General features: G+C 67.4%; 215 protein-coding genes, 1 tRNA gene and 1 pseudogene (1 of these 217 running past the window's edge). 70 read left to right on the top strand and 147 right to left on the bottom strand.

Annotation, left to right across the window (positions count from 1 at the left end; translation table 11 throughout):
• The 4 genes from folP to rlmE all read right to left on the bottom strand — a co-directional run.
• A protein-coding gene (gene folP / locus AC3DE2_RS15915) for a dihydropteroate synthase (RefSeq protein ID WP_488426996.1) crosses the window boundary here: on the bottom strand, positions 1-552 show its 5' portion. It extends 348 nt beyond the left edge of the window; the window shows 552 of its 900 coding nt (coding positions 1-552); its start codon is at positions 550-552; its stop codon lies beyond the left edge, outside the window.
• Positions 552-722 (bottom strand): glycine zipper domain-containing protein, encoded by a 171-nt coding sequence (locus AC3DE2_RS15910; protein WP_295374464.1) that lies wholly within the window; start codon positions 720-722, stop codon positions 552-554. Before AC3DE2_RS15910 ends, folP begins: the two co-directional genes overlap by 1 nt.
• Positions 723-826: 104 nt before the next feature.
• Complete coding sequence (ftsH, locus tag AC3DE2_RS15905; protein ID WP_488427096.1) at positions 827-2,752, bottom strand: ATP-dependent zinc metalloprotease FtsH; 1,926 nt, start codon at positions 2,750-2,752, stop codon at positions 827-829.
• A 49-nt stretch (positions 2,753-2,801) separates the two neighbouring features.
• Positions 2,802-3,434 (bottom strand): 23S rRNA (uridine(2552)-2'-O)-methyltransferase RlmE, encoded by a 633-nt coding sequence (rlmE, locus tag AC3DE2_RS15900; RefSeq protein WP_488426995.1) that lies wholly within the window; start codon positions 3,432-3,434, stop codon positions 2,802-2,804.
• Between the two features lie 98 nt (positions 3,435-3,532).
• On the opposite strand from rlmE, the gene yhbY reads away from it, so the two are divergent.
• The 3 genes from yhbY to AC3DE2_RS15885 are packed head-to-tail and all read left to right on the top strand — an operon-like array spanning position 3,533 to position 4,848.
• Entirely contained in the window at positions 3,533-3,838 is a 306-nt protein-coding gene (yhbY, locus tag AC3DE2_RS15895; protein ID WP_295374458.1) for a ribosome assembly RNA-binding protein YhbY, read from the top strand.
• Positions 3,839-3,865: 27 nt separating this feature from the next.
• A complete protein-coding gene (locus AC3DE2_RS15890) occupies positions 3,866-4,249 on the top strand; it encodes an Mth938-like domain-containing protein (RefSeq protein ID WP_295374454.1) in 384 nt (127 codons plus the stop codon).
• Positions 4,246-4,848 (top strand): D-Ala-D-Ala carboxypeptidase family metallohydrolase, encoded by a 603-nt coding sequence (locus AC3DE2_RS15885; RefSeq protein ID WP_488426994.1) that lies wholly within the window; start codon positions 4,246-4,248, stop codon positions 4,846-4,848. The genes AC3DE2_RS15890 and AC3DE2_RS15885 overlap by 4 nt, the downstream gene beginning before the upstream one ends.
• A 37-nt stretch (positions 4,849-4,885) precedes the next feature.
• On the opposite strand, the gene AC3DE2_RS15880 is transcribed toward AC3DE2_RS15885, so the two are convergent.
• The 5 genes from AC3DE2_RS15880 to surE are packed head-to-tail and all read right to left on the bottom strand — an operon-like array spanning position 4,886 to position 8,624.
• Entirely contained in the window at positions 4,886-5,746 is an 861-nt protein-coding gene (locus AC3DE2_RS15880) for an endonuclease/exonuclease/phosphatase family protein (RefSeq protein WP_488426993.1), read from the bottom strand.
• A gap of 10 nt (positions 5,747-5,756) precedes the next feature.
• Complete coding sequence (locus tag AC3DE2_RS15875) at positions 5,757-6,533, bottom strand: peptidoglycan DD-metalloendopeptidase family protein (protein WP_488426992.1); 777 nt, start codon at positions 6,531-6,533, stop codon at positions 5,757-5,759.
• Positions 6,534-6,552: 19 nt separating this feature from the next.
• Positions 6,553-7,164 carry a YqaA family protein gene (locus AC3DE2_RS15870; RefSeq protein WP_488426991.1) on the bottom strand — a complete coding sequence of 204 codons (612 nt, stop codon included), beginning with the start codon at positions 7,162-7,164 and terminating at the stop codon, positions 6,553-6,555.
• Between the two features lie 6 nt (positions 7,165-7,170).
• Entirely contained in the window at positions 7,171-7,848 is a 678-nt protein-coding gene (locus AC3DE2_RS15865; RefSeq protein ID WP_488426990.1) for a protein-L-isoaspartate(D-aspartate) O-methyltransferase, read from the bottom strand.
• A complete protein-coding gene (gene surE, locus AC3DE2_RS15860) occupies positions 7,845-8,624 on the bottom strand; it encodes a 5'/3'-nucleotidase SurE (RefSeq protein ID WP_488426989.1) in 780 nt (259 codons plus the stop codon). The genes AC3DE2_RS15865 and surE overlap by 4 nt, the downstream gene beginning before the upstream one ends.
• Positions 8,625-8,714: 90 nt before the next feature.
• Here surE and AC3DE2_RS15855 point away from each other — a divergent pair, with 90 nt between their 5' ends.
• Positions 8,715-9,251 (top strand): Smr/MutS family protein, encoded by a 537-nt coding sequence (locus tag AC3DE2_RS15855; protein ID WP_488426988.1) that lies wholly within the window; start codon positions 8,715-8,717, stop codon positions 9,249-9,251.
• Between the two features lie 47 nt (positions 9,252-9,298).
• Here AC3DE2_RS15855 and truD read toward each other — a convergent pair whose 3' ends face one another.
• The 9 genes from truD to AC3DE2_RS15810 form a co-directional block, all read right to left on the bottom strand.
• Positions 9,299-10,354 (bottom strand): tRNA pseudouridine(13) synthase TruD, encoded by a 1,056-nt coding sequence (gene truD, locus AC3DE2_RS15850; protein ID WP_488426987.1) that lies wholly within the window; start codon positions 10,352-10,354, stop codon positions 9,299-9,301.
• Positions 10,345-10,836, bottom strand: a complete 492-nt coding sequence (ispF, locus tag AC3DE2_RS15845) for a 2-C-methyl-D-erythritol 2,4-cyclodiphosphate synthase (protein WP_488426986.1) — start codon at positions 10,834-10,836, stop codon at positions 10,345-10,347. Before ispF ends, truD begins: the two co-directional genes overlap by 10 nt.
• 70 nt (positions 10,837-10,906) lie before the next feature.
• On the bottom strand, positions 10,907-11,605 hold the full coding sequence (gene ispD, locus AC3DE2_RS15840; protein ID WP_488427095.1) for a 2-C-methyl-D-erythritol 4-phosphate cytidylyltransferase: 699 nt from the start codon (positions 11,603-11,605) through the stop codon (positions 10,907-10,909).
• Positions 11,602-11,973 carry a cell division protein FtsB gene (ftsB, locus tag AC3DE2_RS15835; protein ID WP_488426985.1) on the bottom strand — a complete coding sequence of 124 codons (372 nt, stop codon included), beginning with the start codon at positions 11,971-11,973 and terminating at the stop codon, positions 11,602-11,604. The genes ispD and ftsB overlap by 4 nt, the downstream gene beginning before the upstream one ends.
• 5 nt (positions 11,974-11,978) lie before the next feature.
• A complete protein-coding gene (gene eno / locus AC3DE2_RS15830) occupies positions 11,979-13,265 on the bottom strand; it encodes a phosphopyruvate hydratase (RefSeq protein ID WP_488426984.1) in 1,287 nt (428 codons plus the stop codon).
• Positions 13,262-14,413, bottom strand: a complete 1,152-nt coding sequence (locus AC3DE2_RS15825; RefSeq protein ID WP_488426983.1) for a hypothetical protein — start codon at positions 14,411-14,413, stop codon at positions 13,262-13,264. Before AC3DE2_RS15825 ends, eno begins: the two co-directional genes overlap by 4 nt.
• 209 nt (positions 14,414-14,622) lie before the next feature.
• Entirely contained in the window at positions 14,623-15,456 is an 834-nt protein-coding gene (gene kdsA, locus AC3DE2_RS15820) for a 3-deoxy-8-phosphooctulonate synthase (protein WP_488426982.1), read from the bottom strand.
• Positions 15,457-15,551: 95 nt separating this feature from the next.
• Positions 15,552-17,213: a CTP synthase gene (gene pyrG / locus AC3DE2_RS15815; RefSeq protein WP_295380471.1), complete on the bottom strand. Its 1,662-nt coding sequence runs from the start codon at positions 17,211-17,213 to the stop codon at positions 15,552-15,554.
• A 131-nt stretch (positions 17,214-17,344) separates the two neighbouring features.
• Positions 17,345-17,605, bottom strand: a complete 261-nt coding sequence (locus tag AC3DE2_RS15810; protein ID WP_295380468.1) for a hypothetical protein — start codon at positions 17,603-17,605, stop codon at positions 17,345-17,347.
• 163 nt (positions 17,606-17,768) lie between these two features.
• Here AC3DE2_RS15810 and AC3DE2_RS15805 point away from each other — a divergent pair, with 163 nt between their 5' ends.
• From AC3DE2_RS15805 to AC3DE2_RS15790, 4 genes are all read left to right on the top strand, one after another.
• The gene (locus AC3DE2_RS15805) at positions 17,769-18,476 is read left to right on the top strand and encodes a hypothetical protein (protein ID WP_488426981.1); all 708 of its coding nucleotides are present in this window, start codon (positions 17,769-17,771) and stop codon (positions 18,474-18,476) included.
• Between the two features lie 34 nt (positions 18,477-18,510).
• Positions 18,511-20,400, top strand: coding sequence for a DNA topoisomerase IV subunit B (parE, locus tag AC3DE2_RS15800; protein ID WP_488426980.1), 1,890 nt, complete (start codon positions 18,511-18,513; stop codon positions 20,398-20,400).
• A gap of 458 nt (positions 20,401-20,858) precedes the next feature.
• Positions 20,859-22,811, top strand: a complete 1,953-nt coding sequence (locus tag AC3DE2_RS15795) for an alpha/beta hydrolase family protein (protein ID WP_488426979.1) — start codon at positions 20,859-20,861, stop codon at positions 22,809-22,811.
• A 103-nt stretch (positions 22,812-22,914) separates the two neighbouring features.
• A complete protein-coding gene (locus AC3DE2_RS15790) occupies positions 22,915-24,045 on the top strand; it encodes a carboxylate-amine ligase (protein WP_295380453.1) in 1,131 nt (376 codons plus the stop codon).
• Between the two features lie 15 nt (positions 24,046-24,060).
• Here AC3DE2_RS15790 and mdtD read toward each other — a convergent pair whose 3' ends face one another.
• The 5 genes from mdtD to AC3DE2_RS15765 all read right to left on the bottom strand — a co-directional run bounded on the left by mdtD (position 24,061) and on the right by AC3DE2_RS15765 (position 30,831).
• On the bottom strand, positions 24,061-25,488 hold the full coding sequence (gene mdtD / locus AC3DE2_RS15785) for a multidrug transporter subunit MdtD (protein WP_295380449.1): 1,428 nt from the start codon (positions 25,486-25,488) through the stop codon (positions 24,061-24,063).
• A 57-nt stretch (positions 25,489-25,545) separates the two neighbouring features.
• On the bottom strand, positions 25,546-26,526 hold the full coding sequence (locus AC3DE2_RS15780; protein ID WP_488426978.1) for a DMT family transporter: 981 nt from the start codon (positions 26,524-26,526) through the stop codon (positions 25,546-25,548).
• A 100-nt stretch (positions 26,527-26,626) separates the two neighbouring features.
• The gene (locus AC3DE2_RS15775; protein WP_488426977.1) at positions 26,627-28,096 is read right to left on the bottom strand and encodes a DUF418 domain-containing protein; all 1,470 of its coding nucleotides are present in this window, start codon (positions 28,094-28,096) and stop codon (positions 26,627-26,629) included.
• A 126-nt stretch (positions 28,097-28,222) separates the two neighbouring features.
• Positions 28,223-29,584 carry a glutathione-disulfide reductase gene (gorA, locus tag AC3DE2_RS15770; protein ID WP_488426976.1) on the bottom strand — a complete coding sequence of 454 codons (1,362 nt, stop codon included), beginning with the start codon at positions 29,582-29,584 and terminating at the stop codon, positions 28,223-28,225.
• The gene (locus AC3DE2_RS15765; protein WP_488426975.1) at positions 29,581-30,831 is read right to left on the bottom strand and encodes an NAD(P)/FAD-dependent oxidoreductase; all 1,251 of its coding nucleotides are present in this window, start codon (positions 30,829-30,831) and stop codon (positions 29,581-29,583) included. Before AC3DE2_RS15765 ends, gorA begins: the two co-directional genes overlap by 4 nt.
• A gap of 301 nt (positions 30,832-31,132) precedes the next feature.
• On the opposite strand from AC3DE2_RS15765, the gene AC3DE2_RS15760 reads away from it, so the two are divergent.
• On the top strand, positions 31,133-32,737 hold the full coding sequence (locus AC3DE2_RS15760; RefSeq protein WP_488426974.1) for a M4 family metallopeptidase: 1,605 nt from the start codon (positions 31,133-31,135) through the stop codon (positions 32,735-32,737).
• Between the two features lie 64 nt (positions 32,738-32,801).
• Here the strand turns inward: AC3DE2_RS15760 and AC3DE2_RS15755 are convergent, their stop codons facing one another.
• The gene (locus AC3DE2_RS15755) at positions 32,802-34,076 is read right to left on the bottom strand and encodes a DUF418 domain-containing protein (protein WP_488426973.1); all 1,275 of its coding nucleotides are present in this window, start codon (positions 34,074-34,076) and stop codon (positions 32,802-32,804) included.
• A gap of 63 nt (positions 34,077-34,139) precedes the next feature.
• On the bottom strand, positions 34,140-35,036 hold the full coding sequence (locus tag AC3DE2_RS15750) for a LysR family transcriptional regulator (protein ID WP_488426972.1): 897 nt from the start codon (positions 35,034-35,036) through the stop codon (positions 34,140-34,142).
• Between the two features lie 101 nt (positions 35,037-35,137).
• On the opposite strand from AC3DE2_RS15750, the gene AC3DE2_RS15745 reads away from it, so the two are divergent.
• Positions 35,138-35,857, top strand: coding sequence for a cysteine hydrolase family protein (locus AC3DE2_RS15745; RefSeq protein ID WP_488426971.1), 720 nt, complete (start codon positions 35,138-35,140; stop codon positions 35,855-35,857).
• Positions 35,854-36,357 carry a RidA family protein gene (locus AC3DE2_RS15740; RefSeq protein ID WP_295380399.1) on the top strand — a complete coding sequence of 168 codons (504 nt, stop codon included), beginning with the start codon at positions 35,854-35,856 and terminating at the stop codon, positions 36,355-36,357. Before AC3DE2_RS15745 ends, AC3DE2_RS15740 begins: the two co-directional genes overlap by 4 nt.
• A gap of 76 nt (positions 36,358-36,433) precedes the next feature.
• On the opposite strand, the gene AC3DE2_RS15735 is transcribed toward AC3DE2_RS15740, so the two are convergent.
• On the bottom strand, positions 36,434-36,913 hold the full coding sequence (locus tag AC3DE2_RS15735) for an FKBP-type peptidyl-prolyl cis-trans isomerase (RefSeq protein ID WP_295380369.1): 480 nt from the start codon (positions 36,911-36,913) through the stop codon (positions 36,434-36,436).
• Positions 36,914-36,994: 81 nt separating this feature from the next.
• Between AC3DE2_RS15735 and AC3DE2_RS15730 the strand changes: the two genes are divergently transcribed.
• The gene (locus AC3DE2_RS15730; protein ID WP_488426970.1) at positions 36,995-37,555 is read left to right on the top strand and encodes a C40 family peptidase; all 561 of its coding nucleotides are present in this window, start codon (positions 36,995-36,997) and stop codon (positions 37,553-37,555) included.
• 116 nt (positions 37,556-37,671) lie between these two features.
• Positions 37,672-38,457 carry a C40 family peptidase gene (locus AC3DE2_RS15725; RefSeq protein ID WP_488426969.1) on the top strand — a complete coding sequence of 262 codons (786 nt, stop codon included), beginning with the start codon at positions 37,672-37,674 and terminating at the stop codon, positions 38,455-38,457.
• Positions 38,458-38,648: 191 nt separating this feature from the next.
• Here AC3DE2_RS15725 and AC3DE2_RS15720 read toward each other — a convergent pair whose 3' ends face one another.
• The 5 genes from AC3DE2_RS15720 to AC3DE2_RS15700 all read right to left on the bottom strand — a co-directional run bounded on the left by AC3DE2_RS15720 (position 38,649) and on the right by AC3DE2_RS15700 (position 43,912).
• Complete coding sequence (locus AC3DE2_RS15720) at positions 38,649-39,143, bottom strand: acyl-CoA thioesterase (RefSeq protein WP_295380321.1); 495 nt, start codon at positions 39,141-39,143, stop codon at positions 38,649-38,651.
• 134 nt (positions 39,144-39,277) lie between these two features.
• On the bottom strand, positions 39,278-40,693 hold the full coding sequence (locus AC3DE2_RS15715; RefSeq protein WP_488426968.1) for a M16 family metallopeptidase: 1,416 nt from the start codon (positions 40,691-40,693) through the stop codon (positions 39,278-39,280).
• 11 nt (positions 40,694-40,704) lie between these two features.
• Positions 40,705-42,078, bottom strand: a complete 1,374-nt coding sequence (locus AC3DE2_RS15710) for a M16 family metallopeptidase (RefSeq protein WP_295380307.1) — start codon at positions 42,076-42,078, stop codon at positions 40,705-40,707.
• Between the two features lie 87 nt (positions 42,079-42,165).
• A complete protein-coding gene (locus AC3DE2_RS15705; protein ID WP_295380299.1) occupies positions 42,166-42,591 on the bottom strand; it encodes a GNAT family N-acetyltransferase in 426 nt (141 codons plus the stop codon).
• Positions 42,575-43,912, bottom strand: coding sequence for a dicarboxylate/amino acid:cation symporter (locus AC3DE2_RS15700; protein WP_488426967.1), 1,338 nt, complete (start codon positions 43,910-43,912; stop codon positions 42,575-42,577). Before AC3DE2_RS15700 ends, AC3DE2_RS15705 begins: the two co-directional genes overlap by 17 nt.
• 140 nt (positions 43,913-44,052) lie before the next feature.
• On the opposite strand from AC3DE2_RS15700, the gene AC3DE2_RS15695 reads away from it, so the two are divergent.
• Positions 44,053-45,759 (top strand): alkaline phosphatase family protein, encoded by a 1,707-nt coding sequence (locus AC3DE2_RS15695; RefSeq protein WP_488426966.1) that lies wholly within the window; start codon positions 44,053-44,055, stop codon positions 45,757-45,759.
• Between the two features lie 297 nt (positions 45,760-46,056).
• Here the strand turns inward: AC3DE2_RS15695 and AC3DE2_RS15690 are convergent, their stop codons facing one another.
• Positions 46,057-46,518 (bottom strand): CopD family protein, encoded by a 462-nt coding sequence (locus tag AC3DE2_RS15690; RefSeq protein WP_488426965.1) that lies wholly within the window; start codon positions 46,516-46,518, stop codon positions 46,057-46,059.
• 143 nt (positions 46,519-46,661) lie between these two features.
• On the opposite strand from AC3DE2_RS15690, the gene AC3DE2_RS15685 reads away from it, so the two are divergent.
• Positions 46,662-47,258, top strand: a complete 597-nt coding sequence (locus AC3DE2_RS15685) for a class I SAM-dependent DNA methyltransferase (RefSeq protein WP_295380285.1) — start codon at positions 46,662-46,664, stop codon at positions 47,256-47,258.
• Between the two features lie 80 nt (positions 47,259-47,338).
• A pseudogene (locus tag AC3DE2_RS15680) lies at positions 47,339-48,580 on the top strand (polyhydroxyalkanoate depolymerase); the annotation flags it as partial.
• Between the two features lie 74 nt (positions 48,581-48,654).
• On the opposite strand, the gene AC3DE2_RS15675 reads toward AC3DE2_RS15680, so the two are convergent.
• Positions 48,655-48,873: a DUF6289 family protein gene (locus tag AC3DE2_RS15675; RefSeq protein WP_295380282.1), complete on the bottom strand. Its 219-nt coding sequence runs from the start codon at positions 48,871-48,873 to the stop codon at positions 48,655-48,657.
• A 391-nt stretch (positions 48,874-49,264) separates the two neighbouring features.
• On the opposite strand from AC3DE2_RS15675, the gene AC3DE2_RS15670 reads away from it, so the two are divergent.
• The 5 genes from AC3DE2_RS15670 to AC3DE2_RS15650 all read left to right on the top strand — a co-directional run bounded on the left by AC3DE2_RS15670 (position 49,265) and on the right by AC3DE2_RS15650 (position 57,794).
• The gene (locus tag AC3DE2_RS15670) at positions 49,265-49,843 is read left to right on the top strand and encodes an RNA polymerase sigma factor (protein WP_295380278.1); all 579 of its coding nucleotides are present in this window, start codon (positions 49,265-49,267) and stop codon (positions 49,841-49,843) included.
• Positions 49,840-50,937 (top strand): FecR family protein, encoded by a 1,098-nt coding sequence (locus AC3DE2_RS15665; RefSeq protein WP_488426964.1) that lies wholly within the window; start codon positions 49,840-49,842, stop codon positions 50,935-50,937. Before AC3DE2_RS15670 ends, AC3DE2_RS15665 begins: the two co-directional genes overlap by 4 nt.
• Positions 50,938-51,051: 114 nt before the next feature.
• Positions 51,052-53,322: a TonB-dependent receptor gene (locus AC3DE2_RS15660; RefSeq protein ID WP_488426963.1), complete on the top strand. Its 2,271-nt coding sequence runs from the start codon at positions 51,052-51,054 to the stop codon at positions 53,320-53,322.
• 137 nt (positions 53,323-53,459) lie between these two features.
• Positions 53,460-55,604: a TonB-dependent receptor gene (locus tag AC3DE2_RS15655; protein WP_488426962.1), complete on the top strand. Its 2,145-nt coding sequence runs from the start codon at positions 53,460-53,462 to the stop codon at positions 55,602-55,604.
• A gap of 45 nt (positions 55,605-55,649) precedes the next feature.
• Entirely contained in the window at positions 55,650-57,794 is a 2,145-nt protein-coding gene (locus AC3DE2_RS15650; RefSeq protein ID WP_295383214.1) for a prolyl oligopeptidase family serine peptidase, read from the top strand.
• Positions 57,795-57,900: 106 nt separating this feature from the next.
• Here AC3DE2_RS15650 and AC3DE2_RS15645 read toward each other — a convergent pair whose 3' ends face one another.
• From AC3DE2_RS15645 to dmeF, 3 genes are all read right to left on the bottom strand, one after another.
• Complete coding sequence (locus AC3DE2_RS15645) at positions 57,901-58,812, bottom strand: sensor domain-containing protein (RefSeq protein ID WP_488426961.1); 912 nt, start codon at positions 58,810-58,812, stop codon at positions 57,901-57,903.
• Positions 58,809-59,174 carry a PadR family transcriptional regulator gene (locus AC3DE2_RS15640; RefSeq protein ID WP_295383210.1) on the bottom strand — a complete coding sequence of 122 codons (366 nt, stop codon included), beginning with the start codon at positions 59,172-59,174 and terminating at the stop codon, positions 58,809-58,811. The genes AC3DE2_RS15645 and AC3DE2_RS15640 overlap by 4 nt, the downstream gene beginning before the upstream one ends.
• 563 nt (positions 59,175-59,737) lie before the next feature.
• A complete protein-coding gene (gene dmeF, locus AC3DE2_RS15635) occupies positions 59,738-60,763 on the bottom strand; it encodes a CDF family Co(II)/Ni(II) efflux transporter DmeF (RefSeq protein WP_295383209.1) in 1,026 nt (341 codons plus the stop codon).
• 62 nt (positions 60,764-60,825) lie between these two features.
• Between dmeF and AC3DE2_RS15630 the strand changes: the two genes are divergently transcribed.
• The 6 genes from AC3DE2_RS15630 to AC3DE2_RS15605 all read left to right on the top strand — a co-directional run bounded on the left by AC3DE2_RS15630 (position 60,826) and on the right by AC3DE2_RS15605 (position 65,363).
• A complete protein-coding gene (locus tag AC3DE2_RS15630) occupies positions 60,826-61,098 on the top strand; it encodes a metal/formaldehyde-sensitive transcriptional repressor (protein WP_295383207.1) in 273 nt (90 codons plus the stop codon).
• 67 nt (positions 61,099-61,165) lie between these two features.
• Positions 61,166-62,077, top strand: a complete 912-nt coding sequence (locus AC3DE2_RS15625) for a peptidylprolyl isomerase (RefSeq protein ID WP_295383205.1) — start codon at positions 61,166-61,168, stop codon at positions 62,075-62,077.
• A gap of 214 nt (positions 62,078-62,291) precedes the next feature.
• The gene (locus AC3DE2_RS15620) at positions 62,292-62,606 is read left to right on the top strand and encodes a metalloregulator ArsR/SmtB family transcription factor (RefSeq protein ID WP_295383203.1); all 315 of its coding nucleotides are present in this window, start codon (positions 62,292-62,294) and stop codon (positions 62,604-62,606) included.
• Between the two features lie 40 nt (positions 62,607-62,646).
• On the top strand, positions 62,647-64,056 hold the full coding sequence (locus AC3DE2_RS15615) for a DUF2867 domain-containing protein (protein WP_488426960.1): 1,410 nt from the start codon (positions 62,647-62,649) through the stop codon (positions 64,054-64,056).
• 215 nt (positions 64,057-64,271) lie between these two features.
• Complete coding sequence (locus AC3DE2_RS15610; RefSeq protein ID WP_454570264.1) at positions 64,272-64,502, top strand: hypothetical protein; 231 nt, start codon at positions 64,272-64,274, stop codon at positions 64,500-64,502.
• An 18-nt stretch (positions 64,503-64,520) separates the two neighbouring features.
• Positions 64,521-65,363, top strand: coding sequence for a hypothetical protein (locus tag AC3DE2_RS15605; RefSeq protein WP_488426959.1), 843 nt, complete (start codon positions 64,521-64,523; stop codon positions 65,361-65,363).
• A 67-nt stretch (positions 65,364-65,430) separates the two neighbouring features.
• Here the strand turns inward: AC3DE2_RS15605 and AC3DE2_RS15600 are convergent, their stop codons facing one another.
• The 3 genes from AC3DE2_RS15600 to AC3DE2_RS15590 all read right to left on the bottom strand — a co-directional run bounded on the left by AC3DE2_RS15600 (position 65,431) and on the right by AC3DE2_RS15590 (position 67,410).
• Positions 65,431-66,243 carry an SGNH/GDSL hydrolase family protein gene (locus tag AC3DE2_RS15600; protein ID WP_488426958.1) on the bottom strand — a complete coding sequence of 271 codons (813 nt, stop codon included), beginning with the start codon at positions 66,241-66,243 and terminating at the stop codon, positions 65,431-65,433.
• A gap of 67 nt (positions 66,244-66,310) precedes the next feature.
• The gene (locus AC3DE2_RS15595; RefSeq protein WP_488426957.1) at positions 66,311-66,553 is read right to left on the bottom strand and encodes a cyclase; all 243 of its coding nucleotides are present in this window, start codon (positions 66,551-66,553) and stop codon (positions 66,311-66,313) included.
• Complete coding sequence (locus AC3DE2_RS15590; protein WP_295382723.1) at positions 66,550-67,410, bottom strand: DMT family transporter; 861 nt, start codon at positions 67,408-67,410, stop codon at positions 66,550-66,552. The genes AC3DE2_RS15595 and AC3DE2_RS15590 overlap by 4 nt, the downstream gene beginning before the upstream one ends.
• 161 nt (positions 67,411-67,571) lie before the next feature.
• Here AC3DE2_RS15590 and AC3DE2_RS15585 point away from each other — a divergent pair, with 161 nt between their 5' ends.
• The gene (locus tag AC3DE2_RS15585) at positions 67,572-68,498 is read left to right on the top strand and encodes a LysR substrate-binding domain-containing protein (RefSeq protein WP_488426956.1); all 927 of its coding nucleotides are present in this window, start codon (positions 67,572-67,574) and stop codon (positions 68,496-68,498) included.
• Between the two features lie 21 nt (positions 68,499-68,519).
• Here AC3DE2_RS15585 and AC3DE2_RS15580 read toward each other — a convergent pair whose 3' ends face one another.
• The 4 genes from AC3DE2_RS15580 to AC3DE2_RS15565 form a co-directional block, all read right to left on the bottom strand.
• Positions 68,520-70,916 (bottom strand): TonB-dependent receptor plug domain-containing protein, encoded by a 2,397-nt coding sequence (locus AC3DE2_RS15580; RefSeq protein ID WP_488426955.1) that lies wholly within the window; start codon positions 70,914-70,916, stop codon positions 68,520-68,522.
• Between the two features lie 180 nt (positions 70,917-71,096).
• Entirely contained in the window at positions 71,097-71,981 is an 885-nt protein-coding gene (locus AC3DE2_RS15575) for a DUF2785 domain-containing protein (RefSeq protein WP_488426954.1), read from the bottom strand.
• Between the two features lie 45 nt (positions 71,982-72,026).
• Complete coding sequence (locus AC3DE2_RS15570) at positions 72,027-72,815, bottom strand: DUF4349 domain-containing protein (RefSeq protein ID WP_488426953.1); 789 nt, start codon at positions 72,813-72,815, stop codon at positions 72,027-72,029.
• Position 72,816: 1 nt separating this feature from the next.
• A complete protein-coding gene (locus AC3DE2_RS15565; RefSeq protein ID WP_488426952.1) occupies positions 72,817-73,164 on the bottom strand; it encodes a GFA family protein in 348 nt (115 codons plus the stop codon).
• Positions 73,165-73,286: 122 nt separating this feature from the next.
• Between AC3DE2_RS15565 and AC3DE2_RS15560 the strand changes: the two genes are divergently transcribed.
• Positions 73,287-75,095, top strand: coding sequence for a DUF885 domain-containing protein (locus tag AC3DE2_RS15560; RefSeq protein WP_488426951.1), 1,809 nt, complete (start codon positions 73,287-73,289; stop codon positions 75,093-75,095).
• A 140-nt stretch (positions 75,096-75,235) separates the two neighbouring features.
• Here the strand turns inward: AC3DE2_RS15560 and rraA are convergent, their stop codons facing one another.
• Both rraA and AC3DE2_RS15550 read right to left on the bottom strand, forming a co-directional pair.
• Entirely contained in the window at positions 75,236-75,712 is a 477-nt protein-coding gene (gene rraA / locus AC3DE2_RS15555) for a ribonuclease E activity regulator RraA (protein WP_488426950.1), read from the bottom strand.
• 19 nt (positions 75,713-75,731) lie between these two features.
• Entirely contained in the window at positions 75,732-76,766 is a 1,035-nt protein-coding gene (locus AC3DE2_RS15550; protein ID WP_488426949.1) for a lipid A deacylase LpxR family protein, read from the bottom strand.
• Between the two features lie 143 nt (positions 76,767-76,909).
• On the opposite strand from AC3DE2_RS15550, the gene AC3DE2_RS15545 reads away from it, so the two are divergent.
• Both AC3DE2_RS15545 and AC3DE2_RS15540 read left to right on the top strand, forming a co-directional pair.
• Positions 76,910-77,335: a VOC family protein gene (locus AC3DE2_RS15545; protein WP_488426948.1), complete on the top strand. Its 426-nt coding sequence runs from the start codon at positions 76,910-76,912 to the stop codon at positions 77,333-77,335.
• A gap of 17 nt (positions 77,336-77,352) precedes the next feature.
• Entirely contained in the window at positions 77,353-78,171 is an 819-nt protein-coding gene (locus AC3DE2_RS15540; protein ID WP_488426947.1) for a DUF72 domain-containing protein, read from the top strand.
• A gap of 42 nt (positions 78,172-78,213) precedes the next feature.
• Here AC3DE2_RS15540 and AC3DE2_RS15535 read toward each other — a convergent pair whose 3' ends face one another.
• The 3 genes from AC3DE2_RS15535 to AC3DE2_RS15525 all read right to left on the bottom strand — a co-directional run bounded on the left by AC3DE2_RS15535 (position 78,214) and on the right by AC3DE2_RS15525 (position 81,145).
• On the bottom strand, positions 78,214-79,521 hold the full coding sequence (locus AC3DE2_RS15535; protein ID WP_488426946.1) for an MFS transporter: 1,308 nt from the start codon (positions 79,519-79,521) through the stop codon (positions 78,214-78,216).
• A 353-nt stretch (positions 79,522-79,874) separates the two neighbouring features.
• A complete protein-coding gene (locus AC3DE2_RS15530) occupies positions 79,875-80,516 on the bottom strand; it encodes a Pr6Pr family membrane protein (RefSeq protein ID WP_488426945.1) in 642 nt (213 codons plus the stop codon).
• Between the two features lie 272 nt (positions 80,517-80,788).
• The gene (locus tag AC3DE2_RS15525) at positions 80,789-81,145 is read right to left on the bottom strand and encodes a TfoX/Sxy family protein (protein WP_488426944.1); all 357 of its coding nucleotides are present in this window, start codon (positions 81,143-81,145) and stop codon (positions 80,789-80,791) included.
• A gap of 64 nt (positions 81,146-81,209) precedes the next feature.
• Here AC3DE2_RS15525 and AC3DE2_RS15520 point away from each other — a divergent pair, with 64 nt between their 5' ends.
• Entirely contained in the window at positions 81,210-82,166 is a 957-nt protein-coding gene (locus AC3DE2_RS15520) for a DMT family transporter (RefSeq protein ID WP_488427094.1), read from the top strand.
• Positions 82,167-82,296: 130 nt separating this feature from the next.
• The gene (locus tag AC3DE2_RS15515) at positions 82,297-83,376 is read left to right on the top strand and encodes a DUF1176 domain-containing protein (RefSeq protein WP_488426943.1); all 1,080 of its coding nucleotides are present in this window, start codon (positions 82,297-82,299) and stop codon (positions 83,374-83,376) included.
• A gap of 174 nt (positions 83,377-83,550) precedes the next feature.
• Here the strand turns inward: AC3DE2_RS15515 and AC3DE2_RS15510 are convergent, their stop codons facing one another.
• The 5 genes from AC3DE2_RS15510 to AC3DE2_RS15490 form a co-directional block, all read right to left on the bottom strand.
• Positions 83,551-83,973 (bottom strand): universal stress protein, encoded by a 423-nt coding sequence (locus AC3DE2_RS15510; protein ID WP_295375399.1) that lies wholly within the window; start codon positions 83,971-83,973, stop codon positions 83,551-83,553.
• 102 nt (positions 83,974-84,075) lie between these two features.
• On the bottom strand, positions 84,076-84,795 hold the full coding sequence (locus tag AC3DE2_RS15505; RefSeq protein ID WP_295375401.1) for a pseudouridine synthase: 720 nt from the start codon (positions 84,793-84,795) through the stop codon (positions 84,076-84,078).
• Between the two features lie 39 nt (positions 84,796-84,834).
• Positions 84,835-87,252: a putative bifunctional diguanylate cyclase/phosphodiesterase gene (locus AC3DE2_RS15500; protein WP_488426942.1), complete on the bottom strand. Its 2,418-nt coding sequence runs from the start codon at positions 87,250-87,252 to the stop codon at positions 84,835-84,837.
• 226 nt (positions 87,253-87,478) lie between these two features.
• The gene (locus AC3DE2_RS15495; protein ID WP_488426941.1) at positions 87,479-87,907 is read right to left on the bottom strand and encodes an MliC family protein; all 429 of its coding nucleotides are present in this window, start codon (positions 87,905-87,907) and stop codon (positions 87,479-87,481) included.
• A 65-nt stretch (positions 87,908-87,972) separates the two neighbouring features.
• Positions 87,973-88,641 carry a hypothetical protein gene (locus AC3DE2_RS15490; RefSeq protein WP_488426940.1) on the bottom strand — a complete coding sequence of 223 codons (669 nt, stop codon included), beginning with the start codon at positions 88,639-88,641 and terminating at the stop codon, positions 87,973-87,975.
• Between the two features lie 284 nt (positions 88,642-88,925).
• Between AC3DE2_RS15490 and AC3DE2_RS15485 the strand changes: the two genes are divergently transcribed.
• The 5 genes from AC3DE2_RS15485 to AC3DE2_RS15465 all read left to right on the top strand — a co-directional run bounded on the left by AC3DE2_RS15485 (position 88,926) and on the right by AC3DE2_RS15465 (position 94,728).
• Entirely contained in the window at positions 88,926-89,492 is a 567-nt protein-coding gene (locus AC3DE2_RS15485) for a Cif family virulence factor (protein ID WP_488426939.1), read from the top strand.
• A gap of 60 nt (positions 89,493-89,552) precedes the next feature.
• On the top strand, positions 89,553-90,653 hold the full coding sequence (locus AC3DE2_RS15480) for a sensor histidine kinase (protein ID WP_488426938.1): 1,101 nt from the start codon (positions 89,553-89,555) through the stop codon (positions 90,651-90,653).
• A complete protein-coding gene (locus AC3DE2_RS15475; RefSeq protein WP_295375412.1) occupies positions 90,653-91,414 on the top strand; it encodes a LytR/AlgR family response regulator transcription factor in 762 nt (253 codons plus the stop codon). The genes AC3DE2_RS15480 and AC3DE2_RS15475 overlap by 1 nt, the downstream gene beginning before the upstream one ends.
• A 108-nt stretch (positions 91,415-91,522) precedes the next feature.
• Positions 91,523-93,121 (top strand): serine hydrolase domain-containing protein, encoded by a 1,599-nt coding sequence (locus tag AC3DE2_RS15470; protein ID WP_488426937.1) that lies wholly within the window; start codon positions 91,523-91,525, stop codon positions 93,119-93,121.
• Between the two features lie 305 nt (positions 93,122-93,426).
• The gene (locus AC3DE2_RS15465) at positions 93,427-94,728 is read left to right on the top strand and encodes an acetamidase/formamidase family protein (protein WP_488426936.1); all 1,302 of its coding nucleotides are present in this window, start codon (positions 93,427-93,429) and stop codon (positions 94,726-94,728) included.
• Between the two features lie 29 nt (positions 94,729-94,757).
• On the opposite strand, the gene ligD is transcribed toward AC3DE2_RS15465, so the two are convergent.
• Complete coding sequence (gene ligD / locus AC3DE2_RS15460; protein WP_488426935.1) at positions 94,758-97,370, bottom strand: DNA ligase D; 2,613 nt, start codon at positions 97,368-97,370, stop codon at positions 94,758-94,760.
• Positions 97,371-97,434: 64 nt separating this feature from the next.
• Here ligD and AC3DE2_RS15455 point away from each other — a divergent pair, with 64 nt between their 5' ends.
• A complete protein-coding gene (locus AC3DE2_RS15455) occupies positions 97,435-97,635 on the top strand; it encodes a hypothetical protein (protein ID WP_295376666.1) in 201 nt (66 codons plus the stop codon).
• Positions 97,636-97,679: 44 nt separating this feature from the next.
• On the opposite strand, the gene ku is transcribed toward AC3DE2_RS15455, so the two are convergent.
• Entirely contained in the window at positions 97,680-98,588 is a 909-nt protein-coding gene (ku, locus tag AC3DE2_RS15450; protein WP_488426934.1) for a non-homologous end joining protein Ku, read from the bottom strand.
• A 195-nt stretch (positions 98,589-98,783) separates the two neighbouring features.
• On the opposite strand from ku, the gene AC3DE2_RS15445 reads away from it, so the two are divergent.
• On the top strand, positions 98,784-99,176 hold the full coding sequence (locus AC3DE2_RS15445) for a hypothetical protein (RefSeq protein WP_295376658.1): 393 nt from the start codon (positions 98,784-98,786) through the stop codon (positions 99,174-99,176).
• Positions 99,177-99,216: 40 nt separating this feature from the next.
• On the opposite strand, the gene AC3DE2_RS15440 is transcribed toward AC3DE2_RS15445, so the two are convergent.
• Positions 99,217-101,139, bottom strand: coding sequence for a DEAD/DEAH box helicase (locus AC3DE2_RS15440; RefSeq protein WP_488426933.1), 1,923 nt, complete (start codon positions 101,137-101,139; stop codon positions 99,217-99,219).
• Between the two features lie 242 nt (positions 101,140-101,381).
• Here AC3DE2_RS15440 and AC3DE2_RS15435 point away from each other — a divergent pair, with 242 nt between their 5' ends.
• The 3 genes from AC3DE2_RS15435 to AC3DE2_RS15425 are packed head-to-tail and all read left to right on the top strand — an operon-like array spanning position 101,382 to position 102,804.
• A complete protein-coding gene (locus tag AC3DE2_RS15435; RefSeq protein ID WP_488427093.1) occupies positions 101,382-101,876 on the top strand; it encodes an RNA polymerase sigma factor in 495 nt (164 codons plus the stop codon).
• 8 nt (positions 101,877-101,884) lie between these two features.
• Entirely contained in the window at positions 101,885-102,547 is a 663-nt protein-coding gene (locus AC3DE2_RS15430) for a serine/threonine protein kinase (RefSeq protein WP_488426932.1), read from the top strand.
• Positions 102,548-102,585: 38 nt separating this feature from the next.
• Positions 102,586-102,804: an RNA-binding S4 domain-containing protein gene (locus AC3DE2_RS15425; protein WP_488426931.1), complete on the top strand. Its 219-nt coding sequence runs from the start codon at positions 102,586-102,588 to the stop codon at positions 102,802-102,804.
• Between the two features lie 33 nt (positions 102,805-102,837).
• On the opposite strand, the gene AC3DE2_RS15420 is transcribed toward AC3DE2_RS15425, so the two are convergent.
• The 4 genes from AC3DE2_RS15420 to AC3DE2_RS15405 all read right to left on the bottom strand — a co-directional run bounded on the left by AC3DE2_RS15420 (position 102,838) and on the right by AC3DE2_RS15405 (position 105,698).
• The gene (locus tag AC3DE2_RS15420; protein WP_488426930.1) at positions 102,838-102,987 is read right to left on the bottom strand and encodes a DUF6500 family protein; all 150 of its coding nucleotides are present in this window, start codon (positions 102,985-102,987) and stop codon (positions 102,838-102,840) included.
• A gap of 97 nt (positions 102,988-103,084) precedes the next feature.
• Positions 103,085-104,146: a COG3904 family protein gene (locus tag AC3DE2_RS15415; RefSeq protein ID WP_295376644.1), complete on the bottom strand. Its 1,062-nt coding sequence runs from the start codon at positions 104,144-104,146 to the stop codon at positions 103,085-103,087.
• Between the two features lie 150 nt (positions 104,147-104,296).
• Positions 104,297-105,403 carry a WD40/YVTN/BNR-like repeat-containing protein gene (locus AC3DE2_RS15410; RefSeq protein ID WP_488426929.1) on the bottom strand — a complete coding sequence of 369 codons (1,107 nt, stop codon included), beginning with the start codon at positions 105,401-105,403 and terminating at the stop codon, positions 104,297-104,299.
• Position 105,404: 1 nt separating this feature from the next.
• Positions 105,405-105,698, bottom strand: a complete 294-nt coding sequence (locus tag AC3DE2_RS15405) for a MoaD/ThiS family protein (RefSeq protein ID WP_295376640.1) — start codon at positions 105,696-105,698, stop codon at positions 105,405-105,407.
• 418 nt (positions 105,699-106,116) lie between these two features.
• Here AC3DE2_RS15405 and AC3DE2_RS15400 point away from each other — a divergent pair, with 418 nt between their 5' ends.
• Positions 106,117-108,783: a bifunctional diguanylate cyclase/phosphodiesterase gene (locus AC3DE2_RS15400; RefSeq protein WP_488426928.1), complete on the top strand. Its 2,667-nt coding sequence runs from the start codon at positions 106,117-106,119 to the stop codon at positions 108,781-108,783.
• 56 nt (positions 108,784-108,839) lie between these two features.
• Entirely contained in the window at positions 108,840-109,475 is a 636-nt protein-coding gene (locus tag AC3DE2_RS15395) for a cation efflux transmembrane domain-containing protein (protein WP_488426927.1), read from the top strand.
• On the opposite strand, the gene AC3DE2_RS15390 is transcribed toward AC3DE2_RS15395, so the two are convergent.
• From AC3DE2_RS15390 to AC3DE2_RS15365, 6 genes are all read right to left on the bottom strand, one after another.
• Positions 109,472-109,927, bottom strand: a complete 456-nt coding sequence (locus AC3DE2_RS15390; protein WP_488426926.1) for a nuclear transport factor 2 family protein — start codon at positions 109,925-109,927, stop codon at positions 109,472-109,474. The two genes, AC3DE2_RS15395 and AC3DE2_RS15390, sit on opposite strands and share 4 nt — an antisense overlap.
• 40 nt (positions 109,928-109,967) lie before the next feature.
• Positions 109,968-110,942: a DMT family transporter gene (locus AC3DE2_RS15385; RefSeq protein WP_488426925.1), complete on the bottom strand. Its 975-nt coding sequence runs from the start codon at positions 110,940-110,942 to the stop codon at positions 109,968-109,970.
• 77 nt (positions 110,943-111,019) lie between these two features.
• Entirely contained in the window at positions 111,020-111,844 is an 825-nt protein-coding gene (locus tag AC3DE2_RS15380; protein WP_488426924.1) for an AraC family ligand binding domain-containing protein, read from the bottom strand.
• Positions 111,845-112,087: 243 nt separating this feature from the next.
• Positions 112,088-112,480 (bottom strand): SpoIIAA family protein, encoded by a 393-nt coding sequence (locus tag AC3DE2_RS15375; RefSeq protein ID WP_295376626.1) that lies wholly within the window; start codon positions 112,478-112,480, stop codon positions 112,088-112,090.
• Positions 112,481-112,554: 74 nt separating this feature from the next.
• Positions 112,555-113,055 carry a hypothetical protein gene (locus AC3DE2_RS15370; RefSeq protein WP_295376623.1) on the bottom strand — a complete coding sequence of 167 codons (501 nt, stop codon included), beginning with the start codon at positions 113,053-113,055 and terminating at the stop codon, positions 112,555-112,557.
• Between the two features lie 107 nt (positions 113,056-113,162).
• Positions 113,163-113,864 (bottom strand): GNAT family N-acetyltransferase, encoded by a 702-nt coding sequence (locus AC3DE2_RS15365; protein ID WP_488426923.1) that lies wholly within the window; start codon positions 113,862-113,864, stop codon positions 113,163-113,165.
• A gap of 276 nt (positions 113,865-114,140) precedes the next feature.
• On the opposite strand from AC3DE2_RS15365, the gene AC3DE2_RS15360 reads away from it, so the two are divergent.
• Entirely contained in the window at positions 114,141-114,494 is a 354-nt protein-coding gene (locus tag AC3DE2_RS15360) for a DUF1428 domain-containing protein (RefSeq protein ID WP_488426922.1), read from the top strand.
• Between the two features lie 110 nt (positions 114,495-114,604).
• On the opposite strand, the gene AC3DE2_RS15355 is transcribed toward AC3DE2_RS15360, so the two are convergent.
• Positions 114,605-116,806 (bottom strand): amylo-alpha-1,6-glucosidase, encoded by a 2,202-nt coding sequence (locus tag AC3DE2_RS15355; RefSeq protein ID WP_488426921.1) that lies wholly within the window; start codon positions 116,804-116,806, stop codon positions 114,605-114,607.
• A gap of 584 nt (positions 116,807-117,390) precedes the next feature.
• Complete coding sequence (locus tag AC3DE2_RS15350) at positions 117,391-117,924, bottom strand: YybH family protein (RefSeq protein WP_488426920.1); 534 nt, start codon at positions 117,922-117,924, stop codon at positions 117,391-117,393.
• Between the two features lie 58 nt (positions 117,925-117,982).
• Between AC3DE2_RS15350 and AC3DE2_RS15345 the strand changes: the two genes are divergently transcribed.
• From AC3DE2_RS15345 to AC3DE2_RS15325, 5 genes are all read left to right on the top strand, one after another.
• Complete coding sequence (locus tag AC3DE2_RS15345) at positions 117,983-119,266, top strand: alkaline phosphatase family protein (protein WP_488426919.1); 1,284 nt, start codon at positions 117,983-117,985, stop codon at positions 119,264-119,266.
• Positions 119,267-119,315: 49 nt separating this feature from the next.
• Entirely contained in the window at positions 119,316-120,824 is a 1,509-nt protein-coding gene (locus AC3DE2_RS15340) for an AlkA N-terminal domain-containing protein (protein WP_488426918.1), read from the top strand.
• Entirely contained in the window at positions 120,821-121,327 is a 507-nt protein-coding gene (locus AC3DE2_RS15335; protein ID WP_488426917.1) for a methylated-DNA--[protein]-cysteine S-methyltransferase, read from the top strand. Before AC3DE2_RS15340 ends, AC3DE2_RS15335 begins: the two co-directional genes overlap by 4 nt.
• Positions 121,328-121,353: 26 nt before the next feature.
• Positions 121,354-122,583, top strand: coding sequence for an imidazolonepropionase (gene hutI, locus AC3DE2_RS15330; RefSeq protein WP_488426916.1), 1,230 nt, complete (start codon positions 121,354-121,356; stop codon positions 122,581-122,583).
• Positions 122,584-122,669: 86 nt separating this feature from the next.
• Positions 122,670-123,302, top strand: a complete 633-nt coding sequence (locus tag AC3DE2_RS15325; RefSeq protein WP_488426915.1) for a LysE family translocator — start codon at positions 122,670-122,672, stop codon at positions 123,300-123,302.
• 108 nt (positions 123,303-123,410) lie between these two features.
• Here AC3DE2_RS15325 and AC3DE2_RS15320 read toward each other — a convergent pair whose 3' ends face one another.
• Together AC3DE2_RS15320 and AC3DE2_RS15315 are read right to left on the bottom strand one after the other, a co-directional pair.
• Positions 123,411-123,587 carry a 30S ribosomal protein THX gene (locus tag AC3DE2_RS15320; protein WP_295375849.1) on the bottom strand — a complete coding sequence of 59 codons (177 nt, stop codon included), beginning with the start codon at positions 123,585-123,587 and terminating at the stop codon, positions 123,411-123,413.
• Between the two features lie 113 nt (positions 123,588-123,700).
• Complete coding sequence (locus tag AC3DE2_RS15315; RefSeq protein WP_488426914.1) at positions 123,701-124,108, bottom strand: MerC domain-containing protein; 408 nt, start codon at positions 124,106-124,108, stop codon at positions 123,701-123,703.
• A 95-nt stretch (positions 124,109-124,203) separates the two neighbouring features.
• On the opposite strand from AC3DE2_RS15315, the gene AC3DE2_RS15310 reads away from it, so the two are divergent.
• The 3 genes from AC3DE2_RS15310 to AC3DE2_RS15300 all read left to right on the top strand — a co-directional run bounded on the left by AC3DE2_RS15310 (position 124,204) and on the right by AC3DE2_RS15300 (position 128,266).
• A complete protein-coding gene (locus AC3DE2_RS15310) occupies positions 124,204-126,384 on the top strand; it encodes a TonB-dependent receptor (RefSeq protein ID WP_488426913.1) in 2,181 nt (726 codons plus the stop codon).
• A 227-nt stretch (positions 126,385-126,611) separates the two neighbouring features.
• Positions 126,612-127,049, top strand: coding sequence for a MarR family winged helix-turn-helix transcriptional regulator (locus AC3DE2_RS15305; RefSeq protein WP_488426912.1), 438 nt, complete (start codon positions 126,612-126,614; stop codon positions 127,047-127,049).
• Positions 127,046-128,266, top strand: a complete 1,221-nt coding sequence (locus AC3DE2_RS15300; RefSeq protein ID WP_488426911.1) for an MFS transporter — start codon at positions 127,046-127,048, stop codon at positions 128,264-128,266. Before AC3DE2_RS15305 ends, AC3DE2_RS15300 begins: the two co-directional genes overlap by 4 nt.
• A gap of 138 nt (positions 128,267-128,404) precedes the next feature.
• Here the strand turns inward: AC3DE2_RS15300 and AC3DE2_RS15295 are convergent, their stop codons facing one another.
• Positions 128,405-128,905: a transcriptional repressor gene (locus tag AC3DE2_RS15295; protein WP_488426910.1), complete on the bottom strand. Its 501-nt coding sequence runs from the start codon at positions 128,903-128,905 to the stop codon at positions 128,405-128,407.
• A gap of 13 nt (positions 128,906-128,918) precedes the next feature.
• Entirely contained in the window at positions 128,919-130,325 is a 1,407-nt protein-coding gene (gene gltX / locus AC3DE2_RS15290) for a glutamate--tRNA ligase (protein WP_488426909.1), read from the bottom strand.
• A gap of 178 nt (positions 130,326-130,503) precedes the next feature.
• On the opposite strand from gltX, the gene lpxH reads away from it, so the two are divergent.
• A complete protein-coding gene (gene lpxH / locus AC3DE2_RS15285; RefSeq protein ID WP_488426907.1) occupies positions 130,504-131,253 on the top strand; it encodes a UDP-2,3-diacylglucosamine diphosphatase in 750 nt (249 codons plus the stop codon).
• Positions 131,254-131,348: 95 nt separating this feature from the next.
• Here lpxH and AC3DE2_RS15280 read toward each other — a convergent pair whose 3' ends face one another.
• The 8 genes from AC3DE2_RS15280 to AC3DE2_RS15245 form a co-directional block, all read right to left on the bottom strand.
• Positions 131,349-132,167: a ferritin-like domain-containing protein gene (locus AC3DE2_RS15280; protein ID WP_488426905.1), complete on the bottom strand. Its 819-nt coding sequence runs from the start codon at positions 132,165-132,167 to the stop codon at positions 131,349-131,351.
• A 73-nt stretch (positions 132,168-132,240) separates the two neighbouring features.
• The gene (purF, locus tag AC3DE2_RS15275; RefSeq protein ID WP_295375832.1) at positions 132,241-133,710 is read right to left on the bottom strand and encodes an amidophosphoribosyltransferase; all 1,470 of its coding nucleotides are present in this window, start codon (positions 133,708-133,710) and stop codon (positions 132,241-132,243) included.
• Positions 133,711-133,731: 21 nt separating this feature from the next.
• A complete protein-coding gene (locus tag AC3DE2_RS15270) occupies positions 133,732-134,319 on the bottom strand; it encodes a CvpA family protein (RefSeq protein WP_295375830.1) in 588 nt (195 codons plus the stop codon).
• Positions 134,320-134,335: 16 nt separating this feature from the next.
• Entirely contained in the window at positions 134,336-135,334 is a 999-nt protein-coding gene (locus AC3DE2_RS15265) for an SPOR domain-containing protein (protein ID WP_488426903.1), read from the bottom strand.
• 64 nt (positions 135,335-135,398) lie between these two features.
• A complete protein-coding gene (gene folC / locus AC3DE2_RS15260; protein ID WP_488426902.1) occupies positions 135,399-136,673 on the bottom strand; it encodes a bifunctional tetrahydrofolate synthase/dihydrofolate synthase in 1,275 nt (424 codons plus the stop codon).
• A gap of 2 nt (positions 136,674-136,675) precedes the next feature.
• Entirely contained in the window at positions 136,676-137,254 is a 579-nt protein-coding gene (locus AC3DE2_RS15255; protein WP_488426901.1) for a hypothetical protein, read from the bottom strand.
• 22 nt (positions 137,255-137,276) lie between these two features.
• Entirely contained in the window at positions 137,277-137,921 is a 645-nt protein-coding gene (locus AC3DE2_RS15250; RefSeq protein ID WP_488426899.1) for a histidine phosphatase family protein, read from the bottom strand.
• A gap of 125 nt (positions 137,922-138,046) precedes the next feature.
• Entirely contained in the window at positions 138,047-140,218 is a 2,172-nt protein-coding gene (locus tag AC3DE2_RS15245) for a S46 family peptidase (protein ID WP_488426897.1), read from the bottom strand.
• 206 nt (positions 140,219-140,424) lie between these two features.
• Here AC3DE2_RS15245 and tdh point away from each other — a divergent pair, with 206 nt between their 5' ends.
• Positions 140,425-141,459, top strand: coding sequence for an L-threonine 3-dehydrogenase (tdh, locus tag AC3DE2_RS15240; RefSeq protein WP_488426895.1), 1,035 nt, complete (start codon positions 140,425-140,427; stop codon positions 141,457-141,459).
• A 195-nt stretch (positions 141,460-141,654) separates the two neighbouring features.
• Here the strand turns inward: tdh and AC3DE2_RS15235 are convergent, their stop codons facing one another.
• The 6 genes from AC3DE2_RS15235 to AC3DE2_RS15210 all read right to left on the bottom strand — a co-directional run bounded on the left by AC3DE2_RS15235 (position 141,655) and on the right by AC3DE2_RS15210 (position 148,045).
• Positions 141,655-142,464: a TorF family putative porin gene (locus AC3DE2_RS15235; RefSeq protein WP_295382105.1), complete on the bottom strand. Its 810-nt coding sequence runs from the start codon at positions 142,462-142,464 to the stop codon at positions 141,655-141,657.
• 137 nt (positions 142,465-142,601) lie between these two features.
• Positions 142,602-143,672, bottom strand: coding sequence for a sulfate/molybdate ABC transporter ATP-binding protein (locus tag AC3DE2_RS15230; RefSeq protein WP_295382104.1), 1,071 nt, complete (start codon positions 143,670-143,672; stop codon positions 142,602-142,604).
• A 9-nt stretch (positions 143,673-143,681) separates the two neighbouring features.
• On the bottom strand, positions 143,682-144,596 hold the full coding sequence (cysW, locus tag AC3DE2_RS15225; protein ID WP_295382109.1) for a sulfate ABC transporter permease subunit CysW: 915 nt from the start codon (positions 144,594-144,596) through the stop codon (positions 143,682-143,684).
• 41 nt (positions 144,597-144,637) lie between these two features.
• Entirely contained in the window at positions 144,638-145,498 is an 861-nt protein-coding gene (gene cysT / locus AC3DE2_RS15220; protein WP_488426893.1) for a sulfate ABC transporter permease subunit CysT, read from the bottom strand.
• 64 nt (positions 145,499-145,562) lie between these two features.
• The gene (locus AC3DE2_RS15215; protein WP_488426892.1) at positions 145,563-146,582 is read right to left on the bottom strand and encodes a sulfate ABC transporter substrate-binding protein; all 1,020 of its coding nucleotides are present in this window, start codon (positions 146,580-146,582) and stop codon (positions 145,563-145,565) included.
• Positions 146,583-146,596: 14 nt separating this feature from the next.
• A complete protein-coding gene (locus AC3DE2_RS15210; RefSeq protein ID WP_488426890.1) occupies positions 146,597-148,045 on the bottom strand; it encodes an OprO/OprP family phosphate-selective porin in 1,449 nt (482 codons plus the stop codon).
• A 191-nt stretch (positions 148,046-148,236) separates the two neighbouring features.
• Here AC3DE2_RS15210 and kbl point away from each other — a divergent pair, with 191 nt between their 5' ends.
• The gene (gene kbl, locus AC3DE2_RS15205; RefSeq protein WP_295382094.1) at positions 148,237-149,436 is read left to right on the top strand and encodes a glycine C-acetyltransferase; all 1,200 of its coding nucleotides are present in this window, start codon (positions 148,237-148,239) and stop codon (positions 149,434-149,436) included.
• Positions 149,437-149,568: 132 nt separating this feature from the next.
• Here kbl and AC3DE2_RS15200 read toward each other — a convergent pair whose 3' ends face one another.
• The 4 genes from AC3DE2_RS15200 to AC3DE2_RS15185 all read right to left on the bottom strand — a co-directional run bounded on the left by AC3DE2_RS15200 (position 149,569) and on the right by AC3DE2_RS15185 (position 153,845).
• On the bottom strand, positions 149,569-150,354 hold the full coding sequence (locus AC3DE2_RS15200) for a pseudouridine synthase (protein ID WP_295382092.1): 786 nt from the start codon (positions 150,352-150,354) through the stop codon (positions 149,569-149,571).
• A gap of 23 nt (positions 150,355-150,377) precedes the next feature.
• The gene (locus tag AC3DE2_RS15195) at positions 150,378-150,884 is read right to left on the bottom strand and encodes a hypothetical protein (RefSeq protein WP_295382090.1); all 507 of its coding nucleotides are present in this window, start codon (positions 150,882-150,884) and stop codon (positions 150,378-150,380) included.
• 213 nt (positions 150,885-151,097) lie between these two features.
• A complete protein-coding gene (locus AC3DE2_RS15190; protein ID WP_295382089.1) occupies positions 151,098-152,192 on the bottom strand; it encodes an OmpA family protein in 1,095 nt (364 codons plus the stop codon).
• Between the two features lie 201 nt (positions 152,193-152,393).
• The gene (locus AC3DE2_RS15185) at positions 152,394-153,845 is read right to left on the bottom strand and encodes a bifunctional 2-methylcitrate dehydratase/aconitate hydratase (protein ID WP_488426887.1); all 1,452 of its coding nucleotides are present in this window, start codon (positions 153,843-153,845) and stop codon (positions 152,394-152,396) included.
• Positions 153,846-153,980: 135 nt separating this feature from the next.
• Between AC3DE2_RS15185 and AC3DE2_RS15180 the strand changes: the two genes are divergently transcribed.
• Positions 153,981-154,778: a dioxygenase family protein gene (locus AC3DE2_RS15180; protein WP_488426885.1), complete on the top strand. Its 798-nt coding sequence runs from the start codon at positions 153,981-153,983 to the stop codon at positions 154,776-154,778.
• Between the two features lie 27 nt (positions 154,779-154,805).
• Here the strand turns inward: AC3DE2_RS15180 and AC3DE2_RS15175 are convergent, their stop codons facing one another.
• Positions 154,806-155,735: a LysR family transcriptional regulator gene (locus AC3DE2_RS15175; protein WP_295382083.1), complete on the bottom strand. Its 930-nt coding sequence runs from the start codon at positions 155,733-155,735 to the stop codon at positions 154,806-154,808.
• Positions 155,736-155,829: 94 nt separating this feature from the next.
• On the opposite strand from AC3DE2_RS15175, the gene AC3DE2_RS15170 reads away from it, so the two are divergent.
• Genes AC3DE2_RS15170 through AC3DE2_RS15155 form a run of 4 tightly spaced genes read left to right on the top strand, consistent with a single transcriptional unit; the run spans position 155,830 to position 159,802 of the window.
• A complete protein-coding gene (locus AC3DE2_RS15170) occupies positions 155,830-157,041 on the top strand; it encodes an MFS transporter (RefSeq protein WP_488427092.1) in 1,212 nt (403 codons plus the stop codon).
• Between the two features lie 49 nt (positions 157,042-157,090).
• Positions 157,091-158,122 carry an aldo/keto reductase gene (locus AC3DE2_RS15165; protein WP_488426883.1) on the top strand — a complete coding sequence of 344 codons (1,032 nt, stop codon included), beginning with the start codon at positions 157,091-157,093 and terminating at the stop codon, positions 158,120-158,122.
• Between the two features lie 26 nt (positions 158,123-158,148).
• Positions 158,149-159,168, top strand: coding sequence for a zinc-binding alcohol dehydrogenase family protein (locus tag AC3DE2_RS15160; protein ID WP_488426882.1), 1,020 nt, complete (start codon positions 158,149-158,151; stop codon positions 159,166-159,168).
• A 4-nt stretch (positions 159,169-159,172) separates the two neighbouring features.
• On the top strand, positions 159,173-159,802 hold the full coding sequence (locus AC3DE2_RS15155) for a LysE family translocator (protein ID WP_488426880.1): 630 nt from the start codon (positions 159,173-159,175) through the stop codon (positions 159,800-159,802).
• A gap of 10 nt (positions 159,803-159,812) precedes the next feature.
• Here the strand turns inward: AC3DE2_RS15155 and AC3DE2_RS15150 are convergent, their stop codons facing one another.
• Genes AC3DE2_RS15150 through AC3DE2_RS15140 form a run of 3 tightly spaced genes read right to left on the bottom strand, consistent with a single transcriptional unit; the run spans position 159,813 to position 164,684 of the window.
• Positions 159,813-162,620 (bottom strand): AAA family ATPase, encoded by a 2,808-nt coding sequence (locus AC3DE2_RS15150; protein WP_488426879.1) that lies wholly within the window; start codon positions 162,618-162,620, stop codon positions 159,813-159,815.
• Entirely contained in the window at positions 162,613-163,338 is a 726-nt protein-coding gene (locus AC3DE2_RS15145) for a hypothetical protein (protein WP_488426877.1), read from the bottom strand. The genes AC3DE2_RS15150 and AC3DE2_RS15145 overlap by 8 nt, the downstream gene beginning before the upstream one ends.
• Positions 163,335-164,684 (bottom strand): hypothetical protein, encoded by a 1,350-nt coding sequence (locus AC3DE2_RS15140; RefSeq protein ID WP_295382076.1) that lies wholly within the window; start codon positions 164,682-164,684, stop codon positions 163,335-163,337. The genes AC3DE2_RS15145 and AC3DE2_RS15140 overlap by 4 nt, the downstream gene beginning before the upstream one ends.
• Positions 164,685-164,865: 181 nt before the next feature.
• On the opposite strand from AC3DE2_RS15140, the gene AC3DE2_RS15135 reads away from it, so the two are divergent.
• From AC3DE2_RS15135 to AC3DE2_RS15125, 3 genes are all read left to right on the top strand, one after another.
• Positions 164,866-166,914: an oxidoreductase gene (locus tag AC3DE2_RS15135; RefSeq protein WP_488426876.1), complete on the top strand. Its 2,049-nt coding sequence runs from the start codon at positions 164,866-164,868 to the stop codon at positions 166,912-166,914.
• A 456-nt stretch (positions 166,915-167,370) separates the two neighbouring features.
• Positions 167,371-167,841, top strand: a complete 471-nt coding sequence (locus AC3DE2_RS15130) for a cell wall hydrolase (RefSeq protein WP_488426875.1) — start codon at positions 167,371-167,373, stop codon at positions 167,839-167,841.
• A 116-nt stretch (positions 167,842-167,957) separates the two neighbouring features.
• Positions 167,958-168,569 (top strand): glutathione S-transferase N-terminal domain-containing protein, encoded by a 612-nt coding sequence (locus AC3DE2_RS15125; RefSeq protein WP_295382072.1) that lies wholly within the window; start codon positions 167,958-167,960, stop codon positions 168,567-168,569.
• 67 nt (positions 168,570-168,636) lie between these two features.
• Here the strand turns inward: AC3DE2_RS15125 and prpF are convergent, their stop codons facing one another.
• The 5 genes from prpF to prpB all read right to left on the bottom strand — a co-directional run bounded on the left by prpF (position 168,637) and on the right by prpB (position 175,211).
• A complete protein-coding gene (gene prpF, locus AC3DE2_RS15120; RefSeq protein ID WP_488426873.1) occupies positions 168,637-169,830 on the bottom strand; it encodes a 2-methylaconitate cis-trans isomerase PrpF in 1,194 nt (397 codons plus the stop codon).
• Positions 169,831-169,848: 18 nt separating this feature from the next.
• Entirely contained in the window at positions 169,849-170,307 is a 459-nt protein-coding gene (locus tag AC3DE2_RS15115; protein WP_488426872.1) for an SRPBCC family protein, read from the bottom strand.
• Between the two features lie 57 nt (positions 170,308-170,364).
• Positions 170,365-172,974 carry a Fe/S-dependent 2-methylisocitrate dehydratase AcnD gene (acnD, locus tag AC3DE2_RS15110; protein WP_488426871.1) on the bottom strand — a complete coding sequence of 870 codons (2,610 nt, stop codon included), beginning with the start codon at positions 172,972-172,974 and terminating at the stop codon, positions 170,365-170,367.
• 97 nt (positions 172,975-173,071) lie between these two features.
• A complete protein-coding gene (prpC, locus tag AC3DE2_RS15105) occupies positions 173,072-174,226 on the bottom strand; it encodes a bifunctional 2-methylcitrate synthase/citrate synthase (RefSeq protein WP_488426870.1) in 1,155 nt (384 codons plus the stop codon).
• A gap of 97 nt (positions 174,227-174,323) precedes the next feature.
• Entirely contained in the window at positions 174,324-175,211 is an 888-nt protein-coding gene (gene prpB / locus AC3DE2_RS15100; RefSeq protein WP_488426868.1) for a methylisocitrate lyase, read from the bottom strand.
• A 144-nt stretch (positions 175,212-175,355) separates the two neighbouring features.
• Here prpB and AC3DE2_RS15095 point away from each other — a divergent pair, with 144 nt between their 5' ends.
• Positions 175,356-176,573: a citrate synthase family protein gene (locus AC3DE2_RS15095; RefSeq protein ID WP_488426867.1), complete on the top strand. Its 1,218-nt coding sequence runs from the start codon at positions 175,356-175,358 to the stop codon at positions 176,571-176,573.
• A gap of 7 nt (positions 176,574-176,580) precedes the next feature.
• On the opposite strand, the gene prpE is transcribed toward AC3DE2_RS15095, so the two are convergent.
• The 5 genes from prpE to AC3DE2_RS15070 all read right to left on the bottom strand — a co-directional run bounded on the left by prpE (position 176,581) and on the right by AC3DE2_RS15070 (position 182,348).
• A complete protein-coding gene (prpE, locus tag AC3DE2_RS15090; protein WP_488426866.1) occupies positions 176,581-178,482 on the bottom strand; it encodes a propionate--CoA ligase in 1,902 nt (633 codons plus the stop codon).
• Between the two features lie 93 nt (positions 178,483-178,575).
• A complete protein-coding gene (locus AC3DE2_RS15085; RefSeq protein ID WP_488426864.1) occupies positions 178,576-179,271 on the bottom strand; it encodes a tetratricopeptide repeat protein in 696 nt (231 codons plus the stop codon).
• A 187-nt stretch (positions 179,272-179,458) separates the two neighbouring features.
• On the bottom strand, positions 179,459-180,445 hold the full coding sequence (locus AC3DE2_RS15080) for a malate dehydrogenase (protein WP_488426863.1): 987 nt from the start codon (positions 180,443-180,445) through the stop codon (positions 179,459-179,461).
• 33 nt (positions 180,446-180,478) lie between these two features.
• Positions 180,479-181,678 carry a pyridoxal phosphate-dependent aminotransferase gene (locus AC3DE2_RS15075; RefSeq protein WP_488426862.1) on the bottom strand — a complete coding sequence of 400 codons (1,200 nt, stop codon included), beginning with the start codon at positions 181,676-181,678 and terminating at the stop codon, positions 180,479-180,481.
• A gap of 175 nt (positions 181,679-181,853) precedes the next feature.
• Positions 181,854-182,348, bottom strand: a complete 495-nt coding sequence (locus AC3DE2_RS15070; protein ID WP_295380200.1) for a peptidylprolyl isomerase — start codon at positions 182,346-182,348, stop codon at positions 181,854-181,856.
• Between the two features lie 207 nt (positions 182,349-182,555).
• Here AC3DE2_RS15070 and typA point away from each other — a divergent pair, with 207 nt between their 5' ends.
• The 4 genes from typA to AC3DE2_RS15050 all read left to right on the top strand — a co-directional run bounded on the left by typA (position 182,556) and on the right by AC3DE2_RS15050 (position 190,162).
• Entirely contained in the window at positions 182,556-184,385 is a 1,830-nt protein-coding gene (gene typA / locus AC3DE2_RS15065; protein ID WP_295380192.1) for a translational GTPase TypA, read from the top strand.
• Positions 184,386-184,410: 25 nt separating this feature from the next.
• Complete coding sequence (locus AC3DE2_RS15060) at positions 184,411-184,881, top strand: DUF2127 domain-containing protein (protein ID WP_295380173.1); 471 nt, start codon at positions 184,411-184,413, stop codon at positions 184,879-184,881.
• Positions 184,882-184,934: 53 nt separating this feature from the next.
• Entirely contained in the window at positions 184,935-186,545 is a 1,611-nt protein-coding gene (locus tag AC3DE2_RS15055; RefSeq protein ID WP_488426861.1) for an amidase, read from the top strand.
• Between the two features lie 92 nt (positions 186,546-186,637).
• Positions 186,638-190,162 (top strand): bifunctional diguanylate cyclase/phosphodiesterase, encoded by a 3,525-nt coding sequence (locus AC3DE2_RS15050; protein WP_488426860.1) that lies wholly within the window; start codon positions 186,638-186,640, stop codon positions 190,160-190,162.
• 15 nt (positions 190,163-190,177) lie between these two features.
• Here the strand turns inward: AC3DE2_RS15050 and AC3DE2_RS15045 are convergent, their stop codons facing one another.
• From AC3DE2_RS15045 to tuf (AC3DE2_RS14835), 43 genes are all read right to left on the bottom strand, one after another.
• Positions 190,178-191,572, bottom strand: a complete 1,395-nt coding sequence (locus AC3DE2_RS15045) for a class II 3-deoxy-7-phosphoheptulonate synthase (protein ID WP_488426859.1) — start codon at positions 191,570-191,572, stop codon at positions 190,178-190,180.
• 55 nt (positions 191,573-191,627) lie between these two features.
• Positions 191,628-192,143 carry a disulfide bond formation protein B gene (locus AC3DE2_RS15040; protein WP_488426858.1) on the bottom strand — a complete coding sequence of 172 codons (516 nt, stop codon included), beginning with the start codon at positions 192,141-192,143 and terminating at the stop codon, positions 191,628-191,630.
• Positions 192,144-192,406: 263 nt separating this feature from the next.
• A complete protein-coding gene (rplQ, locus tag AC3DE2_RS15035) occupies positions 192,407-192,778 on the bottom strand; it encodes a 50S ribosomal protein L17 (RefSeq protein ID WP_488426857.1) in 372 nt (123 codons plus the stop codon).
• 199 nt (positions 192,779-192,977) lie between these two features.
• On the bottom strand, positions 192,978-193,976 hold the full coding sequence (locus tag AC3DE2_RS15030) for a DNA-directed RNA polymerase subunit alpha (RefSeq protein ID WP_295376281.1): 999 nt from the start codon (positions 193,974-193,976) through the stop codon (positions 192,978-192,980).
• Between the two features lie 54 nt (positions 193,977-194,030).
• Positions 194,031-194,657 (bottom strand): 30S ribosomal protein S4, encoded by a 627-nt coding sequence (gene rpsD, locus AC3DE2_RS15025; protein WP_141455897.1) that lies wholly within the window; start codon positions 194,655-194,657, stop codon positions 194,031-194,033.
• 14 nt (positions 194,658-194,671) lie between these two features.
• Complete coding sequence (rpsK, locus tag AC3DE2_RS15020; protein ID WP_055941307.1) at positions 194,672-195,064, bottom strand: 30S ribosomal protein S11; 393 nt, start codon at positions 195,062-195,064, stop codon at positions 194,672-194,674.
• A 12-nt stretch (positions 195,065-195,076) separates the two neighbouring features.
• Positions 195,077-195,433, bottom strand: coding sequence for a 30S ribosomal protein S13 (gene rpsM, locus AC3DE2_RS15015; RefSeq protein ID WP_295376291.1), 357 nt, complete (start codon positions 195,431-195,433; stop codon positions 195,077-195,079).
• Between the two features lie 353 nt (positions 195,434-195,786).
• Complete coding sequence (gene secY / locus AC3DE2_RS15010; RefSeq protein ID WP_295376293.1) at positions 195,787-197,139, bottom strand: preprotein translocase subunit SecY; 1,353 nt, start codon at positions 197,137-197,139, stop codon at positions 195,787-195,789.
• Positions 197,140-197,146: 7 nt separating this feature from the next.
• Entirely contained in the window at positions 197,147-197,590 is a 444-nt protein-coding gene (gene rplO / locus AC3DE2_RS15005; RefSeq protein WP_295376347.1) for a 50S ribosomal protein L15, read from the bottom strand.
• Entirely contained in the window at positions 197,590-197,781 is a 192-nt protein-coding gene (gene rpmD, locus AC3DE2_RS15000) for a 50S ribosomal protein L30 (protein WP_055941302.1), read from the bottom strand. The genes rplO and rpmD overlap by 1 nt, the downstream gene beginning before the upstream one ends.
• Positions 197,774-198,316 (bottom strand): 30S ribosomal protein S5, encoded by a 543-nt coding sequence (gene rpsE, locus AC3DE2_RS14995; protein ID WP_295376297.1) that lies wholly within the window; start codon positions 198,314-198,316, stop codon positions 197,774-197,776. Before rpsE ends, rpmD begins: the two co-directional genes overlap by 8 nt.
• A gap of 153 nt (positions 198,317-198,469) precedes the next feature.
• Complete coding sequence (rplR, locus tag AC3DE2_RS14990) at positions 198,470-198,826, bottom strand: 50S ribosomal protein L18 (RefSeq protein ID WP_295376299.1); 357 nt, start codon at positions 198,824-198,826, stop codon at positions 198,470-198,472.
• A 29-nt stretch (positions 198,827-198,855) separates the two neighbouring features.
• The gene (rplF, locus tag AC3DE2_RS14985; RefSeq protein ID WP_295376302.1) at positions 198,856-199,383 is read right to left on the bottom strand and encodes a 50S ribosomal protein L6; all 528 of its coding nucleotides are present in this window, start codon (positions 199,381-199,383) and stop codon (positions 198,856-198,858) included.
• Between the two features lie 12 nt (positions 199,384-199,395).
• Complete coding sequence (rpsH, locus tag AC3DE2_RS14980; RefSeq protein WP_141455891.1) at positions 199,396-199,794, bottom strand: 30S ribosomal protein S8; 399 nt, start codon at positions 199,792-199,794, stop codon at positions 199,396-199,398.
• Positions 199,795-199,992: 198 nt separating this feature from the next.
• On the bottom strand, positions 199,993-200,298 hold the full coding sequence (gene rpsN, locus AC3DE2_RS14975; protein ID WP_295376307.1) for a 30S ribosomal protein S14: 306 nt from the start codon (positions 200,296-200,298) through the stop codon (positions 199,993-199,995).
• A gap of 18 nt (positions 200,299-200,316) precedes the next feature.
• Positions 200,317-200,859 carry a 50S ribosomal protein L5 gene (rplE, locus tag AC3DE2_RS14970; protein WP_295376310.1) on the bottom strand — a complete coding sequence of 181 codons (543 nt, stop codon included), beginning with the start codon at positions 200,857-200,859 and terminating at the stop codon, positions 200,317-200,319.
• An 11-nt stretch (positions 200,860-200,870) separates the two neighbouring features.
• Positions 200,871-201,188, bottom strand: coding sequence for a 50S ribosomal protein L24 (rplX, locus tag AC3DE2_RS14965; RefSeq protein WP_141455888.1), 318 nt, complete (start codon positions 201,186-201,188; stop codon positions 200,871-200,873).
• 15 nt (positions 201,189-201,203) lie between these two features.
• Positions 201,204-201,572: a 50S ribosomal protein L14 gene (gene rplN, locus AC3DE2_RS14960; RefSeq protein WP_013535986.1), complete on the bottom strand. Its 369-nt coding sequence runs from the start codon at positions 201,570-201,572 to the stop codon at positions 201,204-201,206.
• A gap of 15 nt (positions 201,573-201,587) precedes the next feature.
• Positions 201,588-201,854: a 30S ribosomal protein S17 gene (rpsQ, locus tag AC3DE2_RS14955; RefSeq protein ID WP_141455887.1), complete on the bottom strand. Its 267-nt coding sequence runs from the start codon at positions 201,852-201,854 to the stop codon at positions 201,588-201,590.
• Between the two features lie 12 nt (positions 201,855-201,866).
• Entirely contained in the window at positions 201,867-202,052 is a 186-nt protein-coding gene (gene rpmC / locus AC3DE2_RS14950) for a 50S ribosomal protein L29 (RefSeq protein ID WP_295376318.1), read from the bottom strand.
• Positions 202,052-202,465, bottom strand: coding sequence for a 50S ribosomal protein L16 (rplP, locus tag AC3DE2_RS14945; protein ID WP_295376321.1), 414 nt, complete (start codon positions 202,463-202,465; stop codon positions 202,052-202,054). Before rplP ends, rpmC begins: the two co-directional genes overlap by 1 nt.
• A gap of 2 nt (positions 202,466-202,467) precedes the next feature.
• Complete coding sequence (gene rpsC, locus AC3DE2_RS14940) at positions 202,468-203,202, bottom strand: 30S ribosomal protein S3 (RefSeq protein ID WP_141455884.1); 735 nt, start codon at positions 203,200-203,202, stop codon at positions 202,468-202,470.
• 2 nt (positions 203,203-203,204) lie between these two features.
• Complete coding sequence (gene rplV, locus AC3DE2_RS14935) at positions 203,205-203,540, bottom strand: 50S ribosomal protein L22 (RefSeq protein WP_079724420.1); 336 nt, start codon at positions 203,538-203,540, stop codon at positions 203,205-203,207.
• Positions 203,541-203,552: 12 nt separating this feature from the next.
• The gene (rpsS, locus tag AC3DE2_RS14930) at positions 203,553-203,828 is read right to left on the bottom strand and encodes a 30S ribosomal protein S19 (protein WP_055941277.1); all 276 of its coding nucleotides are present in this window, start codon (positions 203,826-203,828) and stop codon (positions 203,553-203,555) included.
• Positions 203,829-203,834: 6 nt separating this feature from the next.
• Entirely contained in the window at positions 203,835-204,662 is an 828-nt protein-coding gene (rplB, locus tag AC3DE2_RS14925) for a 50S ribosomal protein L2 (RefSeq protein ID WP_295376329.1), read from the bottom strand.
• Between the two features lie 11 nt (positions 204,663-204,673).
• Positions 204,674-204,970, bottom strand: coding sequence for a 50S ribosomal protein L23 (rplW, locus tag AC3DE2_RS14920; RefSeq protein WP_141455882.1), 297 nt, complete (start codon positions 204,968-204,970; stop codon positions 204,674-204,676).
• On the bottom strand, positions 204,967-205,572 hold the full coding sequence (gene rplD / locus AC3DE2_RS14915) for a 50S ribosomal protein L4 (protein WP_295376334.1): 606 nt from the start codon (positions 205,570-205,572) through the stop codon (positions 204,967-204,969). The genes rplW and rplD overlap by 4 nt, the downstream gene beginning before the upstream one ends.
• Before the next feature lie 11 nt (positions 205,573-205,583).
• Entirely contained in the window at positions 205,584-206,237 is a 654-nt protein-coding gene (rplC, locus tag AC3DE2_RS14910) for a 50S ribosomal protein L3 (protein ID WP_295376336.1), read from the bottom strand.
• 11 nt (positions 206,238-206,248) lie between these two features.
• Positions 206,249-206,560, bottom strand: a complete 312-nt coding sequence (gene rpsJ / locus AC3DE2_RS14905; protein ID WP_022968186.1) for a 30S ribosomal protein S10 — start codon at positions 206,558-206,560, stop codon at positions 206,249-206,251.
• 574 nt (positions 206,561-207,134) lie between these two features.
• Positions 207,135-208,325, bottom strand: a complete 1,191-nt coding sequence (tuf, locus tag AC3DE2_RS14900) for an elongation factor Tu (protein WP_454571067.1) — start codon at positions 208,323-208,325, stop codon at positions 207,135-207,137.
• 98 nt (positions 208,326-208,423) lie between these two features.
• Entirely contained in the window at positions 208,424-210,514 is a 2,091-nt protein-coding gene (gene fusA / locus AC3DE2_RS14895; protein WP_295382559.1) for an elongation factor G, read from the bottom strand.
• Between the two features lie 171 nt (positions 210,515-210,685).
• Positions 210,686-211,153, bottom strand: a complete 468-nt coding sequence (gene rpsG, locus AC3DE2_RS14890) for a 30S ribosomal protein S7 (protein ID WP_141455878.1) — start codon at positions 211,151-211,153, stop codon at positions 210,686-210,688.
• Between the two features lie 18 nt (positions 211,154-211,171).
• Entirely contained in the window at positions 211,172-211,546 is a 375-nt protein-coding gene (rpsL, locus tag AC3DE2_RS14885) for a 30S ribosomal protein S12 (RefSeq protein ID WP_141455877.1), read from the bottom strand.
• A gap of 233 nt (positions 211,547-211,779) precedes the next feature.
• Positions 211,780-216,009 (bottom strand): DNA-directed RNA polymerase subunit beta', encoded by a 4,230-nt coding sequence (gene rpoC / locus AC3DE2_RS14880; RefSeq protein ID WP_488426856.1) that lies wholly within the window; start codon positions 216,007-216,009, stop codon positions 211,780-211,782.
• A gap of 113 nt (positions 216,010-216,122) precedes the next feature.
• Positions 216,123-220,274: a DNA-directed RNA polymerase subunit beta gene (gene rpoB, locus AC3DE2_RS14875; protein WP_488426855.1), complete on the bottom strand. Its 4,152-nt coding sequence runs from the start codon at positions 220,272-220,274 to the stop codon at positions 216,123-216,125.
• 311 nt (positions 220,275-220,585) lie between these two features.
• Entirely contained in the window at positions 220,586-220,957 is a 372-nt protein-coding gene (gene rplL, locus AC3DE2_RS14870; protein WP_295375820.1) for a 50S ribosomal protein L7/L12, read from the bottom strand.
• Positions 220,958-221,017: 60 nt separating this feature from the next.
• On the bottom strand, positions 221,018-221,542 hold the full coding sequence (rplJ, locus tag AC3DE2_RS14865; protein WP_141455873.1) for a 50S ribosomal protein L10: 525 nt from the start codon (positions 221,540-221,542) through the stop codon (positions 221,018-221,020).
• Positions 221,543-222,005: 463 nt separating this feature from the next.
• Entirely contained in the window at positions 222,006-222,704 is a 699-nt protein-coding gene (gene rplA, locus AC3DE2_RS14860; RefSeq protein WP_141455872.1) for a 50S ribosomal protein L1, read from the bottom strand.
• Between the two features lie 3 nt (positions 222,705-222,707).
• On the bottom strand, positions 222,708-223,136 hold the full coding sequence (gene rplK, locus AC3DE2_RS14855) for a 50S ribosomal protein L11 (RefSeq protein WP_141455871.1): 429 nt from the start codon (positions 223,134-223,136) through the stop codon (positions 222,708-222,710).
• 195 nt (positions 223,137-223,331) lie between these two features.
• A complete protein-coding gene (nusG, locus tag AC3DE2_RS14850) occupies positions 223,332-223,889 on the bottom strand; it encodes a transcription termination/antitermination protein NusG (protein WP_295375817.1) in 558 nt (185 codons plus the stop codon).
• 13 nt (positions 223,890-223,902) lie between these two features.
• Positions 223,903-224,292, bottom strand: coding sequence for a preprotein translocase subunit SecE (gene secE, locus AC3DE2_RS14845; protein WP_488426852.1), 390 nt, complete (start codon positions 224,290-224,292; stop codon positions 223,903-223,905).
• A gap of 67 nt (positions 224,293-224,359) precedes the next feature.
• A tRNA-Trp gene (locus AC3DE2_RS14840) sits at positions 224,360-224,435 on the bottom strand.
• Positions 224,436-224,534: 99 nt separating this feature from the next.
• Positions 224,535-225,704 (bottom strand): elongation factor Tu (gene tuf / locus AC3DE2_RS14835; RefSeq protein ID WP_488426851.1); only part of this gene is annotated, 1,170 nt, incomplete at its 5' end.

Below are 225,704 nucleotides of genomic sequence, written 5' to 3'. Positions count from 1 at the left end.
CTTGGCGATGCCGGCCATTTCGGCGGCGAAGATGCGCTCGGCGAGGAAGCGGTGCACCTCGCCCACCACGTCGTCGTAATGCGGCGCGTCCTGCATCGAGCGCGGTTCGCCCTGCATGTGCATCAGCACCACCGGCACGCCGAGCGCGGCGGCGGCTTCCAGCGCGCCTTCACGACGCAGCCCGTAGATGTCGTTGATCATGCCGGCGCCGGCCTGCACCGCCGCGCGCATCACTTCCGGCTTGAACGTATCGATGCTGATCGGCAGCGCGGTTTCCTTCGCCAGTCGTTCGATCACCGGCACCACCCGCCGCAGTTCTTCCTCCACCGGCACGTCGGCCGCCCCCGGACGGGTCGATTCGCCGCCGATGTCGAGAATGTCCGCGCCCGCTTCCGCCAGCTTCAGGCCATGCGCGACCGCCGCCTCCAGGGTGTCGTGCGCGCCGCCGTCGGAGAACGAATCCGGGGTGACGTTGACGATGCCCATCACCTGCGGGCGATCGAGCTTGAGAATGCGGCCGGCGCAGTCGAGTTGCGGCGTGGTGTCGAACATCAATCGGGATCCTTGGGTTTGCGGGAAGCGGCGGCGGCGGACAGCCCCCCGCCAATCGCCACGCCGAGGGCCAACCACAGGGCCAGGTTGCCGGTGGCGACACCGACCGCGGCGCCGATGGCGATGCCCAGCGCGATGGCCACGCCGGGATTGGGTTTGAAGTTCTTCATGGAAGACTCCTTCGCGCGACGGGTCGCCCGATGCGGCCCATTATCCACGCAAAACAAAAGACGGCCGAAGCCGTCTTTCGTGACCTTCCGAAGGCAACCTGGACTCAGGTCTGCGCGGCCGGACCGCCCAGCGGCGGCAGCGGGCGCGATTCCGGCTTGTCGCCGTCCTTGCCCGACTTGCCCCAGCCGGCCGGCGGCGGCGGCTCGCGGCCTTCCATGATGGCGTCGATCTGCGGCGCGTCGATGGTCTCGTACTGCAGCAGCAGCTGGGACATCGCATGCAGCTTGTCGAGGTTCTCGGTCAGGATGGTCTTGGTGCGCTGGTAGGCGCGATCCAGGATGCTCCGGACCACTTCATCGATGCGGCGCGCGGTCTCGTTGGAGACGTTCTTGTGCTGGGTGACCGAGCGGCCCAGGAAGACTTCGTCCTCTTCCTCGCCGTAGGCAATTGGCCCCATCTCGTCGCTCAGGCCCCACTTGGTGACCATGTTGCGGGCCATCTTGGTGGCACGCTCGATGTCGTTGGAGGCGCCAGTGGTGACCTTGTCGGTGCCGAAGATCAGTTCCTCGGCCACGCGGCCGCCGTACAGCGAGCACAGCTGCGATTCGATGGCGACGCGGTTGAGGCTGTACTTGTCGCCTTCCGGCAGGTACATGGTCACGCCCAGCGCGCGGCCGCGCGGGATGATGGTGACCTTGTAGACCGGGTCGTGTTCCGGCACCAGCCGACCGACGATGGCGTGGCCGGCCTCGTGGTAGGCGGTGAGGGTCTTCTCGTCCTCGCTCATGGCCATCGAGCGGCGCTCGGTGCCCATCAGGATTTTGTCGCGCGCGCGGTCGAAGTGATCCATGCGCACTTCCTTGGCGTTCTCGCGGGCGGCGAACAGCGCAGCCTCGTTGGCCAGGTTGGCCAGGTCGGCGCCGCTGAAGCCGGGGGTGCCGCGTGCGATCACCATCGGCTCGACGTCGTCGGCCAGCGGCAGCTTGCGCATGTGCACGCGCAGGATCTGCTCGCGCCCCTTCACATCGGGCAGGCCCACCACCACCTGGCGGTCGAAGCGGCCTGGGCGCAGCAGCGCCGGGTCCAGCACGTCCGGACGGTTGGTGGCGGCGATGACGATCACGCCCTCGCCCCCCTCGAAGCCGTCCATCTCGACCAGCAACTGGTTCAGGGTCTGCTCGCGCTCATCGTGGCCACCGCCGAGGCCGGCGCCGCGATGGCGGCCGACCGCGTCGATTTCGTCGATGAAGATGATGCACGGCGCGTGCTTCTTGGCCTGCTCGAACATGTCGCGCACGCGGCTGGCGCCGACGCCGACGAACATTTCGACGAAGTCGGAGCCGGAGATGCTGAAGAACGGCACCCGCGCTTCGCCGGCGATGGCCTTGGCCAGCAGGGTCTTGCCGGTGCCGGGCGGGCCGACCATCAGCACGCCGCGCGGAATCTTGCCGCCGAGCTTCTGGAACTTGCCGGGATCCCGCAGGAACTCGACCAGTTCACCGACTTCCTCCTTGGCCTCGTCGCAGCCGGCGACATCGGCGAAGGTGATCTTCACCTGGTCCTCGCCCTGCAGCTTGGCGCGCGACTTGCCGAAGCTCATGGCGCCCTTGGCGCCGCCGCCGCCCTGCATCTGCCGCATCATGAAAATCCAGAAGCCGATGATCAGCAGGACCGGCAGGAAGTTCAGCAGGATCATGCCCAGGCTGATGCCCGATTCCGGCGCATCGCGGGTGATGGTGACGTTCTTGTTGACCAGCTGATTCACCAGTTGGTCGTCGACCGGGCCATAGACGGTGCCCGTCTGGCCATCGGCGCGCTTGTATTCAATGGCGTTGGTGGTGAGGTTGCCGTCCTTGGTGAAGCGCACCGAGGACACGCGGCCGTTGTCGACCTCGCGCAGGAACTCGGAGTAGGTCACCTCGCCACCACCGGCGCCGGCGCCCATCTTCGGCGAGAAGCTCTGGAACACCACCATCAACACGACGGCGACGACTACCCACAGCAGCAGATTCTTGGTCAAGTCGTTCATCCTCATCGGCCCCGCCGTTCCTCTTTCACGATATCCACGTTAAGCCACCTTACTTCATCCGGGCACGCTTGCCCTGCCCCAGCGCATAGACTTCCGGCGACCGCTTGCGCGAGGCGTCCGGCTTGCGGATGACCACCTTGTCGTACCGGCGCCGCATTTCCTTGACGTAGTCATCGAAACCGGTGCCCTGGAACAACTTGATCAGGAACGCACCGCCGGGCTTGAGGTGGCCATCGGCGAATTCCATCGCCAATTCGGCCAGGTACATCGCCCGCGGCTGGTCCACCGCGTCCACACCACTCTTATTGGGGGCCATATCGGACAGCACAAGGTCCACCGGCTGCCCGCCCAGCATTGACTCCAGCTGGGATAACACGGCCTGTTCCCTGAAGTCTCCATGAAGGAACTCGACCCCGGCCAGTGCCGGCATGTCGAGGATATCCATGGCCACGACCCGGCCGTGGTCGCCCATGGCCTGGCGGACGAACTGGGACCAGCCGCCGGGGGCGGCGCCCAGATCCACCACCACCATGCCCGGCTTGAGCAGGCGGTCGCGTTCGAGCAGTTCTTCCAGCTTGTAGGCGGCGCGCGAGCGCATGCCCTCGGCCTGCGCCTTTTTCACGTAGGGGTCGGAAAAGTGTTCGCGGAGCCAGCGTTGGCTGCTTTTGCTGCGGGTGGCCATGGGGCGTCAATCTCCGCCGGCCTTGCGACAGCGGGCGGAACGGCGGCGGGAAAGGCCGCCATGATACCCTGAACGCCCTTCCCCACCCTGATTTGTGCATGCCCGTCGTTCTGACCTCCGCCCAGACCCGTTTCCTGCGTGGCCAGGCCCATGACCTGAAAGCGCTGCTGCAGATTGGCGGCAAGGGGGTCACCCCGGCGTTCATCGCCGAACTGGACGGCGTGCTGGAGCACCACGAGCTGATCAAGGTGAAGGTGGCGGGTGAAGACCGCGAGGCCCGCGACGCGATGATCGCCGAGCTGGTCGAGCAGACCGGTTCGGCGCTGGTCCAGCGCATCGGTCATACCGCCGTGCTGTACCGCCCCAGCAAGGAACGCCGCCAGATTGTCCTGCCGCGGGCCTGACGCCCTGCCCGGCTCCGAGTCGCCCCCATGCAGCTGAGCCACGAACTCCCCGATTACGCCTATACCCTGCGCGCGGCCGATGGTCGCAGCGCCAAGGTCAACGACCGCGTGCTGACCGCCAGTTTCGTGCTGTCGCCGTCCGAGCTGCGCGAAGACTGGGGTCCGCGCGATGTCGCCTCGCTGACGCCCGAGGACCTGGCTCCGCTGCTGGCGATGCAGCCGGAGGTGATCCTGCTGGGCACCGGCGATCGCCAGGTATTCCCGCCGGCCGCAGTGCTGGCGGCCGGGCTGACCCGCGGCGTGGGCATCGAGGTGATGACCAACGCCGCCGCCGCCCGCACCTTCAACGTGCTGGCCGGCGAATCGCGCCGGGTGGTGGCCGGTTTCCTGCTGGATGCCTCCGCCGCGTGAATCGGCGGCGGGCGCTGATCGCGCTGCTGTTCCTGGTCCTGCTGGCCGCCTGCCAGCGTGACCTTTTCAACGCGGAAACCGAGGAATCACGCTTCCAGCGGTGGCAAAGCGCGCATGCTGCCGAAGCCGGGGCTTACCGGACCTGGCTGGAGGCCCAGGGAATGGCCGACGTCGCCCCGCTGTCCTCGCTGCTGAGAACGTCGCGACGCTGGCGCCAATGCGACCTTCCCGAGTTCGCCGTCCCGCCACGCGCGCAATGGCCGCAGCTGTTGCCGACCCTCAGGCTGTTGCGGCAGATCCAGAGCGAAGGATTGCTGGATGGCCGGTGCATCCGCTCCGGCTGGCGCGATGCCCGCAACAACCAGTGCTCGGGCGGGAGCTCGCGCAGCCAGCACCTGGCCAATCGCGCGCTCGACCTGGATCTGGATCCCGCGGTGCCCCCGGCGCGGCTGTGCGGCTACTGGCGCCGGCACGGACCGGACTCGGCGATGGGGCTGGGTTTCTACTCGCCCGAACGCATCCATATCGACACCGCCGGATTCCGCACCTGGGGCACGGATCATCGCCGTGGCACGTCGCTGTGCATTCAACCGAAGTGATGCGGGCTTCCGCGCGATTGCCGCCGGACGATGCGGATCAGCGCATCGGTCGCAGGCGCACGAACAGGCCGAAGTGATCCGAGGCCCAGGTGCCATCGGCATCGGCGCGCTCGAACAGGATGCGCGCCTCGTCCACCCGGAATGCATCGGTCTGGAAGAACACGTGATCGATGCGCTGCGCCGGATGTCCCATGTGGGGATTGAGCGTGGTATGCGCGGGCGCGTCCACGTCCTGATCCGGATGCGCGGCGCGGTAGGCGCTGCTGAACCGCGGTGACAACGCCGCCAGCTCGGGCGTGCCGTCACCGGTATTGAAGTCGCCACCGATGATGGCCGGCGCCTGCTCGCCGGTGCGATCGATGAAGGCCAGCACGTCCGCGATCTGGCGCGCGCGGATGGCGCCGCCTTCGGGCTTGTAGTGCAGATGGGTGACGTAGACGTTGAGCGGCCGACCGTTGAACTCGGTGCGGACCCAACCCGCCACGCGGTAGTCGTCCAGGGGCTGCAGCTTGATCACATCGCTGGCGTCGATGGCATGACGGGTCAGGATGGCGTTGCCGTAGCGATGCGCCTGCCCTTCCGGATCCACGGAGAAGAAGCGGTACTGGTAGCCCAGGCGTTCGGCCAGGCGCTGCGCCTGGTTGACCAGGCCCGGATCCTGCAAAACCTCCTGCAACAGGATCACGTCCGGTTGCCGCCGCGCCAGCTCGCGCACGATGAGGTCCTGGCGGCGTGGCCAATCCTGCTTGTCGTGCCAGAGGTTGAGGGTGACCACATCGAGCGTGGGCGTATCGGCGGACACGGTCGTCGCGGCTTCGCCACGCGCCGGTGCCTGCGCGCAGGCGGTCAGGACGACCAGCAGGACGGGAGCCAGAATGCTCGCGAACAGCCGCTTCATGGCACGCCCTTCAGCGGGCCGGCAGGTACTGCTGCGGATCCACCGGCTTGCCGTTGTAGCGGATCTCGAAGTGCAGCATTTCGCGCGAGGCGCCCGAGCTGCCCATTTCGGCGATCTGCTGTCCGGCCTTCACGTTCTGGCCTTCGTTGACCAGCCGCTTGCGGTTGTGGCCATAGGCCGACAGCCAGGCCTCGCTGTGCTTGACGATGATCAGTTCGCCGTAGCCGACCAGACCGGCGCCGGAGTACACCACCACGCCATCGGCGGCGGCACGCACAGCCTGGCCGCCGGAGCCGGCGATGTCGATGCCCTGCTTGGTGGCATCGCCGGCGACGAAACGTCCGATCACGTGGCCATCCGCCGGCCAGCGCCAGTTGAAACCACTGCTCACGGGTGCGGGCTGCGGCGGGGGCGGCTTGGGCGCGCTGGTGGGCGGCGGCGTCGCAGGGCGCGGCGGGGTGCCCGTGGCGACGGTACCGGTCGCCGGGCGGCTGCCGGAGGATGGATACAGGCGCAGGCTCTGGCCGGGATAGATGGTGTAGGGCGATCCGATGCCGTTCCAGGCGGCCAGATCGCGGAAATCGATGCCGTTGCGGAACGCGAGGCCGTAGAGGGTGTCGCCACGCTGCACGCGCACGGTCTGCCCGTACTTGGGCTGCGACACGATCCGGCCACCACCCGAGGAACCGGTCTGCCGGACCACGGTGCTGTGGCAGGCCGCCAGGCCCACCATCACCGCGACGCTCAGAACTAGGGCACGCGTGGCTTTGGTCATCCGTTCACTCACCTTCTGTGGAACTCGGGAATCAGGTGGAGGCGCGCCAGATCAACCAGCCCACCAGCGCCACCACCAGTGCGGTGGCGATCCAGCCGACCGGCTCGATCCAGCGGCGCAGCGCCGCCTCGGCGCGCGCCCCGCCCAACCGGATCGCGATGCCTAGCAGGTAGACCCGCTTGCCGCGCCCGATGAGCATGCTGAGCACGTATTGCAGCATAGGCACGCCGACGATACCCGACGCCCACGTGAATACCTTCATCGGGATGGGCATGAAACCACCCAGCACCAGGAAGGTGAAGACGGCCCACGGCGACTCGACCATCTTGGCCTTGATCAGGTCGATGCCCGCCTCGATGCCGTCGAGCATGCCCAGCGCGGCGAACAGCGGCTTGAGCGCCTCGAAGGCGTAGTGGCCCAGCGCATAGCCGACCAGGGCGCCGGCCATCGAGCCGAGCAGGCTGAGGGTGGCGAACCACAGGGATTTCCTGGGATTGGCCACGCACATCGGCGCCAGCATCACTTCCGGCATCACCGGGAAGATGATCGCCTCGACGAAACTCAATCCGGTCAGCAGCGCGGGCGCGCGCGGATGCCGGGCCCACAGGATCGCACGCTCGTACAGCGGTTTGAAAATCTGCATCCGCGATCAGTCCAGGGTGCCGGACAACAGGGGGACGAACACGACCGGCGCCAGGGTTTCTTCCTGCATGCTGCCGTCTTCGCGTTTGGTGAGCTTGACCAGCGATTGCGAACCGGAACCACCGACCGGCGCGATAAGGTGGCCGCCCACGGCGAGCTGTTCGATCAGCGCATTGACCAGCGCCGGAGCGGCGGCGGTGACCAGGATGCCGTCGTACGGCGCATGTTCCGGCCAGCCGATGCGGCCGTCGTCATGCTTGCTGCGCACGTTCATGCCCAGCTGGCGCAGGCGCTTGCGCGCCTGGCGCAGCAGATCGCCGATGCGTTCGACGGTATAGACCTCCAGGCCCAGGGCGGCCAGCACCGCGGCCTGGTAGCCCGAGCCGGTGCCGATTTCCAGCACCTTCTTCGGCGCGCCCTGCAACAGGGCTTCGGTCATGCGCGCGACCACCCACGGCTGGGAGATGGTCTGGCTGTGGCCGATCGGCAGCGCGGTGTCCTCGTAGGCGCGCGTGGCCAATGCCTCGTCGACGAACAGATGGCGCGGCACCAGCCGGATCGCGTTGAGCACGGTCTCGTCGCGGATGCCGGATTCGCGCAGGCGCTCGACCAGGCGATCGCGTACGCGCTGCGAGGTCATGCCCATGCCCACGGCTTCCGGTTGCAGGCGCAGCCGCGGGGTCATGCCGGGTTCTCCAGCGACGAGGTCAGGCCGTCGACCCAGCCGGCGACCTTTTCCAGCGCCTGGTAGCGGGTCAGGTCGACGTGGATCGGCGTGATGGAAATGTTGCCCATGCGCACGGCATGGAAATCAGTGCCGGGGCCGGCGTCCTGTTCCGGGCCGGCCGGGCCGATCCAGTACACGGTGTTGCCGCGCGGATCCTGCTGGGCCAAGCAGGGCTCGGAGCGATGGCGATTGCCCAGGCGGGTGACCTCGAAACCTTGCACCTCGCTCCACGCGCGGTCCGGCACGTTGACGTTGAGGATGGTGTCGGCCGGCAGCGGATCGGCCTTCAGGCGCGCGACGATCTCCACCGCGGCGCGCGCGGCGGTCTCGAAATGGCGCGGCTCGTGATTGCGCGTGACCAGTGACATCGCCACCGCCGGCAGGCCGAGGAAGCGCCCTTCCATCGCCGCCGACACGGTGCCGGAGTAGATCACGTCGTCGCCGAGATTGGCGGAATTGTTGATGCCCGAGACCACGATGTCCGGCTCGAACTCGAGCATGCCGGTGAGCGCCAGGTGCACGCAGTCGGTCGGCGTGCCGGCGACGCTGCAGGTGTAGTGATCGATCCGCTTGAGCCGGATCGGCAGATCCAGGGTGAGCGAATTGCTGGCGCCGGAACGGTCGCGATCCGGCGCGATGACGAACACCTCGTGGCCGGCCTCGCGCAGCCCTTCCGCCAGGACGCGGATACCGGGGGCGTCGACGCCGTCATCGTTGCTGACAAGTACGCGCATGTGCTTCCTCGGGGGATGGCCCATGATACCGGAAGCGGCTGACCGCTTCCCGCGCTTGCGTCACGCGCCCGCCGCGCTACGCTGTGGCGCATGTCCGATCCCCCCGAAGACGACGACGCCGCCTTGTTCCGCCAGGCCATCGGCGAGGTGAAACCCCTGGCCGACGCGGCCCCGCCGCCACGCCGGCCCAGGCCGCGCCCGGCCGCGCGGATGGCCGAGCGCGATGAGGTGGATGCGCGCAGCGAATTCCAGCGCGGGCTGGACGATCTGGCGCTGCTGGAGGCCGGTGACGTGCTCAGCTTCCGCCGCGACAACGTGCCGCCGCGGGTGTTCCAGCGCCTGCGCAAGGGCCAGTTCTCGGCCCAGGACGAACTGGATCTGCATGGCGCCACCGCCGCCGAGGCCGAGCGCCTGCTGCGCCAGTTCATGCTGGAAGCCCATGCGCACGAGCATGGTTGCGTGCGCATCATCCATGGCAAGGGCCGTCGCAACGAGCGCGAGATTCCGGTGCTGAAGAACCTGGTGGATCGGCTGTTGCGCCAGCGCGGCGACGTGCTGGCGTTCCATTCGGCGCCGGCCGCGCAGGGCGGCACGGGCGCGGTGCTGGTGTTGCTGGCGCGGCGCTGACGACTCCGGTTGGGCAGACGCGTCACCGGCCACGCGGCCGGTGACGGCTATGGCGCGGATTCGGAATCGCGCCCGGCCTCGATGACCTCGCCCAATTCGTGTAGCAGCGCGGTGGCGTAGCTGCCCGGTGGCAGCGCGAAGCCCAGCGACAGAACGTCGTCGGCGAGCCATTCCCAAGCCAGTCCCTGGGGGCGCAGACGCAGCGCGCGGCGTTCCTGGCGCAGTTCGGCCTGCTCCAGCCCGCCGCGCAACCGCATTGCGGTGTCGTCGGCCAACGCCGTCAGTTCAAGTTCGCGGCACGCGTCGGCGCTGCGCAACTCCCCAGCGCCCCATAGCGGGCCGCTGGGGTGGATGTCGAACGCCGCCAGCCGCTGCGCCAGCACGTCGCTCCACGGTTCCGGCCCGAACACGCTGCGGCTGCCATCGAGCATCCACACTTCGCCGTCGATGCCCCGGTTCCAGTTGCCGGCGGCGATGCGCGCGCCCAGCACCCGGTTGAACAGTTCCGAGCGCGCCGCCGACAGCAGCATCGAACGCTGATCGCGACGCACGCGGCGGCCGCCGAACATCGCCAACGCCGCGGCGACATTGCCGCCGTCGCGACCGAAGCGCTGTTCGCCGAACCAATTGGGCAGTCCCTGCGCGGCGATATCCGCCAGGCGCTGTTCAATGGCGCGGCGTTCGCCAAGCATTTCGCGCAGCACCAGCACGAAACGATTTCCCGCCAGCGCGCCGCGCGGCAGTTTACGATTGTGCCAGGTCGATTCCAGCACCAGAAAATCGTCCGCGTTCAGGGCTGCGATGTCGGGCGCGTTGCGCTTGGGCAGGTGCACGCTGAAACGCTGGCGGGTGACCGCGTGGCGATCCTTCAGGCCGGCGTAGCCGATCGCCATTTCCGGCAGTCCGGCCCATGCCGCGATGCGTTTGGCGGCGAAGGCGGTGTTCATGCCGCGCTTCTGCACGGTCAGCAGCAGGTGCTCGCCCTCGCCGGTCGGTTCGAAACCGGGCAATTCCTCGACGAAGAAATCCTCCGGCGCGGCGCGGAAACGCGCCTGCAGCACCGGCGGACCGAATGCGCGCGGCAGATCCGCGCTCATGCCCACACCAGCAGCACCGCCGCCTGCGCGGCGATGCCCTCGCCACGCCCGGTGAAGCCCAGCTTCTCGGTGGTGGTCGCCTTGACGCTGATCGCATCCAGCGCGATGCCGAGATCCTCGGCGATCGCGGCACGCATCGCGTCCGCATGTGGTCCGACCTTGGGGCGCTCGCCGATCACGGTGATGTCGGCGTTGCCGACCCGCCAGCCGCGTTCGCCGATCAGAGCGTTGCAATGGCGCAGGAAGTGCCGGCTGTCCGCGCCTTTCCAGCGCGGGTCCGAGGGCGGGAAATGCCTGCCGATGTCGCCCAGGGCCAGCGCGCCGAGGATGGCGTCGCACAGCGCGTGCAGGACCACATCGCCATCGCTGTGTGCCAGCACGCCACGGTCGTGCGGCACGCGCACGCCGCCAAGCATCAGGTGATCGCCATCACCGAAGGCATGGACGTCGAAACCCTGGCCGATGCGGATGGAAGGAAGGTCGGGCATGTACGCGGTCCTGCGGGTAAAGGGGTCATCGGGCGAAACGGATTCTCGCACCCGCGAATGCGGCGGCGGCTCAACGCCCGCGCTGGGCCAGCACGAACTCGAACCGCGCCAGATCCGCCGGGGTGGTGATCTTGAAATTGTCCTCGGCGCCTTCGATCAGCAACGGGCGCAGGCCCTGCCGTTCCATCGCCATCGCCTCGTCGGTGACTTCGATGCCCGCTCCGGCGGCGCCTTCCAGCGCGCGTTGCAGGTGCAGGCGGCGGAACAACTGCGGGGTGAACGCGCGCCACAGCCGCGCGCGCGGTTCGGTGCCGTCGATGCCGCCGTCGTCGCCGGCGCGCTTGAGGGTGTCGCGCACCGGCGCGGCGAGAATCGCGCCGACCGGATCGTTGCGGCCGCGTTCCAGCAATTGCGCCAAGTCGGCCAGCGCCAGGTTGGGGCGGGCGGCATCGTGCACCAGCACGAAGTCATCGGCGCGCACGTCGTCGGGCAGCGCGTTCAGCCCGGCCAGCACCGATTCGGCGCGGGTCGCGCCGCCGGTGCAGGTGAGCAGCGGCCGGCCGGCGAACGAGGTCCAGCCCGGCCAGTCGGGATCGTTGGCGGAAATCGCCAGCACCGCGCCGAGCACCGCATCGTGCGCGAACAGCGCCGCCAGCGTGTGTTCCAGCAGCAATTGGCCACCGACCCGCAGGTATTGCTTGGGTACCTCGCCGCCGAAGCGCGTGCCGCGCCCGGCGGCGGGAATGACCGCCCAGATCCCGGCCATCAGGGCTGGTGCTCCGCTTCGACTACGGGTGCCGGTTCGGCCGCCGCGTCGCCCTCTTCTCCGGAGGCGGGCGGCGGCGGTACCGGCGGGGTCGGTTCCACCACGCGGTAGAACTTCTCGCCGGGCTTGATCATGCCCAGTTCGCTGCGCGCGCGTTCCTCGACCGCCGCCTCGCCGGACTTGAGGTCCTCGACTTCGGCGGCGAGCGCGTCGTTGCGTTCCTGCAGCCCGGCGTTTTCGCGCTTCTGCACGATCACCTGGCTTTCCAGGGCGACCACCTCGCCGGAACTGCCTGCGCCGAACCAGAACCGGTACTGCAGCCATGCCAGCAGCAGTACCAATACCAGCAACAGCCAGACCAGTCGGCGCATACGGCTTACTTCTTCAGCGAGACGAAGGCGTTGCGGCCGGCGTAACGCGCCGCGCTGCCCAGGGCTTCCTCGATGCGCAGGAGCTGGTTGTACTTGGCCACGCGATCGCTGCGGCACAGCGAGCCGGTCTTGATCTGGGTGGCCGTGGTCGCCACCGCGATGTCGGCGATGGTGGTGTCCTCGGTTTCGCCGGAACGATGCGAGACGATCGCCGCGTAGTTCGCGTTGTGGGCCATGGCGATGGCTTCCAGCGTTTCGCTGAGCGTGCCGATCTGGTTGACCTTGATCAGGATCGCGTTGGCGGTGCCGGACTCGATGCCTTCCTTGAAAATCTTCGGGTTGGTGACGAACAGGTCGTCGCCGACCAACTGCACCTTGTTGCCGATGCGATCGGTCAGCAGCTTCCAGCCGGCCCAGTCGTCCTCGGCCAGGCCGTCCTCGATGGTGATGATCGGGTACTGGGCGGCCCAGTCGGCCAGGAAGTCGACGAACTGCTCGCTGGTCAGGCGCTTGCCCTCACCCACCAGGTGGTACTTGCCGTTGTCGAAGAACTCGCTGGAGGCCACGTCCAGGCCCAGCAGCACGTCTTCGCCGGCGGTGTAGCCGGCCTTGCCGATGGCTTCCAGGATGGTGTCCAGGGCCTCGACGTTGCTGCGGAAATCCGGGGCGAAGCCGCCCTCGTCGCCCACCGCCGTGCTCAGGCCGTGGCCCTTGAGGACCGACTTGAGCGAATGGAAGATTTCGGTGCCCGCGCGCAGCGATTCGGCGAAGGAATCGAAGCCCACCGGCAGCACCATGAACTCCTGGAAGTCCACGTTGTTGTCGGCATGCGCGCCGCCGTTGATGATGTTCATCATCGGCACCGGCAGGGTCACCGCGTCGCCGCCGGCCAGGTAGCGCCACAGCGGCTGCCTGCGCGAGGCGGCCATCGCATGGGCGTTGGCCAGCGACACGCCCAGCAGCGCATTGGCGCCCAGGCGGCCCTTGTTCTCGGTGCCGTCCAGGTCGATCAGGCGGCGATCCAGGCCTTCCTGATCGGCAGAATCGAAGCCATGCAGGGCATTGGCGATCGGGCCGTTGACGTTCTCGACCGCCTTGCGCACGCCCTTGCCCAGGTAGCGGGTCTTGTCGCCGTCGCGCAGCTCCACGGCCTCCTTGGTGCCGGTGGAGGCGCCGGACGGCACCATCGCGCGGCCGAACGAGCCGTCGGCCAGGGTGACTTCGGCTTCGAGGGTGGGATTTCCGCGGCTGTCGAGGATTTCGCGGGCGTGGACTTTGGCGATCGTGGTCATGAGGGGTCGGCCAGACTGTTCAGTTTGAGTAAGGGGACGAAATCGTTCGGAAGGTTACAGGTTTCCGGGGCCAGACGGGCGATGTAGAGGGCCAGCAGGCCAGTGGCCTGCAATTGGCGCGCGCCCGCCGGCGAGCTGATTTCAGCCCCTTCATGATACTGCTCGACCATCGTTCCGACATTCAGCATGCCGGCCAACAGGTCATTGGAGCGTCCTTGGGCATCGGCCGGCAGCTCGTAGCCGAAAGACTTCGAGATACCCACATGGGCCAGCAGTTCGTAGGCGGCCTTGAACAGGCGCGGCAGTTCCGGGCTGTCGGCGAAGCGGGCGGTTGCGCCCTCCAGGTCGAAACCATGGTCGTTGCCCCACGCAAGGCACTGCCTGACCTGCGGCATCGCCGTCATCAGGCGCGTGTATTCGGCTTCGCTCCACAGGCTCGAATAGGCCGGTCCCGTCTTGCAGCGCAACCGGTCGTCGGCGGTGCGCAGGCCGCGTGGGTTGTCCGGCGTGGTCATCAACAGGCGGACGAACGTCTCCGAAGGGGCGCAGCGGCCACCCATCATCTGCGAACCGAACAGCCGTTCCATGCCGGCGCCGCGCAGCTGGTGCGCTGCCCGCGGCCCGGTCAGCGGCCCCAGCATGGAGGCGGCCATCGGCAGCATCGCCAGCTCGCGCATCTGCTTCATCAGTTCCATGCGACCACAGCTCGGCGCGTCAAGCGGAGTCGCCAGTTCCGGCACCTCCACCAGGCGGGCGTAGTCACGGATCTGCCGTTCCAGTTCTCCCGAGGCCATCACCGCCTCCATGCGTTCACCGAACTTGCTGTCGTCCCGATCCTCACGGCCACGTTCGGCTTCGCACTGCTGGAGCTGCTCCAGTTCGGCGACAAAGGTGTCGCGTTCGGCCGGCGTCCATGGCACCACCGAAGCCCGACGCAGCGCTTCGACCAGTTCGGCGCGACGCACGGGATCGGACTCGGCCTTGGCGGCGAACGCGGGCAGCTCGGATTCGGTCAGTGGCAGCACCCCGGATTCGGACAGATCATCCAGGCTTTCCGGCATGCGCCAGGCGCTGGATTCCTGGGCCTGCGCCATCGACAGGCCTGCCCAGAACAGGGCGATTGCCCAAGCGCCGCGCAGGCGTGGCAAGCGGGAGTTGGCAGGTCGCGGGGATGCGAAGAAAAACGTGCGCGAAAGAGCGCCGGGAATATGGCTCATCGAGAAACGGACATCAGAAACGAAAAGAGGCGGACCGGATTCGGTCCGCCTCGATTATCGGTGGCCCATCAGGCTCATGCCAAATCACATGGGCATGCGCGAACCGGGGAAGTTATCGCCGTTCGCTTGCCCGGGCAGATTTACAGCGTCTGCTCCAGGAATCCCGAACGCTTGGTGATCGCGTCCAGCGCCAGCAGGGTTTCCAGCAGCGCCTCCATCTTGTCGAGCGGCCATGCGTTGGGACCGTCGGAAAGCGCCTTGGCCGGGTCCGGATGGGTTTCGGCGAACAGGCCGGCCACGCCAACCGCCACCGCAGCGCGCGCCAGCACCGGCACGAATTCGCGCTGGCCACCGGAGCTGCTGCCCTGCCCGCCCGGCAACTGCACCGAGTGGGTGGCGTCGAATACGACCGGGCAACCGGTATCGCGCATCACGCTGAGCGAGCGCATGTCGCTGACCAGATTGTTGTAGCCGAAGCTGGCGCCACGCTCGCACACCATGATGTCGTTATTGCCGGTGGACTTGGCTTTCTCGACGACCGGTTTCATGTCCCACGGCGACAGGAACTGGCCTTTCTTGATGTTGACCGGGCGACCGGCCGAGCAGACCTTGCGGATGAAATCGGTCTGGCGGACCAGGAACGCCGGCGTCTGCAGCACGTCCACCACCGAGGCGACTTCATCCATCGGGGTGTACTCGTGCACGTCGGTCAGGACCGGCACGCCGATCTGCTTCTTCACCTCGGCCAGCACCTTCAGGCCCTCTTCCATGCCCGGGCCGCGGAAGCTGGTGCCCGAGGTGCGATTGGCCTTGTCGAAACTGGACTTGAAGATGAAGTTCATGCCCAGCTTGCCGGTGATTTCCTTCAGGCGGCCGGCGACATCCAGCTGCAACTGCATGGACTCGATCACGCAGGGACCGGCAATCAGGAAAAGGGGTTTGTCCAGGCCGATTTCAAAACCGCAGAGTTTCATTGCAATACCTCGGTAGGAGCGACGTCAGTCGCGACCGTGACACCAGCACACCGGCGGGCCGCAACGCATCGGCATTGCGACGGGCCGGAGCGGACTCAGGCGCGCGCTTCCTTCAGCAGCTTGCCACCGGCCTTGCGCTCGCGCGCGGCGCGGATGAAGCCGACGAACAGCGGGTGTCCGTCGCGCGGGGTGGACAGGAATTCCGGGTGCGCCTGGCAGGCCAGGAACCACGGATGCACCGCGCGTGGCAGTTCGACCATTTCCACCAGCAGATCGTCCATGGACTTGGCGGAAACCACCAGGCCGGCATCTTCCAGCTGGGTGCGGTAACGGTTGTTGAACTCGTAGCGGTGGCGGTGGCGCTCGGCCACCACGTCCTTGCCGTAGAGTTCGCGCGCCAGCGTGCCCGGCTTGAGCCGCGCTTCCTGCAGGCCCAGGCGCATGGTGCCGCCCAGGTCCGAACGCTCGTCGCGCTTCTCGACGTCACCGCTGGCGGTGCGCCATTCGGTGATCAGCGCGATCACCGGATGCGGCGACTGCTTGTCGTTCTCGGTGCTGTTGGCGCTTTCCAGGCCGGCCACGTGGCGGGCGTAGTCAACCACCGCCGCCTGCATGCCGTAGCAGATGCCGAAGTACGGCACGCCGGTCTGGCGGGCGTGGCGGGAGGTGAGCACCTTGCCCTCGAAACCGCGATCACCGAAGCCACCCGGCACCAGGATGCCGTCGACGCCGTCCAGCAGCGACATGTCGCTGTCTTCCAGGTCCTGGGCCTCGATCCACTTCAGGTTGACCCGGGTGCGCTGGCGCAGGCCGCCGTGCTTGAGCGCCTCGCCCACCGACTTGTACGCGTCCTGGTGATCGACGTACTTGCCGACCACCGCGATGGTGACTTCATCCAGCGGATTGAGGGTGGCGTCGACCGCCGCTTCCCACTCGGACAGGTCCGCCTCGCGGGCGCCGTCCAGGCGCAACTGGCGGATGGCGATGTCGTCCAGGCCCTGGTCGTGCAGGCCCAGCGGGATCTTGTACAGCACGTCCACGTCCGGGACGCTGATCACCGCGCGCTCGGGCACGTTGGTGAACAGCGAGATCTTGCGGCGCTCGGAATCCGGAATCGGCTGTTCGGAGCGGCACAGCAGCACGTCCGGCTGGATGCCGATGGAACGCAGTTCCTTGACCGAATGTTGGGTCGGCTTGGTCTTGAGCTCGCCGGCCGCGGCCACGAACGGCACCAGCGTCAGGTGCATGAACAGCGCCTTCTCCGGCCCGCGTTCGGTGCGGATCTGGCGGATCGCCTCCAGGAAGGGCAGCGATTCGATGTCGCCCACGGTGCCGCCGATTTCCACCAGCGCCACGTCGTGGCCCTCGGTGGCCTCGTCGATGCAGCGGCGGATTTCGTCGGTGATGTGCGGGATCACCTGCACGGTCGCCCCGAGATAGTCACCGCGGCGTTCGCGCCGGATCACGTTCTCGTAGATGCGGCCGGTGGTGATCGAGTGCTTGCGGCTGAGCCGGGTGCGCACGAAGCGCTCGTAGTGGCCCAGGTCCAGGTCGGTCTCGGCGCCGTCGTCGGTGACGTACACCTCGCCGTGCTGGAACGGGCTCATCGTGCCCGGATCGACGTTGATGTAGGGGTCCAGCTTCATCATCGTGACCTTCAGGCCACGTGCTTCGAGGATGGACGCAAGCGAAGCGGCGGCGATGCCCTTGCCTAGCGAGGACACGACGCCGCCGGTAACAAAAATAAGGGGAGTCATTGGCGGGGCTCCGGAAAGCCATAGTCTACCGGTAACGCCGGGTTTCTAAAAGCCGAACGCCCCGCGCAGGCGGGGCGTCCGGGGTTGCCTGGAAGGCTCGAAAACCTTGTGCGGCAATGGTTTCGCGGGAATCAGGGCTTGCGCTCTTCTTCCTCTTCCTGCCCGCCGGACTTCTTGTCCTGCTCGCCCTTCTGCTTGGCACGGGCGGCGGCGGCGGCCTCGTTGGCGGCCCGGCGCTGCGCCTTGCGATCGGCATCGGAGGAGTCGGACTGCGAGGATCCGGACTTCTCGGCGTCCTGGTTGCCGGATTTGGTTTGCTGCGCCAGCACCAGGCCGGCGGTGGCGGCGGTCACGGCCGCCAGGGCGAGGATCAGCAGCTTGCGCGGTTTCATGGCATGTCTCCGGTTTACTCGTGCGCCAGTTGGGGCCGGAACGGCCGCAATTCAACCCGGCGCCCGCACCATACCCCGGCCGTCCCCGCCTGCCCCTGAACGTGCAAAAACCGCGCGCTGGCCGCACACTTCGCGTCTCGTGGGATTCCGATACCGCCATCCGATGCGCCCTGCCCTGATCTGCTCCGCGTTGCTCCTGCTGTTCGCCCAGTCCCTGCCAGGCCCGGCCCTGGCCGCACGCGTCGCGCTGCCGCCCGAGCAGGTGCAGTTGGACGCGCTCACCCGCGACACACAGAAGCACGGCCTGGGCAGCGGCAGCATGGAGGTGGTGTGGTGGATCCCGCCGGAGTACTGGCAGGTCGCCGTGACCCAGCAGAAGGGCGCGACTCCGGAGATGCTTGCCGGGCTGGGCCAGACCTTCAACGACTACAACATCGTCGCGGTGGTGCAGGCCACGATGGCTGAAGACCTCGAGTACCGTTTCACCCCGGAAGCGGACGTGCGCGAATCCACCGTGCTGATCGATCCGCAGGGCCGCACCCACGCGGTGCTGGCCGAGGACAAGGTGCCGACCCGGCTGGCGTCGACCCTGGCCTTCCTGAAGCCGATCCTGGCCAACGGCATCGGTCCGATGGGCCGGAGCATGTATTTCCTGGTGTTTCCCGGCAACGACGCCCGTGGCAACCGTCTGATCGACCCGCTGGGCGATGGCCTGGCCCAGGTCAGGACCACCAACAAGCGGCACGATTTCCGCCTGCCGCTGGGCAGCCTGCTGCCGGACAAGCGCGACGCCGCCACCGGCGAATCGTTCCCCGGCGATTTCATGTACAACCCCTACACCGGCCGTTCGTTGGACGTTTCCCGTCCCTGAGCCGCACACGCAACCCCGAGACAACAGCCAATTCATGAGCAGTCGTTACAACGCCGCCGACATCGAAGTCCTTTCCGGCCTGGATCCGGTCAAGCGCCGCCCGGGCATGTACACCGACACCGCCCGGCCCAACCACCTGGCCCAGGAAGTGATCGACAACGCGGTCGACGAAGCCCTGGCCGGGCATGCCGGCGAGATCGAGGTCACCCTGTACAAGGACGGCAGCGCCGAAGTCAGCGATGACGGCCGCGGCATGCCGGTGGACATCCATCCGGAAGAGAAGATCCCGGGCGTCGAGCTGATCCTCACCCGCCTGCATGCGGGCGGCAAGTTCAGCAACCGCAACTACACCTTCAGCGGCGGCCTGCACGGTGTCGGCGTGAGCGTGGTCAACGCGCTGTCGAAGAAGGTGGAGATCTTCATCAAGCGCGAAGGCAACGAGTACCGGATGGAGTTCCGCGATGGCAATGCCGCCTCCAAGCTGGAAACCGTCGGCAGCGTCGGCAAGAAGAACACCGGCACCCGCCTGCGTTTCTGGCCGGACGCCAAGTACTTCGACACCCCCAAGTTCAATGCGCGCGCCCTGCGCCACCTGCTGCGCGCCAAGGCGGTGCTGTGCCCGGGCCTGACGGTCAAGCTGTATGACGAAGCCACCGGCGAGCGCGACACCTGGCATTTCGAGGACGGTCTGCGCGACTACCTGAAAGGCGAGATGCAGGGCCGCGAGCTGCTGCCGCCGGATCTGTTCGTCGGCCAGCTGAAGAAGGACACCGAGATCGTCGACTGGGCGGTGGCCTGGGTGCCGGATGGCGAACTGGTGCAGGAGAGCTACGTCAACCTGATTCCGACTGCCCAGCATGGCACCCACGTCAACGGCCTGCGCAGCGGCCTGACCGATGCGCTGCGCGAGTTCTGCGACTTCCGCAACCTGCTGCCGCGCGGCGTCAAGCTGGCGCCGGAAGACGTATGGGATCGGGTCACCTTTGTGCTGTCGCTGAAGATGACCGACCCACAGTTCAGCGGCCAGACCAAGGAACGCCTGAGTTCGCGCCAGGCCGCCGGCTTCATCGAAGGCGCGGCCCATGACGCCTTCAGCCTGTGGCTGAACCAACACGTGGATCTGGGCGAGAAGATCGCCCAGATCGCGATCGATCGCGCCGCCGCGCGACTGAAGACCGAGAAGCAGGTCGTCCGCAAGAAGGTCACCCAGGGCCCGGCCCTGCCGGGCAAGCTGGCCGACTGCATCAGCCAGGATCTGTCGCGGACCGAACTGTTCCTGGTCGAGGGCGATTCGGCCGGCGGCAGCGCCAAACAGGCGCGCGACAAGGATTTCCAGGCGATCCTGCCGCTGCGCGGCAAGATCCTGAACACCTGGGAGGTCGCTTCCGGCAGCGTGCTGGCTTCGCAGGAAGTACACGACCTGGCGGTGGCGATCGGCTGCGATCCCGGCAAGGAGGACATCAGCGGCCTGCGCTACGGCAAGGTGGTGATCCTGGCCGACGCGGATTCCGACGGCCTGCATATCGCGACCCTGCTGAGCGCGTTGTTCCTGCGCCACTTCCCGGCGCTCGTGCAGGCCGGCCACGTGTTCGTGGCGATGCCGCCACTGTTCCGCGTGGACGTGGGCAAGCAGGTGTTCTACGCGCTGGACGAGGAAGAAAAGCGCCTGCTGCTGGAAAAGATCCAACGCGAGAAGATCAAGGGCGCGGTCAACGTCACCCGCTTCAAGGGCCTGGGTGAAATGAACGCCTCGCAGCTGCGCGAATCGACCATCCATCCCGATACGCGCCGGCTGGTCCAGCTGACCGTCGAGGACGGCGACCAGACCCACGCGCTGATGGACATGCTGCTGGCGAAGAAGCGGGCGAGCGAGCGGAAGAGCTGGTTGGAAACCAAGGGCGACCTGGCGTCGCTGGAAGTTTGATCCGGGCTCTTCCTTGTCATGCGCCGTGGCGACGGCACCGGCCAGCCCTCGTCGGTGTTCTTCCAACGGCGCGGTTGGAAACCAAGGGCGACCTGGCGTCGCTGGAAGTCTGATCCGGGCTCTTCCTTGTCATGCGCCGTGGCGACGGCACCGGCCAGCCCTCGTCGGTGTTCTTCCAACGGCGCGGTTGGAAACCAAGGGCGACCTGGCATCGCTGGAAGTCTGATCCTGGCGTGACGCCTCGATAGCCACGGCGGCGGTGCCGGTCCCCGCACCGCCTTCCCGGCCCCGGCAACCCTTCCGGGGCCTCGCCCCAGCCTGATGAGCCAAGCCGCTCCGGTCGCATTCGCACTGCCGCAGGCTTGCGCCCCCTGCTTCCAGATGCGCCGCCCGATGACAACCCGGCGGCCACGGTGTCAACATCCGCGTACACCCGCACCCGTTCCTGGGGAGGAACCGTGTACGCATCGAAAGGATTGAAATGGGCCGCGCTGCTGTGTGGCCTGGTGGCGTCTCCTGCCTGGAGCCAGGTGATTCCCGTGGAGAGCTTCGCCAAACATGGCGAAATCAGCGGCATCGCGATGTCGCCCAGCGGCAAGCACGTGGCGCTGGCCGTACCCAGCGCCGACGGACTGGAAACCCAGTTGCAGATCGTACCGCTGGATGGGAGCGGCAAGGTGCAGGTACTGCGTTTCGGCCCGCAGCAACACGTGGCCACGCCCATCTGGAGCGACGATGATCAGATCGTGGTTTCACGCGCCAGGATGGAGCCACTGCATGCCCGGCCTTACAGCTATGGCGAGTTGATTGCTTCGGACATCCACGGCAAGACCCAGGAAACCCTGTTTGCCTACGTGAAGGACGACGGGCTTCGCAGCGGACGCCGCAAGGACCAGGGGTTCGCAGCGGTCGATCACATCCTGGAAGGCGAGCCCGGCAGCATCCTGGTCGACTTCACCTGCTGGCCGGGCGTATGCGGCGAAGAGTCGCCCACCGTCGTCTACAAGGTGGATACCCGCACCGGCACCCGCAAGGAGATTGAGCGTTCGGCCAAGCCCGCGAGCTTCTACTATGATCGCGCCGGCAAGCCACGGTTGCGCATCACCCGCGACGGCAATGACGAACCGGTATTGCACTACCGGCCCACGCCGGGCGCCGACTGGCAGGCGGTGCCCGCCGCGCTGGCGGGCTACATGATGTATGGTTTGAGTTTCGACAGCGACAACAACACCGCCTACGCGCTGGTATCCGACAAACAGGAGCCCGCGCAACTGTTCCGTATCGATTTCGCCGCCGGCACCCGCAGCCTGCTGGTCGGTCGCGACGATGCCTCGGTCAGCCGCCTGCTGTACGCCGGCCATGACGGGGTCCCGTTCGGGGTGATTTTCGATTCCGACAAGCCGTCCATCCGTTACCTGGACAATGGCTCGGAATGGGCGAAGCTGCACGCCGGACTGCTCAAGTCATTCTCGGGGCAGATGGTCAGCATCCTCGATTTCAGCCGCGACAATCGCAAGATCCTGTTCAGCACCTGGTCCGATCGCCATTCTGGCAGCTATTACGTGCTGGATCGCGACGCCGGCAAGGTGCAGTTGATCAGCGAGGTCCGGCCCTGGATCAAGCCGGAACAGATGGCGCCGATGCGGCCCTTCGAGTTCAAGGCCCGCGACGGCCTGAAATTGTTCGGCTTCTACACCGCCAAGACGGGAGCTACGGGTCCGCAGCCGCTGATCGTCATGGCGCATGGTGGCCCCTACGGACCGTACGACAGCTGGGCGTTCGACGACGACGTCCAGTTCCTCGCCAGCCGCGGCTACGCGGTGCTGCAGGTCAACTTCCGGGGCTCCGGCGGGCGTGGCGAAGCCTTTGAACGGCTGGGCTATCGTGAATGGGGCGGCAAGATGATGGACGACATCGCCGATGGCGTGCGCTGGGCCATCGACAACAAGCTTGCCGACCCAGACCGTATTTGCACGTACGGCGCCAGCTTTGGTGGCTATGCCGCGCTGATGAACCCCATCCGTTACCCCGAACTGTACAAATGCGCCATCGGCTATGTCGGCGTCTACGACCTGCAGGTCATGCACAAGGAAGGCGACATCAACGACACCAAATCCGGTCGCCGCTATCTGGACCGGATACTCGGCAACGATCCCGCCACCTTGGCCGCCAACTCGCCCGCCCGCAACGTCGACAAGATCAAGATCCCGGTGATGCTGGTGCAGGGACGACTGGACCAGCGTGTTCCGATGGACCAGTTCAATGCGCTGGAGAATGCGTTCAAGAAACAGGGAACACCGGTGGAGACCCTGGTCGTCGGCGGCGAAGGACATGGCTTCTACAAGCCGGAAAACCGCGCCGAGCTGTATCGGCGCATGGAAGCCTTCCTCGGCAAGCACCTCGGCAAGTGAATCCGTGCGCCCTATCGCCCGCACCGGCGATGGGGCGCGCATGAACGATACGTTTACCCCGCCAATGCGATAAACGGCCTGTTCCTTTCCGGACAGGCCCTACGTGCAGGCACATCCCTACACCTTCGGACTCGAAGAAGAATATTTCCTGGTACGCCGCAACCGCCGCCGGTTGCGGCACATGCCGCGGGCGTTCTTCGCCCGTTGCCACGAAGCGCTGGGCGATCGGGTGGGCAGCGAACTGCTGCAGACCCAGGTGGAAGTGCAGACGCTCGTCCATCATGATCACGGCGAGGCGCGGCGCGATCTGCAACACCTGCGCCGGACGGTGGGCGCCGTCGCCGCCGAGCATGGCCTGGCCATCCTCGCCGCGGGCACCCATCCGATGGGGCTGTGGCGGGATCAGCGCAGCACCGACAAGCCGCACTACGACCGGGTGATGGAGCAGTTGCAGATGCTCGGCCATCGCAACCTGGTCTGCGGCCTGCACGTGCATGTGCAGCCGGCCGACACTTCATCACGCATCGATCTGTTGCGTCGGTTGCAGCCGTTCCTGCCGCTGCTGCTGGCAATCAGCACCTCATCACCGTTCTGGATGGGCCATCCCACCGGGCTGATGGGGTACCGGCAAACGGCCTACCAGGAAATCCCGCGCACCGGCCTGCCGCCGCTGTTCGCCAACCAGGCGGCCTACGACCGCTACGTCGCGCGGATGGTGCAGTCCGGCACCATCGAGGACGCCAGTTTCCTGTGGTGGGCCATCCGCCCCTCACTGCGCTTTCCCACCCTGGAACTGCGGGTACCGGATTGCTGCACCGATGCCGACGATGCGCTGGCGCTGGCGCAACTGTTCCGCTGCCTGGTCCGCCACCTGGAACGCCATCCGGAACGGCATGCGGGACTGGACACGGGCGTGCAGGCGATCATCGCGGAGAACCTGTGGCGGGCGCAGCGCCACGGCTACGACGCCGGCCTGATCGATCTCGCCAGCGGACGACTGGTGCCGGTGCGGGAGATGCTGCGCAGCACCCAGCAGGTGCTGGAGGACGACATCGCCGCGCTGGACGCCGGCCACGCGTTCGAACAGATCTGGCGGATTCTCCAGCACGGCACCAGCGCGCACCGGCAGTTGGCGATCTATCGCGAGCGCCGGCATGCCGGTGACGGACGCCTGGACGCCCTGCAGGCCGTGGTGGATTGGCTGGCCGAGGCCAGCGTGCCGGCGCAGGATTGATCCGGCGCGGACCGCTCAGCCCGGATCGGCGCGCTTCACGCTGGACGGTGGAATACGGTGGGTCGGCTGCAACTGGGCGAAGATGGCCGCCGACGCCATCGTGATCAACCCCACGCAGACGAACGTCCAGCGGAATGCCGACAATGCCTGCCCCTGCAGGGGATGCAGGCTGAGGTTGCCGAACATGCCCAGCAGGCTGCCGGCCAGCGCCACGCCGATGCTCATCGCCAGCATCATCGTCATCGACAGCAGGCTGTTGCCGCTGCTGGCCAGGTCGCCGTCGAGATCGCGCAGCGCCAGGGTGTTCATGGCGGTGAACTGCAATGAGTTGACCGCGCCGAAGCAGGCGAAATGGAGCAGGTGTACCCACGTCGGCTGGTCCGCCGACACCAGCGCGAAACTGGCCATCGCCAGCCCGACCAGCACCGTGTTGCCGACCAGCACGCGGCGATAGCCCAGCCGCTGCACCAGCGGCACCACGATGCGCTTGGAGAACATGCCGGCCAGCGCGGCCGGGATCATCAGCATGCCCGCCGACATCGGCGAGAAACCCAGTCCGACCTGCAGCATCAGCGGAATCAGGAACGGCATGCCGCTGCTGCCCATGCGCGAGAACAGGTTGCCCAGCAGGCCGATGCTGAAACTTGGCACCCGGAACAGCGCCAGCGGGAACAACGGGCGCGGCGCCCGCGCCGCATGCAGCCAGTACGCCACGAGTCCCGCGAGGCCGAACACCAGCAGCACCATCATCGCGCCGCGGCGGCCGGCGTGATCGGACAGGCTGTCCAGCGACAGCGATATCGCCACCATGCCGAAAGCCAGCAGGACATAACCCAATGCGTCGAAGCGCACCCGCGGGCCACGCAGGTCCGGCATCCAGCGCAGGGCCGCCATCGTACCGAGCACGCCCAGCGGCAGGTTGATCAGGAAGATCCAGTGCCACGAGGCGACTTCCACCAACCAGCCGCCGAGCGTGGGCCCGATCAGTGGCCCGATCAGGCCGGGTACGGTAACGAAGCTCATCGCCGCCAGGAAATCCTTGCGCGGCACCGCGCGCAGCACCGCCAGCCGTCCGACCGGCAGCAGCATCGCCCCGCCGACACCCTGCAGCACACGCGAGGCCACCAGTTGCGACAAGTTCTGCGACAACGCGCAGGTCAACGAGCCCAGGGTGAACAGCGCGACCGCGGCGATGAAGATCTGCCGGGTGCCGAAGCGATCCGCCAGCCAGCCCGAGGCGGGTATCAGCATCGCGACGGTCAAGGCATAGGCCACCACCACCGCCTGCATGCGCAGCGGCGACTGGCCGAGATCACGGGCCATCGCCGGCAGCGCGGTGTTGACGATGGTGCTGTCCAGCATCTGCATGAACACGCCGGCCGCCACCAGCCACAGCAGCGGTCGCAGGGCGATGGCGGGCGGCGGGGTCGCGGAGGAATTCATGCGTTCATTGTGCCCGTGCCGGAGCCGCGGACGGATGAAGGCGCAGGGCGCGTTCGCTCATGCCGCCTTCTGCCGCGAGACCACGAACACCCCGGACATTACCAGCACGGTACCGGCGATCTGCCACGCCCCCATCGGCTCGCCCAGCAGCAGCAGGCTGAGCACGATGGTCGAAACCGGCCCGATCATCCCGATCTGCGCGGCCAGCGCGGAACCGATCCGCGACACCGCCATCATCACCATCAATACCGGCAGGACCGTGCAGACGGTGCCGTTGAGCAGCGATAGCCACCAGACCGGCACGGGAATGTCCAGCAGGCTCGCCGGCGGCCGCAGCAGCAGGAACTGGCCGATGCACAGCACGCTGGCCACGCTGCTGGCGTACGCGGTCAGGCGCACCGCGCCGACCCGGCGCACCATCTCGCCGCTGCCGACCAGATAAATGGCGTAGGCCAACGCGCTGCCGAACACCAGCAGGCTGCCCAGCGCGATGTTGCCGCCCCCCAGCGACCAGTCATGGCCGAATGCCAGCAACACGCCGGCGTAGCTGATCACCAGCGCCACCAGCTGCGCACGGCGTGCCCGGCGTCGGAACACCAGCAGGCCGATCGCCAGCACCAGGGTCGGGGTGAGATACAGGATCAGCCGTTCCAGGGTGGCGGTGATGAAGGCCAGCCCGGCAAAATCCAGGAAGCTGGCCAGGTAGTAGCCGAAGAATCCCAGCCCGACAATCTTCAAGCCGTCGCCCTTCGCCAGCGGCGAAGCGCGGCGCGCGGCCCACGCGCCCATCAGCACGAAAAACGGCAGCGCGACCAGCATGCGCAGCGCCAGCAGGGTGACCGCATCCACGCCATGGCGGTAGCCCAGCTTGACGATGATGGCCTTGCCCGAAAACGCGATCGCACCCAGTGCCGCCAAGGCGAAACCGCCCAGCAGCGGTCGCGGTGCCGCGGATCCGGAAGGCGCCGCCTCCGGATCCAGCACCGCGCTGGCGGATTCATCCTGCTGTGCTTCGTCGTCCTGCCCTGCACCGCTCATCGTCGGCAGTCCGGAGGCGTGGCGGGAACGGAAGGAAGGCGTGACGCGTGGGGAGAAATGCGCTCATCCATGCGCGCATTCTAAACCCGCATGGTCCGGCTCAGGCCGGATGCACCGTTCCATCCGCGCCGGCCGCGACGTTCCGGGAACGACGCATCACCGGCCACTGCCAGTAGGTCAGCGCGCGCCAGGCCCATTCCAGCGGTCCATAGCGGAAGTGGCGCAGCCACAGGTAACTGAAGCCCACCTGCAACGCGAACACCACCGCCACGAACGCCATTTGCCCGGGTCGGGACAACTGGCCCCAGTAGCCCAGGCCATAGCCAAAGAAAAACAGGGTGCCCGCCAGCGACGCGCCGATGTAGTTGGTCAGCGCCATCCGGCCCGCGTATCCCAACGGCGCCAACCAGCGGCCCATCCGCGTTCCCAGCAACAGGATCATGCCGGCGAAGTAGCCCAGGCACAGCAGCAGCGCGCCCAGCTGGAACAACGACATCGCCGCCATCCGCGCCGGGTCCCGGCCTCCCAGTCCGTCGCCAGGGAAGCTCGGCACCATCCATACGCTCAGCAAGGTCAGGGCCATGCCGACCGGCAAGGTCCATGTCGCCAGCCGGCGGAACAGGGCCGCATGATCGCGCAGGCGCGCAATCACGCCGGCGCGGACGAACCAGAATCCGATCATGAACATCGGCAAGGCCATGAAGCTCAGGCCGGCCGCGCCCTGGATGTCCTCGGCGAACTTGCCGGCGCGGTAACGGACCGCTTCGGCGTAGGTGCCGCGGCTGTCGATGCGAATCTCCTCGACCCGCTCCTTCGCCCTTTCCGCCAATCGCTCCTGGCGTTTGCTGGTCTGCTCCGCGGTTTCCGGCGAGCGGATCTGCGGGTACACCGCGGTCACGCCCGCGCCGATCAGGCCGAGCACGAACATCAGCGAGTACAGCGTCACGCCCCACTTCCACCAGCGCGCCAGGCTGCCCCGGTGCAGGAAGAACATCAGCACGCCGACCAGCACGAGCACGGCGATGGATGCTCCCAGCGCGTCTGACTTAAGGGCGATGGAGGCAACCGCGAACGAGAGCAGGATGCCCAGCCAGAGCTTCCAGCTTCGGGTCACCACCAGCAGCAGGGCCAGCGCGGTGATGGCGTAGTTGTGCAGGATGTCGCCGGTCCAGATCAGGATGAAGTGGGCGATGCCGAACAGCATCAATCCAAGGATGCGCCGCAGGTAGGGCGTCACGAACGCCCGGCCGCGGCTCTCCGCGCGCCCCAGCATCACCGCGAAACCGATCCCGAACAACAGCGAGAACAGGGTCCAGAATTTTCCCTGGACAAGCACGTACACCCCCCAGCTCACCGCGTAGTCCAGCCCGTGCAGCGAAGGATCGATGCCACGGCCCAGTTCGCTGATCGGGCGGGTGAACCACTCCACGTTCATCAGGAAGATGCCGAGCAGGGCGAAGCCACGGATGACGTCCAGCGCGGCAATGCGCTCGCCCGCGTCGATGGGGGTCAGCGCGGCGCCAGTCTCCGTGGGCGCGGGCGTGGCGGTTGCGGAAACGTCCTGCTGCATGGCGGCTCTCCTGCCTGTACCCGGCGCACCATAGCGCCGGGCGTGGGGAGGCTCAGGTGCCGGAGGTCACCCAACCGTCGGCATGGCCCGCCGCCGGTCGGATCATCCCGCGCCTGTCGCCGCGCGTCAGCGCATCAACACGACTTCCTCGGCCGAAGTCGGATGGATGGCGATGGTGTCTTCCAGATCCCGGCGGGTGATGCCGCGCCGGATCGCCACCGCGAAGCCCTGCAGGATCTCGTCGGCGCCCTCGCCCAGCAGATGCAGGCCCACCACTTTTTCCTCGTCGCCCACGCACACCAGCTTGAACAGGCTGCGCTGCGGGGAATCGGCCAAGGCATGCAGCATCGGCCGGAATCGGGCGCGATAGACCCGCACGGCATCGTCGCCGAAGCGGGCGCGGGCTTCATGCTCGGTCAGCCCGACCTTGCCGATGGGCGGATGCGAGAACACCACCGTGGCGATGTCGCGGAACTCCAGCCGGGACTCCGGCTTGCCGCCATACAGGCGGTCCATCAGGCGGCGCGCCGCGGCGATCGCCACAGGGGTCAGCGCCGGACCGGCGGTGACGTCGCCGACCGCGTGGATGTTCGCCACGCTGGTGTCCTGCCATTCGTCGACCTGCACGAAGCCGCGCGCATCCAGCGCCACGCCGGCGTTCTCCAGGCCGAGGCTGGCGGTGCTGGGGACGCGTCCGGTGGCGAAGATCACCCGATCGAACGGATCGCTGCGTTCGCCATTCGCATCCACCAGCACGACCTTGCCATCGCCCGCCGGCTGCAGTTCCGCCAGCCTGTGGCCGAAATGCGCGTGCAGGCCATGCTGGCGATTGTCCTCGAGCAGGTCCGCGGCCAGTTCGTGGTCGAAACCTTCCAGCAGCCGCTGGCCGCGCACGAACAGTTCCACCTGGCTCCCGAGCGCCTGCAGGACGCCGCCCAGCTCGACCGCGATGTAGCCGCCGCCGATCAACGCCACCCGCGGCGGCGGTTCGCAGAACTGGAAGAAGTCGTCCGACACCCCGCCAAGCTCCGCGCCGGGCACCGGCGGCCGGCGCGGCTTGCCACCGGTGGCAAGCAGGATCCGATCGCCATGCAGGCGTGCGCCCTCGCTGTTCTCGACGGTGTGCGCATCGATCAGGCGGCCCCGGCACGGCATCCAGACGATGTCGCTCTCATCCAGGCGCTTGCGGTAGCTGGCATGGATGCCGGCGATGTAGCGCGTCCGGTGGACGATGAACTCGCGCCAGTCGAGTGGGCGCGATTCCAGTTCGAAACCCAGTTGCGCGGCCAGGGCGATGCGCTGGGCGGTGTCGGCGGCCAGCCACATCGCCTTCTTCGGCACGCAGCCGACATTGACGCAGGTCCCCCCGAGTTCCGCCGGCTCCAGCAGGGCGACCCGCGCGCCATGGGCCGCGGCGCGGAACGCGCCGGCCAGTCCGCCGGAGCCGCCTCCTATCACGATGAGGTCGAAATGGGTCTGCGGATTCATGAAAAACGCTCCGGTCGATAGGGAAAGGGATCGAACGCCGGCGCCTGGCCGGTGACGAGGTCGGCCATCAATTGGCCGGTGGCGGCGCTCATGCTGATGCCGAGCATGCCGTGGCCGGCGGCCAGCCACAGGCGCGGATGTCGCGGCACGCGGCCGAGCAGGGGCAGGTCGTCCCAGGTCATCGGCCGCCAGCCGCACCAGCGTTCCTGCACGATGTCGCCGACCGGGTCATGCAGGAACTCGCGCGCGCCGCGCTCCAGCGCCGCCAGGCGGACGTCGTTGAGGTGATCGTCGTAGCCGGAAAATTCCATCGTGCTGCCCAGGCGGAAGCCGCTGTCCCAGACGGTCACGCAGACCGAGCGGTCCTTCAGCACCAGCGGCCGTTTCGGTACCCGCTGCGGACGGCTGTAGGTCACCGAATAACCCTTGCCCGGCTGGATCGGAATGCGCAGGCCAAGCCGGCGCGCGAATGCCGGCGTCCATGCACCCAGCGCGAACACCGCTTCGCGTCCTTGTCGCATTCCTCGCGACGTGCTGATCCGCACGCCGTCGCGGTCGTCCTCGAAGCCGAGCACGCGGCAGCGGGTTTCGATTTCCCCGCCGAGCTCACGCACGACGCGCGCGAGCTCGGCGACGTAACGATCCGGGCGCAAGCGCGCATCGCCGGGAAACCGGATCGCGCCGGCGACGCCTTCGCGCATCGCCGGCTCCTGGGTTTCGTATTCGGCCCCGCCGATCACCTCGCTGGCGATTCCCATCCGTCGCAGCGATTCGCATTCGTGCACATATCGCTCGAAATTGCGCGGATCCCGGAACACGTAATCCAGCCCTTCTTCCTGGAACTCGCATTGCAACGGATAGCGTTCGACCCACCTCGCAAGCCGCGCGCGCGAATCGTCCAGCAACGCGGCGCGCGCCCGTGCGCTGTCCTGCCAGTCACGTGGATTGCAGCGCGCGGAGAAGCGCAGCAGCCATCCCCACAGGGCCGGGTCGACACGCGGTTTCAGATACAGCGGCGCGTCCGGGGTCAGCATCCAGCGCAACGCCTGCCGCACCACGCCTGGCGCGGCCAGCGGCGGCGCGTGGCTGGGGGTGATGGTGCCGCAGTTGCCGTGCGACGCGCCGGCGCCGATGTGCTCGCCCGCTTCAAGCACGCGAACCGCGCGCCCCGCTTCCAGCAGCATCAGCGCGGTCGACAGGCCGATCGCACCCGAACCGAGAATGAGAATCTCGTCGCGCGAATTCATGCGTGCTGTCTGCTCATCAGGCGTTCCCATGGAATGACGCATGTCCGATCGAATGGCTGCCCTGTCCTTGCGACGCCAGCGGTTGCGGACATGTCAAGCGTAATCCGAAGAAGGTAACCGTCATTCTCTGTCTTTCTTCACATGGTTTCCATTGACACCCATTGTCCCGGGACAACATCGTAGGGACATCGCCGGTCGCGTCCGCCGCCGCGCGATGGAGCGCACCCCATCCGCTTCCGATCCTGTTCCGAATCCTGCTGTCGCATCACCCACATCCACACACCACAGGGGTCAGCAAGCAATGCAACGGAAGATCAGTCTCATCACCACGGCCATCGCCGCCATCCTCGTCTCTTCACCGCTCTACGCCGCCAACGCCGACCAGACGCCAGCCGCCAGCCGCGCCAAGGGCCTGGCGCTGGGCCACGCCGCCGCGCTGAAGAGCAGCGACGGCGACGAGTTCGTCGCCCGCGATGTTATCGTCGATCGCGACGGCACGGAGCACGTGCGCATGGATCGTCGCTACAGGGGATTGCCGGTCATCGGCGGCGACGTGGTGATTCACTCCAGGAATGGAAAACTCAAATCCACCAGCCTCACCCTGCGCGGCAACGGCCGTCCGGCGCTCAAGGCCGGCATCGACGCCGACGCCGCGGTGATCTCGGCCGGCGCCGACTTCAAGGGCCAGATCGACGATATCGGCAGCCAGGGCCTGGTGATCTATGCGCGCGGCGCGCAGCCGGTACTCGCGTACGAAGTGCGGGTGCGCGGCGTGTCCGACAGCCAGGGTGAAGCGGACATGCGCTACTTCGTCGACGCGCATAGCGGAAAGGTGCTGGATCACTGGAACATCATCCATACCGCCGCGGCCGTCGGCACCGGCCAGACCCTGTTCCTCGGCGACGTCGCCATCACCACCAATTCGATCAGCGGCGGCTACCAGTTGCTGGATCCGACCCGCGGCGGCGGCAACACCCGCGACGGCCTGGGCAAGGAAATCAGCCGCGTGTACAGCACCGCGGCGATCATGACCGACGCCGACAACAACTGGGGCAACAACACCGAATCGCAGGTGGCCAGCGAAGCCTCGGACGCGCATTTCGGCGTGGCCGCCACCTGGGACTATTACAAGAACACCTTCGGCCGCAACGGCATCTTCAACGATGGCGTGGGCGTGAAGAGCGTCGTCAACGTCACCTTCCGCGGCGGCGGCGGCCCGGCCACCGGCGGCAACGCGGGCTGGTATGGCGCGCCGTACAAGTTCATGGCCTACGGCCTGGGCACCTCGACCTGGTATCCGGTGGTGGCGATCGACGTCGCCGGCCACGAGATGACCCATGGCGTGACCGAAGCGACCTCCAACCTCGCCTACTCCGGCGATGCCGGCGGCCTGAACGAAGCCGCCTCCGACATCATGGGCACGATGGTGGAGTACTTCGTCAACAATGCCAGCGACCCGGGCGACTACATGATCGGCGAGAAGATCTACCGCAGCAATCCGGACGGCAAGAAGGCGCTTCGTTACATGTTCCGCCCCGGCGACGCCGATGCCGGCCGTTCCTACAACTGCTATCCGGCGGCGGGCTTTGCCGGCGTGGATCCGCATTACTCCTCGGGTCCGGCCAACCACTTCTTCTACCTGCTTGCCGAAGGCGCGGTCTCGCCGGCCGGCTTCAGCTATACCGCCAGCCAGCTGGTCTGCAATGGAGATACCGGCGTGACCGGCATCGGCCGCGATGCCGCCCAGCGCATCTGGTATCGCGCCCTGACCGTGTACATGACCTCCGGCACGACCTATCCGCAGGCGCGCACGGCCACGTTGAATGCGGCCAGTGACCTGTATGGCGCGGGCTCGGCGCAGTACAACGCGGTGGCGCGCGCGTGGAGCGCGGTGAGCGTCAACTGAGCCTGTCCCTGGCAGCGCAACAGGAAACGGCCCGCGCAAGCGGGCCGTTTTCCTTGGGGGTCGATCAAGCCGAAACCGGACTGGGACGCATCGGCTGCGCGCGCAGATAGGTCAGTGACCGCCAGACCCATTCGGCCGGACCGAAACGGAAACGCGACAGCCACCAGCGGCTGTACAGCACCTGGATCAGGAACAGGCCGAACACGAACGGCACCTGCCAGGCGCGTGACAGCTGATCCAGATAGCCCAGGCCGTAGCCGTTGAAGATCAACGTGCACACGATCGACTGCATCAGGTAGTTGGTCAGCGCCATCCTGCCGGCAGGCGCCAGCCAATGCAGCAGCGGCGCGCTCGCCGCCGATTGCACGCCCTTCACGATCCAGCCCAGGTAGCCGAAGGCCATCAGCATGCTGCCGATCGAGCTTGCGGCGAAGGCCGACGAGGAATGCAGGTTGATGTTGTCGAAACGCGAGGTGGGCTCCATCCGGAACGACAACAACATCAGGGCCAGTCCCAGCGGCAGCGCGCCCCAGCGGAGGAATGCGAACAGCCGCGGATGCCCGTTCGGTGCGGCGATGGCGCCGCTCTTCACGAACCAGGTGCCGAACAGGAACATGCCGAACACCGTGGGGCCGATGAACAACAGGTTGCTCAACATGAAGCCGACATCCCGGGCCCGCTGCGCGACGGCTTCCAGGTAGGTGCCGCTGCCATACGCGTGGCGCTGGGCCTCCAGCATGGCGTTCATTTCCGCGCCCGCCTTGGCCATTTCCTGGTTCCACTGCGCGGCCGCGGCGGGATCCAGTTGCGAGACCGTTCCCAGCAGGCCGATCAGCATCATCATGCCCGACGATGCGACGTAGGCCAGGCCGGCCAGCCATGGCAACCATCGGGTCGATACATTGCGGAACGCCAGCAGGAGGAACGACAGCAGCGCGTACATCAGCAGGATATCGCCCGACCAGATCAGCAGGCCGTGGATCGCGCCGATGACCAGCAGCACCAGGCTGCGCCGCCAGTACACGCCCGCGAATGGCTGCCCGCGCGCTTCGGCGCGGCTGGACATCACCGCGAACCCCATGCCGAACAACAGCGAGAACAGGGTGTAGAACTTGCCCTGCACGAAGATGTAAATGAGCGCGTCTGCAACCCGGTCGGCGCCGCTCAGGGCGGGGTCAAGCCCGGAGAAGGAGGCGAACAGCGGCCCCGCCATGCCCTCGATGTTCATCAGCAGGATGCCCACCAGCGCGAAACCGCGCAGCACATCCATGGTTTCGATGCGCTCGCTGGCCGCGACCGGCCGCAGCCGCGCATCTGCATTCGCCGGTATGGCGTTCATGTCCTTCCTCCCTGGATCCGGTCGGCATTAAAGCATGTCCGACCGGGGGCGCATCCACCACTTTCAGCGGGAGCGGAGCAGGGCCTGCCCGCTGGCGAATCCGGCGAGGTGTTCGACCAGCGCGCGCACGCGGGCGGGCAGATAGCGCTGTTGCGCCCATACCGCGTACACCGCGCGCGCAGGCAGCTGCCAGTCCGCCAGTACTTCCACCAGTTCTCCCTCGGCCAGCCACGCCTGGCAGGCGTTCAGCGGACACATCAGGATGCCCATGCCCTTGCGGGCGGCATCGACCGCCAAGCCCAGATCGTTGACACGCAGGCGTCCGGCGGGACTGAATTCGAAGCGTTCGCCGCTGTCACGATGGCGGAACGACCAGAGTGCCAGCGGTTCGGCCACCACGATGTCATGCGCATGGAGATCGGCGGGCGTGGCCGGCGGCGCATGATCGCGGAGATAGACGGGCGATGCCACCAGCCTGACACCCACCTCGCCCAGCTTGCGCTGCTGCAGCTGTGAATCGGGCTGCTCGCCGGTACGGATGGCGAGATCGGCATGGCTGGCATGCAGGTCCTGGGTCTGGTTGCTCAGCTGCAACTCCAGCCGGACCTGGGGATACCGCGACAGGAATCCGCTCCAGGCGTCGGCGAACACGCCATTGGCCAGGTTGACCGGAGCCAGCACGCGCAACAGCCCTTTCACTTCGCGCAGGCTGTCGTCGAGTTGCTCCATCGCCTGCTGCAACGAATGCACCAGCGGGCGACTGCGTTCGTAGTACTGCCAGCCTTCGGCCGTGGGGGTCATCCGGCGGGCGCTTCGATGCAGCAGCCTGCAGCCCAGATCCTGCTCAAGCCGTTGCAGGCGCCGGGTCAGCGTGGACGTGGGCAGGTCCAGCCGCCTGGCCGCCTGATTGAGGCTGCCGGCTTCGACGATGGCGATGAAGAGGGCGAGATCGTCCAGCATGATTCCAAATCTGCAATCTGATATCCAAAAATCACCCATATCCTGCACAAATGGAACTGAATAGTCTGCCGGCTCCCGTCCTAATCCCTCTGGAGCACCCCATGATTCCTTTTCCTTGGCAGGCCCTGCTCGGCGCCACGGTCCTGTGCGCGGCATTGACCGACTCCGCATCGGCAGGCATTCGCGCCGCCAACGCGGAGGCGCTGCGGCAACGCCATCAGGCAGGACAGACCGCCCTGCTGCTCATCGAATTCCAGAACGAATGGCTGGCTGCGGATGGCAAGCTCAATGGCCTGGTCCAGGATCGCGCACAACTCGCGGATGCCGTCACGGCCGGCGCCCATCTGCTCGACGCGGCCCGCACCGCCGGCCTGCCGATAATCCATTCGGGGCTGCGTTTCGAGCCCGGACACCCGGAACTCGGACAGGCCCGCCATGGCCTGCGCGAAGCCATTCCCCGCGTGGGGACGTTCCGCGGCACCGGTGCGGATTTCTTCGGTCCCTTCCAGCCGGTTCCCGGAGAGTTCGTCGTCGGCGGCCGCCTGGGCGCGAGCGCCTTCGCCGGTTCCAACCTGGACAGCTACCTTCGCAACCGGGGCATCAAGACCCTGCTCATCGCCGGCTTCGCGTTGCACGTCTGCGTCGAATCGACGCTGCGCGCCGCACATGACCTGGGGTATGAAGTCATCCTGGTCGACGACGCCAGCGCGGCGTTCAATACCGCCCAGCGTACCCACGTGCTCGACGAGGTTGTCCATCATTTCGGCCACGCCATGCCCAGTGGCGAGGTCATCCACGCACTGACGGAGACGAACGAATGAAATCTGGCGGCATCTGTTTCGGTCTGGCGGCGCTGCTCGCCGGACATTCCCTCTCCCTGTTCGCCCAGGAGCCCGACACCATGCTGCAAGCCGTCAATCCCCCCGGCGCCACCATCCCCAACGTCTCCCAGGCCATGCGCATCGACGGCGGCAAGCTGTTGCTGCTGTCCGGCCATGTCCCGCTGCGTGCGGATGGCAGCGTGGTGGAAGGTTCGCTGGAAGCGCAGATGGAACAGGTGATGCGCAACCTGGACGCCACCCTGCGCGCGGCGGGCAGCGATTTCTCCCACGTGGCGCGATTGACGATCTATGTCCGCGATTTCGACCCCGCGCAGTTGCCGGCGATACGCGCGGCGCGGGATCGCTGGATTGATCCGGAGCGCCCGCCCGCCAGCGCGCTGGTCGGCGTGCAGGCGCTGTTCCAGCCGGACGTGCGGGTCGAAGTGGACGCCATCGCCGTCATTCCCGAACCCGCGGACGGCGCGACGCCCGCCCCCTGAACCGCCCGCCCCAGGCCGGAAACGAAAACGGCCCGCTCGCGCGGGCCGTTCCATTGCTGATGGCGGAATCGTCCACTCAGTGGTGGTGGCCACCGTCGCCATGCACGTGGCCGTGCTCGACTTCTTCCGGCGAAGCTTCGCGCACTTCGACGATTTCGACGTCGAAATGCAGGTCCTTGCCGGCCATCGGGTGGTTCAGGTCCACGTCGACCACGCTCATGCCAACCTTCTGGATGGTCACGGCACGCGGGCCGAAGTTGGTGTTCAACACGACCTGCTGGCCCGGCACCAGCTTCTGGGTGCCGAAGTGCTTCTTGGGCACGCGCTGGCTCAGGCCGTCGCGGCGCTCGCCGTAGGCGTCGGCGGCGGTCACGTCCACGCTGAAGCTCTCGCCGGCCTCGCGATCCTGCATCGCGTTCTCAAGGCCCGGGATGATGTTGCCGTGGCCGATCAGGATGGCGAGCGGCTCGCGGTCCTTCGAAGTTTCCAGCGGCTCCTGGCCGACCTCGGAGACGGTGTAGTGGAAACGGACGACGCTGTCTTTTGCGATTTTCATTCAGGACTCTGGAATATGGGCTGCCGGCGGCAGGCGTGGTGGCTTGTCGGCCAGGTGGATTGCGGGCGAAGATGCGCCGCAATGAAGACCGTGCATTATCCCGGCTTGGACGCCCCGCCGCCACCCGCGGTCCCCCACGCCGTCGTCCTGGCCGCGCTGTTGCTGACGGCCCTGCTGGCCGGCTGCGGCGGCGGCAAGGAAACCGTCCGCCGCTCGCCGCCGCCGCCCGTCCGCGAATGGCCGCGGGTCGAGGCCGAGGACCCGGCCGCCGCCAATGCCGTGTTGATGCGGGCCATCGGCCTGGTCGGCACGCCCTACCGCTACGGCGGCAACACTCCGGAATCCGGGTTCGACTGCAGCGGGCTGGTCGCCTACGTCTTCCGCGACATGCTGGACCTGAAGCTTCCGCGCACCTCGGGCGAACTTTCCCGGGTCCAGGGGCCGCGCATCGAGCCGCGCAAGCTGGCCCCGGCCGATCTGGTGTTCTTCGGCAGCCGCGGCAGCGTCAGCCATGTCGGGATCTACGTCGGCGAAGGCCGGTTCGTGCATGCCCCCAGTACCGGCGGCACGGTCCGGCTGGACCATCTGGACGGCAGCTACTGGCGCGACCACTACACCGGCGCCAAACGGGTTCTGCACTGAAGCAGGCCACTTCTGTGACCCAGGCCCGGGATCATTAACGAATAAATAACGATTTGTGAACCAAATCGAGGCGATATGACGGCACTATTGCCGCTTCGCATTTTTCCCGACCCCGCGTGACGACCGACGACCTGCCGCCAGGCCAGCCCGCCGCCACCCACCGCATTCCGCGGGGCGTGACCCGATTCCTTTCCCTGGTCCTGCTGGCCGCCGCGGGCGTCCCCGCTTGGGCCCAGCAGCATGTGCCGACCGCCGATGCGGTCGAGGCCGATTCCGCGGAAACCGCCACGGCGGTCGCTCCGGAATCCGCTTCCCGCGAAGCCGCCAAGCCGGCCTCGTTCAGCATCAAGGAAAAGGCGGCCGAAGCCGCCACCGCCACGCTCACCGCCCTCCTGCCCCGCCTGGCCGCCAGCGACAGCCTGCCGCTGCTGGACCGTTCCACCATGGTGGCCGGCGACCTCAGCCGCCTCCTGGCCGGCTATGACCTCAGCCAGGAAGGCGTGGTCAAGGACGAGGGCGGCAAGATCCAGACGGTACTCAAGCGCGCGCTGACCCTGATGGGTACGCCCTACCGCTGGGGCGGCACCTCGCCGGACAGCGGTTTCGACTGCAGCGGCCTGGTCGGCTACGTGTTCCGCACCGCGCTGGGCATCGAACTGCCGCGCGTGTCCCGTGACATGGCCTCGCAGGCCAACGGCCAGCTGATTGCCAGCCGTGACGAGCTCAAGCAGGGCGACCTGGTGTTCTTCGGCCGCAAGGGCCGGATCAATCATGTCGGCATCTACGTCGGCGAAGGCCGCTTCCTGCACTCCCCCAGCGCCGGCAAGGACGTGCGCGTGGACACCCTGATGAGCGGCTACTGGGCACCGCGCTTCATGCAGGCCCGCCGCGTCGCGATGTAAACCCTACGGGACGCCGTTGCGCGCGCGTCCCACCCATTGCGCGATGTGGAATGTAGGAGCGAGGTCAGTCGCGAGCTCTTTGCACGTTATCCAGAACCGCGGCAGCGACAAGCCGCTCGCCTGTCCGGGTCCGGCCGCGCCTTGCGCTCCGGTCGCGACTCACATCGCTCCTGCAACAGGGCGTTCGGGCTTCAGGCCGTCGCGCCGGTGCTCTGGTAATGGGCCACGGTTTCCTCGATGCCCTTGCTCAGTTCCATCACCTTCAATGCGTATTCGGCCAGGCGGCAGTCCTCCGGCGTCTCCGGCTTCCACGCCGGCACCGCGATGGGCCGGCCTTCGACCTGGTCCAGCGCCACGAACACGATGATGCAATGAGTGCACAGGCGCGATTCGCCGCCCATCGGGTCGCGGGCGCGTACGTCCACCGCGAAATGCATGCTGCTGGTGCCGGTGTAGACCAGCTTGGCCGATACCGTCACCAGATCGCTGGTGCGGATCGGGGCGACGAAGCGGATGCCGCCCACCGCCACGGTCACGCTGTAATGCCCGCTCCAGCCCACCGCGGCGGCGTAGCCGACCTGGTCGATCCATTTCATCACGATGCCGCCGTGCACCTTGCCGCCGTAGTTGACGTCGGTCGGCTGGGCCAGGAAACGGAAATTCAGTTCACGCTGCTCGCCGCTCATGGGCACCTCCTCGGATGGAACGGCAACGATACGCCAGTCCGGCGTCCGCGGTGTCCGTTCATCCTGCCGCCGCGCAAAAAAAAGCCGGCGCGGAGGCCGGCTTTGAATGACACGGGAACTGCGTTTCCTGCGGTTTACTTCTGTGACGTCTGGAATGCACCGTAGGGCTTGAGCTGCTCGGCGATCGCCTTGCCGTCGCCGACCACGATGATCGACTGCTGTTTCGGATCGAAATACTGCTTCGCCACCGCCTGCACCTTGGCCGCGTCGATCTGGCGCAGGCGCGGGACGTACTGGCCGAGGAAATCCGACGGCAGGCCGATCAGCCAGTTCTTCGCCAGCGTGCCCGCCACCGCGCCCTGCAACTGGTTGCTGAGGACATAGTCGCCTGCGATGTAACGCTTGGTGTCGTCAAGCTCCTTGGCCGGCACGGCTTCGTTGCGCATGCGATCGAATTCGCCGAAAAACTCCTTCAGCGACGCGCCGGTGACCTCGTTGCGCACATCGGCCTGCGATACCAGATCGCCACCCGCGCGGGAGGCGGACAGGCGCGTGCCCGCACCGTAGGTGTAACCCTTTTCCTCGCGCAGGTTGAGATTGACCCGGCTGCTGAAACCGCCGCCCAGTACGATGCGGGCGAGCTGCAGCGGGATGTAGTCAGGATCGGTGGCAGCCAGCGCCGGCTGGCCGATGCGCAGGGTGGACTGCACGCTGCCGTCGCGTTGCAGCAACACGTACTTCGGCGTGGCGGTGCGCGGAGTGGCCGCGGTATCCGCCACTTCGCCGCTGGCGCCCTTCCAACTGCCGAACGCCTTCTCCGCCATCGCGAAGCCATCGGCCGGCGTGACCCGGCCGGTGATGACCAGCAGGCTGCGTTGGGGATGGAAGCGACGCGCGTGCTCGGCACGCAGCGCGGGCGTGGCCAGCGCGGCGATGCCGGCTTCGCTGAGCTGGGTGCGCGCATACGGATGATCGCCGTACACCGCCGCCAGCATCGCGCGGTTGGCGCGGAACGACGGCTGCGCCTCGTTCGCCTTCAACTGCTGGGTCGCATTGGCCTGCGCCAGCTTGACCTCGTTCTCGGGGAAGGTCGGCTCGCGCACGACCTCGGCCAGCAGATCGAGCATCGGCGCGGCCTGGCTGGCGAGCGCGTCGGCATACACGGTGACGCCGTCGTTGCTGGCACCCGCGCCGATGCTGCCGCCAAAACCCTGCGCGGTTTCGGCGATGGCGCGCGAATCGCGACGCGCGGTGCCTTCGGTCAGCAGGCCGGCGAACAGGCTGGCGAAGCCCGACGCGTTGGCGGCGTCCGCGGCCAGGCCGGCGTTGCGCACCGCCAGCACGTAGTCCACGCGGGGGATGCCGTCGCGCGGCACCACCCACACTTCCAGGCCGTTGGCCAGGGTCTTCTTTTCGATCTGCGGCACCGGCAACGGCTTGTCCGGCGCGTACGGCGGCAGATCCTTCGGCAACACCGGTTCGGCGGCATGCGCCGCGCCGGCGAACAGGGTGGCCAGGGCGAGGGCAATCGCGGTCTTGTGCAGGCTCATCGGGATTCTCCTCATTCCTTCTTCGCCGCCGGCGCCAGCATCGCCGCGGGCTTGCGGTCGATGACGGTGCGGTTGGCCGGGGTCAGGTAGGTGGCGGCGGCGCGCTTGACGTCGTCGGACGTGACGCCCTGGATCCAGCCGGGAATCTGGTTGGCGACGTTCGCGTCGCCCCACAGGGTCTGCAGCTTGGCGAGGGTGTCGGCGCGATTCAGGAACATTTCCAGGCCGTTGTACCAGTCGGCCAGCAGCTGGGTCTTGATGCGCGCCAGGGTGGCGTCATCGGCGCCTTCGCGCGCGATGCGGGCGATCTCCTCGTCGATGCCCTTGAGCACCGTGTCGGCATCGGTGGTGGGCTTGTACAGCGCGAACACGGTGAACAGCGTGGGGCCGTCGTATTCCCACTCGCTGGTCAGGCCGTACAGTGACTCCACGTTGAGCGCCAGTTCGCGGCCCTTGACCAGACCCTGGTACAGCCGCGAAGCGTCGCCGTTGGCGAGCAGCGCGCCCAGCACCGCCATCGGTGCCTGGTCGCGGCTGCCGCGATCGGGCATCTTCCAGGCCGCGGCGATGGCCGGCACTTGCGCCAGCGCGTCGCTCTGCTGCACGCGCTTTTCCTGCGTGTTGAGGCCTTCCTTGTAATCCGGCGCGGCCGGCGTGGCGCGCGCGGGGATGCCGCCGAAGTACTTCTGCGCCAGCGCGAAGCCCTGCTCCGGAGTGACATCGCCGGCAATCGCCAGCACCGCGTTGTTGGGACCGTAGTAGTCGCGATGGAAGGCCTTCACGTCTTCCAGGCTGGCGTTCTCCAGATCCTCGAAGCTGCCGTAGCCGTCGTGGTTGTTCTCCCACTTCTGGAACGCCTGCTGGCCGATATCAATCCACATGAAGCCGCCGTAGGGCTGGTTCTTCACGTTGACGCGGATTTCCTCCTTCACCACGTCCTGCTGGTTCTTCAGCGTTTCGGCGTTGAAGTCCAAGGTCTTCATGCGGTCCGCTTCCAGCCACAGGAGCGCGTCCAGCGAGGACACCGGCGCGGTCTCGATGTAGTTGGTGAAATCGGCGCGGGTGGATCCGTTGTTGTTGCCGCCGCCGCCGGTGATCACGCTGTCGAACACGCCCTTCTTGGCGTTCGGCGTGCCCTGGAACATCAGGTGTTCGAACAGGTGGGCGAAGCCGGTGCGGTTGCGCGGCTCAAGCCGCATGCCGACGTGGTAGACCACGCTCACGCCGACCACCGGCGAGCTGTGATCCTCGGAAATGACGACGGTCAGGCCGTTGTCGAGTTTCTTGACGGCGACCGGGACGGTCCAGTGGTCGGCGTCGGCGGCCATGGCCGGCAACGCCAGCAACAGGCCCGCCAGGAAACCGGCGGCGGTGCGGATGCGCATCGGGAATCTCCCCAGTAGAGTCCCCGCAGCCTACGCCGGCCTGTCCCGCCCGCCCCGGCCCGGAAGTCATGGCCGGGCCCGCTTGCGTCAACGGCGGACGAGGTAATGCATGCCCAGCGAGGCCGGTCCGACGTCGGCAAAGCCGTATTGCGCGTAGAGGTGTTTCGCCTCGCCGTCGGCGATCAGCGAGACATGGGCGGTGTCGAGCGTGTTCGCCTTCAGCCAGGCGTCCAGCGCGGCCATGATGCGCTTGCCCAGGCCGCGGCCCTGGTGCTCCGGTTCGACCGCGATGTCCACCACCACGAAGCACAGGCCGCCGTCGCCGATGATCCGGCCCATGCCGATGGCGCGGCCTTCATGCAGGATGCTGACGCCGTACAGGGTGTTGGGCAGGCCGCGTTCGGCGGCGGCCTGCGCTTTCGGCGACAGGCCGGCCACCGCGCGTAGGCGGCGGAAGTCGTCGACACCGGGGAACCGCTCGAGCAGCGTGTAGGGATCAGACGGCGCGCTCATCGGAACCGGCTCCCTCCTCCAGCCCCAGGTTGGTCGGCGCGGCCTCGTAGGTCGCGCGATCCAGCAGTCCGGTTTCCTTGGCCACCAGCACCGGCACCACCATCTGCCCGGTCACGTTGGTCATGGTCCGCATCATGTCGAGCACGCGATCGATCGCATACAGATAGCCGATGGTTTCCAGCGGCAGGCGGGCGGCGGTCAGCACCACCGTGGCCATCACCACCGCCGTGCCCGGCACGCCGGCGGTGCCGAAGCTGCCGAGCACCGAGGCGATCAGCACGACGAAATACTGATCCGCGCTCAGCGGATGCCCGGTGTACTGCGAGATGAAGACCGCGCACAGCGCCGGATAGATCGCGCCGCAGCCGTCCATCTTGATGCTCGCGCCCAGCGGCACCGCGAACGAGGCGTAGTTCCTGTCCACGCCCAGGTTGTGGGTGACCGCGCGGATCGCCGCCGGCATCGAGGCGAAGCTGGAGGAACTGACAAAGGCCACCTGCATCGCCGAGGCGGCGCCGCGGAAGAATTTCCACGGATTCAGGCCATGGCTGAGCAGCAGCAGGCTGTAGGTCACCACGATGTGCAAGGCGCAGGCCAGGTACAGCGCGCCGACGAAGCTGGCCAGCGGCAGCAGCTTGCCGAAACCGTAGGCGCCGACCAGCGAGGCGATCAGGCCGAACGTGCCCAGCGGGGTCACTTCCAGCACGAAGCGGGTGACCTGGATCATGATCTCGCTGCTCTCGCCGGCCAGCTTGCGCGCGGCGGCCACGCGATCGCCCAGCTTGACCATCGCGAAGCCGAGCAGCGCGGCGAAGAAGATCACCGGCAGGATCGATCCCTTGCCCGCCGCCAGCACGGTTTCACCCGCGGCGTTCGTGGTGGTGCCGATGCCGGTCAGCGCGTGGAACGGATTGGACGGCACCACGTCCAGCAGCACCTTGATCGGGCTGGGCACGTCCTTGGGCACGTAACCGGGATCCACCTGCAGCGTGGTCACGCCAACGCCCGGCTGGACGATCACGCCGACCGCCAGGCCCACGCCGACCGCCAGCGTCGCGGTGATCACGAACCACAGGAAGGTCCGTCCGCCCAGCGCCGCGACCGATTGCTGCCCGTGCAGGCTGGACACCGCGTTGATCACCGCGAAGAACACCAGCGGCACCGCGATCATCTTGATCAGGGTGACGTACAAGGTGCCGAGCGGACCGAACCAGGTATCCGCCGCCGGCCCCATCAGCCAGCCGGCGAGCGCGCCGAGCACGAAGCCACCGACCACCCGTTGCCAGAACGGGATCTTCAACCACGCGGAGACCAGCTTCATCGGCAGCCCTGAAAACACGGAAGCCGGAACGATAGCCCAGGCCCGCGCCATACGCGACGGCATGGCTGGAAAGCCAATGTGTCATGAACAGGACACTGTGCCGGGGTCATAATGCCGCGTTGCCTTGTCTGGAGTCCCCGATGCGCCGTACCGCCGTCCTGCCCGCCCTGGGCGTGTCCCTCGCCACCCTGCTCGCCGGCTGCGCCACGGCGCCCGCGTCCTCCTCCTCCGCTTCTCCGGCCGTCGCCACCGTCGATGTGCCCGTGGTCGCCCATCCCGGCGGCGAAACCCCGGCCTGGTGGTACCGCAACGGCGCTTCCCGCGCCGCCGCCAACGGCGCCATGAACGGACGCGCGAAGAACGTCATCCTGTTCCTCGGCGACGGCATGAGCCTGACCACGGTCGCCGCCGCGCGCATCCTCGACGGCCAGCGCAAGGGCGGCTCGGGCGAGGAGAACCTGCTGAGCTGGGAACGCTTTCCGCACACCGCCTTCAGCAAGACCTACAACACCGATTCGCAGACGCCGGATTCGGCCGGCACCATGACCGCCATCACCACCGGCGTGAAGACCCACATGGGCGCCATCGGCGTCACCGCCGGTCGTCGCGACGATTGCGCCGACAGCCTGGGCAAGGCCGCGCTGACCTGGCTGGAACTGGCCGACAGCGCCGGCATGGCGACCGGCATCGTCACCACTGCGCGCCTGACCCACGCGACCCCGGCGGCGACCTACGCGCACGTGCCGGACCGCAACTGGGAGAACGACACCGATCTGCCGAAGGCGGCGGTGGAACAGGGCTGCCGCGACATCGCCCAGCAGCTGCTGACCTCTTCCCGCTTCGGCCGTGGCCCGACCGTGGCCCTGGGTGGCGGCCGCGCCGAGTTCACCAGCACCGAGCAGCGTGATCCCGAATATGACGACAAGGTCGGCGAGCGCCTGGACGGCCGCGATCTGCCGGCCGAATGGCTGAAGGCCAATCCGGACGGCCAGTACGTATGGAACCGCAAGCAGCTGGAAGCCGCCAAGGACGCGCCGCGCCTGCTCGGCCTGTTCGAGCCGGATCACATGCAGTTCGACCATGATCGTTCGCGCGGCGACACCGGCGAGCCTTCGCTGGCCGAACTGACCCGCGCCGCCATCCATACCCTCTCGCGCGGCCAGGACGGCTACGTGCTGATGGTGGAAGGCGCGCGCATCGATCACGCCAACCATTACGGCAACGCGTTCCGTGCGCTCGACGAGACCATCGCCATGTCCGAGGCCGTGCAGGCGGCGCTGGACGCGACCTCGCGCGAGGACACCCTGATCCTGGTCACCGCCGATCACTCGCACACGTTGAACTTCGTCGGGTACCCGGTGCGCGGCAATCCAATCCTGGGCAAGGTCCGCGGCCAGGGCGGCGAGGATGACGTCCCCGGCGATCTGGCCCGCGATCAGACCGGCCTGCCGTTCACCACGCTCAGCTACGCCAACGGCCCCGGCTACACCGGCGAGAGCAACCAGCAGAAGGCCGGTCCCAAGCGTTTCATCCATGCGCCCAGCAACGTCGAGAGCAGCGAGGGACGCCCGGACCTGACCGCCGTGGACACCGAGCATCCGGACTATCTGCAGGAATCGCTGGTGCCGCTGAAATCCGAATCGCATGGCGGCGAGGATGTCGGCATCTGGGCGATTGGCCCGGGCAGCGAGGCGGTGCGCGGCACCGTCGAGCAGAACACCCTCTATCACTTCATTGTGCAGGCCACGCCGAAGCTGCGCCAGCGCCTGTGCGCGGCCAACACCTGCAACGCCGAGGGCGTGCCGGTGGAATTGCCGAAGCCCGCGGAATTCGAGAGGAAGCCGTAAAACGAAACGCCCGGGCAGCCCCCGGGCGTTTTCCCTTGTAGGAGCGACGTCAGTCGCGATTCGCGATGCTTGTGGTGCTCTGTTCGAAAAGCTCGCGACTTACGTCGCTCCTACACTAGACAGCCTGCGCAACCGGTCGCCGACGCACTCCTTCTCTTGTAGGAGCGACGTCAGTCGCGACTCGCCATGCTGGTGGCGGGCCGGTCGAAAAGCTCGCGGCTGACGTCGCTCCTGCAAAACCGTCCGCCGCTACCCGGCGGAAGTCCGTGGTCCGGGAGCGCTCCTGTCCGGTTCGAATCAGAACGGCTTGGCCAGCACCAGCCAGACGATGCCGATCAGCACGATCACCGGCGCTTCGTTGAACAGCCGCAGGGTGAAGGAGGAAGGCAGCGTGCGTCCCTTTTCCATGCCCTTGAGCCAGCGGCCGGCGATGATGAAGTGCGCCAGCACCAGCACCACCAGGGTCAGCTTGGCGTGCAGCCAGCCGGCGCCTGGCGCGGCCATGGTCGGGAAACCCGGGATCACCTTGTAGCCCAGCCACAGCACCAGTCCCAGGATCACCGCCAGGCCGAACATGTTGTGGCCGAAGCGGTAGAGCTTGCGCCCCATCAGCAGCAACCGCGCCTGCACATCGGCCTGGCCCTTCGTCTCGGCGAGATTGACCAGGATCCGCGGCAGGTAGAACACCGTCGCCATCCACGCGATCACGAACACGAGATGGAAGGTCTTGACCCAGAAATAAAGGCTGGCTTTGTCCACGCGGGACTCCGGTGCGGGCGAAGGGTGGGCGGATTCTCCGCCATCACGCCGATGGCTGTCCAACCGCGGTCGCGCCGCGCGCCTCTTTTCCTCCGCCGCGCAAACCGCGATCCTTGCGGCTTCGAATGATGCGACCTGCCCGGATGAAACAATACGACGCCCGTTATTTCCAGCGCTGGTACCGTGATGGCGACATCGGCGGCCCGCAGCGGCTCGCGCGCAAGGTGGCGCTGGCCGTGGCCACCGCCGAGTACTACCTGGAGCGGCCGATCCGCACCGTGCTGGACATCGGCTGCGGCGAAGGCGCCTGGCGGGCGCCGCTGCTCAAGCTGCGCCCGCGCCTGCGCTACCTGGGTTTTGACAGCAGCGAGTACGCGATTGCGCGCTACGGCCGCAGCCGAAATCTCCATCTGGCCGCGTTCGCCGATTTCGAGTATCTGCGGCCGTGCCCGCCGGTGGATCTGCTGATCTGCTCCGATGTGCTGCATTACCTGTCCACGCGCGAACTGCGGCGCGGCCTGCCCGGACTGGCGGAACTGTGCGGCGGCGTCGCCTTCCTGGAGACCTTTGCCCGCGAGGACGAGTACGAAGGCGACCACGACGGCTTCCAGTCCCGGCCCGGGCGCTGGTATCGCCGCCAGTTCGAGGCCGCCGGGCTGCGCGCGGTGGGCTCGCACTGCTGGCTGGCGCCGGGGCTGGCGGCGGAAACCGCCGCGCTGGAGCGCCCGGACGCTGGCTGAACAGGCCGATTCCGGGGCGTGCCGGTTTGCGCTATGCTGCGCCGCAGCAGATTGCACCAAATCCGGGATTCCCGTCGCCCATGACCCTTCTTTATCAGTGGCACGAACTAGGCCGTGCCTGGATGGCGCCGCTCGCCTACATGGCCGAAGCCAACGCGCGCATCTTTTCCGCGCCCGGCAGCTGGCTCTCCAGCCTGCCCGGCGCCGAACGCATCGCCGCCGGCAACGAACTGATCTACCGCATCGGCAAGGACTACGAGAAGCCGGCCTGGGACATCCATGAAGTGGAGGTCGAGGGCCGCACCGTGCCGGTGGTGGAACAGGAAATCATCAAGAAACCGTTCTGCCGGCTGCTGCGCTTCAAGCGCTACACCGACGACGCCGACAGCATCAAGGCGCTGAAGGACGATCCGGTGGTGCTGGTGGTCGCGCCGCTGTCCGGCCATCACGCCACATTGCTGCGCGACACCGTGCGCACCCTGCTGCGCGACCACAAGGTCTACGTGACCGACTGGGTCGACGCGCGCATGGTGCCGACGTCCGAAGGCGCCTTCAGCCTGGACGACTACGTCGCCTACGTGGAGGAGTTCATCCGCCACATCGGCGCGGACAACCTCAACGTCATCAGCGTCTGCCAGCCGACCGTGCCGGTGCTGGCGGCGGTGTCGCTGATGGCCGCGCGCGGCGAGGCCACGCCGCGTTCGCTGGTGATGATGGGCGGCCCGATCGACGCGCGCCGCAGCCCGACCGAGGTCAACAGCCTGGCCACCCGCAATCCGCTGTCGTGGTTCGAGAACAACGTCATCCACAGCGTGCCCATGCCCTATCCCGGCCAGGGCCGTTCGGTGTATCCGGGCTTCCTCCAGCATGCCGGCTTCATCGCCATGAATCCCAGCCGCCACTTCATGTCGCACTGGGATTTCTACGCCAACCTGGTCAAGGGCGATCTGCAGGACGCCGAATCGCACCGCCGCTTCTACGACGAATACAACGCGGTGCTGGACATGCCGGCCGAGTACTACCTGGACACCATCCGGGTCGTGTTCCAGGAGTTCCTGCTGCCGCGCGGCAAGTGGAAGGTCAACGGCGAGCTGGTCAATCCGGCCGCTATCAGGAAGACCGCGCTGCTCAGCATCGAAGGCGAACTGGACGACATCTCCGGACTGGGCCAGACCGCCGCCGCGCACGATCTGTGCACCGGCATTCCCAAGGCCCGGCATGCGCACATCACCGTGGAAGGCGCCGGCCACTACGGCATCTTCAGCGGCCGCCGCTGGCGCGACAAGGTCTATCCGCAGGTGCGGGATTTCATTGCCAGGTACGCCGACTGATCGGCCACGCGGCGACATCCCGCAAGACCGAAAAGCCCCGCTCGCGCGGGGCTTTTTTTTGCGGCTCAACTTGCGTCGCGACATCCCTGGGTAAAGGTCTTGTTGCTGGTGACGACACCCCAGCGTCCATCCGCCGCACCGCACCCGGCGGTCCAGCCGCCGACCAGGACGCCTTCTTCATCGTAGTAGTGCCAGGTGCCCTGCCAGCCGGCGGAGGCGCTGAAGGAGGTCAGCGTGAGCAGGGCCAGCGATGCGACGACAACGGGAATACGGTTGCGAGCCATGATGATCATCTCCATGAAGGTCGCGGCGGAAGACCGCGCCGACACGTTAGGCATTCCCGCGCGCGGCTTCTGTTAACCACGCCCCAACTCGGGCGTCATCGGTATTCAGGCATGTGCAGGGCGCGTCGATCAGGGCAGGTCGATGTGCGAGCGGGATGCCAGGTGAAGTGCGCGGGCCGGGGTGTCCCGTCGTTCCCCTCACGGGCGACAACCTGGCCGCGCGCGGGAAGACCGGATCGCCCGAGTCGGCCCGCGATGTCTCCGGCCCCCGCGGGCACGCTCCCTGCGCAGGCCGGTCACGCCGGGTATGCTGGGACCGGCATGACACGGTCGGGCTGGAAGCCGCCAGGGTCGGCATTTCACTTCCGGCTTCCTGCTTCGTCTCTACGGCATGGCTCAATCCACCAACAAACCTCCCCCCGGCGCGTGCCCGGCTCCTGTCGCGGGGAACGCACGCGCATCCGCCGAGGACCTGGTCCGCGACTTCAACCAGTCGCTGGTGCGCATGCTGCAGTTGCGGCTGGGTTCCTACGACGATGCCTGGGAGGTCGCGCAGGAGGCGTACGCCAAGCTGCTGAACCTGGGCAACGAAACCGCGATCAGTTTCCACCGGGCCTACCTGTTCCGGATTGCGCAGAACCTGGCGACCGATCTGTTGCGCCGCCGCGCCCATACCGAGCAGCCGGCGCCCGATGGCGTGGATCTGTGGCCGGATCCGGAGGCGAGCCCGGAACGCTCCGCCAATGCGGCGCAGTTGGTGGAACGACTGCCCTCCCTGCTGGCGGAACTGCCGCACAACTGCGCCGAAGCCTTCCGCCTGGTGAGGGTGCAACAATTGAGCTTTGCCGATGCGGCCAGCATCCTCGGCCTGACCGAGCGGATGGTCCGCATCCATGTGGCGCGCGCGCTGACGTACTGCCAGGAACGCCTGGACGGCATCACGGACGAGTGGGAGGAAGAACAATCATGAACCCGACATCCACGGAGCCGCGCAAGGCGGCCCTGCGTGAAGCCGGCCATTGGCTGCTGCGCATGCAGGAAGAGGATGTGCCGGCGACCGAACTGGAAGCCTGGTGCGAATGGATGGCCACGCCGGCCCATGCCGCGGCTTTCGACGATCTGACCGCCTTGTGGGAAGCGGCGGGCACGCTGGATTCGGAAGCGCTGCTGCGCGCGCGCGCGGCGCGCGCCGGCCAGCCGGCGGCATCGTCCGCCGCGCCGCGGCCGGAATCCCTCCCCCCCGCCGCGCCAACACGGGCGCGGCGCCGCCCGCGCCACGCCTGGGCATGGGCCGGCGCCGCCTGCGTGGCGCTGGCCGTCGCGCTGGTCGGGTTCATGGTTCCGCGCGATACGCCGGGGGATCCGCCGCAATCCTTCGCCACCGGCATCGGCGAGCGCCGCCAGATCACCCTTGCCGACGGTTCCGTGCTGGAACTGGATGCGGCTTCCGAAGTCGCCGTCCGCTACCGCCCGGACCGGCGCGACATCGAACTTCGCCATGGCCGCGCGTACTTCCAGGTCGCGCACGCACCGAACCGGCCGTTCGTGGTCGATGCCAACGGCATTCTCAGCCAGGCGCTGGGCACCCGCTTCAGCGTCGCCGGGCACGGCAATCGCGACGTGACCGTGGTGGTCGACGAAGGCCGGGTCCAGGTCAGTGCACGCCAGGACGGCCAGCTCCGCCGCTACCTGGCCACCGGCAACCAGCGGATCCGGTACAGCGTGGCCAACGGGCTGCAACCGCCGCAGGCGGTCAACGCGCCCCTGGCCACGGCCTGGCGACACGGCGCGGTGGTCTACCAGGGCGAACCCCTGGCCAGCGTGATCACCGATCTCAATCGTTATTCCCGCATCCCCGTCCGCCTGCAGGATCCCGCACTGGGACAGCTCAAGGTCACCGGGCGCTGGGAAGTGGCCGGCATCGATCGCTGGATCGAGGGCCTGGCCAAGGCACTGCATCTGGACGTCCGGCGCAGCGATGGCGAGATCTTGCTGTCCAGCGGCGAACCACAGAACAATCCGGTGAAGCCTCCCGTGGTTCCCCCCGGAGACGGCGCTCCCTGATCCGGAAGATCCTCCTTGCCGCCCGCCGCCAACGCCATCGTCCGCCCCCGCATGCGCCTCCCGGCGCCGGCGTGGTGGACGGGACTTCGCGGAGGATGGCGAGGCGGCGCATGGGTGTCGCTGCTGCTGGGATTCTGCCTGTCGGCGTGGGCGACGACGCCCTCGCCACGCATCGCCTTCCGCATTCCCGCGCAACCGCTCGACGAAGCGCTGCTGGGTTTCTCGCAGCAGTCCGGCCTGCCACTGGCCGCCGTCGGCGATCTGGACCGGGCGCGCCGCAGCCCGGGCGTCAGCGGCGTGATGACGGTGGAAGCGGCGCTGGATCGCCTGCTGGAAGGCAGCGGCTATGTCTTCAGCGTGGAGTCCGGAGTGATCACCGTGTCGCCGCGGGCTTCCGCTCCCACCGACCGGCCCGCACCGCAACCGATCGCGCTGGTCGCGCCCACCCGTACCCTCGCGCCGCTGGTGGTCTCGGCGCGCAAACGCGATGAACGCTGGGTGGATGTGCCGATGGGATTGTCGGTCCACAGCGGTGAGCGCATCGAAACGCTGGGTATGCAGAATGTCACCGACGTGCTGCGGCTGACGCCGGGCGTGGCCGCGATCGACTCCGGCGCGGCGTTCACCCAGGTGCAGATCCGCGGTATCTCCAGTTCGCTGGGCGGCAACGACAACGGTTACTACCTGGACGATGTTCCCTTCACCGGCGTCACCGTGCCCTGGCATCCGGACACGCGCGCGTTCGATCTGGATCGGGTCGAGGTCCTGAAGGGACCGCAGGGCACGCTGTTCGGCGAAGGATCGATGGGTGGCACCGTGCGCATCCTGACCCGCGCACCGGAACTGGATCGGTTCTCCGCGGCCGTGCAACTGGGAACCTCCCGCACCGAAGGCGGTGGCGACGGCGGCATGGGCAAGGCGATGGCCAACCTGCCACTGGTGCCGGACAGGCTCGGCCTGCGCCTGGTCGCCACCCGCGAAACGCTGCCCGGCTGGGTGGATGCCCCCGAAGGCGGACACGACATGAATCCGCAACGCGTCTCCACCCGCCGCGCGCGCCTGCGCTGGTCGGCCAGCGATGCCTGGATGACCGACGTCACCCACATGAGTTCGACGACCGTGGCCGAGGGCGGTGGTTATGCCGCCACCGACGTCATGCAGAGCGGCATCTACCAGGACACGCGCTCGCGCTGGCGCGCCAACAGCATCAGCAGCCGCCTGGAACTGCCCGCCTCGCACCTGCTGCTGGCGATGTCCGACGCCCGGCTCGAATACGGGATGGACGGAAAGATCACGCCAACCTCCACCCTGCAGGCACGCCTGCAGATCGATGTGGACAGCCTGGAGCTGCGCTGGAGCTCGCGCGGCGCCGGGCCATGGGAGTGGATCCTCGGTTACTCGCACCGGGAAGCACTGCGCCGCGACGTCCTGGACGTCGATGGCGAACCCGCGACGTCGATCCAGTCCAACCGCGCCGACGCCGTGTTCGGCGAAGCCACGCTGGCACCGGCCGGATCGCCCTGGTCGGTCACCGCGGGATTGCGCTACTTCACCGATGACGTCAATGGACAGGCACTTGCGCCGACCCGCGACACGCGTCTGCGCACGACATTCCAGCGCCTCACGCCGCGCCTGAGCCTGACCCGGCGTTTTTCGGACCAGGGCATCGCCTACGCCGGCGTGGCGGGTGGATTCCGCTCCGGCCAGCTGCAACCCGCCGATTCGCTGACCGCCGCGCTCGCCGCCGGGATCTCCCTGCCGGCCACGCTTCCGCCCGATTCGCTGGTGTCCTACGAAATCGGCCTCAAGCAGATCGCCGCCGGCGGCCGGCTGCTGGTGCAGGGCGCGGCCTTCCACACCCGCTGGCGCGATCTGCCGGTGCGGGTGCCGATCAACGGCACCTACAACGGGCTGATCAACTCGCGCGGCGCGATCGTGCAGGGCCTGGAACTGGGATTGAGCTACGCGCCGCTGGCGCAACTGCGGCTGGAACTGGGCGCGACCTGGGTGGATGCGTACTACGCCGCCGACGTCCCCGGCACGCCACTGCGTCGCGGCACCCAGGTCTACAACGTGCCCCGCACCAGCCTGTCGGGCACCGCCACCTACGCGTGGCCGGTCGGCCGCGACATGAACCTGACCGCGGCCAGCCGCGCCAGCTACCACTCGCGCCGCCGGACCGGGCTGGTCGAAGGCGTCCAGGGCGATCCGATCATGGACCTGGGATTGCGCCTGGGTCTGGAATCGCCACGCGGCTGGAGCAGCTACCTGTACGGCGACAACCTGCTCGATGAAGCCGGCGCGGTGGACGGCCGCACCCCCTACGGCAACGCCACGCGCCTGCGCCCGCGCACCTACGGGCTGGAATTCCACTACCGCTTCTGAGCGGTTCCGCGGCATCCGCGTGCCGCGCCATTTCACTTTTGTTGCACCGGTTCGTCATGGCGTCGAGTGACCCGTGGGCACGAGGGGATATCCGTGCCTGCCGGCCTTCCGTTCGTCATCCCAACCGGAGTCCATCCATGTCGTCCATGAAGCCACGTGCCACGTCGCGCCACGCCTCTCCGATCCGAACCCACCTGGCCACCGCGATCCTGTTGTCGCTGATCGGTGCGCCCGTCCACGCCCAGCAGGCCAGCACCACCGCCTCGCCGGATGGCACGGCGTCCGCGCAGGCTTCCGACGCCGTCGACCTGGGCGCGGTCACGGTCACCGCGCGCAAACGCGACGAGCGCCAGATCGACGTTCCCATCGCCATCACCGCGGTGACCGGCGAGCAGATCGACGCGATGGGCCTGCGCAACGTGGTGGACGTCATCAACATCACGCCCGGCGCATCCTCGATCGATACCGGCGGCGCGTTCACCCAGGTGCAGATCCGCGGCGTCTCCAGTTCGCTGGGCGGCAACGATAACGGCTACTACGTGGATGAAACACCATTCACCGGCGTGACCGTTCCGTGGTATCCGGACGCGCGTTCCTTCGACATCGACCGGGTGGAAATCCTCAAGGGACCGCAGGGCACGCTGTTCGGCGAAGGCTCGATGGGCGGCACCGTGCGCATCCTCACCCGCAAGCCGGAATTCAACCGCTTCGGCGCGGGCGTGGAACTGGATGGCTCGCGCGTGAGCGGCGGCGGCGATGGCCGCGGCGCCAAGGCCTACGTCAATATTCCGCTGGTCGACGATCGCCTGGCCCTGCGCCTGGCCGTCACCGACGAACGCACCCCCGGCTGGATCGAGGACACCAACACCGGCGGCAAGAACGTCAACGACAACGACATCCGCACCTGGCGCGCCAAACTGCGCTTCGCGCCGACCGAGCGCTGGAACATCGATCTGGCCTACTGGAAGTACCGCTCCGATTCGGATGCCGCCAGCAACACCGCCTACGACGACGGCACCAACGACTCGTTCCTCGCCAGCCGCAACGAATGGGATTCGGCCAGCCTGACCAGCACGTACGATTTCGATGCCTCGCAGATCGTCTACACCTTCTCGGACGGCAACCTCAGCTATCCGCAGAGCGGTGAGCTGTCGGCGGGCATCCGGCTGGACGCGGCCATCGACATCGGCGTGCGCACCCACGAACTGCGCTGGGCCTCCACCGGCGAACACCGGCTGGACTGGACGGTCGGCTACTACCTGCGCAAGGCCGACCGCGCCGACGTGCTTGACATCCCCGGCATCCTGACCAGCAACTCGCGCCAGACCAACGACGCCCACGCCATCTTCGGCGAGGCCACGCTCAAGCTGCCCAACCCGGCCTGGGCCGTCACCGCCGGCCTGCGCTACTTCAAGGACAAGGTGGATGGGTCCGATGTCGCCTCCGACGGCAGCGTATCCACGCTGAACGCCACCTTCGACAGCTGGAACCCGCGCCTGAGCCTGTCCTACAAGCCGTCGGACAACACCACGTTCTATGCGTCCGCCGCGCGCGGCTTCCGCTCCGGCCAGCTGCAGCCGATCGGCTCCATCCAGTTGGCCGAACTCTATGGCGTCGAGCTGCCTTCGCAGATCTCGGCCGACTCGATCTGGACCTACGAACTCGGCGCCAAATCCGTGCTGGCCGATGGCAAGGTGCTGCTGGAAGGCGCGGTCTTCTACAGCGACTGGAAGGACGTGGCGGTGCGCGTGCCGATCACGCCGGAGATCAACGGCCTCGCCAACTCCGACGGCACCCGCAACAAGGGCGTGGAGCTGAGCGTGACCTACAACCCGATCCGCGCGCTGACCCTGGCCTTCAGTGGCAGCTGGATCGATGCGACCTACTCGGCCGACGTGCCCGGCACGCCGCTGCATCGTGGCACCGCGGTCTACAACGTGCCCAAGACCAGCCTGAATGCCTCCGCCGCGTATGCCTGGGACGTGGGCGCGAACCTGCGCGGCGTGATCTCGGCCAACGTGCACCACGACTCGGCCCGCGAAACCGCGTTGACCGCGGGCACGCCGGGCGACGCACTGACCCTGGCGGGCGCACGCATCGGCCTGGAGTCACCCGCGGGCTGGGGCGTGTACCTGTATGGCAACAACCTGACCGACGAGGACGGCGCGATCAACGCGCGCAGCGCGAGCCTGTACAACCCCGACGGCAGTCTGTTGCGGCTGGGATCGTCCAACCGTCCGCAGCCGCGCACCTTCGGCGTGCTGTTCCGCTACGACTACTGACGCGGCGCACTTCCCATCAACCACCAAGAATCGGAGATCCGATCCATGACGATCACGCAACGCATACTGCCCGCGCTCGCGCTCGGCCTTGCCCTCTCGCTGCCCGCGACATCCCGCGCCGCCGACGCCGACGCGCTGCAATGGCTGGAAGATCCGCACGGCGCCCAGGCGCTGGCCTGGGCCCGCCAGGCGACAGATCAGGCGCGTACCCGCCTGGGCGCGCTGCCCTCGCACGCCGCCGTCACCCGCGAACTGGGTTCGGCGCTGGCGCAGGCGCCGGCCGAACCGGACCAGTACCTGCTTGGCGAACGCGCGGTGCGCCTGTACCGCGATGCCGCCCATCCCTATGGCCTGCTGCAGACTTCCGCGCGCGACGCGCAGGGCGTGGCAACCCAATGGAAGACCGTGCTGGACGTGGCCGAGCTGCGCAAGCGCGAAGGCATTCCGTTCGAACTGCAGGTCTACAGCTTCGGTTCCAGTTGCCTGGCGCCGGAATACGCACGCTGCCTGTTGCGGCTCTCGCCCGGCGGCGGTGACGAAGTGGAGATCCGCGAGTTCGATCTCGCCACCGCGAGCTTCGTCGACGATGGTTTCCGGGTCGGCAAGTCGCGCGCGTTCGCGGAGTGGATGAGCGCGGATCAGGTGCTGGTCGGCCATACCCTGGGCGATCAGCCGAAGTCGCTGGCCGGCTGGCCGGCGGCGTTCGGCCTGTGGAAGCGCGGCCAGCCGCTGGCGGCGGTGAAGCCGGTGTTCCAGGGCAAGCCGGCCGACGCGATCGTGCAGGCCACCACGGTCGGCGACAGCGACGTGCAGGCGGTGTTGACCCGCGCGATCGATTACTCGACCTTCGAAATCAGCCTGGTCGACGCGAACGGCGCCGCCCGCACCCTGCCGCTGCCGCAGGCGATCAAGCCGTTCGGCGTGCTGGCGACCTCCGCGCGCCATGTGCTGGTTCAGCTTGCCAGGGACGCCACCATCGAAGGCCGGCCCTACCGTGCCGAGACCGTCATCGCCTTCGATGCGGATCCGGCCACGCCGGAAGGCAAGCGCGTATCGGCCGTCTATGTACCCGCGGCGGACGAATTCGTCGACGCGGGTTTCGGCGGACTGGCGGCCACGCGCGACGAAGTGTTCCTGATCGTCAACCAGCACCTGCGCCAGCATGTGATCGCCGCGCGCAGCGCAGGTGGCGATGGCCGCTGGACCACCCGCAAGGTCATGGATGTCGCCGCCGGCGACACGGTGACCTTGCGCGCCGATGAGCGCGACCGCCGCGAACTGGCGGTCTCGGTGGCCGGCTTCGTCACTCCGCGCAGCCAGTACCTGCTCCGCGACGACGAGCCGCAGCGCCTGCTGGCGCAGGATCCCGTGCTGATGGACGGCGCCGGTTTCGTCACAGAAATCGGTTCGGCGACCTCACGCGACGGAACGTCGGTCGACTACTTCCTGCTGAAGCCGCGCCATCCCAAGCCCGGTCCGCAGCCCCTGTTGATGACCGGCTACGGCGCCTTCGGCATCTCGGTGCGGCCCGGCTACTTCGACGCCACCGTGGGCGGCCCGGCATTGAAGCTGTGGCTGGAGCGTGGCGGCTCGCTGGCGATTCCGGCGATGCGCGGCGGCGGCGAGCGCGGCGCGGCCTGGCACATGGCGGCCATCCGCGAGAAGCGGCAGAACTCGTACGATGACTTCATCGCGGTCACCGAACATCTGATCCGCAGCGGCTTCACCGCGCCGGATCGGATCGGCATCTTCGGCATGTCCAATGGCGGCCTGCTCACCGCGACGCTGGGCACCCAGCGTCCGGATCTGTTCGCGGCGGTGGTCAGCGACGTGCCCCTGACCGATCTGGTGCGGATGCGCCACATGGGCATGGGCGCGGCATGGATGAACGAGTACGGCGATCCCGACGTGCCGGCGCAACTGGCCGCGATGCTCAAATATTCGCCGTACCAGAATGTCCGCCAGGGCACGCGCTATCCGCCGTTCCTGGTGACCATCTCGACCGAGGACAACCGCGTCGGCCCCGGCCACGCGCGCAAGCTCGCCCATCGGCTCGCGGACGCGGGCGCCACGACCTACTTCTACGAGGACGAGGAAGGCGGCCATGGCGTCAGCGACGCCCTGCGCAACCCGGAACTGATGGCGCTGCGGATGAGTTTCCTGATCGATCGTCTGATGCCCGCGAACTGACGCCGGGCACCGCGTTCGCCCGAAGGAAAAACCTTCATCCGAAAGAAAGAAGGGGCCCGCATCCTGCGGGCCCCTTCCTGCGTTCTCCGGCATCATGACGCCATCGTCACACCACCGGCGTGCGCACCAGCAACTGCTTGGCCAGCCAGCCGTGCACCTTGCCGACGCCGCGCGCCAGGTGCAGGGTGGCGAACAGCAGCAGCACCCCGGACACGCAGACGAAAGGCAGCAGCCAGGGCGCGTCGTAAGCCAGGTTCCAGTCGTCGAACCAGATGCCGGCATGCGGCAGCAGCAGCGCCAGCGGCGCGGCGGCCAGGCCCAGCGACAGGCTCAGCAGGGTCACCGCCACGCTGAAGTACAGGACGCCCAGCGGCTGCATCAGCAGGAAGTACAGCATTGCCGTCCAGGTGCCGCCGTCGGTGAACATCTCCTTGATCCGGGTCAGCCAGGGCTTGTCGCGCTGCGTGTACAGCGGCCGCCTCGGCATGCGTTCGCCCAGCAGGGCTTCGACGATGCGGCCTTCCACCAGCGACAGCACCCGCACCGAGGCCAGGAACAGCATCAGCAACGGGATGCCGATGATCAGGATCAGCAGGCCGACCGACAGGCTGGCGCCGGTGACCACCCAGGTGAAGTAGAAAACGCCGGTCGCCAGCGACAGCAGCATGTAGAACAGCGCGCCATAGGTGCGCGGATCCGCGGCCACGCCGAAGAAGCGCCCAATCGCCGAGCGGCGCTTGGGCGGCGCGGGCGGCTTGAGCGCGCGGGCCACCGTCACTTCGGTCTCGCGGTAGATGTCGGCGACCTCCTCCGGCGCGCCGTAGCTGCCGGCCACCGAGGCGATCACCTCGGCTTCGCTCTTGCCGGCCTGTTCGGCCAGCTCCGAGCGCAGGTATTCCTCGGCGTCGTACAACGCGTCCTGGACCAGCGCCGGATCCGCGCCGGCCAGCGCGGCCCGCAACTGCTCCAGGTATTCGGGAATGGAGGTGGGAAGACGCGGCGTGGTAGTGGTGTTCATGCGGTTATCCCCGACAGGACGGAATCGACGGAATCACGGGTGGCGCGCCAGGCGACCGCCCAGCTCTGCAGGGTCTCCCGCCCTGCCTCGGTGATGCGGTAATAGCGACGCGGCGGACCGGCGATCGAAGGCTCGACGAAACTGTCGAGCAGGCCGGCGCCCTCCAGGTTGCGCAGCACCGGGTACAGCGCACTCTGCTTGCCGCTGAGCACGCCGTCGCCGACCCGCTCGAGCTGCTTGGCGATGAGGTAGCCGTACATCGGTTCGCCGGCCTGGGCCAGCACCGCCAGCAGGGCGAGCGACACCGTACCGGCGCTCAGCTCCTTCTGGAACTTCTTCAGGTAGGCATCGGCTTCGACCATGGCGGTCTCCAGGTGACTAGCGTGGAGACGATGCTATTGCGAAGTTGACTATAGCGAATGTGCTGTTAGTCATTGGGCCGGATGGCGGGATTCGTGCAGCCCTGGGGGCTTCCGCCCTACCGCATTTCAGCTCCCGCGCCGCCACTCCCGCCCGCAGGCGCGGCAGACGCTGGTCCGGCTGCCCCTGCGGCCCATCCTCTCCGCCCCCAGCAGTCCGCCGCAGGGACACAGCAGTCCGACCGCCTGGCGGCGTCTCCAGAGACGGCGCGTCGCGCCTATCCCGAGCAGGCAGGCCAGGGCGAACAGGAGACAGGGCGCCCAATCGACGGGCGCGCCCGCGCGCATTGGCCCCTGCAGCGCAGGCACCCTCAGCGAAGCCAGGAACGCCGTCGCCAGCGTCAGCGCGGTAGGCAGGTAGGCCCGCGCCGCGCTCCAGTCCCATCGTTGCATCCCTCGCTCTCCGTTCCCGAACCGGATGCCGATTCTCCGGGGGCGCGTCGCGCGGACTGAGATCGCGGCTAGCCTTCCCTTCCGCCGCCGCGCCGACGCGGGTGTGGCGCCGGTCAGCCGAGCGGATGCACCTCGACCGTGACGTGCACCAGTTCCTCGTGCACCTGCAGGGCCTGCCGATAGTGATCGGGCGAACGCGGCAACGCGGCGACGAGGCTCAGCACGCAGGCGTACTTGCCGCGCCCGACCCGCCAGACGTGCAGATCGGCGATTTCGGTGTCCGGCTCGGCGGCGATCACCTCATGGATTTCCGCCACCACCGGCGCATCCATCTCCGCGTCCAGCAGGACGCGTCCACTGGCCCGCAGCAATCCCCACGCCCAGGTCAGCACCAGCACCGAGCCGATCAGGCCCATCGCCGAATCCATCCAGCGCGCGCCCCAGATCCAGCCGGCGATGAGCGCGACGATCGCCAGTACCGAGGTGGCGGCATCGGCGATGACATGCAGGTAGGCGGCCCGCAGGTTGAGATCCCGATGATGGTCGTGGTGGCCGTGGTGCGCATGGCCATCACCGGCATGATCAGCGTGGGGGTGATCGTGCGCGTGGCCATGACCATCACTGTGGCCGTGGCCGTGATGGTGGTGATCGTGATGGCCATGCCCGTGATGCGCGTGCCCGTGCCCGTCCTTCAGCCACCAGGCGCAGAGCAGGTTCACGCCCAGACCGACCACTGCGATGACGATGGCCTCGCGATAGTGGATCGCCACCGGATGGATCAACCGTTCGACCGACTGGAAGGCCATCAGCGCGGCCACGCCGAGCAGCAGGATCGCGCTGGTGTAGCCGCCCAGCACCTCCACCTTCCAGGTGCCGAATGCGAAGCGCCGATCGCGCGCATGGCGGCGCGCGAACCGGTAGGCGAACACCGACAGGCCCAGCGCCAGCGCATGCGAACTCATGTGCCAGCCATCGGCCAGCAGCGCCATCGAGTTGAAGTACCAGCCGCCGGCGATCTCGACGACCATCATCGCCGCGGTCAGCAGTACCGCGCGGCGGGTGTTGCGCTCGGCCAGCGGGTTGCCGTCGTCGAAGACATGGTCGTGGCGGCGGGAGGCGGCGGCGGCGAGGAGCGACATGGCAGCGGAAAAGGCCTTGGGAGATGCTCGCATTCTATACCCCCCAGGGGTATAGTCGCGACATGTCGCATATCAGCCGTGAACGCAGCCGCCTGCAGACCCGCGTCCGTCGCCTCAAGGGACAGGTCGAGGCGCTGGACCGCGCCATCGCCGAGAGTACCGACTGCCTGGCGGTGCTGACCCAGGCCGCCGCCGTGCGTGGTGCGGCGCAGTCGCTGATGCTTGCCCTGCTTGACGATCACCTGCGCGAACACCTGGTCGCCGAGGACGACGCCGATGCCCGCCAGGCCGAAGGCGAAGCGCTGGCCGGCATGCTGCGCAGCTACTTCAAGTAGGGTCCCACGCCGCCGGACCGCGGCTGTGCGTAGAATCCGGACATCCCAACACCGGAACGCATCGCCCATGTCCCTGCGCACCACCCTGCTCGCCTCCGCCGTGGCGCTGGCCGCCGCACTGCCGCTGTCGGCGGCCGAACCGGCCAAGTACCGCAGCGCCCAGGAGATCCTCGATGCCTCGCCGGCCGGCGACTGGCGCACGCTGGATCCGGCCAACACCCTTTACATGGAACTGGAAGCCGGCCGGGTGATCATCGAGCTGGCGCCCGCCTTCGCACCCGAGCATGTCGGCAACATCCGCACGCTGGCCCACGAGGGTTTCTGGAACGGTCTCAACATCTACCGCTCGCAGGACAACTGGGTGGTGCAGTTCGGCGATCCCACCGAGGACGAAGCCAAGCGCAAGTCGATCGGCACCGCCAAGGCCAGGCTGCCGGCGGAGTTCGAGCGCAAGGCCGAAGGACTGCGCTTCGATCGCCTGCCCGACACCGACGGCTGGGCGCCGCAGGTCGGTTTCGTCGACGGCTTCCAGGCCGGCCGCGATCCGGCCTCCGGCCAGGCGTGGATGGCGCATTGCTACGGCACCCTCGGCGCCGGTCGCGACACCGCGCCGGACAGCAGCAACGCCACCGAACTGTACGTGGTGATCGGCCAGTCGCCGCGCCAGCTGGATCGCAACATCACCGTGGTCGGCCGGGTGGTGAAAGGCATGGAGCTGCTGAGCGTGATCAAGCGCGGGCCGGATCCGATGGGCATGTACGACAAGCCCGCCGACTACACGCCGATCAAGGCGATCCGCCTGGCCAGCGACGTGCCGGAAGCCGAGCGCACCCCGCTGCAGCTGCTGCGCACCGATTCGAAGACCTTCGCCGACGCCACCGAGGCCCGCCGCAACCGCCGCGATGGCTGGTACGTGCGTCCGGCCGGCCATATCGATCTGTGCAACGTGCCGCTGCCGGTGCGGGTGCCCAAGGGCTGAAGAAGCGGGCGGGTTCCGGCCCGCCCGCGTTCGCCGTCCGACCCCTTCCCGCTTCGGGAGAGGGGTTTTCTTTTCCGCGCTCGGGGGCGGTTTCGCTGCACGGGCGATGCCGGCGATGAACCGCGCCCGTGCCGATGGACGGTCACGGGCGCCGCTTGACAGCGTCATCCGGCCCACCCAATATTTAACCAATACGTTAATTGGTTAAATTGTTATGGCCGTCGACCGCATCTTCGAAGCCCTGGCTTCCCGCCCCCGGCGGGAAATCCTCGCCTACCTGTCCGCGCAGGAGCTGACCGCCGGCGAGATCGGCGAGCGCTTCGAGATGAGCGCACCGGCGATCTCGCGGCATCTGTCGGTGCTGGAAAACGCCGGCCTGGTCAGCAGCGAGCGGCGCGGACAGTTCATCGTCTACCGGCTGGTGCCGGACAGCCTGGTCAACACCCTCACCGGATTCGCCTTCGAGATCTGCCCCACCGCCGGGCCGTTGAAGCGCGAGGCGCGCAAGCGCGCTGCCAAGCCCGGCTGAGCTTTCCGTTTTCCCGCCGCCACCGACAAGGATTCCCACGATGGCCAGCACCGCCGAAACCGTCGCCACCTTTCCCCAGGCCCGCATCCGGTCGCACGCCGGTGGATTGCCGGTGGAAGTCTTCCTGATCGCACAGCTTGGCCACGGCGCGGGCGACCGCATGTTCGCCGACGCCGCCGCCCGCCAGCGCGCGCACCCGGACTTCATCGACGAACTCGACGAACCCTCGGCCAAACTGGCCGGCACCGACTTCGACCAGGGCGACGCCACCGCGCTCTACACCTTCGCGGTGGGTCCGCAGGGTCATCCGTTCCATCGCCACGCCGGCCATCGCGTGTTCACCGCGGTCACCGGCAGCGGTGGCGCGCTGCTGCGCTTCTCCACCGCCTCGGACGCGCAGATCGCCGCCGACCCGCGCAGCTTCCTCGACGCCCTGCATCACATCCGCCTGCCGCCGGACAGTCTGTTCACCGTCCGCTTCGGCGACGGCGCCTGGCATCAGTTCGTCGCGCCCCGCCCCGGCTCGCGGCATCCGGTGTTCTTCGCGCTGTCCTGTCATACCGACGAACTGGGTGGCCCGTTGCCGGCATCCGAGCGTGCACGCGTGCTTCGCGGCGAGGCCAACCTGGCCTCGCTGACCGAACTGCTGCCGGAGCCGGTGCGCATGCTGCTGGAAAACCAGCCGCCGGACGCCACTGCCATTCCCACCGTCACGCTGGCGTTCGATGCCGCACCGGGCAGCACCCGGCAACGGCTGTGCGCAGGGGTGCGCGGCCCGCTGGGCCGGCTGCGTGGCGCGATTTCCGGTTGGCGGCGTTCATCGGGCTTCATCGCTGGCCGCGTCGCGCGCGTCGCCGCACTGGCCGAACCACCGCCGCGCTCCCTGCTGCGTGGCGAACTCACGCGGGATTTCCATCACCAGGACACCTTCGTGCTCAGTGTGCGAGGCCAGGGTTTCCACGGCCAGCGCGCCTCGCAGGTCCTGGCCGATGTGCTCGATGGTTTCCTGCAGCACCGCCCCGCCGGGGTGAGCGCGCTGATGGAACTGCGCAATCTGCTGGTGAGGCCGCTGAGGCTGCGCACCTCGCCGCTGGGCTGCCCGGTGTCGTCACTGCTGTCCCCGCAACGCGATCATCTGTTCCTGGACCGCTTCCCGGTACTGGCGCAGCAGATCGGCGACGGCGATCGCCATGCGCAAGTCGTGCTGGGCGCCGACGATCGCCATCTGGTGTTCCGCTCCTGCGTCGGCGTCGAAATCGTGTCCGGCGATCGCATCGACATCAGCCTGGGCACCCGCGTGCGATGCAGCAACGTATTCGGGCACGCCTACCTGGCCTTGATCGATCGCGTCCACCGCACCTACGTGGCGCCGGCCATGCTGCGCGCGGCGGTGGAGAAGGCCGCCGAACGCAGCAACACCCTGATCGCCAGCGACGGTCTGTTTGCCTGAGGCGAACCGCGGCGTGTCCAACCACTGAGCAGCCATCCGCTGTACGGGCAGTTTCATCATTGTCGAGTGGTGCGGTTCGCAGCTGGGTGGCCTTCCCACTTCTCAAACAACGACATGACGGACCATATCCCCGACATTCAAAAGACATTGATTCTCATTTACATTTGAGCTTTACTCGCTTCGTTGAAAGATTCGTGCTCCTCCGGATAGGGGTCATGCGAAAGATCAAAGGTGGTTACGCCCTGGCCCTTCTGTCGGACTTGGCAGCCTTGGCGTTGCTATGCGCATCCTTGGTGACGAGCGATCTACTTGCTGTTTACTGCGCTTCCATATCGATGCTGCTTTCCTTGATCGCCATCGGCATGTCGCGAGGGATTTTGCGACTCATGGGCCTCTTGCTCGCTGCTATGGCGCTGATGCGCGCACTCGTTCATTTCGTCAACTAACAAATAGAAGGTGAATCCATGCCACGAGTCATCAGCATCGCCACTGGCCTGCTCGCTCTCTTTGCTTGCTTGTCATCTGCCAAAGCGCAAAGCTTGTACGCAATCCCCTGCGAAGGGTGTTCCCTCCAAGAGATGAGAAAAGCTGCTGCTGCGGAGATTGATTTTGGAGGAATCATTGTCTTCAGTCTTTCTACCGGCGACATAGAGAACGTCATAATTACGCCTACAGGAAGAGTCCACCAAGGCCGCATAACAGATGAAATGGCTGCGTATTTCACAGAGCTTGTTTGGCTCTACAGAAACAACGGAAACTCACTCATATTCAGCTATTCACTCCCCTCATCAGCCGACGCAATCAGGCGCGGCGTGGCGTCAGCGGCAGGCAAAGAACTTCCAATGAGTGCCTATGATGCCCTTGGCAACTCAAGCAGAATGAACAACCTGCTCGACCATATGCACAGTCGCTACCCTTCCATAATCGCAGGTGCAAACAGCGTATTCCGCGTTTTCAATCCTGTGACATGGCTAAATTCGCATGCGGCTTCCGTCCGCGTGGAAGTTCGATTCCCTGACGGAACTAGGCTGGAAGTCGTTTACAGCTACGAAAAAAATAAGTGGGAAAGAGTTCCCAACAGCGCAAAGGATGCGCACAACAACTCAATCCCTGAGACGCGAGAGGAATTCGCGGAGGGAGGGTACCAAGAGTATGAATTCCGCGGGCACCCGGATACCGACCTGATCAGCTTCATAAACTGGGCGACGAGACACGGAATCACGATAACAGGCCCCATGATGGACAGGGTCATCGCCTGCACAAGCGTCGAAGGCCACATTCGTTGCAGTTCGTTCCGAAAATGGTGATCTCGAGGAGGTCAGCCTGTTGTGGTGACGGAAAGTTCACCCGTCAACCTTCTTCCATTGATCGCTCTCATTCTGACCTTTCTTCCATCGCCAACGCCTGCTCGATGGCATGCCGCGCCAGCGGGGCCATCACCGCGTAGCCGGCCGGCGTGGGATGCACGCCGTCCGCCGCCAGGCGCGCGTCCAGCCCACCCTCGGCGTTACCCATGGCGCCGTGGTAGTCGAGATAGACCGCGCCGCTGTCGCGCGCGTAGTCGCGCAGCCATGCGTTCAGTTGGCGCACCTTTTCGGCCGGATGCAGGCCCGGTCGCCACGGGTATTCGCTGACCGGCAGCACCGAGGCCAGCACCACGCGGATACCGTTGGCGCGGGCCAGTTCGGCCATCGAGCGCAGGTTGTCCTCGATCATGTCCAGCGTGGCCGGACCGGTGTTGCCGGCGATGTCGTTGGTGCCGGCGAGGATGACGACGGCAGCCGGCTTCAGATCGATCACGTCCTGGCGGAAGCGCAGCAGCATCTGCGCGGTGGTCTGCCCGGAGATGCCGCGATTGACGTAGGGCTTGCCGGGAAAGAACACGGTGCCGTCCACGCGCCCCCAGCCGTCGGTGATCGAGTCGCCGTAGAACACCACTCGCCGTTCGCCGGACGCCGGCGGCGGCAGTGCCGCGTTGTCCTCCCGGTAGCGCGCCAGTTGCGGCCAGTCGACCAGGCGCTGCTGAAGCGAGGCGATCTGTTCCGGATTCAGCGATGCGGGCGACGCCACGAACAGCGGATCGACCGCCCGCGCCGTTGTCTCTTTCCCGTCCTGCGCGTCCGCCGGCGCCTGCACCAGAAAAGCGAGCGCGAGTGCCGTCCATCCCCCAGCCAGCCAACGTTTCATCGCACGTCCCGGAAACCGAACCTGGCGGCAGTGTACGTCGGCCTGGCGAAGACCGTCAGGCCCGTCGTCAGGCGTCGCCTTCGGGGCGCTTATGGGCTTCGTGGATGATGCGCTTGTTGCGGATGCGCACCGCGCCGACCATCAACAGGCGCAGATCACGCACGATGTAGTCGGCCAATGCGCTGTTCGCGATGTCGTCGCCGTGCAAGTCCAGGCGGAAGTCCTGTCCCTGCAGCCCGCCGCCGTTGCTGAAGTCGATCTCGAAATCGAACACGACCCGCTTCTGTTCCGTCCTTGCCGTCGTGCTCATGGCTTCGGCGCCCGCTGGCTGAAGGCCACGCTGCCCAGGATCAGCAGGCCGGCGGCCAGCATCGCCGGGGTCACCGGTTCGCCGAGGAACAGCCAGGCGAAGGCCGCGCCGAACAACGGCACCAGATAGGTGACGGTGGCCGCGCGGGCGGCGCCGATGCGCTGGATCAACCGGTAGTACAGCAGGAAGGCATAGCCGGTGCAGAGCACGCCGATCGCGATCGCGCTGCCCCAGGCCAGCGGCGAAATCGCGCCGGTGGGCCAGTGGGTGGCGGCGAACGGCGCCAGCAGCAGCGCCGAGCAACCCAGGGTGGCGGCGGCCGCGGCGGCTGGCGGTATGCCGCCCAGGTGGCGGCGGACCAGGTTGACGCCCACGCCATACAGCAGCGCGGCGGTCGAACCGGCGATCACCGCCATGCCGACGCTGATGCCACCGGCCTTGCTGGTCGCCAGCAGCACCACGCCACCGAATCCGACCAGCAGCGCGATGGCGCGGCGGGTGCCGATCTTTTCGCCGAAGAACAGGAAGCCGATCAAGGCGGCGAACAGCACCGTCATCGCATTGCAGATCGCGCCGATGGCGGCTGGCGAGCGCTGCGCCGCCCACGCGAACAGCAGGAATGGAATGGCCGAGTTGATCAACCCGATGATCGCCAGCTTGGGCCACATCGCCCGGGTGAACACCGCGCGGTCGCGCCACAGGAACGGCAGCAGGACCAGCGCGCCCAGCGTCAGCCGGATATCGACCAGGGCGAACGCGCCGAACGGCTCGGCCGCGATGCGCATGAACAGGAACGAGCTGCCCCAGATGGCGCCCAGCACCAGCAGTTCGAGGGGAGTTCGCCAGTCCCGTGTCATGTCCGTCGCTCCCAGGGAGCCCGTCTTGCCCGCATCCGCCATCGCGCCATTGCCCGCCATCACCGTGCACCTTTTTTGTGTCTCGGCCATTCTGGCGCGCCCGGCATGGGCCGCAAGCGCATATTATGCGGGCGAGCCACAAATCTGGTTGATGCCTTCCCATGAACCTGCGCCCTGCCCTGCTGCCCGCCCTGGGCGTGTTCGCCGCCGCCGCCCGGCACCAGAATTTCGCCCACGCCGCCGAGGAGCTTCACCTCACCGCCAGCGCGGTCAGCCACCACATCCGCAAGCTGGAATCGCTGCTGGGCGTGGCCCTGTTCCAGCGCCATGCGCGCGGGGTCAAGCTGACCCAGGAAGGCCGGCAACTGGCCGACGCCGCCACCACCGCGCTGACCGACATCGAAAGCGTGGCCGCCAATCTGCGCCACACCGACGGCGTCTCGGTGCTGCGGGTGACCACGCTCCATTCGCTGGCCTATTGCTGGCTGGTCCCGCGGCTGCCGCGCTTCACCGCCCTGCATCCCCACATCCGCCTGCAATTGGATACCGGAATCGCCCTGACCCGTTTCGACGAAGGCGGCCCCGACCTGGGCATCCGCCACGGTCCGGGCCAGTGGCCCGGCCTGAGCGCCTACCACCTGATGGACGACGAATTGTTCCCGGTGGCCTCGCCGGGACTACCGGGCGTCGAGGCGGTCAAGACGCCACGCGACATCGCGCGGCTGCCGCTGGTCACCGATCTGGCCCTGCAGGGCTGGCGCGACTGGTTCCGCGCCGCCGGCGTGCGCGGCCTGCGCCTGCCGGAAATGCACAGCTTCAGCGACAGCACCGACGTGATGCGCGCCAGCGTCTACGGCGTGGGCGCGGCGCTGGCGCGCAAGGTGATCGCGCAGCCGTACCTGCAGCGCTACGAACTCGTGCGCCTGCCCGGTCCGTCGTTGAAAGCGCGCTTCGCCTACTACGTGGTGCATCCCTCGCACCGCGCTCCGCGCCCGGCGGCGCTGGCCTTCATCGATTGGCTGAAGGCCGAGGCGGACGACGAGCGCACGCCACTGCCGCCGATTCCGGCGGATCTGCTGGGCCGCTGAGCGGCGCCCCCCGGCGCCGGATCAGAACCGGTACCAGAAGCGGGCGAAGTACGATGCGCCGTTGAGGCCGAACTGTACGCTCTCGTAAATGTGGCCGTTGTCGGTTTCGTTGGGATCCTGCCGGGTCGGGAACACGTCCAGCAGGTTCGCCCCACCTATCGTCAGCTTGGCGTTGTCGGTGAAGCTGTAGGTGATGCTGAGGTCGGCCGAGGTCTTGGCCTTGTAGTGCTGATCGGGCACCGGCGGGCCGGAGAAGGTGCCCAGGGTCTGCGAGCCGAAGTGGATGATCTTCAGGCCGAAGTCCCAGCGGTCCAGCGCGTAGTCCAGGCCAAGCACGGCCTTGTTGCGCGGCGCGCCATTTTCCACGAACAGGCGATCCCGCGGCGACAGCAGCACGTCCTCGCGTCCGGCCAGCGCGGGCGGCGTATGCACCTGGGTGACCTCGGTCTTGCTGTAGTTGGCCGCCAGGTAGGTGTTCAGCTTGCCCGCGCCGGCCTGCATGTCCCACGACAGGGTCAGGTCCACACCGGTGGTGCGGGTGTCCACCGAGTTGAAGAAGAACCGCGCCAGGCCCACGTCCAACGCCTCCAGCGCCGCGCCGATGACGGGATCGCTGGTGTCGAACTCGCCGCTCAGCACCACCCGGTCGTCGATCTCGATGCGGTAGGCATCCAGGGTCAGCGATACCGCCGTCGTCGGTGACCAGGTGAAGCCCAGGGTGGCGCCACGCGAGGTTTCCTCCTTGAGCGCGGGAATGCCGGCCAGGTTGGCGAGCGCGCCGCCGTTGGGCGCAATCACCACGTCCACCGGTTCGCCGCTGATGAAGTCGGTGATGGTGGAAGAGAAATACTTCTGCTGCAGCGACGGCGCGCGGAAGCCGGTGCTCACCGATCCGCGCAGCAGGAAGCTGTCGCTGACCCGGAACGCCGCCGCCAGCTTGCCGTTGAGGGTGTTGCCGAAATCGCTGTAGTCCTCGTAGCGTGCCGCCAGGCCCAGCATGAACCGCTCGGTAAAGTCGATTTCCACGTCGGCGTACGCGGCCCAGCTGTCGCGATGCTTGTCGGTCACGTCGCTGGGCTGGAAGCCGGGGAAACCCTGGCTGCCCGGGTTGCCGCCTTCGCCGGCGCCGTCCACGTCCAGGTAGGAACCGGGCTCGCCCGCGCGGATGCGGTAGTCCTCGCGCCGGTGCTCGGCGCCGAAGGCCAGGTTCAATCCGTGCAGCACCGTGTCGAAATAGCGCGACACATCGGCGTTGATGGTCTTCTGCTTGAACGAGAAGCCGCCGGCGTCGAAGCGGCTGGGGCTGATGCCCGCACCGCCGTTGATCAGATCCAGGTTGGCGATGGAGGCATTGAGGGTGTGATCGATGGTGTAGCGCAGCTCGTTGTAACCATAGGTATGCGAGACATCCCAGTGCCACTGGCCAAGGTCGCCACGCAGGCCGGCGATGCTGTAACGATCCTGCAGGTCGCCGTTGATGAAGGGCACGAAGCCGTCCGGATACATCGCCGCCGAGTTGCGCGAGGGAATGTCCTCCGAGCCGATGCCCTCGCGCGCGAAGGCCGCCGAGGACGCATCGCGATCCTGCATGCCGGCGGTGAAGTAGAACTCGGCCGAATCGGTCAGCGGCAGATCGCCGTTGAGATAGAGGGTTTTGTTCTTGACCCGGCTGTCGCCGATGATGCGCAGCGGGTTCTCGGCGGTGGCGCGGTTGGAACGATCGCGGTCCTGCCATTCGCCGGTCACCGCGAAGTGGCCGCCGTTGGACAGTGCCAGCCCGCAATAAGCCGAGGCGATCCAGTTCTCGCCATCGCCGCGCGAATACTGGCCCCAGCCGGCGATCGCCTCGCAACCCGGGCGCCGCTTCAACGCGATGTTCATCACCCCGGCGATCGCGTCGGATCCGTACTGCGCGGCCGCGCCATCACGCAGCACTTCCACCCGATCGATGGCCAGCATCGGCAGCGAGTTCAGATCCGTGCCGGTGTTGCCGCGATCGCGCGCGCCGTAGATGTTCACCAGCGACACCGTGTGCCGCCGTTTTCCGTTCACCAGCACCAGGGTCTGGTCGGATCCAAGTCCCCGCAACGCGGCACCGTCGATCAGGTCGGCGCCATCGGCACCGGTCTGTCGCGTCGATATCAGCGAAGGCGCGGTGTATTGCAGGGTCTGGGCGAGATCGAACTGCGCGCCCTGCTCGGCCGCCTGCGCCATCGGAATCACGTCCACCGGCACCGGCGACTGCGTGTCCGAACTGCGCGCGACCCGGCGCGAACCGAGCACCGTCACCTGATCCAGGGTGGTCGCCTGCGCCTGCCCGCTGTCCGGCGGTGCCTGCTCCTGCGCCGCCACGCCTTGCGTGGTCGCCATCCATGCCAGGGAACAACACACGCAGAAGGACAGACGGTTCCGTTGCATAGGCGATCCCCGGTGGGCGAATGGAAACGCGCGGCGCGCGTCGCCCGAATCTACGCCCGGGTCCACCTGGCCGAACAGGGACAAAACCGTTTACAGCGCGCGAACGTAACCCGCGCTACCGCGACGGCAGCGTCGCGCTCACATCACGAGCGCGAACTGCTTGGCGAACTCACGCGGCCTTCACGGCACCGCCTTGATCCCCGCCACCACCGCCGGCTTGAGCGCCTGCACTTTCGGATCGGCGGACTGATCCGCCTCCAGGTAGAGGCTGCCGAGGAAGGCGATCAGATCGTGGCGTCGCGCCAGCCAGGCGACGTCGCGATAGGCCTGGTCCTGGTTGCCCAGGCGCTGCGGCAGGCCGGTGAACCAGGCCTGCCATTCCGCGTCGTCGAGCACCCCGCGGCGGGCGATGAAGATGATCGGCCGGGCCAGCCGGCCGGGTTCGCCGAACACATAGGCATGCGCCTGCTCGGGCACGATCTGGAGCGTGAGCGCGGCCAGGATCTGCTCGACCTGCTCGCGGTTCACCTGCTCGTTGGACGCCAGCTGCAGCAACCAGTCGGCACCGTGCGCGACGCCATGGCGCCAGCCTTCCTTCGCATCGTAGCCACGATAGTCGTTCACCGACGCCAGATAACGGGTGGCGCGCTTGACCATGTCGACGCGCTCGTCCGCGCTCAGCCAGGGCTGCAGGCGATCGGTGCGCGCGACTTCGGACAGCATCAGCGCCGCGAACGGATGGGTGAAACCCCCGGGGTCCTTGCCATCCAGTTGCGCGTACAGCCGCTCCAGCAGTTGTCGGCGCACCGGTTCGGCCAACTGGTCGCCGCGCAGCCAGGCGGTGATGCCCTCGTAGGCGATGCCGTCGCGGATCTCCGGATCCGGATCCGACAGGCAATCGACCAGGCCAAGCGCCAACGCATCGCGCGCGGCGGTGTCCTCCACCGCGAACTTCTGCTCCTTCAGCAACCGCAGCGAGGCCGCATCCGTCCCCTCCGGCGGACAACCGGCCCAGGCCGGGGCGGACATGAGGAAAGCTGCCGTCAACGCGATGCGATGCCACATGTCCGGTTTCTCCGTGAAAGATTGAAAGGCGAAGCAATGGCCCGATCAGGCTTTCCTGCGCCGCCAGCGGCGCACCAGCGCGATCACCACCCACAGCACCAGTCCGACCGGGATCAGGAACGCCACCGCGCGGATCGTCCAGGCCGTGCCGGTGGACAGGGTGGCGGTGAAATCGCGCAGGGCCTGGCGGATCTCGCCGCGCCCGCTCTGTCCGCCGGGCGGGACGAACTGGAGGGTGACGCGCTGGGTATCGATGCGATGCCGGTGTTGGGCACCTTCCTGCTGCGCCGCCTGCAACTGCGCCTCGACCTGCGCCAATTGCTGCGACAGCGCGATCATGTCGGCCACCGCCAGATCGCGGCGCTGCTGGAATTCCAGCAGGCGATCACGCTCGCGGGTGAGCCGGTCCTGCAACAGGCTGTTGTCGCCGACCGCCTGGGCCAGATCCTCGGCCCGGGTATTGCGGCTGCCAATGTCCGCGCCTTTCGCCGCCTGCGCGATGAAAGGCTCCACGCCATCCGGCACGATGCGCACGGTCAGGCTGGCGCGCGGATAGTCGCCGCCCTGCTGGCTGACCGCCAGCACGCTGCACGCGCCGAACTTGCCAGTACCGCAGGCCTGCTGGCTGGCTTTGAGGCGATCGGGAATCGCGCTGGCCCCCAGCACGATCTCCACGTCGTGTTCGTAGGCCAGTTGGCCTCCGGCCGGGTTCCGCACCGAATCCGCGGCGACGGCGACGGCGCCGCCGCCCTCGTGCCGGGCGCAGCCCGCCGCGACCAGCAACACCAGCGCCACGATGGCGCCCACACGCCATGTTCCCTGTTTCCGGGTCATGTCAGAAGCTCGCCCCGTCGATGGGCACCACCTTCAGCGCCGCCAGATCCACGTCGGGCAGGCAGCGCACATTGACCGCGATCATCGGCCCGCTCTTCGGGTTGTCGCCCTCGCCATAAACCGCGATGCCGCAGTTCGCGCAGAAGTGGTGCTGGATGGCGTGCTTGTTGAAGGTGTAGGTGCCCACGTCCTGTTCCGCGCTGGCCAGCTGGAACGCCGAGCGCGGCCCGAACCAAAGCAGGCCGCCGCGCCGACGGCACATCGAACAGTTGCAGTCGTAGACCTCGGCGATGTCGCCTTCCACCTCGAAGGCGATGCGGCCGCAATGGCAACTTCCCTGGTGCTTCATCTTTCGTTCGCTCCTGCTTCGACCGTAGAAGGGGACAAGGGTAATCGAATGGCAGATGCGGCGGGACGTTCCAGCCGCTAATGTGTCGGGTCAATCCTTTGTGCACTGCCGCGAGAATTTCGATGCGCCCTAGCCTGCTTGCCCTTGCCCTCCTGACCAGCCTGGCCGCCTGCCAGAAGACCGACGCGCCCGCCCCCGGCGAGGCGACGCCCGCGGCCGCCACCGCTTCCGACGCACAGGCCGACGCCCGTTTCGCCGATCTGTCCAAGCGCGCGCTCGAGGGCTGGCTGCAACTGTCGCCGGTCAGCGCCACCCAGATCGGCGAGCACCGCTATGACGGCGAGATCGATGATCTCAGCGCCGAGGGCCGGCGGAAGAGCCTGGACTTCAGCCGCAAGATGCTGGCCGAACTGGCCGCGATGGATGTCTCCAAGCTGTCCCGCGAGAACCAGGTGGATGCCGCCATCCTGCGCAATCAGCTGGAGTACGACGCCTGGGGCAACGAGACCCTGCAAGCCTGGGCCTGGGATCCGCAGGTCTATAGCGGCCTGGCCGGAGGCGCGCTCTACAACCTGATGGCGCGCGAGTTCGCGCCGCTCCCGGATCGCCTGAAGTCCGCGATCACCCGCATGGAGAAGATCCCTACCCTGCTGGCACAGGCGCGCGCCAACCTGGATCCGGCGCGGGTGCCGAAGATCCACGCCGAGACGGTGGCCAAGCAGAACGCCGGCATCCTCAGCATCGTCGACAGCTTCATCACCCCGCATGCGAAGGAACTGCCCGAGGCCGACCAGCAGCGCCTGGCCGCCGCCACCGAGACGCTGAAGAAGGCGGTCGAGGAACACCAGCAGTGGCTGGACAAGACCCTGGTGCCCAACGCCAGGGGCGACTTCCGGGTCGGCGAGAAGATCTACGACCAGAAGCTCAAGTTCGCCCTGCTGTCCTCGCTGTCGCGCGCGGACATCAAGCAGCGCGCCGAGGGTGAGCTCAAGCGCGTGCGCGGCGAGATGTACGCCATCGCGCAGCAGGTGCTGAAGGACAAGCCGAACGCACCGTCGCTCACCGACAACCCGGGCGACGAACAGCAGCAGAAGGCGATCGAGGCAGCGCTGGAACTGGCCTATGCCGAGCGTCCGGCGCGCGACAAGGTCGTGCCCGACGCGGAGGCCGCACTGAAGTCGGCCACCGATTTCGTCCGCGCCAAGGATCTGGTGACCCTGCCCGACGCGCCGGTCGATATCATCCCGATGCCGGAGTTCCAGCGCGGCGTGGCGGTGGCGTACTGCGATTCGCCCGGTCCGCTGGACAAGAACCTCAAGACCTTCTACGCGATCTCGCCGATTCCGGAAGACTGGAGCCAGGCCCAGGTCGATTCGTTCCTGCGCGAATACAACAGCCGGATGATCCACCTGCTGAGCATCCACGAAGGCACGCCGGGCCACTACCTGGAAGGCTGGCACTCGGCCAAGTTCCCCTCGACCCTGCGCGCGGTGCTGCGCTCGGGCCTGTTCGCCGAGGGCTGGGCGGTCTACACCGAGCGGATGATGGCCGACGCCGGTTACCTGGACAATGATCCGCTGTTCCGCCTGGTGCAGCTGAAGTTCTACCTGCGCACCATCGGCAACGCCATCCTCGATCAAGGCGTGCACGTGGACGGCTGGAGCCGCGAGCAGGCGATGGACCTGATGGTCCGCCAGACCTTCCAGCAGGAGCGCGAGGCCGCCGGCAAGTGGACCCGCGCGCAGCTCAGCTCGGCGCAGCTGCCGACCTACTTCGTCGGCGCGCAGGAACACTTCGATCTGCGCAAGGCGATGGAGGCCAAGCTGGGCGACAAGTTCAACGCCAAGGCCTACCACGATCAGGTGCTGTCCTACGGCGCGCCGCCGGTGCGCTTCGTGCGCGAACTGATGCTGGACGAACCGATCCAGTGATCGATACCGGGCGGGAGGGATTTTCCCTCCCGCTTTCCTCCCTCGGCAGGAGTGACGTAAGTCGCGACCGCGTCGTCTGGGGTCAACCAGGGATGATGGTCGCGACTCACGTCGCTCCTACAGGGAATCAGGCAGGTTTTTCAGATCAGCGGATGCGCGCTGACGATCACGTCATTGGCATCCGCGTACAGCCAATGGCCGGGATGGAAATCGACACCGGCGAAACGCACCGGCACCTCCACCTCGCCCAGGCCACGCTTCTCGGTCTTCATGGGATGCGCGGCCAGCGCCTGCACGCCCAGATCCAGTTGCGCCAGCACCTCGACGTCGCGCACCGCGCCATGGATCAGGAAGCCCGCCCAGCCGTTGCGCGCCGCGTTGGCGGCGATCTGATCGCCCAGCAGCGCACGACGCAGCGAGCCGCCGCCGTCCACCACCATCACCCGGCCCAGGCCGGGCGTGCCGGCCAGTTCGCGCACCCGTGAGTTGTCTTCATGGCAGCGTACCGTCGCGATGGCGCCGTGGAAGGCCACCCGCCCGCCGAACCCGCGGAACCGCGGTTCGGCGACCCGCACGTCGGGATGGGCATCGCAGAGATCCGGTGTGGTCCAGTCCATCGCTGCCTCCGGGCGCCGCTCAGAAGGTGCGGCTGATGGTGAAGCTGCCAAACACCGGGCGTTCCTTCTGCCCATCGAACTCGCGGGTGCTGTGGTAGCGCGCCAGCGCGAACTTCCAGCGTCCGTACATGAAGGCCAGGCCGTAGCCGTATTCGCCCACGAACGCCCGCTTGTCCACGCTGTGGCTGCTCTTGAAGGTGTTGCCGTCCAGGGTGATGTCGCGCAGCACCCAGCGCGCGTCGGTGGTCAGGAACATGTGGAAGCCCAGCACGTCCGGCGGGATCCGGCTGCCGGTGGGCGCGGTGTTCTCGCCGGCGGGGCGCAGCGGCGTGCTGCCGAAATCGTTGGGCAGGTAGCGGCCGAAGCGCAGTTCGCCGCCGACGTTGGCGTAGGTGGTCAGGGTGCCCAGGGTGCCGCCGTAGTGGCTGACCGCGTCCCAGCTCCAGATGCCCTCCTGCTCGGGCGCGAACCGGCGCATGCGTTCGTGCACGATGCGGAACACCGGCTCGTCGCGCAGCTGGTTGTCCCAACCCTCGAACTTCTCGCCGCCGGTGATCTTGTGGACCTCGTTCTGCACCTGCTTGCCGAGCGCGGACGGCCCGACGATGCCGAACTGCAACTGGGTGGTGCGCAGATGGTCCCCGTTGCGGGCGTTGTAGCCCAGGCTCGCCAGCAGCACCCCGGCATACGGCCGGTCGTCGGGAATCACGTCGCGGCGGGCCGAATCGGTCGGGGTGAAGATGCCATGGGCGAAGCTGACCACCATGTTCTGCTGGTCGAAGCCTTCCGGGGTCACCGCTTCCAAGTGGCGGTTGATCCAGCGCGCCAGCCGCGGCAGGCAGGGATCGCCGGTGTAGTCCTTGAGGTTGGGCGACACCAGCGTGAGCATCACGCCGTTGCTGTAGCCCTGGTCCTGCTGGCCGAACAGATCGTTGTCGACCCGGAAGTTGACCGTGGGGGGAAGATCGGTGGATTCATTGCAATAGTCGCGGGCGGCGGCGGGGAAGCTGCACAGGGCCAGCGCGGCCAGCAGGAGGGTTCCTGTCGAGCGCATGGGAAGTTCCGGTACGGGAGGGAGACCGGGCGATGGGTGGGGGCGTCCGGGACGGCGACACGATAACGCAAAGTGAACACGTTCACAGGGTGGTCCGCGGCACGGACTATCCTGCCGGTCGCCACTTGTCCCGGAGATCCCGCATGAGCCTGGCTGCCGCCACCACCGCCACCCTCATCCCCTGCCTGCGCTACCGTAACGCGCGGGCGGCCATCGACTGGCTGTGCGAGGCGTTCGGCTTCGAGCGCCAGGCCGTCTACGCCGACGGCGACACGGTCCACCACGCCCAGCTGACCTTCGGCAACGGCATGATCATGCTGGGGTCCACGTCCGGCGGCGGCGAATGGGGCCGGCAAATCGCCCAGCCCGACGAGACCGGCGGCCGCGAGACCCAGAGTCCCTGCGTGATCGTCAGCAACGCCGATGCCCATTACGCTCGCGCCAGGGCGGCCGGCGCCGAGATCGTCATCGAGCTGGCGGACCAGGACTATGGCGGGCGCGGCTATGCATGCAGGGATCCGGAGGGTCACCTGTGGTGGTTCGGCAGCTATGATCCCTGGAAGACCTGACCGGACCCGCCGCCCGCATGAGTGATCTGTTCTCCGGCGCCACGCGCGCGCATGACGCCATCCGGGTCGGCATTGGTGGCTGGGTGTTCGCGCCCTGGCGCAGCAATTTCTATCCGGCCGGGCTGGTCCAGCGGCGCGAGCTGGAGTACGCCAGCCGCCACGTCACCGCCATCGAGATCAACGGCACCTACTACGGCGCCCAGCAGCCGGCCACCTACGCCAAATGGCGCGACGAGGCGCCGGACGGCTTCCTGTTCTCCGCCAAGGCGCCCAAGCGGATCGTGCAATCGCGGGCACTGGCGAAAACCCGCGTGCAGGTGGAGGACTTCATCGGCGGGATCGTCGAGCTCGGCGACAAGCTCGGTCCGCTGGTGTGGCAATTCGAGGCCGGACGCAAGCTCGATGCCGACGACTTCGCCGCGTTCCTGAACCTGCTGCCGCGCGAGGCCGGCGGCCGGCGCCTGCGCCACGTGCTGGACGTGCGCGATCCGGCCTTCATCACCCCGGATTTCCTCGCCCTCGCCCGCCGCCACGGGATGGCGACCGTATTCACCGATTCACCGGACTATCCGCGCTTCGCCGATCTCACCGCCGACTTCGTCTACGCGCGCCTGATGGGTACCCGCAGCGAGATTCCGCAGGGCTATCCGGATGCGGAACTGGATGCATGGGCCGAGCGCGCCCGGCAATGGGCGGCCGGCGGCGATCCGGCCGAGCTGCCGCACGTGGAGGGCCCCCGTCCGGGCAACACGCCGCGCGACGTGTTCGTCTACTTCATCAGCGCGGCCAAGGAGCGCAATCCGGCCGCGGCCATGGCGCTGATCAACCGGCTGTAGCAGCGACGTCAGTCGCGAGCGGAAACCCGGCCGGGTCGCGACTCACGTCGCTCCTACCGGGGCGGCCGTTCCGCGCCGCATCGACAGCAGCGCCACCAGTACCCCGATGCCGCAGGCGAACGCCACGTAGTGCGCCGGGGCGGTCTTGCCCAGGTGGGTGGATAGATAGGCGACCAGCGGCGGCGTGAGCGCACCGAACAGCGCATAGGCGACGTTGTAGGAGAACGAGACGCCGGAAAACCGCACTGCGGGCGGGAACGCCGCGATCATCAGCGCCGGCACCGCGCCGACCACGCCGATGCAGAAGCCGACCACCGCGTAGCGGGCGATGAAACCGGAGGCGTCGCCGGCGGCCAGCGGCAGGTACAGCGCGTACATCGCCACCAGCAGCGCCAGCGAGCCGACCAGCAGGGTCGCGGCCACGCCGAAGCGGTCCACCGCCCAGCCCGCCGCCAGACAGCCGAAGATCAGCGCGGCGGTCGCCACGCTCCCGCCCTGGAACGCCAGCGCCGGCGGCAGGCCGAACAGGGACTGCACCAGGTTCGGCGTGAGCAGCACGCCGACCACGATCGCGGCGGTCAGCAGCCACGACGCCAGCATCGAACGCAGTACCGCGCCGGCGTGCCCGGCCAGCGCCTGCCGCACCGGCAGGCCTTCCGCCAGTTGCCGTTTCACGCGCATTTCCACGAACACCGGCGTCTCCTGCAGCCAGCGGCGCAGGAACACCGCGAACAGCCCGAACGCACCGCCCAGCAGGAATGGCAATCGCCAGCCGCCGCCCACGACCTGGGCCGGCGTCAGCGCGGTGTTGATCCAGGCCGCCAGCAGCGAGCCGATCAGGATGCCGGCGGTAAGCCCCGCGGTCAGGCTGGCGCAGGCGAAACCGACGTGTCGCGCCGGTACGTGCTCGGCCACGAACACCCAGGCGCCGGGCACCTCGCCACCCACCGCGATGCCCTGGACGATGCGCAGCAGCAGCAACCCCAGCGGCGCGAGCAGGCCGATCTGCGCGTAGGTCGGCAGCAGGCCGATCAGCAGGGTCGGCACCGCCATCAGCAGCACGCTGAGGGTGAACATGCGCTTGCGTCCCCCGCGGTCGCCGAAGTGCGCCATCACGATCCCGCCCAGCGGCCGCGCCAGATAGCCGGCGGCGAAGATGCCGTAGACCTGCAACTGCGCCAGCCACGGCTCGGTTCCAGGCGGGAAGAACAACCGGCCGAGGGTGGCGGTGAAGAACACGAACACCACGAAATCGTAGAACTCCAGCGCCCCGCCCAGCGCGGCCAGACCGAGGGTCTTGGCGTCCTGGCGGTTGAAGGGTCGGTGATGCTGTCCTTCGAGGGAGGTCATGCGCGGATCCGGTTCGCCGAGGGCGCTGAACATGGCACGCGCGCCGGGCCTTCGTCCACCGATGTCTTTTCCACCCCGACAACACCGCAGGCATCCCCGTGCAGGAGCGACGCAAGCCGCGAGTTTTTCGCGGTGAATTTCACTGCGCCCGGCCATCCACCTCACGACGCATACGCCTTTTCCACATCGAGACCACGGTCGCGACTCACGTCGTTCCTACAACGCACATCTCCCCTGTAGGAGCGACGTCAGTCGCGAGCTTTTCACAGGGCACTTTCATTGCACTCCGCCATCCACCTCATGCCGCAGCTGCCTTCTCCGCGTCGGAACCACGGTCGCGACTCACGTCGCTCCTACGGGGATGGGTTGCGGCGCGCGAGCAGGCGATCCAGCGCCAGCAGGATGCCGCCCAGTGCCAGGAACACCAGCAGCACGCCCGTCGCGTTGAGTGCGGTCCTGGCGTAACCCAGTTGGCCCGCGTCGATGAACGGGTACGGGTATTCGCCCAGCCAGGCGCCGCGCAGCAACACCCAGGCCAGGTACAGCAACGGGAACAACAGCCAGGCCACCGCGTCGCGCAGGTTCAGCCGGCCATGCGGCGCGGCCAGCAGCCACCAGCCCAGGTACAGCAGCGGCGCGGCGTAGTGCAGGCCGGTGTCGGCCCACCATTGCAGGCCCTGCGGCTGCCAGAGATGGCGCAGGATCAACACGTAGATCAGGCCGGTCACGCCGATGTACAGCGCGACCGCGCCGCGCACGCGGGCGCGCGTGGACATGCCACCGCCGCCACGCAGCGCGCCCAGGCACACCAGCGTCACGCCGAGGTTGCTGAGGATGGTGAAGTAACTGAAGAAGCGCAGCGTGCCCAGCAGCGCGCCGACGTTGTCGCGGGTCAGTTCCAGCAACAACACGTATTGCAGCAGCAGCGACGCCAGCGATACCGCCATCACCGCGGCGGCGAAGGCGCGTCCTTTCGGGGTCAGGCCCGGTTCCATCGGCGGGTGATCGGTATGGAGACGCCGTCAGCCTGTCATAGATCGGGGTGGAACTGGATGGCTCGTCGTGTGTGGGCCGGAGAAGTTGACGGGGGCGCTGGGCTGTCCGCTCTGGAAAAAAGGTGGCGGGCTTCGGGCAGCTTGGCCGTGAGGGAACCACCGAGGCTTCGTTGGCCCCCACCCCAGCCCTCCCCCGCAGGCGGGGGAGGGGGGCCGTGTGTGGTGGTTGCGGTGCGCTTTCCGCGCCGGACGGATGAGCCAGGGCCGCCCGGTCAGCGGGCTGGCCCGCGCGGCCGCCGGAGTGGCTTGCGACGCGCCGCCTCGATCGCCCGCTGCGCCCAGGGCCGCATCGCCTGCGCAGATTCCAGCGCGTCGGGCGGCGGCGTCCAGTAGCCGGGGATCTGTCCTTCGCGCCGTGGCCGGTAAATGAAAGGCTCGCCGCCGGCGGCGCGGAATTCCTCCACGGTCAAGGCATCGGTCTTCAGGTACAGGGTGTCGTCCAGGACCAGGCCGAACATGCGGTCGTCCAGATACACCCCCAGCCCGCCGAACATCGCACGCAGCCGGATCTCGCCTACCTCGGCCATCAGTTCCCGCAGGTACTCGCCGAATTCGTGATGTACCGCCATGAATGGCTCCCGCGTCCGACCGGGTGACGTCGCCAGTGTGCGCGTGTTCGGCGACAATGGACACATGTCGATGACCCCGCACGCCAAGGCGCAACTGCAAATCCATTTCTGCGTGTTGTTGTGGGGCTTCACCGCCATCCTCGGCAAACTGATCACCCTGCCGGCGCTGCCGCTGGTGTGGTGGCGCATGCTGCTGGTGGTGGTCGCGCTGGCGCTGCTGCCGCGGGTCTGGCGCGGGCTGCGCGCGATGTCGCCGCGGCTGATGCTGGCCTACGCCGGCATCGGCGCGCTGGTGGCGCTGCACTGGCTGACCTTCTACGGCGCCATCAAGCTGGCCAACGCCTCGGTGGCGGCGACCTGCATCGCGCTGGCGCCGGCCTTCACCTCGGTGCTGGAGCCCTGGCTGGCGCGACGCCCGTTCTCGGCCCGCGAACTGGCCTTCGGCGTGGCGGTGCTGCCCGGGGTGGCGCTGGTGGTGGGCGGCGTGCCCGACGGGATGCGCCTGGGCGTGGTGGTGGGCGCGGTGTCCGCGTTGTTCGTGGCCCTGTTCGGTTCGCTCAACAAGCGCCTGGTCGAACACGGCGATCCGCTCACCGTCACCGCGCTGGAACTGGGGGCCGGCACGCTCCTGCTGACCCTGCTCGCGCCGGTGATGCCGATGTTGTTCCCCGCCTTCGCCGGCGATCTGCTGGTGGTACCCGGCCTGCGCGATGGCGCCTACCTGCTGGCGCTGTCGCTGCTGTGCACGCTGCTGCCGTTCGCGCTCTCGCTGGTGGCGCTGCGCCACCTGACCGCCTACGGCGTGCAGCTGGTGACCAACATGGAACCGATCTACGCCATCCTGCTGGCGATCCTGCTGCTGGGCGAACAGCGCGAGCTGACCCCGCTGTTCTACCTGGGCGTGGCGATCATCCTGATCGCGGTGTTCCTGCATCCGCTGCTGGAACGGCGCAAGTCCAGTGGCGCCGTGCACCATCCGGAAGTGCTGGGCACGTCCGAGGCCAAGAACCTGGTGGATTGATTCGCACAGCAGGGTTCAGAGTGAGTTGAACCCTCGCCGCGCCATGTGCAGATTGCACTCCCGCCTGCCGACTCCCGTACCCGCCATCACGCGGCCGCGGATGCCAGGCATTCATCAGGACATCCCGTTCATGCGCCGTCTCCTTCCCCTGCTCCTGCTGTGCGTCTCGGCCGGCGCCAGCGCCGCCACGCCGATCTACCGCCAATTCAAGGACTGGGTGGTCGCCTGCGACAACACCGTCCGCTGCGAGGCGCGCGGGGCCAATGAGATATCGCCGCTGATGCTCCGGTTGATCGCCGAAGCCGGCCCGGCGGGCGGGCTGTCGCTGGCGCTGGAATCGGGCATGCCGATCGATGTCGCCACACTGCGCGTCGATGGCAGGCCATTGGCGCTGGATGCGCATCACTGGACGCTGTCACCGGAACAGGACGGCGTGCAGACACTCGACAGTCACGATCCGGAACGCGTGCGCACCTTGCTGGAGACCCTGCGAAACGGTCATGAGCTGACCTTCGGCGATGGCGAACGCCAGCGCGGCGTGCCGCTGGACGGGCTGAGCGCGAGCCTGCTGCTGATCGACGAAACCCAGGGCCGGCTCGGCAACGTCACCGCGCTGTTGCGCGGCGGCGACAAGCCCGCGTCGCAGGTACCCGCCGCGCCCGCGTTGCCACCCGCGGTGAAGCCGGCGCCCGCCCTGCCACCGCTGGGCGAGGACACCCGGGAGCGCTTGATCGGCGCGGTGCGGCGGGCGCAATCGGCGCTGCTGGAGAAGGAGGAATGTTACCGGCCTGCGGAAGACGATCCCGCGGACAACCACTTCGACACCGCCGTGGCGCTGACCTCGCGGGAAGCACTGGTCCTGATCGAATGCTGGCGCGGCGCCTACCAGTCCAGCCACCTCGCGTTCCGTGCCCCGATCAATCGCCCCGCCGAAGCACGCCGGCTGGTGCTGCCGATGCCGATGGTTCCCTCGCCGGACAGCGGCCGTCAGGTCGCCTGGGACGCGTTCACCAATGCCGGCTACAACAACGACGAGTCGGTGCTGTACCACATGGCCAAGGGCCGTGGCATGGCCGACTGCGGCGAGAGCGCGAGCTGGGTGTTCGATGGCCGGGACTTCCACCTGGCCCACTGGAACTACCTGGGCGGCTGCCGCGGCGGCGAGCCGGGCGACTGGCCGGCGCTGTGGCGCAGCGCGGGCTCGCCTTAGTCGCGAAATCCGTGGCGCGCGCCCGATAGCCACCCTTGATTCGATAGCCCCCTTTCCCAAAGGGGGCGGTCACCTGCGCAGCAGGTGACCGGAGATTGGCTCTCGGATCACACCCACCACCCGCGCATGAACAGAACAATCGCCGATCGTCCGGATCGTGGCGCGGCGCAATCCTCAGCGCACCACCATCACCGGCACCGGGCTGGTGGCGATGACCTTGGTGGCGACCGAGCCCAGCAGCAGGTTCTTCAGGGTGCCGCGGCCGTGGCTGCCCATCAGGATTAGATCCGCGCGGTCGGCCTTGGCCAGCCTGATCAGGGTTTCGGCCACCGGTCCCACCGCGCGGTGTTCGGTGAACGGCAGGCGCGTGCGCTTCATCGCCGCGCGCACCTTGCGCAGCACCGCCGCGGCGGTATCGGCGTAGTAGGCTTCCGCCCCCTCCACGCCCAGTTCCTTGGCGACCGCCTTGGGCAGCGGCAGGTTGACGTACACCAGGGCGATGGAAGGCGGTGCCTTCAGCTGCTTGGCCAGTTGCGCGGCATGCTTGACCACCTGCAATGCGGTCTCGCTCTCATCGACGGCCAGGAGGATCTTCATGGCGTTGCTCCTTCGTGGTCGACCGGACGATACCGGCCCTGATCGCAGATTACCGGCATCCGGCGCACGGATGCCTTGATCGGGATCAAGCCGCGCGCGGTACTACCACTCCTGTTGCTGCGGCAGCAGGCCGCGCAGTTCCAGGTCGGTCAGGTTGCGCCATTGCCCGGGCTTGAGCGCGCCCAGCTTGAGGTTGTCGATGCGCACGCGGCGCAGTTGGGTGACCCGGTAGCCGAACTCCGCCGACATCAGCCGGATCTGCCGGTTCAGGCCCTGGGTGAGGATGATGCGGAAACCGAACTTGGCGATCCGGCTGGTCCGGCACGGCAGGGTCATCTGCCCGTGGATGCGCACGCCGCGCGCCATGCCGCGCAGGAATTCGTCGGTGACCGGCTTGTTCACCGCCACCAGGTATTCCTTCTCGTGGCGGTTCTCGGCGCGCAGGATCTGGTTGACGATGTCGCCGTTGCTGGTCATCAGGATCAGGCCTTCGGAATCCTTGTCCAGGCGGCCGATCGGGAAGATGCGCTGTTCGTGGCCGACGAAATCGACGATGTTGCCCTTCACCGAACCCTCGGTGGTGCAGGTGACGCCGACCGGCTTGTTGAGCGCGATGTAGACATGCCTGCGCTTGCCGGCCTTCACCGTGCGCGCTTTCAGCGGCTGGCCGTCCACGCGGACCTCGTCGCCCTCGCCCACCACCGCGCCCACGCCCCCGGGCTGGCCGTTGACGGTGACGCGGCGCTCGGCGATCAGCCGGTCGGCCTCGCGGCGGGAACAGAAGCCGGTTTCGGCGATGTGCTTGTTGAGGCGGGTGGTCATGCGGGAATTATCGACGATTCCCCGCCCCGGCCACAGCACTCAGCCGGACATCGCCCCGATCGGGTCGGGCCGGGTCGCCTTCCATTCGCGGATCAGGCCCGCCAGCGGCACCGGAGCATGGATGGCGTAGCCCTGGGCGTAGTCGATGCCCACCTCCGCCAGCCGCGCCATCGCCGCCTCGTTCTCCACCCACTCGGCGATGGTGCGCTTGCCCAGCGCCCGGCCCACCTGCCCCATCGAGCGGACCAGGGCCAGGTCGACGTTGTCGCGGCCCAGGTCGCGGATGAAGGCGCCATCGATCTTCAGGATGTCCACGTCCAGGCTCTTGAGGTAGGCGAACGAGGACAGGCCGCTGCCGAAGTCGTCCAGGGCGATGCGGCAGCCGCGCGCGCGCATGGCCTCGATGAACAGGCAGGCATCGGTCAGGTTGCCGATCACCGCGGTCTCGGTGATCTCGAAGCACAGCTTGTTGGCCACGCCCGGATGGCGATCCAGCTGCTCGGCGGCGAACTGGCGGAACAGCGGATCGGCGATCGACTGCGCCGACACGTTGACGTGGCACAGATCCAGGCTTAGCAGATGGCGGGTGTCGCGGCTGATCAGGTCCAGCGTCGCCGCCAGCACGTGGCGGTCCAGCATCATCGCCTGCCCGTAGCGCTCCAGCGGCGGCAGGAAGTAGCCGGGACCGTGGATGTGGCCTTCGTGATCGATCATCCGCACCAGCACTTCGTATTGCAGGCGCTCCTCGCCCCGCAGCGGCTTGATCCGCTGGGCATACAGCAGCAGGCGATCCTCGGCAATCGCCAGCTGGATGTGCGCGACCCAGTCCAGTTCGGTCTGGCGGCGCGCGAACGCCTCGTCGGATTCGCGATAGCAGCGAATCCGGTTGCGGCCTTCCTCCTTGGCCAGGTAGCACGCGGTATCGGCCGCGCGCAGCAGCCAGTCGGCGTCGCTGGTCTCCGGATTGATCTCGACCACGCCGATGCTGCAGCCGAGGCCGAACTTGCGATCGTTCCAGTGGAAGGCCGATTGCGCCAGCCGTGCGTGGAGCCGCTGCGCCACCCGCTCGGCATCCTCCAGCGTCGCATGCGCGAGGAAGATCGCGAACTCGTCGCCACCCAGCCGTCCCACCCAGTCCTCGCCGCGCAACTGCGAGGACAGTGCATGCGCGAACTGGCGCAGGAAGCGATCGCCGGCGGCGTGCCCGCAGGTGTCGTTGACCAGCTTGAGCTGGTCCAGATCGACGAAGCACAGCGCATGGCGCGCCGGCTGGCGCTGCACGGCCAGGGTGATCTGGCCCAGCCGGCGCTCGATTTCCCGGCGGTTGATCAGGCCGGTGAGATCGTCGTGGCTGGCCTGGTGGGCGATTTCGCTGGCGAGTTCGCGCGCCTCGGACACATCCTCGACCACCGCGAAGATGCGTTCCCCCTCGCCTTCGCTGCCGGTGATGATCGAGGCGCTCCAGCGGACCCAGCGGCTGCTGCCGTCGCGGCGGCGCAGCCGGCGTTCGCCCGGCTCGATCATCCGCGTCCAGTCGGGGCGCCCTTCGTCATCGAAGTGCAGATCCTCCGGATGCAGCAGGTCCTTCAGGTGCCCACGCCGCAGTTCGTCCAGCGGATGCGACAGGATCTGGGCGAGCACTTCGTTGGCCTGGGTGATGCGGCCCCCGCGATCCAGCTTGAGCATGCCCACCGCCGCCTGGTGGAAAGCCGCGCGGAACTCCGTCTCGGTGCGGCGTATGTGCCGCAGGGTGCGGCGCATGACCGTCAGCGCGTACGCCGCGAGCGCGAAGAACGCGAGCACCGCCAGCGCGGTCAGCGTGCGCCGCAGGAAGCGCGCCCCATCCACCAGCGACTGCGAGAACGCCAGCTCCGCCACCCGCAGGCGGGCGTCCATGTCCAGCAGCGTGCGCTGGTGGCGCAGGATTTCCGCCTCGCCCATGACGCCGGAACGCCGGCGTCGTTCGATGTCGTCGGTCAACGCCTGCAGATGCAGGATGTCCACTTCGGCCTGTTTCCACAAATGCACCGATTCGCGGAAGTACGGCGCATGCGCGAACAGGCGGTACATCCGGATCAGCCGATCGATGTCGGCCGGCGCATTGCCGCCTTCGAGAAACCCCTGGCGCGCGGTCGCGAGATCGATCGGCCGCTGGTCCAGCGCCTGCCGTCCTGCGCGATCCCCCAGTGGCACCCGCAAGGCCTGGCGGACCCGCGCCAGATCCTCCGGATTGCCGTGGGACACGTAGCGGTACAGCGCGGACACCGCGGTCTGCTGGGCCTTGGACCAGTGGCTCTCGCCCACGATGTAGGCGGTGGCGCCGGCCTGGACTTCCAGCACCGTCGCGGTCAGCAGTGCACCCAGCGCGGCGAACAGGATGATCGCCGCCACCCGTGCGGGCAGGCCCTTGCCGCTGCCATCCCTGGCCGTTTCCTGATTCGCGCGCGAACGCTCCATCACCACATCGCTTCCCCTACGATGCCTGTCCCGACCTTACGTTCCTGCATCACGGCACGCAAGCTCGCCCCCGGCCATGCCGCATCGCCCGTGCCGGGGCGATCACGCCGCCGGCACCGTCCCCTGGCGATGGCGGCACGGTCGCCATGACATCGGCGTCCGGGCGCCGGACTTTAACCGTTCCCGGCCCCCCTCCCGCCGACCGCCGGGCGGACACGGGCGCCACTCACCGGAACGCCGGGGGTGGCCGGATGCAACGGCGGTCGGCCTGGCCCTGCAGGCTCAGCAGGGCCTCGCCCTCGCTGACGATCCAGAACAGGTTGCCGGCGGCATCGGCGTAGCGCGTCCCCGTGCCCGCGTCCTGCCGCGGCAGTTCCAGCACCCGGCCATCGAAGCTGATATCGGCGTCGCCCGCGCCATGGAAGCTGGCGGTGACCTCCCGGTCCCCGCACTGGTAAAGATAGGTGGTGGTCGCCTCGCTGGCCTGCCCGGGTATCTGCGGCGCCGCCGCGGGAGGGGCGGGCAGGTCGGCGCGCGGAGTGGTCGGCGCCATGGCGGGTGCGTTGGACCGCGCGGGAGGCGATTCCGGACCACAGGCCAAGAGCAGCGGCGCGGCGGCGACCGCGGACAGCAGGAAACGGAATCCCGTGCGCATGGAACCTCCCTGGAATCCGCCCGACACGCAGCGTAAGGCGCGCGCGTCTACGCGGGGTGAAGGACTCAGTTCAGGACCAGCACGGCACCGATGGCCAGGTTGATGACACCGCCCAGCACCAGCACCCCGAGCGCCGACAGCCCGCTGCTCCACCCGTTCACCTGCAGCGTGTCGCGCAACCAGCGCGCCTGCACGCACAGGTACCACACCGCGGCGATGGCGGCGATCGCCCAGCCGATCCGGGTGGACGTCACTCCGGGCTTGATCACCAGCTGCAGGGCCATCGACAGGGTGATCGCGAACGGCGCCGCGAGGTAGCACTGCGCATAGAACGGACGCCGCAGGCTTTCGCGATCCAGCCGGACGCCGCGTCGCCGCTGGCAGTGGATGGCCATCAGCAGCGGCCACAGGGCGAAGGTCAGGGTGCGGTACAGCAGCAGGCCCTGTTCGTTGCCCATCACCTGGCGGGAAAGATCGCTGGTGGCCTGTACCTGCTGGTGCAGGATGAGTTCGAGCACGTGCGCGGCCAGGATGGCCAGCATCAGGAATAAAGGCGGGCTCAGCGCGTCGTCGAACTGCTTCTCCAACTTGTCCTTCAGCTCGGTCTCCGCGTAGCGCGCCATCCGCTGCGGATGGCGTGCCACCCGCCACAGCGTGAGCGGGAAGAACACCAGCCAGGTGATCACCTCGTAGAGGAACTCTTCCAGAGACTTGAGCAGTTTGAGGAAATCCATCCGCGCCCTCTTCCTTGCAGCGGTCCGGATACCCGCCAACCGCTTCGTCGTGGTGCGTGCCGGGATGGTCCGCGGGGTGCCGTCGACGATGCAGGGAGCGTAGCCGGTCGCCGCGCGGGTGCCCAGCAATCCCCGCCGCGGAATCGCTCCCCGTGCCGGAATCGCGCGTCCCGTCCCGGTTCGCCGCAGGCCGCTACCGGTCGGGCGCAATCCGGGGCCAATCCCCTCCCGCGGGGTGGCCGGCGCGCGTGTAATGCCCGCTCCCCGTCCACCGGAACCCGCCGATGACCCCGCTTCGCTTCCCGCTGGCCTGCCTGCTGCCGCTGCTGTTCGCCGTCACACCGGAGTCCGCCTCGGCCCAGGCCACCGCCGTGCCCTCGACCCTGGCCGCCCAGGCGCGGATGTCGCCGGCCGACGAAGCCGCCATCCGCGAGTTGGTGGAACGCTTCCGCACCACCCTGATGGCCCGGGACAAGGCGGGCTTCCTGGCCCTGTTCCTGCCGGGGACCGTGGCCTGGGAAAGCGCCATCGGCGACGAGAGCCTGCGCCGCCTGCGCGAGAAACGACCGCAGACGCAGAAGGTCAAGCCGGACCCGCAACACAATCCGGTGTCCTTCATCGACAGCATCGTCGCCGATCCCGAATCAAGCGAAGAGAAATTCCGCAACCTGCGCATCGACGGCGACAGCGATGTCGCCTCGGTCGTGTTCGACTACTCCTTCCACGCCGGCAATCGCGAAACCAACAACGGCGTGGAAGCCTGGCACCTGGTGCGCACCGAGCAGGGCTGGCGGATCGTGTCGGTGATCTGGTCGATGAACCTGCCGCCGAAGCCGGACGCCGCGGGCTGACGCCAGCCCGGGGCACGGCGGTGGCATGATGGCGCCGCCCGCTTCCCGGTCCCTTCGCGCATGCCCGCCGCCCTGTCCCGCCCCGCTCCCGCCGAACCGCCGTTCTGGCTGCCGTTGCTGGCCGGCCTGCCCATCGGCCTGTGCCTGGTGGTGATGGCGCTGCCCGCGCTGGGCCACGGCCACGCCACCGCCTACCGGGTGCTCTACCTGCTGGCGTTCCTGGCCTGGCTACCGCCATTGGCGGCGCTGCAGCGCCGACTGTGGCGGCGGCGCCTGCCGATGCCGCTGATCGGTGGTGTGCTGCTGGTCGCCACCTATGCGATGTCGGTGTTCAACAACCTGCTCGGCGATCTGATGGCGCAGTTCGCCGGCTGGTCGCGCCCGGACGATTTCCGCTTCGCCGGCTTGTTCAACGGGCTGGAAAGCTGCTGGCTCGCCCTGATCGCGTTCTGCGCGATGCACGCGGTCATCGCCTACTACGTGGAGCTCAAGCAGGAAAAGCAGCAGCGCGAACAGGCGCACCTGCTCGCCCGCGATGCGGAACTGCGCGCCCTGCGCTACCAGTTGCATCCGCACTTCCTGTTCAACACCCTCAACGCCATCTCGACCCTGGTGGCCGAGGAGCGCGGGCGCGACGCGCGACGCATGATCAGCCAACTGGCCGAATTCCTGCGCGCGACGCTGGCCGGCGACGGCCGGCACGAGGTCAGCGTGGCCGAGGAAATCGCCTTGACCGATGCCTATCTGGAAATCGAGAAGGCGCGCCTGGGCGAGCGCCTGCAGATCATCTGGCGCATCGACGCCGAACTGCTGCACGCGGCCATGCCCTATCTGCTGCTGCAGCCGCTGGTGGAAAACGCGATCCGGCACGGCATCGCCCCGCGCGCGAGCGCCGGGAAACTCGAAATCCATTTGTCCCGCCACGGCGATCGCCTGCTCCTGCAACTGGACAACGACATCGCCACGCCGCTGGCCGAGGCGCCCGCGCGCGATGCCGCGGTCGGCCAGCGCAACGTCGCCGAGCGGCTGGCGCGGTTGTATCCGGATGATCATCGCTTCCAGGCGGGTCCGCGCGCGGACGGCGGCGGTTACCGGGTGAACCTTGATCTGCCCTTCCGGGCCACGGCCGCCGCGCGCGACGCGTCGCGGGAAGCCGCCTGATGCGCGTTGCGGTGGTCGACGATGAACCACTCGCGCGGCGTGGCGTGATCGCCCGCCTGTCCGCGTACCCGGATCTGGTGCTGGCCGGCGAATACGCCGACGGCCAGGCGGCGCTGGAAGGCCTGCGCGCCACGCCGGTGGATCTGGCTTTCGTCGATGTGCAGATGCCCAGCCTCGACGGGCTGTCGATGCTGGCGGCGCTGCCGGTGGAATGCAGGCCGCTGAACATCCTGTTGACCGCGCATGATCGCTTCGCCCTGCGCGCCTTCGAGCTCAAGGCGATCGACTACCTGCTCAAGCCCATCGACGACGAGCGCTTCATCGATGCGCTCACCCGCGCGCGCCAGTTCCACCAGTGGCGCCAGTCGGGCGCGCCGACGGAAGCGGACGGCGGCGCGATTGCCGGCGGCGACGACGCGACCGGACCGGTGCGACGATTCTCGGTGCGGATTGGCCGCCGCCTCGCCTTCATCGACGCCGACGAGGTCGAATGGATCCAGGCCGACGGCGACTACGCGGTGCTGCATGTGCGCGGACAGGGCCACCTGTTGCGCGAGTCGCTGCAGCGCCTGGCCGGACGATTGGATCCGGCCCGCTTCCTGCGCGTGCACCGCTCGGCGATCGTGCGCATCGACTGCGTCGCCGAACTGCAATCGCTGCCCAACCGCGACGCCCTCCTGCGCCTGCGCGACGGCACCCCGCTGCGCGCCAGCCGCACCTACATCGACGCGCTGCTCGCGCAACTCCAGCCACGGGGCTGACGCCATTACGCACGGCGCGGCGCGGCCAGCGCACGGCCCGGCGCAGCGATGCACCGCATCCGCACGCTCCCGCCTACAGTCGGATGTCCGCCCCCTGGAACCGACCGCATGCGTCCATCCTCGCTCCCTCCCGCGCATCCCTGCCGACGCGCCCATCGCCGCGCCATCGGCGCCGTGTTGCCGCTGGCGGCGCTCCTGTTGCTGGCACTGTCCGTCCGGGCGGAGGAACCGGATGCCGGGTCACGCATGTCCGGCGATCCGCTCGCCGCACTGGCCGATGGCCTGCGCCCCAATCTGCTGGCCAGTGGCGAACCGCTTCCCCACTGGTCGCTGTCCGCGCGCATGGCCCATCACCGGGTGCCCGGCGTGGCCGTGGCCATCATCCGCGGGGGCCGCGTGGTGGCCGCCGCAGGCTATGGCCGCCTGCGCGCCGATCGCGACGGCGCGGTGGATGCCGATACGCTGTTCAACGTCGGCTCGATCAGCAAGGTCGTGACCGCATCGGCATCGCTGCGCCTGGTGGCCCAGGGCCGCCTGGATCTGGATCGCGACGTGAACCAGATGCTGCGCTCCTGGCAGCTGCCGGCGCGGCAGGAGAATCCATCAACCGACGGAGCGCCGGAGACGGTGAACCTGCGCATGCTGATGTCCCACACCGCCGGCCTCAACGTGCACGGTTTCCCCGACTACCTGCCGGGCGAGCCGACGCCCACCCTGCTGCAGACGCTCGAGGGCCAGGCGCCCGCGCGCACGCCCGCCATCCGCCTGCGGCACCGCCCCGGGGCGATGGTCGACTACTCCGGTGGCGGTACCGTGATCGAGCAACTGATGATCGAGGACGTGACCGGCAAGCCGCTGGAGGAGGCCGCACGCGCGGAAGTGTTCGCGCCGCTCGGAATGGCGCGCAGCACCTTCCGGGATCCGGGGGACGCCGGACGCACCAACGTCGCCTTCGCGCACGGCGCGGATGGAAAGCCGGCCGCGTTGCCGCGGGGTTGGCAGCACTTTCCGCAGCAGGCTCCGGCAGGCCTGTGGACCAGCGCGAACGATCTGGGCGCATTCGTCGGCGCGTTGATCCGCAGCTACCACGGCCGCGAGGACTATCTGCCGCGCACGCTGGCGATCCGGATGATGACCGAGGTGGCGCCGGGCAATTTCGGCCTCGGCCCGCGCCTGGAAGGCGACGGCGAGCAGCGGGTGTTCCATCACGGCGGTTCCAACGACAGCTACCACGCCTGGATCGAGGGCTATCTGGAAACCGGCGACGGCTTCGTCATCCTCACCAACGGGGAAAACGGCTGGGCGCTGCGTGGCGAAATCCGCAATGCGCTGTCCGATGCCATCGGCCACGGCGTCAATCCACTGCTGCGCACGGTCGCGCTGGACGCGGCCAGCGCGCGGTTCGCGGACTACGCCGGCCACTACGTCCGCGACACCTCATTGCCGGAGGACCTGCGCGGCGCGCTGGCGGACGCGTTCGATGACGGGGCCGCCGAACTGGATATCCGCTTCGACGGCCAGGACCTGTCGGTGGCCCTGCCGGACGAAACCGGCAAGCTGCGCGCGCTGGCGCCCCACCACTTCATCGCCCCCACGGTGTTTTCGACAGGCTACACCTTCCACCGCGATGCGGAAGGCCAGGTCCGCGCAATGACGCTGTCGCTGGGCGATGCACGGACCTATTACCGGCGGGTGCCCTCGCATTGAGTCGCAGCCGCCTTTCGGCATCCGGACGCGGGTGAAGCGTGGGCGGGCTTTTCTTTCCCATCCTTCACAAAAAGGGAGCTTGAGGATGCGTGGGCATGCGGTGGTCGAGGCGTGCTTGTGCTCCACGCCAGCAGCCAATCCCCCATGCCTTGCCTTTTGCCTCCCCCTTTGGAAAAGGGGGATTGAGGGGGATTTGCGCTTGGCGCCACGCGTGGCAGTCCTCCTCCGGCCGGACCTCGACAGAACCCGCGACGATCACACCCATTCGCCGCATCTCCTCCACAGGATTCCCGTGGAGATCGCGCATGTTCGCCCGCCTTGTCCTGTTTTGCTGTTGCCTGTGGTCCCTTCGCGCCGGCGCCGCCGAGCCCGAACGCTGGCGAGTGGTGATCGATCTGTGGGGCAATCCGGTCTACCAGACGCTGGAATTGACCCGCGATGGGACCCGGCTGGTAGGCACGCTGGATGGCGATCCCCTGACCGGCAGCATCCAGGATCATCGGCTGCGGCTGACCGCCATCGCCGGCGACCGGCAGTACCACCTGCGCGGCGCGGTGGTGCGGGACACGATGACCGGTACCGCCGACTTTCCGGATCCGAACCAGCCCGCTCGCCGCGCCGAACACGCCTTCACCGCGAGCCGCCTGCCGTCGCGCCCCGCGGGCCCTCCGCGCGTCATTGATTTCGTGCCACGCGACTACGCCAACGTGTTCAGCGCCGACCGCGCGCCGGTCCTCACGATCTGGCCCGGCGACATCGTGCGCACTCGCACCCTCGATTCCGGTGGCGTGGACGAACACGGCGTCACCCGCGCCCTGTTCGGCAATCCCCAGGTCGGACCGTTCGACGTGGCGACCGCCGAGCCCGGCGACATCCTCGCCATCACCCTGCATCGCCTGCACCCCAACCGCGATCATGCCGACAGCCTCGATGCGCTGGTCGGACGCGCGCACGGCGCCGCGCTGGCGGCGCAGGCCGGCGCATTGGGCAAACCGGTGCGCTGGCGCCTGGACCGCGAGCGCGGCGTCGCCCTGCCACCGGCGGACAGCGGCCTGGAGGGGCTGGCGATTCCGCTGCGTCCGATGCTCGGCGGCATCGCGGTGGCGCCCGGCTTCGGTTCGCCGCCGATGTCGACCGGCGACAGCGGCCGCTTCGGCGGCAACATGGACTTCAACCAGATCGTCGAAGGCACGACCGTGTACCTGCCGGTGCTGCAACCCGGCGCGCTGCTCTACCTCGGCGACGCGCACGCCGCGCAGGGTGACGGCGAGACCTCGCAGTACGCGCTGGAAACCTCGATGGACGTGGAATTCAGCGTGGCGCTGATCAAGGCGCGCGCACTGGCGACGCCACGGGTGGAGTCGGCCGATCGGCTGATGGCGATTGGCCAGGCCGGTTCGCTGGACGAGGCCGTGCGTGCCGCCACCCAAGGCCTTGTCCAGTGGCTGCGGCAGGACTACCGGCTCGACCTGTCCCAGGCCAGCCAACTGCTGGGCGCGGCGGTCGAGTACCGCATCATCACCCTGGCCGGGCGCAACGCCGGGGTCGCGGCGATGCTGGACAAGTCCCGGCTCGCCGCGCTGCGTCCCTCCTCTCCGCGCGAATGAGGCGGAAACAGCGGTACGACCGGTGATCGTCAGTCTTCGCCAGGCGCCAGCCGCGCCAGGTTCTGCCGGATCCGTTCGATGCCGGCCCAGGGATGCTGCTTGAGCCGGCGCAATCGCGCGGGAGTCGAAGCGATGTCGAACGCGTTGCCGGATTTCACCCGTCCCAGTTCCTCCCAGCGCAGCGGCATCGCCACCGGCGCGCCGGGACGCGCGCGCAGCGAAAACGACGCCACGCTGGTCGCGCCACGCCCGTTGCGCAGATAGTCGATGAAGATGCGGCCCTTGCGCAGGCGCTTGCTGGACGTGGCGACGAACTTCAGCGGGTCCATCTGCGCCATCGATTCGGCGAAGGCGTGCGCGAAGGGTTTCACCAGATCCCAGTCGCAGCCGGGATTCAACGGCAGCACCACATGCAGGCCCTTGCCACCGGAGGTGCGCACGAACGACTGCAGGCCCGCGTCTTCCAGCAAGCCGCGCATCTGCCGCGCGGCCGCCACGGTTTCCGTCCAGGGTACATCCGCCCCCGGATCCAGATCGAACACCACCCGATCGGCCACGTCCGGATCATCCGCGTGCGCGCCCCAGGGATGGAACTCCAGCGCGTTGAACTGGACCAGTTCACGCACCGCGCGCGCATCGCGCACCACCAGGTAGTCCTCGGTCTGCCCGCTTTCTTCCTTCAGCGGCACGCTGTCCACGTACTGCATGCCCGGTGCCAGGTGTTTCTGGAAAAAACAGGGCCGGGTCGAGCCCTGCGGGCAACGGATGATCGACAGTGGCCGTCCACTGATCTCCGGCAACAGCCACTCCATCACCGTGTCGTAGTAGTCGGCCACGTCCTGCTTGGTCGCGCCGCTGTCGGGAAAAACCACCCGTTCGGGATGGGTCAGTTCGATCCCGTCCGTCGTGGCACTGGCGGCCGCCGTGCCGCGCCGGCCCGCGCCGCTGGTTTTGGACTTGGCCATGCGCCTGCTCCGTTCCGGTACGTTCGGTTCCACCGCGCCCCGGTCCGAAGCGCGCAGATCCTCCGCGCGCTTGTCCGGCCGCAGTCCTTTCAGCGACGGCTGCCGCAACAGTCCCTGGTTGCCGAGGCCACGATAGAACACTTCCACCACCGCCCTCGGCGGAAACCAGCGCGCGCCGCGCAGATCGGTGTCCAGTCCCTCCGGAATGTCCACGGTGGGGGTCGTGCGCACGCGCCGGCCCAGCGTTTCGCCCAGTTCGGCCAGCATCGCCTGGTTGAAGCCGGTGCCCACCCGACCCGCGAAGGTCCAGCCGCCCCCCGCGTCCGGCCGTGCCAGCAGCAGCGATCCGAAGCCGGTGCGGCTGCCGCGGGGTGTCGTCATTCCCACCACCGCGAACTCATCGCTTTCCTGTCGCTTGGTCTTGCGCCAGTCATCGCCCCTGCCCGGGCGGTGCGGCGCGCTGGCGCGCTTGGAGATGATGCCTTCCAGATGCCGCTCGCCCGCCGCCGCGAACGCGCGATCACCGTGTCCCAGCACGTGCGAACTGTAGGCCAGCGGCGAACGCGCGCGTTTGAGCACGGCCGCCAGCAATTGCTTGCGCTCGATTTGGGATGCGTGGCGGATGTCCACGCCTTCCAGGTGCAGCAGATCGAACAGCACGTACGACAACGGCGCGTTCTTCTCACCCGCCAGCGTCGCCTGCAGGACGCTGAAGTCGGCCTGGGTGCCGGCGCCGGCAATCAGCTCGCCGTCGAGCGCCGCCTGCATCAGGCCCAGTCGCGCCAGCGCATCCACGATCTCCGGTACCTTGGCGGTCCATTCCAGCGCATTGCGCGACCAGATCCGCACCTGGCCTGCATGGATGACGGTCAGCAGGCGATAGCCATCCCACTTGGCCTCGTGCAGCCAATCGTCTCCCTGCGGCGGCACGGTTCCGAGCGTGGCCAGCTGCGGCTTGAACGGAGCATCGGCCAGGCGCGCGCGGCGCGCGCCGGACAGCGCCAGCGCGCGCGCCTGCCAGGTCTCGCGCTGGCGTTCCGCGGTACGCGATGACGTCCGTACGCTCGATTTGGTGATGGTCTTCTTCGCCACCCGCTTCCCCGCCTTCGCCGCGCGCGCACCGGGCGCGCGGCGGCGACTCGTGCCGGCGGTGGGCGCCGGCAGGTCATCGAGCATGTCGTCGGCCTCGCGATGCGCGGCATAAGCATCCTCTTCCTTGAACAACAGCCACTGTGTCCGTCCCGAGACACGGCGGGTGCGCACCAGGTGCCAGCCGCCCTTGAGCTTGTCGCCGAACAATTCGAAACGCAGGTGTCCCTTCGCCAGTTGGACTTCCGGATCCTCCGGCGTCGACCACAGGCCACGATCGAACAGCGCGACATGGCCGGCGCCATACTCGCCTTCCGGAATCTCGCCCTGGAAATCGGCGTAGCCGATCGGGTGATCCTCGACTTCGGCCGCCAGCCGCTTGACGCCCGGATCCAGGCTGGGCCCTTTCGGCACCGCCCAGCTCTTGAGCGCATCGCCGACCTGCAGGCGGAAATCGTAATGGCGATGGCTGGCGTGATGCAGCTGGACCACGAAGATCGGCCGCGCCCGGGCCCGCGCGTTCTTGCCCGGCGCGGGCTCGCGGGTCCGTCCGAAATGCCGCTTGCGCTCGTATTCCACCAGACTCATCGGTGAACCCGATCATCACACGGCGTCCACTATGGTCGGGTTTCCGTCAACGGGATGTATGAAGATGACTCCTCTGGACAAGCCCCTGCGCCGCGAGTTGATCCTCAACGATGTGACCTACACCCTGGTGATCGATCCGATCGGATTGAAGCTGACCGAGAAGGGACGCCGGCGCGGCGTCGAACTGCGCTGGACCGAACTGGTGTCCGGCGACGCCGGCCTGGCCGCCGCCTTGCAGGCGTCGGTGGAGGGCGATCGCGGCTGAGCAAGCTGCGTCCGCGGCAGGCGGGAAACCTGCCGTGGCGCCGCTCAACGTTTCCGTGCGGCGGTCTTTTTCGTCGTCCGCTTGCCGGTGGCCTTGGTGGCCTTGCGCGCGGTCTTGCGGGTTTTCTTCGCCGCCGATTTCTTCGCCGGCGTGCGTTTCTTGTCCGCCAGGCTTTTCTGCAGCAGGGCCATGAAGTCGACCACGTTGGTGGCCGCCTCCTCCTCCTCGCGTCCCGGTTCCTCGACCCGCGCGGTCGCGCCCTTGGACTTGATGCGCTTGCGGATGATCGCCTGCAGGCGTGCGCGAAACTCGTCGTGGTAGTTTTCGGGCGACCAGGTACCCGACATCGATTCCACCAACTGCGCGGCCATCTCCTCCTCCTTGCCGGAAATGCGGTAGGACGCCGCGCTCCCCGTCGGCAGCTTGTACTCGTCCGGTTCCACCAGTTCCTGCGGATAGCGCAGCAGGATCAGCACCAGCGCATCGCCCAGCGGCATCACCGCCGACAGGTATTCACGGGTGCGGATGACCACCCGCGCCACCCCGATCCGGTCGGTGGATTCCAGTGTCCGGCGCAGCAGCACGTAGCCCTTCTCGGCCTTCTTGCCCGGCACCAGCACGTAGGGTTTCTCGAAGTAGCGCGGGTCAATCGCCTCGCGCTCGATGAAGGCCTCCACCTCGACCGTCTCGTGGCTCTCCGGCGCGGCGGCACGGATGTCTTCCTCCTCCACCACGACGTAGTTGCCCTTGTCGTACTCGTAGGCCTTGACGATGTCCTTCCACGGCACTTCCTCGCCGGTCTCGGCGTTGACCCGTTCGAAGCGGATCGGCTTGCGGTCGCGCGAATCCAGCATGCGGAAATGCAGATCGACCTTGCGTTCCCCGGACATCAGCGAGACCGGGACGTTCAACAGGCCGAAGGAAAGCGTGCCTGTCCAGATGGGGCGTGCCATGGCGCGTCCTCGCGATTTGCGGCGATACCGTCCTTGTTAGTGCCACCGGGATGATGGGCAGGTGAACGCAGGCTGGCCCGGGAGGCCCATAAAACCGCGACTTCCGTCGCGACTTAATGTTTTCTCCATCCAGCGTTTACATTCGTGACGACGCCGATCGTGATGATGGGGGCTCGTCAAACAAGGAGGACATGCATGGGCAGCATCCATCGGTATCCCCCGCGGCAGGCCGTTCCCGGCAAGTGCGAGGTGGTGGACGTGAAGGCCGAGCTAGACGAATGGCGCACCGACATCCCGGCGCACGCATTCTATGAACCGGGCACGGCATTCACCCGCTACGAACCCAGCCTGTTGTTCGCATACGACAGCTATCTGCAGTACCACCAGGTGCCGCTGGACGGGTTGCTGCATACCCTGGAACGCCGGTACGAGGAGCGCTTCGACCATTTCAACCGGCTCGACTGGCATCACATGGAAAACCTGCTCCGGCAGGTGTGGCAGCGCATGGGCGCCCCGCTCGGGGACGACGGCCAGGCGCACGCGTCCGAACCGCGACCGCAAGCGCCGCTTCGCCAGCCCTATACCTGATTCATCCGCGCGCCTTCATCCCGGCGCCACGCCGTGACGCTCAGTCGCGGTGGGGCGTCGGCTTTCCCTTGCGGTGCGGCTTCGGCGCGTGCTCGCTCCGTGCCTTCTTCGCGAAACCGCCGCCCAGCTTGCCGGCGGGCTTGCCTTCCGGACGCTGGCGGCGCGGCGGCGCATGGCCGCCATCGGCACCGACCCGCTGGATGCGCAGCTGCTGGCCGGAAACCCACACCTTCTTCAGGTGCGACAGGATCTCCGGCGGCATGCCTTCGGGCAGGTCCAGCACCGAGTGGTCGTCATGGATGTCGATGCGCCCGATGTAGCGGGCTTCCAGGCCCGCCTCGTTGGCGATCGCGCCGACGATGTTCGCCGGCTTCACGCCGTGCATGTGACCCACCTCGATGCGGAAGGTCTCCATGCCGACTTCGGGTTCGGCGCGCGGCGGCTTGTCGAAGCGCGGGCGCTCGATGCGCGGTGCGGTGTCCTCGTGCCGGCGCTCGCCGGCATGTTCGCGCGGCGCATGCTCGCGCTGGAACGGACGCTCGCCGCGTTCGGCGCGAGGTTCGCGGGCCGGACGCTCCTCGCGCGCCGGGCGCTCCATGCGCTCGGTACGGGCACGCGCCTCGCGGCGCTGCTCCGGCTGCAGCAGCAGCGGCGTATCGCCCTGCAGCAGGCGCGCCAGCGCGGCGGCAATGTCCACCGCCGGCACGTTGTGCTCCTGCTCGTAGGCTTCGATGAGGCTGCGGAACTCGCCGGTGTCGCCAGCGGCCAGGGTATCGGTGATCCGGCCCAGGAATTTCTGCACGCGGCGATCATTGACCGCCTCCACGCTCGGCAGCTGCATTTCCTGGATCGGCTGGCGGGTGGCGCGCTCGATGGCGCGCAGCATGCCCTTCTCGCGCGGGGTGACGAACAGGATCGCATCGCCGCTGCGGCCCGCGCGGCCGGTGCGGCCGATGCGGTGCACGTAGCTTTCGGTGTCGTACGGGATGTCGTAGTTCAGCACGTGGCTGATGCGCTCCACGTCCAGGCCGCGCGCGGCCACGTCGGTGGCCACCAGCACGTCCAGCTTGCCGTCCTTCAACTGCTGGATGGTCTTCTCGCGCTGCGCCTGCTGCATGTCGCCGTTGATGGCGGCGGCGGCCAGGCCGCGCGCCTGCAGCTTGCCGGCCAGTTCCTCGGTCGCCGCCTTGGTGCGGGCGAAGATGATCATCCCGTCGAACGGTTCGGCTTCCAGAATCCGGGTCAGCGCATCCAGCTTGTGCAGGCCGCTGACGAACCAGTAGCGCTGGCGGATGTTGGCCGACGTGGTGGTCTTGGCGGCGATGGTGACCTCGACCGGATCCTTCAGGTAGGTCTGGGCGATGCGCCGGATCGCCGGCGGCATGGTCGCCGAGAACAACGCGACCTGGCGCGATTCCGGGGTCTTCTTCAGTACCGTCTCGACGTCGTCGATGAAGCCCATGCGCAGCATTTCGTCGGCTTCGTCCAGCACCAGGGTGGTCAGGCCGGACAGATCCAGCGAGCCGCGTTCCAGGTGATCGATGACGCGACCGGGCGTGCCCACCACCACGTGCACGCCGCGTTTGAGCGCCTGCAGCTGCGGGTAGTAGCTCTGGCCGCCGTAGATCGGCAGCACGTGGAAACCGGGCATCTTCGCGGCGTAGCGCTGGAACGCCTCGGCGACCTGGATCGCCAGCTCGCGGGTCGGCGCCAGCACCAGCGCCTGCGGCTTGTCGGCCGCCAGGTTGATGGAGGACAGCAGCGGCAGCGCGAAGGCGGCGGTCTTGCCGGTACCGGTCTGGGCCTGGCCCAGCACGTCGCGGCCGGCCAGCACCGCCGGAATGGTGGCGGCCTGGATGGGGGACGGGGACTCGTAGCCCACTTCGGTGACCGCGGCCATGACGGGCGCGGACAGGCCGAGATCGGCGAAAACGAGCGAAGACGGGGAAGATTCGGGGGACATGGAGGACTCCGGGCGTCGCGGAGTGCGCACGCAAGCAGCCTATTGTGCGCTTTTCGCCCCCCTCCTGTCCTGCCGCCGCCGCGGCTGCCCTTCCCCGCCGTTCAGGCAAATCCTTGATTTGACGGGGGTTCCAGCCGTTTCCAGGTCCATGGGGCCTGGCCTGTGATTTTTCCGCCGCCGCTGCGAATCACCCCTCCGACACGCACAATCGGCACGGGCGGGAAATGGAACGCGTCGCAGACATGGCGGAACACGCGCGGCAGGGGTTCGCGGAGCAACTGGAGCGCCACCGGGGCATCGTCCTCAAGGTGGCCGGCACCTATTGCCGCAATCCCGACGATCGAGCCGAACTGGCGCAGGAGATCGCCAGCCAGTTGTGGCAGTCCTACCCGCGTTTCGATCCGGCGCGTCCATTCTCGACCTGGATGTACCGGATCGCGTTGAACATCGCCATTTCGTTCGTGCGCGACAACAGCCTGCGCCACCGCCACGCGATACCGCTGGACGATCAACTGCACGACATCGCCGATCCGCACGCCGCGGATCCACAGGCCGAACAGCAGGTCCGCATCCTGCACCGCTTCATCCACGCGCAGGCGCCGCTCGATCGCGCGCTCCTGCTGCTGTACCTGGAAGACCGGAGCTACCGCGAGATGAGCGAGATCCTCGGCATCAGCGAGACCAACGTCGCCACCAAGATCAGCCGCCTCAAGCAACGCATCCGCAACGAACTCTGATTCCCGACATGGACATTCTCATGGACACCGACGAACTGAAAGCCGCCTGGCAGGCGCTGGAGCGCCGCATGGCCCAGCAGGATCATCTCAGCCTGCACCTGTTCCGCGAAGGCCGCCTGGAGAAGGCGCGCCACAGCCTACGCCCGCTGTTCTGGGGACAGCTCATCCAGGTCGTGTTCGGCGTGGCGATGATCGTGCTCGGCGTGGCCTGCTGGACCCCGCACCGCGACCTGCCGGTCCTGCTGGTCTCCGGCATCATCGTGCACGCCTACGGGGTGGCGACCACCGCGATGGCCGGGCTGACGCTCGGCCTGATCGGCCTGATTGATTACTCCGCGCCGGTGTTGACCATCCAGCGCCACCTGGCCCGCCTGCGGCGCTTCTACATCTGCAACGGGATGATCGCCGGGCTTTCCTGGTGGCTGTTGTGGCTGCCCTTCGTCATCGCGCTGGGCGCGGTGGTGGGCGGCAACCTGACCCCGGCGGCCCCCGGCATGCTGGTGGTGTGCCTGGCCATCGGCATCCCCGGGCTGATCGCTTCCGCCTGGATCCACCGGTATCGCCGCCGGCGCGCCGGTTCGGACGCGTGCTTCGAGGACGCCCTGGGCGGCGGCAGCATCCAGCGCAGCCAGCGGGTACTGGACGAGTTGTCCCGGTTCGAGCGCGAGTGAGGCGGGCCGGCGACCGGGATTGCGACTAGACTGGCGCGATGCAGATCCTCGATTTCGAACTCGACCGCGAACACGTCGAACTCAACCAGTTGCTCAAGCTGATCGGCGTGGTCGACAGCGGCGGCGCCGGCAAGGCCCTGGTCGCCTCCGGCGCGGTGCGGGTCGATGGCGTGGTCGAACTGCGCAAGACCTGCAAGATCCGGGAGGGACAGGTCGTGGCCCTGGACGGCATCGAGATCCACGTCCGCGCGATTTGACCGGATTGGCCTGGCACCCCGGGCCAGGCCCGGTTACTCCACCGCCACGACCATCGCCCGGATCTTCACCGCCTTCTCGAAATGATCCAGCCGATGGGTGCGTATCCACCACTCCGCGGCTTCCATGAGCCGTTCGGGATCATCGTTGCGGTTGGTGAAGAAGGCGTAGAAGGACAGACCCACATCCGGTCACTTCCGCGCGATCTTCCTGCCGCACGCCTCGATGATCTCCCGCCGCAGGTCTTCCCTCATGCCGCTCCCCTGTCCGGGGCGCCGCGGCTCACAGCACGCCGGACGCGTCGCGGTCGAATTCGGCCATCGGGCTTTCCATCGGGCAGGTGCCATCGGGGAAACCGAAGCTCTTGCGCAGTTCCAGCCCGCAGGTGTTGATGTCCTCCAGCGCGGTCTCGGTCTGGCCGCACTGGCGATCGAATGCCAGCATGAAGTCGTCCTTGCGGCGCACGAATTCCTCGCCGCACTTGCGGGTCAACTGGATGCGGTCCAGATCGTCCTGCGCCGCGTTGGTGCCCTGCAATCCGTACTCTTCCAGTTCGGTGGCGGTCAGCAGGCGCAGCTTGCGGTTGGGCACGGTCATCATCAGATCCGCCACCGTCACCGCCGCGCCATTGCGCTCCAGGTAATCCTTGAGCTGGCCATAGACCTGGCGCAGTTCCTCGGCCAGCTCGGCGCGCGAATTGGCGCCGGAGTTGATCCGCATCATCCGGTGGATGCCGACCTTGCCGGCGATCACCCGGTTGTCGCCGGCGGCGAGGATCAACAGGCAGGAGCTGTGGCAGATGGCGCCGTCGCGCACCCACAGGGTCCAGTGCGAGGCGCCGATGATGTCGCCGGCGCGGATGCCGTCCTCGACCCGGCCGCCGCTGGAATCGATGTCCAGCACCCGCTTCTCGATCGCCAGCCGGTTGGCGACGTTGGACATGCGCTCCATCAGCGCGGTGAACTCGGCATTGATCTTGCCGGTGTAGCGCACCCGCATCACGCCCGCCGCCTGGCAGGGCTTGACCGCATCGACCAGGGTCTGGAAATCGAGCTTGTCCAAAGCGGTGCCGTCGCCGTGTTCGGCGTAGTCGAGCTCGCAGCTGATCCAGGTGACGCCGGCGGTGAGCGGCGCCTCGGGCCAGTCGGTGGTCCGCGCCAGATCGATCTTGGGCGGCGCCGGCTTGACCGGGCCGGCGCTGATCGCACCGTTGTCCTCGCTGCTGGCGGTGGTCTCGGTGCGGGGCTTTTCCGGTGCCGGCGGCGCCGGGGGGGCGGCGCGGCAACCGGCCAGGAGCACGGCGCCAGCAAAGACACACCAGGACAGCACGGAAACGGGGCGCATGGGCACGGGCAATCGCGGGAACGTGGAGACGGACCGCTAGTCTAGGGCCCGGCGCCCGCCGGGGACCGAATCGGTGGTGAATGCGGCCTCGACCGGTTCAGCTGCGAAGCACGCCGCGGCCGTTTCCGACGGCGTCGCTTCCCGCGCCGATCAGGCGAAAGTCAGCGCATGGATGGGAGGCAGCCTGGCCGCCAGCGGCCGCCAGTGATCGCCCTGATCATCGCTGGTCCACAGTCCACCGGTGGTCGACCCGAACGCCAGCCGGTCACCACTGGCATCCACCGCCAGGCCATGCCGGTAGACCAGATCGTAGGCCTGCCCCTGCGGCAGTCCGGCGCGCAGCGTTTCGAAACTGCGGCCGCCATCGCGGGTCCGCGCGACCACCAGTTGCGCATCCACCGGATAGCGCTTCTCGTCCTTCACCGCCGGGACGAACCAGGCCGTGTCCGCGTCGCTTGGATGCACCGCCACCGCGAAACCGAACACGGAGGGCGGTACGTCGGTGATCTCGTGCCAGTCGCCGCCACCGGCGGTGCTGCGGAACACGCCGTTGTGGTGCTGGACCCAGAACACATCCGGCGCGCCGCGCGCCTGCACCAGGCGATGCACGTCCTGGATGTTGGGATCGCCCTGCTGCCCTTCGGGCATGTAGCGCGCAATCATGCCCTGCGCGGTCTGCGTCCAGTTTTCACCGGCATCGTCGCTGCGCCATACGCCGCCGCTGGAAATGGCCACCTGCAGGCGGCGTGGATCACGCGGATCGACGCAGACCGAATGGATGCCGGGATGATCATAGCCGCCGCCGAACCATTGCTGCCGCTCGGGGCGATCCCACAGTCCGCGCACGAGTTGCCAGTTGCTTCCGTGATCGTCGGAACGGAACAGGCCACCGGGAATCGTGCCCGCCCACAACCGGCCCGGCTCGTCGGCGCCGCCGGCTTCCAGCGACCAGATCAGGCGCAACGCCGCCGGTTGCGCGGGCTTGCCGTCGCCCGGGATGACCTGATCGCCTTCGGCATAGGCCGGCACGCCCACTTCTTCCCAGTGCCGGCCCTGATCGCCGGAGCGATGCAGCTTGGCGCCGAAGTGGCCCAGGTCCAGCGCGGCATACCAGTTGCCATCGCGCGGATCGGCCAGCGCCAGGGCGACGTTGTCGCCTAGGAACGCGGTATCGGTGATTCGCCATTCACCGCCGCGGCCGTCACGCCCCAGCATGAACAGTCCCTTGCGCGAAGACACCAGCAATCGATCCGACATGTCAGCCTCCCGACAGCGCCTGCATCACGTAAAGTTCGGCATCCGCGTCCACCGGTTGGCCAAGATCGCGCTTGTCGCGCAGGCATTGGCCGTCGATGAAGATCGCGACGTGGTGGCGTACCGCGCCGTGCTCGTCGAGCACGTAGCCACGCAGGGAAGGATGCCGCGCGAATACCGCCTGCAACAGTTCGTCCACGTTGCCGCCGGCCAGCTGCATGCTCAGCTCGCCGCCGGAATGTCCCTCGGTGGATGGCAACCAGCGCGCCAGCGCCGGCGCCAGCACGACCCTGGCCATTGCGGATTCCCATGCCCGGACAGCGGCGGAGGATAACTCCCCGCACGCGGCACTGCATGGCGCGGCGCCGCGAGAACAGCGGGTTGCCCCAGGGATGCCGGACGCGAAAGCCGGATTCGCTGCATTGCAGCAACGTCTATACGGCGTTCCTACTTGCCACGATGCTGAACAGGACCAACCCCGCCTGCGACGGGTTTACACTCGCGCCAGCCGCTCAAGAAGCGATCGCCCGCGCCGATACCGGACCAGACGTGTCCGCTGAGGGAGACCCCATGGGGCCCAGCCAAACGGCCTGCCATCGGGGAAACCGCGGGCCCGGGGTCGACAGCCGCATCCACCCGCTCCACACTGGCTTCGCGCGTGCGCGAATGGCCGGGTGTCCCGGAGTACGCGTAATTCCGATGGACAGGTGGATGCCGTGATCGCATCGTCATCCCGCCCGTCGTCGGCGACGGTGCCTCCGCCTGCGGAACATTCGCGACGCGACACCGGCCCCTGGCGCTGGGCATTGGCCGTTTTGCTGGCGGGACTGGCCTTCACCGCCTGGCTGGCCATGGGCGAATGGCGGGATCTGAACGAACGCGCGGATGCGCAGCGGAAGAATCTCGCCCAGGCCGCGGTCCGCCAGTTGCGCGCGCCGTTGCAGACCGTCGCGTCCGAACTGCGCGCCATGCAGACCGTGTTCCTGGCCAATGATCGGATGGATCAGATCCGCTTCACCCAGGTTACCGAGAACCTGCAGCGCCAGCGTATCGGCCCGGCGCGCGTGGCGACCGCCTTCGCGCAGCGCATCGAGGGCGGTGCCAGCGGGCAGTCGGCCTACCGCTACCAGTTCATCACGCCGTTCCGTGGCAACGAGGTGCTGCTGGGGCTGAACATCGCCAGCCAGCACGAGAACCTGCTGGCGCTGGAACGCGCCCGTGACAGCAACAGCGTGGTGCTTTCCGCGCCCTTCGTCCTGCGCCAGTCGGCGCCCGGCAACCGCCAGCGGCTTGGGGTGACGGTGCGCCTGCCGGTGTATTCCGACGGCCCGGAACCGGTGGGCGTGACCGCGCGGCGCGCGCGCGCGATCGGCGCGCTGGCGGTCAGCCTGCGGCTGGAACCGCTGGTGCGCGACGCCCTGCGGGGACCGGTGCTGGACATGTTCCAGGCCAGCATCCGCGATCTCGACGCGGCCGATGCGTCGCCGTTCTTCGATTCCGCGGGCCGTGCCGAGGCCGGCGCGAGGCTCTACCGCGAGCAACTTGAATTCGGCGGCCGGCGCTGGGAACTGCGCCTGTGGCCGCGTCCGGTCGCTCCGGACAGCGAACGCCTGAAGGTGATCCTGACCGCCGGCCCGGTGATCAGCCTGTTGCTGGCCGCGCTGCTGTGGTCGCTGGCCACCACCCGCCAGCGCGCGATCGCGCTGGGCCACGAAATGAGTTCGCTGTACCGGCAGAGCGAAGCCCAGTTCCGCGCGCTCAACGAACTGCTGCCGGCGCTGGTGCTGCTGTCCGATGGCGATGGCCGCATCCTGTATGCCAACCAGGCCGCGCGGCAGCGCCTGGGCGACGTGGTCTCGGCGGGCGTGCCGTTGACCGCGCTGTTCGCCGATCCCGCCTTCCGCGAACGGGTACGCCAACCGGCGCGGACCGGCGACTACTGGGGCAACGTGGAAGCGCTGCTGATCGGCCTGGGCGGCGAGTTCTGGGCGAACGCGTCGATCGCGCGGGTCGAGATGGAAGACGAACCCCGCCTGCTGATGGTCGCCACCGACATCTCCGAACAGCGCGAGCTGACCGAACGGCTGAGCTACCAGGCCACCCACGATGCGCTGACCGAACTGTGCAACCGGCGCGAATTCGAACGCCGGATCGAACAGGCCCTGGCCGAACGGCGCCGCGGCGGCCGGTCCTGCGCGTTGCTGTACATCGATCTCGATCAGTTCAAGCTGATCAACGACGTGTCCGGCCACACCGCCGGTGATCAGTTGCTGGCGCAACTGGCGCTGGCGATGCGGATGCAACTGCGCGGCGACGACCTGCTAGCGCGCCTGGGCGGCGACGAGTTCGGCCTGCTCGCCTTCGACGTCGACACCGCCAGCGCGCGCATCCTGGCCGAGCGCCTGCGCACCGGCATCGAATCGCAGATGTTCGTCTGGCAGGAGCGCACCTACACGGTCAGCGCCAGCATCGGCGTGGTGGTGGTGGACCAGGACAATCCCACCCTGAAGGATCTGCTGTCCTGGGCCGACACCGCCTGCTACGTGGCCAAGGAAAACGGGCGCAACCGCATCCACGTCTACAGCGACGACGACGAGGCCACCCGCCGCTACGGCGAGATGGAATGGGCCAACCGGTTGCGCTGGGCGATGGAGGAACAGCGCCTGCTGCTGGACTACCAGGAGATCGTGCCGCTGGACGGCCGTCGCGAGGAAGGCGCGCGGGTGGAACTGCTGCTACGCCTGCGCGACGAGGACGGCCGCATCGTCATGCCCGGCGCGTTCCTGCCGGCGGCCGAGCGCTACGGCCTGATGCCGATGGTGGACCGCTGGGTGATCCGCGCCGCGCTCACCCATTTCGGCCAGCTGCACGCCGACGGCCGTCCCTTGCAGCAGTGCGCGATCAATCTCTCCGGCGCCAGCATCGAGGACGAGGATCTGGCCGACTTCATCCTCGCCCTGATTGCCGAGTACCGGGTGCCGCCCTCGAAACTGTGCTTCGAGATCACCGAGACGGTGGCGGTACGCAACCTGCTCAAGGTGGTGCAGGTGATCGAGCGCCTGCGCAAGGCCGGCTGCCGGATCGCGCTGGATGATTTCGGTGCCGGCATGTCCTCGTTCGGCTACCTCAAGAACCTGCCGGTGGACGTGATCAAGATCGACGGCAGTTTCATCCGCGATCTGGAAACCGACGCGATGAGCCGGACCATCGTCAGCGCCATCGCCCAGATCGGCCACCAGCGCGGCCTGAGCGTGGTGGCCGAATGGGTGGGCAACGCCGGCATGATCGCCACCCTGACCGGGCTGGGGGTCGACTTCGGCCAGGGCATGGCGTTGCATCGCCCGGAGCGGGTGCTGTTCCAGCGCCAGCGCCAGGCGGCCTGATCGCGGCGGCGCTAGAATTGCCTGGTCTCCCGCGCGTCTTCCAGGTGCCTTCCGACATGTCCGATTCCTGCTGTGGCTGTGGCAAGGCGATCGATGTCGCCGCGCTCGAGGCGCGCCAGCGGCGGGTGCTGTCGATCGTGCTGGCGATCAATGCCGCCACCTTCCTGCTGATGATCGCGGCGGCCTGGTACAGCCATTCGACCTCGCTGCTGTCGGGCAGCCTGGACAACCTCGGTGATGCCGCCACCTACGCGCTGAGCCTGATGGTGGTCGGCGCCAGCACGCGCGCCAAGGCGCGGGTCGCCCTGTTCAAGGGCCTGCTGATCCTGGCCGCGGCCGTCGCGGTGGCGGCGCAAATCGGCTGGCGCCTGGCCCATCCGGCGGTGCCGGTGTTCGAGACCATGGGCGTGATCGGCCTGCTCAACCTCGGCGCCAACCTGATCTGCCTGCGCCTGCTGACGCCCTACCGTTCCGGCGACGTGAACCTCGCTTCGGCCTGGGAATGCTCGCGCAACGACGTGTACGAAGGATTGGCGGTGCTGCTCGCCGCCGCCGGCGTGTGGCTGTTCGGCGCCGGCTGGCCGGACCTGCTGGTGGGCGCCGCGCTGTTGTTGCTGTTCCTGCGTTCGGCCTGGCGGGTGCTGTCCAGCGCGTGGTCGGCCAGGCGCGACACCGCGCCGGGGCATGCCTAGGGTTTGCCAGGCAAGCGGCTGGCATGGCTCGCCGCCAGCTTCCAGCCTTCCGGATACCGGATCCAGGTATCGGTGAAGCGGAAGTCGGCGGTGAACGCCTGTCCCTGCGCTTCTCCTTCGATGTGGGTCACCCCGGTGACGATCGCCGCGTCGCCATGCAAGCGGATGTGCTGTTCCTGGTTGCGGAACACGCGATAACGCGGCTCCCGGCTCGCTACTTCCACCAGGTTGGCCGCGCGATCGGTGACCACGCCACGCGAATCAACGAGCGTGAATCCTGGATCCAGATGGCGCTCCAGCGCCTTCGTGTCGGCCTCCTCGAAAGCCCGGCACAACGCGGCCTCCACCGCCAGGATGTCGCGTCGATCCTCGGTTTCACCGGCCCGCGCACACGGCGCCAGCAGCAGGCCCCCCCACAGCACGCCCACCGTTTTCCACGCTGCCTGTCGCATCGCACCGCCCTCCACCGGGTTTGCCGGCGATGGTAGCGCGCTACAGCCCGTGCCCCTCTTCCATGCGGATGACCGGCTCCGGCTTCACCCGCACCGCCCACAGCACGCCGGCGATCAGCAGGCCGATGCCCAGCAGGGTCAGCGGTCGCGGCATCTGCCCGCGCAGCATGAAGGCGTAGGCCAGCGCGGCCAGGGTCTCGAACACGATCAACTGCCCGGCCAGCGCGGTCGGCAGGCGCTGGCTGGCCTGGTTCCAGCACAGCGTGCCCAGCCACGAGGCGAACAGGCCGATCGCCACCATCAGGGCGATGAAGAACTCCGGGCGCGGTCCCAGCGGCATCGGGAAATCCGCGCCACGCAGCGTCATCACGCCCCACAGCACCGCATAGCCGAGCAGCGCCAGCGGCAGGATCGCCACGCCCTGCGCGGTCGCCCAGGCGCGCGGACTGCGGTCCGGATGCGCGCGCAGCCAGTCGGCGTTGCGCAGCGGATACCAGGTCCAGCAAGCCACCGCGATCAGCGCCAGCGCCGCACCGCTGGCATAGCGCCACGGATCGGCCTGCGGGTCATCGCGCAGCGCCTGCAGTTCCACCTGGTTGACGCAGGCGATGCCCAGCGCGATCAGCAACAGCGATGGCGCCAGCTTGCGCCAGGGCAGATGCCCGTCGCGATGGCCGTTGCGCAGGTTGGCGCTGATCGCGATCACCACCGGCAAGGTGCCGATGATCATGGTCGGCACCGGCGCGCCGGCACGCTGGATGGCGCTGGCCAGGCAGAAGTAATAGAGCAGGTTGCCGATCGCGGCGAGCTTGAGCGCCTCACGCCAGTCGGCACCGCGCAGCCGGCGCAGTTCGGCGCGATCGAAAGCGGCCAGCGGCAGCGCGATCAGGCCGAACGCCAGGTAGCGGCCCACCGATTGCAGGGCGGCCGGGTATTCCGGCAGCAGCAGCGGCCCCACGAACACCAGGCCCCACATCAGCCCGGCCGCCAGCGCGTACAGCGTTCCCACCCACATCGGATCGTTCGTCCCGGTCGAAAGAGGCCGACTCTAGGCGTCGGCCGCGGCGCCGTCTTGCACCAGATTGCGCCGGCTCAGCCGCGCACCTGGCGCTGGTAGCGCGCCGGGGTGACGCCGTAGCGGCGGGCGAACGCGCGGGTCAGGTGGGCCTGGTCGGCCATGCCGGTGGCGGCGGCCACGTCGGCGGGCGCTTCTCCCGCACCCAGCCTGCGCTTGGCCTCGTGCACGCGCAGCGCCATCAGCATCTGCTGCGGGGTGACGTGGTACTGGTCGCGGAACCGGCGCAGGAAATGGAACGGGCTGAGCCCGGCGACGGCGGCGAGCGATTCCAGGGTCACCCGCTCGCCCAGGTGCGCGTGCAGGTAGTCGATGACCCCGGAAAAGCGTGCGGGCCGCTCCATCGCGGCGGGCCGCCCGACCCGTGCGTGATCGCGCAGGGTATCCAGCAGTCGCAGCAGCAGGCTGTCGATGGCCAATGGCTCGGTGGCCGACCAGAGCGCATCCAGCAGCACGGTGACCCGCGCCGCGCGGTTGGCGTCCTGGCGCACCGCATCGGCGAACCACCAACCGGTTTCGCCGGTCACCTCCTCCAGCGCCGTGCGATCCAGGTAGATCATCCGGTAGCGCCAGCCGTCCTCGGTTTCCGCGCGCCCGGTATGCAGCGTTTCCGGATTCATCAGCACCAGCGATCCGGCCGCGGCCAGGTGATCCGCGCCGGCATAGCGGAAGCGCTCGGCGCCGGACTCGATGGCGCCCAGTCCGAACGCCTCGTGGGTATGCGGTTCGAAGGCGTGGCGGACGATGTGCGCGCGATACAGTTCCACGCCCGCGCGGTGTGGCGGGTGGCGGAACTGGGCCGCGTCGCGGGTGGATTCGAATTGTTCCGGCACGCCTTGCATCGGCCCATCATGCCACCGGTCGGCTTCCCCCGCCGCCGCTGGCCTGCCCCCTCCCTCCGCCGCGTTGGTGCGCGTACAGGGACCACGGAACAGGCCGGGAAAGCCCCACGGATCCGGCACGGGAAATTCGATGAAAACCTTTTATGTCCGCTCGCTGCACTGGCTCGCGATGCTGGGGTTCCTGCTGCTCGGCGCGGCGGTCAGCGCCAGTGTCGGTGCGCTGCTGGGCTGAATCCCCCGGGTTCACGCGGGATCGTTGCTTTCCGGTTCGACCTCGGCCACCCACGCCAGCGCCTGCCCGGCTTCGGCCGGTTCGAAGGCGCGCACTTCCGTGGCCGGCAGCAGGTGGCCGGCCAGTTCGGAGATCCGGCCCAGCCATTGCTTGTCGGTCACCACCGCCGCGCGCGCGAAGCGCGAGTACTCGCCCAGTTTCTGCACCGCGTAGCGCAGGTCCTTGGCCATCGCCTCGGCGCTGATGCCGGTCATGCCGCCGAGATCGGTGAAGATGCCGATGCGCCGGTATTCGTGCAGGCGGGCCTCGATCTCGGCGATGCAGCGGTCGTAGTCCTCGCCGCTGAGCTGGCCGCTGAAGCGGAATGCCGCCACCTGGGGCGGCGCGGGGATGCCTTCGATCATGCAGGTTCTCCGGGGAGGTGCCTGCGGTCATCGTCCGCGCGGTGATGTCGCGGAAACGTCAAGGACGCGGCAGTTCAGTCGATCCGATAGACACGCGCCTTCGGCGTGTCCTCCTCGACCTGCAGGAACCAGCGGCCGGCCACGCCCGGCACCACCACGATCTCCGGGGATTCCAGCGGCCGCGACAGCTTCATCCTGCCTTTCAGCACCTTCCACTGCTGGCCGTTGTCCAGTTCGAACACGGTGCCCGGCTCCCAGCCGGCCACGGTGCCTTTCAGGCGCGCATGGATGGGCTCGTCGTTCAGGCCGATGAGGGAGCCTTCGTCGCGCGGACGCGCCGGTGGCTGGCTGCGGGCGATCACCTCGGCGCGCTCCTGCGCGCGTGCCTCGACCTGTTCACCGAGCAGGCGGTTGAGCAGTTCCAGTTGCGCCGGCGTGAGTTGATCCAGCCCGGTGTCACGCATCTGTTCGGGCGTGAGCCGCTGCTCGATGTTCACGTGCGGCGCCTGTTGCGCGAAAACCGCCGGCGTCCATGCCATCACCAGTCCCGCCAACACCCAAGCCTTGATCTTCATGCGTCCGCCCTTGCCCGGCGCGTCCGGCATGGGCGCGCTTTACGGTTTCATGAAGATCCTGCTGCGATGAAATGACAGGAACATGACAATCGCTGGCCTGGGCAGCATCACGCGCGCCGCAGCGACCAGAACCCGATATCGCGGCGATGCCGGAAACCCAGCCGCTCGTACAGGCCGAGCGCGCGCGGATTCTCGTGGCTGACGTGCAGGAACGGCAGCGCGCCGCGCGCAAGGGTGTCATTGGCGAGCATGGCGGTGAGCCGGCCCGCATGGCCGCGGCCGTTGAAGTCCGGATGGGTGCAGATGGCGCTCATCTCGCGACACTCGCCGGTGCCCAGGCGCTCGCCGATCATCGCGGCCAGGCGACCGTCCTGGTAGATGCCGAAGTAGCACCCCATGTCCATGGTCCGCTCGCGGAAGTAGTGCGGATACACCAGCGCGGTCAGCGCCAGCACATCGGCGCGGTGCGCTTCACCCAACGGCAGTATCTCCGGGCCATCGGCCACCGGCAGCGGGGCCGTGCGGATCATCTGCGCCAGCGGCCTGAAGGCCTCCAGCCGCCATCCGGGCGGCGGCTCCGGCGCCACCCCAATCAGGTAGACCGCTTCGCCCGGCGCGACCAGCGCTTCCAGTCCTCCGGCCACTTCATCATGCGCGGCGGGCACTCCCAGGAAGGGAGCGTACTCGGCCGGATAGCGGCTCACCGCGCCGGCATGTCGTCCGATGTCGCGATGCAGGCTTTGCAGCGAGGACCAGAACGGATTGTCGAGTGCGTCGCCGACGCGCTGTTCAAGGGCGTGCGTGTTCATCGTGGTGATTCCGCGTTCGCGGCGATGCACCATGACGCACCCCCGGCCTTCGTCCATATTACCGGCAGGGCCGGCGGCGAAACCGCGAGGCCCGCGTCGGCGGGAGCGACGGCCCCGTCTTCAGGCGCCTCCTGCCGAACCCTGCGTGCCGATCGGCGATGGGCTGCCTGAACAGGGTTTCGGCCCCTGTCGATTTCCGCCCTGCCCGTTCGTCGAACCCGGGAAGGCCCGCGTTGCGGACCTTTCATTCCCACCCCAGACCGCAGGAGAACCACCATGTCCTACATCGACGGTTTCGTCATTGCCGTGCCGAATGCCAACAAGGAAAAGTTCATCGCCCATGCCCGGGAGTTCGATCCGATTTTCATGGAGCTCGGCGCCATCCGCGTCGTCGAATGCTGGGGCGACGACGTTCCCGTGGGCGAGGTCACCGATTTCCGCCGCTCGGTCAAGGCCACCGACGACGAGAGCGTGGTGTTCTCCTGGATCGAATGGCCGGACAAGGCCACCCGCGACATCGGCATGAAGAAGATGATGGAGGATCCGCGCATGGATGCCGCCAACCCCATGCCTTTCGATGGCAAGCGGATGATCTTCGGTGGCTTCGCGCCGGTCGTGGATCTGAAGTAGTCCGGCCCTCGCCTGGATTCAGGGCGGAGGGCGGAGCCTGCTCCGCTGCTCCGCCACATGGCGGCGCCGCTTGGATCCGCGCTGCGGGACGGGCCGCTCGACGCCTCGGCTCAGGGCGTGCCCAGTCGGGTTCTACCGGCGCCCACCTGGTGTTCGATCACCAGCGGCGCGGCGTCCCCGCCGCCGCGCTGCTCCCAGATCAGCAGGAAGGGCGCGCCGCGATTCTCGATCTCCAGGTCCACGCGATCCGCGTGCCTGCGCCAGCGGAGATCGATGCGGCCCTCGCCCAGCCGGACATTGTCGACATCCAGGTGATTCCACCCGGCGGGCGGTTGCGGCGCGAACCGCAACCGCTTCGCCCGCGCATCCGCGTCCAGGCCGAGCATGCCGTGGATGGCGGCCGACAGGAACGCCGCCGAGGACCAGGTCTGTTCCGGCACCGATTCGCGCTGCGGCCCCGGCCGATCGCCGCGCATGACTTCATGCATGTGCCCGGGTGAGTCCGCGTCCGCCCACGACACCAGACTGCGCCACAGCGCCGCGGCCTGCTCCGCCCGGCCTTCGCGCCACAGGGTCTCCGCCGCCATCGCGGTGCCCAGGCCCCAGACGCTGCCGCGCGAATAGGCTTCGGGATCGTAGTCCGCCGCCGTGTCCGGCCGGCTGCGCAGTCCCCACGCGGTGAGATAGGCCGGACTGGACAGCTGCCGCAGCGTGGCTTCGGCCTCGGACCCGGTCGCCGCCCCGGAACGGATCGCCGCCAGATCGGCGGGTGACGTGCTTTCACCGGCCTTGCCGGCGTGGGTGAAGCCGCTGATCCAGCGCTGGCCGGCCTCGTCGCGATAACGCGCGCGCAGGCTCTGGCGCGCACGCCCGGCGGCCTCGCCGGCCTCGCGTGCCAGTTCCGCGTCCCCCTGCGCCTTTGCCAGCCGCGACATCGCCGATGCGGCCTCGACCCAGGCCGCCGACAGGGTCAGCTCGTCGGTCAGGCGATCCTGTTCGTTCGCGCTCATCTTGTCCGCCGGCACGCGCGGCAGCCCATCGCCCGGATCCAGCGTGGACACGCAATAGCGATAGGCCTTGAGGATGGCCGGCCAATGCCGGCGCAGGAAGGCATGATCGCCGCTGGCGTGCAGGTACTCGCCCAGCACGCTGATGAAATCGAAAGCGATGTCCACGTGTACGTACATGTATGGATAGTCGCCGGCCCAGTCCAGGAAACCCGCGCTCTGCGACATCTCGTGCCAGATCATCCCGTTGTCCGGATGCTGGTAGCGCAGGATGAAAGCCAGTTCCTCCGCCGCGCGCTCGAAGCGGCCTTCGTGGATCAGCGCGCGCGTGCCAACCAGTCCGTCACCGGCGAAGTACCACGCGTACTGTGGCCGGCGTGCGCCATGCGAAGGCCCGTATCCGGCCACCAGCCCGCAGCCCAGCCGCGCATTGCAGGTCCAGGCCTGCTCCAGCGCGATCTGCGCCCATCGCAGCGCGCGATTGGCGGCCGCATCCGGGGTGGTGATGCGCAGTTGCCCGGCGGGCCGGAAGCGCGCGGCATCCTCTTCGCCCGGAGCGTGCCGCAACGCGGCCACGGTGGCATGCACGTCCTCGTCCCGCTCGCTCTGGCCGGCGAACACCAGTTCGGCGCAGCGCCGTGCGCCACAGGGTTGTGGCGCCAGTTGCAGGAACAGCGGCAGGCCGAACTCGCTGCCGCGCCGATCGTTGTTCGGTTCGGAGTGCGCCGTGGCCTGCGGCGAAGCCACCAGCGCACGGAATTGCCTGCGGGGCTCGCCGACGAGAAATCCCTTCGCCTGCGCATCCCACGCCAGCTCCTGTCCCCCGACCGCCGCCGGCCACATCAGGTTGAGCGACGGGCGGAAACGCGCGCGCAGGTCGACCGGCTTTCCTTCCACCTGGTAGCGGATGATGACGCCAGGATGCCGGCCGCGCGTCTCGATGCGCTCGCGCACCGTGAAACCGGGGCCGGCATAGTGGCGGGTCGCTCCCAGCGGATCCACGTCCGCCGATGCCAGGTACGCCAGGGCGTCTTCGCTCCGGCCATCGATGACGAAGACGAGGCGATAGTCCAATGCCAGTTGCAACGGAAACGTCCATATCTCCAGCCCGTCCTCCGAGTAGCCGCCCGCGAATGCGCGCAGGCCATGCGCGGACACGTAGCGGTTCTCCTTTGGCTGTCCGATCGACCAGACGGGCAGCGCATCCGCGCCGGGTTGCGATTGCGCGGAGAATGCCGGCAGGGTCGGCAATGACAGGAAGCATCCGACCAGGAAACACCTGGCACGGATAGGCCAATGGCGCATGGAGGACCTCTTGGGAGAGAGACGCGTCCGGCGTGGGAGAAACTCCTGGCATCCAGCCTAGGTCATCGTCCCGCGTCGGCAAAACCGCAGTGCAGCATCGTTGCGCCTGCAACGAACGCAGCGTGGCAGACCCGCGCGATGACGTCCCGACGATTCACCCTGTTCCTCGCGTTCGTGCTGTGCGGCGTGCCGATGGCCGCACTTGCGACGCCAACGCGCATCCTGATCCCGGCAAGACCGCCGGCGGCCGGCATGCATCCATTCCCATGGCAGTGGAGATGCCGCGCGATTTCGCCCGCCCAAACTCACCGCGAGCGGATGCCGGCGAGGATGCCGCGGTGTTCTCGCCGGATCGGCTGCGGCCCTGTCGCGGGTGGTCTTCGTCAACACCACCGGCGATATCCTGGATGCCGAACAGCAGCAGGCGCTGGAGACCTTCATCCGCGCGGGCGGCGGTTGTCACCCGACGGGATCTGTCACCACCGGCCTGGGTCACGATGCCGCGCCGCATGCGGATCCGGTTTTCCTGCGCCGTCCCGGTCGTGGCCTGCGCCACGCGACTGGCCAGGCCGCGGGACGCCGGGTCAGGCCGCCGGGCAGGTATCGCGCCGACCGGCCTCGAACGCCTTCGCACCGGCCTCGTCGATCGGGGTCGGGCGGATGCCATCGTCGAAGATCACCCGCCACTGGCCGTCGGCATCCTGCTGCCAGACCGAACCAAAGCGTCCCAGCCGGAAGCTGCCGTCCGTCGGGTTCCGGTACAGCGCCGGGCCGCTGGAATACGCGGTCCGGCCATCGCCGCCCACCGACACCCGCTCCGGGTACCAGCGCAGTTCCAGCGCCTTGCCTTCGATCAGCGGCGTCCAGTCGGCCACGATGGCGGTGCGGCCGCGGGTCGGCTGGTGACCGACCCCGAACACCGCGTCGGCGTGGAGGAAGCCGGCGAAGGCGGCAGCGTCATGCCGGGCCAGGGCGTCGGCGAATCCCAGCTCCCGCGCCCACACCGCGCAGCGCGCCTCGTCCGCCGAAGCCGCGGCGGGTGGAGGCTCGGCGGCGGGGACGCCCGCCGCAATGACCGCCAGCAGCGGCAGGCACGAAAGCCGTAGACCCGTTGTCATGCGAAGTTCTCCGAAACCTGCCAAGCTCTGCGGCATTCCATTCCCTTTCCGTCCTTCCATGCGCCTGCCATTCGTCAGGGCCGCGTGGCTGGCCGCCGCACTGCTGCTGTCGGCCGGCTGCGCGACCCGCGCTCCGCACCCTGTCTCCGCTCCTTCCCAAGAACCGGCCACCCTGCTGCTGATCTCGCTCGACGGGGTCCGCGCCGAGTACCTGCAACGCGGCATCACCCCGAACCTCGCCCGGCTGGCCCGGGAGGGCGTGCGCGCCGAGTGGATGAATCCGTCCTACCCCTCGCTGACCTTCCCCAACCACTACACCCTGGTCACCGGCCTGCGTCCGGATCACCACGGCATCATCAGCAACACGATGACCGACGAGCACCTGGGCAATTTTTCGCTCAGCGATCGCGAGGCGGTCGGCGATGCGCGCTGGTGGAGCGGCGAACCGATCTGGGTGGGCGCCGAGAAGGCCGGCCTGCACACCGCGACCATGTTCTGGCCGGGCTCCGAGGCCGCCGTGCAGGGCGTCCGCCCCACCCAGTGGTTCCCGTTCGACAAAGCCTTCGCCATCGACGACCGCGTGCGCCAGGTGCAGGCGTGGCTGGATCTTCCCGCCGCCGAACGCCCGCGCCTGATCACCCTGTACTTCGAACATGTCGACACCGCGGGCCATGACAGCGGTCCGGCCTCGTCCAATGTCGAAGACACCCTGAAGGCGCTCGACGCCGCCATCGGCCAGCTCGTCGATGGCATCGACGCCCGTGGCGAACGCGGTCGCGTGAACCTCATCGTGGTGTCCGATCACGGCATGGCCGCGACCTCGCCCGAACGCGTGATGACCATCGAGGATCGGGTATCGCCGGACGATGCGCAGGCCGTCACCGTCGGCCAGGTGGTCGGTTTCAATCCCCGCCCCGGGCGCGAGGCCGCCGCCGAGCGGCAGTTGCTCGGCCGTCGCGATCACGCCGAATGCTGGCGCAAGCAGGACATGCCGGCGCGCTGGCACTACGGCACCCATCCGCGCGTGCCGGCGATCGTCTGCCAGGCCGACGAAGGCTGGCTGCTGGTGAAGCGCGAGGCGGTCGAGCGCTGGCGCCGCAACGGCTGGAAGGGCGGCGGTTCGCACGGTTACGACCCGGCCGCGCCGTCGATGCGGGCAATCTTCCTGGCGCGCGGGCCGGCGTTCCGGCAGGGCGTCAGCGTGCCCGGCTTCGACAATGTGGACGTGTATCCGCTGCTGGCGCGCCTGCTGGGCATCGCGCCCGCGCCGAACGACGGCAATCCGCGGACCCTGCTGCCGATCCTGAACCCCGCGGAGGCCGCTTCGTCGCCGTCCCATTGATGTCCGAAAACGGTGAGTCGGTGGCCGGGCGCGGTGCTAGCCTGCTCCCATGTCCACCGCTCCCCACCCCGCCGGCCTGCCCGATCACCGCGTCTGCGAGCAGGCGCGGCTGAGCCGGGACGCCCGCTTCGACGGCCTGTTCTTCACCGCCGTCACCAGCACCCGCATCTATTGCCGGCCGGTCTGCCCGGCGCCGGCGCCGAAGCCGGTCAACGTCACCTACTACCCGAACGCCGCCGCCGCGGAAGCCGATGGTTTCCGCCCCTGCCTGCGCTGCCGGCCCGAACTCTCGCCCGGCGACGGCGCGTGGCGGCGCGGCGACGAAACCGTCGCGCGCGCGCTGAAGCTGATCGATCAGGGCGCGCTGGCCGAACGCCCGCTGGCGGATCTCGCGGATACGCTCGGACTGGGTGAACGCCAGCTGCGGCGACTGTTCAACGACCGGCTCGGCGCCAGTCCGATCGGCGTGCACGGCACCCGCCGGCTGCTGTTCGCCAAACAGTTGCTCACCGAGACGCGCCTGCCGATCACCCAGGTCGCGCTGGCCGCCGGCTTCGGCAGCCTGACCCGCTTCAACACCAGCTTCCGCGAGGCGTACCGGATGGCGCCGCGCGATCTGCGCAAGCGCGACGTGGCGGTGGACGATGGCGGCGTGGCCCTGCGGCTCGGCTACCGGCCTCCGTACGATTTCGAAGCGATGCTGGATTTCCTGCGCGGCCGCGCCCTGCCCGGCGTCGAATACGTCGACGCGGACAGCTATGCACGGGTCATCGGCAGCGTGGACGCGCCCGGCTGGCTGCGGGTCGGCCGCTGGAGCGACCAGCCCGGTGATCACGCGCTGCGGCTGGAACTGCACGGCGCCGCGCCCGCGCAATTGCTGTCCATCGTCAGCCGGATCCGCCGCATGTTCGATCTCGACGCGGATCCGCAGGCGATCGCAGGCGCGCTGGGCGCCGATCCGCGCCTGCGCCCGCTGCTGCGCAAGCGGCCCGGCTTGCGCCTGCCCAGCGGCTGGGACGGTTTCGAGATCGCGGTGCGCGCGGTCATCGGCCAGCAGGTCAGCGTGGCCGCCGCGCGCACGCTCACCGCACGCCTGGCGCAGCAGCATGGCACGCCGCTGCCGACGCCGTTCGGCCCCGGCCTCGCGCACCTGTTCCCGACCGCCGAGGCGCTGGTCGATGTCGATCTGACCCGCATCGGCTTGACCCGCGCACGCGCCGCCACCGTCAGCGCGATGGCGCGCGCCTTGCTGGACGGCCGCGTGGATTTCCGCGGCGAGCGCACCCTGGAGGATTTCACCGCGCGCTGGGTCGCGCTGCCCGGCATCGGGCCGTGGACCGCGAACTACATGGCCATGCGCGCACTGGGCCATCCCGATGCCTTCCCCGCCGACGATCTGGTCCTGCAGAAGGCCGTGCCCACCGATGGCAGCCGCATGACCGCCAAGGTACTCACCGCGCGCGCCGAAGCCTGGCGCCCGTGGCGAGCCTATGCGGTGATCCAGTTGTGGCGCGACAGCATGCCCGCTCCCAAACCCATGCCCTCTTCCAAACCATGAACACTCCCCTGCGTTATCGCCACATCGACAGCCCGGTCGGTCCACTGCTGCTGGTGGCCGACGAGGACGCGCTGCGCGTGATCGAATTCGACAACCCGCGCCATCCGTACAAGCGCTCGCCGGAATGGCAGCCGGGCGACAACGCGGTGATACGCGAAGCCGCGCGCCAGCTGGCCCAGTACTTCCGTGGCGAGCGCCGCGAGTTCGACCTTCCGCTCGCCCCGCAGGGGACCGATTTCCAGCGCACCGTGTGGCATACCCTCGCCGATATCCCCTACGGGGAAACCATCAGCTACGCCGAACTCGCCCGGCGCGTGGACAAGCCGACCGCCACCCGCGCGGTCGGCGCGGCCAATGGTCGCAATCCGCTGCCGATCATATTGCCCTGTCATCGCGTGATCGGCGCCGACGGCAGCCTGACCGGATTCGGCGGCGGCCTGCCAACCAAGCACTACCTGCTGACGCTGGAAGGTGCATTGTCAGGCGATGATCTGTTCGGCTGAAGGCTGCGCCGTTCTAGAATGGCCGCATGACCGCCTCATCCCTGCCTGCCGACGGCGTCCTGCTGGACGCGAACCTGATCACATTGAATGGCGATGCCGGTTACGGCGTCATCGAACATGGCGTGCTGGCCTGGCGCGATGGCGTGCTGGACTTTGTCGGCACCCGCGCGGACTGGGATCGCCACGATGCGGACGATGCCCGCCCACTGGCGCGCGCCGAAGGCCGGTGGATCACGCCCGGCCTGGTCGACAGTCACACGCATACGGTGTTTGCCGGCGATCGCGCCGGTGAATTCGAGCAGCGCCTGCAGGGCGTGAGCTATGAGGACATCGCGCGGGCCGGCGGCGGCATCGTCTCCACCGTGCGCGCCACCCGTGCCGCCAGCGAGGATGAACTGCTCGCGCAGTCGCTGCCGCGCGCGCGCGCGCTGCTGGGCGATGGCGTGACCACCCTGGAAATCAAGTCCGGCTATGGGCTGGATCTGGCCAACGAACGCAAGATGCTGCGGGTCGCGCGCCGGATCGGTGAAACACTGGGCATCACCGTACGCACCACCTTCCTGGGTGCGCACGCGCTGCCGCCGGAATACAGCGGGCGGGCCGACGCCTACATTGATGCGGTCTGCGAGTGGCTGCCGGAGCTGCATGCCGAGGGATTGGTCGATGCGGTGGATGCGTTCTGCGAACGCATCGCCTTCGATGCCGCGCAGACGCGTCGCGTGTTCGAGGCCGCGCGCGCGCTCGGCCTGCCGGTCAAGCTGCATGCGGATCAGCTCAGCGATGGCCATGGCGCGGCATTGGTCGCCGAGTTCGACGGCCTCTCCGCGGACCATGTCGAGTACACCTCCGAGGACAGCGTGCGCGCGATGGCCGCGCACGGCACCGTGGCGGTGCTGCTCCCCGGCGCCTTCCACGTGCTGCGCGAAACCAGGCTGCCTCCGCTGGACGCGTTCCGCTGCCATCGCGTGCCGATGGCGGTCGCCACCGACTGCAACCCCGGTACCGCCCCGCTGCAGTCGCTGCGACTGGCGATGTCGCTGGCCTGCACCCATTTCCGCCTGACGCCGGAGGAAGCGTTGCGCGGCGCCACCGTGCAGGGCGCACGCGCGCTGGGACTGGCCGATCGCGGCGTCCTGGCGGTGGGGCGGCGTGCGGATTTCGTGCTCTGGAACATCGCCCAGCCGGCGCAGCTGAGTTACTGGCTGGGGGGCGATCTGGTGACCGGCGTCTACGCCGGCGGCCACCGGGTGCGCTGAAAGACTTTTGCGGTATCGTCGTGCGCGCGGGTGAGGGCCATCACCCCTGGCGCGGCCTCCACACTTCCACACGCTGGAACATCGCCATGCCCGAACCCTCTACCCTGGTCGCATTCGCCCTCATCTGCCTGGGCATGGTGCTGACGCCGGGCCCGAACATGATCTACCTGGTGTCCCGATCGATCTCGCAGGGACGGATGGCGGGCCTCGTTTCGCTGGGCGGAGTGGCGCTGGGCTTCGTTTTCTACGTGCTGTGCGCGGCCTTCGGCATCACCGCATTGATGATGGCGGTCCCCTACGCCTACGACGCGCTGCGACTGGGCGGCGCGCTGTATCTGCTCTACCTCGCATGGCAGGCGATACGGCCGGGGGGACGCTCCCCGTTCCAGATCCGCGATCTGCCCCGGGACGGCCGACGCAAACTGTTCGCGATGGGCTTTGCCACCACCCTGCTCAATCCAAAGGTCGCGGTCATGTACCTGTCGCTGCTGCCGCAGTTCATCGATCCGGCGCACGGCAGCGTGCTGGCCCAGTCGCTGCAGCTGGGGCTTCTCCAGATTTCGGTCAGCGTCAGCGTCAACGCGCTGATTGTGATCATGGCCGGTTCGATTGCCCTGTTCCTCGGCCAACGTCCGCTGTGGCAGACCGTACAACGCTGGCTGATGGGTACCGTCCTGGCCGGCCTGGCCGCACGCATGCTGGTCGAAGGCCGGCGCTGATCGCTTCCGGCACGCGCCCCGCGTTTCGACGCACGCAAAGAAAAACCCCGGCGCGAGCCGGGGTTTTCTTTTTCCTGCTGCCGGATCCGTGGACCCGGCGCGGAAGGCTTACGCCTTGGCGACGGCCTTCTTGGCCACGGCCTTCTTGACCGGCGCCTTCACCACGGTCTTCTTGGCGGTCGCCGTGGCGGCGATACCGGCCTTGGCCACGGTGCTCTTGCGCGCGTTGCCGTAGCTGGACACGTAGCGCTTGCCCTTGGCGGTCTTGCGGTCACCCTTGCCCATCGTTGTTCTCCTGATTCATTGAATTGCCGCGCTGGCGGTACAGCCCGGGCGGGGCCGTGCGCGAGGCCGCAAAGCCTATCACAGCGGCGCCTGAAAGCCTTGGCCCGCGCGTCTCAATGCGCGCAGCTGGCGTCGTGGACGTGCCAGTGGTTCAGCCGCAGGTTCACCAGGTGGGCGAGCCCGACCAGGGTGCCGCCCAGGGTCATCACGATGGCGTGGACGATCATCGGCTCGTGCAGTGGCGGATACAGCACGCCGGCCCACAGGGTGACCAGTCCGACGATGAGCAGGCCCAGCGCCCGGAACGTGCGATGCCGGCGGTAGCCCCAGAGCAGGCTGAACAAGCCCAGCACGGTCACGAATACGACGAACGTCCGCTCGAAACCGTCGCCCAGCCACGCCGACAGGCCCAGCGACGGAATCGCCGCGAGCAGAAAGGGAGTCAGCGCGCAGTGGATGGCGCAAATCAGGGAACCGGTGGCGCCGAAGCGGTCCAGCAGGCGGCGGAAACGTTCGTTCATGGCGGCAAGTATGACTTCCGGGAGGGGTGTCTTATCGACATTGGTATATTATAACATTCGTCAAGCCCTTCCCATTCATCTGGATCTCCTCCTCCATGAAGCCATCCCGTCCCTTCCCCCCCCGCCGCCTGCTCGCCAGCGCCCTGGCCCTCGCCGTCCTCGCCCCCGCGGGTGCCGCCCTGGCCGCCGACACCGACGCGGATGGCCCCCGGCAGCCGCGCGATCTGGATGCCGTGGTGGTGACCGCTTCGCCGCTCAAGGGCAGCGCCGAGTCGCTGGCCAAGCCGGTGGACGTGCTGGTCGGCGAGGAACTGGACCGCAACAAGGCCGCCACCCTCGGCGATACCGTCGCCAAGCTGCCGGGCGTGCAGACCACCTTCTTCGGCACCGGCGTGGGCCGTCCGATCATCCGCGGGCAGGAAGGCCCGCGCGTGCAGGTGCTGTCCGGTGGCATCGGCTCGATGGACGCTTCCACCGTCAGCGCGGATCACGCGGTCACCATCGAACCGTTCCTGGCCGATCAGATCGAAGTGCTGAAAGGCCCGGCCACCCTGCTGTTCGGCAGCGGCGCGATCGGCGGCGCGGTCAACGTGGTCGACGGCCGCCTGCCCGACACCCTGCCCGAGGATCCCTTCAGCGGGCGGGTGGAACTGCGCGGCAACACGGTCAACGACGAGCGCAGCGGCATGTTCCGGCTGGACGGCGTCAACGGCAACTGGGTGCTGCACGTGGATGGCCTGGTCCGCAACACCGATGATTACGACATCCCCGGCTACGCCATCCTCGAACACCATGACGAGGGCGAAGAGGATCACGCGCACGAGGAAGAACAGCCGAAGGGCGTCCTGCCGAACAGTTCGGTGCGCACGCGCGCCGGCGCGGTCGGCGCGACCTGGCTGGGCGAGAAGGCCTACTTCGGCCTGGCCGCCAGCACCTACCGCAACAACTACGGCATTCCCGCCGGCGCCCACGTCCATGACGACGACCACGGCCACGAACACGAAGGCGAGGAAGAGGAAGCCCACGAGGAGGAAGGTCCGGTCCGCATCGACATGGTGCAGAACCGCATCGACGTGAAGGCCGGTATCTACGACCCGTTCCCGTTCCTTGAAGCCATCAATCTGCGCGGCGCCTACAACGACTACGAACACGTCGAACTGGAAGGCGGCATGCCGGCCACCCGCTTCACCAATCGCGGTCGCGAACTGCGGCTGGAAGCGGTGCAGAAGGAACTGGCCGGCTGGCGTGGCGCATTCGGCCTGCAGTACGGTCGCAGCGATTTCGGCGCGATCGGCGAGGAAGCTTTCGTCCCGGCGACGCTCACCGATACGCTCGGCGTGTTCGTGGTGCAGGAGAAGGAATTCGGCCCGTGGAAGCTGGAACTCGGCGGCCGCCATGACCAGGTCAAGCTGGATCCGGAAGGCCACGCGGATCGCGACTTCAACGTGACCAGCCTGTCCGGCGCGGCGATCTGGCGCATCAATCCCGCGTTCGACCTGCGCTTCGGCCTGGACAGCGCCGAGCGTGCGCCGACCAACGAGGAACTGTTCGCCGCGGGCACCCACGTCGCCACCCAATCGGTGGAAATCGGCGACGCCAATCTCGAAAAGGAACGCAGCCGCCGCGCGGAAATCGGCCTGCACGCGCACACCGATCGCGTCGAATTCAAGCTGGCCGTCTACCAGACAAACTTCAAGGACTTCATCTACCTCGCCGATACCGGCATCGAGGAAGGCCTGCCGGTGCGCCTGTGGACGCAACAGGATGCCAAGTTCAAGGGCGTGGAGGCCGAGGCGCGCATCAAGCTGATCGATTCCGATGCGGCGGGCGCCTGGGATCTGCGACTGTTCGGCGACACCGTGCGCGCGGAACTGGATGGCAGCGGCACGCGCAATGTGCAGTTCGACGTGCCGCACGGCGATCACTCGCATCATTACGCGGTCGATGTGGCCCAGGGTGGCAACCTGCCGCGCATCGCGCCCACCCGTTTCGGCGCCAATCTCGACTGGTCGCTGGGCGGCTGGCGCGCCTCGGTCGGCGCGGTCCGCTACGCCAAACAGGACGACGTCGCCCGGAACGAGGAGCCCAGCCCGGGCTACACCCTGGTCGATGCCCATCTGGCCTATCGCTGGGAGCGTCCGGAAACCAGTTGGGAAGTGTTCCTGGACGGCAGCAACCTGACCGATGAGGAAGCGCGCCCGCACACCTCGCTGCTGCGCGACTTCTCGCCGCTGCCGGGCCGCGGCGTCGCCTTCGGCGTCCGCGCCTACTTCTGACGGGCCTCTCTCCACCCGTGTGAAGCACGGCCACCCTTGCGGGTGGCCGTTTTTGTTTTGGGAAGCAAGGCATCGGGCCTTCCGGTCGCGGGTGGCGCAGCGCTGGTTCGGCGGCTCCGGTCGCGTCCACGAACGGCCCCATCCGCGGCGCCCTCGGCCTGCGGACGGGCACATTGATTTATGTGCATATGCACCTATAATCCGGTTCCCGCCCCGGGTTCGCGCCCATGTCCTCCTTCCGCAGCCCCTGCACCTGTTTCCACCTGCGCCGGGCGACCCGCCGGGTCACCCAGATCTACGACCGCGAACTGGCGGCGGTGGATCTGAGCCTGAACCAGTACAGCATCCTGCGCCGGGCCGGCGAATCGCCGCGCACGCTGGGCAGCCTGGCCGACGAACTCGGCATGGACCGCACCACACTCACCCGCAACCTCAAGCCGCTGCTGGCCGCCGGCATGCTGGTCGAGACGCGCGGAGAAGATGCCCGCCAGCGCCTGCTGCGACTCGCCGACGCCGGCCGCACGCGCCTGCAGGCGGCGCGCCCGCACTGGCAGCGCGCGCAGCACACCATCGACGAAGCCTTCGGCAGCGAGGCCGTCGCCCGCCTGCACGCCGATCTCGAAACCCTCACCGAACGCCTGCACGTGCTGGAGACCGCCGAATGACCACGACCTCGCGCACGCCCTGGGCGTTGCTGCTGGCCGCCGCCGCGACCCTGATGGTCACGATGGGCGCGCGCCAGACCACCGGCCTGTTCGTCGCCCCGATCCATGAAAGCACCGGAGTCGGCATCGCCGCGATCAGCTTCGCCCTGGCGATCGGCCAGTTCACCTGGGGCGCGGTGCAACCGGTATTCGGCGCAATCGCCGACAAGCGCGGTTCGACCGGCGTGCTGGTGCTGGGCGCGATGTTGCTGGCCATCGGCTTGGCGCTCACGCCCTGGATGACGTCGCAGTGGGGCCTGATGTTCACCCTGGGCCTGTTGACCGCCGCCGGTGCCGGCGCCGGCAGTTTCTCGATCCTGATCGGCACCACCGCGCAGCAGATGGCGCCGGAGAAGCGCTCCTTCGCCGCCGGCTTCATCAATGCCGGCGGGTCGATGGGACAGTTCGTGTTCGCGCCGCTGGTGCAGATGATGATCAGCGTCGCCGGCTGGGCCACCGCGATGTATGGTCTGGCATTGGCGTCGCTGGCGGCGATTCCGCTGGCCTGGCCGCTGCGGCGGCGCACCGCGCAGGCGCCCGCCGCCCACGCCGGTGACGTGCCGGTGGAAATGACCCTGCGCGAACAGCTCGGCGTCGCCCTGCGTGATCGCAGCTACTGGATGCTGCACCTGGGCTTCTTCACTTGCGGCGTGCACATCGCCTTCCTGGTCACCCATCTGCCCGGCGAGATCGCGCTGTGCGGCTTGCCGGCCAGCGTGTCCGCCGCCTCGATCGCGCTGATCGGCCTGTTCAACGTCGCCGGCAGCCTCGCGGCGGGCGCGCTGGGCCAGCGCTACCGGATGAAATGGATCCTCGCGGTGATGTACGCCAGCCGCGCGCTGATGATCGCGATCTATCTGGTGTCGCCACCAACGCCGCTGACTTTCTACGTGTTCGCCGCCGCGCTGGGCTTCACCTGGCTGGCGACCGTGCCGCCGACCGCCGGCTTGGTCGGCAAGCTGTTCGGCCCGCGCTACCTGGGCACGCTGTTCGGCCTGACCCTGTTGTCGCACCAGTTGGGCGGTTTCTTCGGCGCGTGGCTGGGCGGCGTGGTGATGGAACGCTTCGGCGATTATTCGCTGATGTGGTACGGCGACATGGCGCTGGCGCTGCTCGCCGCCGCGGCCAACCTGCCGATCCGGGAAAACGCGCCGAGGCTCAAGCTGGCGACGGCCTGATGCCCACTACCCCTGTAGGAGCGGCGTAAGCCGGAACGCCATGGCCCGGGGGGCGCGTTGATGCCGCATTGGAAAAATCAGGGTTCCGGGTAGCCGCAATTCCAGGTCGCGACTGACGTCGCTCCTACAGCTTCCCGTTCAATCCGCGTTGGCGGCTTCCGCGCAGCGCGCGCACAGGCCATGCACTTCCAGGGTCTGCGCCTGTGGCTGGAAGCCCAGCGCCTTGGCGCGCTGCTCCAGTTGCCCGACCACTTCGCGATCCTCCAGCTCCACCGCGCTGTGGCAGCGATCGCAGATCAGGAACGGCACCGAATGCTGGGCGCTGTTGGGATGATGGCAGGCGACAAAGGCGTTGACCGATTCCAGCTTGTGGACGAAACCGTTCGCCATCAGGAAATCCAGCGCGCGGTACACCGTCGGCGGCGCATCCGCGCCCACGCCCTTGGTGGCGCGCACCCAGTCCAGCAACTCATAGGCCTTCACCGGCTTGCCGGCATCGGCGATCAGCTCCAGCACGCGCGCACGGATCGGGGTCAGCCGCAGGCCGCGTTCCTGGCAGGCGTGCTCGACCGCGCGCACGAAAGCGCGCGCGTCGCTGACATGGTGTTTCGGATCCGTACAACTGTGCGTCCTGGGCATGGGGTCCCTCGTTTCAGGCTGCTCCGCCTGTCTTGATAAGCGCTGCGTCGATGCGTTTCAAGGCCTGTTCGCGACCCGCCAGGTAAACCGTCTGCGAGATGTCCGGGCTGACCTGGGTGCCGGTGATCGCCACCCGCATCGGCTGGGCGACCTTGCCCATGCCGATTTCCAGCGCGGCGGCGGTGTCGTGCAGCGCGGCGGACACCGATTCGACGGTCCATTCCGCCGCACCGGCCAGCAGCTCGCGCGCCTTGGCCAGCGGCGCATGCGCGGCCGGCACCAGGTGCTTGGCGACCGCGGCTTCGTCGTAGCTCTCCAGCGGCAGGTACCAGACGGCGGCGCGTTCGGCCATTTCCTTCAGGGTCTGCACACGATCGCGCATCGCCACCACCACATCGGCCGGGCGCGGACCCTGGTCGACATCCAGGCCCAGCTTGCGCAGCTGGTATTCCAGGTGCGGCGCGATGCTCTCCGGCTCGTCCGACTTCAGGTAGTGCTGGTTGACCCAGCCCAGCTTGGCCATGTCCAGGCGCGCGGCCTTGGAGTTGACGTCCTCCACCGAGAACAGATCGATCAGCTCCCGGCGGCTGAAAATCTCCTGGTCGCCATGCGACCAGCCCAGCCGCGCCAGGTAGTTGATCAGCGCATGCGGCAGGTAACCGGCGTCCTTGTACTGCATCACGTCGGCCGCGCCGGTGCGCTTGGACAGCTTGGCGCCCTGCTCGTCCAGGATCATCGGCATGTGGGCGAACTTCGGCACCGGCACGCCCAGCGCCTCGTAGATGTTGATCTGGCGCGGGGTGTTGTTGATGTGGTCATCGCCGCGGATGACGTCGGTGATGCGCATGTCCCAGTCGTCGACCACCACCGCGAAGTTGTAGGTGGGGAAACCGTCCGGCCGGAAGATCACCATGTCGTCGAGTTCGCTGTTGCTGAACTCGATGCGGCCCTTGATGCGGTCGTCGAACACCACGCTGCCCTCGGTGGGGTTCTTGAAGCGGATCACCCGGTTGGGATCATCGCGGTACGGCAGGTTCTGATCCCGGGCGCGGCCGTCGTAGCGTGGCTTCTGCTGGGCGGCCATCGCCGCCTCGCGCATGGCGTCGAGTTCTTCCTTGCTCTCGTAGGCGTAGTACGCCTTGCCATCGGCCACCAATTGCTCGGCCACCTGGCGATAGCGTTCGATGCGGTGGGTCTGGTAGATCGGGCCCTCGTCGTAGTCCAGGCCCAGCCAGTCCATCGCTTCCAGGATCGCGTCGATGGCGGCCTGGGTGCTGCGCTCGCGATCGGTGTCCTCGATGCGCAGGATGAAGTCGCCTCCACGATGCCGCGCTTCCAGCCAGCAATACAGCGCGGTGCGCGCGCCGCCGATGTGCAGGTAGCCGGTGGGACTGGGGGCGAAACGGGTACGGCAGGTCATGGACGGACTCGGCAAACTGAATGGGGCGATTTTACCTGAAGGCCGGGAACGGGGATTCGGGATCGGGGATTCGGAGCGGTCGCAGGATCGCCTTGGAGCCAGCGTCATGCGCCTGGATTTCCCGCGGGAACCGCCTGCCCACCTCAATCCCCAATCCCGGCTGCCTTATCATTCCTCCATGACCACGCTCTTCATCTCCGACCTGCACCTGGACGCCGAGCGCCCGGCCATCACCGAGCTGTTCGGCGCCTTCATGCATCGCGAGGGCCGCCAGGCCGAGGCGGTGTACATCCTGGGCGATCTGTTCGAGGCCTGGGTGGGTGATGACGATCCTTCGGAGACCGGCGCCTATGTGGCCGATCGCATCCGCGAAGTGGTCGAGCTGGGCGTGCCGGTGTACTTCATCCGCGGCAACCGCGATTTCCTGGTCGGCGACGCCTTCGCCCGGCGCGCCGGCATGCGCATCCTGCCGGATCCGGCGGTGGTGACGCTGTACGGACGTCCTGTCCTGCTGATGCATGGCGATCTGCTGTGCACCGACGATGTCGCCTACCAGCAGTTCCGCGCGCAGACCCGCGATCCCGCCTGGCAGCAGCAGTTCCTGGGCCAGCCGCTGGCGGCCCGCCTGGCGTTCGCCGCCCAGGCCCGCGCCGCCAGCCAGGCCCGCCAGCAGGGCATGATCCAGTCCGATCGCGCGCAATTCGAGACCGTCACCGACGTGACCCCGGCCACCGTGGATGCCGCCCTGCGCCGCTTCGGGGTGGACACGCTGATCCACGGCCATACCCACCGTCCGGCCGTCCACGAGTTCGACATCGACGGACGCGCCTGCCGGCGCATCGTGCTGGGTGATTGGTACGAGCAGGGATCGGTGCTGCGCGTGGATGCGAACAACCGGGTGCTCGAGTCGCTGCCTTTTACGCCCTAGCCGTTCCATCCGCAGCGCGGAGCTTGCGCCGCTGGCACTCCCGGATCCGGTGGCGCCGACGCCCCGCATAAGTCCACGCCCCCCTCAACGGGGCGCTAACGTGGCGCTTCGGCCTGCAGGGCCAGCAGTTCATCTTCATCGAAACCCGCCGACAAGCGCGCCTGCAGATTGAACGGGCCATGCAGGTAACCGCCCGCGTATTCCTTCAGCAGTTCGCGGAAGCGTTGGCGCGGTTCGATGCCCGCGCGCTGGCAGTACCAGCGGTACCAGCGTGACCCGGCGGCGACGTGCGCGATTTCCTCGCGCAGGATGATTTCGAGGATGTCGGCGGTGGCATCGTCGCCGAGTTCGCGCAGCTTGACGATCATCCCGGGCGTCACGTCCAGGCCGCGCGCCTCCAGCACGCGCGGCACCAGCGCCATCCTTGCCAGACCGTCGTGCGCGGTCTTCTCGGTCATTTCCCACAGGCCATTGTGGGCGTCGAAGTCGCCGTACTCGTGGTCGTACTCGCGCAGGCGATCCCGCAGCAGCACGAAATGCCGCGATTCGTCGCTGGCCACTGCCACCCAATCGGCGTAGAAATCCGCCGGCAACCCTCGGAAGCGGTAGACCGCGTCCCAGGCCAGGTCGATGGCATTGAGTTCGATGTGGGCGATGGCATGGATGAAGGCCGCGCGGCCCTGCGGATTGCCGAGACCCCGACGCGGCAGATCGCGCGGATGCACCAGCGCCGGTCGGGGTGGCCGGCCGGGCATGCGGATGGGTTCCGGTCCGGGCGCCTGCGCCGGAATCGCCAGTTCACCGCGCCGGAAGGCGTCGGCATATCGCTGGGTCAGCGCGACCTTGTCGTCGACCACCGCCGCATCCAGGCAGATGCGCGCGGCCTCGAACAGATTGCCCGGCAAAGCGCTCATGACAAGTGTGGCGGTTTCAGGCAATCCGGCCTCGGCTTTTGCCAATCCGGAATCCCCGATCCCAATCCCCGCTTCAGGACACCCGGCGCTTGCGCTTGGCCTCGTCCGAACGGGCCTGCTGGATGCGCTCGAAATAGCCAGGCTCGATGCCGGTGACGTACTCGCCGTCGAAGCAGGACGAATCGAATTTGGTCAGCTGAGGATTGCCTTCGCGCACCGCCGCTTCCAGATCCTCCAGATCCTGGTAGACCAGCCAGTCGCAGCCGAGCAGCTTCTCGATTTCCTCGACGCTGCGATCGTGCGCGACCAGTTCGTCCACCGCCGGCATGTCGATGCCGTAGATGTTCGGGTGGCGCACCGGCGGCGCGGCCGAGGCCAGGTAGACCTTGCGCGCACCGGCGTCGCGCGCCATCTGCACGATCTGCTGCGAGGTGGTGCCGCGCACGATCGAGTCGTCGACCAGCAGCACCACCCGGTTGCGGAATTCCAGGTGGATCGGGTTGAGCTTGCGGCGCACCGATTTCACCCGCTCGCTCTGGCCCGGCATGATGAACGTGCGGCCGACATAGCGGTTCTTGATGAAGCCCTCGCGGTACTTCACGCCCAGCACGTTGGAGATTTCCAGCGCGGCGTCACGCGAGGTGTCCGGGATCGGGATGATGGTGTCGATGTCGTGATCCGGGCGCAGGCGCAGGATCTTCTCGCCCAGCTTCACGCCCATGCGCATGCGCGCCTTGTGCACCGACACGTTGTCGATCATCGAGTCGGGGCGGGCGAAGTAGACGTACTCGAAGATGCACGGCGCATGCTGCTTGGCATCGGCGCAGATTTCGGAGAACAGCTCGCCGCGCGCGGTGATCACCAGCGCCTCGCCCGGCATCACGTCACGCACGCGCTGGAAACCCAGGATGTCCAGCGCCGCCGATTCGGAGGCCACGATGTATTCGACGCCCTCGTTGTGCTCGCGCTTGCCCAGTACCAGCGGACGGATGCCGTTGGGATCGCGGAACGCCACCAGGCCCAGGCCCAGCACCACGCTGACCACGGCATAGCCGCCGCGCACGCGGCGGTGCACGCCGGCGACCGCGCGGATGGCCGTCTCCGGCGACAGGGTGCGCTGCAGGTCCAGTTCGTGCGCGAACACGTTCAGCAGCACTTCGCTGTCGGACTCGGTGTTGATGTTGCGGCGATCCTGGGCGAACACTTCCTGGCGCAGCGCCTCGGTGTTGATCAGGTTGCCGTTGTGCGCAAGCGCGATACCGTAAGGCGAGTTGACGTAGAACGGCTGCGCCTCGTCCATGCCCTCGGAGCCGGCGGTCGGGTAGCGGCAGTGGGCGATGCCCACGCGGCCTTCCAGCACGCTCATGGCCTTGGCGTTGAACACGTCGCGGACCAGGCCGTTGTCCTTGTGCACGCGCAGGCGCGTGCCGTCGGCGGTGGCGATGCCGGCGGCGTCCTGCCCTCGGTGCTGGAGGACGGTCAGCCCGTCATAGAGCTGGCCGGCAACATTCTGGTGGCCGACGATGCCGACGATACCGCACATGGATGACGCTCTCCGGTTCGATCAGTTCGAAGCTGGCGGGGAATCTGGAGCTTGCTGCGCGCCGGTTTCGTCCAGCGGCGGAGGCAAGGCGGGAAGGACGCCATTATCGCCTGCCGGAGGGCCGAAGCCAAAATCCAGTTCCGATACGGTCCATTCCGGCAGCCAGCGGCTCAGCCATTGCGCGCCCGGCAGCAGCACCGGCACCAGCCGCGACTGCGCCCAGGACGGCTCGCGCGGCAGGTCGGTGAAGCCGGCGAGCAGGACCAGGATGCAGGCCACCAGCGCGCCGCGCGCCAGGCCCAGCGCCAAGCCCAGCATGCGATCCAGCGCCGACAACCCGATCGCCTTCACCAGCAGGCGGACCAGCCAGCCGATCAGGCCGACCACGATCATCACCGCGATGAAGCTGAGCGCGTAGCCGCCGAACAGCTCGGTCGCGCCCGGGGTGCCGCCTTCGGCGAGGATGCCGGCGACTTCCGCGCCGTAGTGGAATGCCACCCAGCCCGCCAGCAGCCAGGCCAGCAGCGAAGCCAGCGCGCCGATGAAGCCGCGCAGCAGGCCGAACAGCGCCGACGCGCCGATGACGGCGGCCAGCACGAGGTCGATCATCGGCATCCGTCAGGCGTCAGGGATGCGGACGGACCATGCCGCTGATGCCGAACTTGGCCGCCACCTGCGCCTTCAGCTGATCGGCGTCGGCGCGGCTGGCCACCGGCCCCACCCGCACCCGGCTGAGGGTGCCCTTGTCGGTGCGGACCTGCTCGACGAAGGCGCTGAAGCCAGCCGCACGCACCTTGTCGCGCAGGGCGTTGGCCTCTTCGGGCTTGGAGAACGCACCAAGCTGCACGGCGAAACCGATGCTGCTGGCCGCCGGCTTGGGCGGTTCGGGCCTGGCCGCCGGCTTCTCGGCCGGAGCCGTGGCGGGCTTGGCCGGCGGCGTGGCAGCGGTCGTCGTGGCGGGTGCCGGGGTGGGCTTGGCGGGCGCGGGCTTGGCCGGTTCCGGCGGCAGCGCCTGGGTGGTGACGGCCGGGGTCGGCGCGGCGGCCTGGGCGACCGAGGGCGCGGCTGCCGGAGACGCGGCGACTTCGGCGCCGGCGTCGAGCACCACGACCTGGGCCTTCACGTCGCTGCGGATCTTCACGGCCTCCAGCCGCTGCGATTCGGCGATGGCGCGATCCGGATAAGGACCGATGCGCACGCGGTAGGCACTGCGGCCATTGATGGTGGCCGCCTCGCGGTAGCCCGGCAACCCGCCCTGCTTCAGGCGGGCGATGACCGCGTCGGCATCGGTCGCGCTGGCATAGGCGCCGAAGCTGACCGCGTAGTTGCCGCCCGCGGTCGCCGCCGGCATCAGGCCGCGATCGGCCGGCGCGGCGGCGTCGGGAGAGGCCGCCGGCGTGGCGGCCGGCAAGCCGACCGCGCCGGTGGCGGGTGCGCCGTCCGGCGTGACCAGCGGCAATTCACGGGTTTCGTACTGCCCTTCGGGCGCGTCGGGCACCTTCAGCGGCACATCCGAGACGCCGCTGTCGGGCGCCGGTCCCTTGACCAGCATCGGCAGGAAGATGACCGCCAGCGCGACCAGGACGATCGCGCCGATCAGACGCTGTTTCAGAGCAGTATCCATCAGACCCCACGCTACGCCACGGCGAGAATCCCGCGATTATACGGTGCCCGTTCCGGGCTTCCCGTCATTCGGATGAACGCAGGGCGCGCAGTGCTTCGGCGGCGGTGTGGAAGGAACCGAACACCAGGATGCGCGAACCCGCCGCTGCATCGCCGCGCGCCGAGGCCAGCGCTTCGGCGACCGTGGCGTGCCGGCGTCCCGAACCTGCCGCGGTATCGGCGAGGCGCCCGGCCAGCGCCGCCACGTCCTGCCCGCGCGGCGTATCCGGCTCCAGTCCGGCCAGGTGCCAGCGCACGTCCAGGCCATCGAACGCGGCGACCACGCCGGCCGCGTCCTTGTCGGCCAGCGCGGCATACACCAGTTGCGTCGGCGCGGGCGGCTGCGCGCGCAGCCAGGCCGCCAGTTCGCGCGCGGCCTGCGGGTTGTGGCCGACATCGACCACGATATCCACGCCATCGCGGACCAGCACCTGCAACCGTCCCGGCAGCCGCGCCGCGGCGATGCCCTCGGCGAAGGCGGCATCCGGCGGTGGCGTCTCCAGCGCGCGCAGCGCGGCGATCGCGGCGGCGGCGTTGTTGCGTTGGACCGGCGCGGCTAGCGGCGGATTCGGCAGCTCCAGTTCGGCGCCGACCTCGCGCCAGCGCCAATGCTGTTCGTCGATCGCTTCCTGGAAGAAATCGCTGCCCAGCCGCAACGCGTTGGCGCCGATCGCGTAGGCATGCCGCAGCACGCTGGACGGCGAGTCGATTTCGCCCAGCACCAGCGGCTTCCATGCACGCGCGATGCCGGCCTTCTCCCGGCCGATGCTCTCGCGATCCGGCCCCAGCCAGTCGACATGGTCGATGTCGACGGTGGTGATCACCGCGACATCGGGATCCACCAGGTTGACCGCGTCCAGGCGTCCGCCCAGCCCCACTTCCAGCACCGCCAGATCCAGCTGCGCCTGCTGGAACAGCCACAGCGCGGCCAGCGTGCCGAATTCGAAATAGGTCAGCGGCACGTCGTCGCGCGCCTGCTCCACCGCGACGAACGCGGCGATCAGCTGCTCGTCGCCGGCGTCGTCGCCGTCGATGCGCACGCGCTCGTTGTAGCGCAGCAGGTGCGGCGAGGTATAAGCGGCCACCCGCCAGCCGGCGGCGCGGCCGATCGATTCGATGAACGCCACCGTCGATCCCTTGCCATTGGTGCCGCCGACCGTGATGACCTGGCTGGCCGGCCGCCCCAGCCCCAACGCATCGGCCACCGTGCGCACGCGCTCCAGGCCCATGTCGATGGACCTGGGGTGCTGCTGCTCGATGTAGGCCAGCCAGTCGTCGAGGGTTTGCGGGAGTGACGCCATCTTCATTCCTGGGAGTAGATGTGCTGGATGCTGAAACCCAGCGCGGATCGCCGGCCGGTCAGCACCACTTCGACCTGCTGGTCCGGGTGGCGATGGTAGAACGCTTCGCGGATGCACAGGTAGGAAGGAAACGCGCCTTCCATCGGGCCACCGGACAACCGGTAGTCGCAGGCGCGCCGGCTGCGGGTATGACGGGTTGCCATCACGTGGCTTTCGCGCACTTCGCTGCCGAACACGCGGGTGATGCCCCACGGCAGCGTCTTGATGGCGATCAGCCAGGAAACGAAGCCGAGCATGCAGGGAATCGCCACCAGCAGGAACAGGAACTTCAGGAACCCCTTGTCGACCAGTGGGCCCATGCGCCCCTTGCGGCTGGCATGCGCGAACAGCAGCGCGGTTTCGAGCACGCCCACGATCAGGAAGATCACCGCCATGTGGACGCCCCGCAACACCGGCGCCGGCGCGAAGTCCACGAACATGCCCGTCATCACCAGCGCCAGAACCGCCAGCGCCACCAGCGCGCCGACCCATTGTTCGCGGGCCGGCCGTTCGCTGCCGAACACGGTCTGCTTCCAGCCCATGCCGGATGCCCGCGCGACGCGGTTACAGCGCGCGGTGCTTGGCTTCGCCGAAGAACGGCGTGTGGTGCGCGCAGTCGTTCAGGCGCACCACTTCCAGCCGCTCCACATCCGGTCCTTCCAGCAGGTTGAGCGTAGTCGGCGCCTGGCGGAAGGTCCACAGCTTGGCGATGGGCAGGCCGAGGATGCGGCACAGGATGACCCGGTTGACCGCGTCGTGGGCGACCACCAGCAAAGTGTCGCCCTCGCCCAGTCCATCGGTCGCGCGCACCAGCCCGCGCCAGGAACGATCCAGCACCTGCCGCAGCGATTCGCCGCCCGGCATCAGCACGGTGTCGGGTTCCTCGCGCCAGGCGTGCAGGCGCGCGGGATCCTTCTCGTGGATTTCGCTGGCCAGCAGGCCTTCCCACTCGCCGTGGGCGATTTCCTGCAGATCCTCGTCGGTGGTCAGCATGTCGGCGCGTGACGGGCCCAGCGCGAAGCGCGCCGTCGTCGCCGCGCGGGTCAACGGCGAGGCCACCGCGCGGGTAATCGGAAGGTCCTGCAACCGTTGGCCCAGCGCCTGCGCCTGTGATTCGCCGATGGGCGAGAGGGGAATGTCGATTTGGCCCTGGTAGCGGCCTTCGGCGTTCCACGGCGTTTCGCCATGGCGGGCAAGCAGGATGCGCATGCGTGGGGGATTCCGGCTGGGGGGAGCGCCGTTTCCAACCCCGGAAACGGCAACGGGAGCAGATCATACCGCTCCCGTTGCCTGGTTCCGCCCTTTTTCGGTGGGTCAGACCATTTTCCGACCGCTTACTTCGCCGCCGGAACGTTCATTTCCTTCAGCAGCTGCGGCGCCGGATAGACCTCCTGCATGATCCAGCGCAGGTAACGGCCGTCCACCGCGATCATGCGGGTCATCTTGGGATCGAACACCCAGTTGGAGCTGACCGATTCCCAGTTGCCGTCGAAGGCCAGGCCGACCAGCTTGCCGTTCGCGTCCAGCACCGGCGAGCCGGAGTTGCCGCCGGTGATGTCGAGATCCGACAGGTAGTTCACCGGCACCGAACCGATGCGCTTGTCTTCCAGGCCGCCGTAGCGCTTGGCCTTGACCGCATCGAGCAGCGCCTTCGGCGAATCGAACGGATCCTGCCCGGTTTCCTTGGCGACCACGCCTTCCAGGGTGGTGAACGGGGTGTAGGCCACGCCGTCCTTGGGCTCGTAGCCCATCACGTTGCCGAAGGTGATGCGCAGCGACAGGTTGGCGTCCGGATAAACGAACTCGCCCTGGCTTTTCTTGTAGTCGGCCAGCGCCTGCAGGAATACCGGACGCGCGACCAGCGACTCGCCCATGCGGGTCTTGCGCTCCTGCTCCAGCTTCAGCAGGGTCGGCATTACCGCCACCGCGTACTGGATGGCCGGATCGGTGCTGGCTTCGAAAGCCTTGCGATCGGCCTTGAGCCACTTCAGGCGTTCCTCGGTGCTGCCCAATTGGGTGCCGGCCAGCTTGTCGAGCGCGCGCTTGACCGCGGCCGCGTCGTTGCCGCCCAGCCAGGCGTCGACCGCCGCCACGTGCTGGGCCGCCGGCAGCTTGACGTATTCGTTGAGCCAGTACTGCTGGATCTGCCGATCCATGGCCGGCACGTAACGGCGCTCCATCTGCTTCATCGCGCCTTCGATGCCCGGCAGATCGCGCTCCTGGTAACCGGACTCGCGCTCGGTGTTGGGCTTCTCGTTCTCGATCGACAGGCGGTACAGCGTGGTCGCCACGCCGATCACGCCGCTGTTGCCGAACTGGCCGACCACCAGATCGCGCTCCCGGGTGGTCTTGGCCTGCTCGGCCAGCGCCACCAGTTGGGCGTGCGCGTCCAGCGCCGTCTTGCCCTTGCCGCCCTGGCCCTTCAGCCAGTCCAGCACCGCGGTTTCCTCGGCGTGCTTCTGGCCGGCGGCATCGATGCGCTTGAAGCCTTCCAGCTGGCCTTCGAAATTCTTGCTGGTGTTGTTCCAGCCGGCCATGCTGCTGGCGTACTTCACCGCGATGTCCGGGTTGGTCTTGCCGGCCGCCTTCACCATTTCGATCAGCGCCTTGTAGTGGCGCGCGACGGTCGGATAGGTCCAACTGGCCGTGTTGTCGAACTCGGTGGCCAGCGCGTAGCGGTTGGTGGAGCCCGGATAGCCGGCCACCATCACGAAGTCGCCGGCGCCCAGCGGCTGGTCGGCGAACTTCAGCCAATGCTTGGGCTGGTACGGCACGTTGTCACTGGAGAACGCGGCCGGCTTGCCATCCTTGCCGACGTAGGCGCGGTAGAACGAGAAGTCGCCGGTGTGGCGCGGCCACATCCAGTTGTCGATGTCGCCGCCGAACTTGCCTACGCTGCCGGGAGGCGCGTACGCCAGGCGCACGTCCTTGATTTCCAGGTTCTTGAACAGGCGATAGGTGTTGCCGCCGGAGAAGCTGTACAGGCGGCAGCGGAAACCACCTTCGGCTTCGCAGTCGGCGACCAGCTTCTTGTCGAACGCTTCCAGCGCCCGGGTGCGCGCCAGCGGATCGTTGCCGGCGGCGGCGATCGCGGCCCTGGCTTCGGCGGTCACGTCCTTGATGTCGTCGAGCACGTAGACGCGCGCGTTCGGACCGGCGCTGACTTCGTCGGCCAAGGTCGGGGCGTTGAAGCCGTCCTTGATCAGGTTCTTCTCGGCGGTCGAGTTGAGCTGGATGGCGCCATACGCGCAGTGATGGTTGGTGACCACCAGGCCCTGCGGCGAGACGAAGCTGGCGGTGCAGCCGCCCAGGGCGACCACGGCGCCCATCGGATCGCCGGTCAGGTTGGACAGTTGTTCCGGCGAGAGCTTCAGCCCGGCCTTCTTCAGCGGACCGGCGATCTCCGGCAGTTGCTGCGGCACCCACATGCCCTCTCCGGCATGGGCGAGGCCGGCCGGCGCGAGGCAGGCGACGGCGAGTGAAGCAGCAAGCAGGTTGAGGCGCATGGGTGAATCCCCTTGGAAAAATGAACGTTAGATTGTAACGGCCGTGGCCGGTTGGCCGACCATGACTTTCGGCCTAGATCGGCTCGGCCCGCCCGCACCCGCTCCGGGGCCCGGAACGAAAGGCCTCGCCCGTCGCGGCTTACCATACGGTTCCGGCCGCCCGCGTATAATCCGCGCCCTCACCGTCCCGGTCCGGAACACATTCCATGACGCAAATGATGAAGGCGCTGGTCAAGCGCGAAGCGGCCAAGGGCATCTGGCTGGCAGAGGTGCCGGTGCCGCAGCCCGGCCCGAACGAAGTGCTGATCAAGCTCGAGAAGACCGCCATCTGCGGCACCGACCTGCACATCTACCTGTGGGACGAATGGAGCCAGCGCACCATCAAGCCGGGCCTGACCATCGGCCACGAGTTCGTCGGCCGGATCGCCGCGCTCGGTTCGGCGGTCACCGGCTATGAAGTCGGCCAACGCGTCTCGGCCGAAGGCCACATCGTCTGCGGCCACTGCCGCAACTGCCGTGGCGGGCGCCCGCACCTGTGCCCGAACACCGTCGGCATCGGCGTCAACGTCAACGGCGCCTTCGCCGAATACATGGTGATGCCGGCCAGCAACCTGTGGCCGATCCCGGACCAGATCCCCAGCGAACTGGCCGCCTTCTTCGATCCCTACGGCAACGCCGCGCACTGCGCGCTGGAATTCGATGTCATCGGCGAGGACGTGCTGATCACCGGCGCCGGCCCGATCGGCATCATCGCCGCCGGCATCTGCAAGCACATCGGCGCGCGCAACGTGGTGGTCACCGACGTCAACGACTATCGCCTGAAACTGGCCGCCGACATGGGCGCCACCCGCGTGGTCAACGTCGCCAACACCTCGCTCAAGGACGTGATGGCCGATCTGCACATGGAAGGCTTCGACGTGGGCCTGGAGATGAGCGGCAACCCGCGCGCGTTCAACGACATGCTCGACTGCATGTACCCCGGCGGCAAGATCGCCCTGCTCGGCATCCTGCCCAAGGGCGCCGGCGTGGACTGGGATCGGATCATCTTCAAGGGCCTGACCGTGCAGGGCATCTACGGCCGCAAGATGTACGAGACCTGGTACAAGATGACCCAGCTGGTGCTGTCCGGTTTCCCGCTGGGCAAGGTGCTGACCCACCAGTTGCCGATCGACGATTTCCAGAAGGGCTTCGATCTGATGGAAGCGGGCAAGGCCGGCAAGGTCGTGCTGAGCTGGACCTGATGTGCCGGTTCCCCCGCAACGCGGGGGAAGGAAGAGCCTGCCCGTACCTGATACGGGGTGCCGAAGGCGGATGGGGGCATGGATGCATCGCACGCGCCGAACGCCATCGGACGAGCGTCGCGCAGCATTCCAAGTGACCGCAAAAGAAAGAAGGGCGCCGCGAGGCGCCCTTCTTCTTTTCCGCATGCGACAAACTCAGTTGCCGATGCTGATGGTCAGCGCGACCCGGTTGTCGTAGATCTCGCCATCGGCCTTCAGCACATCGGCATCGGAGCCGAACGTGGTGTAGTAGCCGAGGGTGGCGGTGGCCGGACCGAAGGTCTTGTTCAAGGTCAGCGCGCCGTCGAAGTAATCTTCCACGCCGTAGTTGAAGCGCTCGCCCTCGACCCACTCCTCGCCGTAATCGACCGTGGTGTAGCCAACCGAAGCGCCAACCGAGAAACCGCTGTCGCCGATGTCGTAGGCGGCGGCGAGGTTGGCGTAGCTCTCCTTCGCCTTCGGAGTCAGGTCGCCGTAGTCCGGCGCGTAGGCGAGCATGCCGGAGATTTCCACCGGACCGGCCCAGGTGAGCTTGGCGATGTACTCGTTGTAGTCGCCGCTCGACACGCCGGAGCTGGCGCCGTGATAGGTGTATCGGACCGCGCTGACATCAAGGTTCCAGCTGTCGTTGAAGTCATGGCTGTAGCCGACGAAGGCGTCGAGCTCGAAGTTCGGGCCGCGCAGGCCGGCGGCCGGATCCTCGTCGCCGAAATCGACGTTGGAGCCCCACAGGCCCACGTACAGGCCGAATGGCGCGGTATAGGTCAGGCCCGGCTGGAACGCCGGACCTTCATCGGTCTGGGAGACGCCACGGAAGACGTAATCGGTGGTGACCGCGATCGACCAGGTGACGGGGGATTCGGGTTCGGCGTCGGCTTCCGCCGCGGCCTCCTGCGCAAACGAAACGAACGGAACCGCCGCGAGCAGGGCGACGGCAACGGCGGTGCACAACTTGACTGGCTTCATCCGGGCTCTCTCCAGGTTGGTATCGGCTGATGGATCGCGCAGGCCGGTCCCACTCCGACCTTGGACACGTGCGACACGCCACGTGTTTACGGTTTTTTAACCGTTAGCCGGATACTGCGCTGCAACAATCGCCGTCGTCAAGTGCCCGCAGCGCCCTCCCCCCAGCCTGCCTGCACCGGAAACCAGCCGAACCGCGCCGGCACCAGATGCACCGGCTGTCCTGCCTCGTGCGCCTGCCCATGGGCCGGCAATTCCACCTCCACTTCCTGCCTGGAGCCGGCCAATTGCGCACGTAGCCGCACGCGCGGCCCGCTGCGCTGGCCCGACAGCACCGTGGCCGGCCAGCCCAGCCCGGTGGGGTCGATGCGCAGATCTTCCGGACGCACGAACAGCTCCGCCGCCCCATCGCCACGCGCGTGCCCGGGTGCCGGCAGCACCCCGCCTTCGGCGTGCAGTTCTCCCCCGCGCCACTGCGCCGGCAGCCGGTTCACCGCCCCCACGAAGGAATAGATGAAGGGCGAGGCCGGCGCGTCGTAGACCTCGGCCGGTGTGCCGACCTGTTCCAGCCGGCCGGCGTTGAGGATCGCGACCCGATCGGCCAGTTCGAGCGCTTCTTCCTGGTCGTGGGTGACGAACAGGGTGGTCAACCCGGTGCGATCATGCAGTTCGCGCAGCCAGCGGCGCAGATCCCGGCGAACCTGCGCGTCGAGCGCGCCAAACGGTTCGTCCAGCAGCAGCACGCGCGGCTCGATCGCCAGCGCGCGCGCCAATGCCACGCGCTGCCGCTGTCCGCCGGACAACTGCGCCGGATAGCGCGCGGCCAGCCCTTCCAGCTGCACCAGCGCCAGCAGTTCTTCGACGCGGGCGCGGATGCGCGCCTCCGGCCAGCGCTGCGCGCCGCGCCGCACCCGCAGGCCGAAAGCGATGTTGTCGGCGACATCGAGATGGCGGAACAGTGCGTAGTGCTGGAACACGAAGCCGGCCCGGCGCGCCTGCACGCTCAGGCCGGCCGCGTCCTCGCCGTCCAGCAGCACCCGTCCGCGATCGGCATGTTCCAGGCCGGCGATGATCCGCAGCAGCGTGGTCTTGCCGGAACCGGAGGGCCCCAGCAGGGCCAGCAGTTCACCCTGCCGCACCTCCAACTGGATGTCCTCCAGCGCGGCGTAGCTGCCGAACTGCTTGCCCACGTGTTCGATGGTGATGCCCATGACTCTGCCTCAATGCCGGTGATTGGCGGCCAGCGCCTCGCCGTGGCGCCATTCCAGGTATGACTTCAGGACGAGCGTCAGCAGCGCGGACAAGGCCAGCAGCGAAGCGGCGGCGAACGCGGCGCTGTAGGCGTACTCGTTGTAGAGGATTTCCACGTGCAGCGGCAGCGTGTTGGTGCGCCCGCGGATATGACCGGACACCACCGACACCGCGCCGAATTCGCCCATCGCGCGCGCGCTGCACAGCAGCACGCCGTATAGCAGCGCCCAGCGGATATTCGGCAGGGTCACCCGCCAGAACGCCTGCCAGCCGCTGGCGCCCAGGCTCAGCGCGGCCAGCTCCTCGTCGGTGCCCTGCTGCTCCATCAAGGGCATCAGCTCGCGGGCGATGAAGGGAAAGGTGACGAAGATCGTCGCCAGCACGATGCCCGGCAGCGCGAAGATGATCTTCGGCAACTGCAGCGTCACTTCGCCCAGCAGCGGCAGCGAAAGACGCCAGCCCTCGTCGATGAGCGGCCAGGCCCAGCCCTGCGCGCCGAAGATGAGCACGAAGATCAGGCCCGCCACCACCGGTGACACCGCGAACGGCAGATCGATCAGGGTGACCAGCCAGCGCTTGCCGGGGAATTCGTGCTTGCTGACCACCCACGCCGCCGCCACGCCGAACACCAGGTTCAGCGGCACCACGATCGCGGTGACCAGCAGGGTCAGGCGGATCGCCGCCAGTGCGTCCGGTTCGCTGATGGCGGTCAGGAAAGCGATCCAGCCGCCGCGCAGGGCTTCGACGAACACCAGCAGCAGCGGCAGCAACAGGAACGCCAGCAGGAAGGCCAGCGCACCGGCGACCAGCAATGCCTGCGCCCAGCCCGGTTCGGTGATGGCCGAATGCGGCCGGCGCACCGCGCGCCCGGGAACATCGGCCAGGGAATCGTGCGGCAACGGGATCACGGCGGATATGGCCTCGCTCACCCCTGGCTCCGCGCGGTCCGCGCCAGCCGTGATTGCAGACTGTTGATCGCCAGCAGCAATACGAACGACAGCAGCAGCATGGCCGCGGCGATTGCGGTCGCGCCGGCGTAATCGAACTCCTCCAGCTTGATGGTGATCAGCAGCGGCGCGATCTCGGATACGCCGGGCAGATTGCCGGCAATGAAGATCACCGAGCCGTATTCGCCCACGCCGCGCGCGAACGCCAGCGCGAAGCCGGCCAGCACCGCCGGCCAGAGGCCGGGCAACACCACCCGGCGGATGGTCTGCCAGCGGTTCGCGCCCAGTGTCGCGGCGGCTTCCTCGAGTTCGCGTTCGGTCTCGGCCAGCACCGGCTGCACCACTCGCACCACGAACGGCAGGCCGATGAACACCAGTGCCACGGTGATGCCCAGGGGCGTGTACGCCACTTTCAATCCCGCCGCCTCCAGCCAGCGCCCCAGCCAGCCGGTCGGACCATACAGCGCGGTCAGCGCGATGCCCGCCACCGCGGTCGGCAGCGCGAACGGCAGATCGATCATCGCGTCGAACAGGCGCTTGCCCGGGAATCGATAGCGCACGAACACCCACGCCACCCACGTCCCCATCACCGCGTTGAACGCCGCCGCCGCCAGTGCGGTACCAAAGCTCACCCATAGCGCCGACAGCACGCGCGGCTCGGTCCAGATCCGCCACAATCCATCCAGCCTCAGGCCGCTTGCCTTGACGAACACGCCCACCAGCGGAATCAGCACGATCAGGCCCAGCCAGGCCAGGGTATAGCCGAGGCTGAGGCCGAAGCCGGGCAGGATCCGGCGGCGGCGTCCCGTCGCGGGCCGGGCGTCAATCACCGCGGCCATTCATGGCCTCCACGTGCGAACGGAGCGCCGCGAAAACTGCCTTGACGCATGCCCGGCCATCCGCTCACTTCGCCTGGATCTGGTCGAACACGCCGCCATCGGCGAAGTGCGTGGCCTGTGCCTTGGCCCAGGAACCGAACACCTTGTCGATGGTCACCAGTTCCAGCTCGGGAAAGCGCGCCACATCCGCGGGCGCCGCGTACTGCGGGTAGCGCGGCCGGTAGTAGTGCTTGGCCGCCAACCGCTGCCCGGTCGGCGAATACAGGAATTGCAGATAGGCCTGCGCGGCCTCGCGGGTCCCGTGCTTGTCGACGTTCCGGTCGACCAGCGCCACCGGCGGTTCGGCCAGGATCGACAGCGACGGCACGACGATATCGAACTTGTCCGGCCCCAGTTCCTCGATCGACAGGAACGCCTCGTTCTCCCACGCCAGCAGCACGTCGCCGATGCCACGCTGGACGAAGGTGGTGGTGGCGCCGCGCGCACCGGTGTCCAGCACCGGCACGTTGCGGAACAGCGCGCGCACGAAATTTCGGGTCTTGGCCTCGTCGCCCTTGAAGATCTTCAGGCCATAGGCCCACGCGGCCAGGTAGTTCCAGCGCGCGCCGCCGGAGGTCTTCGGATTCGGCGTGATCACCGCCGTGCCCGGCTTCAACAGGTCGGCCCAGTCCTTGATCTTCTTGGGATTGCCCTTGCGCACCAGGAACACGATGGTGGATGTGTACGGCGCGCTGTTCTCGGGCAGACGCGACTGCCAATTGGCCGGGAACAGGCGTGAGCGCTGGGCGATGGAGTCCACGTCGTAGGCCAATGCCAGCGTCACCACGTCGGCCTCCAGGCCGTCGATGACCGCGCGGGCCTGCTTGCCGGAGCCGCCGTGCGAGGTCTCGATCTCGACCTTCTGGCCCTTCTTCTGCTGCCACTCCCTGGCGAAGGCGGCATTGAACTCGCGGTAGAACTCGCGGGTGGGATCGTAGGAAACGTTCAGCAACTTCACGTCGCGCGCGCCGGCCGCGGTGGCCACGGTCAATCCGAAGGCGATCAGCAGGGTGCGCAGATGGCGTCGCAGGGAATGCTTTTTCATGGGAGTCTCCGGAATCAGAAGGCCACCTGCAGGCGCGAGAAGATCGCCTTCTCGTCCTCGCGGTCGGCGGCGTTGGTGGCGCCGCCCTTGAAGGTGGTGTCCAGGTAGTTGAAGACCAGCTTGAGATTGCTGGTGAGGTACCAGTTCAGGCCGAGCGTCCAGTTGCGTGCCTGGCGCGCCGAAGCCGCGGCGTCGGCGAACAGCGGGAAGGCGTCGTCGTCGATGTCGAGCGCGCCATAGCGGGCGATCAGTTCGAACGCACCCCAACCCTCCTCGCCCGGCCGGAACGGCCGCGATGGTTTCACCACGCCGCGATAGCCGGCGTCCTCGCCGGTCAGCACCCACTGCGCGGTGGCCTGCCAGGCCGTGTTCTCCAGCGTGTCTTGCCGCCCCGCGTTCGCGCCACTGGCGACCACCACCTCCTGGCGCGACTGGATGTACTCGCCCAGCAATCCAAATCTTCCGCGGTAGTAGTACGCCTGCGGCGACAGCCGGAAGTGCTCGCCGTCGGCGTTCACCGCCGAACGGTAGGCGAAGAACTGCACCTGTCCCGGCGTGCGGTAGCGCGGCAGGAAATTGTTGCCCGCGCCGCGCTTGTCACCGATGCTTGCGCCCAGTCCGAAGCCGAGGCCGGACAATGCGTTCGCATCGTTGCGGAAGGGCTCGAAGAACACCCGGCCGGCATACTCGAATTCATTGTCGGGATTGCTGGTGACCGCGTCACGGCCATCTACCGTGCCGTTGAACACGCCCAATGCGTAGCTGAAGCGTCCGTCGGCCACTTCACCCTGCAGCTGCACGCCGATGTCGCGGTTGGGCGCCAGCTCGCTGGGCAGCGAACGTTCCACCGCTGACAGCGCCGAGGAGGATTGCAGCCGCTCCAGTCCCACCGGCGAGGTGAACTTGCCCACCCGCAGCGTGTACGCGGGACTGAAACGCAGATCGACGTAGGCGTCGACGATGCTGGCGTTGTCGCCGGCGAACTCGGGCGTCAAGCGGAAGCCCACCAGCTTGCCCAGCGAGCCTTCGATGGTCGGCCGCGCGGTGCGCAGGAGGAAGGTGTCGTTCTGGGCCGGTGCGTGGTCGTCGAGGAAGAAGCGGCCATCGCCCTGGACCAGTCCGCGCAGGCGGATCTCGTAGTCGCCGCCGGCCGACTTGAACGAGGCGCCCTTGTCGTTGATCGCGATGACCGGCGCGTCCTTGGCCTTGGCCACCTGCTCCTCCTGCTGCAGTTCCAGGCGCCGCTCCAGTACCCGCAGGCGCTGGTCCAGATCCGCCAGGCCGACCTCGCCGCCACCGTCGCCGGCATCGGCCGCGGCCGTGCCGCCGAGGCGGCGTTCCAGCGCTTCCAGGCGCTGCTGCAGTTCCTCCACCGTGGGCTTGTGCTGTTGCGCGACCGCCGGCAGGGCCAGCGAACACAGCAGCGCGGCTGCCAGCCGCGTGAGCCGCCTGTTCGTCCGCACCGCCTGCCCGTGTCCGCGCATCGCAAGGTTCCCCGTCTGTGGTCTTTCGACCGGAACCGTTGATGCTGCGGATGCACATTGCCGCCGGGAAATGACTTGAGGACCGGACCTTATGCCGCATCGGCATGACGCCGGCCGATACGCGGCGTAGCCCGCTAAAATGGCCGCCTTCCTCCTTCCCCGAGCCGTCCATGTCCGAATCGCTGACCGCCCGCTACGCCGCCGAGCTGGAGAACCTGCAGGCGCAGGGCCTGTTCAAGTCCGAACGCATCATCACCAGCCCGCAGTCGGCGGAGATCACCCTGGCCGATGGACGCACGGTGCTGAACTTCTGCGCCAACAACTACCTCGGCCTGGCCGATCACCCGGACGTGATCGCCGCGGCCAAGCAGGCCCTGGACAGCCATGGCTTCGGCATGGCCTCGGTGCGCTTCATCTGCGGCACCCAGGATCTGCACAAGCAACTGGAAAAGACGATCGCCGATTTCTTCGGCACCGAGGACACCATCCTCTACGCCGCCTGCTTCGACGCCAACGGTGGCCTGTTCGAGCCGCTGCTGGACGAGAACGACGCGATCATCTCCGATGCGCTCAACCACGCCTCGATCATCGATGGCGTGCGCCTGTGCAAGGCCAAGCGGTTCCGCTATGCCAATTGCGACATGGAGGATCTGGAAGCGCAGTTGCAGGCCGCCGACGCCGCCGGTTGCCGGACCAAGCTGATCACCACCGACGGCGTGTTCTCGATGGACGGCTTCATCGCCCCGCTCGACGAGATCACCGCGCTGGCGAAAAAGTACAACGCGCTGGTGCACATCGACGAATGCCACGCCACCGGCTTCCTCGGCGCCACCGGCCGTGGCTCGGCCGAGGTGAAGGGCGTGCTGGATCGCATCGACATCTTCACCGGCACCCTGGGCAAGGCGATGGGCGGCGCACTCGGCGGCTTCACCACCGCGAAGAAGGAAGTGATCGAGCTGCTGCGCCAGCGTTCGCGTCCCTACCTGTTCTCCAACTCGCTGCCGCCGCACGTCGTGGCCGCCGGCATCAAGGCGTTCGAGATGTTGTCCTCGGCCGGCGATCTGCGCGTGCAGTTGCAGGAAAACACCCGCCATTTCCGCGAGCGCATGGGCGCCGCCGGCTTCGATATCAAGCCCGGCGTGCATCCGATCTGTCCGGTGATGCTGTACGACGCGCCGCTGGCCCAGCGTTTCGCCGCGCGCCTGCTGGAAGAAGGCATCTATGCAATCGGTTTCTTCTTCCCCGTCGTCGGCAAGGGCCAGGCACGCATCCGCACCCAGATGAGCGCCGCGCATACCCGCGAGCACCTGGACCGCGCGATCGACGCCTTCGCCCGCATCGGTCGCGAACTGGGCGTAGTGAAGGGCTGAGGCTGGCCGGGACAGGTTTGTCCGACCCGGGCACCGCATCCGAACAACGGAGCACGCTCGGCTCTGCGCAATCCGGCAGAGCCGAGCTTGCGCGGGTAAACACTCCCTGCAAGCCGCGGGGCAGGTTCCGGTTTACGACAGCGCGGCGACTTCGTCCGCGCTCAGCGCACGCCAGGCGCCCTTCGCCAGGTCACCCAGCGGCAGCGGGCCGATCGCGGTCCGCACCAGCCGCAGCACCTGGATGTCGAAGGCTTCCAGCAGGCGGCGTATCTGCCGATTGCGGCCCTCGTCCAGTTGGATTTCCAGCCAGGCGTTCTTCTCGCCGGCACGCAGCAGCAGCGCCGACTTCGCCCGCAGTGTTTCGCCACCGCTGTCCACGCCCTGCATCAGGCGCGCCAGAAGTGGAGCATCGGGAATGCAGTTGACCTGGACGTGATAGGTCTTGTCCGGGCCGCGTCCGGGATCGGTGATCGCCGCGGCCCATCCGGGGTCATTGGTGAACAGCAGCAGCCCTTCACTTGCCTTGTCCAGGCGTCCCACCGGCCCCAGCCAGGGCAAACCGGCGCCCTCGAAGCAGCGATACACCGTATCGCGATCGTGTTCGTCGCTGGCCGTGGTCAGCAGGCCGCGCGGCTTGTTGAGCATCAGGTAGAGACGTTCACCGGCGCCGACCGGATGGCCATCGACGCTGATGCGATGCCTGCCCTGGATCACCGGGAACTCGGGATCCCCGACAATCCGTCCATCCACGCCGACCCGTCCCGCCTGGACCCAGCGGGTGGCTTCGCTGCGGGAACAGACACCCAGCTTGGAGAGGACGCGCGCCACCCCATGGCGAGGCGGCAGGCCCGAGCTCCCGGCGGAAACGCCGGTCGCGGTGCGCGGACGCGCGCGGGCGCCATGGACAGGACGGGCCATGGCCGCCGGCGCGGGAGCGGGATTTACTTCTTGGCTTCAGGTGCCGCGGCGGCCGGCGCGACCGGCGCGGGCGCGGTGGTGGCGCCGCCAGCGCCCTTGGCCACGCGCACGCCACGCGCCTTCATCCAGGCGTCGAACTCTTCGGCGGTCATGCGCTTGCCATTCTGGTTCATATCGAACCGCCACGGTGTGTTGTCGAACTGGGTCTTCGGCTTGTAGCCCGAAGGATCGTTGGCGTTGGCCGTCGCCGCCGGCGCCGGCATCGCCTTGGCGACGTTCTGGCAACCTTCGATGCGCAGGCGCATCAGCACCCGATCAACCGACATCGCCTCGTCCAGCGCCTGGGTCAGCACGCCGCTGGGCGCGCCCAGTTGCGACACCGTGGGCGTGAATTCGGAAGCCACCGGCTCCAGCACGGTCGGACGCACCGGCAACGGCGGCTGCACCAGGCTGCCATTGCAGTTCTGGGCGGCGTTCGCGGCGGGGATGGCGACAAGACCGGCCAGACCGGCAAGAAGAAAATGGCGCATGCGGATACCCCGGCAATCGAACGAGTCCGCAGTGTAAGAAGCACCGTCCGTGATATCAAGGAAAGCCTCACCTGTTCCCGCCAAGTGGTTGACGCTTCTGTGGCTAAGCTCACGAATGCGTACCGGATGAGCCTGCTCCGCCGTTCTCCATCCGCCCAAAAACAAAGCCCGGCACGAGGCCGGGCTTTGCGTGTTGCGGGAAGCGACGTCCGATTAGTTCTGGACGTTCAGTTCCGTACGACGGTTGCGCGCACGGCCTTCCTTGGTGTCGTTGGTGTCGATCGGACGGCTCTCGCCGTAGCCGTTCGGGCCAATCAGACGCGAAGCGTCAACACCGTTGCTGGTCAGGTACTCGTACACGGCCTTGGCGCGACGCTCCGACAGCTTCTGGTTGTAGGCATCGGTACCGACGGAGTCGGTGTGACCGGCGACTTCAACCTTCAGGTCGGGGTAACGCTTCAGGATTTCGACGGCCTCGCCCAGGATGGCGACCGCGTCCGGACGCAGCACCGACTTGTCGAAGTCGAAGTTCACGCCCTTCAGGTCGATCGAAACCGGCACCGGGCAGCCGTCCGGACCGATGGTCTGGCCAGCCTGCGAACCGGGGCACTTGTCGTCGCAATTGTTGACGCCGTCGCCGTCGTCATCCAGGTCGGCGCAGCTCGGCGCCGGCGCCGGCGGAGCCGGGGGGGCCGGCGGAGCGGCTTCCGGACCCAGCGGGATGATGATGCCGACCGAAGCCAGCAGATCGGCGAAATCGTCGCCATCGTCAACCGAACCGTCGTACGACGGGCCGATGGCCTGATCGTCGAAATCGATGCGGTAGGCGAGTTCGGTGCGGACGCCGACGCGGCCCAGCTTGGCCTGGATACCACCACCCAGCTTGGCGGCGAAGTTGTTGTCCTTGCGCTCACCCGGCGAGTTCGCGTTCGGGAACGCGTCGAACTCTTCTTCCGAGCGCTGCAGGCCGAGGCCGGCCAGCAGGTACGGATGCCAGTTGCGATCCGACAGCCAGAAGTGGCGACGCAGGTCCAGCGAGATGCCGTACTGGCTCCAGTTCAGGTTGACGTTCCTTTCGAACTGGGTGTTCTGGTAGTTGATTTCACCATCCAGCGACCAGTTCGGGCTGATGAACTTGCCCAGACCGATGGCACCGAACGGAGCATCGTCGGTGTTGCGGTCGTTGTCCTGGACGTTGATGCCAGCGGAACCGGTCAGGTACCAACGGTCATCGAACTCCTGGGCGGAAGCGGCTTGCGCCAGGCTCAGACCGCTCAGCAGCGCGGCACAAAGCAGTTTCTTGTTCATTTGCAGCTCCTTGTCTAAATCAGCAGTTGTAGAAAAACCGAAGTGCTTAACTCGCGTTTTTTCCAGCTTTCTTATCGTTGTCCGGACGGCTGTCAACGCGCGCCATCCTGAACAGATTATGCGGAAGGAAGTGAAGACAGCGTTAACGGTACCATAACAAGTCCGATCCGCCAAGGAAACCGGCGCGTCCCTGCAGGCAATTCATGCCACCCGGCAGAGCCCCATCAGGTCGTCCACCGCCAGCCTGTCCAGTCGCTCCGGAACCGCCGCCAGCTCCAGCAGCCGGTCGGCCTGCGCCGCCGGCAGGTGCCCCCGCAGGGCGGCTTCGCACTTGGCCATCAACAGGGGAATCCCTTCGGCGCGTCGGCGCCGATGGCCGACAGGGTAATCGATCGCGACCCGCCCGGACCGGCTCCCGTCGGTGAAGAACACCTGGACCGCGTTGCCGATGAAGCGCCGCCCGGGATCCAGGTAGTCCCGGGTGAATTGCGGATTTTCCTTCACGATCATCAGGTTGCGCAGCCGTTCGATGCGCGGATCGGCGGCCCGGGGATCTCCGTAGTCCTGCGCTTCCAACTGCCCGAAGATCAAGGGCACCGCCACCATGTACTGGAGGCAGTGGTCGCGATCGGCGTGGTTGGTCAGCGGTCCGGTCTTGTCGATGATCCGGCGTCCCGCTTCCTGGGTTTCGATGACCACCCGCTCCACCTGTTCCAGCCGGGGCGCCACCTGGGGGTGCAGGCGCAGGGCGCATTCCACCGCAGTCTGGGCGTGGAACTCGGCCGGGTGACTGATCTTGAACAGGATGTTCTCCATTACATAGCTTTCGAACGGCCGCTCGAAGCGGAACGGCTGGCCGCCGAAGGCCACGTCGTAGAAGCCCCAGTCCCGCGCACTCAGGGCACTGGGGTAGCCGGTTTCGCCCCGCACCGCGTCCAGCGCGTGGATGACCGCCCTGCGACAGGCGTCCCCGGCCGCCCAGCTCTTGCGCGGACCGGTGTTCGGCGCATGGCGGTAGGTCCGCAGGGCGCCATTGTCGATCCAGCTGTTGGAGAGGGCGTTGACGATCTGTTCCCTGCCGCCGCCCAGCATATGCGTCGCCAGGGCGGTGGAGGCCAGCCGGACCAGGATGACGTGGTCCAGGCCGACCCGGTTGAATGAATTCAGCAGCGCATAGCCCCCCTGGATCTCGTGCGCCTTGATGGCGAATCCCAGCAGATCGCGCACCGTCAATGGCGTGCGTCCCTCGCGACGCGCCTTGCGGCTCAGGTAGTCTCCGAGCGACAGCAGGGTTCCCAGGTTGTCGGAGGGATGGCCCCATTCGGCAGCCAGCCAGGTGTCGTTGAAATCCAGCCAGCGGACCTGGGTGCCGATCGCGAACGCCGCCTGCGCCGGATCCAGTTCGTGCGACGTCCCCGGTATCCGCACGCCGCCGTCCATCCCGGCCCCCGGCACCAACGGCCCCAGGTGGCGAACGCATTCGGGAAACTTCATCGCCAGCATCGCGCAGGCCAGCGAATCCAGCAGTACCCACCGTGCCGTTTCGTAGGCCTCGCCGGAATCGATGCGGTAGTCGACCACGTAGTCGGCCACCGCGACCATTGGCGGATCGGGATCCGGGCGTAGCGCCGAACGGAGATCGTCCTGGCCCATATAGCCTCCTGCGATGACGGCCGGACCATCTTGCCAGAGGTCGCGCACGGGAACGCGATGGCGTTCCGGCGCCGCAACACATCGGTGTGCCGGCACCTATTGGCGGAGGCTCCGGGCTGGCCCATGCTGGGTGTCATGGATACTCCCGCCGCCCTGCCCGCCGTCTTCCTGTCGCACGGTTCGCCGATGCTGGCGATCGAGGATTCACCCACCGGCCGTTTCCTGGATCGGCTGGGCGAACTGCTGCCGCGACCGCGCGCCATCGTGGTGGCCTCGGCGCATTTCATGGCGCCGGTCACCACCGTCACCGCGACCGCCGCGCCGCGCACCATCCACGACTTCGGCGGCTTCCCCGCGCCGCTGTATGACATCCGTTATCCCGCGCAGGGATCGCCCGCGCTGGCCGGGACCGTGGCCGAACTGTTGCGTGACGCCGGCATCGAAGCCACGCAGGATGATCAGCACGGTATCGATCACGGAGTCTGGGTTCCCCTGCGAAGGATGTACCCGCAAGCCGACATTCCGGTGGTCGCGCTGTCGGTGAATCCGGACGGTGACGCCGAGGAACACTATCGCGTCGGCCGTGCGCTCGTGCCACTGCGCGCCGATGGCGTCCTGGTGGTGGGTTCGGGCGGGTTTTCGCACAACCTGCGCGCGCTCGACTGGCGCCATCCCGATGCCGCCGAGTTCCCCTGGGTCGCCGCCTTCACCGATGCGCTGCGCGCGAAGCTGGAAACCGGCGATACCGCCGGCGCGCTGGACTGGCGCGCCTTGCCGGAGGCCCTGCGCAATCATCCGACCCAGGAACACCTGTATCCGCTGTATGTCGCCCTCGGTGCGGGCGGCGAAAGTGCGCATGCACGGCTGCTGCACCGGGACGTGGAAATGGCGGGTCTGGCCCTGGACGCCTTCGCCTTCGATACCTGGACCTGAGCGGGTACAGCCGATCCAACCACCGGTTCAACCGGCGGGCAGCGCCAATCCCTGTTCCCACGGCGGGTTCTCGCCGAACCGGACCGCCAGCAGATCCACGAACGCGCGCACCCGCGGCGGCACCAGGCGCCGCTGCGGCATCACCGCGCTGATCGCGGTGGTCGCCGGCGGATACATCGGCAACACCACCTCCAGCCGGCCGGCGCGCAGGTCCTCGGCGATATGCCAGAGCGAGTGCACCGCGATGCCTTCGCCCGCGACTGCGGCATCACGCAGCAGTTCGCCGAAATTGCTCTCGTAGCGTCCATTGACCCGCACCGCGACTTCCTGTCCCTGCGGGTCCTGCAATCGCCAGACGTCCTGCCGTCCCTGGCTGCCGACCAGCAGCAGGCATTCGTGCGTGGCCAGTTGTTCCGGGTGCAGCGGACGTCCGCGGCGCCGCAGGTACTCCGGCGAGGCGCACAGCACCCGCCGGTTGGGCGCGATGCGGCGCGCGACCAGGCCGGAGTCTTCCAGCGCGCCGATGCGGATGGCCAGGTCGAAGCCTTCGCTGACCAGATCCACCACCTGGTCGCTCAGGTGCACCGCCATCCGCAGCTTTGGATGCGCGGCCAGGAACGCCGGCAGCAGCGGCGAAACGTACTGGCGGCCGAACGACGCCGACAGGGTCACCCGCAGGGTGCCGGCGACCTCGGTGGCCGCCTCGCGCAACCCGGCGCCGAGCGATTCCAGGTCCTCCACCAGCACCCGCCCCCGCTGGGCCAGCGCGGCGCCCTCCGGGGTGGGGTGCAGGCGGCGGGTGGTCCGGTGCAGCAGGCGCACGCCCAGTTCGCGCTCCAGCCGCTTCAGCCGCTGGCTGGCGACCGCCACCGACAGATCCAGGCTGTGGGCCGCGGCGGTGATCGACCCGAGGTCGAGCACGCGCAGGAACAGGGTGAGGTCGCCGACCCGATCCATGATTATCAACCAATCATTGATAGTGATTCGGCATATTCGCGCTTTTTCACGAATTGGGAAAGGACCAGAGTGCGCGTCTCCTCTCCGCCACCGGATCCCCGCCGTGACCACCGCTTCCCGTCCGCGCATGCCGATTGCGCTGTACGCCCTGACCGCCGGGGCGTTCGGCATCGGTACCACCGAGTTCGTCATCATGGGCCTGCTGATGCAGGTCGCCACCGACCTGCACGTCTCCATCGCCGCCGCCGGCCTGCTGATTTCCGGCTATGCGCTTGGCGTGTTCGCCGGCGCGCCGCTGCTGACCGCGGCCACCAGCCGGATGCCGCGCAAGGCGGTGCTGGTGGCGCTGATGATCATCTTCACCCTTGGCAACCTGGCCTGCGCCGTCGCGCCGGACTACACCACGCTGATGATCGCGCGGGTGATCACCTCGCTGGCCCATGGCACGTTCTTCGGCGTGGGCGCGGTGGTCGCCACCGGCCTGGTGGCCGAGGATCGCAAGGCCTCCGCGATCTCGATCATGTTCACCGGCCTGACCGTGGCGACCCTGCTCGGCGTGCCCGCCGGCGCGTGGCTGGGCCTGCAGCTCGGCTGGCGCGCCACGTTCTGGGCGGTGACCGCCATCGGCGTGCTGGCCACCGTGGTGATCGCCACCCTGGTGCCGTCCGATCGCGGCGACGCCACGCCGATCGCGTTCCGCGAGGAACTGCGCGCGATCGCGCAACCGCAGGTGCTGCTGGGCCTGCTGATGACCGTGCTGGGTTTTGGCGGCATGTTCACCGTCTACACCTACATCCAGCCGCTGCTGACCCAGGTCACCGGTTTCGCCGACGCGGCGGTATCGCCCATCCTGCTGGTGTTCGGCGTGGGCATGATCGCCGGCAACCTGCTGGGCGGACGCTTCGCCGACCGTCGCCTGCAACCGGCCCTGCTGGGCACGCTGATCGCGCTGGCGCTGGTGATGGGCCTGATGAGTTTCGCGCTGCACAGCCGCTGGGCGATGGTGCTGTTCACCGGCCTGCTCGGCGCCGCCGCGTTCGCCACCGTCTCGCCGCTGCAATTGTGGGTGCTGCAGAAGGCCGGTGCGGCGCAGAGCCTGGCCTCCAGCCTGAACATCGGCGCCTTCAACCTCGGCAATGCGATGGGCGCGTGGTTGGGCGGCGTGGTCATCGCCCACGGCGCCGGTCTATCGGCGCTGACCTGGGTCGGTGCGGTGGTGCCGCTGTCCGCCTTCGCGGTGGCACTGTGGAGCATCGCGCTGGAGCGCCGCAACGCACCCGCGTTGCAAGCCGGCGAGTGCGCCTGAGCCGTCCACGAATCCCCCCATTTCTTCCCTCCCTCCTCGAGGACATTCCATGGAAACCCGTTTTCTCGGCCGGTCCGGCCTGAAAGTCTCCGCGCTCGGCTTCGGCGCTGGCACCTTTGGCGGCAAGGGTCCGCTGTTCAGCGCCTGGGGCAACACCGATGTCGCCGAGGCGCGTCGGATGATCGACCTGAGCATCGAAGCCGGCATCAATTTCTTCGATACCGCCGACGTCTATTCGGACGGCGCCTCCGAATCCATCCTCGGCCAGGCCCTGCACGGCCGTCGCGACCAGGTGATCCTGTCCAGCAAGACCGGATTGCGGCTGGGCGACGGTATCAACGATGCCGGTACTTCCCGCCTGCGCCTGCTGAAGGCGGTGGACGCTTCGCTCAAGCGGCTGGATACCGACTACCTGGATCTGCTGCAGTTGCATGCCTTCGACGCGATGACGCCGATCGAGGAAACGCTTTCGACCCTCGATGATCTGGTCCGCGCCGGCAAGGTGCGCTACCTCGGCGTCTCCAACTTCTCCGGCTGGCAGCTGATGAAGTCGCTGGGCATCGCCGAGCGCCACGGCTGGAGCCGCTATATCGCCAACCAGGCCTACTACTCGCTGATCGGCCGCGACTACGAGTGGGAACTGATGCCGCTGGGCATCGACCAGGGTGTCGGCGCGGTGGTGTGGAGTCCGCTGGGCTGGGGCCGGCTGACGGGAAAGATCCGGCGTGGCCAGCCCTTGCCGGAGACCAGCCGCCTGCACGACACCGCCGCCATCGGACCTGCGGTGGATCCCGAACGCCTGTACCGCATCGTCGACGTGCTCGACGAAATCGCCGCCGAGACCGGCAAGGCGATTCCGCAGATCGCCATCAACTGGCTGTTGCGGCGCCCCACCGTTTCCACGGTGCTGATCGGTGCCCGCAACGAGGAACAGTTGAAACAGAACCTCGGCGCAGTCGGCTGGCAGCTCACGCCGGATCAAATCGCCCGCCTCGACGCGGTGAGCGCGACCGAAACGCCGTATCCGTACTATCCCTACTGGCGCGGGCAGTTCGCCGAGCGCAGCCCGCTTCCCGTCTGAATCCCCTTCCGCTACCGGAGCTCCGCATGAAAGCCGTCGGCCTCACCCGCTATCTGCCCATCGACGATCCGCAATCCCTGCTGGACATCGAACTGCCCAAGCCAGAACCCACCGGCCACGACATCCTGGTGCGGGTGGAAGCCATCTCGGTCAATCCCGTCGACACCAAGGTGCGTTCGCCCAAACCACAGCAGGAAGATCCCCCGCGCGTGCTCGGCTATGACGCTGCCGGCGTGGTCGAGGCGGTCGGCGACCAGGTCACCCTGTTCGCGCCCGGCGACGAGGTCTACTACGCCGGTGATGTCACCCGCGCCGGCAGCAACGCGCAGTTCCAACGGGTCGACGAGCGCGTGGTGGGCCGCAAGCCGGCCACGCTGGATTTCGCCCAGGCCGCGGCGTTGCCGCTGACCACCATCACCGCGTGGGAACTGCTGTTCCATCGCATGCCCTACTCCATCGACAACGAGTGCAACCGTCGCAGCCTGCTGATCATCGCCGGGGCTGGCGGGGTCGGCTCGATGGCGATCCAGCTGGCACGCCGTGCCGGCTTCACCGTCATCGCCACCGCCTCGCGTCCGGAGACGGTTGAGTGGTGCCGTTCGCTCGGCGCGCACCATGTCATCGACCACCGCCAGGATCTGGCGCCGCAACTGGCCGCGATGGGTTTCCCGCAGGTCGACGCCGTGCTGAACCTGGCCGACACCGATCGCTACTGGACCGCCATCGGCGACATCATCGCCCCGCTCGGCCACGTGGGCCTGATCGTCGAGCCGAAGGGCGACCTGCGCATCGGCGATCCGTACAAGGCCAAGTCGGTCGGCATCCACTGGGAAATGATGTTCGCGCGTCCGCGCTTCCAGACGCCCGATCTGATTGAACAGCATCGCTTGCTCAACCGCGCCGCCAGCCTGATCGATGCCGGCGAACTGCGCAGCAACCACCACGAGACGCTGGGTCCCATCAATGCGGCCAACCTGCGCGAGGCGCATCGCCGGCTGGAGTCCGGCACCACCATCGGCAAACTGGTGCTGGCGGGCTGGGAGTGACGGCATGAGCGCCGGCGCCTGGTGGCTGTTCTGCACGCTGTCGCTGATCACCGCGTTCACTCCCGGACCGGCGGTGTTGCTGGCGATCTCCAATGCGGCCACCTTGGGCGCGCGGCGCGCACTATTGAGTTCGGCCGGCAACGCGATCGGGGTGTTCGTGGTGGCGGTCACCGCACTGCTCGGGCTCGGCGCGTTGTTGCAGGCCTCCTCGACGGCGTTCACCGTGCTCAAACTGGCCGGTGCGGTTTATCTGGTTTACCTCGGCATCCGCCAATGGCGCAGTTCGCCGCCATTCGCGCCGGGCAATCCGCCAATACCGCCCAACGGCGACGCGTGGCGGTTGTTCGGCCAGGGCGTGCTGGTGGCGGCGACCAATCCGAAGAGCATCCTGTTCTTCACCGCGCTGCTGCCGCAGTTCATGCCCACGCGTGCGTCGCCCTGGGGCCAGGGTTTGTTGCTGGCGGTCACATTCGCCGCCTGCACGGTGCTGTCGCACCTTTGCTATGTCCTCGCCGCACGCCGGTTGCATCGTTGGCTCGGCGGCGCGCGCGGGCGCCTCTGGCAGCGCGCCAGTGGCGCGCTGTTCATCGGCCTGGGCATGGGCCTGTTGCGATTGCGCAGGCAGGCCGCCTGATGCCATGCGGTCAGGCCGCGGCGGCGTCCTGGCTGCGATCGCGCTTGAGCACCGCCACCGGCTCGGCCCAACTGCTGCCGGCGCGCCGCTTGCTGGTGGCCAGCACCAGATCCGAGGGCTCGAACACGTTGACGTTGTGCGTGATCGGCGTGGTCAGGATGTACTGGGCATCGGTCGAACGCAGGAACCGGCCGACCTTCTCGATGTTGGCCACGTCCAGGTGCGCGAACGGCTCGTCGATGAAGACGAATCCGCCCGGCTGCTCCTCGTCGCGCAGCAGCGCCACCAGCAGCAGCAGCGACTTCATGACCTGCTGGCCGCCGGAGGCCTCGCCGTCGTCCAGGCCGATCCAGCCCTTGCGATCGAAATCGAAGCGCACGGTCAGGCCGGCCTGGGCCAGCGCGGTGTCCTCGTTGACCAGTTCCGGCATCTCCACGTCGACACCGATGCCGGACAGTTCACCCAGCGCGACCAGGTTCTTGCGGTAGCGGCGGACGGTGGCGCGCAGCACGTTGATGTAGGCACCGCGTGCCTCCTCGGTGAGCTTGCGCGCGCGGTGCAGGTGCGCCTCGCGCTTGCCGATGGCCGCTTCCAGTCCGGCGTGGTCGGCGGCGAATTTGTCGCGCAGGGCGACGCAGCCGTCGTCTTCGACATAGGCGCCGCGCGCCAGCCGTTCGTCGATGCGCTCGACTTCGCGCCGCACCGCATTGGCGCTTTCATATTCGTCGCGCGCGGCGCGCAGGGCCGCCACGCCACGCCATTCCACCGGCATCTGCGCGCGGCGGCGACGGAAGTCGACGATGCGCTGCGCCAGCGCCATCCGTTCCTGCGCAATCTGTTGCCCGCGCTCGCGCAGTTCGTTCGCCAGCGCCTTCAGTTCACCGGCACGGCTGGCCGCGGCGATGCTCTCGGCCTTGTCCTCTGCGGCCAGGCGATCCAGCTCGGCCCGCACTTCCAGCAGCGCGGCCGCCGCCTGCTGCGCCGCCTCGGCCAGTTCCGGCAGGCGTTCGGCGGCGTCCGCGAATTCGGCCGCGCGCGTCACCAGTTCGTTGCCCGCGCCCAGTCCGAGCAGGCGCGCCTGGCTGGCGTCGACCTGCTGGCCCAACTGGCTCAGTTCCTCTTCGCGCGCGTGCGCACGCTGCTGGATGGCAGCGAGCTCCACGCGTAGCTCGGCCAGTTGCGCCTGGCGGGCGCCCGCGCCGAAGTGATGCGCGTTGCCGCCGATGTGGCGGCCGCCTCGCTGTTCGCGCAGATAGCCCTTGGCGGTGATCCAGTCCTGGCCCTTGGGCAGGCGATGACCGGCCTGCACATCCTCCACCCGCTGGATGCGATCCAGCTGGCGCGGCAGCCAGGCCGGCGGATCGTCCAGGAAACGCACGACTTCCAGCAACGAGCCGCGGGTCGGCTTGTCGGCCGGCGCACGATCGGCCACGAGGAAATGGCGGTACTGCATCTGCTCGCCCAGTTGCCAGGCCGCGGCGGCATCCCTGGGCGCATCCAGCACCAGCAGGTGGCGATAGGGCGCCAACACCGCTTCCACCGCGGTGGCCCAATCCGGGTCGGCAATCTCGACCAGTTCGGTCAGCACCTTGTGGCCGATGCCTTTGGCGTCGAGCGCGGCGCGGAAGTCCCGCTCGAACGGCTCGGTGACCCGGCCACCGCCACTGATCGCGGCGACCTGCGCGGTGATCTCGGCGGCGCGCTGGCGATCGCGCTGGCCTTCCAGCTTCAGTTCGGCCTGGCGGCGTCGTCCCTCCTCGACCTCGCGGCTCAGCGCCTTGACGTCGGCGCCCTTGCGGCCGCCCTGCAGGCGATCCAGATCGTCGCGCCGCTTGACCAGCATTTCCGCGTCACGGGCATGGTCGCGGGCATGGGTGAACACCGCCTCGGCCTGGGTCTGGCGCTGGCGAACCTCGGCCAGGGCCTGCTGCAGGGTGGCGCGCTGCGCCTGCGCGCCGGTTTCCTGCGCCAGCAAGGTGGCATGTGCGTGGCCGCGTTCGCGCAGCGCGCGCCGCAGGCCGGTCAGGCGCGGACGCGCGCCCTCGATGGTCGCGCGCAGATCCGCCAGTTCCACCTTCGGCACGATCTCGGTATGCAGGCGGTTGCGCTGGGATCGCAGCGACAGGCCATCCTCGAACGAACGCACGTCGGCGCGCGAGGACTCCAGCCGCAGATGGAGTTCGGCCAGGCCCTGCTGGAGCTGGCCGATTTCCTTCTCCACGTCGAACTGTTCGCTGCGCGCGCGCTGGTAATCGTCCAGCACCGCCTTGTCCTCGAATACGTCGAACACCAGTTGCAGCAGTTCGCGCGGCGACAGCTGGCAGAGCTTGTCGGTGGCGCCCTGTTCCAGGGTCAGCACCCGGCAGATGGCGCGGCTCAGGCCGGCGCCGGCCAGGCGCACCCGGTAGTCACGCACGCCCAGCCATTCGCCGCCCTGCTCCAGGGTTTCGATGGGTACGTCGCCGGGAACGATCTGGTAGTCACGCGACCAGTCGCCGCCGCGCTTGCGCACCCGGCAGGCGATCGTGACCTGCTCGTCCATGTACGGAAAGAACGCGCGCTTGCCGCGCCGATCGGCCGGATTGCTGACCACCGCGCGCAGCCATGCGTACGGCTTGCCGTTGTGGCGCAGGTAGGTCTTGTAGTCGCGCGCCATGTCGCGATCGTCGATGGCCAGCAGCGTGCGCAGCGCATCCAGCAGGGTGGTCTTGCCGGAACCGTTGGGGCCGACCACGGTGATGATCGAAGCGTCCAGCGGCAGCGTGTAGCGCTGCCAGTAATCCCAGTGGACGACTTCCAGCTGACGGAACTCAAACATCGGCCTGCATCTCCTCGTCTTCCGCCATGTCCTCGGGCGCGTCCGCGCCCTCTTCCTCGCCGCGCTCGCGGGCGGCGGCCTGCGACTGCCGTGCTTCCTCGATGACCTGCGACAGCGCGCCGTCCATCACCCGGCTGGCGATGCGTTCGTAGTCGAAAGCCAAATCCAGCAGCGGCCCTTCATGGATGCGTTCGCGGCGGCGGACGATGAAACCCTGCCGCTGCAAGGCGCCCAGGTTCATCTGCAGGCGGCCCTTGCCGCCGAGCTTGTCGCTGAAGTCGGCCAGCAGGGTGCGCTCGTTGATCGGTTCGATCACTTCCGCGCCCACCGGCACCGGCTTGAGTTCGGCGAACATCTGTTCCTGCTCCTGCGCGCGCTCACCTTCCTGGCGGGCGATCTGGCGCTGGCGCTTGGGCAGCACCAGCAGCGCCCACAGCACCACCAGCAGCGCCAGCGCGTCGCGGCCCAGCGACAGGTTGCTCGCCGCCCAGGCTTCGGCGTTGCCGAACACCTCGTTCTCCTGCGTGCGCGCCACGCCCACCGCGACATGCGCGGCATAGGGATGTTCGAGCAGGCGCAGGCCGGCGGCGGCGAGGCGGCGGTCGAGATCGTCGCGCAATTCGGCGTCGACCAGGATCTGGCGCACGGCGCGGTCTTCGCGCGGCAGCCAGCGCTCGGCCAGCAGCCGCGCGATCAGGGAAGCGATGGGGTCACTCATGCGGTCTGGGTCTTCCGTTTCTTCGGCTTGTCTTGCTTGTCTTGTTTGTCCTGCCTGCGGGCGTCGGCGGGATGCGCTTGCGCCGATTGCGGCAACAGCCGGCCCCGGCTCATGTAGGCCACGCCGGCACGCTGGATGTCCTCGAACACCGGCTCGACCCGCCACTGCACCGGCAGCTGCGCCAGCGATGCGCCCACGCCCTGGCGGTTCTCCGCGCCCGGGTCGCCAATCAGGCCGAGCAACGACAGCCGGTACGCGCTGAGCGCGAAGCTCTCCTGTGGCACCCAGTCGGCGAGCGGGGCTTCCTGTTCCAGTCCGCTGAGTTGATCCAGCCATTGTTCGGCGTGGGCGTAATCGTTCTGCACGACCGGGGCATGCGTGTCGCTGGGCGCCTGTCGCGCCGGCGGCAACACGGTGCTTTCCTGTCCTTCGCGCTCCCGTTCGACCAGTTCGTATTCGGCCACGTCCAGTGCGATTGGCCCGAGCACGAACGCCGGCATCGGCGTCCGCACCAGCACGTCATCGGCCAGCGCGGCCAGCGCGTCGATGTCGCGGGCGCGCAGGAAGCGGTTGACGTCGGACGACGACAGTCCGCTCGCACCCAGGTGCACGCGATGGCGGTCAAGCTGGTTGAGCGCACGCTGGAACACCGACGCCTGGCGCAGCAACGCGCTCTGCGCACGGCCGATCTGTTGGGCCACCCGGTGGGTCGCGGTATCCAGATCGCCGTCGGCGGCGATGTCGCGGATCAGTTCGGTGCCCTTCTCCACCCACTGCCATACCGATTGCAGGGTGTCGGCGGCGCGCTGGATGCGATGTTCCGAACCGCTGAGCACCGCTTGGTCGAAATCCTCGCGCAGTTCGTTGAGGCGCGAGAGCAGATGCTGCAGATCGTCGGCGCCGACCCGGCCGACCGCCTGGCCGGCGGCGAGCTGTGCGGTGACGTAAGCCAGTTCGTCGCCTTCGCGGTTGAACTGCAGCAACATGCCGATCGCCGCCAGCGCCTGGCGCCCGACCGGACTGATGCGGTAGCGCTGGCTATGCGTTTCCCACAGCAGCAGGCCGTTCTCGCGCAGGCGCCCGAGCACGGTGTCGAACTTGACCGGATCCAGGTAGGCGAACTGATCGCGCAGTTCCTGCGGGGTCCAGTCCGGCGCCTGTCCGCGCTCGCCGATCGTGCGCAGCACCAGCAGGCGCACCATGACGTTCTCCTCGCCCCCGTGGAACAGGGTCGAGAAGGCCCGCAGTTGATCGCGGGCGGCGAGCAGGGGGTGGAGGTCCGGCAGATCCGCGGCGGCGATGCCGTCGCGCAGATAATCGTGCAGGGGAGGTGTTGCGGCGTCCATGACGTCCCGAAAGCCTTGGTCCCCTATGGTCCCCGAGGTGGCCGGGCGGGACAACTCTTGCCAACCGGACGGGTTCTGTGCCGTGTTACCGTCCACGGGTCCGCGCCCCCGCCAGCACTTGCGCCCGCGTTCCGGCCGGGGCATCGTGTCGCCTCCATACGCCAGCGTATCCATCGCCCGCATGTCGCCCAGCGCCGTCCCGACCTCCGCCTCCGCCGAGCACTATCCCCACCTGTTCGCCCCGCTCGACCTGGGATTCACCCGGGTCCGCAACCGCATCCTGATGGGGTCGATGCATACCGGCCTGGAGGACCGGGCCCGCGACTTCCCCCGGCTGGCAGCCTATTTCGCCGAGCGCGCTGCCGGTGGCGTGGGGCTGATGGTCACCGGCGGGTTCTCGCCCAACCTGGTGGGCTGGCTGAAACCCTTCGGCGGGAAGTTGTCCTGGCCGTGGGAAGTGCGTCCGCACAAGTTCGTCACCCGCGCCGCGCACGAGCATGGCGCGTTGATCTGCCTGCAATTGCTGCATGCCGGCCGCTACGCCTACCACCCCCTGTCGGTCGCGCCGTCGAAGCTGAAGGCGCCAATCAATCCGTTCACCCCGAGGGCGATGTCCGCGCGCGCGGTCCAGTCTCAGATCAATGCCTATGCGGCAGCCGCCAAGCGCGCCCGTGACGCCGGCTACGACGGCGTGGAGGTGATGGGCTCGGAAGGCTATCTGATCAACGAATTCACCGCACCGCGGACCAACCGCCGCAACGACGCCTGGGGTGGCACGCCGGAAAAACGCATGCGCTTCGCGGTGGAGATCGTGCGCCGCATCCGCGAGGCCTGCGGGCCGGACTTCATCATCATCTACCGGCTGTCGCTGCTGGACCTGGTCGAAGACGGCAACCAATGGGATGAAATCGTCGCCCAGGCCAGGGCGGTGGAAGCGGCTGGCGCGACCCTCATCAATTCCGGCATCGGCTGGCACGAGGCGCGGGTGCCGACCATCGTCACCTCGGTGCCGCGCGCGGCCTTCGTCGACGTCACCGCCAAGCTCAAGCCGCATGTGTCGGTGCCGCTGGTGGCGACCAACCGCATCAATATGCCCGACGTGGCCGAGGGCATCCTGGCCGCGGGCAAGGCCGACATGGTCTCGCTGGCGCGGCCGCTCCTGGCCGATCCGCAATGGCCGGAGAAGGCGCGCGCCGGCCGCGCCCATGCCATCAACACCTGCATCGCCTGCAACCAGGCCTGCCTGGATCATGTGTTCGAGAACAAGACCGCCAGTTGCCTGGTCAACCCGCGCGCCTGCGCGGAGACCGAGCTGACCTATCCGAAGACCTTCACGGCCAGGCGGGTCGCGGTGGTCGGTGCCGGTCCGGCGGGCCTGGCCTGCGCGACCGTGGCCGCCGAGCGCGGACACCGGGTCACCCTGTTCGACGCGGAGGCGGAAATCGGCGGCCAGTTCAATTTCGCCAAGCGGATTCCCGGCAAGGAAGAGTTCCACGAGACCCTGCGCTATTACCGCCACCGGCTGGAGGAAACCGGCGTCGAGGTGAAGCTGTCCACCCGCGCGGATGCCATGTCGCTGGCCGGCTTCGACGAGGTGGTGCTGGCGACCGGCATCACCCCGCGCAAGGTCGACTTCCCCGGCGCCGATCATCCCAAGGTGGTCAGCTACACCGAGGTGCTGTCCGGGCGGGTCGTCGTCGGTGCGCGGGCGGCGCTGATCGGTGCGGGCGGCATCGGCTTCGACGTGGCCGAGTTCCTGGTCCAGGAAGGCCCGTCGCCGAGCCTGGATCCGGCCCGCTGGATGGCCGAATGGGGCGTGGACCCGGACTTCCAGAGCCGCGGCGGCCTGGCCCGGCCGCAGCCCGAACCGCCGGCCCGCGAGATCTGGCTGCTCCAGCGCAGCGCCGGCAAGCCAGGCGCGCGGCTGGGCAAGACCAGCGGCTGGGTCCATCGGGCGACGCTCAAGGCCAGGCGGGTGAAAATGCTGGGTGGCGTCGAGTACCTGGCCGTGGACGACGCCGGCCTGCACATCCGTGTCGACGGCGCCGAACAGGTCCTGCCAGTCGATCACGTGGTGATCTGCGCCGGCCAGGAGCCGCGCCGTGACCTGCAGGCGGCACTGCTGGCCACCGGCCGCACGCCGCACCTGATCGGCGGCGCCGACGTGGCTGCCGAACTTGACGCCAAGCGCGCCATCGCCCAAGGCAGCCGGCTGGCCGCGGCGCTCTGAACAGACGGGTGGCAGGGGCAATCGCTCCCCATCGCACTTGATGACGGCCATCACAAAATCATGTCTACCGGTGGCGATGCGTGTGCGTCGGCAGGCGCCTTTCCGTGCGGTTTTCCGGGTATTTCCGGTCGGTACGCGACGGCAACCGGACCCACCGCGAAGCCGCCTCGACCTTGACGCCGTTTTCACCAACAAGCATTTCCAATCAAATACTTAGTAGAGCTGTCAACCCGGCGTGTTCAGGGGGGGTTCCGTTTTTTGCCCGTACCTTGCGCCAACTTTTCGGCCCGCCCCCCAGTTCCGGCAGGCCACCCCGGCGCCCTCATCCATTCAGCCGGGACCCCGGGCAGCCCGTGTGAAGGCTGCCTCCCCATGACGCCATGCCGCGTCCCCTCCCCCGCCGCTTCCAATGGATCGGAGCGGTCGGGACCGGCAAAGACGGAGCAAGGAGTTCCCATGAAACTGGCCTGGATTCTCTGGCTGTCGCAGATGTTGCCGCAGCCGGCCGCCGATTCGTTGTGCCTGAGTACCACCGTATACCTGGAAGCCCGCGACCAGACCCTGCGCGGCCAGCAAGCCGTCGCCGAAGTCGCCCTGCGCCGCCGCGACAGCGGCCTGTGGGGCGATTCGGTCTGTGAAGTGGTGACCGCCCGCAAGCAGTTCGCCCCCACCATCGTCGCCCCCGGCACCCGCCTGCAGAACGCGGACGCCTGGGCCAAGTCGGTCAGCGTGGCCCTGAACGCCGAGCGCAACTGGGCCCTGCCGCCCGGCCAGCGCAAGGAAATCGTGCCGGGCGCCAGCCACTTCATGGCCCACCAGATCGCCAGTCCGAGCTGGCGCAACGCGTACCGCGTGGCCACCATCGGCGATCACACCTTCCTGCGCGTGCAGTCGCTGAAGCCGCAAGCGCAACCGCCGCGCTCGTAAACCTGCTCCGCCGGCAAGCGGACCGTCCGTGACGGTCCGTTGCGCCGCCGGGCTTGTGGACACCCGGTGGGTCTGGGAGAGTTCCCGGCTCGCTTTTTCTGTACCGGAGTCCACCCATGAAGCTGTACACCAAGCCCGGCGCGTGCTCCACCGCCGACCACATCGCCCTGCAATGGACCGGCCAGCCCTTCGAGGTGAAGGTGATGACCGCCGCGGAAATGAAGACGCCGGAGTACCTGGCGATCAATCCGACCGGCGCGGTGCCGGCCATCGTGGACGGTGATTTCGTCCTGACCCAGAACGCCGCCATCATGGGTTACATCGCCGACAGCTTCCCGCAGGCCGGCCTGGGTGGTGACGGCTCCCCGCAGCAGCGGGCCGAAGCGGCGCGCTGGCTGTCCTTCGTCAACTCCGACGTGCATCCGGCGTTCACCCCGCTGTTCGCACCGGGCAAGTTCATCGCCGACGAAGCCGAATTCGATGCCATCAAGACCGCCGCGCGCAAACGCCTGCGCGGGCTGTTCGAGAGCGCCAACCAGCGGCTGGAAGGTCGTGACTGGCTGGCCGGTTTCCGCAGCTTCGCCGATCCCTACCTCTACATCACCCTGCGCTGGGCCGGCAACGTCGGCGTGGATCTGAGCGGCCTCGACAACCTGGCGGCGTTCCGCCAGCGGATGGAAGCCGACCCGGGCGTGCAGGCCGCGCTCAAGGCCGAAGGCCTGCATTGAGCAAGACAAAAGGGCGGGCCCGGGCCCGCCCTTTTTCATTGATGGCGGCCGGAGCGCTCCGGACCGCTCAGAAGGCGTCGCCGGGAACGCGGACCCAGCCTTCCATCAGGATGCGCGCGCTGCGGCTCATGATCGCCCTGGCGACTTTCCATTCGCCATTTTCCTGCGTGGCTTCGGCGCCCACCCGCAAGGTGCCGGAGGGATGGCCGAAACGCACCGCGCTGCGCTCGCCACCACCCGCGGCCAGATTGACCAGGGTGCCCGGCACCGCCGCGGCGGTGCCGATGGCGACCGCGGCCGTGCCCATCATCGCGTGGTGCAGCTTGCCCATCGACATCGCGCGGACCAGCAGATCGATATCGCCCGCCGCCACCTGCTTGCCACTGGAGGTGAGGTAATCCTTCGCGGGGGCCACGAACGCCACCTTCGGCGTGTGCTGGCGGCGCGCGGCCTCCGACACCTCGCTGATCAGACCCATCCGCACCGCGCCATGCGCGCGGATGGTTTCGAACATCGCCAGCGCCTTCGCATCGCCGTTGATGGCGTCCTGCAGTTCCGTGCCGGTGTAGCCGATGTCGGCGGCGTTGACGAAGATGGTCGGGATGCCGGCGTTGATCAGCGTGGCGGGGAACCTGCCCACGCCCGGCACGTCCAGTTCGTCGACCAGGTGGCCGGTGGGGAACATCGCGCCACCGCCCTCGCCTTCGCCCTCGTCGGCCGGATCCAGGAACTCCAGTTGCACCTCCGCGGCCGGAAAGGTCACCCCGTCCAGCTCGAAGTCGCCGGTCTCCTGAACCTGCCCGTCGGTGATCGGCACGTGCGCGACGATGGTCTTGCCGATGTTCGACTGCCAGATCCGTACCGTGCAGAGGCCATCGCGCGGAATGCGCGCGGCGTCCACCAGTCCACCCGCGATGGCGAACGAACCCACCGCCGCCGACAGGTTGCCGCAGTTGCCGCTCCAGTCGACGAAGGCGCTGTCGATGGACACCTGGCCGAACAGGTAGTCGACATCGTGATCGGGCCGTTCGCTCTCCGCCAGGATCACCGTCTTGCTGGTGCTCGAGGTGGCCCCGCCCATGCCGTCGATCTGCTTGCCGTAGGGATCCGGACTGCCAATCACCCGCAGCATCAGCGCATCGCGCGCCGCGCCCGGCACGCGCGCGGATTCGGGCAGGTCCTGCAGGCGGAAGAACACGCCCTTGCTGGTGCCTCCGCGCATGTAGGTGGCGGGGATTCGGATCTGGGGCGCGTGCGGCATGGACGTCTCGATGTTCTGTCAGGGGTTGTCGGGAATCTGGGGTTCGACCACGTTGGCGAGCAGGCCCAGCGATTCCTGCCAGCCGAGATAGCAGAACTCCACCGGAATCATCGCGGGGATGCCTTCCTGCACGATGCTGATCTCGGTGCCGCAGGCCACCGCCTTGAGCGACACGCTGACCTGCATCGTGCCCGGCAGCGCCGGATTCTCGAACTGATCGTCGTAGCGGATGCGCTCGCCCGGCACCAGTTCACGGTAGGTGCCGCCGAAGGCGTGGCTGGAACCGGTGCCGAAGTTGGTGAACGACATCCGGTAGGTGCCGCCGACCACCGGGTCGATGTGGTGGACCTTGCCGGTGAACCCATGCGGCGGCAGCCACTTCACCATCGCGTCCGGATCCAGGAAGGCGCGGTAGACGCGCTCCGGGGGCGCGCGCAGGACGCGGTGCAGGCGGACGGTTCCGGTCTCGTTCGACATGTCGGTGGTCTCTCGGGGATGGTCCGCCCAATCTAGCGCGATTGCCGGAAGGCGACGTCACGCCGCCTGCGCCGACTCCAGGAAGTCCTGGGCGAAGCGCTGGAGCACGCCGCCGGCCTCGTAGATGGAGACCTCCTCGTCGCTGTCCAGGCGGCAGGTCACCGGCACTTCCACGCGCCCGCCGTCGCGGCGGTGGATCACCAGGGTGAGCGTCGCCTGCGGCCGGCGCTCGCCGATCACGTCGAAGGTCTCGGTGCCGTCGATGCCCAGGGTCAGCCGGGTGGTGCCGGGCTGGAACTCCAGCGGCAGCACGCCCATGCCAATAAGGTTGGTGCGGTGGATACGCTCGAAGCCCTCGGCGACGATCGCTTCCACGCCCGCCAGGCGCACGCCCTTGGCCGCCCAGTCGCGCGACGACCCTTGGCCGTAGTCGGCGCCGGCGACGATGATCAGCGGTTGCTTGCGCTCCATGTAGGTCTCGATCGCCTCCCACATGCGCATCACGTGGCCTTCCGGCTCGACCCGCGCCAGCGAACCCTGCCTCACGCTGCCGTCCGGGTTGCGCACCATCTCGTTGAACAGCTTCGGATTGGCGAAGGTCGCGCGCTGCGCGGTCAGGTGATCGCCACGGTGGGTGGCGTAGGAATTGAAGTCCTCTTCCGGCAGGCCCATCTTCGCCAGGTATTCGCCGGCCGCGCTGTCCAGCAGGATCGCGTTGGACGGCGACAGATGATCGGTGGTGATGTTGTCCGGCAGCACCGCCAGCGGGCGCATGCCGCGCAGGGTACGCTCGCCGGCCAGCGCGCCTTCCCAGTAGGGTGGGCGGCGGATGTAGGTGCTCATCGGACGCCAGTCGTACAGCGGACTGACCCGCTCGCCGTTTTCCACCCGCACGTTGAACATCGGGTTGTAGACGCGCCGGAACTGTTCCGGCTTCACCGCCGCGCGCACCACCGCATCGATTTCCGCGTCGCCCGGCCAGATGTCCTTCAGGCGGATCTCGCGTCCCTCGAAAACACCCAATACGTCCTTCTCGATGTCGAAGCGGACCGTGCCGGCGATCGCGTAGGCCACCACCAGCGGCGGCGAGGCCAGGAAAGCCTGCTTGGCGTAGGGATGGATGCGGCCGTCGAAGTTGCGGTTGCCCGAGAGCACCGCCGTCGCGTACAGATCGCGGTCGATGATTTCCTGCTGGATCGCCGGATCCAGCGCGCCGGACATGCCGTTGCAGGTGGTGCAGGCGAAGGCGACCACGCCGAAGCCCAGCTTCTCCAGTTCCGACGTCAATCCTGCCTCGTCCAGATACAGCGCGACCGCCTTGGAGCCCGGCGCCAGCGAGGACTTCACCCACGGCTTGCGCGTCAGCCCCACGCGGTTGGCGTTGCGCGCCAGCAGCGCGGCGGCGATGACGTTGCGCGGGTTGCTGGTGTTGGTGCAGCTGGTGATGGCCGCGATGATCACCGCGCCATCCGGCATCAGGCCTTGCGCCTCCTGCGCCCGCGCCTGCTCCAGGCCCACCGCGATGCCACGCTCGGCCAGATCGGCGGTCGCCACCCGCGCATGCGGATTGGACGGACCGGCCATGTTGCGCACCACGCTGGACAGATCGAAATGCAGCACGCGCTCGTACTCGGCGTCCTTCAGGCTGTCGGCCCACAGGCCGGCAGTCTTCGCATAGGTCTCGACCAGCCGGACCTGCGCTTCCTCGCGCCCGGTCAGGGTCAGGTAATCGATGGTCTGCGCGTCGATGAAGAACATCGCCGCGGTGGCGCCGTACTCCGGCGCCATGTTGGAAATCGTCGCCCGGTCGCCCAGCGTGAGCGCCGCCGCACCTTCGCCGCGGAACTCCAGGTAGGCGCCCACGACCTTCTGCTTGCGCAGGAATTCGGTCAACGCCAGCACGATGTCGGTGGCGGTGATGCCCGGCTGCGGGCGTCCGGTCAGTTCGACGCCGACGATGTCGGGCAGGCGCATCCACGATGCGCGGCCCAGCATCACGTTCTCCGCTTCCAGGCCACCGACGCCGATGGCGATCACGCCCAGGGCGTCGACGTGCGGCGTGTGGCTGTCGGTGCCCACGCAGGTGTCGGGGAAGGCCACGCCATCGCGCGCCTGGATCACCGGCGACATCTTCTCCAGGTTGATCTGGTGCATGATGCCGTTGCCCGGCGGGATCACGTCGACGTTGCGGAACGCCTGCTTGGTCCAGTCGATGAAATGGAAGCGATCCTCGTTGCGGCGGTCCTCGATGGCGCGGTTCTTGGCGAACGCATCCGGGTCGTAGCCGCCGCATTCCACCGCCAGCGAGTGATCGACGATCAACTGCACCGGCACCACCGGATTGACCTTGGCGGGGTCGCCGCCCTTGTCGGCGATCGCGTCGCGCAGGCCGGCCAGATCCACCAGCGCGGTCTGGCCGAGGATGTCGTGGCAGACCACCCGCGCCGGGAACCAGGGGAAATCCAGGTCGCGGCGGCGTTCAATCAGCTGCTTCAGCGAATCGCCCAGGGTGGCCGGATCGCAGCGGCGCACCAGGTTTTCCGCCAGCACCCGCGAGGTGTACGGCAACCGGTCATAGGCGCCGGGCGCGATGGCGTCGACCGCGGCGCGCGCGTCGAAGTAGTCCAGGGAAGTGCCCGGCAGGGCTTTGCGGTAGTCGGTGTTCATGGCTTCGCGTCGGCGTGGCTGGCGGCGGTCGGGATCGGGGACGTCCGGGGACGCCTGCCTTTCCCGGTCAAACCGGGAAACGCGGGCGCCGCTGGGGTCAACGCTGGTCGATCGGCACGAACGCCAGGTTCTCGGGACCGGTGTAGTTGGCGCTGGGGCGGATGATCTTGCCGTCGATGCGCTGCTCGATGACGTGCGCGCTCCAGCCGCTGGTGCGGGCGATCACGAACAGCGGGGTGAACATCGCGGTCGGCACGCCCATCATGTGGTAGCTCACCGCGCTGAACCAGTCCAGGTTGGGGAACATCTTCTTGATGTCCCACATCACCGCTTCCAGGCGCTCGGCGATGGCGTACATCTTGGTGCTCTGCTGCTCCTCGGACAGGTCCTTCGCCACCTGCTTGATCACGTCGTTGCGGGGATCGCCGACGGTGTAGACCGGATGGCCGAAGCCGATGACCACTTCCTTGCGTTCGACCCGCGCCTTGATGTCGGCCTCGGCCTCGTCCGGGGTCTCGTAGCGCTTCTGCACTTCGAACGCGACTTCGTTGGCGCCGCCGTGCTTGGGCCCACGCAGCGCGCCGATGGCGCCGGTGATGCAGGAATGCATGTCGCTGCCGGTGCCGGCGATGACGCGCGCGGTGAAGGTGGAGGCGTTGAACTCGTGCTCGGCGTACAGGATCAGCGAGGTGTGCATCGCGCGCACCCACGAGTCGCGTGGCTTCTCGCCGTGCAGCAGGTGCAGGAAGTGGCCGCCGATGGAATCGTCATCGGTCTCCACGTCGATGCGCTTGCCGTTGTGGCTGTAGTGGTACCAGTACAGCAGCATGGAACCCAGCGACGCCATCAGCTTGTCGGCTATGTCGCGCGCGCCCGGATGATTGTGATCATCCTTTTCCGGTGACACGCAGCCGAGCACCGAGACACCGGTACGCATCACGTCCATCGGATGGGCCGACGGCGGCAGTTGCTCCAGCGTGGCCTTGACCGAGGCGGGAATGCCGCGCAGCGACTTCAACTTGGCCTTGTAGCCGGCCAGTTCGGCGCGGTTGGGCAACTTGCCGTGGACCAGCAGGTAAGCGACTTCCTCGAATTCGCTGGTGGTGGCGATGTCGAGGATGTCGTAACCGCGGTAATGCAGATCGTTGCCGCTGCGGCCGACCGTGCACAGCGCGGTGTTGCCGGCGGCGGTGCCGCTGAGGGCGACGGACTTCTTCGGCTTGAAGCCGGTGGCTGGGGTGGGTTCACTCATTGCTGCCTCCCGATGTCTTGTCATGCGATGGAGCGGAATCCGCCCCGCGATTCTTGCGGAAGCCACGGGGCGCGATCATCGCGTCCCGTCGCCGGGTTCAGGCCTCGCCCTGCTTCGCGAACAGCGCGTCGAGCTTGTCCTCGTAGGCGTGGTAGCCAAGGTAGTCGTAGAGCTCAGCGCGCGTCTGCAGGGTGTCGATGATGTTCTTCTGGGTGCCTTCGCGGCGCACGGTCTCGTAGAAATTCAGCGCGGCCTTGTTCATGGCGCGGTAGGCGCCGCAGCAGTACAGCGCGATGTCCACGTCCGCGCTGCGCAGATCGTCGACGGTGAAGAACGGGGTGGAGCCAAATTCGGTCAGGTTGGCCAGGATCGGCACCTTCACCGCCGCCTTGAAGCGGCGGTAGTCGTCCAGCGTCTTCATGGCTTCGGGGAAGATCATGTCGGCGCCGGCCTCCACGTACGCCACCGCGCGCTCGATGGCCGCGTCGATGCCCTCGACGGCGGCCGCGTCGGTGCGCGCCATGATCACGAAGCCGTCATCGCCGCGCGCGTCGACCGCCGCCTTGACCCGATCGACCATCTCGTCCTTCGATACGACTTCCTTGCCGGGACGGTGGCCGCAGCGCTTCTGGCCCACCTGGTCCTCCATGTGCACGGCGGCCACTCCGACGCGCTCGAACGAACGGATGGTGCGCGCGATGTTGAACGCGCCGCCCCAGCCGGTATCGATGTCGACCAGCAACGGCAGGCCGGTGGCGTCGACGATGCGACGCGCGTCGGTGAGCACGTCTTCCATCGTGCTGATGCCCAGATCGGGCATGCCCAGCGAGTTGGCGGCGACCCCGCCGCCGGACAGGTACAGCGCCTTGTAGCCGACCCGGCGGGCCATCAGGCCGGCGTAGGCGGTGATGGCGCCCATCACCTGCAGCGGGGATTCCTCGGCGATCGCGGCGCGAAAGTGCGCGCCGGCGGATGCGTTGCTCATGCATGTCTCCTGCGGAAGCGGATGGCGCCCGTTCCTCGGCGGAGCGGGCCGGGGGTACGCGAAGGGTACGCGCACCGGCGGCGCACAATCTTGCACCATCGCTCGGGTTGATCAATCTTGATCAAATCAATCAATCTATCCGCCATGGACACCGACCTGCTCTCAGCCCAGGACACCTGCCGCCTGCTCGGCATCAGCCAGGCGACCCTGTATGCCTACGTCAGCCGCGGGCTGATCGAATCGCGGCCGGGCCCCGACCATCGCAGCCGGCTGTACCTGCGTCGGGACGTGGACCGACTGGCGCAGCGCAAGCGCGCCGGCCGCGGCGCCGCCCGGGGCGCGGCCCAGAGCCTGGATCGTGGCCTGCCGGTGTTGGAGACGCGGATCTCGCTGATCCGCCCGGACGGCCCCTACTACCGCGGACGTTCTGCGGTCGCGGCGGTGCGCGACGGCGCCACCCTGGAGGACGCCGCGCGGCTGCTGTGGGATTGCGGCGAGCAGGATCCCTTCGCGGCGGACCTCGACGCGCATTGGCCCACGCACGTCGACCCCATCGCCGGCGACACCGCGCTGCCGCCGCTTGCGCGCGCGATGTCGGCGATTCCACTGCTGGCGCTGGACGTGCGCCAGGCCACGGGTTCCACCGCGCTCGTCCGCCATGAAATCGCCGCCACCCTGCTGCGCCACAACGCGGCGCTGCTGGTGGCACGCCCGCCTTCCGCGGGACCGGTCCACCAGTTGCTGGCGCAGGCGTGGAAACCGGACGACGAAGGCTTCGCCGATACCGTGCGCGCGGCGCTGGTGCTGTGCGCCGAGCACGAGCTCAACGTGTCCGCGTTCGCCGCACGCGTGGTCGCCTCGACCGGCGCGCATCTGCATGCGACCGTCTGCAGCGGCCTGGCCGCGCTGTCCGGCCCGCGCCATGGCGGCGCCACCGCGCGCGCCTACGCGCTGATAGAGGCGGCCTGCGCGGCGGAATCGCCACGCGACTTCATCGCCGCGCGCTGGCAGCAGGGCGAGGATCTGCCGGGCTTCGGCCACGCGCTCTATCCGCATGGCGATCCCCGTGCGACGGAGCTGCTGGCACGCCTGCGCCGACAGCACGCGGATATGCCGGTGATGCAGCGGATGGAGGCGGTGATCAGCGCCACCGGGGACATCAACGGGTTGCGCCCCAATGTCGATTTCACCCTGGCGGCCATCTGCCACGCCAATGCCCTGCCCGCCACGCCGGCGCTGGTGATGTTCGCCGCGGCGCGGCTGGCCGGCTGGCTGGCACATGCGCTGGAACAGCAAGCGCAGGGACGGCTGATCCGTCCCCGTGCCAGCTATGCCGGCGTGCCGCCGGCGGCCGAGGCTTGAACGGACCTCAGCCGCCGGCCTCGGGTCCGCGCTGCAGCGCCTTTTTCACTTCCTCCAGCGCGTTCGGATCATCCAGGGTGGAAAGATCTCCGGGATCCGCGCCCTGCGCCAGCGCCTGCAGGGAACGGCGCAGCAGCTTGCCGGATCGGGTCTTGGGCAACGCGTTGACGATGTAGACGCGCGCCGGCCGCGCCACCGCGCCCAGGCTCTGCTCGACGGTGCGGCGCATGCCTTCGGCGGCGTGCACGCGCTCGTGCGGTTCTTCGGTCGCCTGCCGCAACGTGGCGAACACCACCGGCACCTGACCCTTCAATTCGTCGCTGACGCCGATCACAGCGGCCTCCGCGACCGCCGGAAAACCAGACACCGATTCCTCGATTTCACGGGTGCCCAGCCGATGCCCGGCGACGTTGATGACGTCATCGGTGCGGCCCAGGATGAAGGTGTAGCCCTCTTCATCGCGGATGGCCCAGTCCAGCGAGCTGTACAACAGTTCCTTGAAGTGGCTGAAGTAGCTGGACAGGAAGCGGGCGTCGTCGTTCCAGAGGGTGGTCATGCATCCCGGCGGCAGCGGCGGCTGCATGACCAGCACGCCCTTCTCGCCCGGTCCCACCTCCGCGCCGGTGTTCTCGTCGATCACCTTCATCCGGTAACCGAGGTTGGGAAAGCCGGGAGAACCGAATTTGACCGGCTTCATGTCCAGGCCCGGCAGCAGCGTCAGTGCCGGCCAGCCGGTCTCGGTCTGCCAGTAGTTGTCGATGATCGGCTTGCCCAGCGCATCGTTGATCCAGTGCGCGGTGGGTTCGTCCAGCGGCTCGCCGGCCAGGAACAGGTATTGCAGCTTCGACAGATCGTGGCGGCGGATGAAATCCACATCATGTTTCTTCAACACGCGGATCGCGGTCGGTGAGGAGAACATCGTGCGCACGCCGTACTTCTCGCACAGCGACCACCAGATGCCCGCGTCCGGGTGGAACGGCAGCCCTTCGTACAGCACCGACGTGGCGCCGACGATCAACGGCCCGTACACATTGTAAGAATGGCCGACCGCCCAGCCCACGTCGGAGGTGGAGAACATCACCTGCCCCGGCGCGACATCGAATACCGTGCGCATCGACAGCGCCAGCGCGACCGCGTAGCCGCCGACATCGCGCTGCACGCCCTTGGGCTTGCCGGTGGTGCCCGAGGTGTACAGCAGATAGCTGGGTTCGTTGGATTCCAGCCATTCCACCTCCACCTGCGCCTCCCCGACGGCCTCGCGCAGCGTCGCATAGTCCTCGTCGCGTCCGGCCACCCTCGGTTCGGCCGGATCCAGCCCGCGCGAAACGATCAGCACTTTCCGCGGTGGCGTCGCTGCCTTGGCACAAGCCTCGTCCACCAATGCCTTGTACGGAATGACCTTGCCACCGCGCATGCCGGCGTCGGCGGCGATCAGCAGTTTGGGCTGCGCGTCGTCGATGCGCAGCGCCAGATTGTGCGCGGCAAATCCGCCGAACACCACCGAGTGGATCGCGCCGATGCGTGCGCAGGCAAGCATCGCGAACACCGCTTCGGCCATGTTCGGCATGTAGATGACCACCCGATCGCCGCGCCCAACCCCGAGGCGCTGGAGAATGGCGGCGAAGGCATTCACCTCGCGATGCAGTTCGCGGTAGCTGATTTCGCGGGTGACGTTGGTTTCGGTCGACACCGCCACCAGCGCCAGCTGATCGGCGCGTTCGGCCAGGTGCCGATCCACCGCGTTGTAGCAGAGATTGGTCTGCCCGCCGACGAACCAGCGCCGGAACGGCGGCCGCGAATAGTCGAGGATCTGCCGAGGCGGCACATGCCAATGGATGGCTTTCGCCTCCTCTCCCCAGAACGCTTCCGGTTCGTCGACCGACCGGCGATAGACGTCTTCGTACCGCATGGCCTCTCCCGGCCGCAGAGACATCAACAAGCATAGATCCGTGCGGGCACCCGCGCCCTGCGACCTTGGTCGCATGGGCTTGACCGCTATCGCTCAGGGCTTTTCCACGGGCTCCAGCGGGCCGACTTCGACCTTGCCTTTCCAGCCGAGCAACAGGTGGTCGCGGCGCACTTCAAGTGACTGCGCCATCCGCTCTTCGCCCATCAGACTGCAACCCGTGGTCATCGAACCCGGCGTCAGGGCGCTGTGAATGGCGAGTTGGCCGGCGACCGTGCTACCAAGGCAGGTACCGGTGCCGTATGCGGGGTTGCCCCTGAAACGGTTCATTTCGCGCTGGAACCGAACGTCCGCGCGCTTGGCCGCCACCTCGTCGGCATACCTTGCCTTCAGCCCCTGCCGTATCCACTCCGCCTCGCGTTTCTCTTCGGGTGAAACTTTCTGCAAGGCCGACCGCAGGAGTCCCGTCCGCCAGGAGTCTCCCCGTTCCGCCGACAGGCTGAACCACGCCAGGCCGAGCGGCCGATCCTGCTCGACGTTTTCACCATTGAAATAGATGAGGCCCAGCAGCTGTTGCGCGGGCTTGCTGCCCCAGGCTGCGGACAGTTCCAGCATCTCGATCGCGTACTCGTACCGGCCGCGCAGCCAAGCGCGCCGTCCCAGGCAATAGTTGAACTCCCCCGGCAGGAACCTCGCCATGAGCGGGTCGCAGGGCGTGTCGTATCCAGCGGCGGTCACCGGCGCCGGAACTAACTCCTGCGCGATGGCCGGCATACCCCATACGGCAAGCATCAATCCCGTGACAAGCCCTCGCAAGCGCATCCCTCACTCCCGGTCCGAGTCGCGCGGGAACGTATATCACAGTCGGCGAGCCGCTTCATTGAAAGCGTGGTGACGACACCGGCCTGCGCATGTCGCAGGCAAGAACGAAAAACGCCGGGCTAAGCCCGGCGTTTCCGATGCCCTCCGGGCGAAAGACTCAGCCCAGCAGATGCGCCACGCCGGCACGCTCTTCTTCCAGCTCGGCCAGGGTCTTGTCCATCGCGGCGCGGCTGAACGCGTCCACTTCCAGGCCTTCCACGCGGGTGTATTCGCCGTTGGCGGTGATCACCGGCACGCCGTAGATGACGCCTTCCGGGATGCCATAGCTGCCGTCGGACGGCACGCCCATGGTCACCCACTTGCCGTTGCTGCCCAGCACCCAGTCACGAATGTGGTCGATGGCGGCGTTGGCGGCGGAAGCGGCCGAGGACAGGCCACGCGCCTCGATGATCGCGGCGCCGCGCTTGCCGACCTGCGGGATGAACGCGTTGGCGTTCCAGTCGGCGTCGTTGATCTTGTCCTTCAGCGACACGCCGTTGGCGGTGGCGAAGCGGTAGTCCGGGTACATGGTCGGGCTGTGGTTGCCCCACACCACCAGCTTCTCGATGTCGCCCACGGCCACGCCGGCCTTGTTGGCGAGCTGGCTCAGCGCGCGGTTGTGATCCAGGCGCAGCATCGCGGTGAAATTTTTCGCCGGCAGATCCGGAGCCGACTTCATGGCGATGTAGGCGTTGGTGTTGGCCGGGTTGCCGACCACCAGCACCTTGACGTCGCGGCTGGCGACCTTGTTCAGCGCGGCGCCCTGGGCGGTGAAGATCTTGGCGTTCTCCAGCAGCAGGTCCTTGCGCTCCATGCCCGGGCCGCGCGGACGCGCGCCGACCAGCAGGGCCACGTCGGCGTCCTTGAACGCCACTTCCGGGTCATCGGTGCCGACCATGCCGGCCAGCAGCGGGAACGCGCAGTCTTCCAGTTCCATCATCACGCCCTTCAGCGCGGCCTGGGCCTTGTCGATCGGCAGCTCCAGCAACTGCAGGATGACCGGCTGGTCCTTGCCGAGCATTTCGCCGGAAGCGATGCGGAACAGCAGGGCGTAGCCGATCTGGCCGGCGGCGCCGGTGACTGCAACACGGACGGGGGTCTTCATGGGGTTGTCTCCGAGGGAAAGGAAAGCCGGGGCTCAGGCGAGCTCGGCGAAGAAGGCCTGGATGCGCGACAGGCCTTCATCCAGCTGGTCGTCGGCACAGGTGTAGGAAATGCGCAGCGCGCGCGGCTCGCCGAACGCCGAGCCCGGCACGCAGGCCACGCCCTTGGCATCCAGCAGGGCGTTGCAGAAGTCCACGTCGTTGTGGATGACCATCCCGTCATGGGTCTTGCCGAACGCGACCGAGATGTCCGGGAACGCATAGAACGCGCCTTCCGGACGCGGGCAGACCACGCCGGGAATCTTCGCCAGCGCCGCCAGCACGCGATCCCGCTTGCCGGCGAACTCGGCACACTTGCGCTGCGGGATGTCCTGCGGACCGGTCAGCGCGGCAACCGCCGCGGCGGTGACCACTTCCGGCAGGTTGGTGATGTGGTTGGAGTTGAGCGCCACCAACGCCTGGGCGACGTTCTCCGGCGCGGCGATCAGGCCCACGCGCCAGCCCGGCATGCCGTAGGTCTTGGACAGTGAGTCGATGACGACGGTGCGCTCGCGCAGTTCCGGACGGAAATGCAGGAAGTTGTGGTAGCCCACGTCATCGAACACCAGCCGGTTGTAGATGTCGTCGAGCAGGATCCAGGTATCCGGATGGCGCGCCACCACCTCGGCCAGCGCGGCCACCTCGTCCTTCGAATAGACCATGCCGGTCGGATTCGACGGATTGTTGAACAGGAACACCTTGGGCTTTCGTGCCAGCGCCGCGTCCAGTTGTTCCGGGGTGAGCTTGTAGTTCTGCTCCGGCGGGCACGGCAGCTTCAGCGACACCGCGCCGACGATGTCGGCGATGTCCTGGTAGGTGGTCCAGTACGGGGTCGGATAGGCGATGGTGTCGCCCTCGTCCAGCAGCACCTCGGCCAGGTTGTACAGCACGTGCTTGGCGCCGACGCCGGCGACGATGTTGCGGCGGGTGTATCCGCTCAGGCCGCTGCCTTCCAGGTGGTGCAGGAACGCATCCAGCAGCGCATCGGTGCCGCGGTTGGAACCGTATTGGCCCGAGTCCTTGTCCAGCGATTTGCGGGCGGCCTCGTAGACGTGGTCGCCGGGCAGGAAGTTCGGTACGCCGATCGAGAAGCTGATGATGTCGCGGCCTTCGGCCTTGAGCTTCTTCGCCTTTTCCGCGACCGCCATGATCGCGCTGGGCTTGGCGCGACCGGTGCGCCGGGCAAGCTGGGGCATTGCATTACCTCGCAAGGGGACGTTTCGCGGGAGGAACGTGCGTGCGCCGTTTTTTGCGGCGCGGAATTTTACCATGCCGCCCCGGTCCGGCCGGGGTGGATCGAAGGGCCCGGCCTCCTCCCTTGGTCGTAGCCGCGGCTCCCCCGGACCGGGGGAGCACACGGACCGGCGCGGCTCAGGCGCTCAGGTAGCGGTTCCACTCGGCCACGCGGTCGGCCTTGGCAGCCAGCACGGCCTCGGCGTCGCCCTCGATGGTGAGCCGGTTGATCAGGTCGCCCTGCTGGACCGCGTCGACCACGTCCAGGCCTTCCAGGACCTTGCCGAACACGGTGTGCTTGCCGTCCAGCCAGGGGGTCGCCACGTGGGTGATGAAGAACTGGCTGCCATTGGTGCTGGGACCGGCGTTGGCCATCGACAGCACGCCGCGCTCATGGCGCACGCCATTGTTGGTCTCGTCCTCGAACCGGTAGCCGGGGCCGCCGCGGCCGGAGCCCTCCGGGCAGCCGCCCTGGATCATGAAATCGGCGATGACCCGGTGGAAGTTCAGGCCGTCGTAGAAGCCGCGCTTGGCCAGGTTGACGAAATTGGCGACCGTCAGCGGGGCCTTGTCGGGGTACAGCTCGACCTTGATCGGGCCGCGGGAGGTGTCGAAGGTGGCGATGAGGGACATCGGAGACTCCAGGTGCAGGACAGGGGTTGAGGGGGTCACGGGGTACGGAAACCGGGTCCGGCCCGGATCTGGGGGCCCTTGGCACCGTTTCCAGCCCCGGCGGCATTCAGCCAGGACACCCCGGGACGCTAATCGCGGGGGCGTAACCCGTTATAATACGCCCCATTCCTCCACAGACCCCGCGCGCGCCCTGGCGCGCTTTTCCGCATGTCCATCCAGAATCTCCGCAATATCGCCATCGTCGCCCACGTCGACCACGGCAAGACCACCCTCGTCGACTGCCTCCTGAAGCAGTCCGGCACCCTGTCCGAGCGCACGGTGCTTGCCGAGCGGGTGATGGACAGCAACGACCAGGAAAAAGAACGCGGCATCACCATCCTGGCCAAGAACACCGCCATCACCTGGCAGGGCAACCGCATCAACATCGTCGACACCCCCGGACACGCCGACTTCGGCGGCGAGGTCGAGCGCGTGCTGTCGATGGTCGACTCGGTGCTGATCCTGGTCGATGCGATGGACGGCCCGATGCCGCAGACCCGTTTCGTCACCCAGAAAGCCTTCGCGATGGGCTTCAAGCCGATCGTGGTGGTCAACAAGATCGACCGCCCCGGCGCGCGCCCTGACTGGGTCATCGACCAGGTGTTCGACCTGTTCGACAAGCTGGGCGCCACCAACGAGCAGTTGGATTTCCCGATCGTGTACGCCTCGGCCCTGCATGGCTACGCCAGCCTGGACGACGCCGCGCGCGACGGTGACATGACCCCGCTGTACGAAGCGATCATGAAGCACGTACCGGCGCCGGCGGTGGATCTGGAAGGCGCGTTCCAGATGCGCATCAGCCAGCTCGACTACAACAACTTCGTCGGCCTGATCGGCGTCGGCCGCATCCAGCGCGGCAAGGTCAAGAAGAACCAGCCAGTCAGCATCGTCGACCGCGAAGGCAAGAAGCGCCAGGGCAAGATCGTGCAGGTGCTGGGCTTCATGGGCCTGGAGCGCATCGAGGTCGAGGAAGCCGAGGCCGGCGACATCGTCGCCATCGCCGGCATCCAGGACCTGAGCATCTCCGACACGGTGTGCGCGCTGGATACCCCGGAAGCGCTGCCGGCGCTGACCGTGGACGAGCCGACCATCAGCATGACCTTCCAGGTCAACAATTCGCCGTTCGCCGGCAGCAAGGAACACAGCGGCGGCAAGTTCATCACCAGCCGCCAGATCCGCGAGCGCCTGGAGCGCGAAACCCTGCACAACGTCGCGCTGAAGGTCGAGGAAACCGGCGACGCCGACAAGTTCCTGGTTTCCGGCCGTGGCGAGCTGCACCTGTCCGTGCTGATCGAAACGATGCGCCGCGAGGGCTTCGAGCTGGCGGTTTCGCGCCCGGAAGTCATCATCAAGGAAATCGACGGCCAGCTGATGGAGCCGGTCGAGCAGTTGGTAGTCGACATCGAGGAAGTGCACCAGGGCGGCGTGATGGAAAAGCTGGGCACCCGCAAGGCGCAGCTGAAGAACATGGAATCGGACGGCAAGGGCCGCGTGCGCCTGGACTACATGATTCCGGCGCGTGGCCTGATCGGCTTCCAGAACGAGTTCCGCACCCTCACCCAGGGTTCGGGCCTGCTGTTCCACGTGTTCGATCATTACGGCCCGAAGGAAACCGGCCCGATCGCCAAGCGCCAGAACGGCGTGATGATCGCCAATGCCCCCGGCGTCACCCCCGCCTATTCGCTGGGACCGCTGGAAGAGCGTGGCCGCCTGTTCGCCGCCGAAGGCGACAACGTGTACGAAGGCCAGTTGGTCGGCATCCACTCCAAGGACAATGATCTGACCGTCAACGTGATCAAGCCCAAGCCGCTGACCAACATGCGCGCCTCGGGCAAGGATGACGCGATCAAGCTGACCCCGGCCATCAAGTACACGCTCGAGCAGGCGCTGGATTTCATCGAGGACGACGAACTGGTCGAGGTCACCCCGAAGGAAATCCGCCTGCGCAAGAAGATGCTGACCGAAAGCGATCGCAAGCGCGCCTCGCGCGCCGCCTGATCGGCGATGGACTGATCGGCGAAGGATGACCGACGCTCCCTATAACCCGGATCCCAAGGCGCATCCGGGCCTGCACATCATCGCCCTGTTCGAGGGACTGAAGGGTGTGCTGGCCCTGGCCGCGGCGACCGGGTTGGCGTTGCTGGGTCCGCAGCCGCTGCGCCACTGGGTGGAAGCGATGATTGCCCGCTTCCACCTCGACACCCAGCACGGCGCGCTGCCGTCCGTGCTCAACGCCATCAATCCCGAAGCGGTCCACCTGGCCGTGCTGGTGGTCGTGCTTTACGCCGCCATGCGCCTGGCCGAAGCCTGGGGCCTGTGGCGGGCCCGCGCCTGGGCCTCCTGGCTGGGCTGTGTCGGCTCGGCCCTGTACCTGCCGCTGGATCTGTACGCGCTCTACCATCATCCCGGCTGGCATACCTGGGCGGTGCTGCTGATCAATCTGGCCGTGGTTTACATCCTCGGCCGCGACCTGCGCAGGCGCCGCAGGGTTTGAAAGCACCTCCCGGCCTGCTAGCCTCACGCTAGCTCACCGGGGGAATCCAACACATGCGTTCGCGAACGCTGCTGCTTTCAGCCGCCCTGATGCTGGCCGCCTGCCAGCGCCAGCCCGCCGCCGTCACCAACGCGCCGGCCGAGGCACCGACGGACTTCGCCTACGCCGAACTGGATATCGACGACCTGCAGGGCCGCATGCAGCGTGGCGAACTCGACAGCCGCACCCTGACCCGCGCCTACCTGGACCGCATCGCCGCGATCGACAAGGCCGGGCCGCAGTTGAACTCGGTCATCGAAATCAATCCCGACGCGATGAAGGAAGCCGCGCTGCGCGACGTGGAGCGCAAGAACAACGCCGTGCGCGGCCCGCTGCATGGCATCCCGATCCTGCTCAAGGACAACATCGACGCCACCCCGATGGTGAATTCGGCCGGCTCGCTGGCGCTGAAAGATTTCCGGCCCGCCACCGACGCCTTCCTGGTCCGCCGCCTGCGCGAAGCCGGCGCGGTCATCCTCGGCAAGACCAACCTGAGCGAATGGGCGAACTTCCGTTCCACCCATTCCTCTTCCGGCTGGAGCGCGCGCGGCGGCCAGACCCGCAATCCCTACGTGCTGGACCGCAATCCCTGCGGTTCCAGTTCCGGCAGCGCGGTCGCGGTATCGGCCAACCTCGCCGCCGCCGCCATCGGCACCGAAACCGACGGCAGCATCATCTGCCCGGCCGCGGTCAGCGGCCTGGTGGGCCTGAAGCCCACCGTCGGCCTGGTCAGCCGCGACGGCATCATCCCGATCTCGTTCAGCCAGGACACCGCCGGTCCGATGACCCGCAGCGTCTCCGACGCGGCCCTGTTGCTGACCGCGCTGGCCGGCCGCGACACCGCCGATCCCGCCACCACCAATGCGGCATGGAACGTCACCCTCGACTATCACGCACGGCTGAAACCCGACGGCCTGAAGGGTGCGCGCATCGGCGTGCTGCGCAGCAAGCTGGCCATCCACCCGGACGCCGCCGCCGCGATGGAAGGTGCGATCAAGGTGATGCGCGAAGCCGGCGCGACGGTGGTCGACGCCGAGATTCCCACCGACGGCCAATGGGACGAGGCCGAGCTGGAACTCATGCTGTACGAGTTCAAGGCGGGCCTGGAGCGCTATCTCGCCAGTCACGATGCACCAGTCAAGACCCTGTCGCAGCTGATTGGCTACAACCAGCAGTACCGGGTCTCGGAAATGCCCTACTTCGGCCAGGAGCTGTTCGAGATGGCCAATGCCAAGGGCGGGCTCGGCGCCCCCGCCTACATCCGCGCGCGCAGTCTCGCCCGCCGGCTGGCCGGTCCCGAAGGCATCGATGCGGCGTTGAAGGCGCAGCAGCTCGACGCCCTGATCGCCCCGGCGACCGGACCGGCGTGGCTGACCGATCACAAGGCCGGCGACCACTTTCCCGGCGCCGGCTACGGGGCCGCCGCGGTGGCCGGCTATCCCAGCCTGACCGTACCGATGGGGCACAGCGACGGCCTGCCGCTGGGCATCGTTTTCATGGGCGCCGCCTGGAGCGAAGGCCGCCTGATCGAGCTGGGCTACGCCTACGAACAACTGACCCGCGCCCGCAATCCCCCCGAGTACTGGCCGACCCTGGACACCCGCGATTCCGATGCGAAGCGCTGAGGATGGAGGTGAAGCGGGTTCTGGCGACCTCTGCGGGTGCGGCGTAGCATGATTGCCGGACCCGTACGCGCCGCCACCGGACCACACCGCTGATGGAGCTTGATCCGCAACGCGCCTCGGAACTGCGCGCTTTGGGCAGTTCGCGATTCGCCGCCGCCGAGCGCAGGCGGCGCTTGGACTCGCTGGCGTGGGGCGTGCTGATCCTGTCCGTCCTGCTGTCGCTGTGGTTCGGCGTGATGGCCTGGCGGCAGGCCGAAACGGGTGCCCGCGCGCGTTTCAATGCCCGCGCCGACGCAATGGCCACCGCCCTGGCCACCCACATGAATGCCTACGAGGACACCGTCCGCGCGGCCGCCGCGGTGCTGGAAGCCCAGCCCGGGCTCGACACCGGCGGCTTCCACACCTTCGTCCGCCGGCTGCGCATCCCCAACCAGCCGGCCGGCGTGCACGGACTGGGATTCGCACGGCGGGTGGCCGGCGACGACCTGCCGGCGTACCTCGCCCGCCAGCGCGCGATTCACGGCGCCGGGTTCCGCCTGCATCCGGATGGCGTGCGCGACGAGCATGTCGTGATCGACCTGATTTATCCGGAACAGGAGGGCATGCGGCGCCTGCTGGGCAAGGACGTGTTCGCCGAGCCGCTGCGTCGCGCGGCGATGCAGCGTGCGCGGGACAGCGGCCAGTTGGGCATCGCGCCGCTGGTATCCCTCACCGACACCTCGCGTGGCGATGCCGGCCGTTCCGGTTTCCTGCTGTATTCGCCGGTTTACGACACCGCGATGCCGCTGGCCGCCGATGCCCGGGTGCGGCAAACCCATCTGCGCGGCTATGCGACGGCGGGATTCGGTTGGGCCCAGGTCATGCAGGAAGTCGCGGGTGAAGCCGGCGGCGATCCGCTCGATCTGCGCCTGTTGGCCCGTGGCACGGCCACTCCGCTGGTGGTGTTCGAGCGCAGCGGCCTGCGCGAGCGGTACGGCGCCGGCATGCAGCCCGCGTTCCGCTACGTGCGCAAGCTGGACTTCCTCGGCGGCAGCTGGGAACTGACCCTGATTTCGCCGCCGGCGCGGATCGCCATTCCCGGACTGGTGCCCATCGCCGCACTGACCGTCTGCGGGCTGGCGTTCGGCGTGCTGATTTTCCTGCTGTTGCGCAGCCTCGCACGCGCGGAGCATCGCAGCCGGGCCCTGCTCGACGCGGTCGCCGATCACCTGCCCGCGCTGATCGCCTATGTCGGCCGCGACCGCCGCTACGGTTTCACCAATCGCGCCACCCGTGACTGGTTCGGGGGCGGCGCGCCATGGACCGATCGCGCCATCGAGGATGTCCACGCCGGCAATCCCGCGTTCCTCGATGACCTGCGCCGGGCGGTGGAGGAAAGCACGCCCCATCATGGCGCGGTGTGGGAGACCCGCCTCGGCGATCCGGAGCGTCCGGTCCAGGCGTACCTGGTTCCCGACGTGGATACCGATGGCGCCATCGCCGGCTGGTACCTGATGGCTACCGACACCAGCGAGCAGAAACGCGCCCAGCGCGAGATCTCCCTGGCGCGCGATCACCTCAAGCGCATCACCGACAAGCTGCCGGCGATGATCGCCCAGTACGATCGCGAGGAACGCACGGTGTTCTTCAACCGCGCCTGCCAGGATCTGCCGATCTGGCACCAGCCCTATTCGCCGGGCATCCCGATCCGCGAGATGCTGGGCGAGGAACACTATGCGCGACGCCGTCCCTACATCGACGCGGTGCTGTCCGGCCGCGACGTGGACTTCGAAACCTCCTTCGCCCTGTCCGCCGGTCCCCGCCGGATGCACGTCTACTACAAGCCGGACATCGGTGACGATGGCGAAGTGAACGGCTTCCTGGTCATGGCGATCGACATCTCGGACAAGGCTCGGCTGGAAAACGCCCTGCACGACGCCACCGAGCGCGCCGAAGTCACCCTGTCCTCGATCAGCGAAGCAGTCGTCACCACCGACACCGACGGGCGGGTCACCTACGTGAACCCGGCGGCGGAGGCGATCAGCGGCTGGACCCTTCCCGAGGCCATCGGCCTTCCGCTGGAAAAAGTGCTGCCGTTGCGCCAGGCCGTCGAGTCCGACGAGGACGAGGAATCCGGGCCGTCGGCGTCGGTGGCCGGCGATCTGGAACTGGTCCGCCGCGATGGACGCCGGATGCTGGTCAAGCGCTCGCACTCGCCGCTGTACGGCCACGACGAAAGCCTCATGGGTTCGGTCATGGTCCTGCGCGACATCACCGAGGAACGCACGCTCAGCGCGCGCATGGCCTACCTGGCCCACCACGATTCCCTCACCACCCTGCCCAACCGCCTCCAGCTCAACGAGGCACTGGCGCAGTCGATCACCAACGCCACCCACCGCGGCACCAGCGTCGCGGTGCTGTTCATCGATCTGGATCTGTTCAAGCACGTCAACGACGCACTCGGCCACCACATCGGCGATCAGTTGCTGCAGCAGGTCGCCAAGCGCATCCAGCGCAATATCGGCAATCTCGGCACGGTCTACCGGACCGGCGGCGACGAGTTCGTGGTACTGCTCGACAACGTGGTCACCCGCGACGGCGTCGCCCTGGTGGCGGAACGGCTGCTGGCGATCGGCGGTACGCCCTATACCGTCGCCTCCCACGAGCTGCACCAGGCCTTCAGCATCGGCGTCAGTGTTTTCCCCGAGGATGGCTACGACGCCCCCACCCTGATGATGCGCTCGGACGCGGCCATGTACCTGGCCAAGCGCAACGGCCGCAATGCCTTCCGCTTCTACACCCGCGAGTTGGCATCCAGCGTGGACGCGCGGATCGAACTGGAGAGCAGCCTGCGCCGCAGTCTGCGCAACGGGGACCTTATCCTCTATTACCAGCCGCAGATTGATCGCCTGAGCGGGCGCATCGTCGGCGTCGAGGGGCTGGTGCGCTGGAAGCGTGGCGAGCGCCTGATGCTGCCCGGTGAGTTCCTGCCCATCGCCGAGGAAACCAATCTGATCGTGGATCTCGATCAATGGGCGATCCGCGCCGCCTGTCGGCAGAGCCGGCAATGGCAGCAGGCCGGGCTGCCGCCGATCCGGGTATCGGTGAACGTGGCCGCCGCCAACTTCGACACCGATACGCTGCTCGACACCGTCGTCTCCGCGCTGGAAGAAAGCGGGCTGGCGGCCGAGCATCTGGAACTGGAAGTCACCGAGACCACCCTGATGCGCGACGTGCAGCGCACCGACCGCATCCTGCGCGCGCTCAAGGCGCTCGGTGTGCGCATCGCCATCGATGACTTCGGGACCGGCTTCTCCAGCCTGAGCTACCTGGGCAACTACGGTTTCAATGTGCTCAAGATCGACCAGTCGTTCGTCCGCGACGTCACCGAGCCGAACCAGGGCGCGATCACCCGCGCCATCATCGGCCTGGCCGGCCAGTTGCAGTGCCGCACGGTGGCCGAAGGCGTGGAGACCCAGGCGCAGCTCGCCTGGCTGGTCGCCAATGGCTGCGACGAACTGCAGGGCAACCTGTTCAGTCCACCCATCCCGGCATCCGAATTCGCCCGCATGTTCGCGGGCGAGCCTTCATGGTCCATCCCGCAGCCGGCGCGTGGCATGCACGCGCACTGGTCCTGAAGGAAAACCGCGCGCTCAGCGTCCCGTCGGCGACGCCAGCTGGTTCTGCTTGCGCACGATCGACATCGCGATTTCCAGCGACTGCTCGTAGTTCAGGCGCGGATCCACCGTCGAGCGATAGGCGCGTTCCAGATCGGCGTCGGTCAGCTCGCGCGCGCCACCCGTGCACTCGGTGACATCCTCGCCGGTCAGTTCCAGGTGCACGCCACCCAGGCGGGTGCCCGCCGCGGCATGCAGATCGAAGGACTGCTCGACTTCGCTGCGGATGTTGTCGAACCGGCGGGTCTTGTAGCCGTTGGACGTGCTCTCGGTGTTGCCGTGCATCGGATCGCAGACCCACAGCACGCGCCGCCCATCCCGGCGGACTGCTTCCAGCAATGCCGGCAACTTGTCGGCAATCTGGATCGCCCCCATGCGATGGATGAAGGTCAGCCGGCCCGGCTCGTCTTCGGGGTTCAATACGTCGATCAGGCGCAGCAGTTGATCCGGCGATACCGACGGACCGACCTTGATCGCGATGGGATTGCGCACGCCGCGCAGGTACTCCACGTGCGCACCGTCGACGGCGGCGGTACGCATGCCGATCCACGGGAAGTGCGTGCTCAGGTTGAACCAGCCCCACTGGCGCGGCACCTCGCGGGTCAGCCCTTCTTCGTAGGGCAGCAGCAGCGCTTCGTGCGAAGTGTAGAAATCGATGCGGTTGAGGTTGTGCACCTCGGAACCGGACAGGGTTTCCATGAAGCGCACCGCGTCGCCAATCGAGCGCACCATGTCCTGGTACTCGGCCGACAACGGCGAATAGCCGACCCAGCTCAGGTTCCAGTACTCCGGGTGATGCAGGTCGGCGAAGCCGCCGTCGATCAGCGCGCGGACGAAATTCATCGTCATCGCCGAACGCGCATGCGCCTTGATCATCCGACGCGGATCCGGCACCCGCGCTTCCGCGGTGAACTCGGGCTGGTTGACCAGATCGCCGCGGTAGCTCGGCAGCGTCACGCCGTCGCGGGTCTCGGTGTCGGCCGAACGCGGCTTGGCGTACTGGCCCGCGAAGCGGCCCACCCGTACCACCGGCAGGCGCAGGCCATGGACCAGCACCAGGCTCATCTGCAGCAGGACTTTCAGGCGGTTGGAAATCAGCCCGGACTCGCAGTCGCTGAAGCTCTCCGCACAATCACCGCCCTGCAGCAGGAAGCGCTTGCCTTCCTGCGCTTCCGCCAGTTGCTTCTTGAGCGCGAAGATTTCCCACGAAGTCACCAGCGGCGGCAACTGGCGAAGTTCACCCAGCGCGGATGCCAGCCCCCCGGCATCCGGATAGGTCGGCATCTGCACCGCCGGCTTGCCGCGCCAGCTGTCCGGAGCCCAGTTCGCGGGCAGGCTGACGGCGCGGAGATTGCGATCGGGGGTGCTCATGGGGGATTCCTCGTGCGGTCCACCATGGTGACAGAATGGTGCGCCGCGTCAAACCTCAGTAATAGCGGGACTTGCGCCGCTTGAAGCCGGCCAGCAGCGCCCACAGCGCCAGCAGCACGAACCACACCAGCGCCCAACCCGGCATCGACAGGCCCAGGAACGCCCAGTCGACCTTGGCGCATTCCCCGGACCCGGTCAGGACCTGCCGGAGCACGTCGCCCATCGGGAAGGCTTCCATCATGTAGGCCAGGTCGGGACCGCAGGCGGGCACCTGGTCCGGCGGCAGGTGCTGCAGCCAGACGTGGCGGCCGGCGATGCCGATGCCCAGGCCGGCGGCGGCCAGTCCGAGGATGCCGTAGAACCCGCGCCCGCCCGAGGCCTTCGGCGAGTGCAGCGTGCCCAGCAGGAACACCAGTCCCAGCAGGGCGAACGCACCACGCTGGAAGGTGCACAGCGGACAGGGAATCAACCCCTGCACTTGCTCCAGGTACAGCGCATAGGCAAGCAGGCCCGCACAGATGACGAAGCCGAGGAGGAACTGCGCACGGAACGACCAGCGGAACGGGTTCATGAAGGCTCACGGCGAAGGGGCAGGCCGCATTATCACCGCGTGAAGGGCAAAAACAAATTCCGGATTCTCTCCATCGTGGCGCGGCCACACATAACCGTTCCCGCGTCCTCCAGCCACGCGCCCGGCCAGCAGGCTGGGGCATTCCTGGACGGACCGGGAATCGGTGGTCCCATCTTCATCCGCCCAGCAGCCGGAGATGGGGCTCGCAGGCACAAAAAACCCCGGCATTGCCGGGGTTTTTCGGGGTCGTCGGGCGCTGCTGATTACTCGGCGGCTTCCGGACGGTCCAGCAGCTCGACGTAGGCCATCGGCGCGTTGTCGCCAGCGCGGAAACCGCACTTGAGGATGCGCAGGTAGCCGCCCGGACGGGACTGGTAACGCGGGCCGAGGGTCGTGAACAGCGTACCCACGGCTTCCTTGTCGCGCAGGCGCGAGAAGGCGAGGCGGCGGTTGGCGACGCCGTCGACCTTGGCCAGGGTGATCAGCGGCTCGGCGACGCGGCGCAGTTCCTTGGCCTTCGGCAGGGTGGTACGGATGAGGCCGTGCTTGATCAGCGAGGCAGCCATGTTGCTGAACATCGCTTCGCGATGGGCGCTGGTGCGGCTGAACTTGCGGCCGGATTTCTGGTGGCGCATGGGTTTGATTCCTGATGAATGTTGGAACTGTTGGACATCGTTGTCGCCATCCTGGCGTTGGAACTTGGACTGCGGATGGTCCGAACCGGCCTGTGCTCCGTGGCCGGAAACCGTCGCGGGCCTTCAGGCCCGTCGACGTTGCTGCTTGTCACTACCCGCGCCCGGAGGCGCGGGGTACTGCGATGCTGCGTGTGGCGTATCAGCCGAGCATGCCGTGCTGGGCGACACCGGCCGGCGGCCAGTTCTCCAGCTTCATGCCCAGGGACAGGCCGCGCTGCGCCAGGACTTCCTTGATCTCGGTCAGCGACTTCTTGCCGAGGTTCGGGGTCTTGAGCAGTTCGACTTCGGTCTTCTGGATCAGGTCGCCGATGTAGTAGATGCTCTCGGCCTTGAGGCAGTTGGCCGAACGCACGGTCAGCTCCAGATCGTCGATCGGACGCAGCAGCACCGGATCCACGCCGCTGCTGGCCGGCTTGGCGGCGCCGCGGTCGCGATGGGTGAAGTCGCCGAACACCGACAGCTGATCGCTCAGGATATCGGCCGCGGTGCGCACGGCTTCCTCGGCGTCGATCGTGCCGTTGGTTTCGATGTCCAGGACCAGCTTGTCCAGGTCGGTACGCTGCTCCACGCGCGCGGCTTCCACGGCATAGGCAACGCGGCGGACCGGCGAGAACGAGGCGTCCAGCACCAGGCGGCCGATGCTGCGGGTCTCTTCATCCGGACGACGACGCGCGGCAGCCGGCTGATAGCCGAAACCACGCTCGATCTTCAGGCGCATGTTCAGCGCGGTGTCCTTGGTCAGGGTGCAGATGACCAGGTCCGGGTTGAGGATTTCGACGTTGTGATCGGTCTTGATGTCCGCGGCGGTCACCACGCCCGGGCCCTGCTTGCTCAGGGTCAGGGTCGAGGAGTCACCGGTGTGGATGCGGATGGCCACATCCTTGAGGTTCAGCAGGACTTCCAGCACGTCTTCCTGCAGGCCTTCGATGGTGCTGTATTCGTGCAGCACGCCGTCGATCTCGACTTCGGTGATCGCGAAGCCGGGAATGGACGAGAGCAGCACGCGGCGCAGCGCATTGCCGAGCGTATGGCCGTAACCGCGCTCCAGCGGCTCGATGACCACTTTGGCACGGTTGTCGGTCAGACGCTCGATCTGCGGGCCGCGGGGGCGCAGCACTTGCTGAGTGATACCCGTCATGTTGCTTTGTCTCCTGCAAACCCCCGACGGGGGCATCGGGGGTGCGTGAATGAATTACTTCGAGTACAACTCGACGATCAGCGCTTCGTTGATGTCCGCAGGCAGGTCGGAACGTTCCGGCACGGCCTTGAACACGCCGCTGAACTTCTTCGCGTCGACTTCGATCCAGGACGGGCTCAGGTCGAGCTGTTCGGACAGGGTCAGCGACTCCTGCACGCGCAGCTGCTTCTGGGCACGCTCGGACAGGGCAATCGCGTCACCGGCCTTGACCTGGTAGGACGGCAGGTTGACCGGCTTGCCGTTGACCAGCACGCCACGGTGCGAGACCAGCTGGCGGGCGGCCGGACGGGTCACGGCGAAGCCCATGCGGTAGATCACGTTGTCCAGGCGGGTTTCCAGCAACTGCAGGAGGTTCTCGCCGGTGTTGCCCTTCTTGGTCGAGGCCTTCTTGTAGTAGTTGCGGAACTGGCGCTCCAGCAGGCCGTAGATACGCTTGACCTTCTGCTTCTCGCGCAGCTGGGTGGCGTAGTCGGAAAGCTTGCCCTTGCGCGCGGCGCCGTGCTGGCCGGGCTTCTGCTCCAGCTTGCACTTGGAGTCCAGCGCACGGGCCGGGCTCTTCAGGGAGAGGTCGGCGCCTTCGCGGCGCGCGAGCTTACAGGTAGGACCGATATAACGAGCCATTTCTTATCGCCCCCTTAGACGCGACGCTTCTTCGGCGGACGGCACCCGTTGTGCGGGATTGGCGTCACGTCGATGATGTTGGTGATCTTGTAGCCGACGTTGTTCAGCGAACGAACGGCGGACTCGCGGCCCGGACCCGGGCCCTTGATGCGGACTTCCAGCGACTTCACGCCGTAATCCAGCGCAGCACGACCGGCCTTTTCGGCGGCGACCTGCGCGGCAAACGGCGTCGACTTGCGCGAGCCGCGGAAACCGGCACCACCGGAGGTCGCCCAGGAAAGCGCGTTGCCCTGGCGATCGGTGATGGTGACGATGGTGTTGTTGAAAGAAGCGTGGACGTGGGCGACGCCGTCGGTGATGACGCGCTTGATCTTCTTCTTGACTTTGGCAGCAGCTGGCTTGGCCATGATGGTCGCCCCTTACTTCTTGATGGCTTTGCGCGGACCCTTGCGGGTACGGGCGTTGGTGCGGGTACGCTGGCCGCGCAGCGGCAAGCCGCGGCGATGGCGCAGGCCGCGATAGCAGCCCAGGTCCATCAGGCGCTTGATCGCGATGCCTACTTCACGGCGCAGGTCGCCTTCGACCACGTACTTGCCGACTTCGGCGCGCAGGCGCTCGACTTCCGGCTCCGACAGGTCGCGGATCTTGGTGGTCACGGCGACGCCAGCGGCTTCGCAGACCTTCTTGGAACGGGTACGGCCAATGCCGTAGATGCTTTGCAAACCGACCCAGACATGCTTCTGGGCAGGCAGGTTGACACCTGCAATACGCGCCATGACGCGGTCTCCAACTGTGTTTGATGGCCCGGCAGGCCCCCTTTCCAAGACGGAAAACAGGCAGACGGACGGAGTGAACTGGAAATTTTAGCAAGATCTCGGGTTACTGGGAAGCCCGCGCCGACCCGGGGGTCGGCACGAAGCCCGGCATGGGGAGTGTGCCCATGCTCCGGCGCCGGAAGCTGCCTGGTGCCTGGCCCGGGGTCGCCCCCGGAGCCCTGCCCCGCCCGCGCTACTCTGGCGCGGGACCGGCTGCTCCACACCCGTGCGCGAGATCGCCGCCCGGGCCGCCCTTTTGGTTGGTCCGGCCCCGGAGGGCCGGCCGCGCGGATGGCTTCCGCGCCAGGAGGCGATTATCCGCGCGAAAGACCGCCGCGGGAACCACCCTTCAAATTGGCCTTCTTCAGCAGGCTTTCGTACTGGTGGGACATCAGGTGCGCCTGGACCTGCGCGATGAAGTCCATCACCACCACCACCACGATCAGCAACGAGGTGCCGCCGAAGTAGAACGAGGTACCCAGCTGGGTCCGCATCACTTCCGGCAACAGGCACACCGCCACCAGGTACAGCGAACCGGCCGCGGTCAGGCGGGTCAGCACGCCATCGACGTAGTCGGCCGTGGCCTTGCCCGGACGGATGCCCGGAATCAGCGCGCCCGACTTCTTCAGGTTCTCCGCGGTTTCCTGCGAGTTGAACACCAGCGCCGTGTAGAAGAACGCGAAACCGATGATCATCGCCGCGAACACAATCATGTGCAGCGGTTCGCCCGGGGCGAGCGCCTGGGTGATGCGCTGCAGCCAGGTCGTCGCGCCGTTCTGGCCGGACCACATCGCCAGCGTGGCCGGAAAGGCCAGGATGCTGGAGGCGAAGATCGGCGGGATGACGCCCGACATGTTGAGCTTCAGCGGCAGGAACGAGGTCTGGTTCATGTACGCGCTGCGACCACCCTGGCGACGCGCGTAGTTCACGGTGATGCGGCGCTGGCCGCGTTCCACGAACACCACGAAGAAGGTGAAGCCAAATACCACCAGCACGATGATGATCAGCGAGATGGCGTTGAGCGTACCCGTCTGGAAGGCTTCCAGGGTGGTCAGCACGGCACCCGGCAGGCCCGCGACGATACCGGCGAAGATGATCAGCGACACGCCGTTGCCGACGCCACGCTCGGTCACCTGCTCGCCCAGCCACATCAGGAAGATGGTGCCCGCGGTCAGCGCGACCACGGCGGTCAGGACGAAGCCCAGTCCCGGCGAGTACACCACCGGCATGCCACCCGGCGCCAACTGGTTCTGCAGCGCGACGGCAATGCTGCCGCCCTGCACCACCGCCAGCAATACCGCGCCGATGCGCGAATACTGGGTGATCTTGCGGCGACCGGACTCGCCTTCCTTCTGCAGCGCCTTCAGGCTGGGGAAGATGTGCACGCCCAGCTGCATCACGATCGACGCCGAAATGTACGGCATGACGTTCAGCGCGAAGATGCTGAAGCGATGCAGGGCACCACCGGAGAACATGTTGAACATGTCCACGATGCCGCCCTGGCTCTGCATCATCGCCAGCATGGCGTCGGGATTGACGCCCGGCACCGGCACGTAGCAGCCGATGCGGTAGACGATCAAGGCACCCAGCACGAACAGCAGGCGCTGGCGGAGTTCGGTGAACTTGCCTGCGCCTGCCAGCGCGCTGGCGGCATTACCCTGCGCCATGCGTCACTTACTCCTGCACGCTGCCGCCGGCGGCTTCGATAGCCGCCTTGGCACCCGCGGTGGCCAGCACGCCCTTGAGCACGAACTTCTTGGTCAGTTCGCCCTTCTTGACGATCTTGGCGCGCTTGGCGGTGCTGGGGACCAGCTTGGCGGCACGCAGCGCGGCGAAATCGATATCGCCGGCTTCCAGCTTGTCCAGCTGGTAGGACAGCACCTCGGCGGTGTCCTGCTTGAGCTTGGAGCGGAAACCGACCTTCGGCAGACGCTTGATCAGCGGCATCTGGCCGCCTTCGAACTTCGCCTTGATCTTGCCCTTGCCCGCGCGGGCAAAGGAACCCTTGTGACCGCGACCCGCGGTCTTGCCCAGGCCGGAACCGATACCGCGGCCAACGCGGGTGCGTTCGGCGCGGGCGCCCTCGGCGGGCTTCAACGTATTCAGACGCATGTTGATTACTCCTCGACCTTGACGAGGTAGTGGACCTTGGCGATCAGGCCGCGAACCTGCGGACTGTCCTTGAGTTCACGCACATCGTTCAGCTTGTTCAGGCCCAGCGCCTTCACCGACAGGCGGTGGCGGGACTGGGAACCACGCAGGCCACGCACCAGGCGCACCTTGACGGTCTTGTTGGACTCGTTAGCCATTGAGGAGTTCCTCCACCTTCTTGCCGCGCTTGGCCGCAATGCGGGTCGGCGACTGCATGTCGCTCAGGCCCTTCAGGGTGGCGCGGACCAGGTTGATCGGGTTGCGCGAACCCACCGCCTTGGCCAGCACGTTCTTCACGCCCACGGCTTCCAGCACGGCGCGCATGGCGCCACCGGCGATCACGCCGGTACCTTCCGAGGCCGGCTGCATGAACACGCGCGCCGCGCCGTGGCCGGCCTTGACCGGGTGCCACAGGGTGCCGTTGTTCAGCTCGACGTTGGACATGTTCTTGCGGGCGTATTCCATCGACTTCTGGATGGCGACCGGCACTTCGCGCGCCTTGCCGTAACCGAAACCGATCTTGCCGGCGCCGTCGCCCACCACCGTCAGCGCGGTGAAGGTGAACTGGCGGCCGCCCTTGACGGTCTTGCTGACGCGGTTGACCGCGACCAGCTTCTCGATCATGCCGTCGTCGACTTTCTCTTCGCGGTTGCGGTCGCGATCACGACCCCGCGGTTCACGTTGTTCTGCCATGTTTGAATCCTTGGTTGATGTGGATTTGTGGCTTGGCCACTTATGGTTGTGAAGTACTTCATTGCCACGCGTCCGGTCGCAGAAGGACCGGGGCGCCCGGCGCAACCCGCGCCGGCAGGTCAAGGCATGGGGTCGCCCCCATGCCTTTCAAGATTAGAACTGCAGGCCGCCTTCGCGGGCCGCGTCGGCCAGGGCCTTGATACGGCCATGGAAGCGGTAACCGGAACGGTCGAAGGCCACCTTCTCGATGCCCGCGGCCTTGGCGCGCTCGGCGATGATCTTGCCCACGCGGGCAGCGGCATCGCTGTTCTTGCCGTTCTTCAGGCCATCCTTCACGTCGGCCTGCAGGGTGTTCGCCGAAGCGATGACCTTGGCGCCGTCGGCGGTGAACAGCTGGGCGTAGATGTGCTGGCCGGTACGCAGGACGGACAGGCGCGGCACGCCCAGCTCGCGGATGTGCGAACGGGTCGACTTGGCGCGGCGCAGGCGGGCGGTGTTCTTGATGCTCATGATCTGGTTCCTCGAAGCCGAAGGCGTGCTTACGCCTTCTTCGCTTCCTTACGGATGATGGTCTCGTCGGAGTACTTCACGCCCTTGCCCTTGTAGGGCTCCGGCGGACGGAAACCGCGGATCTTGGCGGCGACTTCGCCCACGCGCTGCTTGTCGGCACCCTGCACCAGGATTTCGGTCTGGGTCGGGGTGGCGAGGGTGATGCCTTCCGGCGCCTGGAACACGACCGGGTGCGAGAAACCGAGCGACAGGCTCAGGTCCTTGCCCTGCATCGCGGCACGGTAACCCACGCCGACCAGTTCCAGCTTGCGCTCGAAACCTTCGGACACGCCCTTCACCATGTTGGCGAGGATGGCGCGGATGGTGCCGGTGATCGCGTCGTGCTCCAGGGTTTCCGGGGACAGGTTGGCGACGCCGTTCTCGATCGAGATCTGGACGCCGGCCGGCTTGGCGATCGACAGGGTCCCCTTCGGGCCCTTGACGCTCAGCGCATCGGCCTGGGAGGTGATTTCAACGCCCTTGGGCAGGGCAATCGGCTTTTTGGCTACACGGGACATTGGCTTACTCCGTTAGGCCACGAAGCACAGGACTTCACCGCCGACGCCCTGCTGGCGCGCCTGCGCATCGGTCATGATGCCCTTGGAGGTGGAAATGATGGCGACGCCCAGACCGCCGAGAACCTTCGGCAGCTCGGCCTTGCCGCGGTACTGGCGCAGGCCCGAACGGGACACGCGCGAAAGCTTCTCGATGACCGGCTTGCCTTCGAAGTACTTCAGGACGATTTCCAGCTCGGCCTTGTTGTTCTCGGTCTTCGTCACGCGCGCGTCGGCGATGTAGCCTTCCGACTTCAGGACGTTGGCGATCGAGGCCTTGATCTTGGAGGACGGCATTTTCACCGTCTGCTTGCCGACGGCGGCCGCATTCTTGATGCGGACCAGCATGTCGGCGATGGGATCAGTCATGCTCATAAGTGGTTGCCTTTTGAGTAGCACCGATATCCGCTTTCGCGAAAATCTTGGGTTGTGCCTGGAAGCCCCAGGTGGCGGTCCCCTCGGGACCAGGCTCCGCGGCGGACCGCGGGAACCGGCAATTGTACAACAACAAGTCCGGCATGTGCCGGACTTGCCTTCTGGCCGTCCCGAGGCGGGCCCGGGAGGCCGGATTTGTTACCAGCTGGCCTTGCGCAGGCCGGGCACGTCGCCACGCATGGTGGCTTCACGCAGCTTGTTGCGGCCCAGGCCGAACTTGCGGTAGACACCGCGCGAACGACCCGACAGCTCGCAACGGTTGCGCTCGCGGCACGGCGAGGAATCGCGCGGCAGCTTCTGCAGCTTGGTCACTGCGTCCATCTTCTCTTCGTAGGACGCGTTGACGCCCGAGATGATCTTCTTCAGTGCTTCGCGCTTGGCGGCGTACTTCTTCGCCAGCTTGGCCCGCTTGATATCGCGGTTCACCATTGAGGTCTTTGCCATGTGTGGTTTTCCTGCGACTCAGTTACGGAACGGGAACTTGAACGCTTCCAGCAGCGCCTTGGCTTCGGCGTCGCTCTTGGCGGTGGTGGTGATGGCGATATCCATGCCGCGGAGCGCGTCGACCTGGTCGAAGTCGATTTCCGGGAAGATGATCTGTTCCTTCACGCCCATGTTGTAGTTGCCGCGGCCGTCGAACGAACGGCCCGACACGCCGCGGAAGTCACGCACGCGCGGCAGCGAGATGTTGATCAGGCGATCCAGGAACTCGTACATCTTGGCGCGACGCAGGGTCACCTTGCAGCCGATCGGCCAGCCGTCGCGGATCTTGAACGAAGCCACCGAGATGCGGGACTTGGTCGTGATCGGCTTCTGGCCGGTGATCTTGGCCAGGTCGGCCACGGCATTTTCCAGGATCTTCTTGTTGGTCGCCGCTTCACCCACACCCATGTTGATGGTGATCTTGGTGATCTTCGGGACTTCCATCGGATTGGTGTAACCGAACTTCTTCATCAGAGCCGGCGCCACTTCTTCCTTGTAGATTTTTTCGAGACGGGTGGTCATGACCTCATTCCTCAGGCGTCGAGCGCCTCACCACTGGAGCGGAACACACGCAGTTTGCGTCCATCCTCCAGGACCTTGAAACCGATACGCTCGCCCTTGCCGGTGGCCGGGTTGAACAGAGCGACGTTCGAAATGTGGATCGAGGATTCACGCTCGACCACGCCGCCGGCGATGCCCGCCTGCGGATTCGGCTTGGTGTGGCGCTTGACGACGTTGACGTTGGAGACGACCACACGGTCACCGTCCACGCGCACCACGTCACCCTTCTTGCCCTTGTCCTTGCCGGCGATGACGACCACCTGGTCGCCCTTCTTGATACGGTTTGCCATTTCTATGTCCTCCGCTCAGAGCACTTCAGGCGCGAGCGAAACGATCTTCATGAACTTCTCGGAACGCAGCTCACGGGTCACGGGCCCGAAGATGCGGGTGCCGATCGGCTCCTGCTTGTTGTTGAGCAGCACGGCGGCGTTGCCGTCGAAGCGGATCAGCGAACCGTCCGGGCGACGAACGCCCTTGCGGGTGCGCACGACCACGGCGTCGTAGACTTCGCCCTTCTTCACCTTGCCACGCGGGATGGCGTCCTTGACGGTCACCTTGATGATGTCGCCGATGCCGGCGTAACGGCGCTTGGAGCCGCCCAGCACCTTGATGCACATCAGTTCCTTGGCGCCGGAGTTGTCGGCCGCGTCAAGGTAGCTCTGCATCTGGATCATGATTCAGATCTCCTCTTATTCAGCCGCGCGGGTGACGATTTCCACCACGCGCCAGTTCTTGGTCTTGGACATCGGGGCGATTTCGGTCACACGCACCACGTCGCCTTCCTTGCAGCTGTTGTCCGCGTCGTGCGCGTGCAGCTTGGTGGAACGACGGATGTACTTGCCGTACAGGGCATGCTTGACCTGACGCTCCACCAGCACGGTGACGGTCTTGTCCATCTTGTTGCTGACGACGCGGCCTTCGATGGTGCGTTGCGCTTTGTCTTTGTTATCGCTCATCTCGGGCGCTCCTTACTTCTTGCCGCCGAGCAGGGTCTTGACGCGAGCGATCTCGCGGCGAACCCGGCGGGTTTCATGGGTCTTCGGCAGCTGGCCAGTAACCTTCTGCATGCGCAGGGAGAATTGCTCCTTGCGCAGCTCGGTCAGGTGGGCCTTCAGTTCGTCAGCCGACTTCTCGCGGAGTTGCTTGAGTTCCATTAGCGCACCGTCCGGGTCACGAATTGGGTGGTGACGGACAGCTTGGCCGCAGCCAGGCGGAACGCCTCGCGCGCGATGTCCTCGCTGACGCCTTCGATTTCATAGATCATGCGGCCGGGCTGGATCTGGGCGACCCAGTACTCCACGTTGCCCTTGCCGGAGCCCATTCGGACTTCGATCGGCTTCTTGGTGATCGGCTTGTCGGGGAACACGCGGATCCACATCTTGCCGCCACGCTTGACGTAACGGCTGATGGAGCGGCGGGCCGCCTCGATCTGGCGCGCGGTCAGCTGACCGTGCGCCGTGGCCTTCAGGCCGTACTCGCCGAAGCTGACGAGGTTACCGTTCCAGCTCAGGCCTTCGTTACGGCCCTTGTGCATCTTGCGGTATTTGGTTCGCTTGGGTTGCAACATGATTATTCCCTCGCCTCGCGATCACGGCGCGGTCCACGCGGACGGTCGCTGCGCTCATTGCGTTCGGCGCGCGGCGTGTCGTCCTGCTTCTCCTGGCCCACCTGGCTGAAATCGAAGATTTCGCCCTTGTAGACCCACACCTTGATGCCGATGATGCCGTAGGTGGTCTTGGCTTCAGCAAAGCCGTAGTCGATGTCCGCACGCAGGGTGTGCAGCGGCACGCGGCCTTCGCGGTACCACTCGGAACGGGCGATTTCCGCGCCGTTCAGGCGGCCAGCGACATTGACCTTGATGCCCAGGGCGCCCAGGCGCATCGCGTTGCCGACCGCGCGCTTCATGGCGCGGCGGAACATGATGCGGCGCTCCAGCTGCTGGGCGATCGACTCGGCCACCAGCTGCGCGTCCAGTTCCGGCTTGCGGACTTCGGTGACGTTGATGTGCGCCGGGACGCCCATCAGGTCGCTGACTTCCTTGCGCAGCTTCTCGATGTCCTCACCGCGCTTGCCGATCACCACGCCCGGACGGGCGGTGTGGATGGTCACGCGGGCGGTCTTGGCCGGACGCTCGATCAGGATCTTGGAGATGCCCGCCTGCGCCAGCTTCTTGCGCAGCATTTCGCGCACCTTGAGGTCGGCCGCCAGGTAGTCGGCGTAGTCGCGCTTGTTGGCGAACCACTTGGAATTCCAGTCCTTGGCGATGCCCAGGCGGATTCCGGTCGGATGAACTTTGTGACCCATACTTATTTGCCCTCGCCCACGACCACGGTGATGTGGCTGGTGCGCTTCAGAATGCGGGTACCACGGCCCTTGGCGCGGGCCATGAAACGCTTCAGCACCGGACCTTCGTCGACCATGATGGTCTTGACCTTCAGCTCGTCGACGTCGGCGCCCTGGTTGTTCTCGGCATTGGCAATCGCCGACTCCACCACCTTCTTGATCAGGTGGGCAGCCTTCTTGTCCGAGAACTTCAGCAGGTTGACGGCACGCTCGGCCGACAGTCCACGCACCTGGTCAGCGACCAGGCGGGCCTTCTGGGGGGAGATGCGCGCGGTGCGCAGGATGGCTTTCGCTTCCATGGTCATCTCTCCTTACTTCTTGCCGCCGGCTTTCTTGTCGCCACCGTGGCCCTTGAAGGTACGGGTGACGGCAAATTCGCCGAGCTTATGGCCGACCATGTTCTCGTTGACCAGCACCGGAACGTGGTTCTTGCCGTTATGGATTGCGATCGTGAAGCCCACCATTTCCGGCAGGATCATCGAGCGGCGCGACCAGGTCTTGATCGGCTTCTTGCTGCCGCCGGCGGCCTCCACCTTCTTGACGAGGTGGTGATCGACGAACGGGCCCTTCTTGAGTGAACGTGCCATGGTCGATTAGCCCCTACGATCGCGGACGATGAATTGCTGAGTGCGCTTGTTCTTGCGCGTCTTGTAACCCTTGGTCGGCACGCCCCACGGGGTGACCGGGTGCGGGTTGCCCTGGCCGGCCTTGGCCTCACCACCACCGTGCGGGTGGTCAACCGGGTTCATGGCCGCGCCGCGGACGGTCGGCTTGATACCGCGCCAGCGCTTGGCACCGGCCTTGCCCAGCTTTTCCAAGCTGTGCTCGTCATTGCCGACTTCACCGACGGTGGCGCGGCATTCGACCTGCACCTTGCGCATTTCGCCGGAGCGGAGGCGCAGCGTGGCGAAGCCCTGCTCGCGTGCGACCAGCTGCACGGCGGCGCCGGCGGCGCGGGCGATCTGGGCGCCCTTGCCCGGCTTCAGTTCGATGCCGTGGACCGTGGTACCGACCGGGATATTGCGCAGCGGCAGCGTGTTGCCGACCTTGATCGGCGCGTCGCTGCCGGCGATGACCTGGTCACCCGCCTTCAGGCCCTTCGGGGCGATGATGTAGCGGCGCTCGCCGTCGACGTAGCACAGCAGCGCGATGTGCGCGGTGCGGTTCGGATCGTATTCGATCCGCTCAACGCGCGCCGGGATGCCTTCCTTGTCGCGCTTGAAGTCGATGATGCGGTAGTGCTGCTTGTGACCACCACCGATATGACGGGTGGTGATGCGACCGTGGTGGTTGCGGCCACCGGTCTTGCTCTGCTTCTCCAGCAACGCGGCGTGCGGCGCACCCTTGTGCAGGTCCGGCGTCACCACGCGAACCGCGGAACGGCGGCCGGCGGAGGTTGGCTTGAATTTCATCAATGGCATGTGGGTCTACCTCAGGCCTTGGCCGTTACGTCGATAGCCTGGCCTTCGGCCAGACGCACGTACGCCTTGCGCCAGTCGCCGCGACGGCCGTTGCGGAAACGGAAGGACTTGTTCTTGCCCTTCACGTTGACCACATTGACTGCCTCGACCTTGACGTCGAACAACTTTTCCACGGCGGCCTTCACATCGGCCTTGGTGGCGTCGTTCGAAACTTCAAAGACGTATTGGTTGGAAACTTCCTGCAGGCGCGCCGTCTTCTCGGAGACACGCGGGGCACGCAGCACGCTGAAGATTTTCTCGTTGCTCATGCCAGCCACTCCTCGATCTTCTTGACGGCATCGGCGGTGACGACGACGCTGTCGGCGCCCACCAGGGCGACCGGATCCAGGCCCTGCACGTCACGCACTTCCACATACGGCAGGTTGCGGGCGGACAGGTACAGATGCTCGGAAGCGTCTTCGGTGACGATCAGCGGGCGCTGACCGACTTCCAGACCCTTCAGCTTCTCGATCAGCGTCTTGGTCTTGGCGGCGTCGATGTCGAACGCATCAACCACCATCAGGCGGTTCTGGCGATTCAACTCCGACAGGATCGCGCAGATGGCTGCACGGTACATCTTGCGGTTGACCTTCTGCTCGAAGCTGCGGGGCTTCGCTGCGAAGGTCACACCACCGCCGACGAAGATCGGCGCGGTCAGGGCACCGTGACGGGCACCGCCGCCCTTCTGCTTCTTCGACTTCTTGGTGGTGCCGTTCACTTCGGCGCGGGTCTTCTGCGCCTTGGTGCCAGCACGACCGGCATTGCGGTAGGCAACGACCACCTGGTGGACCAGGTCTTCGCTGAATTCACGACCGAACACGGCGTCGGAAACCGACAGCTTGTTGGCGCTACCTGTAATGGCTAGTTCCATTGTCGTTCTCCTCAACCCTTGCTCGCCGGACGCACAATCACGTCGCCGCCGGCAGCGCCGGGCACGGCGCCGCGAATGGCGATGAGGCCGCGCTCGGCATCCACGCGAACCACTTCCAGGTTCTGCGTGCTCTGCGTCACGGCACCCATGTGGCCGGACATCTTCTTGCCCGGGAACACACGACCCGGGGTCTGGCGCTGACCCAGCGAACCCGGCGCGCGATGCGACAGCGAGTTACCGTGGGTGGCGTCGCCCATGGTGAAGTTCCAGCGCTTGATGGTGCCCTGGAAGCCCTTGCCCTTGGTCACGCCCTGGACGTCGACCTTCTGGCCCACTTCGAAAATGTCGGCCTTGATTTCGCCGCCGACGGTGAAGTCGCCCAGCTTGTCGGCTTCGACGCGCAGCTCCCACAGACCGCGACCGGCTTCGACCTTGGCCTTGGCCAGGTGACCGGCGACCGGCTTGGTCACCAGCGAGGCGCGACGGGTACCCACGGCCACCTGCACGGCGCTGTAGCCGTCGGTTTCCTGGGTCTTGATCTGGGTGATACGATTCGGGGTGGCTTCAATCAGCGTCACCGGAATGGACTTGCCATCTTCGGTGAACACGCGGGTCATGCCGGCCTTGCGGCCGACGATTCCCAACGAATATTTCTTCGCGGTCATGGTCGTTGGCCTCAGGTCAGCTTGATCTGAACGTCGACGCCAGCCGCGAGTTCGAGCTTCATCAGCGCGTCCACGGTCTTGTCGTTCGGGTCGACGATGTCGAGCACGCGCTTGTGCGTGCGGGTCTCGTACTGGTCGCGGGCGTCCTTGTCGACGTGCGGGGATACCAGGACGGTGTAGCGTTCGATCTTGGTCGGCAGCGGGATCGGGCCGCGCACTTGCGCGCCGGTCCGCTTGGCCGTCTCAACGATCTCGCTGGCCGAGCGGTCGATCAAGCGATGATCGTACGCCTTGAGCCGGATTCGGATCTTTTGGTCCGCCATGACGGAATTTCCTTCGTTAAAGAGCGACGGGCGTGGCTTCTGGGATGCCTTGCCCCGGTAGGGTCCAGACGTTCAGCCCCTTGCCGGAACCGCCGGGAAAGCGCGGTGACGACGAGCCTGAGCGGCCTGGGGTTTCATCCTGAAAAACTGGGCAGGCCGGTAAACCGGCCCGCCCAGACAGAAAAGTATAGGGCGCATGACTGACCCCGTCAATAGCGGGGATCCGCCCCCTGAAACCGGGCGGGCAGGCACGCGACTCTCCTTAGTCTGGCGAACACGAAGCACTCCCTGTGCTTCTTTTCGCGGTAGCGCCGGCTTACCTCCCAGGGGGAACCGGCGTGGGTATTGCGAGGTCCCGGGACGGCAGGGCCGTTCGGGGGCGCGCATTATAACGATGTTTTTGCTGTTTTGCAGCAGATCCGGCTGATTTTGTCGCCGAATTGAGGTTGGGGCTGCTATCGCCGCCCTGCCCCTCGTATTCCTGACGGGTTGGCTCGATGGTTCCCGGCTCTCGCCGAGGTCACGAGCCAACGAAAACGGGGCGGCCCCTTTCGGACCCGCCCCGGTCAGTTCGTTACTTGATGATCTTGGCCACAACGCCGGCGCCGACGGTACGGCCGCCTTCGCGAATCGCGAAACGCAGGCCTTCGTCCATCGCCACCGGGTTGATGAGCTGCACGGTCATCTTGATGTTGTCGCCCGGCATCACCATCTCCGTGCCCTCCGGCAGCGTCACCGCACCGGTGATGTCCGTGGTACGGAAGTAGAACTGCGGACGGTAGCCCTTGAAGAACGGCGTGTGACGGCCACCCTCGTCCTTCGACAGCACGTACACCTCCGCCTCGAACTCGGTGTGCGGGGTGATGGAACCCGGCTTGGCCAGCACCTGGCCACGCTCCACGTCGTCACGCTTGGTGCCGCGCAACAGCAGGCCCGCGTTGTCGCCCGCCTGGCCCTGGTCCAGCAGCTTGCGGAACATTTCCACGCCCGTGACCGTGGTCTTCTGGGTCGGACGGATACCGACGATTTCGATTTCGTCGCCCACCTTGATGATGCCGCGCTCGATGCGACCGGTCACCACCGTGCCACGACCCGAAATGGAGAACACGTCTTCCACCGGCATCAGGAACGGCTTGTCCACGTCACGCTGCGGCTCCGGAATGAACGTGTCCAGCGCGTCCACCAACTTCAGGATGGCCGGCACGCCAATCTCCGACTGGTCACCTTCCAGCGCCAGACGCGCCGAACCGTGGATGATGGGGGTGTCGTCGCCCGGGAACTCGTACTTGGTCAGCAGCTCGCGGACTTCCATCTCCACCAGCTCCAGCAGCTCCGCGTCGTCCACCATGTCCGCCTTGTTCAGGAACACCACGATGTACGGCACGCCCACCTGGCGCGACAGCAGGATGTGCTCGCGCGTCTGCGGCATCGGGCCGTCTGCGGCCGAGCACACCAGAATCGCGCCATCCATCTGCGCCGCACCGGTAATCATGTTCTTCACGTAGTCCGCGTGTCCCGGGCAGTCCACGTGCGCGTAGTGACGGGTCGGGCTTTCGTATTCCACGTGCGCCGTCGAAATCGTGATGCCGCGCGCCTTCTCTTCCGGCGCCGCGTCAATCGCGTCGTACGCCTTGAACTCGCCGCCAAAGCGCTCGGCACCCACCTTCGTCAGCGCCGCCGTCAGCGTCGTCTTGCCGTGGTCAACGTGACCAATCGTGCCCACGTTCACGTGCGGCTTGGTGCGCTCGAATTTACCCTTTGCCATTTTAAAAACTCCGAGATTGGGGATTGGGGATTGGGGATCCGGGAAAGACGGGATTCATGCTCTTGCGAATCTCGAATCCCGAATCCCGTTTCCCTGCATTAATTCTTCTTGACGACCGCGTCGGCGATGTTGGCCGGCGCTTCGGCGTAGTGGTCGAACTCCATCGTGAAGGTGGCGCGACCCTGCGACATCGAGCGCAGCGTGGTGGCGTAGCCGAACATTTCGCCCAGCGGCACCATCGCGTTGATCACCTTGCCGGACGGACTGTCGTCCTGGCCCTGCAGGATGCCGCGACGACGGCTCACGTCGCCCATCACGTCACCCAGGTATTCCTCCGGAGTGACGATTTCGACCTTCATCATCGGCTCGAGCAGGACCGGATTGGCCTTGCTGAAGGCTTCCTTGAACGCCATCGAGCCGGCGACCTTGAACGCCATTTCGTTGGAGTCCACGTCGTGGAACGAACCATCGACCGCGACGATCTTGACGTCGACCACCGGGAAGCCGGCGAGCACGCCGTTCTTCATGGCTTCCTCAATGCCCTTGCCGGCGGCGGTGACGTATTCCTTCGGCACCACGCCACCGACGATCGCGCTCTCGTAGGAGAAGCCGACGCCGCGTTCCTGCGGTTCCATCTCGATGACGATGTGGCCGTACTGGCCTCGACCGCCCGACTGGCGCACGAACTTGCCTTCCTGCTTGACCTTCTTGCGGATGGTTTCGCGGTAGGCCACCTGCGGCTTGCCGACGTTGGCCTCGACGTTGAACTCGCGCTTCATGCGGTCGACGATGATGTCCAGGTGCAGTTCGCCCATGCCGGAGATGATGGTCTGGCCGGACTCTTCGTCGGTACGCACGCGGAACGAGGGATCTTCCTGCGCCAGGCGGCCCAGGGCGATACCCATCTTTTCCTGGTCCGACTTGGTCTTCGGTTCGACGGCCATCGAGATGACCGGCTCCGGGAACACCATGCGCTCCAGGGTGATGACGTGGTCCTGCGCACACAGGGTGTCGCCGGTGGTGACGTCCTTCAGGCCCACCGCCGCGGCGATGTCGCCCGCGCGCACTTCCTTGATCTCGTCGCGCTGGTTGGAGTGCATCTGCAGGATGCGGCCCACGCGCTCCTTCTTCGACTTGACCGGGTTGTACACCTGGTCGCCCGAATTCAGCACGCCCGAGTAGACGCGGAAGAAGGTCAGCGAGCCGACGAACGGGTCGGTCATGATCTTGAACGCCAGCGCCGAGAACGGCTCGGTGTCGGACGCCTTGCGGCTGTCTTCCTTCTCGTTCTCGTCGATGCCCTGCACCGGCGGACGATCCGCCGGCGACGGCAGCAGGTTGACCACGCCGTCCAGCATGGCCTGCACGCCCTTGTTCTTGAACGCCGAGCCGCAGAACACCGGCACGATTTCCACCTTCAGGGTGCGCTCGCGCAGACCGGCGATGATGTCGGCTTCCGACAGCTCACCGTCGTTGAGGTACTTGTCCATCAGCGCTTCCGAGGCCTCGGCCGCGGCTTCGATCATGAACGCGCGCGCCGCCTCGGCCTTTTCCTTCAGATCGGCCGGGATGTCGCGGTATTCGAACTTGGTGCCCTGCGAGGCGACATCCCAGTGGATGGCCTTCATCTTGAGCAGGTCGACCACGCCCTCGAAGCCGTCTTCGGCGCCGATCGGCACCTGCATCGGCACGGCGTAGGCGCCCAGGCGCGACTTCAGCTGGCCCACGACCTTGTCGAAGTTGGCGCCGGTGCGGTCCATCTTGTTGACGAACGCCATGCGCGGCACGGCGTACTTGTTGGCCTGGCGCCACACGGTCTCGGACTGCGGCTGCACGCCACCGACCGAGCACAGGACGAACACCGCGCCGTCGAGCACGCGCAGCGAACGCTCGACTTCGATGGTGAAGTCGACGTGCCCGGGGGTGTCGATGATGTTGAAGCGGTGCTCCTGGAACGAACCGTCCATGCCCTTCCAGAACGCCGTGGTGGCGGCGGAGGTGATGGTGATGCCGCGTTCCTGCTCCTGCTCCATCCAGTCCATCGTGGCGGCGCCTTCGTGCACTTCACCGATCTTGTGGCTCTTGCCGGTGTAGAACAGGATGCGCTCGGACGTGGTGGTCTTGCCGGCGTCGATGTGCGCCATGATGCCGAAGTTGCGGTAACGCTCGATGGGAGTGGTGCGAGCCACGACAGTCTCTCTTTTCTGATGGGAGAACCGACGGGAATCCGGTCCTCCGTGGAGGGCGATCTTCTATATGGCCGAATGCCGCCTTGCGGCGGCCTTCGGTATTCTGCGGACAGGCCGCTTGGGGCACCTAGATGGTGCCGATGGCCCCCGCTTGCAAGGGGGCCTGGCTTGTTACCAGCGGTAGTGCGCGAACGCCTTGTTCGCTTCCGCCATGCGGTGGGTCTCTTCGCGCTTCTTGATGGCGCCACCACGGTTTTCCGAGGCGTCCAGCAGCTCGGCGGCCAGCTTGCGCGGCATCGAGTTCTCGCCACGCTTGCGGGCGGATTCGATCAGCCAGCGCATCGCCAGCGCCAGGCGGCGGCTGGAACGCACTTCGACCGGCACCTGGTAGGTCGCACCGCCGACGCGGCGGGACTTCACCTCGACGGTCGGGGCGACGTTGTCCAGCGCCTTCTCGACCAGTTCCAGGGCATTCGGGTTCTTTTCGCCGATGACGTCCATGGCGCCATAGACGATCTTCTCGGCGACGGACTTCTTGCCGCTGAGCATGACCATGTTGATGAAACGGGCGATCGTCTGGCTGCCGTGCTTGGGATCCGGCAGGACTTCACGCTGGGGAGCTGAGCCTTTACGCGACATAGTTCTTCTTCCTTAACCTTAAGCCTTCGGGCGCTTGGCGCCGTACTTGGAACGGCCCTGGCGACGCTTGGCGACGCCGGAGGCGTCGAGCGAACCGCGGACGGTGTGGTAACGCACGCCCGGCAGGTCCTTCACACGACCGCCACGCACGAGCACGACGGAGTGCTCCTGCAGGTTGTGACCTTCGCCACCGATGTAGCTGATGACTTCTTCCTGGTTGGTCAGGCGCACCTTGGCCACCTTGCGAAGGGCCGAGTTCGGCTTCTTCGGGGTGGTGGTGTAGACGCGCGTGCACACGCCGCGACGCTGCGGGCACTTGTCCAGCGCCGGCGAGGCGCTCTTGTAAGTGGTTGCCTGCCGCGGCTTGCGGACCAGCTGGTTGATGGTTGCCATGTTTGGATTCTTTGGGTGAAGGCCGGAGCCTTGTTGCGTGAAAACGACGGCAGGCCGCGAACCGGCCCACCGAGACGGAAAAGTATAGCTGGCACCCGGCGACACCGTCAAATGCGGTGTATGCCGGGGCCTCTACAGGTTTGCGATCCCGCCCTTCCTGGGCCGAAAACGAGGGGCTCCCTGCCCCTCATTTCGTGGTCTGGGGCGGCCCGAAGGCCACCATCTTGCAGTTTTTAGCTGGCGCTGGACTCCTCGCCGGTTTCCTCGGCCGCCGGAGCAACCGGGGCGGGGGTTTCGACCGGGCTGCCGGCCAGCGCGTCCACTTCCGCCTCGGTCAGGCCGGAGGCGTTGCGGCGACGCTGGTTGTGGTAGGCCAGGCCGGTACCGGCCGGAATCAGGCGGCCGACGATCACGTTTTCCTTCAGGCCGCGCAGGCTGTCGCGGGTGCCGCGGACGGCCGCCTCGGTCAGCACGCGGGTGGTCTCCTGGAACGAAGCCGCCGAGATGAACGACTCGGTCGCCAGCGAGGCCTTGGTGATGCCCAGCAGGACCGGGTCGTACTTCGCCGGCAGCTCGTTGCGGGTGGCCAGCTTGACGTTCTCCTCGATCAGGCGCTGCTTCTCGACCTGCTCGCCGGACAGGAACTTGCTGTTGCCGGTGTCGGTGATCTCGACCTTGCGCAGCATCTGGCGGGTGATCACCTCGATGTGCTTGTCGTTGATCTTCACGCCCTGCAGGCGGTACACGTCCTGGATTTCCTTGACCAGGTAGGCCGCCAGCGGCTCCACGCCCAGCAGGCGCAGGATGTCCTGCGGGCTCGGCTCGCCGTCCACGATGGTCTCGCCCTTGGTCACGTGCTCGCCTTCGAACACGATGATCTGGCGGAACTTCGGAATCAGCTCCTCGTGCTCCGAACCATCGGTGTCCTTGATGATCAGGCGCTGCTTGCCCTTGGTGTCCTTGCCGAAGCTGATCACGCCCGAACGCTCGGCCAGGATCGCGGGATCCTTCGGCTTGCGCGCTTCGAACAGGTCGGCCACGCGCGGCAGACCACCGGTGATGTCGCGGGTCTTGGAGGCTTCCTGCGGGATCTTGGCGACCACGTCGCCCACGCCCACCGGCGCGCCATCCTGCAGGTTGACGATCGAACGCGGCGGCAGCAGGTACTGCGCCGGCAGATCGGTGCCCGGGATGTTCAGGTCCTTGCCGTCCTTGTCCACGATGCGGACGATCGGACGCAGGTCCTTGCCCTGCGAACCGCGACGCTTCGGATCGGTGATCTCGCGCGAGGCCAGGCCGGTCAGTTCGTCGGTCTTCTCGATGACGGTGACGCCGTCGACGAAGTCCACGAAGCGCACGAAGCCGGCAACTTCCGACACGATCGGGTGGTTGTGCGGATCCCAGTTGGCCACGGCCTGGCCGGCGGTGATCTGGTCGCCGTCCTTGACGTTGATGGTGGCGCCGTAGGGCAGCTTGTAGCGCTCGCGCTCGCGGCCATGGCCGTCCAGCACCGACAGTTCGCCGGAACGCGAAACCGCGACCAGGCTGCTGTTGGCGTGCTCGACGTACTTCAGGTTGTTGAACTTGATCGAGCCGGTGGTCTTGACGGTGATGTTGTCCACGGCCGCCGCACGCGAGGCCGCGCCACCGATGTGGAACGTACGCATGGTCAGCTGGGTGCCGGGTTCGCCGATCGACTGGGCGGCAATGACGCCGACCGCTTCGCCAATGTTGACGATGTGGCCACGGGCCAGGTCACGGCCATAGCAGTGCGCGCACACGCCGAACTGCGATTCGCAAGTGATGGTCGAACGCACCTTGATGGACTGCACGCTGGCGTCTTCCAGCTTCTGCACCCAGGCTTCGTCCAGCAGCGTGTTGCGGGTGACGATCGGATCCTCGTCGTTGCCCGGCAGGAACACGTCCTCGGCCACGACGCGACCCAGCACGCGGTCGCGCAGCGGCTCGACCACGTCGCCGCCTTCCACGATCGGGGTCATGGTCAGGCCTTCGCTGGTGCCGCAATCCACTTCGGTGATCACCACGTCCTGCGCCACGTCGACCAGGCGACGGGTCAGGTAACCCGAGTTCGCCGTCTTCAACGCGGTATCGGCCAGGCCCTTGCGGGCGCCGTGGGTGGAGTTGAAGTACTCCTGCACGTTCAGGCCTTCGCGGAAGTTCGCCTTGATGGGCGTCTCGATGATCGAGCCGTCCGGGCGCGCCATCAGGCCACGCATGCCGGCCAGCTGGCGGATCTGCGCCTGGCTGCCGCGCGCGCCAGAGTCGGCCATGATGTACAGCGAGTTCATCGACTTCTCGTTGATGGTCTCGCCCTTGGCGTTCTGCACCTTGTCGGTACCGATGGTGTCCATCATCGCCTTGGCGATGCGCTCGTTGGTGCGCGACCAGATGTCGACCACCTTGTTGTAGCGCTCGCCGGCGGTGACCAGGCCCGACTGGTACTGCTCCTGGATTTCCAGCACTTCCTGTTCTGCTTCGCCCAGGATGCCCTTCTTCTCGGCCGGGATCAGCATGTCGTCGATGCCGATGGAGACGCCGGCGCGGGTCGCGTAGGCGAAGCCGGTGTACATCAGCTTGTCGGCGAACACGACCGTGTCCTTCAGGCCCAGCATGCGGTAGCTGGAGTTGATCAGGCGGCTGATGGCCTTCTTGTTCAGCTCGGTGTTGGCCAGCGCGAACGGCAGGCCTTCCGGCAGGATGTCGGCCAGCAGGGCGCGGCCGATCGTGGTGTCCACGATCGACGACTTGCGCTGCTTGTTGCCGTCCTCGCCGGTCACCACCTCGGTGATGCGGACCTTGACCTTGGCGTGCAGTTCGACCACGCGGTTGTCGTAGGCGCGCTTGACCTCGGAGATGTTGGCGAACGCCATGCCCTCGCCCTTCTTGTTCTCCAGGGCGCGGGTCATGTAGTACAGGCCGAGCACGACGTCCTGCGACGGCACGATGATCGGCTCGCCGTTGGCGGGCGACAGGATGTTGTTGGTCGACATCATCAGCGCGCGGGCTTCCAGCTGCGCTTCCAGCGACAGCGGGACGTGCACGGCCATCTGGTCACCGTCGAAGTCGGCGTTGAACGCGGTGCAGACCAGCGGGTGCAGCTGGATCGCCTTGCCTTCGATCAGCACCGGCTCGAACGCCTGGATGCCCAGGCGGTGCAGGGTCGGCGCGCGGTTCAGCAGCACCGGGTGTTCGCGGATCACTTCTTCCAGGATGTCCCAGACCTCGGCCTCTTCACGCTCGACCAGCTTCTTGGCCGCCTTGATGGTGGTAGCCAGGCCACGACGCTGCAGCTTGGCGAACACGAACGGCTTGAACAGCTCCAGCGCCATCTTCTTCGGCAGGCCGCACTGGTGCAACTTGAGGTACGGGCCGACCACGATGACCGAACGGCCGGAGTAGTCGACGCGCTTGCCGAGCAGGTTCTGGCGGAAGCGGCCCTGCTTGCCCTTGATCATGTCGGCCAGCGACTTGAGCGGGCGCTTGTTGGTGCCGGTGATGGCGCGGCCGCGGCGGCCGTTGTCCATCAGGGCATCGACCGACTCCTGCAGCATGCGCTTTTCGTTGCGCACGATGATGTCGGGGGCATTCAGCTCCAGCAGGCGGCGCAGACGGTTGTTGCGGTTGATGACGCGGCGGTACAGGTCGTTCAGATCGGAAGTCGCGAAGCGGCCGCCGTCCAGCGGTACCAGCGGACGCAGATCCGGCGGCAGCACCGGCAGCACGGTCATGACCATCCATTCCGGACGGTTGCCCGACTCCAGGAACGCCTCGATAAGCTTGATGCGCTTGGTCAGGCGCTTGAGCTTGGTCTCGGAGTTGGTGCTGGCGATTTCCTCGCGCAGGTTGACCATCTCGGCCTGCAGGTCGATGGTGCGCAGCAGATCATAGACCGCCTCGGCGCCCATCGCGGCATCGAAGTCGTCGCCATGCTCCTGGCGCGCCTGCATGTACTGCTCTTCGGTCAGCAGCTGGCGGCGCTCCAGGGTGGTCAGGCCCGGTTCGGTGACCACGTAGGCTTCGAAGTACAGCACGCGCTCGATGTCGCGCAGGGTCATGTCCAGCATCAGGCCGATGCGCGAGGGCAGCGACTTGAGGAACCAGATGTGCGCGACCGGCGAGGCCAGGTCGATGTGGCCCATGCGCTCGCGGCGCACCTTGGCCAGGGTGACTTCGGTGCCGCACTTTTCGCAGACCACGCCACGGTGCTTCATGCGCTTGTACTTGCCGCACAGGCACTCGTAGTCCTTGATGGGGCCGAAGATGGCGGCGCAGAACAGGCCGTCGCGCTCCGGCTTGAAGGTACGGTAGTTGATCGTTTCCGGCTTCTTCACTTCGCCGTAGGACCAGGAACGGATCAGGTCGGGCGAAGCCAGCGCGATCTTGATCGCGTCGAAATCCAGCGTCTGGCGCTGCTGGTTGAAGAGGTTGAGCAAATCTTTCATGGTTTTCTCCGGGATTCGGAATTCGAGATTGGGGATTCGTCAGAGCGGGGATCCGGGAGATTCGGGAGGCAGTCGCCTGCCAATCCCGAATCCCGTACCACCAATCCCGAACCTCAGTTGTCTTCCAGTTCCATGTTGATGGCCAGGGAGCGGATTTCCTTCACCAGCACGTTGAAGGATTCCGGCATGCCCGCGACCATCTCGTGTTCGCCGTCGACAATGTTCTTGTACATCTGGTTGCGGCCCTGCACGTCGTCCGACTTGACCGTCAGCATTTCCTGCAGGGTGTGCGCCGCGCCGTAGGCTTCCAGCGCCCAGACTTCCATTTCGCCGAAACGCTGGCCGCCGAACTGCGCCTTGCCGCCCAGCGGCTGCTGGGTGACCAACGAGTACGGGCCGGTCGAGCGGGCGTGCATCTTGTCGTCCACCAGATGGTTCAGCTTCAGCATGTGCATGTAGCCGACCGTGGTGTGGCGATCGAACGCCTCGCCGGTGCGGCCGTCATACAGCTGGGTCTGGCCACTGATCGGCAGGTCCGCCAGCTCCAGCATGTGCTTGATTTCCGCTTCCGCCGCACCGTCGAACACCGGCGTCGCCATCGGCACGCCGTCGGTCAGGTTGCGGGCAAGGTTGATCAGTTCCTCGTCGCTGAACTGCGACAGGTCGACACGCTGCTCGCCGAGCTTCTCTTCGTGGTTGTAGATCTGGTCGAGGAACTTGCGCAGGTCGGCGACCTTGGCCTGGGCTTCCAGCATGGCCTGGATCTTGCGACCCAGTCCCTTGGCGGCCCAGCCCAGGTGGACTTCCAGCACCTGGCCGATGTTCATACGCGAAGGCACGCCCAGCGGGTTCAGGACGATGTCCACGGTCTCGCCGTTGGCCATGTAGGGCATGTCCTCGACCGGCACGATCGTGGACACGACGCCCTTGTTGCCGTGGCGGCCGGCCATCTTGTCACCCGGCTGGATGCGGCGCTTCACGGCCAGGTAGACCTTGACCATCTTCAGCACGCCCGGGGCCAGATCGTCGCCGGCGGTGATCTTGCCGCGCTTGTCGGCGAAGCGACGCTCGAACTCCTTCTCGTGCGCCTGGATCTGCTTCTGGGCGCGCTCGATGGCGTCGGAGGCGTCGTCATCCTTCATGCGGATGGCGAACCAGTCGGCCTTCTTCAGGCCGTCCAGGTAGGCGTCATTGATGGTGTCGCCCTTCTTCAGGTTCGGACCACCGTTGGCGACCTTGCCGACCAGCTGCGAACGCAGGCGGGCATAGATGGCGCTTTCCAGGATGCGGAACTGATCGTCGAAGTCCTTCTTGACGCGCTTGATCTCGTTTTCCTCGATCTGGCGCGCGCGCTTGTCCTTCTCGATGCCGTCGCGGGTGAAGACCTGCACGTCGATGACGGTGCCGTCCATGCCCGGGGGCACGCGCAGCGAACTGTCCTTAACGTCGGAAGCCTTCTCGCCGAAGATGGCGCGCAGCAGCTTCTCTTCCGGGGTCAGCTGGCTTTCGCCCTTCGGCGTGACCTTGCCGACCATGATGTCGCCGGCGCGGACTTCGGCACCGATGTACACCACGCCGCTCTCGTCCAGGCGGTTCAGCGCCTGCTCGGAGACGTTCGGGATGTCGGCGGAGATTTCCTCCGGACCCAGCTTGGTGTCACGCGCGACGCAGGTCAGCTCTTCGATGTGGATCGTGGTGTAGCGATCCTCTTCCACCACGCGCTCGGAGAGCAGGATGGAGTCTTCGAAGTTGTAGCCGTTCCACGGCATGAACGCGATCAGCATGTTCTGGCCCAGGGCCAGTTCGCCGATATCGGTCGAGGGACCATCGGCCAGCACGTCGCCACGCGCCACCACGTCGCCCACGTTCACCAGCGGACGCTGGTTGATGCAGGTGTTCTGGTTGGAACGGGTGTACTTGATCAGCGTGTAGATGTCGACGCCGGCATCGTGCTCGCCGGAGATCTCGCTCTCATTGGCCTTGACCACGATGCGGGCGGCGTCGATCTGCTCTACCACGCCACCGCGACGCGCGTTCACGGTCACGCCCGAGTCACGCGCCACCGCGCGCTCGATGCCGGTGCCGACCAGCGGCTTCTGCGCACGCAGCGTCGGCACGGCCTGGCGCTGCATGTTGGCGCCCATCAACGCGCGGTTGGCGTCGTCGTGCTCCAGGAACGGCACCAGCGCCGCGGCGACCGACACGGTCTGCATCGGCGAGACGTCCATGTAGTCCACTTCGCTCGGCGGCTTCAGCAGCGACTCGCCCTGGTAGCGGCACGGCACGAACAGTTCGGTCAGACGGCTCTTGGCATCATGCAGTGCATTGGCCTGGGCGATGACGTACTCGTTCTCCTCGATCGCCGACAGGTATTCGATCTCGTCGGTGATCACGCCTTCCACGACCTTGCGGTACGGGGTTTCCAGGAAGCCGTAGTTGTTGGTGCGGGCATACACCGCCAGCGAGTTGATCAGGCCGATGTTCGGGCCTTCCGGCGTTTCGATGGTGCAGACGCGGCCGTAATGGGTCGGGTGCACGTCGCGCACTTCGAAGCCGGCGCGCTCGCGGGTCAGGCCACCCGGGCCCAGCGCCGAGACGCGACGCTTGTGGGTGACTTCCGACAGCGGGTTGTTCTGGTCCATGAACTGCGACAGCTGCGAGGAACCGAAGAACTCCTTGATCGCGGCGGCCACCGGCTTGGCGTTGATCAGCTCCTGCGGGGTCAGGCCCTCGGACTCGGCCATCGACAGGCGCTCCTTGACCGCGCGCTCGACGCGGACCAGGCCCACGCGGAACACGTTCTCGGCCATTTCGCCGACCGAACGCACGCGGCGGTTGCCCAGGTGGTCGATGTCGTCCACGGTGCCACGGCCATTGCGGATCTCGGTCAGCACCTTGATCACGTCCAGGATGTCCGAGCTGTCGCCCAACTCGGCGACCAGGCGCTTGGCCTCTTCGTCGGTACGCGAGCCGAAGTACTTCTTGTCGTACAGCACGGCTTCGCCGGTGACTTCCTTGCGGCCCACGCGGCGGTTGAACTTCATCCGGCCGACGTTGGAGAGGTCGTAGCGCTCGAAGGTGAAGAACAGGTTGTGGAACAGGTTCTGCGCGGCATCCTTGGTCGGCGGCTCGCCCGGACGCATCATGCGGTAGATCTCGACCAGCGCTTCCAGCTGGGTGCGGCTCGGATCGATGCGCAGGGTGTTGGACAGGTACGGGCCACGGTCCAGGTCGTTCACCCACAGGGTGCCGACTGCGTCGACGCCGGCCTTGCGGAACTTGACCAGTTGGTCTTCGGTGATCTCGTCGTTGGCGTTGGCCAGCAGTTCGCCGGTGTTGCCGTCGATCACGTCGTGCGACAGGATGCGGCCGACCAGGTACTCGTCGGGCACCGCCAGCGCGGAGATGCCGGACTGCTCCAGCTGCTTCACGTGGCGGGCGGTGATGCGCTTGCCGGCCTCGACGATGACCTTGTCACCATCGGCCAGGTCGAAGTTGAGGGTCTCGCCGCGCAGGCGCTCGGACACCAGTTCCAGCTGCACGCCTTCGGGCAGGATGTGGAAGGTGTTGATGTCGAAGAACTCGTTGAGCATTTCCTCGTTGGAGTAGCCCAGCGCGCGCAGCAGGATGGTCACCGGCAGCTTGCGGCGACGGTCGATGCGGGTGAACAGCGCGTCCTTCGGATCGAATTCGAAGTCCAGCCAGGAGCCGCGGTAGGGAATGATGCGGGCGCTGTACAGCAGCTTGCCCGAGCTGTGGGTCTTGCCGCGATCGTGGTCGAAGAACACGCCCGGCGAGCGGTGCAGCTGGGAAACGATGACGCGCTCGGTGCCGTTGACGATGAAGGTGCCGTTCTCGGTCATCAGCGGGATTTCGCCCAGATAGACCTCCTGCTCCTTCACGTACTTGATCGCCTTGGTCGACGACTCACGGTCATAGATGACCAGGCGGACGGTGACGCGCAGCGGTGCGCCGTAGCTCAGGCCACGGTTGCGGCACTCGCGCTCGTCGAACACCGGTTCGCCCAGCTTGTAGCCAACGTATTCCAGCGCGGCGTTGCCGCTGTAGCTGGAGATCGGGAACACCGACTTGAGGGCGGCGTGCAGGCCGCGGTCTTCGCGCTTGGAGGGCTCGGTGAACTCCTGCAGGAATTCACGGTAGGAGTCGACCTGGATGGCAAGCAGGAAGGGGACTTCGAGGATCGAACGCTGTTTGCCGAAGTCCTTGCGGATGCGCTTCTTCTCGGTGAACGAGTATGTCGTCATGGGAGTGCCTTTGGCATCGGGGGCCACGCGTCCGCGACCCCGGGGAAACATTCTTTCGAACGGGAGAATTTTCAGTTGGAAGCCGCTGGTATTGCCGGCACCAGCACGCCTTCTGCTGCTGCTTCCAACTACAAACTCGTTTGGGGGCGGGGATTCGGGATTGGGGATTCGGGATTGGAACGGCGCTGTTTCGCCCTTCCAATCCCTAATCCCGAATCACCAATCCCGGCCTTTCAAACAACGACCGAAGGCCAGGGGCTTGCGCCCCCGGCCTCGGTTTGCCGCCGATGTTGCGTGGCGACGGATTTTGCTTACTTCACTTCGACGGTAGCGCCGACGGCCTCGAGGTCCTTCTTCATCTTCTCGGCGTCTTCCTTCGAAGCGGCTTCCTTCAGGACGCCACCGGCCTCGGCGAGGTCCTTGGCTTCCTTCAGGCCCAGGCCGGTGATGGCGCGGACGGCCTTGATGACTTCGACCTTCTTGTCGCCGGCAGTCTTCAGGGTGACGGTGAATTCGGTCTGCTCTTCGGCCGGGGCGGCGGCGGCGGCCGGACCAGCGGCCACGGCAACCGGGGCGGCGGCGGAGACGCCGAACTTCTCTTCGATGGCCTTGACCAGCTCCATCACTTCCATCAGGGTCTTGCCGGCAATGGCGTCGACGATCTGCTCGTTGGAAAGGGACATTGTGTTTACCTTTGGAAATTATCTTGGGAAAGGGTTCAGTGAACCGTTAAGACGTCGAACTCAGGCTTCGGCCGCAGCTTCGGCGACGGCTTCGCCGCCACCCTGCTTGTCGCCCACGGCCTTGACGGCACGGGCGAACATCGAGGCCGGTTCGGCCAGGACGCGGGCCAGCATGGCCAGGGCCTGATCGCGGGTCGGCAGCGACGCCAGGACCTCGACGTGGCTGGCCGGATACAGCTGACCACCCAACGCGACCACCTTGGCCTGCAGCTTGTCGTTGCCCTTGGCGAATTCCTTGATCAGACGCCCGGCAGCGCCGGGTTCTTCCGTCGAAAACGCATACAGCAGCGGACCGACGAGCTTGTCCTTGACGCACTCGTATTCGGTACCTTCGACGGCACGGGAAGCCAGGGTGTTCTTGACAACTTTCAGGAACACGCCGGTCTCACGCGCCTTCTTGCGCATCGCGGTCATCTGGGTGACCGTGATGCCTGCGTATTCGGCGGCGACCAGGGAGTGCGCCTTGGCGGCGACGTCTGCCAGTTCGGCGACTACTTCTTGCTTCTGGGACAGATTGAGAGCCATACACTCCTCACTTGTTGATTCCGCTCGCGGCTCCTGCCGCTTGCGGTCCTGGACGGCCCCCTTCCTGGGTGCCGGGGGCACGAGCCCCAGCGGTGGCCTTTCTGACTGGCGTGAATCTGTACCAGGAAATTTCCAGAAGGCGGCACCATCTGCGCAGGCGCGTTCCCTTTCGGGTCCGGATTAAGCGATCCCGCTTCCATCGACGGCGATTCCCTGCCAACACGAGCTTCCCTGCCCGTCGTCGATGCGCGCGGACCGCACCTGCGGTCTTTGACGGCTATCGCGCGGGAACGGATTCCGTTGCGATTGCCCTCAAATGTTCGACAACGCCCTCGCGGGCGCTGCCTTGTTGCGTTTCCCTGCAAGGGCCTGGATCCGGGGATCTATGAGATCCCAATGGATCCCTGCTTTCGCAGGGATGATGAATCGGCGAAGCCACGCGCTTGGCGCGCGGGCCGATTCATCACTTCAGGTTGAGCGAGGACTGGTCGACGGTGACGCCGGGGCCCATGGTCGAGCTGACCGAAATCTTCTGCAGGTACTGACCCTTGGCGGTGGCCGGCTTGGCCTTCACCAGGTCGGCCAGCAGGGCCTGCAAGTTGTTCTTCAGCGCTTCGTCCTCGAAGCTCGCCTTGCCGATCGTGCAGTGGATGATGCCGGCCTTGTCGGTGCGGTAGCGCACCTGACCCGACTTGGCGTTCTTCACGGCTTCGGCCGGGTTCGGCGACACGGTGCCGACCTTCGGGTTCGGCATCAGGCCGCGCGGACCGAGCACGGTGCCCAGCTTGCCGACCACGCGCATCGCGTCCGGCGTGGCGATGACCACGTCGTAGTTGATGTCGCCAGCCAGCATTTTCTCGGCCAGGTCGTCCATGCCGACGGCTTCGGCGCCGGCGGCGGCGGCTTCGTCAGCCTTGGCACCGGCCGGGGCGAACACCGCCACGCGCACCGACTTGCCGGTACCGGCGGGCAGCACGGTCGAACCACGGACCTGCTGGTCGGACTTCTTGGCGTCCACGCCCAGGCGCACGGCGACGTCGACGGACTCGACGAACTTGGCCTTGGTGGCGGACTTGATGATCTTCAGCGCCTCGTCGATGGCATATGCCTTGCCCGGGGTCACTGCGGCCAGGATGGCCTTCTGTCGCTTGGTCTGTGCCATCTCTTAACCCTCCACCGTCAGGCCCATGGAGCGGGCCGAACCCGCGATCGTGCGAACTGCTGCGTCCAGGTCGGCCGCGGTCAGGTCGGGTTCCTTCGCCTTGGCGATCTCTTCCAGCTGCTTGCGGGTCACCTTGCCCACCTTTTCGGTGTTCGGGCGCTTGGAGCCGGACTGGATGCCCACGGCCTTCTTCAGCAGGATGGTCGCCGGCGGCGTCTTGGTGATGAAGGTGAACGTACGGTCGGAATAGGCGGTGATGACCACCGGAATCGGCAGGCCCGGTTCCAGCTTCTGCGTGGCGGCGTTGAACGCCTTGCAGAATTCCATGATGTTCAGGCCGCGCTGGCCCAGGGCCGGGCCGACCGGCGGCGAGGGGTTGGCCTGGCCGGCCTTCACCTGCAGCTTGATGTAACCAACAACTTTCTTAGCCATCTGAGTTCTCTCCGGGTGCTAGCGCCTGGTGTCAGGCTCCCCATCGGACCGGGAAAATCACGCGTCCCGGCTTCGCGTTGTAGACGCACGGAAGCCGCCTTGCGGCGGCCGGTGCCCTGCCCGACTCCGTTGGACAGGGAGCCGCGCAGTATAACAGGGTTTTCCAGGCCGTGCCGGAGGCAGGCCGGGAGGGGGTCAGGCCTTCTCGACCTGGCCGAATTCCAGCTCCACCGGGGTGGAGCGCCCGAAGATCAGCACCGCCACGCGCAGGCGGCTCTTCTCGTAGTTGACTTCCTCGACCACGCCGTTGAAGTCGTTGAACGGGCCGTCGGTGACCCGGACCATCTCGCCCGGCTCGAACAGCACCTTCGGACGGGGCTTCTCCACACCTTCCTGAACGCGGTCCAGGATGGCGGCGGCCTCTTCGTCGCGGATCGGCAGCGGGCGATCGGCAGTGCCGCCGATGAAGCCCAGTACCTTGCTGGTTTCCTTCACCAGGTGCCAGCTTTCGTTGTCCATGCGCGGAATGCCCGCTTCGTCATGGGTCTCGATCTGCACCAGCACATAGCCCGGGAAGAACTTGCGCTCGGAACGGCGCTTCTGGCCGGAGCGCATCTCGACCACTTCCTCGGTCGGGACCAGGACGTCGCCGAACTTTTCCTGCATGTCGTTGCGGACGATGCGATCACGCAACGCCTGCGCCACCGACTTCTCGAAACCCGAATAGGCGTGAACCACGTACCAACGCTTCACTGCGACATCCTCCTCAGCGGCCGTAGTCCAGGAACAACTCGATCGCCCACTTGATGGCAAAATCGAAACCCGCGAGCAGCAGGCTCAGGATGATCACCACGATCACCACGACCCAGGTCATGCGGGTTGCTTCCTGGCGGGTTGGCCAGACCACCTTGCGCAATTCGAAGCGCGATTCGGACAGGAACTCGCGGGTATCGCGACCCTTGCCCGTCGTCAGGAACACCACCGAGCCCAGCACCAGGCCTGCCGCCACGGCAAGTGAACGCACCGGCGTGGCCCACTGGCCATTGAACCACCACCAGGCCACCAGGCCCGCGACCACCAGGGCAGCAGCCAGCACGTACTTGGCGATGTCGCCGGCGGACACGCCGCCCTTGGATTGTTCGACCTTGCTGTTCAAGTCAGTGTCGCTCTTTTAGCTCTGTATCGGCCGTCACGCGCCCGGCCTGCGGAAGACTCCGCTGGTATGGCACGCCAGGAGGGACTCGAACCCCCAACCTGCGGTTTTGGAGACCGCTGCTCTGCCAATTGAGCTACTGGCGTATCGATTTGCTTAAGGTTTCCCTTAGACGGCGAAGGCGGACCGAGGTTCCGGCCCGCCGTTCGCGAAGCCCGGCGACGATGAATCGCCGGAACAGCAGCTTACTTGATGATCTTGGCCACGACGCCGGCGCCGACGGTACGGCCGCCTTCGCGAATCGCGAAACGCAGGCCTTCGTCCATCGCCACCGGGTTGATGAGCTGCACGGTCATCTTGATGTTGTCGCCCGGCATCACCATCTCCGTGCCCTCCGGCAGCGTCACCGCACCGGTGATGTCCGTGGTACGGAAGTAGAACTGCGGACGGTAGCCCTTGAAGAACGGCGTGTGACGGCCACCCTCGTCCTTCGACAGCACGTACACCTCCGCCTCGAACTCGGTGTGCGGGGTGATGGAACCCGGCTTGGCCAGCACCTGGCCACGCTCCACGTCGTCACGCTTGGTGCCGCGCAACAGCAGGCCCGCGTTGTCGCCCGCCTGGCCCTGGTCCAGCAGCTTGCGGAACATTTCCACGCCCGTGACCGTGGTCTTCTGGGTCGGACGGATACCGACGATTTCGATTTCGTCGCCCACCTTGATGATGCCGCGCTCGATGCGACCGGTCACCACCGTGCCACGACCCGAAATGGAGAACACGTCTTCCACCGGCATCAGGAACGGCTTGTCCACGTCACGCTGCGGCTCCGGAATGAACGTGTCCAGCGCGTCCACCAACTTCAGGATGGCCGGCACGCCAATCTCCGACTGGTCACCTTCCAGCGCCAGACGCGCCGAACCGTGGATGATGGGGGTGTCGTCGCCCGGGAACTCGTACTTGGTCAGCAGCTCGCGGACTTCCATCTCCACCAGCTCCAGCAGCTCCGCGTCGTCCACCATGTCCGCCTTGTTCAGGAACACCACGATGTACGGCACGCCCACCTGGCGCGACAGCAGGATGTGCTCGCGCGTCTGCGGCATCGGGCCGTCTGCGGCCGAGCACACCAGAATCGCGCCATCCATCTGCGCCGCACCGGTAATCATGTTCTTCACGTAGTCCGCGTGTCCCGGGCAGTCCACGTGCGCGTAGTGACGGGTCGGGCTTTCGTATTCCACGTGCGCCGTCGAAATCGTGATGCCGCGCGCCTTCTCTTCCGGCGCCGCGTCAATCGCGTCGTACGCCTTGAACTCGCCGCCAAAGCGCTCGGCACCCACCTTCGTCAGCGCCGCCGTCAGCGTCGTCTTGCCGTGGTCAACGTGACCAATCGTGCCCACGTTCACGTGCGGCTTGGTGCG

It is taken from the genome of Pseudoxanthomonas sp. 68-E7, assembly GCF_057773145.1.
Note: the sequence above shows the minus strand (reverse complement) of the source record. Positions and strands in the feature narration are given on the sequence as shown.

Coding starts and splice junctions, on each gene's coding strand:
- AC3DE2_RS15910 (WP_295374464.1), bottom strand. CDS start 722: ATGAAGAACTTCAAACCCAATCCCGGCGTGGCCATCGCGCTGGGCATC.
- ftsH (WP_488427096.1), bottom strand. CDS start 2,752: ATGAACGACTTGACCAAGAATCTGCTGCTGTGGGTAGTCGTCGCCGTC.
- rlmE (WP_488426995.1), bottom strand. CDS start 3,434: ATGGCCACCCGCAGCAAAAGCAGCCAACGCTGGCTCCGCGAACACTTT.
- yhbY (WP_295374458.1), top strand. CDS start 3,533: ATGCCCGTCGTTCTGACCTCCGCCCAGACCCGTTTCCTGCGTGGCCAG.
- AC3DE2_RS15890 (WP_295374454.1), top strand. CDS start 3,866: ATGCAGCTGAGCCACGAACTCCCCGATTACGCCTATACCCTGCGCGCG.
- AC3DE2_RS15880 (WP_488426993.1), bottom strand. CDS start 5,746: ATGAAGCGGCTGTTCGCGAGCATTCTGGCTCCCGTCCTGCTGGTCGTC.
- AC3DE2_RS15870 (WP_488426991.1), bottom strand. CDS start 7,164: ATGCAGATTTTCAAACCGCTGTACGAGCGTGCGATCCTGTGGGCCCGG.
- AC3DE2_RS15865 (WP_488426990.1), bottom strand. CDS start 7,848: ATGACCCCGCGGCTGCGCCTGCAACCGGAAGCCGTGGGCATGGGCATG.
- surE (WP_488426989.1), bottom strand. CDS start 8,624: ATGCGCGTACTTGTCAGCAACGATGACGGCGTCGACGCCCCCGGTATC.
- AC3DE2_RS15855 (WP_488426988.1), top strand. CDS start 8,715: ATGTCCGATCCCCCCGAAGACGACGACGCCGCCTTGTTCCGCCAGGCC.
- ispF (WP_488426986.1), bottom strand. CDS start 10,836: ATGCCCGACCTTCCTTCCATCCGCATCGGCCAGGGTTTCGACGTCCAT.
- ftsB (WP_488426985.1), bottom strand. CDS start 11,973: ATGCGCCGACTGGTCTGGCTGTTGCTGGTATTGGTACTGCTGCTGGCA.
- eno (WP_488426984.1), bottom strand. CDS start 13,265: ATGACCACGATCGCCAAAGTCCACGCCCGCGAAATCCTCGACAGCCGC.
- kdsA (WP_488426982.1), bottom strand. CDS start 15,456: ATGAAACTCTGCGGTTTTGAAATCGGCCTGGACAAACCCCTTTTCCTG.
- pyrG (WP_295380471.1), bottom strand. CDS start 17,213: ATGACTCCCCTTATTTTTGTTACCGGCGGCGTCGTGTCCTCGCTAGGC.
- AC3DE2_RS15810 (WP_295380468.1), bottom strand. CDS start 17,605: ATGAAACCGCGCAAGCTGCTGATCCTCGCCCTGGCGGCCGTGACCGCC.
- AC3DE2_RS15805 (WP_488426981.1), top strand. CDS start 17,769: ATGCGCCCTGCCCTGATCTGCTCCGCGTTGCTCCTGCTGTTCGCCCAG.
- parE (WP_488426980.1), top strand. CDS start 18,511: ATGAGCAGTCGTTACAACGCCGCCGACATCGAAGTCCTTTCCGGCCTG.
- mdtD (WP_295380449.1), bottom strand. CDS start 25,488: ATGAATTCCTCCGCGACCCCGCCGCCCGCCATCGCCCTGCGACCGCTG.
- AC3DE2_RS15780 (WP_488426978.1), bottom strand. CDS start 26,526: ATGAGCGGTGCAGGGCAGGACGACGAAGCACAGCAGGATGAATCCGCC.
- AC3DE2_RS15775 (WP_488426977.1), bottom strand. CDS start 28,096: ATGCAGCAGGACGTTTCCGCAACCGCCACGCCCGCGCCCACGGAGACT.
- gorA (WP_488426976.1), bottom strand. CDS start 29,584: ATGAATCCGCAGACCCATTTCGACCTCATCGTGATAGGAGGCGGCTCC.
- AC3DE2_RS15765 (WP_488426975.1), bottom strand. CDS start 30,831: ATGAATTCGCGCGACGAGATTCTCATTCTCGGTTCGGGTGCGATCGGC.
- AC3DE2_RS15760 (WP_488426974.1), top strand. CDS start 31,133: ATGCAACGGAAGATCAGTCTCATCACCACGGCCATCGCCGCCATCCTC.
- AC3DE2_RS15755 (WP_488426973.1), bottom strand. CDS start 34,076: ATGAACGCCATACCGGCGAATGCAGATGCGCGGCTGCGGCCGGTCGCG.
- AC3DE2_RS15750 (WP_488426972.1), bottom strand. CDS start 35,036: ATGCTGGACGATCTCGCCCTCTTCATCGCCATCGTCGAAGCCGGCAGC.
- AC3DE2_RS15745 (WP_488426971.1), top strand. CDS start 35,138: ATGATTCCTTTTCCTTGGCAGGCCCTGCTCGGCGCCACGGTCCTGTGC.
- AC3DE2_RS15740 (WP_295380399.1), top strand. CDS start 35,854: ATGAAATCTGGCGGCATCTGTTTCGGTCTGGCGGCGCTGCTCGCCGGA.
- AC3DE2_RS15735 (WP_295380369.1), bottom strand. CDS start 36,913: ATGAAAATCGCAAAAGACAGCGTCGTCCGTTTCCACTACACCGTCTCC.
- AC3DE2_RS15730 (WP_488426970.1), top strand. CDS start 36,995: ATGAAGACCGTGCATTATCCCGGCTTGGACGCCCCGCCGCCACCCGCG.
- AC3DE2_RS15720 (WP_295380321.1), bottom strand. CDS start 39,143: ATGAGCGGCGAGCAGCGTGAACTGAATTTCCGTTTCCTGGCCCAGCCG.
- AC3DE2_RS15715 (WP_488426968.1), bottom strand. CDS start 40,693: ATGAGCCTGCACAAGACCGCGATTGCCCTCGCCCTGGCCACCCTGTTC.
- AC3DE2_RS15710 (WP_295380307.1), bottom strand. CDS start 42,078: ATGCGCATCCGCACCGCCGCCGGTTTCCTGGCGGGCCTGTTGCTGGCG.
- AC3DE2_RS15705 (WP_295380299.1), bottom strand. CDS start 42,591: ATGAGCGCGCCGTCTGATCCCTACACGCTGCTCGAGCGGTTCCCCGGT.
- AC3DE2_RS15700 (WP_488426967.1), bottom strand. CDS start 43,912: ATGAAGCTGGTCTCCGCGTGGTTGAAGATCCCGTTCTGGCAACGGGTG.
- AC3DE2_RS15695 (WP_488426966.1), top strand. CDS start 44,053: ATGCGCCGTACCGCCGTCCTGCCCGCCCTGGGCGTGTCCCTCGCCACC.
- AC3DE2_RS15685 (WP_295380285.1), top strand. CDS start 46,662: ATGAAACAATACGACGCCCGTTATTTCCAGCGCTGGTACCGTGATGGC.
- AC3DE2_RS15675 (WP_295380282.1), bottom strand. CDS start 48,873: ATGGCTCGCAACCGTATTCCCGTTGTCGTCGCATCGCTGGCCCTGCTC.
- AC3DE2_RS15670 (WP_295380278.1), top strand. CDS start 49,265: ATGGCTCAATCCACCAACAAACCTCCCCCCGGCGCGTGCCCGGCTCCT.
- AC3DE2_RS15665 (WP_488426964.1), top strand. CDS start 49,840: ATGAACCCGACATCCACGGAGCCGCGCAAGGCGGCCCTGCGTGAAGCC.
- AC3DE2_RS15655 (WP_488426962.1), top strand. CDS start 53,460: ATGTCGTCCATGAAGCCACGTGCCACGTCGCGCCACGCCTCTCCGATC.
- AC3DE2_RS15650 (WP_295383214.1), top strand. CDS start 55,650: ATGACGATCACGCAACGCATACTGCCCGCGCTCGCGCTCGGCCTTGCC.
- AC3DE2_RS15645 (WP_488426961.1), bottom strand. CDS start 58,812: ATGAACACCACTACCACGCCGCGTCTTCCCACCTCCATTCCCGAATAC.
- AC3DE2_RS15640 (WP_295383210.1), bottom strand. CDS start 59,174: ATGGTCGAAGCCGATGCCTACCTGAAGAAGTTCCAGAAGGAGCTGAGC.
- dmeF (WP_295383209.1), bottom strand. CDS start 60,763: ATGTCGCTCCTCGCCGCCGCCGCCTCCCGCCGCCACGACCATGTCTTC.
- AC3DE2_RS15630 (WP_295383207.1), top strand. CDS start 60,826: ATGTCGCATATCAGCCGTGAACGCAGCCGCCTGCAGACCCGCGTCCGT.
- AC3DE2_RS15625 (WP_295383205.1), top strand. CDS start 61,166: ATGTCCCTGCGCACCACCCTGCTCGCCTCCGCCGTGGCGCTGGCCGCC.
- AC3DE2_RS15620 (WP_295383203.1), top strand. CDS start 62,292: ATGGCCGTCGACCGCATCTTCGAAGCCCTGGCTTCCCGCCCCCGGCGG.
- AC3DE2_RS15615 (WP_488426960.1), top strand. CDS start 62,647: ATGGCCAGCACCGCCGAAACCGTCGCCACCTTTCCCCAGGCCCGCATC.
- AC3DE2_RS15610 (WP_454570264.1), top strand. CDS start 64,272: ATGCGAAAGATCAAAGGTGGTTACGCCCTGGCCCTTCTGTCGGACTTG.
- AC3DE2_RS15605 (WP_488426959.1), top strand. CDS start 64,521: ATGCCACGAGTCATCAGCATCGCCACTGGCCTGCTCGCTCTCTTTGCT.
- AC3DE2_RS15600 (WP_488426958.1), bottom strand. CDS start 66,243: ATGAAACGTTGGCTGGCTGGGGGATGGACGGCACTCGCGCTCGCTTTT.
- AC3DE2_RS15595 (WP_488426957.1), bottom strand. CDS start 66,553: ATGAGCACGACGGCAAGGACGGAACAGAAGCGGGTCGTGTTCGATTTC.
- AC3DE2_RS15590 (WP_295382723.1), bottom strand. CDS start 67,410: ATGACACGGGACTGGCGAACTCCCCTCGAACTGCTGGTGCTGGGCGCC.
- AC3DE2_RS15585 (WP_488426956.1), top strand. CDS start 67,572: ATGAACCTGCGCCCTGCCCTGCTGCCCGCCCTGGGCGTGTTCGCCGCC.
- AC3DE2_RS15580 (WP_488426955.1), bottom strand. CDS start 70,916: ATGCAACGGAACCGTCTGTCCTTCTGCGTGTGTTGTTCCCTGGCATGG.
- AC3DE2_RS15575 (WP_488426954.1), bottom strand. CDS start 71,981: ATGTGGCATCGCATCGCGTTGACGGCAGCTTTCCTCATGTCCGCCCCG.
- AC3DE2_RS15570 (WP_488426953.1), bottom strand. CDS start 72,815: ATGACCCGGAAACAGGGAACATGGCGTGTGGGCGCCATCGTGGCGCTG.
- AC3DE2_RS15565 (WP_488426952.1), bottom strand. CDS start 73,164: ATGAAGCACCAGGGAAGTTGCCATTGCGGCCGCATCGCCTTCGAGGTG.
- AC3DE2_RS15560 (WP_488426951.1), top strand. CDS start 73,287: ATGCGCCCTAGCCTGCTTGCCCTTGCCCTCCTGACCAGCCTGGCCGCC.
- rraA (WP_488426950.1), bottom strand. CDS start 75,712: ATGGACTGGACCACACCGGATCTCTGCGATGCCCATCCCGACGTGCGG.
- AC3DE2_RS15550 (WP_488426949.1), bottom strand. CDS start 76,766: ATGCGCTCGACAGGAACCCTCCTGCTGGCCGCGCTGGCCCTGTGCAGC.
- AC3DE2_RS15545 (WP_488426948.1), top strand. CDS start 76,910: ATGAGCCTGGCTGCCGCCACCACCGCCACCCTCATCCCCTGCCTGCGC.
- AC3DE2_RS15540 (WP_488426947.1), top strand. CDS start 77,353: ATGAGTGATCTGTTCTCCGGCGCCACGCGCGCGCATGACGCCATCCGG.
- AC3DE2_RS15535 (WP_488426946.1), bottom strand. CDS start 79,521: ATGACCTCCCTCGAAGGACAGCATCACCGACCCTTCAACCGCCAGGAC.
- AC3DE2_RS15530 (WP_488426945.1), bottom strand. CDS start 80,516: ATGGAACCGGGCCTGACCCCGAAAGGACGCGCCTTCGCCGCCGCGGTG.
- AC3DE2_RS15525 (WP_488426944.1), bottom strand. CDS start 81,145: ATGGCGGTACATCACGAATTCGGCGAGTACCTGCGGGAACTGATGGCC.
- AC3DE2_RS15520 (WP_488427094.1), top strand. CDS start 81,210: ATGTCGATGACCCCGCACGCCAAGGCGCAACTGCAAATCCATTTCTGC.
- AC3DE2_RS15515 (WP_488426943.1), top strand. CDS start 82,297: ATGCGCCGTCTCCTTCCCCTGCTCCTGCTGTGCGTCTCGGCCGGCGCC.
- AC3DE2_RS15510 (WP_295375399.1), bottom strand. CDS start 83,973: ATGAAGATCCTCCTGGCCGTCGATGAGAGCGAGACCGCATTGCAGGTG.
- AC3DE2_RS15505 (WP_295375401.1), bottom strand. CDS start 84,795: ATGACCACCCGCCTCAACAAGCACATCGCCGAAACCGGCTTCTGTTCC.
- AC3DE2_RS15500 (WP_488426942.1), bottom strand. CDS start 87,252: ATGGAGCGTTCGCGCGCGAATCAGGAAACGGCCAGGGATGGCAGCGGC.
- AC3DE2_RS15495 (WP_488426941.1), bottom strand. CDS start 87,907: ATGCGCACGGGATTCCGTTTCCTGCTGTCCGCGGTCGCCGCCGCGCCG.
- AC3DE2_RS15490 (WP_488426940.1), bottom strand. CDS start 88,641: ATGGATTTCCTCAAACTGCTCAAGTCTCTGGAAGAGTTCCTCTACGAG.
- AC3DE2_RS15485 (WP_488426939.1), top strand. CDS start 88,926: ATGACCCCGCTTCGCTTCCCGCTGGCCTGCCTGCTGCCGCTGCTGTTC.
- AC3DE2_RS15480 (WP_488426938.1), top strand. CDS start 89,553: ATGCCCGCCGCCCTGTCCCGCCCCGCTCCCGCCGAACCGCCGTTCTGG.
- AC3DE2_RS15475 (WP_295375412.1), top strand. CDS start 90,653: ATGCGCGTTGCGGTGGTCGACGATGAACCACTCGCGCGGCGTGGCGTG.
- AC3DE2_RS15470 (WP_488426937.1), top strand. CDS start 91,523: ATGCGTCCATCCTCGCTCCCTCCCGCGCATCCCTGCCGACGCGCCCAT.
- AC3DE2_RS15465 (WP_488426936.1), top strand. CDS start 93,427: ATGTTCGCCCGCCTTGTCCTGTTTTGCTGTTGCCTGTGGTCCCTTCGC.
- ligD (WP_488426935.1), bottom strand. CDS start 97,370: ATGAGTCTGGTGGAATACGAGCGCAAGCGGCATTTCGGACGGACCCGC.
- AC3DE2_RS15455 (WP_295376666.1), top strand. CDS start 97,435: ATGACTCCTCTGGACAAGCCCCTGCGCCGCGAGTTGATCCTCAACGAT.
- ku (WP_488426934.1), bottom strand. CDS start 98,588: ATGGCACGCCCCATCTGGACAGGCACGCTTTCCTTCGGCCTGTTGAAC.
- AC3DE2_RS15445 (WP_295376658.1), top strand. CDS start 98,784: ATGGGCAGCATCCATCGGTATCCCCCGCGGCAGGCCGTTCCCGGCAAG.
- AC3DE2_RS15440 (WP_488426933.1), bottom strand. CDS start 101,139: ATGTCCCCCGAATCTTCCCCGTCTTCGCTCGTTTTCGCCGATCTCGGC.
- AC3DE2_RS15435 (WP_488427093.1), top strand. CDS start 101,382: ATGGCGGAACACGCGCGGCAGGGGTTCGCGGAGCAACTGGAGCGCCAC.
- AC3DE2_RS15430 (WP_488426932.1), top strand. CDS start 101,885: ATGGACATTCTCATGGACACCGACGAACTGAAAGCCGCCTGGCAGGCG.
- AC3DE2_RS15425 (WP_488426931.1), top strand. CDS start 102,586: ATGCAGATCCTCGATTTCGAACTCGACCGCGAACACGTCGAACTCAAC.
- AC3DE2_RS15415 (WP_295376644.1), bottom strand. CDS start 104,146: ATGCGCCCCGTTTCCGTGCTGTCCTGGTGTGTCTTTGCTGGCGCCGTG.
- AC3DE2_RS15410 (WP_488426929.1), bottom strand. CDS start 105,403: ATGTCGGATCGATTGCTGGTGTCTTCGCGCAAGGGACTGTTCATGCTG.
- AC3DE2_RS15405 (WP_295376640.1), bottom strand. CDS start 105,698: ATGGCCAGGGTCGTGCTGGCGCCGGCGCTGGCGCGCTGGTTGCCATCC.
- AC3DE2_RS15395 (WP_488426927.1), top strand. CDS start 108,840: ATGTCCGATTCCTGCTGTGGCTGTGGCAAGGCGATCGATGTCGCCGCG.
- AC3DE2_RS15390 (WP_488426926.1), bottom strand. CDS start 109,927: ATGCGACAGGCAGCGTGGAAAACGGTGGGCGTGCTGTGGGGGGGCCTG.
- AC3DE2_RS15385 (WP_488426925.1), bottom strand. CDS start 110,942: ATGTGGGTGGGAACGCTGTACGCGCTGGCGGCCGGGCTGATGTGGGGC.
- AC3DE2_RS15380 (WP_488426924.1), bottom strand. CDS start 111,844: ATGCAAGGCGTGCCGGAACAATTCGAATCCACCCGCGACGCGGCCCAG.
- AC3DE2_RS15375 (WP_295376626.1), bottom strand. CDS start 112,480: ATGATCGAAGGCATCCCCGCGCCGCCCCAGGTGGCGGCATTCCGCTTC.
- AC3DE2_RS15370 (WP_295376623.1), bottom strand. CDS start 113,055: ATGAAGATCAAGGCTTGGGTGTTGGCGGGACTGGTGATGGCATGGACG.
- AC3DE2_RS15365 (WP_488426923.1), bottom strand. CDS start 113,864: ATGAACACGCACGCCCTTGAACAGCGCGTCGGCGACGCACTCGACAAT.
- AC3DE2_RS15360 (WP_488426922.1), top strand. CDS start 114,141: ATGTCCTACATCGACGGTTTCGTCATTGCCGTGCCGAATGCCAACAAG.
- AC3DE2_RS15355 (WP_488426921.1), bottom strand. CDS start 116,806: ATGCGCCATTGGCCTATCCGTGCCAGGTGTTTCCTGGTCGGATGCTTC.
- AC3DE2_RS15350 (WP_488426920.1), bottom strand. CDS start 117,924: ATGACAACGGGTCTACGGCTTTCGTGCCTGCCGCTGCTGGCGGTCATT.
- AC3DE2_RS15345 (WP_488426919.1), top strand. CDS start 117,983: ATGCGCCTGCCATTCGTCAGGGCCGCGTGGCTGGCCGCCGCACTGCTG.
- AC3DE2_RS15340 (WP_488426918.1), top strand. CDS start 119,316: ATGTCCACCGCTCCCCACCCCGCCGGCCTGCCCGATCACCGCGTCTGC.
- AC3DE2_RS15335 (WP_488426917.1), top strand. CDS start 120,821: ATGAACACTCCCCTGCGTTATCGCCACATCGACAGCCCGGTCGGTCCA.
- hutI (WP_488426916.1), top strand. CDS start 121,354: ATGACCGCCTCATCCCTGCCTGCCGACGGCGTCCTGCTGGACGCGAAC.
- AC3DE2_RS15325 (WP_488426915.1), top strand. CDS start 122,670: ATGCCCGAACCCTCTACCCTGGTCGCATTCGCCCTCATCTGCCTGGGC.
- AC3DE2_RS15320 (WP_295375849.1), bottom strand. CDS start 123,587: ATGGGCAAGGGTGACCGCAAGACCGCCAAGGGCAAGCGCTACGTGTCC.
- AC3DE2_RS15315 (WP_488426914.1), bottom strand. CDS start 124,108: ATGAACGAACGTTTCCGCCGCCTGCTGGACCGCTTCGGCGCCACCGGT.
- AC3DE2_RS15310 (WP_488426913.1), top strand. CDS start 124,204: ATGAAGCCATCCCGTCCCTTCCCCCCCCGCCGCCTGCTCGCCAGCGCC.
- AC3DE2_RS15305 (WP_488426912.1), top strand. CDS start 126,612: ATGTCCTCCTTCCGCAGCCCCTGCACCTGTTTCCACCTGCGCCGGGCG.
- AC3DE2_RS15300 (WP_488426911.1), top strand. CDS start 127,046: ATGACCACGACCTCGCGCACGCCCTGGGCGTTGCTGCTGGCCGCCGCC.
- AC3DE2_RS15295 (WP_488426910.1), bottom strand. CDS start 128,905: ATGCCCAGGACGCACAGTTGTACGGATCCGAAACACCATGTCAGCGAC.
- gltX (WP_488426909.1), bottom strand. CDS start 130,325: ATGACCTGCCGTACCCGTTTCGCCCCCAGTCCCACCGGCTACCTGCAC.
- lpxH (WP_488426907.1), top strand. CDS start 130,504: ATGACCACGCTCTTCATCTCCGACCTGCACCTGGACGCCGAGCGCCCG.
- AC3DE2_RS15280 (WP_488426905.1), bottom strand. CDS start 132,167: ATGAGCGCTTTGCCGGGCAATCTGTTCGAGGCCGCGCGCATCTGCCTG.
- purF (WP_295375832.1), bottom strand. CDS start 133,710: ATGTGCGGTATCGTCGGCATCGTCGGCCACCAGAATGTTGCCGGCCAG.
- AC3DE2_RS15270 (WP_295375830.1), bottom strand. CDS start 134,319: ATGATCGACCTCGTGCTGGCCGCCGTCATCGGCGCGTCGGCGCTGTTC.
- AC3DE2_RS15265 (WP_488426903.1), bottom strand. CDS start 135,334: ATGGATACTGCTCTGAAACAGCGTCTGATCGGCGCGATCGTCCTGGTC.
- folC (WP_488426902.1), bottom strand. CDS start 136,673: ATGGCGTCACTCCCGCAAACCCTCGACGACTGGCTGGCCTACATCGAG.
- AC3DE2_RS15255 (WP_488426901.1), bottom strand. CDS start 137,254: ATGGGCTGGAAGCAGACCGTGTTCGGCAGCGAACGGCCGGCCCGCGAA.
- AC3DE2_RS15250 (WP_488426899.1), bottom strand. CDS start 137,921: ATGCGCATCCTGCTTGCCCGCCATGGCGAAACGCCGTGGAACGCCGAA.
- AC3DE2_RS15245 (WP_488426897.1), bottom strand. CDS start 140,218: ATGCGCCTCAACCTGCTTGCTGCTTCACTCGCCGTCGCCTGCCTCGCG.
- tdh (WP_488426895.1), top strand. CDS start 140,425: ATGACGCAAATGATGAAGGCGCTGGTCAAGCGCGAAGCGGCCAAGGGC.
- AC3DE2_RS15235 (WP_295382105.1), bottom strand. CDS start 142,464: ATGAAGCCAGTCAAGTTGTGCACCGCCGTTGCCGTCGCCCTGCTCGCG.
- AC3DE2_RS15230 (WP_295382104.1), bottom strand. CDS start 143,672: ATGGGCATCACCATCGAACACGTGGGCAAGCAGTTCGGCAGCTACGCC.
- cysT (WP_488426893.1), bottom strand. CDS start 145,498: ATGGCCGCGGTGATTGACGCCCGGCCCGCGACGGGACGCCGCCGCCGG.
- AC3DE2_RS15215 (WP_488426892.1), bottom strand. CDS start 146,582: ATGAAAAAGCATTCCCTGCGACGCCATCTGCGCACCCTGCTGATCGCC.
- kbl (WP_295382094.1), top strand. CDS start 148,237: ATGTCCGAATCGCTGACCGCCCGCTACGCCGCCGAGCTGGAGAACCTG.
- AC3DE2_RS15200 (WP_295382092.1), bottom strand. CDS start 150,354: ATGGCCCGTCCTGTCCATGGCGCCCGCGCGCGTCCGCGCACCGCGACC.
- AC3DE2_RS15195 (WP_295382090.1), bottom strand. CDS start 150,884: ATGCGCCATTTTCTTCTTGCCGGTCTGGCCGGTCTTGTCGCCATCCCC.
- AC3DE2_RS15190 (WP_295382089.1), bottom strand. CDS start 152,192: ATGAACAAGAAACTGCTTTGTGCCGCGCTGCTGAGCGGTCTGAGCCTG.
- AC3DE2_RS15185 (WP_488426887.1), bottom strand. CDS start 153,845: ATGGGCCAGGACGATCTCCGTTCGGCGCTACGCCCGGATCCCGATCCG.
- AC3DE2_RS15180 (WP_488426885.1), top strand. CDS start 153,981: ATGGATACTCCCGCCGCCCTGCCCGCCGTCTTCCTGTCGCACGGTTCG.
- AC3DE2_RS15175 (WP_295382083.1), bottom strand. CDS start 155,735: ATGGATCGGGTCGGCGACCTCACCCTGTTCCTGCGCGTGCTCGACCTC.
- AC3DE2_RS15165 (WP_488426883.1), top strand. CDS start 157,091: ATGGAAACCCGTTTTCTCGGCCGGTCCGGCCTGAAAGTCTCCGCGCTC.
- AC3DE2_RS15160 (WP_488426882.1), top strand. CDS start 158,149: ATGAAAGCCGTCGGCCTCACCCGCTATCTGCCCATCGACGATCCGCAA.
- AC3DE2_RS15155 (WP_488426880.1), top strand. CDS start 159,173: ATGAGCGCCGGCGCCTGGTGGCTGTTCTGCACGCTGTCGCTGATCACC.
- AC3DE2_RS15150 (WP_488426879.1), bottom strand. CDS start 162,620: ATGTTTGAGTTCCGTCAGCTGGAAGTCGTCCACTGGGATTACTGGCAG.
- AC3DE2_RS15145 (WP_488426877.1), bottom strand. CDS start 163,338: ATGAGTGACCCCATCGCTTCCCTGATCGCGCGGCTGCTGGCCGAGCGC.
- AC3DE2_RS15140 (WP_295382076.1), bottom strand. CDS start 164,684: ATGGACGCCGCAACACCTCCCCTGCACGATTATCTGCGCGACGGCATC.
- AC3DE2_RS15135 (WP_488426876.1), top strand. CDS start 164,866: ATGTCGCCCAGCGCCGTCCCGACCTCCGCCTCCGCCGAGCACTATCCC.
- AC3DE2_RS15130 (WP_488426875.1), top strand. CDS start 167,371: ATGAAACTGGCCTGGATTCTCTGGCTGTCGCAGATGTTGCCGCAGCCG.
- AC3DE2_RS15125 (WP_295382072.1), top strand. CDS start 167,958: ATGAAGCTGTACACCAAGCCCGGCGCGTGCTCCACCGCCGACCACATC.
- prpF (WP_488426873.1), bottom strand. CDS start 169,830: ATGCCGCACGCGCCCCAGATCCGAATCCCCGCCACCTACATGCGCGGA.
- AC3DE2_RS15115 (WP_488426872.1), bottom strand. CDS start 170,307: ATGTCGAACGAGACCGGAACCGTCCGCCTGCACCGCGTCCTGCGCGCG.
- acnD (WP_488426871.1), bottom strand. CDS start 172,974: ATGAACACCGACTACCGCAAAGCCCTGCCGGGCACTTCCCTGGACTAC.
- prpC (WP_488426870.1), bottom strand. CDS start 174,226: ATGAGTGAACCCACCCCAGCCACCGGCTTCAAGCCGAAGAAGTCCGTC.
- prpB (WP_488426868.1), bottom strand. CDS start 175,211: ATGAGCAACGCATCCGCCGGCGCGCACTTTCGCGCCGCGATCGCCGAG.
- AC3DE2_RS15095 (WP_488426867.1), top strand. CDS start 175,356: ATGGACACCGACCTGCTCTCAGCCCAGGACACCTGCCGCCTGCTCGGC.
- prpE (WP_488426866.1), bottom strand. CDS start 178,482: ATGCGGTACGAAGACGTCTATCGCCGGTCGGTCGACGAACCGGAAGCG.
- AC3DE2_RS15085 (WP_488426864.1), bottom strand. CDS start 179,271: ATGCTTGCCGTATGGGGTATGCCGGCCATCGCGCAGGAGTTAGTTCCG.
- AC3DE2_RS15080 (WP_488426863.1), bottom strand. CDS start 180,445: ATGAAGACCCCCGTCCGTGTTGCAGTCACCGGCGCCGCCGGCCAGATC.
- AC3DE2_RS15075 (WP_488426862.1), bottom strand. CDS start 181,678: ATGCCCCAGCTTGCCCGGCGCACCGGTCGCGCCAAGCCCAGCGCGATC.
- AC3DE2_RS15070 (WP_295380200.1), bottom strand. CDS start 182,348: ATGTCCCTCATCGCCACCTTCGACACCTCCCGCGGCCCGATCAAGGTC.
- typA (WP_295380192.1), top strand. CDS start 182,556: ATGTCCATCCAGAATCTCCGCAATATCGCCATCGTCGCCCACGTCGAC.
- AC3DE2_RS15060 (WP_295380173.1), top strand. CDS start 184,411: ATGACCGACGCTCCCTATAACCCGGATCCCAAGGCGCATCCGGGCCTG.
- AC3DE2_RS15055 (WP_488426861.1), top strand. CDS start 184,935: ATGCGTTCGCGAACGCTGCTGCTTTCAGCCGCCCTGATGCTGGCCGCC.
- AC3DE2_RS15050 (WP_488426860.1), top strand. CDS start 186,638: ATGGAGCTTGATCCGCAACGCGCCTCGGAACTGCGCGCTTTGGGCAGT.
- AC3DE2_RS15045 (WP_488426859.1), bottom strand. CDS start 191,572: ATGAGCACCCCCGATCGCAATCTCCGCGCCGTCAGCCTGCCCGCGAAC.
- AC3DE2_RS15040 (WP_488426858.1), bottom strand. CDS start 192,143: ATGAACCCGTTCCGCTGGTCGTTCCGTGCGCAGTTCCTCCTCGGCTTC.
- rplQ (WP_488426857.1), bottom strand. CDS start 192,778: ATGCGCCACCAGAAATCCGGCCGCAAGTTCAGCCGCACCAGCGCCCAT.
- AC3DE2_RS15030 (WP_295376281.1), bottom strand. CDS start 193,976: ATGACGGGTATCACTCAGCAAGTGCTGCGCCCCCGCGGCCCGCAGATC.
- rpsD (WP_141455897.1), bottom strand. CDS start 194,657: ATGGCTCGTTATATCGGTCCTACCTGTAAGCTCGCGCGCCGCGAAGGC.
- rpsK (WP_055941307.1), bottom strand. CDS start 195,064: ATGGCCAAGCCAGCTGCTGCCAAAGTCAAGAAGAAGATCAAGCGCGTC.
- rpsM (WP_295376291.1), bottom strand. CDS start 195,433: ATGGCGCGTATTGCAGGTGTCAACCTGCCTGCCCAGAAGCATGTCTGG.
- secY (WP_295376293.1), bottom strand. CDS start 197,139: ATGGCGCAGGGTAATGCCGCCAGCGCGCTGGCAGGCGCAGGCAAGTTC.
- rpmD (WP_055941302.1), bottom strand. CDS start 197,781: ATGGCTAACGAGTCCAACAAGACCGTCAAGGTGCGCCTGGTGCGTGGC.
- rpsE (WP_295376297.1), bottom strand. CDS start 198,316: ATGGCAGAACAACGTGAACCGCGGGGTCGTGATCGCGACCGCAACCGC.
- rplR (WP_295376299.1), bottom strand. CDS start 198,826: ATGAGCATCAAGAACACCGCCCGCCTGCGCCGCGCCAAGTCGACCCGT.
- rplF (WP_295376302.1), bottom strand. CDS start 199,383: ATGTCCCGTGTAGCCAAAAAGCCGATTGCCCTGCCCAAGGGCGTTGAA.
- rpsH (WP_141455891.1), bottom strand. CDS start 199,794: ATGAGCATGACTGATCCCATCGCCGACATGCTGGTCCGCATCAAGAAT.
- rpsN (WP_295376307.1), bottom strand. CDS start 200,298: ATGGCAAAGACCTCAATGGTGAACCGCGATATCAAGCGGGCCAAGCTG.
- rplE (WP_295376310.1), bottom strand. CDS start 200,859: ATGACCACCCGTCTCGAAAAAATCTACAAGGAAGAAGTGGCGCCGGCT.
- rplX (WP_141455888.1), bottom strand. CDS start 201,188: ATGGCAAACCGTATCAAGAAGGGCGACCAGGTGGTCGTCATCGCCGGC.
- rplN (WP_013535986.1), bottom strand. CDS start 201,572: ATGATCCAGATGCAGAGCTACCTTGACGCGGCCGACAACTCCGGCGCC.
- rpsQ (WP_141455887.1), bottom strand. CDS start 201,854: ATGAGCGATAACAAAGACAAAGCGCAACGCACCATCGAAGGCCGCGTC.
- rpmC (WP_295376318.1), bottom strand. CDS start 202,052: ATGGAACTCAAGCAACTCCGCGAGAAGTCGGCTGACGAACTGAAGGCC.
- rplP (WP_295376321.1), bottom strand. CDS start 202,465: ATGTTGCAACCCAAGCGAACCAAATACCGCAAGATGCACAAGGGCCGT.
- rpsC (WP_141455884.1), bottom strand. CDS start 203,202: ATGGGTCACAAAGTTCATCCGACCGGAATCCGCCTGGGCATCGCCAAG.
- rplV (WP_079724420.1), bottom strand. CDS start 203,540: ATGGAAGCGAAAGCCATCCTGCGCACCGCGCGCATCTCCCCCCAGAAG.
- rpsS (WP_055941277.1), bottom strand. CDS start 203,828: ATGGCACGTTCACTCAAGAAGGGCCCGTTCGTCGATCACCACCTCGTC.
- rplB (WP_295376329.1), bottom strand. CDS start 204,662: ATGCCATTGATGAAATTCAAGCCAACCTCCGCCGGCCGCCGTTCCGCG.
- rplW (WP_141455882.1), bottom strand. CDS start 204,970: ATGAGCAACGAGAAAATCTTCAGCGTGCTGCGTGCCCCGCGTGTCTCC.
- rplD (WP_295376334.1), bottom strand. CDS start 205,572: ATGGAACTAGCCATTACAGGTAGCGCCAACAAGCTGTCGGTTTCCGAC.
- rplC (WP_295376336.1), bottom strand. CDS start 206,237: ATGACCGCGAAGAAATATTCGTTGGGAATCGTCGGCCGCAAGGCCGGC.
- rpsJ (WP_022968186.1), bottom strand. CDS start 206,560: ATGGCGGACCAAAAGATCCGAATCCGGCTCAAGGCGTACGATCATCGC.
- tuf (WP_454571067.1), bottom strand. CDS start 208,325: ATGGCAAAGGGTAAATTCGAGCGCACCAAGCCGCACGTGAACGTGGGC.
- rpsG (WP_141455878.1), bottom strand. CDS start 211,153: ATGTCGCGTAAAGGCTCAGCTCCCCAGCGTGAAGTCCTGCCGGATCCC.
- rpsL (WP_141455877.1), bottom strand. CDS start 211,546: ATGGCAACCATCAACCAGCTGGTCCGCAAGCCGCGGCAGGCAACCACT.
- rpoC (WP_488426856.1), bottom strand. CDS start 216,009: ATGAAAGATTTGCTCAACCTCTTCAACCAGCAGCGCCAGACGCTGGAT.
- rpoB (WP_488426855.1), bottom strand. CDS start 220,274: ATGACGACATACTCGTTCACCGAGAAGAAGCGCATCCGCAAGGACTTC.
- rplL (WP_295375820.1), bottom strand. CDS start 220,957: ATGTCCCTTTCCAACGAGCAGATCGTCGACGCCATTGCCGGCAAGACC.
- rplJ (WP_141455873.1), bottom strand. CDS start 221,542: ATGGCTCTCAATCTGTCCCAGAAGCAAGAAGTAGTCGCCGAACTGGCA.
- rplA (WP_141455872.1), bottom strand. CDS start 222,704: ATGGCACAGACCAAGCGACAGAAGGCCATCCTGGCCGCAGTGACCCCG.
- rplK (WP_141455871.1), bottom strand. CDS start 223,136: ATGGCTAAGAAAGTTGTTGGTTACATCAAGCTGCAGGTGAAGGCCGGC.